At 71.1% G+C, this 176,284-nt stretch carries 153 protein-coding genes, 3 tRNA genes and 3 pseudogenes; 65 read left to right on the top strand and 94 right to left on the bottom strand.

Annotation, left to right across the window (positions count from 1 at the left end; all coding sequences use genetic code 11):
* Positions 1 to 106: 106 nt before the first annotated feature.
* Together AB0D59_RS17925 and AB0D59_RS17920 are read right to left on the bottom strand one after the other, a co-directional pair.
* Positions 107 to 817 carry a rhomboid family intramembrane serine protease gene (locus tag AB0D59_RS17925; protein WP_362565809.1) on the bottom strand — a complete coding sequence of 237 codons (711 nt, stop codon included), beginning with the start codon at positions 815 to 817 and terminating at the stop codon, positions 107 to 109.
* Between the two features lie 93 nt (positions 818 to 910).
* The gene (locus tag AB0D59_RS17920) at positions 911 to 1,927 is read right to left on the bottom strand and encodes an Lrp/AsnC family transcriptional regulator (protein ID WP_362565808.1); all 1,017 of its coding nucleotides are present in this window, start codon (positions 1,925 to 1,927) and stop codon (positions 911 to 913) included.
* A gap of 134 nt (positions 1,928 to 2,061) precedes the next feature.
* Here AB0D59_RS17920 and AB0D59_RS17915 point away from each other — a divergent pair, with 134 nt between their 5' ends.
* On the top strand, positions 2,062 to 3,225 hold the full coding sequence (locus tag AB0D59_RS17915; RefSeq protein ID WP_362565807.1) for an alpha-hydroxy-acid oxidizing protein: 1,164 nt from the start codon (positions 2,062 to 2,064) through the stop codon (positions 3,223 to 3,225).
* Between the two features lie 24 nt (positions 3,226 to 3,249).
* Here the strand turns inward: AB0D59_RS17915 and AB0D59_RS17910 are convergent, their stop codons facing one another.
* The gene (locus tag AB0D59_RS17910; RefSeq protein WP_362565806.1) at positions 3,250 to 4,059 is read right to left on the bottom strand and encodes an SDR family NAD(P)-dependent oxidoreductase; all 810 of its coding nucleotides are present in this window, start codon (positions 4,057 to 4,059) and stop codon (positions 3,250 to 3,252) included.
* A 78-nt stretch (positions 4,060 to 4,137) separates the two neighbouring features.
* Between AB0D59_RS17910 and AB0D59_RS17905 the strand changes: the two genes are divergently transcribed.
* The 3 genes from AB0D59_RS17905 to AB0D59_RS17895 all read left to right on the top strand — a co-directional run bounded on the left by AB0D59_RS17905 (position 4,138) and on the right by AB0D59_RS17895 (position 6,519).
* A complete protein-coding gene (locus tag AB0D59_RS17905) occupies positions 4,138 to 4,701 on the top strand; it encodes a helix-turn-helix domain-containing protein (protein WP_362565805.1) in 564 nt (187 codons plus the stop codon).
* An 89-nt stretch (positions 4,702 to 4,790) separates the two neighbouring features.
* Entirely contained in the window at positions 4,791 to 5,402 is a 612-nt protein-coding gene (locus AB0D59_RS17900) for a YciI family protein (protein WP_362565803.1), read from the top strand.
* Between the two features lie 178 nt (positions 5,403 to 5,580).
* Entirely contained in the window at positions 5,581 to 6,519 is a 939-nt protein-coding gene (locus AB0D59_RS17895) for an oxidoreductase (protein ID WP_362565802.1), read from the top strand.
* Positions 6,520 to 6,540: 21 nt separating this feature from the next.
* Here AB0D59_RS17895 and AB0D59_RS17890 read toward each other — a convergent pair whose 3' ends face one another.
* From AB0D59_RS17890 to AB0D59_RS17860, 7 genes are all read right to left on the bottom strand, one after another.
* Positions 6,541 to 7,311, bottom strand: coding sequence for a glucose 1-dehydrogenase (locus AB0D59_RS17890; RefSeq protein ID WP_362565801.1), 771 nt, complete (start codon positions 7,309 to 7,311; stop codon positions 6,541 to 6,543).
* A gap of 80 nt (positions 7,312 to 7,391) precedes the next feature.
* A complete protein-coding gene (locus AB0D59_RS17885) occupies positions 7,392 to 7,976 on the bottom strand; it encodes a helix-turn-helix domain-containing protein (protein WP_362565799.1) in 585 nt (194 codons plus the stop codon).
* A 29-nt stretch (positions 7,977 to 8,005) separates the two neighbouring features.
* A complete protein-coding gene (nirD, locus tag AB0D59_RS17880; protein WP_362565798.1) occupies positions 8,006 to 8,383 on the bottom strand; it encodes a nitrite reductase small subunit NirD in 378 nt (125 codons plus the stop codon).
* Complete coding sequence (gene nirB, locus AB0D59_RS17875; protein ID WP_362565796.1) at positions 8,380 to 10,989, bottom strand: nitrite reductase large subunit NirB; 2,610 nt, start codon at positions 10,987 to 10,989, stop codon at positions 8,380 to 8,382. Before nirB ends, nirD begins: the two co-directional genes overlap by 4 nt.
* Positions 10,989 to 11,192 (bottom strand): hypothetical protein, encoded by a 204-nt coding sequence (locus AB0D59_RS17870; RefSeq protein WP_362565795.1) that lies wholly within the window; start codon positions 11,190 to 11,192, stop codon positions 10,989 to 10,991. The genes nirB and AB0D59_RS17870 overlap by 1 nt, the downstream gene beginning before the upstream one ends.
* A 249-nt stretch (positions 11,193 to 11,441) precedes the next feature.
* Positions 11,442 to 12,065, bottom strand: a complete 624-nt coding sequence (locus AB0D59_RS17865) for a class F sortase (RefSeq protein ID WP_362565793.1) — start codon at positions 12,063 to 12,065, stop codon at positions 11,442 to 11,444.
* Between the two features lie 223 nt (positions 12,066 to 12,288).
* Positions 12,289 to 12,813 carry a hypothetical protein gene (locus tag AB0D59_RS17860; RefSeq protein WP_362565792.1) on the bottom strand — a complete coding sequence of 175 codons (525 nt, stop codon included), beginning with the start codon at positions 12,811 to 12,813 and terminating at the stop codon, positions 12,289 to 12,291.
* A gap of 623 nt (positions 12,814 to 13,436) precedes the next feature.
* On the opposite strand from AB0D59_RS17860, the gene AB0D59_RS17855 reads away from it, so the two are divergent.
* Positions 13,437 to 13,826, top strand: coding sequence for a hypothetical protein (locus AB0D59_RS17855; protein WP_362565791.1), 390 nt, complete (start codon positions 13,437 to 13,439; stop codon positions 13,824 to 13,826).
* On the opposite strand, the gene AB0D59_RS17850 is transcribed toward AB0D59_RS17855, so the two are convergent.
* Positions 13,771 to 14,169 carry a Scr1 family TA system antitoxin-like transcriptional regulator gene (locus tag AB0D59_RS17850; protein WP_362565790.1) on the bottom strand — a complete coding sequence of 133 codons (399 nt, stop codon included), beginning with the start codon at positions 14,167 to 14,169 and terminating at the stop codon, positions 13,771 to 13,773. The two genes, AB0D59_RS17855 and AB0D59_RS17850, sit on opposite strands and share 56 nt — an antisense overlap.
* Before the next feature lie 142 nt (positions 14,170 to 14,311).
* Between AB0D59_RS17850 and AB0D59_RS17845 the strand changes: the two genes are divergently transcribed.
* On the top strand, positions 14,312 to 14,560 hold the full coding sequence (locus tag AB0D59_RS17845) for a hypothetical protein (protein ID WP_362565973.1): 249 nt from the start codon (positions 14,312 to 14,314) through the stop codon (positions 14,558 to 14,560).
* Complete coding sequence (locus tag AB0D59_RS17840) at positions 14,557 to 14,799, top strand: hypothetical protein (RefSeq protein WP_362565789.1); 243 nt, start codon at positions 14,557 to 14,559, stop codon at positions 14,797 to 14,799. Before AB0D59_RS17845 ends, AB0D59_RS17840 begins: the two co-directional genes overlap by 4 nt.
* A 32-nt stretch (positions 14,800 to 14,831) precedes the next feature.
* Here AB0D59_RS17840 and AB0D59_RS17835 read toward each other — a convergent pair whose 3' ends face one another.
* A complete protein-coding gene (locus AB0D59_RS17835) occupies positions 14,832 to 15,506 on the bottom strand; it encodes a YceI family protein (RefSeq protein WP_362565787.1) in 675 nt (224 codons plus the stop codon).
* Positions 15,507 to 15,760: 254 nt separating this feature from the next.
* Positions 15,761 to 17,404: a M4 family metallopeptidase gene (locus AB0D59_RS17830; RefSeq protein ID WP_362565786.1), complete on the bottom strand. Its 1,644-nt coding sequence runs from the start codon at positions 17,402 to 17,404 to the stop codon at positions 15,761 to 15,763.
* A gap of 178 nt (positions 17,405 to 17,582) precedes the next feature.
* On the opposite strand from AB0D59_RS17830, the gene AB0D59_RS17825 reads away from it, so the two are divergent.
* Both AB0D59_RS17825 and AB0D59_RS17820 read left to right on the top strand, forming a co-directional pair.
* Entirely contained in the window at positions 17,583 to 18,035 is a 453-nt protein-coding gene (locus AB0D59_RS17825) for a gamma-glutamylcyclotransferase family protein (RefSeq protein ID WP_362565785.1), read from the top strand.
* 251 nt (positions 18,036 to 18,286) lie between these two features.
* Complete coding sequence (locus AB0D59_RS17820; protein ID WP_362565783.1) at positions 18,287 to 19,693, top strand: AMP-binding protein; 1,407 nt, start codon at positions 18,287 to 18,289, stop codon at positions 19,691 to 19,693.
* A gap of 173 nt (positions 19,694 to 19,866) precedes the next feature.
* On the opposite strand, the gene AB0D59_RS17815 is transcribed toward AB0D59_RS17820, so the two are convergent.
* Positions 19,867 to 20,565, bottom strand: a complete 699-nt coding sequence (locus AB0D59_RS17815; RefSeq protein ID WP_362565781.1) for an ElyC/SanA/YdcF family protein — start codon at positions 20,563 to 20,565, stop codon at positions 19,867 to 19,869.
* Between the two features lie 189 nt (positions 20,566 to 20,754).
* Here AB0D59_RS17815 and AB0D59_RS17810 point away from each other — a divergent pair, with 189 nt between their 5' ends.
* The 6 genes from AB0D59_RS17810 (at position 20,755) to AB0D59_RS17785 (ending at position 28,858) form a co-directional block, all read left to right on the top strand.
* Positions 20,755 to 21,489 carry a sirohydrochlorin chelatase gene (locus tag AB0D59_RS17810; RefSeq protein ID WP_362565779.1) on the top strand — a complete coding sequence of 245 codons (735 nt, stop codon included), beginning with the start codon at positions 20,755 to 20,757 and terminating at the stop codon, positions 21,487 to 21,489.
* A gap of 158 nt (positions 21,490 to 21,647) precedes the next feature.
* Positions 21,648 to 22,928, top strand: coding sequence for a deoxyguanosinetriphosphate triphosphohydrolase (locus tag AB0D59_RS17805; protein ID WP_362565777.1), 1,281 nt, complete (start codon positions 21,648 to 21,650; stop codon positions 22,926 to 22,928).
* Between the two features lie 158 nt (positions 22,929 to 23,086).
* Positions 23,087 to 24,352 carry an FAD-dependent oxidoreductase gene (locus AB0D59_RS17800; RefSeq protein ID WP_362565775.1) on the top strand — a complete coding sequence of 422 codons (1,266 nt, stop codon included), beginning with the start codon at positions 23,087 to 23,089 and terminating at the stop codon, positions 24,350 to 24,352.
* Between the two features lie 170 nt (positions 24,353 to 24,522).
* Positions 24,523 to 26,430, top strand: coding sequence for a DNA primase (gene dnaG, locus AB0D59_RS17795; protein WP_362565773.1), 1,908 nt, complete (start codon positions 24,523 to 24,525; stop codon positions 26,428 to 26,430).
* Positions 26,431 to 26,534: 104 nt separating this feature from the next.
* A complete protein-coding gene (locus tag AB0D59_RS17790; protein ID WP_362565771.1) occupies positions 26,535 to 27,845 on the top strand; it encodes an RNA polymerase sigma factor in 1,311 nt (436 codons plus the stop codon).
* A gap of 323 nt (positions 27,846 to 28,168) precedes the next feature.
* Positions 28,169 to 28,858: a Crp/Fnr family transcriptional regulator gene (locus AB0D59_RS17785; protein WP_362565769.1), complete on the top strand. Its 690-nt coding sequence runs from the start codon at positions 28,169 to 28,171 to the stop codon at positions 28,856 to 28,858.
* Here the strand turns inward: AB0D59_RS17785 and AB0D59_RS17780 are convergent.
* From AB0D59_RS17780 to AB0D59_RS17750, 7 genes are all read right to left on the bottom strand, one after another.
* Positions 28,791 to 29,285: a hypothetical protein gene (locus AB0D59_RS17780; RefSeq protein ID WP_362565767.1), complete on the bottom strand. Its 495-nt coding sequence runs from the start codon at positions 29,283 to 29,285 to the stop codon at positions 28,791 to 28,793. The genes AB0D59_RS17785 and AB0D59_RS17780 overlap by 68 nt on opposite strands.
* A gap of 3 nt (positions 29,286 to 29,288) precedes the next feature.
* Positions 29,289 to 30,455, bottom strand: a complete 1,167-nt coding sequence (locus tag AB0D59_RS17775; protein ID WP_362565765.1) for a hypothetical protein — start codon at positions 30,453 to 30,455, stop codon at positions 29,289 to 29,291.
* Positions 30,455 to 32,389 carry a dynamin family protein gene (locus AB0D59_RS17770; RefSeq protein ID WP_362565763.1) on the bottom strand — a complete coding sequence of 645 codons (1,935 nt, stop codon included), beginning with the start codon at positions 32,387 to 32,389 and terminating at the stop codon, positions 30,455 to 30,457. Before AB0D59_RS17770 ends, AB0D59_RS17775 begins: the two co-directional genes overlap by 1 nt.
* 155 nt (positions 32,390 to 32,544) lie before the next feature.
* Positions 32,545 to 34,473 carry an ABC transporter ATP-binding protein gene (locus AB0D59_RS17765; protein WP_362565761.1) on the bottom strand — a complete coding sequence of 643 codons (1,929 nt, stop codon included), beginning with the start codon at positions 34,471 to 34,473 and terminating at the stop codon, positions 32,545 to 32,547.
* Positions 34,473 to 36,206, bottom strand: coding sequence for an ABC transporter ATP-binding protein (locus tag AB0D59_RS17760; protein WP_362565760.1), 1,734 nt, complete (start codon positions 36,204 to 36,206; stop codon positions 34,473 to 34,475). Before AB0D59_RS17760 ends, AB0D59_RS17765 begins: the two co-directional genes overlap by 1 nt.
* A 131-nt stretch (positions 36,207 to 36,337) precedes the next feature.
* On the bottom strand, positions 36,338 to 37,792 hold the full coding sequence (locus tag AB0D59_RS17755; protein ID WP_362565758.1) for an FGGY family carbohydrate kinase: 1,455 nt from the start codon (positions 37,790 to 37,792) through the stop codon (positions 36,338 to 36,340).
* A gap of 240 nt (positions 37,793 to 38,032) precedes the next feature.
* Complete coding sequence (locus tag AB0D59_RS17750) at positions 38,033 to 38,335, bottom strand: YtxH domain-containing protein (protein ID WP_362565756.1); 303 nt, start codon at positions 38,333 to 38,335, stop codon at positions 38,033 to 38,035.
* Between the two features lie 144 nt (positions 38,336 to 38,479).
* On the opposite strand from AB0D59_RS17750, the gene AB0D59_RS17745 reads away from it, so the two are divergent.
* From AB0D59_RS17745 to AB0D59_RS17735, 3 genes are all read left to right on the top strand, one after another.
* Positions 38,480 to 38,552: transfer RNA gene (locus AB0D59_RS17745), tRNA-Asn, on the top strand.
* Positions 38,553 to 38,557: 5 nt separating this feature from the next.
* Positions 38,558 to 38,630, top strand: a tRNA-Asn gene (locus AB0D59_RS17740).
* A 189-nt stretch (positions 38,631 to 38,819) separates the two neighbouring features.
* Positions 38,820 to 38,896 (top strand) — tRNA-Ile (locus AB0D59_RS17735).
* 365 nt (positions 38,897 to 39,261) lie between these two features.
* Here AB0D59_RS17735 and AB0D59_RS17730 read toward each other — a convergent pair.
* From AB0D59_RS17730 to AB0D59_RS17710, 5 genes and pseudogenes are all read right to left on the bottom strand, one after another.
* Positions 39,262 to 39,477 (bottom strand): annotated as a pseudogene (locus AB0D59_RS17730) (sulfite exporter TauE/SafE family protein); the annotation flags it as partial.
* 33 nt (positions 39,478 to 39,510) lie between these two features.
* Positions 39,511 to 39,729, bottom strand: a complete 219-nt coding sequence (locus AB0D59_RS17725) for a hypothetical protein (RefSeq protein WP_362565754.1) — start codon at positions 39,727 to 39,729, stop codon at positions 39,511 to 39,513.
* A gap of 112 nt (positions 39,730 to 39,841) precedes the next feature.
* Positions 39,842 to 40,501, bottom strand: a complete 660-nt coding sequence (locus tag AB0D59_RS17720; protein ID WP_362565753.1) for an NAD(P)-binding domain-containing protein — start codon at positions 40,499 to 40,501, stop codon at positions 39,842 to 39,844.
* Positions 40,502 to 40,579: 78 nt separating this feature from the next.
* Positions 40,580 to 41,518, bottom strand: a complete 939-nt coding sequence (locus tag AB0D59_RS17715; protein WP_362565752.1) for an SDR family oxidoreductase — start codon at positions 41,516 to 41,518, stop codon at positions 40,580 to 40,582.
* Positions 41,519 to 41,610: 92 nt separating this feature from the next.
* Positions 41,611 to 42,243 carry an NAD(P)-binding domain-containing protein gene (locus tag AB0D59_RS17710; protein ID WP_362565750.1) on the bottom strand — a complete coding sequence of 211 codons (633 nt, stop codon included), beginning with the start codon at positions 42,241 to 42,243 and terminating at the stop codon, positions 41,611 to 41,613.
* Positions 42,244 to 42,430: 187 nt separating this feature from the next.
* Between AB0D59_RS17710 and AB0D59_RS17705 the strand changes: the two genes are divergently transcribed.
* Both AB0D59_RS17705 and AB0D59_RS17700 read left to right on the top strand, forming a co-directional pair.
* Positions 42,431 to 43,345, top strand: a complete 915-nt coding sequence (locus AB0D59_RS17705) for a LysR substrate-binding domain-containing protein (RefSeq protein ID WP_362565971.1) — start codon at positions 42,431 to 42,433, stop codon at positions 43,343 to 43,345.
* Between the two features lie 396 nt (positions 43,346 to 43,741).
* Entirely contained in the window at positions 43,742 to 44,806 is a 1,065-nt protein-coding gene (locus tag AB0D59_RS17700) for a LacI family DNA-binding transcriptional regulator (RefSeq protein ID WP_362565749.1), read from the top strand.
* On the opposite strand, the gene AB0D59_RS17695 is transcribed toward AB0D59_RS17700, so the two are convergent.
* The 4 genes from AB0D59_RS17695 to AB0D59_RS17680 are packed head-to-tail and all read right to left on the bottom strand — an operon-like array spanning position 44,769 to position 49,396.
* The gene (locus tag AB0D59_RS17695) at positions 44,769 to 46,160 is read right to left on the bottom strand and encodes a glycoside hydrolase family 32 protein (protein WP_362565747.1); all 1,392 of its coding nucleotides are present in this window, start codon (positions 46,158 to 46,160) and stop codon (positions 44,769 to 44,771) included. The genes AB0D59_RS17700 and AB0D59_RS17695 overlap by 38 nt on opposite strands.
* A complete protein-coding gene (locus tag AB0D59_RS17690; protein ID WP_362565745.1) occupies positions 46,157 to 47,011 on the bottom strand; it encodes a carbohydrate ABC transporter permease in 855 nt (284 codons plus the stop codon). Before AB0D59_RS17690 ends, AB0D59_RS17695 begins: the two co-directional genes overlap by 4 nt.
* Before the next feature lie 13 nt (positions 47,012 to 47,024).
* Complete coding sequence (locus AB0D59_RS17685; protein WP_362565743.1) at positions 47,025 to 47,990, bottom strand: sugar ABC transporter permease; 966 nt, start codon at positions 47,988 to 47,990, stop codon at positions 47,025 to 47,027.
* Positions 47,987 to 49,396, bottom strand: coding sequence for an extracellular solute-binding protein (locus tag AB0D59_RS17680; RefSeq protein ID WP_362565742.1), 1,410 nt, complete (start codon positions 49,394 to 49,396; stop codon positions 47,987 to 47,989). The genes AB0D59_RS17685 and AB0D59_RS17680 overlap by 4 nt, the downstream gene beginning before the upstream one ends.
* Before the next feature lie 242 nt (positions 49,397 to 49,638).
* Here AB0D59_RS17680 and AB0D59_RS17675 point away from each other — a divergent pair, with 242 nt between their 5' ends.
* The gene (locus AB0D59_RS17675) at positions 49,639 to 51,228 is read left to right on the top strand and encodes a GH32 C-terminal domain-containing protein (protein ID WP_362565740.1); all 1,590 of its coding nucleotides are present in this window, start codon (positions 49,639 to 49,641) and stop codon (positions 51,226 to 51,228) included.
* 355 nt (positions 51,229 to 51,583) lie between these two features.
* Here AB0D59_RS17675 and AB0D59_RS17670 read toward each other — a convergent pair whose 3' ends face one another.
* From AB0D59_RS17670 to AB0D59_RS17660, 3 genes are all read right to left on the bottom strand, one after another.
* A complete protein-coding gene (locus AB0D59_RS17670) occupies positions 51,584 to 52,009 on the bottom strand; it encodes an STAS domain-containing protein (protein ID WP_362565738.1) in 426 nt (141 codons plus the stop codon).
* Between the two features lie 948 nt (positions 52,010 to 52,957).
* On the bottom strand, positions 52,958 to 53,371 hold the full coding sequence (locus tag AB0D59_RS17665) for a PIN domain nuclease (protein WP_362565736.1): 414 nt from the start codon (positions 53,369 to 53,371) through the stop codon (positions 52,958 to 52,960).
* On the bottom strand, positions 53,368 to 53,625 hold the full coding sequence (locus AB0D59_RS17660; protein WP_362565734.1) for a type II toxin-antitoxin system VapB family antitoxin: 258 nt from the start codon (positions 53,623 to 53,625) through the stop codon (positions 53,368 to 53,370). The genes AB0D59_RS17665 and AB0D59_RS17660 overlap by 4 nt, the downstream gene beginning before the upstream one ends.
* Before the next feature lie 264 nt (positions 53,626 to 53,889).
* Here AB0D59_RS17660 and AB0D59_RS17655 point away from each other — a divergent pair, with 264 nt between their 5' ends.
* Positions 53,890 to 54,066 (top strand): hypothetical protein, encoded by a 177-nt coding sequence (locus tag AB0D59_RS17655; protein WP_362565732.1) that lies wholly within the window; start codon positions 53,890 to 53,892, stop codon positions 54,064 to 54,066.
* 307 nt (positions 54,067 to 54,373) lie between these two features.
* Positions 54,374 to 54,982, top strand: a complete 609-nt coding sequence (locus AB0D59_RS17650; RefSeq protein ID WP_362565730.1) for a YdeI/OmpD-associated family protein — start codon at positions 54,374 to 54,376, stop codon at positions 54,980 to 54,982.
* A gap of 232 nt (positions 54,983 to 55,214) precedes the next feature.
* Here AB0D59_RS17650 and AB0D59_RS17645 read toward each other — a convergent pair whose 3' ends face one another.
* Entirely contained in the window at positions 55,215 to 55,439 is a 225-nt protein-coding gene (locus AB0D59_RS17645; RefSeq protein ID WP_329277862.1) for a hypothetical protein, read from the bottom strand.
* Between the two features lie 769 nt (positions 55,440 to 56,208).
* On the opposite strand from AB0D59_RS17645, the gene AB0D59_RS17640 reads away from it, so the two are divergent.
* Positions 56,209 to 56,574 carry a DUF1877 family protein gene (locus AB0D59_RS17640; RefSeq protein WP_362565728.1) on the top strand — a complete coding sequence of 122 codons (366 nt, stop codon included), beginning with the start codon at positions 56,209 to 56,211 and terminating at the stop codon, positions 56,572 to 56,574.
* 130 nt (positions 56,575 to 56,704) lie between these two features.
* Here AB0D59_RS17640 and AB0D59_RS17635 read toward each other — a convergent pair whose 3' ends face one another.
* The 8 genes from AB0D59_RS17635 to AB0D59_RS17600 form a co-directional block, all read right to left on the bottom strand.
* Positions 56,705 to 57,364, bottom strand: coding sequence for a TetR/AcrR family transcriptional regulator (locus tag AB0D59_RS17635; protein WP_362565726.1), 660 nt, complete (start codon positions 57,362 to 57,364; stop codon positions 56,705 to 56,707).
* Positions 57,365 to 57,444: 80 nt separating this feature from the next.
* Positions 57,445 to 58,695, bottom strand: a complete 1,251-nt coding sequence (locus AB0D59_RS17630) for an oxygenase MpaB family protein (protein WP_362565725.1) — start codon at positions 58,693 to 58,695, stop codon at positions 57,445 to 57,447.
* A gap of 14 nt (positions 58,696 to 58,709) precedes the next feature.
* Positions 58,710 to 59,159: a hypothetical protein gene (locus tag AB0D59_RS17625; RefSeq protein WP_362565723.1), complete on the bottom strand. Its 450-nt coding sequence runs from the start codon at positions 59,157 to 59,159 to the stop codon at positions 58,710 to 58,712.
* Positions 59,156 to 60,016 carry a fumarylacetoacetate hydrolase family protein gene (locus tag AB0D59_RS17620; RefSeq protein ID WP_362565721.1) on the bottom strand — a complete coding sequence of 287 codons (861 nt, stop codon included), beginning with the start codon at positions 60,014 to 60,016 and terminating at the stop codon, positions 59,156 to 59,158. The genes AB0D59_RS17625 and AB0D59_RS17620 overlap by 4 nt, the downstream gene beginning before the upstream one ends.
* Before the next feature lie 15 nt (positions 60,017 to 60,031).
* A complete protein-coding gene (locus tag AB0D59_RS17615) occupies positions 60,032 to 61,705 on the bottom strand; it encodes an FAD-dependent monooxygenase (RefSeq protein WP_362565719.1) in 1,674 nt (557 codons plus the stop codon).
* On the bottom strand, positions 61,702 to 62,253 hold the full coding sequence (locus AB0D59_RS17610; protein ID WP_362565717.1) for a VOC family protein: 552 nt from the start codon (positions 62,251 to 62,253) through the stop codon (positions 61,702 to 61,704). Before AB0D59_RS17610 ends, AB0D59_RS17615 begins: the two co-directional genes overlap by 4 nt.
* A 62-nt stretch (positions 62,254 to 62,315) precedes the next feature.
* The gene (locus AB0D59_RS17605; RefSeq protein WP_362565715.1) at positions 62,316 to 63,422 is read right to left on the bottom strand and encodes an NAD(P)-dependent alcohol dehydrogenase; all 1,107 of its coding nucleotides are present in this window, start codon (positions 63,420 to 63,422) and stop codon (positions 62,316 to 62,318) included.
* 28 nt (positions 63,423 to 63,450) lie between these two features.
* Positions 63,451 to 64,230, bottom strand: coding sequence for an MBL fold metallo-hydrolase (locus AB0D59_RS17600; protein WP_362565713.1), 780 nt, complete (start codon positions 64,228 to 64,230; stop codon positions 63,451 to 63,453).
* 160 nt (positions 64,231 to 64,390) lie between these two features.
* Between AB0D59_RS17600 and AB0D59_RS17595 the strand changes: the two genes are divergently transcribed.
* Positions 64,391 to 65,353 (top strand): amidohydrolase family protein, encoded by a 963-nt coding sequence (locus AB0D59_RS17595; RefSeq protein WP_362565711.1) that lies wholly within the window; start codon positions 64,391 to 64,393, stop codon positions 65,351 to 65,353.
* A gap of 198 nt (positions 65,354 to 65,551) precedes the next feature.
* A complete protein-coding gene (locus tag AB0D59_RS17590) occupies positions 65,552 to 66,667 on the top strand; it encodes a helix-turn-helix domain-containing protein (protein WP_362565709.1) in 1,116 nt (371 codons plus the stop codon).
* A 69-nt stretch (positions 66,668 to 66,736) separates the two neighbouring features.
* On the opposite strand, the gene AB0D59_RS17585 is transcribed toward AB0D59_RS17590, so the two are convergent.
* The 3 genes from AB0D59_RS17585 to AB0D59_RS17575 are packed head-to-tail and all read right to left on the bottom strand — an operon-like array spanning position 66,737 to position 69,751.
* Positions 66,737 to 67,486, bottom strand: coding sequence for a D-Ala-D-Ala carboxypeptidase family metallohydrolase (locus tag AB0D59_RS17585; RefSeq protein WP_362565707.1), 750 nt, complete (start codon positions 67,484 to 67,486; stop codon positions 66,737 to 66,739).
* Between the two features lie 45 nt (positions 67,487 to 67,531).
* On the bottom strand, positions 67,532 to 67,975 hold the full coding sequence (locus AB0D59_RS17580; RefSeq protein ID WP_362565705.1) for a hypothetical protein: 444 nt from the start codon (positions 67,973 to 67,975) through the stop codon (positions 67,532 to 67,534).
* A 39-nt stretch (positions 67,976 to 68,014) separates the two neighbouring features.
* Positions 68,015 to 69,751 (bottom strand): GH25 family lysozyme, encoded by a 1,737-nt coding sequence (locus AB0D59_RS17575; RefSeq protein ID WP_362565703.1) that lies wholly within the window; start codon positions 69,749 to 69,751, stop codon positions 68,015 to 68,017.
* A gap of 333 nt (positions 69,752 to 70,084) precedes the next feature.
* On the opposite strand from AB0D59_RS17575, the gene AB0D59_RS17570 reads away from it, so the two are divergent.
* Entirely contained in the window at positions 70,085 to 70,876 is a 792-nt protein-coding gene (locus AB0D59_RS17570) for a hypothetical protein (protein WP_362565701.1), read from the top strand.
* A 159-nt stretch (positions 70,877 to 71,035) separates the two neighbouring features.
* Here AB0D59_RS17570 and AB0D59_RS17565 read toward each other — a convergent pair whose 3' ends face one another.
* Positions 71,036 to 72,661 carry a S53 family peptidase gene (locus AB0D59_RS17565; protein WP_362565699.1) on the bottom strand — a complete coding sequence of 542 codons (1,626 nt, stop codon included), beginning with the start codon at positions 72,659 to 72,661 and terminating at the stop codon, positions 71,036 to 71,038.
* 127 nt (positions 72,662 to 72,788) lie between these two features.
* Entirely contained in the window at positions 72,789 to 76,082 is a 3,294-nt protein-coding gene (locus AB0D59_RS17560) for an AAA family ATPase (protein WP_362565697.1), read from the bottom strand.
* A gap of 516 nt (positions 76,083 to 76,598) precedes the next feature.
* On the opposite strand from AB0D59_RS17560, the gene AB0D59_RS17555 reads away from it, so the two are divergent.
* Complete coding sequence (locus tag AB0D59_RS17555) at positions 76,599 to 77,537, top strand: sensor histidine kinase (protein ID WP_362565695.1); 939 nt, start codon at positions 76,599 to 76,601, stop codon at positions 77,535 to 77,537.
* 21 nt (positions 77,538 to 77,558) lie between these two features.
* Here AB0D59_RS17555 and AB0D59_RS17550 read toward each other — a convergent pair whose 3' ends face one another.
* From AB0D59_RS17550 to AB0D59_RS17530, 5 genes are all read right to left on the bottom strand, one after another.
* Positions 77,559 to 78,596, bottom strand: coding sequence for a rod shape-determining protein (locus tag AB0D59_RS17550; RefSeq protein ID WP_362565693.1), 1,038 nt, complete (start codon positions 78,594 to 78,596; stop codon positions 77,559 to 77,561).
* 138 nt (positions 78,597 to 78,734) lie between these two features.
* The gene (locus AB0D59_RS17545) at positions 78,735 to 83,576 is read right to left on the bottom strand and encodes an SAV_2336 N-terminal domain-related protein (protein ID WP_362565691.1); all 4,842 of its coding nucleotides are present in this window, start codon (positions 83,574 to 83,576) and stop codon (positions 78,735 to 78,737) included.
* Positions 83,566 to 84,591 (bottom strand): MoxR family ATPase, encoded by a 1,026-nt coding sequence (locus AB0D59_RS17540; protein ID WP_362565689.1) that lies wholly within the window; start codon positions 84,589 to 84,591, stop codon positions 83,566 to 83,568. The genes AB0D59_RS17545 and AB0D59_RS17540 overlap by 11 nt, the downstream gene beginning before the upstream one ends.
* A 30-nt stretch (positions 84,592 to 84,621) precedes the next feature.
* Positions 84,622 to 86,274: a trypsin-like peptidase domain-containing protein gene (locus AB0D59_RS17535; protein WP_362565687.1), complete on the bottom strand. Its 1,653-nt coding sequence runs from the start codon at positions 86,272 to 86,274 to the stop codon at positions 84,622 to 84,624.
* On the bottom strand, positions 86,271 to 86,609 hold the full coding sequence (locus AB0D59_RS17530) for a CU044_2847 family protein (protein ID WP_351691914.1): 339 nt from the start codon (positions 86,607 to 86,609) through the stop codon (positions 86,271 to 86,273). The genes AB0D59_RS17535 and AB0D59_RS17530 overlap by 4 nt, the downstream gene beginning before the upstream one ends.
* Before the next feature lie 201 nt (positions 86,610 to 86,810).
* On the opposite strand from AB0D59_RS17530, the gene AB0D59_RS17525 reads away from it, so the two are divergent.
* On the top strand, positions 86,811 to 90,464 hold the full coding sequence (locus tag AB0D59_RS17525; protein WP_362565686.1) for a S8 family serine peptidase: 3,654 nt from the start codon (positions 86,811 to 86,813) through the stop codon (positions 90,462 to 90,464).
* 1 nt (position 90,465) lies between these two features.
* Here the strand turns inward: AB0D59_RS17525 and AB0D59_RS17520 are convergent, their stop codons facing one another.
* The 3 genes from AB0D59_RS17520 to AB0D59_RS17510 form a co-directional block, all read right to left on the bottom strand.
* Positions 90,466 to 91,932: a carboxyl transferase domain-containing protein gene (locus tag AB0D59_RS17520; protein WP_362565684.1), complete on the bottom strand. Its 1,467-nt coding sequence runs from the start codon at positions 91,930 to 91,932 to the stop codon at positions 90,466 to 90,468.
* Positions 91,925 to 93,406 carry an acyl-CoA synthetase gene (locus AB0D59_RS17515; RefSeq protein WP_362565682.1) on the bottom strand — a complete coding sequence of 494 codons (1,482 nt, stop codon included), beginning with the start codon at positions 93,404 to 93,406 and terminating at the stop codon, positions 91,925 to 91,927. Before AB0D59_RS17515 ends, AB0D59_RS17520 begins: the two co-directional genes overlap by 8 nt.
* 237 nt (positions 93,407 to 93,643) lie before the next feature.
* Positions 93,644 to 94,729: a MerR family transcriptional regulator gene (locus AB0D59_RS17510; protein WP_362565681.1), complete on the bottom strand. Its 1,086-nt coding sequence runs from the start codon at positions 94,727 to 94,729 to the stop codon at positions 93,644 to 93,646.
* A 157-nt stretch (positions 94,730 to 94,886) separates the two neighbouring features.
* Between AB0D59_RS17510 and AB0D59_RS17505 the strand changes: the two genes are divergently transcribed.
* The gene (locus AB0D59_RS17505; protein WP_362565679.1) at positions 94,887 to 95,759 is read left to right on the top strand and encodes a hypothetical protein; all 873 of its coding nucleotides are present in this window, start codon (positions 94,887 to 94,889) and stop codon (positions 95,757 to 95,759) included.
* On the opposite strand, the gene AB0D59_RS17500 is transcribed toward AB0D59_RS17505, so the two are convergent.
* Positions 95,740 to 96,339 (bottom strand): hypothetical protein, encoded by a 600-nt coding sequence (locus AB0D59_RS17500; RefSeq protein WP_362565678.1) that lies wholly within the window; start codon positions 96,337 to 96,339, stop codon positions 95,740 to 95,742. The two genes, AB0D59_RS17505 and AB0D59_RS17500, sit on opposite strands and share 20 nt — an antisense overlap.
* A gap of 128 nt (positions 96,340 to 96,467) precedes the next feature.
* On the opposite strand from AB0D59_RS17500, the gene AB0D59_RS17495 reads away from it, so the two are divergent.
* Complete coding sequence (locus AB0D59_RS17495) at positions 96,468 to 97,241, top strand: IclR family transcriptional regulator (RefSeq protein WP_362565676.1); 774 nt, start codon at positions 96,468 to 96,470, stop codon at positions 97,239 to 97,241.
* Positions 97,238 to 98,104, top strand: coding sequence for an SMP-30/gluconolactonase/LRE family protein (locus AB0D59_RS17490; RefSeq protein ID WP_362565674.1), 867 nt, complete (start codon positions 97,238 to 97,240; stop codon positions 98,102 to 98,104). The genes AB0D59_RS17495 and AB0D59_RS17490 overlap by 4 nt, the downstream gene beginning before the upstream one ends.
* A 182-nt stretch (positions 98,105 to 98,286) precedes the next feature.
* On the opposite strand, the gene AB0D59_RS17485 is transcribed toward AB0D59_RS17490, so the two are convergent.
* From AB0D59_RS17485 to AB0D59_RS17475, 3 genes are read right to left on the bottom strand one after another with little or no spacing between them, the layout of a single operon-like run.
* On the bottom strand, positions 98,287 to 99,681 hold the full coding sequence (locus AB0D59_RS17485; RefSeq protein ID WP_362565672.1) for a pyridine nucleotide-disulfide oxidoreductase: 1,395 nt from the start codon (positions 99,679 to 99,681) through the stop codon (positions 98,287 to 98,289).
* Positions 99,674 to 100,909 carry an MAB_1171c family putative transporter gene (locus AB0D59_RS17480; RefSeq protein WP_362565670.1) on the bottom strand — a complete coding sequence of 412 codons (1,236 nt, stop codon included), beginning with the start codon at positions 100,907 to 100,909 and terminating at the stop codon, positions 99,674 to 99,676. Before AB0D59_RS17480 ends, AB0D59_RS17485 begins: the two co-directional genes overlap by 8 nt.
* Complete coding sequence (locus tag AB0D59_RS17475; protein ID WP_362565669.1) at positions 100,906 to 101,508, bottom strand: toxin-antitoxin system, toxin component family protein; 603 nt, start codon at positions 101,506 to 101,508, stop codon at positions 100,906 to 100,908. Before AB0D59_RS17475 ends, AB0D59_RS17480 begins: the two co-directional genes overlap by 4 nt.
* 267 nt (positions 101,509 to 101,775) lie before the next feature.
* Between AB0D59_RS17475 and AB0D59_RS17470 the strand changes: the two genes are divergently transcribed.
* The 5 genes from AB0D59_RS17470 (at position 101,776) to AB0D59_RS17450 (ending at position 107,515) form a co-directional block, all read left to right on the top strand.
* Positions 101,776 to 103,131: an extracellular solute-binding protein gene (locus AB0D59_RS17470; protein ID WP_362565668.1), complete on the top strand. Its 1,356-nt coding sequence runs from the start codon at positions 101,776 to 101,778 to the stop codon at positions 103,129 to 103,131.
* Positions 103,128 to 104,066 carry a sugar ABC transporter permease gene (locus AB0D59_RS17465; RefSeq protein ID WP_362565666.1) on the top strand — a complete coding sequence of 313 codons (939 nt, stop codon included), beginning with the start codon at positions 103,128 to 103,130 and terminating at the stop codon, positions 104,064 to 104,066. Before AB0D59_RS17470 ends, AB0D59_RS17465 begins: the two co-directional genes overlap by 4 nt.
* Positions 104,063 to 104,914 (top strand): carbohydrate ABC transporter permease, encoded by an 852-nt coding sequence (locus AB0D59_RS17460; RefSeq protein WP_362565664.1) that lies wholly within the window; start codon positions 104,063 to 104,065, stop codon positions 104,912 to 104,914. Before AB0D59_RS17465 ends, AB0D59_RS17460 begins: the two co-directional genes overlap by 4 nt.
* 10 nt (positions 104,915 to 104,924) lie before the next feature.
* A complete protein-coding gene (locus tag AB0D59_RS17455) occupies positions 104,925 to 105,896 on the top strand; it encodes an arabinan endo-1,5-alpha-L-arabinosidase (RefSeq protein ID WP_362565663.1) in 972 nt (323 codons plus the stop codon).
* A 107-nt stretch (positions 105,897 to 106,003) separates the two neighbouring features.
* Positions 106,004 to 107,515 carry an alpha-N-arabinofuranosidase gene (locus AB0D59_RS17450; protein ID WP_362565661.1) on the top strand — a complete coding sequence of 504 codons (1,512 nt, stop codon included), beginning with the start codon at positions 106,004 to 106,006 and terminating at the stop codon, positions 107,513 to 107,515.
* A gap of 79 nt (positions 107,516 to 107,594) precedes the next feature.
* Here the strand turns inward: AB0D59_RS17450 and AB0D59_RS17445 are convergent, their stop codons facing one another.
* Entirely contained in the window at positions 107,595 to 110,645 is a 3,051-nt protein-coding gene (locus tag AB0D59_RS17445; RefSeq protein ID WP_362565660.1) for a beta-galactosidase, read from the bottom strand.
* Between the two features lie 73 nt (positions 110,646 to 110,718).
* On the opposite strand from AB0D59_RS17445, the gene AB0D59_RS17440 reads away from it, so the two are divergent.
* A complete protein-coding gene (locus tag AB0D59_RS17440; protein ID WP_352218698.1) occupies positions 110,719 to 111,177 on the top strand; it encodes an Rrf2 family transcriptional regulator in 459 nt (152 codons plus the stop codon).
* 228 nt (positions 111,178 to 111,405) lie between these two features.
* Positions 111,406 to 112,065 (top strand): DUF4360 domain-containing protein, encoded by a 660-nt coding sequence (locus tag AB0D59_RS17435; RefSeq protein WP_362565658.1) that lies wholly within the window; start codon positions 111,406 to 111,408, stop codon positions 112,063 to 112,065.
* Between the two features lie 12 nt (positions 112,066 to 112,077).
* On the opposite strand, the pseudogene AB0D59_RS17430 reads toward AB0D59_RS17435, so the two are convergent.
* From AB0D59_RS17430 to AB0D59_RS17420, 3 genes and pseudogenes are all read right to left on the bottom strand, one after another.
* Positions 112,078 to 112,308 (bottom strand): annotated as a pseudogene (locus tag AB0D59_RS17430) (Lrp/AsnC ligand binding domain-containing protein); the annotation flags it as partial.
* A gap of 108 nt (positions 112,309 to 112,416) precedes the next feature.
* A pseudogene (locus AB0D59_RS17425) lies at positions 112,417 to 112,780 on the bottom strand (maleylpyruvate isomerase N-terminal domain-containing protein); the annotation flags it as partial.
* 225 nt (positions 112,781 to 113,005) lie between these two features.
* The gene (locus AB0D59_RS17420) at positions 113,006 to 113,446 is read right to left on the bottom strand and encodes a MarR family winged helix-turn-helix transcriptional regulator (RefSeq protein ID WP_362565656.1); all 441 of its coding nucleotides are present in this window, start codon (positions 113,444 to 113,446) and stop codon (positions 113,006 to 113,008) included.
* A 68-nt stretch (positions 113,447 to 113,514) separates the two neighbouring features.
* Between AB0D59_RS17420 and AB0D59_RS17415 the strand changes: the two genes are divergently transcribed.
* The gene (locus tag AB0D59_RS17415) at positions 113,515 to 113,889 is read left to right on the top strand and encodes a cupin domain-containing protein (protein ID WP_362565970.1); all 375 of its coding nucleotides are present in this window, start codon (positions 113,515 to 113,517) and stop codon (positions 113,887 to 113,889) included.
* Between the two features lie 306 nt (positions 113,890 to 114,195).
* Here the strand turns inward: AB0D59_RS17415 and AB0D59_RS17410 are convergent, their stop codons facing one another.
* Both AB0D59_RS17410 and AB0D59_RS17405 read right to left on the bottom strand, forming a co-directional pair.
* On the bottom strand, positions 114,196 to 115,182 hold the full coding sequence (locus tag AB0D59_RS17410) for a helix-turn-helix domain-containing protein (protein ID WP_362565655.1): 987 nt from the start codon (positions 115,180 to 115,182) through the stop codon (positions 114,196 to 114,198).
* 103 nt (positions 115,183 to 115,285) lie between these two features.
* Positions 115,286 to 115,498 (bottom strand): hypothetical protein, encoded by a 213-nt coding sequence (locus AB0D59_RS17405; protein WP_362565653.1) that lies wholly within the window; start codon positions 115,496 to 115,498, stop codon positions 115,286 to 115,288.
* A 90-nt stretch (positions 115,499 to 115,588) separates the two neighbouring features.
* On the opposite strand from AB0D59_RS17405, the gene AB0D59_RS17400 reads away from it, so the two are divergent.
* Together AB0D59_RS17400 and AB0D59_RS17395 are read left to right on the top strand one after the other, a co-directional pair.
* Positions 115,589 to 118,027 carry a hypothetical protein gene (locus tag AB0D59_RS17400; RefSeq protein WP_362565651.1) on the top strand — a complete coding sequence of 813 codons (2,439 nt, stop codon included), beginning with the start codon at positions 115,589 to 115,591 and terminating at the stop codon, positions 118,025 to 118,027.
* Positions 118,024 to 119,268: a peptidase S8 gene (locus tag AB0D59_RS17395; RefSeq protein WP_362565650.1), complete on the top strand. Its 1,245-nt coding sequence runs from the start codon at positions 118,024 to 118,026 to the stop codon at positions 119,266 to 119,268. Before AB0D59_RS17400 ends, AB0D59_RS17395 begins: the two co-directional genes overlap by 4 nt.
* 830 nt (positions 119,269 to 120,098) lie before the next feature.
* Here the strand turns inward: AB0D59_RS17395 and AB0D59_RS17390 are convergent.
* A complete protein-coding gene (locus AB0D59_RS17390; RefSeq protein WP_362565648.1) occupies positions 120,099 to 120,899 on the bottom strand; it encodes a Scr1 family TA system antitoxin-like transcriptional regulator in 801 nt (266 codons plus the stop codon).
* A 37-nt stretch (positions 120,900 to 120,936) separates the two neighbouring features.
* Between AB0D59_RS17390 and AB0D59_RS17385 the strand changes: the two genes are divergently transcribed.
* On the top strand, positions 120,937 to 121,401 hold the full coding sequence (locus AB0D59_RS17385; protein WP_362565646.1) for an ATP-binding protein: 465 nt from the start codon (positions 120,937 to 120,939) through the stop codon (positions 121,399 to 121,401).
* Positions 121,402 to 121,439: 38 nt separating this feature from the next.
* Here AB0D59_RS17385 and AB0D59_RS17380 read toward each other — a convergent pair whose 3' ends face one another.
* Complete coding sequence (locus AB0D59_RS17380; protein WP_362565645.1) at positions 121,440 to 122,198, bottom strand: intradiol ring-cleavage dioxygenase; 759 nt, start codon at positions 122,196 to 122,198, stop codon at positions 121,440 to 121,442.
* A gap of 257 nt (positions 122,199 to 122,455) precedes the next feature.
* On the opposite strand from AB0D59_RS17380, the gene AB0D59_RS17375 reads away from it, so the two are divergent.
* The 4 genes from AB0D59_RS17375 to AB0D59_RS17360 all read left to right on the top strand — a co-directional run bounded on the left by AB0D59_RS17375 (position 122,456) and on the right by AB0D59_RS17360 (position 126,928).
* Positions 122,456 to 123,682, top strand: coding sequence for an acyl-CoA dehydrogenase family protein (locus AB0D59_RS17375; RefSeq protein ID WP_362565643.1), 1,227 nt, complete (start codon positions 122,456 to 122,458; stop codon positions 123,680 to 123,682).
* Positions 123,683 to 123,687: 5 nt separating this feature from the next.
* Positions 123,688 to 124,920 carry a CoA transferase gene (locus AB0D59_RS17370; RefSeq protein ID WP_362565642.1) on the top strand — a complete coding sequence of 411 codons (1,233 nt, stop codon included), beginning with the start codon at positions 123,688 to 123,690 and terminating at the stop codon, positions 124,918 to 124,920.
* 167 nt (positions 124,921 to 125,087) lie between these two features.
* A complete protein-coding gene (locus tag AB0D59_RS17365; protein ID WP_362565641.1) occupies positions 125,088 to 126,008 on the top strand; it encodes a UTP--glucose-1-phosphate uridylyltransferase in 921 nt (306 codons plus the stop codon).
* Between the two features lie 119 nt (positions 126,009 to 126,127).
* The gene (locus tag AB0D59_RS17360; RefSeq protein ID WP_362565639.1) at positions 126,128 to 126,928 is read left to right on the top strand and encodes a methyltransferase dimerization domain-containing protein; all 801 of its coding nucleotides are present in this window, start codon (positions 126,128 to 126,130) and stop codon (positions 126,926 to 126,928) included.
* A 100-nt stretch (positions 126,929 to 127,028) separates the two neighbouring features.
* Here the strand turns inward: AB0D59_RS17360 and AB0D59_RS17355 are convergent, their stop codons facing one another.
* The 8 genes from AB0D59_RS17355 to AB0D59_RS17320 form a co-directional block, all read right to left on the bottom strand.
* Positions 127,029 to 128,744, bottom strand: coding sequence for an aminotransferase class I/II-fold pyridoxal phosphate-dependent enzyme (locus tag AB0D59_RS17355; protein WP_362565638.1), 1,716 nt, complete (start codon positions 128,742 to 128,744; stop codon positions 127,029 to 127,031).
* A gap of 229 nt (positions 128,745 to 128,973) precedes the next feature.
* The gene (locus AB0D59_RS17350; RefSeq protein ID WP_362565636.1) at positions 128,974 to 130,134 is read right to left on the bottom strand and encodes an aldose epimerase family protein; all 1,161 of its coding nucleotides are present in this window, start codon (positions 130,132 to 130,134) and stop codon (positions 128,974 to 128,976) included.
* A 53-nt stretch (positions 130,135 to 130,187) separates the two neighbouring features.
* A complete protein-coding gene (gene mmsB, locus AB0D59_RS17345) occupies positions 130,188 to 131,432 on the bottom strand; it encodes a multiple monosaccharide ABC transporter permease (RefSeq protein WP_362565635.1) in 1,245 nt (414 codons plus the stop codon).
* The gene (gene mmsA, locus AB0D59_RS17340) at positions 131,429 to 132,979 is read right to left on the bottom strand and encodes a multiple monosaccharide ABC transporter ATP-binding protein (RefSeq protein ID WP_362565633.1); all 1,551 of its coding nucleotides are present in this window, start codon (positions 132,977 to 132,979) and stop codon (positions 131,429 to 131,431) included. The genes mmsB and mmsA overlap by 4 nt, the downstream gene beginning before the upstream one ends.
* Positions 132,980 to 133,022: 43 nt before the next feature.
* The gene (gene chvE, locus AB0D59_RS17335) at positions 133,023 to 134,132 is read right to left on the bottom strand and encodes a multiple monosaccharide ABC transporter substrate-binding protein (protein ID WP_362565631.1); all 1,110 of its coding nucleotides are present in this window, start codon (positions 134,130 to 134,132) and stop codon (positions 133,023 to 133,025) included.
* 145 nt (positions 134,133 to 134,277) lie between these two features.
* On the bottom strand, positions 134,278 to 135,255 hold the full coding sequence (locus tag AB0D59_RS17330) for a hypothetical protein (RefSeq protein WP_362565630.1): 978 nt from the start codon (positions 135,253 to 135,255) through the stop codon (positions 134,278 to 134,280).
* A 115-nt stretch (positions 135,256 to 135,370) separates the two neighbouring features.
* Positions 135,371 to 136,375: an alcohol dehydrogenase catalytic domain-containing protein gene (locus AB0D59_RS17325; RefSeq protein ID WP_362565628.1), complete on the bottom strand. Its 1,005-nt coding sequence runs from the start codon at positions 136,373 to 136,375 to the stop codon at positions 135,371 to 135,373.
* The gene (locus AB0D59_RS17320; RefSeq protein ID WP_362565626.1) at positions 136,372 to 137,529 is read right to left on the bottom strand and encodes a mandelate racemase/muconate lactonizing enzyme family protein; all 1,158 of its coding nucleotides are present in this window, start codon (positions 137,527 to 137,529) and stop codon (positions 136,372 to 136,374) included. The genes AB0D59_RS17325 and AB0D59_RS17320 overlap by 4 nt, the downstream gene beginning before the upstream one ends.
* Positions 137,530 to 137,730: 201 nt before the next feature.
* Between AB0D59_RS17320 and AB0D59_RS17315 the strand changes: the two genes are divergently transcribed.
* Together AB0D59_RS17315 and AB0D59_RS17310 are read left to right on the top strand one after the other, a co-directional pair.
* The gene (locus tag AB0D59_RS17315; RefSeq protein ID WP_362565624.1) at positions 137,731 to 138,570 is read left to right on the top strand and encodes a hypothetical protein; all 840 of its coding nucleotides are present in this window, start codon (positions 137,731 to 137,733) and stop codon (positions 138,568 to 138,570) included.
* 109 nt (positions 138,571 to 138,679) lie between these two features.
* Positions 138,680 to 139,153, top strand: coding sequence for a carboxymuconolactone decarboxylase family protein (locus AB0D59_RS17310; RefSeq protein ID WP_362565623.1), 474 nt, complete (start codon positions 138,680 to 138,682; stop codon positions 139,151 to 139,153).
* Between the two features lie 53 nt (positions 139,154 to 139,206).
* Here AB0D59_RS17310 and AB0D59_RS17305 read toward each other — a convergent pair whose 3' ends face one another.
* Positions 139,207 to 139,656, bottom strand: coding sequence for a MarR family transcriptional regulator (locus AB0D59_RS17305; protein ID WP_362565621.1), 450 nt, complete (start codon positions 139,654 to 139,656; stop codon positions 139,207 to 139,209).
* A 90-nt stretch (positions 139,657 to 139,746) separates the two neighbouring features.
* Here AB0D59_RS17305 and AB0D59_RS17300 point away from each other — a divergent pair, with 90 nt between their 5' ends.
* Positions 139,747 to 140,745, top strand: coding sequence for an NADP-dependent oxidoreductase (locus AB0D59_RS17300; protein ID WP_362565619.1), 999 nt, complete (start codon positions 139,747 to 139,749; stop codon positions 140,743 to 140,745).
* A 93-nt stretch (positions 140,746 to 140,838) separates the two neighbouring features.
* On the opposite strand, the gene AB0D59_RS17295 is transcribed toward AB0D59_RS17300, so the two are convergent.
* Positions 140,839 to 141,996 carry a serine hydrolase domain-containing protein gene (locus AB0D59_RS17295; RefSeq protein ID WP_362565617.1) on the bottom strand — a complete coding sequence of 386 codons (1,158 nt, stop codon included), beginning with the start codon at positions 141,994 to 141,996 and terminating at the stop codon, positions 140,839 to 140,841.
* A 186-nt stretch (positions 141,997 to 142,182) separates the two neighbouring features.
* On the opposite strand from AB0D59_RS17295, the gene AB0D59_RS17290 reads away from it, so the two are divergent.
* Complete coding sequence (locus AB0D59_RS17290) at positions 142,183 to 142,983, top strand: EI24 domain-containing protein (RefSeq protein ID WP_362565616.1); 801 nt, start codon at positions 142,183 to 142,185, stop codon at positions 142,981 to 142,983.
* On the opposite strand, the gene AB0D59_RS17285 is transcribed toward AB0D59_RS17290, so the two are convergent.
* The 3 genes from AB0D59_RS17285 to AB0D59_RS17275 form a co-directional block, all read right to left on the bottom strand.
* The gene (locus AB0D59_RS17285; RefSeq protein WP_362565615.1) at positions 142,973 to 144,313 is read right to left on the bottom strand and encodes a pyroglutamyl peptidase; all 1,341 of its coding nucleotides are present in this window, start codon (positions 144,311 to 144,313) and stop codon (positions 142,973 to 142,975) included. The genes AB0D59_RS17290 and AB0D59_RS17285 overlap by 11 nt on opposite strands.
* A gap of 292 nt (positions 144,314 to 144,605) precedes the next feature.
* On the bottom strand, positions 144,606 to 145,616 hold the full coding sequence (locus AB0D59_RS17280) for an aldose epimerase family protein (protein ID WP_362565613.1): 1,011 nt from the start codon (positions 145,614 to 145,616) through the stop codon (positions 144,606 to 144,608).
* Positions 145,617 to 145,639: 23 nt separating this feature from the next.
* The gene (locus AB0D59_RS17275; protein WP_362565611.1) at positions 145,640 to 146,539 is read right to left on the bottom strand and encodes an SGNH/GDSL hydrolase family protein; all 900 of its coding nucleotides are present in this window, start codon (positions 146,537 to 146,539) and stop codon (positions 145,640 to 145,642) included.
* A gap of 253 nt (positions 146,540 to 146,792) precedes the next feature.
* On the opposite strand from AB0D59_RS17275, the gene AB0D59_RS17270 reads away from it, so the two are divergent.
* Positions 146,793 to 147,287 (top strand): DUF3145 domain-containing protein, encoded by a 495-nt coding sequence (locus AB0D59_RS17270; RefSeq protein ID WP_362565609.1) that lies wholly within the window; start codon positions 146,793 to 146,795, stop codon positions 147,285 to 147,287.
* A gap of 241 nt (positions 147,288 to 147,528) precedes the next feature.
* Here AB0D59_RS17270 and fabF read toward each other — a convergent pair whose 3' ends face one another.
* The 5 genes from fabF to fasR form a co-directional block, all read right to left on the bottom strand.
* Complete coding sequence (fabF, locus tag AB0D59_RS17265; RefSeq protein WP_362565607.1) at positions 147,529 to 148,791, bottom strand: beta-ketoacyl-ACP synthase II; 1,263 nt, start codon at positions 148,789 to 148,791, stop codon at positions 147,529 to 147,531.
* Positions 148,792 to 148,908: 117 nt separating this feature from the next.
* Positions 148,909 to 149,157 carry an acyl carrier protein gene (locus AB0D59_RS17260; protein ID WP_351731548.1) on the bottom strand — a complete coding sequence of 83 codons (249 nt, stop codon included), beginning with the start codon at positions 149,155 to 149,157 and terminating at the stop codon, positions 148,909 to 148,911.
* A 91-nt stretch (positions 149,158 to 149,248) separates the two neighbouring features.
* The gene (locus AB0D59_RS17255) at positions 149,249 to 150,280 is read right to left on the bottom strand and encodes a ketoacyl-ACP synthase III (RefSeq protein WP_362565605.1); all 1,032 of its coding nucleotides are present in this window, start codon (positions 150,278 to 150,280) and stop codon (positions 149,249 to 149,251) included.
* Between the two features lie 17 nt (positions 150,281 to 150,297).
* Positions 150,298 to 151,218 (bottom strand): ACP S-malonyltransferase, encoded by a 921-nt coding sequence (locus AB0D59_RS17250; protein WP_362565603.1) that lies wholly within the window; start codon positions 151,216 to 151,218, stop codon positions 150,298 to 150,300.
* 89 nt (positions 151,219 to 151,307) lie between these two features.
* Positions 151,308 to 152,513, bottom strand: coding sequence for a fatty acid biosynthesis transcriptional regulator FasR (fasR, locus tag AB0D59_RS17245; RefSeq protein WP_362565601.1), 1,206 nt, complete (start codon positions 152,511 to 152,513; stop codon positions 151,308 to 151,310).
* Between the two features lie 73 nt (positions 152,514 to 152,586).
* On the opposite strand from fasR, the gene AB0D59_RS17240 reads away from it, so the two are divergent.
* Positions 152,587 to 153,240: a pirin family protein gene (locus tag AB0D59_RS17240; protein WP_362565968.1), complete on the top strand. Its 654-nt coding sequence runs from the start codon at positions 152,587 to 152,589 to the stop codon at positions 153,238 to 153,240.
* Between the two features lie 235 nt (positions 153,241 to 153,475).
* Here the strand turns inward: AB0D59_RS17240 and AB0D59_RS17235 are convergent, their stop codons facing one another.
* Positions 153,476 to 154,300 carry a serine hydrolase domain-containing protein gene (locus tag AB0D59_RS17235; protein WP_362565600.1) on the bottom strand — a complete coding sequence of 275 codons (825 nt, stop codon included), beginning with the start codon at positions 154,298 to 154,300 and terminating at the stop codon, positions 153,476 to 153,478.
* Positions 154,301 to 154,319: 19 nt separating this feature from the next.
* The gene (locus tag AB0D59_RS17230; protein ID WP_362565598.1) at positions 154,320 to 154,790 is read right to left on the bottom strand and encodes an N-acetyltransferase; all 471 of its coding nucleotides are present in this window, start codon (positions 154,788 to 154,790) and stop codon (positions 154,320 to 154,322) included.
* A 106-nt stretch (positions 154,791 to 154,896) separates the two neighbouring features.
* Here AB0D59_RS17230 and AB0D59_RS17225 point away from each other — a divergent pair, with 106 nt between their 5' ends.
* The gene (locus AB0D59_RS17225) at positions 154,897 to 155,364 is read left to right on the top strand and encodes a MerR family transcriptional regulator (RefSeq protein WP_362565597.1); all 468 of its coding nucleotides are present in this window, start codon (positions 154,897 to 154,899) and stop codon (positions 155,362 to 155,364) included.
* 7 nt (positions 155,365 to 155,371) lie between these two features.
* On the opposite strand, the gene AB0D59_RS17220 is transcribed toward AB0D59_RS17225, so the two are convergent.
* The 3 genes from AB0D59_RS17220 to AB0D59_RS17210 form a co-directional block, all read right to left on the bottom strand.
* The gene (locus AB0D59_RS17220) at positions 155,372 to 156,232 is read right to left on the bottom strand and encodes a DUF4429 domain-containing protein (RefSeq protein ID WP_362565596.1); all 861 of its coding nucleotides are present in this window, start codon (positions 156,230 to 156,232) and stop codon (positions 155,372 to 155,374) included.
* Between the two features lie 67 nt (positions 156,233 to 156,299).
* Complete coding sequence (locus AB0D59_RS17215; protein ID WP_362565594.1) at positions 156,300 to 157,517, bottom strand: alpha/beta hydrolase; 1,218 nt, start codon at positions 157,515 to 157,517, stop codon at positions 156,300 to 156,302.
* Between the two features lie 234 nt (positions 157,518 to 157,751).
* Entirely contained in the window at positions 157,752 to 158,387 is a 636-nt protein-coding gene (locus tag AB0D59_RS17210) for a TetR family transcriptional regulator (protein ID WP_362565592.1), read from the bottom strand.
* A 66-nt stretch (positions 158,388 to 158,453) separates the two neighbouring features.
* On the opposite strand from AB0D59_RS17210, the gene AB0D59_RS17205 reads away from it, so the two are divergent.
* The gene (locus AB0D59_RS17205) at positions 158,454 to 160,100 is read left to right on the top strand and encodes an MFS transporter (RefSeq protein WP_362565590.1); all 1,647 of its coding nucleotides are present in this window, start codon (positions 158,454 to 158,456) and stop codon (positions 160,098 to 160,100) included.
* A 261-nt stretch (positions 160,101 to 160,361) separates the two neighbouring features.
* Positions 160,362 to 160,652 (top strand): small hydrophobic protein, encoded by a 291-nt coding sequence (locus AB0D59_RS17200; RefSeq protein ID WP_362565967.1) that lies wholly within the window; start codon positions 160,362 to 160,364, stop codon positions 160,650 to 160,652.
* Positions 160,653 to 161,033: 381 nt separating this feature from the next.
* On the opposite strand, the gene AB0D59_RS17195 is transcribed toward AB0D59_RS17200, so the two are convergent.
* Positions 161,034 to 161,885, bottom strand: a complete 852-nt coding sequence (locus AB0D59_RS17195; RefSeq protein ID WP_362565588.1) for a potassium channel family protein — start codon at positions 161,883 to 161,885, stop codon at positions 161,034 to 161,036.
* Between the two features lie 148 nt (positions 161,886 to 162,033).
* Positions 162,034 to 164,781: a pyruvate dehydrogenase (acetyl-transferring), homodimeric type gene (aceE, locus tag AB0D59_RS17190; RefSeq protein ID WP_362565586.1), complete on the bottom strand. Its 2,748-nt coding sequence runs from the start codon at positions 164,779 to 164,781 to the stop codon at positions 162,034 to 162,036.
* A 425-nt stretch (positions 164,782 to 165,206) separates the two neighbouring features.
* Here aceE and AB0D59_RS17185 point away from each other — a divergent pair, with 425 nt between their 5' ends.
* The 6 genes from AB0D59_RS17185 (at position 165,207) to AB0D59_RS17160 (ending at position 170,164) form a co-directional block, all read left to right on the top strand.
* The gene (locus AB0D59_RS17185) at positions 165,207 to 165,644 is read left to right on the top strand and encodes a DUF3052 domain-containing protein (RefSeq protein WP_352218654.1); all 438 of its coding nucleotides are present in this window, start codon (positions 165,207 to 165,209) and stop codon (positions 165,642 to 165,644) included.
* A gap of 118 nt (positions 165,645 to 165,762) precedes the next feature.
* Positions 165,763 to 166,221 carry a peroxiredoxin gene (locus AB0D59_RS17180; protein ID WP_362565584.1) on the top strand — a complete coding sequence of 153 codons (459 nt, stop codon included), beginning with the start codon at positions 165,763 to 165,765 and terminating at the stop codon, positions 166,219 to 166,221.
* Positions 166,222 to 166,395: 174 nt separating this feature from the next.
* Positions 166,396 to 166,971, top strand: a complete 576-nt coding sequence (locus AB0D59_RS17175; protein WP_362565582.1) for a TerD family protein — start codon at positions 166,396 to 166,398, stop codon at positions 166,969 to 166,971.
* Positions 166,972 to 167,092: 121 nt separating this feature from the next.
* Positions 167,093 to 167,668: a TerD family protein gene (locus AB0D59_RS17170; protein ID WP_362565580.1), complete on the top strand. Its 576-nt coding sequence runs from the start codon at positions 167,093 to 167,095 to the stop codon at positions 167,666 to 167,668.
* Between the two features lie 132 nt (positions 167,669 to 167,800).
* Positions 167,801 to 168,946, top strand: coding sequence for a DUF475 domain-containing protein (locus AB0D59_RS17165; protein WP_362565578.1), 1,146 nt, complete (start codon positions 167,801 to 167,803; stop codon positions 168,944 to 168,946).
* Between the two features lie 480 nt (positions 168,947 to 169,426).
* Positions 169,427 to 170,164, top strand: a complete 738-nt coding sequence (locus tag AB0D59_RS17160; protein ID WP_362565576.1) for a Tellurium resistance — start codon at positions 169,427 to 169,429, stop codon at positions 170,162 to 170,164.
* An 18-nt stretch (positions 170,165 to 170,182) separates the two neighbouring features.
* Here AB0D59_RS17160 and AB0D59_RS17155 read toward each other — a convergent pair whose 3' ends face one another.
* Positions 170,183 to 170,959 carry a TerD family protein gene (locus tag AB0D59_RS17155; protein WP_362565574.1) on the bottom strand — a complete coding sequence of 259 codons (777 nt, stop codon included), beginning with the start codon at positions 170,957 to 170,959 and terminating at the stop codon, positions 170,183 to 170,185.
* 176 nt (positions 170,960 to 171,135) lie between these two features.
* On the opposite strand from AB0D59_RS17155, the gene AB0D59_RS17150 reads away from it, so the two are divergent.
* Genes AB0D59_RS17150 through AB0D59_RS17140 form a run of 3 tightly spaced genes read left to right on the top strand, consistent with a single transcriptional unit; the run spans position 171,136 to position 175,780 of the window.
* Positions 171,136 to 172,308 carry an HpcH/HpaI aldolase/citrate lyase family protein gene (locus AB0D59_RS17150; RefSeq protein ID WP_362565572.1) on the top strand — a complete coding sequence of 391 codons (1,173 nt, stop codon included), beginning with the start codon at positions 171,136 to 171,138 and terminating at the stop codon, positions 172,306 to 172,308.
* A gap of 29 nt (positions 172,309 to 172,337) precedes the next feature.
* The gene (locus AB0D59_RS17145; RefSeq protein WP_362565570.1) at positions 172,338 to 174,968 is read left to right on the top strand and encodes a phosphoribosyltransferase; all 2,631 of its coding nucleotides are present in this window, start codon (positions 172,338 to 172,340) and stop codon (positions 174,966 to 174,968) included.
* Complete coding sequence (locus tag AB0D59_RS17140) at positions 174,968 to 175,780, top strand: HAD family hydrolase (protein ID WP_362565568.1); 813 nt, start codon at positions 174,968 to 174,970, stop codon at positions 175,778 to 175,780. The genes AB0D59_RS17145 and AB0D59_RS17140 overlap by 1 nt, the downstream gene beginning before the upstream one ends.
* Here AB0D59_RS17140 and AB0D59_RS17135 read toward each other — a convergent pair.
* Positions 175,777 to 175,986: a zinc ribbon domain-containing protein gene (locus AB0D59_RS17135; protein WP_362565566.1), complete on the bottom strand. Its 210-nt coding sequence runs from the start codon at positions 175,984 to 175,986 to the stop codon at positions 175,777 to 175,779. The two genes, AB0D59_RS17140 and AB0D59_RS17135, sit on opposite strands and share 4 nt — an antisense overlap.
* Positions 175,987 to 176,284 lie beyond the last annotated feature (298 nt).

Here is a 176,284-nt window from a genome sequence, read left to right as displayed (position 1 = left end):
CCCATCTCACCCCCCCCGCCCCCCCCCCCCCCCCCCCCGGCGGCCCGCCGCCCCCCGCCCCCCCCCCGGACCCGGGGTGTTTCCGGAGTACCGAGACGACGTGCCGTCAGAGCAGGCCGAGGTCGCCGAGTTCCTTGTGCAGGTCGGAGCGTGGGTGTGAGGCGTCGCCGGTCACCGCTCGGGGGGTCCCCTCGCCGGTGCCGGCCCGTGGGCGCCGGTCCCGGAAGAGCCAGGCGCCCACCAGGCCCCCGAGCAGCCCGCCGAGGTGTCCGAGCCAGCTCACCCCCGGCGTGCCGGGCACGGCCACGGTGAGGAGGTAGGCGAAGGAGGCGCCCATGACGATGCCGATCAGCGTGTCGATCAGGTGCCGGTCGAAGAGTCCGCGTACCACGACGTAGCCGAAGTACCCGAAGATCAGGCCGCTGGCGCCGACCGTCGCCACGTCGCCCTTCTCGAAGAACCAGACCACGACACCGCTGCTCAGCGCGATCAGCAGGGTCAGCCCCAGGAACCGCAGCACCCCGCGGTAGGCGGCGAGGAACCCGAAGACGAACAGGGGGCCGGAGTTGCTCTCGATGTGCGCCCAGCTCCAGTGCAGCAGGGGTGCGACCAGGATGTCGGGCAGCGTGCCGACGTCGCCGGAGACCACGGCGTAGTCCCGGGAGAGGGCGTAGTGGTCGGCGTAGTTGGCGAGCTGCACCAGCCAGACGACGGCGAGCAGCGCGAACATCACGAAGAACGCCTTCCGCGCCTCCGCGATCATCTCCTCGGGACTGCCCGGCACTCCGCCGCCCCGCTCCTTCTTCGGCACACCCACGGCAGGCTCCCCCTCGAACTGCTTCCGCGTCCCCACCACGCCGCACTCTACGACAGCCCGCCGCACGGCCGTCCCGGGCTGTGCGCCCCGCCGTCAGAGCGCGGGCTCCGCCCACAGGTCCACCGGTACGACGCCGGTGGAGCGGCCGTGGGGGTCCAGGAGGCGGCCGAGGAGTTTGTCCTGGCGCAGGGTGATGACCCGGTCGGCGATGTCCAGGGTCGGGTGGGCGGTGGCCAGTTGGGCCTCCAGGCGGGGGATGTCGGCGAGGGAGTGGAGGGTGGACTGGAGGATGAGGTTCTGGGGGCCGCTGATCGCCGCGCAGTTGCGGGTCTCGGGGAGGCGGATGAGGGACTGGCCGACGTGCGGGAGGTCGGCGGGCGGGACCTTCGCCCAGAAGGTCACGGTGACCGGCCAGCCGCCGAGGGGGCGGGCGAAGTCGCAGCGGAAGCGGAGGAGGCCGCGGCGGGTGAGGTCTTCGATGCGGCGCTTGGCCGTGGAGAGGCTGACGCCGAGGTGCCGCGCCAGGGTCTGGTAGGAGACGCGGCCGTCGTGGGCGAGGTGGGTGACCAGGACGCGGTCGATGGGATGGGCCTCGGCGGCGAGGGTGGCGGTGGTGCGGGGTGGGGGCGGGGGTGCCAGCTGGGCGCGTTGGGCGGGGGCCAGGGCCGCGATGCGCCAGTGGCCGCCCTCGGTGAACATGTGGGTGACGATCCGGGACCGTACGGCTGTGATGCCGGGCAGGTGGGGGAGCCGGTCGAGGGTGTAGCGGGACAGGGCCGGCAGGTCGCGGGTGGCGACCGTGGTGAGGAGGTCGTGGCCGGTGGCCGTGCGTTCGATGGTGACCATGTGCGGGTGGGCGCCGAGGGCCTCGGCCACCTGGGCCGTGGTTCCCGGGGCGCAGTCGATCACGACGTAGGCCACACAGATCTGTTCGAGGAGGCGTGGGCCGGGGGAGAAGCCGACCCAGGCGGCGCCCTGCTCGGAGAGGCGGTGGAAACGGCGGGCCACGGTGACCGGGTCGACGTCCAGGGCGCGCCCGAGTTCGGTCCAGGAGGCGCGCGGGCGCAGTTGCAGTGCGTTGATCAGTGCCAGCTCGCCCTCGCTCAGCAAGGAGGGGACAGCATCCTGCGTGACCGCACCGACGGTGCGAGAATCCTGTGTTTCGGGGCTGTGCCGCGTCACTCTCTCATTGTGGACCCGAGGGCCCGCATCCGGCGGGCGGGGGCGTGAAGGAGGTCTGGATCATGGCTTTCGCCGACTACCAGAACGAGATCTACCTCGACGGGCTGCGCGGGGTGACGCCGCGGTTCCCGATGACGTACGACGAGCTGGCGCCGTTGGCCCAGGCCGCGATGGCTCCCTCGGTGCGGTCGTATGTCGCGGGCGGCGCGGGCGACGAGCGGACCCAGCGGGTCAACGTCAGCGCCTTCGAGGGGTGGGGGCTGGTGCCCCGCATGCTGGTGGGGGCGAGCGAGCGGGACCTGTCCGTCGACCTGTTCGGGATGCGGCTGGCCGCGCCGCTTTTCATGGCGCCGGTGGGGGTGATCGGGCTGTGCGCGCAGGACGGCCACGGTGATCTCGCCGTCGCGCGCGCCGCGGCCCGTACCGGCGTACCGATGGTCGCCTCCACGCTGACCGTCGATCCGCTGGAGCAGGTCGCCGCCGAGTTCGGCGACACCCCGGGCTTCTTCCAGCTCTACACCCCCACCGACCGGGGGCTGGCCGAGAGCCTGGTGCACCGGGCCGAGCAGGCCGGGTTCAAGGGGATCGTGGTCACCCTGGACACCTGGATCACCGGCTGGCGGCCGCGGGACCTGAGCACCAGCAACTTCCCGCAGCTGCGCGGGAACTGCCTGGCCAACTACACCAGCGACCCCGTCTTCCGCGCCCTGCTCGGCGGCCGCAGTCCGCAGGAGGACCCGCAGGGCACGGTCGCCCTGTGGGCGGCCATCTTCGGCAACCCGCTCACCTGGGACGACCTGCCCTGGCTGCGGTCGATCACCGATCTGCCGTTGATCCTCAAGGGCATCTGCCACCCCGAGGACGTCCGCAGGGCGAAGGACGCCGGCGTGGACGGCATCTACTGCTCCAACCACGGCGGCCGCCAGGCCAACGGCGGCCTTCCCGCCCTCGACGCGCTGCCCGGCGTGGTCGAGGCGGCCGACGGCCTGCCCGTCCTGTTCGACTCCGGGGTGCGGACGGGAGCCGACATCATCAAGGCGGTGGCCCTGGGCGCGACCGCCGTGGGCGTCGGCCGTCCCTATGCGTACGGTCTCGCGTACGGCGGTGAAGCCGGCCTTGTCCATGTGCTGCGGACCCTGCTGGCCGAGGCCGACCTGATCATGGCCGTCGACGGCTATCCGACGCTCGCCGACCTCACGCCCGAGGCACTGCGGCGCGTCGCCTGACCCGTCGGCCCGGGGGAGCGGTCGTCAGTCGGTGGCGGCCGTGACCGACTCCCAGCGGGCGTACTCGTCCAGCAGCTCGGCGAAGTGGCCGCGCACCATCTCCAGGCCGGCGGTGGCCACCGCCAGGTGCACCGGGGGCTCCTCGACGCCGGTGATGTCGGCGACGGCCGCCATGGACCTGGTGAGGTCGCCCCGTACCGCCTGCTTGGCGAACTCGGCCATGGCGGCGTAGGAGTCCGCGTAGTCCGCAACGGACCTGGCCGGGAGCTTGGCGCTGGTCCCGAAGTTGGTGTCGAAGCCGGCCGGCTCGACCAGGGTGACGCGGATGCCCAGCGGGTCGAGTTCCTTGGCCAGTCCCTCGGTCAGGTTCTGCACGGCGCTCTTGGAGGCGCAGTACACGGCCATGGTGGGCAGGCTGACGTGGCCGCCCATGGAGCCGACGTTGAGGATGTGGCCGGATCCGCGTTCCCGCATGTGCGGGAGGACGGCCTGGACCACCTGGACGATGCCCACCACGTTGGTCTCGAACTGGTCCCGCGCCTGGGCGGGGCTGACCTCCTCGACGGCACCGAGCTGTCCGTAGCCGGCGGCGTTGACGACCGCGTCGACGGCGCCGAAGCGCTCGACGGTCTCCCGCACGGCCTGCTCGATGCTCGCGGCGTCGGTGACGTCGAGGCGCGTGACCAGGACGTTGTCGAGGCCGGCGAAGGCCTGGTTGGCCCTGGCGGGGTCGCGCATGGTGGCGGCGACGTTCCAGCCGCGCGCCACGTACTCGAAGGTGAGGGCCTCGCCCATGCCGGTCGAAGCGCCGGTGATCAGAACGGTCTTGCTCATGATGTGCTCTCTCGCTCTCACTCCACTAAACAGAATCTACAAAACATGTATAGCACGCCCAGTCGGTATGGTGTGCATATGACCGCGACCCGAGGGGACATCCAGCGCCGCGAGCAGGTGCTCGCGGCGGCGCTGACCGTTTTCGCGACGTTCGGCTACCGCAAGACGTCGATGGACGCGGTGGCCCGGGCCGCGGACATCTCCCGCCCCGGCCTGTACTTCCTCTTCTCCGGCAAGGAGGAGCTGTTCCGCGAGACCATGCGGCAGGAGCTGGACCGGGCTCTGGGCGACGTCCGTACGGCGCTGGCCGCGCCCGGCGCGGATCTCGACGCGCGTCTCGTGGCCGCCCTCGACGCGAACCTGGGCCGGTACGTCGGCACGCACCTCAACGAGGGTGTCGACGATCTACTGGAGCACAGCACCGCCCAGCTGCACGGCATGTACGACGACCACCGGGACGCCTTCCTCGACACGCTCGCCGCGGCGATCACCGACTCCGGCCGGGAGACAGGGAGCGTCACGCCCCGCCAGATCGCGGAGGTCCTGCAGGCGGCCGGCGAGGGGTGGAAGCACCGGGTCGCGGACCGGGCGGAGTTCGTGGCGAAACTCCGTGTGGCGGTGGCGGTGGTGTTGCGGCCGTAGCCGCCGTGGACGTCCCGCGCCCTTCGCGTGCCGGCACTCGCCGGAATCCTGTTGAGACGCCGTCCCGCGGTACGGAAGGGTTCTCGGCCATGGAGTTCTTCTGTTACCACCGTGACCGGGCCGATTCCCTGGCGTTGCGCCGGGAGCTGGTGGAGGAGCACTGGTCCTACATGGACCGGTACGAGACGGAGCTGATCGCCCGCGGGCCGGCCTTCGGTGCCGGCGGTGAGACGCTCACCGGCAGTGTGCACATCGTCGGTCTGCCGGATCCGGCCGCCGCCCGCGCGTTCGCCTTCGACGAACCGAACTACCAGGCCGGCGTCTACCGGGACGTGCTGCTGCGCCGGTGGCGCAACCTGCTGGGCCGCACCATGTGGGAGTTCCCCGGCGGCCGGGCCGGCGGCAGCCGGTACCTGGTACTCGGCCTGGGGCCGGTACATACCGAAGCCGAACCCGAGGCCGACGTCGACCTGTCGCCCGGCCCCGGCACAGGCCCCGGCACCGACCTCGGCCTGCCGCCCGGCATCGACCGTGACGAGCTGATCGCCTTCGGCCCGCTCCTGTCCGACGACGCCACCGCCTGGCTGGGCACGGCCGCACTGGTCCGGGCCCCGGACCCGGATCGGGCACGGGCCGTTCTGGCCCCGCACCGGTACGCGGAGACAGAGGTGTACGAGTGGGAGTTCGGCGGACGACGGTGACGAGCCGGGGCGATCACGCCCCCGTGCGCCGCCTCACCGTCGGGCACGCGGCCCCAGCGCTCCAGCAGGTCCTCGACGACCGCCGTGTCCGGGGCGTACGGCCGTGTCCGGTGTCCTGGCGTGCCCCGTCCTCGTAGGCTGGCCGCGACACAGATCCCCACCTGTGGAGGGCGCCCTCATGCGCAGCAGCGGCTGGAGAAGCGGCGACATCCCGGATCTCACCGGCCGCGTCGCCGTCGTCACCGGGGCCAACAGCGGGCTCGGGTACGTCACCGCGCGGGAGCTGGCCCGCAAGGGTGCCCGGGTCGTGCTCGCCTGCCGGAGCGAGGCGCGGGGACACGAGGCCGGGGACCGGATGGCCGCCGAAGTGCCCGACGCGCACATCGAGTTCGGGCGGCTCGACCTCGGTGACCTGGCCTCGGTACGGGACTTCGCCGGTTCGTTCCCGTACGGCCGGCTCGATCTCCTCGTCAACAACGCCGGGGTGATGGCGCCGCCGTACGGGACCACCGCGGACGGCTTCGAGACGCAGTTCGGGGTCAACCACCTCGGGCACTTCGCCCTCACCGGGCTGCTCCTGCCCGTCCTGCTGGGCACCCCCGCCGCCCGCGTCGTCACCGTCTCCAGCATGATGCACGTCCTCGCCAACGTCGACCTCGACGACCCCAACAGCAGCCGCCGCTACCGGCGTTGGATCGCCTACGGCCGGTCCAAGACCGCCAACCTGCTCTTCGTGCACGAGCTGGCCCGGCGCGTCGACGCGCACGGCGGCGACCTCGTCGCGGCCGCCGCCCATCCCGGGTACGCGTCCACCAACCTGCAGACCGCCGGTCCCCGTGCCGAAGGACGGCGCGGGGCCGAACGGGTGATGACGGCCGCGAACGCCGTCTTCGCACAGTCCGCCGAGGCCGGGGCGCTGCCCACGCTGTACGCGGCCACCGCCCCCGGCGTACGGCCCGACTCCTTCACCGGGCCCTCGATCGCGATGTGGCGCGGCACCCCGGCCCCCTCCCGGCGCGCGCCCTGGACCCGCGACGACACCATGGCGCAACGCCTCTGGGACGCCTCGGAGCAACTCACCGGGGTCTCCTACGCCGCCGCCCTGAAGGAGCTCTAGGAACCCGAGGAGCCCTGGGCGTTACAGCGAGCCGCCGCTGTCCACCACCAGGTCGGTGCCCACCACCGACGCCGCATCGTCCGAGGCCAGGTACAGCACGGCCGCCGCGATCTCCTGCGTCGAGGAGATACGGGCCAGGGGGAGAGTGGCCCGCGCCCGTTCCGCACGGTCCCGCTCCGTCTCGCCCGCGCGCAGCGACATCGGCGTGGCCGTCGCCCCCGGGCTCACGACGTTGATCCGGACCCCGTCCCGGATGTGGTCCAGCGCCGCACCCCGGCTCAGCGCCGTCACAGCCGCCTTCGTCGCCGAGTACGCGGCGGCCCCGGCGGAGGTGACGTGGGCACCGAACGTGGAGGAGACGTTCACGATCGCGCCGCCGGCCGGCTGGGTGCGCATCCGGCGGATCTCCGCCTGCAGCGCCAGGTGCACGCCGGTGACGTTGACCGACAGCTGCTCGTGCCAGTCGGCCTCCGGAAGGTCGGTCAGCGGTGCCCCGCCCCGGAAGATCCCCGCGTTGTTCACCGCCACGTCCAGTGAGCCGAAGCGCGCCACGGCGGCCGCCACCAGTTCCTCCGCGTCCCCCGCCCGCGAGACGTCGGCCGACACCGCCAGCCCCTCGCCGCCCCGCTCCTCGACCAGCGCGACCGTCTCCTTCAGGGGTTCCTCGCGGCGGCCGGCCACGACCACTCGCGCGCCCTCCGCGGCGAACGCCAGCGCGATGGCCCGGCCGATGCCGCTGCCGGCGCCGGTGACCAGGGCCGTACGACCCGCGAAACGCTTCCCGGTGGTCATGAGTGATCTCCCCTTTTTTTGGAACGTACGGTTCAGAATAAGGTCAGAAAGAAACACCCCTCGGTGCGGAGGGGTGTCCGTCAGTCCAGCAGTCGCAGCGCCTGCTCCGCCGCATCCCGCACCCGGGCCGGGTCCGTCGACGCCTTGCCCACCACCCGCAGGCCCTGGAGCAGTACCAGCAGGGTGCGGGCGAGGGCCAGCGGATCGCGGCCGGCGGACAGTTCGTCCTGGGCCTGGGCCCTGGCCAGGGCCGAGTGCAGCACGGTCTCCAGCCCGTCCCAGTTGCGCTCGACGCTGCGCGCCGCCGCCGGGTCGTGCGGGGCCAGCTCCGCCGCCGTGTTGGTGACCATGCAGCCGCGCAGCCGCAGGTCGTCGGTCGCGGACTCGTCGGCGTACTGCCGCACCAGCGCGCGTACGGCCGGCAGGACCGGGCCCGGCCGGGACAGGTTCCGCAGGAGGGGCGGGAGGCGGTCCTGCTGGTAGCGCTCCAGGGCCTTCAGGTACAGGTCGTGCTTGCTGCCGAAGGTCGCGTAGAGGCTGGCCCGCCCGATGCCCAGGTGCTCGACCAGGTCGGCCATGGACGTCGCCTCGTAGCCGCGCCGCCAGAACAGCTCCAGGGCTGACAGCAGCGCGGCGTCCGGGTCGAACTCCTTGGTCCTGGCCATGGGGCAGAACCTAGGGCCATCTAGAACGATCAGTCAAGATTGCCGTGCGGGGAGGCATGCGCGGCACGCACCTCGTACGCCGCCACCCGTACCGTCTCGTCGTCCAGGCACTGGCCCGTCTCCAGGTCGAAGCGCTGCTTCAGCAGCGGCGAGGCGACGAACGCGCGGCCCTGGTGGGTGCCGGTCAGGCCGCGGGAGAGGACCGCCGCGCCGCCGAAGGGGTCGCGGTTGTCGATGGCGTACAGGCGGTCCGCGCGGTCGCGGAACACGGCGACCTGGCGGCCGTCCGCAAGGAGCGCGGCCACGCCCCGGCCTGGGGTCAGCCGGCTCAGGTCGCAGACCGTGAACCAGCTGTCCTCCAGCAGGAGTTGGACCTTCAGCTCGGTGGTCTCGGGTGCCAGGGTCATCGCTGGGCGCTTCCTTCCAGAACATCTTCGGCGGGGCGCAGGCCGATCGAGAGCAGGGGCAGGTCGGGCTTCGTCTGGTCGCGCTCGGGCACGAACCCGACGACCGGGTCGGGGGTGTCGGGGGCGTTGACGAAGGACACGAACCGGGCGAGCTTGTCGGGGTCGGCGATGGTCGACGCCCACTCGTCGGCGTAGTGGGCCACGTGCGCCGCCATCAGGGACTCCAGCTCCTCGCAGATGCCGAGGGAGTCCTCGACCACCACGTCACGGACATGGTCCAGGCCGCCCGGGATCCGCTCCAGCCAGGTCGACGTGCGCTCCAGGCGGTCCGCCGTACGGATGTAGAACATCAGGAAGCGGTCGATCAGCCGGACCAGTTCAGCGTCGGTCAGGTCCTGGGCGAGCAGGTCCGCGTGGCGCGGAGTGGCGCCGCCGTTGCCGCCGACGTAGAGGTTCCAGCCGCCCGCCGTGGCGATGACACCGAAGTCCTTCGACTGGGCCTCCGCGCACTCGCGGGCGCACCCGGAGACCGCCGACTTGAGCTTGTGCGGCGACCGCAGGCCCCGGTAGCGCAGCTCCAGGTCGATCGCCATCCGGACCGAGTCCTGGACACCGTAGCGGCACCAGGTCTGTCCGACGCACGACTTCACCGTGCGCAGCGCCTTGCCGTACGCGTGCCCGGACTCGAAGCCGGCGTCCACCAACCGCGTCCAGATAAGCGGGAGTTGCTCCACCCGCGCGCCGAACATGTCGATCCGCTGACCGCCGGTGATCTTCGTGTAGAGGCCGAAGTCCCGGGCGATCTCACCGATCACGATCAGGCCCTCGGGGGTGATCTCGCCGCCGGGGATGCGCGGGACGACCGAATACGAGCCGTTCTTCTGGAGGTTGGCGAGGAAGTGGTCGTTGCTGTCCTGGAGCGCCGCCTGTTCGCCGTCCAGGACATAGCCGCTCGCGCCGATCACCGGGGCGAGGGAGGCGATGACCGACGCCACCGCCGGCTTGCAGACCTCGCAGCCGTCGCCGCCCCGGGCGTCCTCCCGGCCGTAACGGTCGAGCAGCTCCCGGTAGGTGTTGACGCGCAGCGCGAGGACGATCTCGTACAGCTCCTCGCGGGTCTGCGCGAAGCAGCCGCACAGCCCCTTGTCGACCTCGACGCCGGACGCCTCCAGCTCGGCCGTGACCAGCTGGCCGAGGACCTTGACGCAACTGCCGCAGCCGGTACCGGCCTTGGTGCACTTCTTGACCTCCGGCACGGTGGTGCAGGAGTGCTCGGTCACGGCGCCGCGGATGGTGCCCTTGCTGACGTTGTGGCAGGAACAGACGACCGCTTCGTCGGGGAGCGCGGACGGGCCGAGCCGGGCGCCGCCGCTCGCACCGGCCGGCAGCACCAGGGACTCCGGGGAGAGGGGCGGTACCGAGCCGGTGAGGGCGCGCAGCGTGCCGTACGCGTCCGCGTCGCCGACCAGGATGCCGCCGAGCAGTGTGCCGTCCCGGCCGATGACCAGCTTCTTGTACAGGCCCGAGCGGGCGTCGGAGTAGACGACGTCCAGGCAGTCCTCGGTCGTCCCGTGCGCGTCGCCGAAGGAGGCCACGTCGACGCCGAGCAGTTTGAGCTTGGTGGACAGGTCGGCGCCGGTGAAGGCGGATTCGTCCTGTGCGATGGTGGCCGCGGCCGTCGCCGCCTGCTCGTACCCGGGCGCCACCAGGCCGTACACCCGGCCGTCCGCCGCCAGCGCGCACTCGCCGATCGCGAACACCCGGGGGTCGTCCACCGTACGGCACTGCTCGTCGACGGCGATGCCACCACGCTCGCCGACGGAAAGGCCGCAGTCCCGGGCGAGTTGGTCCCGCGGCCGCACCCCGGCGCTGAACACCACCATGTCGGTGGCGAGTTCGGTGCCGTCGGACAGCTTCATGCCGACGACGGCGCCCGCGTCGTCCGTCACGATCTCCTGGGTGCCCACGCCCGTGTGCACGCTCAGGCCCGTCTCCTCGATGGTGCGCAGCAGGGCCGCGCCACCGCCCGCGTCCACCTGCACCGGCATCAGCCGGGGCGCGAACTCCACGATGTGCGCGGCGAGTCCGAGCCCCTTCAGCGCGCCGGCCGCCTCGAGTCCGAGCAGTCCGCCGCCGACCACGGCACCCACGGTCGCCCTTGACTTCGCGTACGCCTCGATCGCCAGCAGGTCCTCGATCGTGCGGTAGACGAAGCAGCCGTCGGCGTCCTTGTTGGGGACCGGCGGCACGAACGGGTACGAGCCGGTGGCCAGCACGAGCGTGTCGTAGCCGAAGACCCGGCCGGACCCGGCCGTCACCGTCCGCGCCGCGCGGTCGACCGTCTCCGCCGGGTCGCCGACGTACAGCTCGATGCCGTGGGCGTCGATGAACTCCATGTCCGTCATGGAGAGTTCGTCGGCGGACGTGCCCGTGAAGTACGAGGTGAGGGCGACCCGGTCGTACGCGGGACGCGGCTCCTCGCACAGCACGACCACGCGGTGCGTGGCGGTCAGGCCGCGCTCGGCCAGCGCTTCGAGGAAACGCTGCCCGACCATCCCGTGGCCGACGAGCACGATCGTGGGGGTGGCCCCCGGGGTGGCGGTCATCAGGAGCCTCCATCGTGGGTGAACGCGCCCGGGGCGGCGACGGCGAGCGGTACGGCGTCGTCGCCGGGGCGTGCCTCGGCCTCGCCGGTCGGGTGGCTGTGGTGCGGGCCGCGGGAGCGCGGTTCGCCCACGTCCCGCCACCGGCCGTCGGGGTGCGCCTCGAGGCCGGCGCCGATCACCACCACACGTGTATGCGAGGTCATGCCCAGGAGCGTGCGCGGCGGACGTTACCCGGCCGCATCCCCGCTGTTTCCCGCACGGAACGCTGCCCTCTTCGGAGGTGGGGGTGGGGTGTGAGGGGTCTGGGGCCGGGTCGGCGGGCACTGTGAGGTGGGGAAACGCGGGGGAGCGGGCGGCGCGCCCCGGCGGCCTGCGGGGTCCGCGCCGACGGCGGACGGCCGGTGTACGGCCTGGGGTGGACGGCCGGGGGTACGGCCTTGGGCGGCCGTTCGTCAGCGGCTTCCCGTCAGGTGGGCGAAGACGACGACGTTTCCCTGGTAGCCGGTGGTCCGGGAGTAGCCGCCGCCGCAGGTGATCACTCTGAGCTCGGGGCGTCGCGCGGCTCCGTAGACCTTCTCGTCGGGGAAGTCCCGGGCCTGGTACACCTCCACCGCGTCGACCGTGAAGACGGCGACGGTCTTGTCCTGCCGGTCCACCTCGATGGTCGCGCCGCGCTTGAGGGCGCCGAGGTCGTAGAAGACGGCGGGGCCCTCGGTGTTGTCCACGTGGCCGGCGACGACCGCGGTCCCGGTCTCGCCGGGTGCGGTGCCCGACTCGTACCAGCCGGCGAGGTTCTTGTTGCCGGCGGGCGGGACGTCGAGGCTGCCGGCGGCGGTGAGGGCGAGGCCCATGAGAGGGGCGTTCACCCGGATCTCGGGGATGCGGATACGGGTGGGCGGGGACGGGGGCAGCGCCGGGGCTTCGAGGTGTTCCTCGCCGGGGTCGGGGCGGCCCTCGGCGGCGGACGGCTGGGGTGGTGCGGTGTGCGGTCCGGAGCCGGGGCCGAGCAGCCAGACGCCTGAGCCGAGCGCTATGACGGTTACGGCGGCTATCGCGGTGTCCCCGATCTTGCGCATGCGAACCCCTTTTTCCGAGGTCAGAGCTTCTAACGCGGGGGTGAGGGGCTAGCGGGAGCGACCCGGTGCGGCAGGGGCGCCACCTCTGACGAAAGTGAGAGGCATCGCGAAAGTGACAGCCTCTAACAAACCTGACCCCCTACCCCCTCCGGGCCGCGAGGGGCGTCGGACCCGGAGGGGGTGGGATGTGCGGTACCGGCGGACGGACAGCGGAGGGTGTCCGTCAGATCCCGTCGCCTCTCGCCCGGCGATGCAGGAGCCAGGTACCGCCCGCGGCGGCGACGGCCAGAGCCGTCACACCTGCCGCGGTCTGCACGGGGTCGGTGCCCAGAGCACCACCGACCCCCGTCTTCACACTGCCGTGGGGCTGCACCGGCCCGCCGGCGCCCGGCATCAGTGCCACCACCAGGTCGCCGGTCACCTGCCGGGTCCCCTCGGCGCACTTCGCGACGATCTCGTACGTCCCCGGTTGCGCGCTGGGCGGCACCTGGAACTGGCCGATCGCCTCGTCCTCATGGGTGCTGGGCGCGAGCGTGAACGTCCCGGCGCCGACCGAACTGGCGTCGCCGACAGCTGACGACTTCTCCCCGCAGGCGGCCGTGTTCACCGAGACCTGGGCGCCCGGTGCCGCGGTCGACGGGTAGACGTCCAGGCTGCCGGTACTGCCGCCGTACGCCGGCGCGGCGGCGAGACCGGCCGCGGCCACGGCGAGCGCGGCCCCGGTCAGTGGACGGACAGTGCGTCGCATGGTGCTCCCTCGTCGAGCTCGTCCCACTCCCTTGCTCTTCCGAGGTAAAAGCCAACGGGCCGGGCCCGCTCCCTGAGATTCCGTCAGGTGTGGGATGAATGGGTGTCACGGAGAGGGGTCGAGGCAGCGGTTGCGGGGGAGTTCCGGCAGGTCAGGGGGCTTACGAAGGGTCCAGTATGAAAAACACACGAACGGCGGGTCCTGTCGGGGGTGAACGGGTGACCCCCGTCGTGGGGACCTTCCGGCGGGTCCACCGGTGGACCGCTGCGGTCCGCGGAAGCGGCAGGACCAGGCCGTCCAGAATCACTCCGGCACGTACCGGCCCCCGGCCTCCCGACAGGTGGCTGGGTCCTTTGCCCTCGTACGGGCCCGCGGGGCGGGTACGTGCCGGCGCCGTGTTCCTGCAGTGCCGCAGCGCACGAGAGGGCCCGCCAGGGCCAGAGGTCGACCGGCGGCAACTCGCCCATCCTCACGAGGCGGTCGAGTGCCCTCGGCCTGTCTCCCCTCACTGCCGGGGAAGTTCCGGAATGTGAGGTCGGCGTAGAGCGTGTTGGCGGATTTCTTGTTTTGTGTGGAGAACGACGTTGAGCTCGTCTTCGGCTGACATGGTGCGATTCCCGGAGATGAGGCACAACGTCATCTCTGCTGTTAAGGCGCTGTCCGACAGGGCCCATCAGGAGCGCGTATGGATCGGGCGGGTCTATCCCGGGGAGGGCTACTTCGACGACTTCACGATGAATCTCAACATCCTGTACGACGACACCCTGGTTCTGGACGACCCGGTCGCAACCTTGGGCACGGTTCTGGCCTCGCGGCAGGAGACTGCAGCGCTGGCGGGGTTGGGCTTGGCCCTTGATGAGCTGCTGGGGCGGGAGGGAACTGATAAGTCGGATGTGGAATATATCGCGTCGCCGTTGTGGGATGCGGTGGTGGAATCGGCCGCGGTGGCGTATCGGATCATGATGGAGGTTGACCGGCTCGTCGGCGCAGACAGAATCGTTCGTGTTCGGTGATCATTTCAAATAGCTCATCGTAGGCCGCAGCGCCGTTTCCGCCCTCGACCCATCGTTGAGCGAACGGAGCTTCCACGTAGACGACATCCATGGCGCCTGACTCGGCGAACGACATGATGTTGAATGAGCCGTTCAACCCTGGATGTGTACCTCTGCCAAAGGGGAAGATTCGCAGTGAAACGTTTGGCAGCTCGGCCACCTCCGCGAGCTGGCCGAGTTGACCGCGGGCTGTTGCTGCGCCGCCAGGGAAGTTGTGAGTGTCCGTGTCCGACCCGAAAGGGGGGTTGCTGCCGAGCCCGCGCGATACGTCGCAGGTGGAGATGTTCGGCCGCGGGCTGCTCATCGTGGGTGAGATCGCCGACCGATGGGGCGTCGACGGGCACACCGTCGGCAAGTCCGTGTGGTGCGAGCTCGATCTCGCGCGGCCGGCCGTGCTCGCCGATTACGGTGGCGGCAGCGCACGCCCGCTCTTGAGGAGGACGACCATGGCCGAACCGTTGAAGACCTTCGTCAACGGCGTCGAGGTCGAGGTTCCCAACAGCATCCCCGACATTCGCGCGGCCCTCCCCGAGAAGCGCCGCGAGGAGTTCGACCGGGCAATCGGCGAGGCCGGTGTGCAGGACATCCATGCGGTCATGCGGCACTGGATGCTCGAAGCGGTTCCCGACCCGGAGGCAGAGGCGCTGCTGCAGCGCCTGGCGGCGGACGAGGCCGAGAGGCGGGGCGTCGCTTGAACTACCGCATCACTTACGCCCCGCCCGCCGATGACACCCTGGCCAAGATGCGCGATGCCCATGCGTTCAGGGAAGCGATGGCGGCGACCGTCGGACGAGATCCGTACGGGCACGGGTCGGCCGGCGTAAGGGGCGAGCGCGACCGCCGCGAGGCCACGGTCCTCGGTGCCATCGTGCTCTACTACGTCTCCGGGTCCGTCCTGACCGTGACTGTGGTCAGGCTCATTCCATCCCTTTGAACGACTCCTCGCCCTGATGGCGCAGTTGCACCTCAGCCCCCTTCCGGCGTCATCCGGATCGCCGCGATGTCGAACTGCAGCCGTACCGTCTCGCTCACCATCGCGCCGCCCTCCGCCAGGCGGGAGTTGTACGACAGGCCCCAGTCCATGCGGTTGATGGTGGTCGTGCCGTCGAAGCCGACGCGCTGGTAGCCGAAGGGGTCCGTGACGTTGCCTATGTAGGTCAGCTCCAGGTCCACCGGGCGCGTCGTGTTCCTGATGGTCAGGTCGCCGGTCATGACGTAGACGTCGGGGGACTTGAGACGGACCGCCGTGCTGGCGAAGCGCATGCGCGGGTAGGTCGCCGCGTCCAGGAAGTCGCGGCCGACGAGATGGGCGTCGCGTTGTTCCACGCCCGTGTCGACGCTCCCCGTGGAGATGATCAGCTCCGCCTGGGAGCGGGACGGGTCGCGGCCGTCGAAGTAGAGACGGCTCTTGTACTCGGCGAAGGCCCCGCGGACCGTCGTCACCATCGCGTGCCGGACCGAGAAACCGATTCTGCTGTGGGCCGGGTCGACGATCCATTCGCCGGAGAGGGCGGCCAGGGCGGGGTCGAGGAGGACGGGGGCGGAGGTGGGGGAGGGGGCAGCCGGGGCGACCGTGGGGCGCGGCGGAGCCGTGGGGGCGGCTGCGCGGCGGGACGTGAGGGGGCGGCTGAACAAGTTCATGATTTATCTAGTTAGTGCACAACAAGAATTGCCGCAAGTGCCGGACCGGTCAACGGAGTTCGGTAAACCAGCGAGTCGTCACCGAAACTGCACAACCTCCCCATGGAATCCACCCAGGAAGGGCTCCGGAATTCCAGAATTCCGCGTGTTCGTTAATTCCGCATGTTCCTTGAATTGCGGTATTCCCTTTTATGTGGGGTGTATGTGATGGCCGCCCCGGTTCGTTCACCGGGGCGGCCGTCCCGAACCGGAGGTCAGTTCACGTTCACCGCGCTCCAGGCCGCGGCCACCGCGTTGTACTCGGTGCTCCCCGTCCCGTACAGGTCCTTCGCCGCGTTCAGCGTCGCCGTCCGCGCGCCCGCGTAGTTCGTCGAGGACGTCATGTAGACCGTCAGGGCGCGGTACCAGATGGCCCCCAGCTTGTCCCGCCCGATCCCCGTCACCGTCGAGCCGTTGTACGTCGGCGAGTTGTAGCTCACGCCGTTGATGGTTTTCGCGCCGCTGCCCTCCGCCAACAAATAGGCGAAGTGGTTGGCGACGCCCGACGAGTAGTGCACGTCCAGGTTCCCCACCGACGAACTCCAGTAGTCCGCCGAATTCCCGTCCTTCGACGGCTGGTCCATGAACCTCAGTGCCGCCTTGCCGAAGCCGGAGCGGACGATCTCCTCGCCGATCAGGTAGTCGCCCGGGTCGGAGGAGTTGTTCGCGTACCACTCCACCAGCGTGCCGAGGATGTCGGAGGTCGCCTCGTTCAGGCCGCCGGACTCGCCCGAGTAGGTCAGCGCCGCGGTCTTGGAGGTGACGCCGTGGGTCATCTCGTGGCCCGCCACGTCCAGCGCGACCAGCGGGCCGAAGGTGGTCCCGTCACCGTCGCCGTACGTCATGCAGAAGCAACTGTCGTCCCAGAAGGCGTTGTTGTAGCTGTTGCCGTAGTGGACGCGGTTGTACGAGCCCTTGCCGTCGCCGGCGATGCCGGTGCGGCCGTGGACGTTCTTGTAGTAGTCCCAGGTCTCGTTGGTGCCGTACTGGGCGTCGACGGCCGCCGAGGAACGGTCCGAAGTCGCCCCGGTGCCCCAGTGGTTGTCGGCGTCGGTGAACACCGTCGACGGCGCCCGGACGATGCAGATGCCGAAGACGCACAGGTCCGTCTTGTTGGCCGCGTCCCCCGTGTACGTGTTGCCGCGCGTCGGGTCGGTGAGGTTGTAGGTCGATCCGGAGAGCGTCGTCTCCAGCGGAACCGTGCCGCTGTACAGCGACTTGCCGTCGCCCGTGGCCGTCTCGATGCTGTCCCAGGCGTCGATCTGGGCGCCGGTGCGGGCGTTGGTCAGTACCGTGCGGGCGACCGGGTTGCCGAGCGAGTCCTTGCCGACCGCGTTGGTGCGCCAGGCCAGCTTCGGGGTGCCGTGCAGGGCGTCGACGACCAGCTCGGGCCTGGCCTTCACCTGCTTCAGCGCGTCGCCGAGGTTCGCCGCCCGCAGCGCGTTCACCGCGAGGTCGGCGGCCTTCGGGGCGGATATGTCCGGGACGATCGAGGCGAGGGATATCTTGCTCCGGGTCGCCCGGTCGGCGCTGCGGTAGGCGCCGTCCGCCTTGAGGTGGACGACGAAGTCGCCGCCCAGCACCGGGAGTTGGCGGTAGGTGCGGTCGTAACGGACGTGCTGGGTGCCGTTCTTGTCGACGACCACGTCGCGGACCTTGGTGCCCTCGGTGGAGGTGAGTCCGAGGGCGCCGGCGTACTGGACGAGCGCCTGCGCCGCGTTCTCGATCGCGGTGGCCCGGGTCGGTCTCGCGTCGGCGTGGGCGGCGGGGGAGAGCGCGGCGGCCAGCAGGGTCGCGGTGGTGGCGGCGACGCCGGCCGTGGCGAGACGGGAAACTCGGGTGTTCCGTGTCCGGCTCATCGATCTCCTTGGAGATGCGCCTCAGGGGCGTGGGGGTGGCGCATCTCCTTGGAGATACGCCTCAGGGGCGTGGGGGTGGCGCTGATGACGACTGCGATTTAAGAGGCCATGACAATCCATGTCCATAGCGCCTCCATGGAGATGTGTGTGGGGGTGGAGGGGGTGGAGAATCCTTTCTGTGACCGCCCGGAACCCTCGCCACCTCCCCTTCTTCGTCTACGGCACGCTCCGCCCCGGCGAGATCAACCACGACCTGTTCCTGCGGGGGCGGACCGTGTCCGAGGAACCCGGCCGGCTCCCGGGCGCGGTGCTGTACGACGGGCCCGGCTACCCCTACGCCGTCGAGGAACCCGGCGCAGACGTGTGCGGCGAACTGGTCACCGCCCACCCGGAGTCGTACGACCGACTCCTCCTGGAACTCGACGAGTTGGAGGAGTGCGTGCCGGGGGACCCGCGCGGTCTGTACGTGCGCGTGGAGCGGGACGTCGTACGACGGCGGGACGGGGCCGCCGTCCGGGCCTGGGTGTACCTCGCGGGGGCCGCCGTGGCCGCCGAACTGCGTGCGGCCGGCCGTCGTGTCGAGGGCGGTGACTGGCCGGCCCGCGGGCGGCCCGGCCCCACCGCGTCGTAGCCGTGGCCCCGGCGACCTCGCATGGCCCATGTGGCTTGTTCCGTGCCGGGGTTGGCCGATCGGTCACCGTTGAGACTTCAAGGGGCCGGACTACAGTCGTGCACCTGTTCGCGAAGCTCCGCGCACCACGCAGCACCCCGTACGACGTTCGGCATCTCGTTGTTCCGCTCCACGGCCCGGTCCGGGCCCCCGCCGCACCCGGACCCGGCCTCCCCCCACGTACACGCATGCAGCCAGGAGGTCTCCGAGCCATGCCTCTGCGTCACCTCACCCCCCGCGACCAGCACCTCTTCTGGCAGTACGGCCGCGGCGCCGGCGCACCCGTCCACGAACCGCTCGTCCACCGCGCGATCGAACGCCACGCGATCGTCCACCCCCACGCCGTAGCCGCCGAACACCACGGCGCGACCCTCACCTACGGCGAACTCGACCGCTACGCCGGCGCCCTCGCCGCCCACCTGGTCCGCGAGGGCGTCCGCCCCGGCGACCATGTCGGCCTCTTCGCCCGCCGCTCCATCCCGATGCTGGTCGGCCTGCTCGCCGTCCTCAAGGCGGGCGCCGCCTACGTCCCCCAGGACATCGGCCGCACACCCCCGGAGCGGCTCGCCCACGTCATCCGCACCGCCCGCACCCGAGTGGTCCTCACCCAGAAGGAACACGCCCCGCGCGTCCCGCTCCCCGACGGACACCGGCTCATCGCCCTCGACGACCCCGTGCCGTACCAGCGGGCCACCACGATCGTGCCCCCGCACCCCGACGACGGCTGCCACGTCCTCTTCGCCGCCGGCCGCCCCGAAGGCGTGAAGGTCACCCACCGCAACGTCACCAACCTGCTGCTCACCGAACCCGGCGGCCTCGGCATCCGCCCCGGCGACCGGGTGGCCCAACTCCTCGGCGTCGCCTCCGGCCTGGCCGCCTGGGAGATCCTCGGCTGCCTCACCCGCGGCGCCACCCTGGTCATCCGCGGCGCGGACCCCGCCGGCGCGGCCGGCACCGCGACCGTCCTGATCGCCACCCCGGCCGTGCTGTCCGGCATCGACCCGGCCGCCTGCCCGCGGCTGCGCACGGTCGCCGTCGCCGGGGAGCCCGGCCCGCCGCGTCCGCTCGCCGACCGCTGGTCGCGCCGGGCCGCCCTCTTCGACTGCCGCGGTCCGGCCGAGGCGACCGTCGTCAGCACCATGGGCCGCCACGACCCGGCCGCCGGGCGACCGGCCGTCGGCCGCCCCCTCGCCAACACCACGGTGTACGTCCTCGACGCCGACCGCCGGCCGCTGCCCATCGGCGAGACCGGCGAGGTGTGGGCGGGCGGCGACTGCGTCCCGGCGGGGCACCTCGGCGACGGCGGGCCGAGCGCCGGGCGGTACGCACCCGATCCGTTCCTCGGCGAGGGCCGCGCCATGCTCCGCACCGGCGCGCTCGGCCGCTGGACCTCCGACGGCGGCCTCGAACACCTCGGCCGCGCCGCCGAAGACCGGGCCGAGACCCACGCGTTCCGCCCGCGCACCACCGGCGGCCGCCCAGACCAACCGGCCACGGTCGCGGCTGCAACCACGGTCGCGGCTGCAACCTCGGCCTCGGCTGCAACCTCGGCCTCGGCCTCGGCTGCGGCCACGGCCAGGGCGGCGGCCGCGTACGCCGAGGCTGCCCAGCGCTCCTGACCGGCCGACGGGTCTGAACGGCCGACGGGCCCGGCCGGCCGGCGGATCTGACTTGCCGGTGGGCCTGACCGGCTGACGGGCCCACCGGCCGACGGGCCTCGCCGGTCTGACCGGCGTATCCGGGCCGGTCGACCGGCGTATCCGACCTGACGGGCGTAACCGACCTGACCGGCCTAACCAGGCCGGCGGGCCTGGCGGGTCGCTGCGGCCAAGGCCTTCGCGACCCCCGGTTCCTTCTTGCCGAGGAACTGGGGGTTCGGCTCGAAGAGCACGTCCAGGGCCGCCTTGCCCGCCGCGAGGACCTCCCGCGTCCCGCCGTAGTACCAGGTCGCGTCGTGCTTGTCGTCGACCCCGACGCCGTACGACTCGATCCCCGCCGCCTCGCACAGCGCCACCGCGCGCCGGATGTGGAAGCCCTGGCTGATCAGTACCGCCCGGTCCACGCCGAAGATCTTCTTCGCGCGGACGCAGGAGTCCCAGGTGTCGAAGCCGGCGTAGTCGGTGACGACCCGCTTGTCCGGTACCCCGTGCGTCCTGAGGTAGGTGCGCATGGCGTCCGGCTCGTCGTAGTCCTTCCGGCTGTTGTCGCCGGTGACGAGGACGACCTTGATACGGCCCTCCCGGTACAGCTTCGCCGCCGCGTCCAGGCGGTGGGCGAGGTACGGCGACGGCTCGCCGTCCCACAGGCCCGCGCCGAAGACGACGGCGACGTCGGTGCGGGGTACGTCCGCCACCGTGTGCAGCCGGTCGGCCGTCGACACGTACAGCCAGGTGGCCGGCAGCAGCGCCAGCACGCAGCCGGCCATCACGCCCTGCACCAGGCGCCGTCTGCCGGTAGGGGTGCGCGGCAGACGCGGTCGGCGGATCTTCATACGGTTGTTCCCCCTCGACTTCTTCTCCCCGGCTTCCCCGTGGCCTCCCCCGGCGGCTCCGACCTTGGAGGACGCAGGCCGAGGCGTTCCGGTTCGCTCACAGCGGCCGGATTCGTGCCGTGAAGGGTATGAAAACTCTCGTGACGGTCAGGCAACGGGGGTGCAATCCCGTCCGGCGAGGATCCCTGCATGACCGTGTCCGACCTTCCTCCGCGCCCCGGCCCGCCCGCCCTGGTCCTGGTGGCCCACGGCAGCCGTGACCCGCGTGCGCTCAGCACCGTGCGGGCCCTGATGGACCGGGTGCGCGAACTGCGCCCCGAGCTGTCCGTGCACCTCGGTCACATCGAGCTGAACGAGCCGCTGCTCCCGGACACCCTCGCGGCCCTCGGTGACACCCCGGCCGTCCTGGTCCCGCTCCTCCTCAGCCGCGGCCACCACGTCAAGCGGGACATCCCGGAGACGGCGGCGGCAGCGCAGGCGCCCACGCGCATCGCCGGCCCCCTCGGCCCGCACCCCCTGCTCGTCGACACCCTGCACGCCCGCCTGTTGGAGGCCGGCTGGCGCCCCCGTCCCGCGAGCGCCGTCGTCCTGGCGGCGGCCGGCTCCCGTGACCCGGAGTCCAGGCTCGACACGCAGCGGACGGCCGGCCTCCTGTCGGCCCGCCTGGGCGTCCCGGTCCTCCCCGGCTACGCCTCGGCGGCCACGCCGACGGTCACGGACGCGGTGCACGCCCTGCGCGCGAGGGGCCGCCGCCACATCGCCGTGGCGTCCTGTTTCACGGCCCCCGGCCGCTTCGCGACAGAGTGCGCGGCCCGGGCTCCGTGGCTGGCATCGGCCCCACTGGGAGCCCACGACGCGATGGCCGGCCTGATCCTGCACCGGTACGAGCGGGCCCGGCAAACGCCGGTGACGGCAGCGGCCTAGGGCACCCTGGAGGAGGGGCGGGGCCGTGTCGATGTGCGGCTGCGCCGCGTGGGCGCGACCGGCCCCCACACACCCGTACTCGCGCACCGGACCCGACCCACCCCATGGCCGGGCGCACCAAACACCCGTTTGTCACTAGCGCCCCGTACTGTCGAACCATGGCAGTCCCCGCACCCGCACGCTCCTCGGCCTACGACCCGGCGTCAGCCGACCGCTGGGCCCCCGAACCCGACAAGCGCCCCGGCCGCACCGCCTTCCAGCGGGACCGCGCCCGCGTCCTGCACAGCGGGGCGCTGCGCAGGCTCGCCGGCAAGACCCAGGTCGTCACTCCCGGCAACCCCAGCCAGATGTGGGACGCCAGCCCCCGCACCCGCCTCACCCACTCCCTCGAATGCGCCCAGGTCGGCCGGGAGCTGGGCGCCGCCCTCGGCTGTGACCCCGACCTCGTCGAGGCCGCCTGTCTCTCCCACGACCTCGGCCACCCGCCCTTCGGTCACAACGGCGAACAGGCGTTGAACGAGTTCGCGGACGACTGCGGCGGTTTCGAGGGCAACGCCCAGTCCCTGCGCCTCCTCACCCGCATCGAGCCCAAACGGTTCACGCCCGAGGGCTCCGTCGGCCTCAACCTCACCCGTGCCGCCCTGGACGCGGCCACCAAGTACCCGTGGCCGCGCGGCGCGCACCCCACCGACCCGGCGTCCCCGAAGTTCGGTGTGTACGAGGACGACCGCCCGGTCTTCGACTGGGTCCGCAAGGAGGCCCCCGGCACCCGCACCTGCTTCGAGGCGCAGGTCATGGACTGGTCCGACGACGTCGCCTACTCCGTGCACGACGTCGAGGACGGCCTGCACGCCGGCCACATCGACCCCAACTGCCTGCACGCCGAACCGGAACGGCAGGAGGTCTACGCGGTCGCCGTCGGCAGATACGTACCGGCCGGCACCGACCCCGCCGAACTCGCCGCCGCCCTCGACCGGCTCCAGGACGAGGAGTGGTGGCCGCACGGCTACGACGGCACCGCGGTGGCCCAGGCCCGCCTCAAGGACGCCACCAGCCAGCTCATCGGCCGCTTCTGCCTGGCCGCGGAGGCCGCCACCCGCGAGAGGTACGGCACCGGCCGACTCACCCGCTACGGCGCCGAACTCGTCGTACCGCGCGAGGCCCGGATGGAGTGCGCGGTGCTGAAGGCGATCGCGCACCGTTACGTCATGCAGCGTGCCGAACAGGAGCGGATCCGCGCCGAGCAGCGGGTCGTCGTCGCCGAGCTGGCCGAGGCGCTGACCCGCCGCGCCCCCGACGGCCTCGACCCGCAGTTCCGGGCGCTGTTCGACGCGGCGGCCGACGACCACGCCCGCAAACGCGTGATCGTCGATCAGATCGCCTCGCTCACCGACGCCTCCGCGCGGTCGTCGCATGCGAGGCTGACGGGGCGTATGTGAACACTTTGTGACCCTCTGTGACTCCTCGTGGCCTGATCGGGTCATGATCGCGTCAGCGGAGGTCACTCCCTCTTCCCGCATCACGCTGCGTGCGGGAGGCTCACAGTGCGGCGCATGTGGGTGGCATATGTGGCGGCACCCTTACGAGGAGGCATCAAGTGGTCGACGCGGACCAGACATTCGTCATCGTCGGTGGCGGACTCGCCGGCGCGAAGGCGGCCGAGACGCTCCGAGCCGAGGGCTTCAGCGGCCGGGTGATACTGATCTGCGACGAACGCGACCACCCTTACGAGCGGCCGCCGCTCTCCAAGGGCTATCTGCTCGGCAAGGAGGAGCGCGACAGCGTCTTCGTGCACGAGCCCGCCTGGTACGCGCGGAACGACATCGAGCTGCACCTCGGCCAGACCGTGGACCGGATCGACCGCGCCGCCAAGACCGTCCGGTTCGGCGACGACGGCACGATCGTCCGCTACGACAAGCTGCTGCTCGTCACCGGCGCCGAGCCCCGCCGCCTCGACATCCCCGGCACCGACCTGGCCGGCGTCCACCACCTGCGCCGCCTCGCGCACGCGGAGCGCCTCAAGGGCGTCCTCGCCGCCCTCGGCCGGGACAACGGGCACCTCGTCATCGCGGGCGCCGGCTGGATCGGCCTGGAGGTCGCGGCGGCGGCCCGGACGTACGGTGCCGAGGTCACCGTCATCGAGCACGGTCCGACCCCGCTGCACGGCGTGCTCGGGCCCGAGCTGGGCAATGTCTTCGCCCAGCTGCACCAGGAGCACGGGGTCCGGTTCCGCTTCGGCGTACAGCTCACCGAGATCGTCGGGCAGGACGGCATGGTGCTCGCCGCCCGCACCGACGACGGCGAGGAGCACCCGGCGCACGACGTCCTCGCGGCGATCGGCGCGGCGCCGCGGGTCGGGCTCGCCGAGGCGGCGGGGCTGGAGATCGCCGACCGGGCGCACGGCGGCGGCATCGTCGTCGACGAACGGCTGCGGACGTCCGACCCCGACATCTACGCGGCCGGCGACGTGGCCTCCTTCCCGCACGCCCTGTTCGGCACCCGGCTGCGGGTGGAGCACTGGGCCAACGCGCTGAACGGCGGTCCGGCGGCGGCGCGCTCGATGCTGGGCCGTGACGTGCCCTACGACCGGGTGCCCTACTTCTTCTCCGACCAGTACGACCTCGGGATGGAGTACAGCGGGTGGGCGCCGGCCGGGTCCTACGACGAGGTCGTCATCCGCGGGGACGCGGGGAAGCGGGAGTTCATCGCGTTCTGGCTGAAGGAGGGGCGGGTGCTGGCCGGGATGAACGTGAACGTGTGGGATGTCACAGAGCCGATCCAGAAGCTGATCGTTTCGGGGGAGGCCGTGGACACGGAGGCCCTGGCGGATCCGCATGTGCCGTTGGACAGCCTTGTCGCCTAGGGGGCCGGGAGCCGTCGTGGCGGGTTGCGGCGCTGTCGTGGCGGGTTGCGGTGCCGTCGTGGCCGCTCGCGCCCGCGCGGCGGAGCCGCATATCGGGCAAGAGCCCCGCGCTCCTGCCCAGGCGCTCCACGCGACCCGGGACTGTCGGTCCGCCCCCGTAGAATTCATCCGTGGCAGGACGGATCAATGACGAGGATGTGAAGGCGGTACGGGACGCGGTCCCGATCGACGCCGTTGTGTCCGAGTACCTCCAGCTGCGCAACGCGGGCGGCGGGAACCTCAAGGGACTCTGCCCGTTCCACGACGAGAAGTCGCCGTCCTTCCAGGTCAGCCCGAGCAAGGGGCTCTTCCACTGCTTCGGCTGCCAGGAGGGCGGCGACACCATCACGTTCGTGATGAAGGTCGACCACCTGTCCTTCTCGGAGTCGGTCGAGCGGCTGGCCGGGCTGGCCGGCATCACCCTGCGTTACGAGGAGGGCGGGTACAACCCCTCCCACCAGCGCGGTGAGCGGATCCGGCTGGTCGAGGCGCACAAGATCGCCGCCGTCTGGTACGCGGAACAGCTCGCCACCAGCCCCGAGGCCGAGACCGGCCGCCTCTTCCTCGCCGAGCGAGGCTTCGACCAGGCCGCCGCCGTCCACTTCGGTGTCGGCTACAGCCCCCAGGGCTGGGACCACCTCACCCGCTATCTGCGCGGCCAGGGCTTCACCGACAAGGAGCTGCTGCTGTCGGGGCTGTCGCAGGAGGGGCGGCGCGGGCCCATCGACCGGTTCCGGGGGCGGCTGATGTGGCCGATCCGGGACATCGGCGGCGAGGTCGTCGGCTTCGGCGCCCGCAAGCTGTACGAGGCGGACAACGGGCCCAAGTACCTCAACACGCCCGACACCGCGATCTACAAGAAGTCCCAGGTCCTGTACGGCATCGACCTCGCCAAGCAGAGCATCGCCAAGGCCAGCCGCGCGGTCGTGGTCGAGGGCTACACGGACGTCATGGCCTGTCACCTGGCCGGGGTGACCACCGCGATCGCCACCTGCGGTACGGCCTTCGGCGGCGATCACATCAAGATCCTCCGCCGGCTGCTGATGGACAACGGCAGCGCCCGTGTGATCTTCACCTTCGACGGTGACGCGGCCGGTCAGAAGGCCGCCCTGCGCGCCTTCGAGGACGACCAGAAGTTCGCCGCCGAGACGTACATCGCCATCGCGCCGGACGGCATGGACCCCTGCGAGCTGCGCCTCGCCAAGGGCGACGAGGCGGTCGCCGACCTGACCGAACCCCGCACCCCCCTCTTCGAGTTCGCGCTCCGCCAGATCGTGGCCCGCTACGACCTGGACACCCCGGCGGGCCGCGCGGCCGCCCTGGACGAGGCCGCACCGATCGTCGCCCGGATCAAGAACAGCGGCGCCCAGCACGAGGTCGCCGTCGAACTGGCCGGCATGCTCGGCATCCTCGACACCCAGTTCGTGGTCAAGCGGGTGGCCCAGCTGGCCCGTTGGGCACGGGACAAGGGCGGCAGGGGGCCCACCCCGGCGCGCGGACCGCAGCAGCCGTCGTACGACACCGGCGGCCCGCGCCCGGCCGTCTCAGGACCCGCCCTCAATCTGCGCAACGCCGTCTACGCCACCGAGCGCGAGCTGCTGAAACTCGCCCTCCAACGGCCCGAGTTGGTCGCCCCGGCGTTCGACGCGTACGGCATCGACGAGTTCACCGCCGCACCGTACGCGGCCGTACGCCAGACCATCATGGAGGCGGGCGGCTCCGAGTGGGGCGTGCAGGATCCGCAGGAGTACCTGGTCCGGGTGCGTGAGTCGGCCCCCGACGACACCGTCCGCGCGATGGTCACGGAGCTCGCCGTCGAGGCGATCATGCGCCGCACGGTCGACGAGAACTACGCGGGCGAGCAGCTCGTGACCGTCCGCCGCCGGGCCGTGGACCGTCGTATCCACGAGATCCAGATCACCCTCACCCGCCTCGGCAGTGGTGGCGACCCGGCCCAACTCGCCGCCGTGCAGAACGAGTTGTGGGTGCTCCAGCAGTACGGTCAGGCGCTCCGCGAGCGCGGCGTCGCCGCTCTGTGAGCTTCCAGCGGCCGACAGGATAACCACGCGGTCACGGACCGGACGCAAAAAGTCACCGCACGCCCCTCGTGGCGGCGATGTGTCTTACCCCACACTGGGTGGCGGTGCCTGAGTCCTCGGAGCGCGGCCGGCCTGTCCCGGACGGGTCCCACACCCCCGCCGTTCCACTCATCGCGTACGGGGCGGACAGCGGCGAGGCCGTCGTCTCCGTCCCCGAAGTACCGCTGCCGTACCCCCTGGCAGCGATCATCCTGGAGGTCGCCCCCGTGCAGACCCAGACCCTGACCCAGACCGACAGCACGCTCACGGACGAGCCGGAGGCCGACGCCGACGCCTATACCGGCGTACCACCGCAGAGCCGGGTCGCGCTCCACCCCGAGAGGGGGCCGGAACGGCCGGAGGAGGCCGAGGGCCCGGCCGTGGAGGAACTCGCGGCCGACGCCCCTGAGTCCGAGCCCGAGCCGGAGCCCGAGCCGGCCGCCGTCGCCCGCGTCGACAACGGCAGCCCCTCCTCCGACCTGTTCCGTCAGTACCTGCGCGAGATCGGCCGTATCGCGCTGCTCACCGCCGCCGAGGAGGTCGAACTCGCCCGCCGCGTCGAGGCCGGTCTGTTCGCCGAGGAGAAGCTGGGCAGCGCCCCGGACCTCGACAGTGAGCTGGCCCTCGACCTCGACCGGCTGGTCGTCATGGGCCGCATGGCCAAGCGCCGCCTCATCGAGGCCAACCTGCGGCTCGTCGTGTCGGTGGCCAAGCGGTACGTCGGCCGCGGCCTGACCATGCTCGACCTGGTCCAGGAGGGAAACCTGGGCCTGATCCGCGCCGTCGAGAAGTTCGACTACGCCCGCGGCTACAAGTTCTCGACCTACGCGACCTGGTGGATCCGCCAGGCCATGTCCCGCGCCCTGGCCGACCAGGCCCGCACCATCCGCGTCCCGGTGCATGTCGTGGAACTCATCAACCGGGTCGTGCGCGTCCAGCGCCGGATGCTCCAGGAACGGGGCTACGAGCCGACGCCCGAGGAGGTCGCCGCCCACCTCGACCTGGCGCCGGAGCGGGTCGGGGAGGTGCTCCGCCTCGCCCAGGAACCGGTCTCCCTGCACGCCCCCGTCGGCGAGGAGGACGACGTGGCCCTCGGCGACCTCATCGAGGACGGCGACGCCGCGAGCCCGGTGGAGTCGGCCGCCTTCCTGCTGCTGCGGGAGCACCTGGAGGCGGTGCTGTCGACGCTGGGGGAGCGGGAGCGGAAGGTCGTACAACTGCGGTACGGCCTGGCCGACGGCCGCCCGCGCACGCTGGAGGAGATAGGACGCATCTTCGGCGTGACACGGGAACGGATCCGCCAGATCGAGTCGAAGACCCTCAACAAGCTCCGGGACCACGCCTTCGCGGACCAGCTGAGGGGCTACCTGGACTGAGAACCGCCGCCCCGCCGCTCCGCCGCCCCCCCGGCAGTCGGCCCAGACCCCACCCGTCCCGTCCGGGTGGGGTCTTCCCGTCCGGTGGCGCCACACGCCATCACACTTGCGCAAAAAAGCAAATTCCTGAACAGGGCGGTTATAAGCGTCACATAATGAAATCCGGCGCTGTGTCCGAAAACGAACGGCAATTCGAGGGGGGCTCGTTTATGGCGTCTGGCGCTGCGCGCAGTGCATCCGCCCTGAGGGTGGAGAGGAATCCCTGGCCGGCCAGCAGCCTGCTGGGCGAACTCTCGGCACCGACGCGCGACCATCTGATCTCCTTGGGACGACCGACGCGCTTCACCGGCGGCGAACGGCTGATGCGAGAGGGGGAATCGGGCTCGCATGTGTTCCTGCTGCTCAGCGGCTGGTTCAAGGTGCTGGCCATGACGGAGGACAACCGGGAGGCGCTGCTGGCGGTCCGGGCCGGCGGCGACATCGTGGGCGAACTCGCCTGCTTCGACGACCAGCCCCGCGTCGCCACCGTCGTGGCGTCCGGCACGGGCGTCGCCAACCGGATCAGCAGCCAGGAGTTCCTCGCCTTCCTGGCGCTCTACGACGACGCCGCCCAGGCCGTGATGCGGGCCGTGGCGGGAAAGCTCCGCTGGGCGACCCGGCGCCGGCAGGAGTTCGGCAGCTGCGCGGTCGCGACGCGGGTGGCCCGGGTACTGGGGGAGCTCGCCCGGATCTACGGCCGGGCCGGGGACACCGGCATCTCGATAGGGGTGGCACTGACCCAGCCCGAACTGGCGGAGCTGGTCGGCGCCTCCGAGCCGAGCGTGCACCGGGTGTTACGGTCCCTGCGCCAGCAGTTGGTCATAGAGACGGGCTACCGGCGGATCCTGGTACGGGACGTGTCCGAGCTCAGCCGGATCGCCGGCACCGTCTGGGGCACCCCGCCGCTCACCGTGTCGCCCCTGCCAGGACCAGCCACGAAGCCGCCGCCAGCACCATCGCGGAGACCCAGATGACGGCGCGGGCCGCATAACGGTTCTTCAGTTCGGCGATCCGGGCGATGGCGTTGGCCGTCTCCCACAGCTCGGTCACCGGCTGCCGATCCGGGTCGGCCCCGCCGCCCTCGGCCGCGTCCAGCGAGAACCGGTTGGACGCGGCCAGCCCGGCCTTGCGCGGCCGGATCACCTGCACCAGCAGATAGCCGGACATGGTAAAGGCGAGCCCGTAGCCGAGGGTGGCCAGCCAGAAGAGCACGGCCAGCGGTGCGGTCGGGGCCGGGGCGCCGAGGTCCCCGACCCGGGTGGCGATGACGGCGGCGAGCCCGACATGCACCGTGACCATCGTGCCCGCCTTCGCGTCCGCCTGCTGCGTGACCAGCTGGAAGGAGGTCAGCGCGGCGACCGCCGCGGTCAGGTCCTGCGCCGTTCGCTCGTGTTCGGTCATCGCTCAGTGCCCACCGTGAGGGAAGTCGGGCAGGTGGAAGTGGTGCTGGCCCCCCGCGGCATTCGTGGCATCCGTGGCATCCGCGGCATGGGGGTGGAACGGGTCGCCCGGGGGATGTCCGGGGTCGGCGTGGCCCGGGTCGTGGTGGTGGGGGTCCGGGTGGTGCGGATCGGGGTGACGGGGATCCGGGTGATACGGATCCCGGTGGTGCCCGGCGTACGGGTCGTAGGGGTCGGCGTGGTGCCCGTCGTACGGGTCGTGCGGGTCGTAGGGGTCGGCGTGGTGCCCGTCCTGTGGGTCGTGCGGGTCGTAGGGGTCGGCGTGGTGCCCGTCCTGTGGGTCCGCGTGGTGCGGCTCCCCGTGCCGTTCCTCGTCCGGGCCGTCGAAGTCGGGGTCGGCGGCCGCCGCCGTGGTCGCCGGGGCTTCGGTGTGGTCGCCCGGCAGGACCCACTCGCGCAGCGTCCTGCTCTGCGAGACCACCGTCGCCGCGAGATGGGCCGCGCCCAGCGCCGGGACCACGAACTCCCGCAGGGCGGTACGGCCCGGCGAGTGGCCCCAGATCACCTGCTCCGCCCCCAGGTCCCGGGCCGGAGCCGACCTCGGCACGTGCAGCCAGGCACTCGACGCGAAGTCCTTGTCCTGGAGGACCACGTCGACACGGCGGAACTCGTCCGCCGACAGCCCGTGGGCCTGGGGCAGGATCACGTCCCGGTAGATGCCGTCCGAGACGGCGAGCGCCAGGTCGCTTGCGGGGTCCGCTTCCAGCGCGTGCCGCACCGGACCGGAGTCGACCAGCCGGTTCACCAGCACCACGCAGTCGCCCAGGTAACCCCGGTCGGCCCGGGAGATCGCCCCCTGGCCGATACTGGCCCGCATCCGCAGCCGGCCGAACAGCCCGGGCGCCCGGTTCGCCTGGAAGAGGCCGTCGCGCAGCCCGAGGACCAGCGCCGGCACCGCGCGTACGACGTCGACCCCCGCCGGGAAGACGACCAGCTGGCCGTCGCCCTGGAGCTGCTGCTGCGCCCGTACCCGCAGGACCCGGGCCCGGCGCAGCGCGTGCTCGACCACGAGCCGGAGCCGGTACTGGGCGTCCTGCTGCTCGGGGTAGGTGTGGCGGCTGTAGTGGCGGAGGTCCACCGCCAGGCACAGCCGCCTGCGGTAACGGGCCATCACATCCTCACCAGCAGCCCGCCGAGCAGGCTGAAACCGGCGCCGTAGATCATCGGCAGCGGCGCCGAGCGGGCGGCGGCGATCAGATAGCCGACGATGGCCCCGCCCTGGGCGCCGAGCCGGGTGGCCAGCCGGACCCCGGACAGGTTGGAGACGTCGCCGGAGATCTCCGGCTCGACCGACAGCTTCAGCCCGCCCGCGGCCGGGACCCAGCTCGGCCGGGCGCCGGGCAGCCGGGCGGCCACCTCCTCGTCCAGCCAGCCGCTGTCGGCGGTGAGGGCCGGCAGCAGTACGGTCCGCTCGGACTCCTTGGCCAGCACGGACAGTTCGTGACGGAGCCGGAACGGCAGATCACGCTCCCACCAGCCGCGCGGGTCGGCGGTCCGGTCCAGTTCCCAGCGCAGCCGTTCGATCATTCCGTCGCGCTTGCTCTGCACGTACTCCCGCAGCCGGGTGGTGAGGGTGAGCCGACGCGCGGTCAGATCGATGCGCAGCTGCAGGTCCAGGCCCGTCACGGGGACCACCGGCGCGGCGGGTGTCTCGCCGGCCAGACCGGCGAGCGCGCCGTACTGCGCCGCGAAGTCCCGGGCGAGTTCGCCGGCTCCGGCGGCCAGCAGCTCACCGGCCCGCCCGGCCGCGGCCCGGGCCGTCTTCCTGGCCTCCTTCTTCAGGTGGCGGCCGACGATCCCGGAGACCTCGCAGGCCGCCTCCCGAATGTTGTCGATCTTCTCGTCGGCGACCGCGGCCACCACCTTGGCGTCCAGCCCGGAGCGTCCCGAACCGGCCGCGGCGTTCGTTGCGGCGTACTGCGTCCCGGTGTTCACCCGGTCGACGACGCGCCGGCTCCAGGCGTCCAGGAAGCCCGGGAAGTCCGGCAGCGACAGGGCGGCCAGTCCGCGCTGCGCGCGGCGGTTCTCGGCGCGCTGGGCGTCGGCGGTCAACTCCACGGCCGCCAGCAGCTGGGAGAGCAGGGTCAGTACGGTGGCCGCGATGGCGGACTCCCGCCGCTCCGCGGCCAGCCGCACCAGTCGCTGCTCCACGGCACGGAAACGGGCCAGGTGACCGGCGTGGTCCACGGCCGGCCGCGTACCGCCGCCCGCCGCATCGGCCTCCGGCAGGGCCTTGCCCGGCGCGCAGGGCAGCAGCAGCGGATCGGTGATGCCCATCGACCTGAGCCGGTCCGCGACGAACTCGGCGGTGTCGTCCCGTTCGCCCTCGTCCACGAGATCGATCTTGGTGACCACGAAGACGCACCGGTCGTGGTGGTTGAGCAGCGGCCCGGTCAGGAAGTCCGCCAGGGGCATCGACATGGCCGCGACGGCCGGCCCGACCACCACCGCCAGATCCGCCTGGCGCACCGCGGCCTCGGCCATCTCCCGGTGTCCGGGGTCGGTCACGCTGAACCCCGGGGTGTCCTGGCCCGCCACGCCATCGCCCAGCGGCCGGACCGGAGACCGTACCTCCAGGTCCCGTACGCGCAGCGCCAGGTCGGTGGTGAGCACCCGGTCCAGCGCGGCTTCCAGACCGTCCGCGGACGGCGTGCGCGGCCCGCCGGCCCATGCGTCGAAGGCCGCCGACGGCCAGTCCAGTTCGGTTCCGTCGGCCGTTCTCAGCCGCAGGCCCTCGGCGCCGTCGTGATGCCGCAGCACCGTGGTGACGGTGGTGGTCACCCGCGCCGACGACGGCAGCAGCCGGCGTCGCAGAAAGGCGTTGAGCAGGGTGCTCTTGCCGCTCGACGCCTCGCCGAAGACGGCGATGCGCAGTTCAGGGTCGTCGGCACGGGTCTGTACGGCCCGCAGTGCCGACCACAGTTTGTCGCGACGCGCGGCCGGGAGGTCGAGCTTTCCCAGGACGTCGCGGATCCATGTCAGGTGTTCGCCGACGGCGGGTGCCCATGTTCCGGCCGCCCCGCCGGCTACGGTTTTCCTCTCCACGTCGGCAGCGTAGGGAGCCCGGGGGTGGCCGGTTCCCGTCAGACGACGGGATCGCGGCAAGTAGGTATTCGGCCACTTGAGCGAGGAGTCGAAGGCAGCGGCCCCGCCCTCGGGGAGGGCGGGGCCGCCGTGCCGTCCGCTCGGGCCGCGGCCGGTCAGTCCACCTCGGCCACCGCCTGCGCGAACTGCGCCTTGTACAGCCGCGCGTAGGCCCCGTCCGCCGCCAGCAGCTCGGTGTGCGCGCCCTGTTCGACGATCGAGCCGTTCTCCATCACCAGGATGGTGTCGGCGTCGCGGATCGTCGACAGCCGGTGGGCGATGACGAACGACGTGCGCCCGTGGGCCAGCTTGGCCATCGCCTTCTGGATCAGCACCTCGGTGCGGGTGTCGACCGAGGAGGTCGCCTCGTCGAGGACCAGGATCGTCGGGTCGGACAGGAACGCCCGCGCGATGGTGATGAGCTGCTTCTCACCGGCGCTGACGCCCGTGCCCTCGTCGTCGATCACGGTGTCGTAGCCCTCGGGCAGAGTGCGGACGAACCGGTCGGCGTGTGCCGCCCGTGCCGCCTCCTCGATCTCGCCCCGGGTGACCTCGCGGGAGGCGCCGTACGCGATGTTCTCCGCGATGGAGCCGCCGAACAGCCAGGTGTCCTGGAGCACCATGCCGATCCCGGCCCGGAGTTCGTCGCGGGTCATCCGCGTGATGTCGACGCCGTCGAGGGTGATCCGCCCGCCGGAGACGTCGTAGAACCGCATCAGCAGGTTCACCAGGGTGGTCTTGCCGGCGCCGGTCGGGCCGACGATCGCCACCGTGTGGCCCGGTTCCACCTTCAGCGAGAGGTCCTCGATGAGCGGCTTCTCCGGGTCGTACCGGAACGACACGTGCTCCAGCGCCACCCGCCCGCGCAGCTCCGCCGGACGCTCGCCCGGTACCGGGTCGGCCTGCTGCTCCTCCGCGTCGAGGAGTTCGAAGATCCGCTCGGCCGAGGCGACACCGGACTGCACCAGGTTGGCCATGGAGGCGACCTGGGTCAGCGGCATCGAGAACTGCCGGGAGTACTGGATGAACGCCTGCACGTCGCCGATCGACAGCGCGCCGGAGGCCACCCGCAGACCGCCGACGACCGCCACCAGCACGTAGTTCAGGTTCGACACGAACATCATCAGCGGCTGCATCACACCGCTGTTGAACTGCGCCTTGAACCCGGCCTCGTACAGCGCGTCGTTCTGCTCGGCGAACTGCTGCGCCGACTCCTGCTGCCGGCCGAAGACCTTCACCAGGGTGTGCCCGGTGTACATCTCCTCCACATGGGCGTTGAGCTTGCCGGTGGTGCGCCACTGCTGCACGAAGTGCGGCTGCGAGCGCTTGCCGATGCGGGTGGCGATCAGGAACGACAGCGGCACGGTGGCCAGGGCGACCAGGGCGAGGATCCAGGACACCCAGAACATCACCGCGAGCACGCCGATGATGGTGAGCAGCGAGTTGATGAGCTGGCCCATCGACTGCTGGAGCGTCTGGCCGATGTTGTCGATGTCGTTGGTCGCCCGGGAGAGCACCTCGCCGCGCTGCCGCTTGTCGAAGTACGACAGTGGGAGCCGGGACAGCTTCCCCTGGACGTCCTCGCGCATCCGGTACATCGTGCGGTTGACGGCCCGGTTGACCATCCGGGTCGCCACCGCCATCAGCAGGCCGGCGACGACGTAGGTGCAGAGCGCGAACACCAGGACGTCGCCGACCTGGCCGAAGTCGATCCCCTTGCCCGGGGTGAAGTCGGTGCTCCTGAGCATGTCGGCGACGGTGTCCTGGCCCCGGTCGTGCATGCCCTGCAGGACCTGGTCCTTGGTGGCCCCGGCCGGCATCTGCTTGCCGATGACACCGGCGAAGACCAGGTCGGTGGCGCGGCCGAGGATCTTGGGGCCGATCACGTTGAGGGTGACGCTCGCGACGACACAGAACAGCAGCACATAGATGGTGAACTGTTCCGGTTTGAACCGGGCGAGAAGCCGTTTGCCCGAGTTCTTGAAGTCCATCGAGCGCTGGTCGGGGCCGCCCCCGGCCATCATGCGTCCCATGGGCCCGGCCATCAGGCGGCCTCCGCTTCCGTCAGCTGGGAGAGCACGATCTCCCGGTAGGTCTCGTTGCCGGCCATGAGTTCGTGATGCCGGCCGGTGCCGACGACACGGCCCTCGTCGAGTACGACGATCCGGTCGGCGTCTCTGATGGTCGCCACCCGCTGGGCGACGATGACGACGGTCGCCTCGGCCGTCTCCTGGGCGAGCGCGGCACGCAGGGCGGCGTCGGTCGCGTAGTCGAGGGCGGAGAAGGAGTCGTCGAAGAGGTAGATCTCCGGGCGCTGCACGAGCGTGCGGGCGATGGCGAGACGCTGGCGCTGACCGCCCGAGACGTTCGTACCGCCCTGGGCGATGGGCGCGTTCAGCCCGCCCTCCAGCTTCTGCACGAACCCCTTGGCCTGCGCCACCTCCAGCGCGTGCCACAGCTCCTCGTCGGTGGCGTCCGGGTTGCCGTAGCGCAGGTTGGTCGCGACCGTCCCGGCGAACAGGTACGGCTTCTGCGGCACCAGGCCCACCGTCTTGGCGAGCAGCTCCGGGTCGAGCCCGGAGACCTCCTCGCCGTCCACGAGGACAGAGCCGTCCGTGGCGTCGAAGAGGCGCGGCACCAGGCCGAGCAGGGTGGACTTGCCGCTGCCGGTGGAGCCGATCACGGCGGTCACCTCGCCGGGGCGGGCCACCAGGTCGACGGCCTTGAGCACCGGCTCCTCGGCACCCGGATAGCGGAAACCCGCGCCCCGGATCTCCAGATGGCCGTGCCGGCGCAGCTCGACGACCGGCGCGATCGGCGGCACGACGCTGGACTCGGTGTCCAGGACCTCCTCGATGCGCTCGGCACAGACCTCGGCACGCGGCACCATCATGAACATGAAGGTGGCCATCATCACGGACATCACGATCTGCATCAGGTAGGCGAGGAACGCCGTCAGATCGCCGATCGCCATGTCACCGCTGTCGATGCGGTGGGCGCCGAACCACACCACCGCGATCGACGAGACGTTCACCGTCGTCATGACGATGGGGAACATCAGCGCGAGCATGTTGCCGGTGGCCAGCTGCATGTCGGTCAGGTCCTTGTTGGCCTTCCCGAACCGGCCCTGCTCGTACTCGTCGCGGACGAACGCGCGGATCACCCGGTTGCCGGTGATCTGCTCGCGCAGCACCCGGTTCACCGTGTCCAGCCGCACCTGCATGGCCCGGAACAGCGGACGCAGCCGGCGCACGATCAGGGCCACCGAGACGGCCAGCACCGGGACGACGGCGACCAGTACCCCGGACAGCGGCACGTCCAGGCCGAGGGCGAGCACGATGCCGCCGACACACATGATGGGCGCCGACACCATCAGCGTGAACGTCATCAGGACCAGCATCTGGACCTGCTGTACGTCGTTGGTCGTACGGGTGATGAGGGAGGGTGCTCCGAAGTGACCCACCTCACGTGAGGAGAAGGACTGCACCCGGTCGAAGACGGCGGCCCGCACATCCCGGCCGAGCGCCGACGCGGTCCTGGCGCCGTAGTAGACGGCACCGATGTTGCACACCACCTGGGCCAGGGAGATGCCGATCATCAGGGCACCGAAGGACAGGATGTAGTCCGTGTCACCCTTCACGACGCCGTTGTCGATGATGTGTGCGTTGAGCGTGGGCAGGTAGAGGGTGGCGCAGGTCTGCAGGAACTGCAGCAGCACCAGGATGGAGATGGGTTTCCTGTAGGGCCTGAGATAGGTCCGCAGAAGTCGTATGAGCACGCTACGTCTCTCGGAGTCGGCGGTGGGGGCGGGGTCGCTTGCCCTAGGCCCCTATCGTCCGACACTCCACCCGCGTTACCTCAACCGATTAACCCGACAGCGGATGTCCTGCGGCACCGGGGGGTGCGCGATTACGCCCGAAACGCCCCCGGATGGGTCTGTTCGCGCACCGACACGAACTGCTGCCGCACCGCCTGCCCGACGGCCATCTCGTCCCCGGGCTCCAGCACCTGCGCCGCCGCACCCTGCCAGACGGGCGGGGTGCGCGGATCCAGGGCCCCCTGCGAGACCCCGAGCGCCCAGGCCGCCTGCCGGGCCGCCCCGATCGCCGCGTAGTCCGCCGGCTGCGGTACGACGACCTGCGCGCCGAACAGCATCGGCGCCGCCGCCTGTACGGCGGGCAACTCGGCGGCCTTCCCCAGCAGGAAGATCCGCCGCACCTCCACACCCCGGCCGCGCAGCATGTCCAGCGCGTCGGCGAGCCCGCACAGCATGCCCTCGAAGGAGGCCCGCGCGAGATGCTCGGCCTTCATGGACTCCCGGCGCAGCCCGGCCAGCGTCCCGGCGGTGTGCGGCAGGTTCGGCGTCCGCTCACCCTCCAGGTACGGAAGCATGACCAGCCCGTGCGAGCCGGGCGTCGACTTCATCGCCAGGTCGGAGAGGCTCTCCAGATCCGCCAGCCCGAGCAGTTCGGCGGTCCCGCGCAGGGTCCGTACGGCGTTCAGGGTGGTCACGACCGGCAGATGCATCCCGGTGGCGTCGGCCAGCGAGGTGATCATCCCGGAGGTGTCGGCGAGCGCCTCCGGATGCACGGCCATCACCGACCCGGACGCGCCCAGGGACACCACGGCGTCCCCGAAGCCCAGCCCCAGCCCGAAGGCGGCGGCCATGGTCTCGCCGGTCCCGGCGGAGATCAGCAGCCCCTCCGGAGTCGTACCGGCCGCGTCCGAGGGCCCGATCACCTCGGGCAGCATGGCCTGATGGCCCAGGGCGAGTTCGACGAGATCCAACCGGTAGCCGCCGGTGGCGGCCGACCAGTACCCGGTGCCGGAGGCGCCACCGCGATCGGTGGTCCTGCGGACCGGCCGCCCGAGCAACTGCCACACCAGCCAGTCATGGGCCTGCAGCAGCGCGGCGGTCCGCCGGGCGTTCTCCGGCTCGGCCTTCGCCAGCCAGCGCAGCTTCGTCACCGGCTGCGCGGCCTGCGGCACGCACCCCACCGCCTGCGCCCAGGCCTCCCGGCCGCCGAGCGCGTCGATGAGATCGGCCGCCGCGACCTGGGCGCGCCGGTCGCCGCCGACGATCGCCGGACGGACGGTGTTGCCCTGGGCGTCCAGCGGGATCAGCGCGTTCTGCTGCGCGGAGACGCCGATGGCCTGCACGCCCTCCAGGAGACCGCCGCCGGCGGCCTCACCCAGGGAGAGCAGCCAGGCCTGCGGGTCGACGTCGCTGGGGCGCGCCGCGCCGTCCGGCGTGTCGACCGGGTGCGGTGCGTATCCCTGGCGGAGCACCGCACCCGTGTCCGTGTCGCAGACCACGATGCGAGTGAAATCCGGTGAGCTGTCCAACCCGGCGACTATCCCCATGCCCGAATTCTGCCGCACGCGCCGCTGTGGTTTGGCCGACGGGCGCCGTTGGGGTGAAGGCCGAGTCACAGTGCGGGTGCGTCGGGGCTGGTCGCGCGCACGCGGCGGAGCCGCATATGTCACAGTCCCGCGCCCCGGGGGTGGCGGCCGACCGCGTCGAAAAGCGGACCTAGGGCCTGTCGTTCGGATCAGGCCGGCCTGGCTCACGGTGCCGGGTCGGCATGATCCGAACGACAGGCCCTAGGTGTTGCTGGTGCCCCAGTCGTCCGCTCCGTCGGCGTGGCTGCGCTCGCGCAGGGAGCGGACCCGGGCGGCCACCGAGTCGGGCATCCGGTCGCCCACCTTCTCGCTGACCGTGTGGAAGGCCTTGCCTGCGTAGACCCGGCCCTGCTGGGCGGCGGTCTCCGCGGTGTTGCGGACCGCCGGGTTCTGGGCGACCTGGCGGGCGGACTTCTTCAGCTGCTCGTATCGCTCGCGTCCGGCCCTGGTACCCAGCACGTAACCCAGAGCGAGCCCGGCGACGAACGTGAGCTTGTAGCGCATGGCGGCCACCCTTCCCTCGGGGGGAGATTCGTCGGGGAGTACCGATTGGCGGAGCACCCCCCTGCTTGCGCTAATGTATGTGTCGCAGCGAGCGGGCGCTTCCTGGCGAATACCCAGGTAGGTACGTTCGATGCAACGAGGCATTCCTCCGTAGCTCAATTGGCAGAGCAGCCGGCTGTTAACCGGCAGGTTACTGGTTCGAGTCCAGTCGGGGGAGCTCGGTCCTCCGTAGCTCAATTGGCAGAGCAGCCGGCTGTTAACCGGCAGGTTACTGGTTCGAGTCCAGTCGGGGGAGCATGCTGAACGAGGACCCCTGCGGGGGTCCTTTTTCATGTCCGTTCCGTGTCCGCGGGAACCGCTGGGCCTGCGCCGATGTCCTCAACGTCGTGAACGTCCGCAGAAGCCGACCATCCGAAGCAGGAGATCGTATGAGCGGCTATGCTGCGGCAGACGGCGCGCACACTTGTACGCGACACGCCGCTATGGGGCGGTAGCTCAGCCGGTTAGAGCAGCGGACTCATAATCCGTCGGCCGTGGGTTCGAGTCCCACCCGCCCCACCAGTGCAGGGCTGTGACCTGTGGAGACGTTCATTTTTGGGTGCCGGAGCGTCAACTTTGCCTGAACGGACTGAATCCGCTGCTCGTGGGTTTGGGGTCCGGCAGCGCTCCGGGGAGATCCAACCCCTCTGACCTGCGGCGGAGTAGGTGTCCAAGGTTGCCGCTCTCGGTCCGGGCGACTGCGCTGAGGGTCGTCCCCGAGACCCAGGGGCCGTACAGGGGCCGGGGGCGCGGCCGGCGTCAGGCCGAAGGTGTTTCCGGGCCGATTTCGTTGTCCCGTTTGCTGGTTCCGCGGCATGGGCTGCCGTCCACCGGGCCAGGGAAACGGACCGAAGAGGAAACGGTCCATGGACGGCGCACCGCGTTCATCAGGGCTGAGCCAGGTGCGGAAAGCGCACGATCTGGATCGCGTACAGCGTGCCGACGCCGGTGGCGAGGGTGCCGAGCAGGAGCCGGAGTGGGGTGTCGGGCAGGTGGGGTTGGAGGCGGGCGTCGGGGTAGCCGCCGACCAGGCCTCGGGCACCGCAGCAGAAGCCCAGGAGCCAGTCGGGGGCGACGTCGCCTGTTGCGGCCAGGGAGAGCAGCGGCACCAAGCCGTGGAAGAGATCGAAGCCCGCTCAGCCCGCACCCAAGGTGCCGGCTGAGCGGCTCATTTCTTCGTCTCGGTACCTGACACAGGAGGAACGGATCCACATCGCCGACCGGGTGCGGGAGAAGGCGCCGGTGAGGAAGATCGCGGCCGAGCCGGAGCGCAGCCCCTCGACGCCGTCGCCGCCGAACTCAACGGCCGACCACGCAAAACACTCGGCTGGGAAACCCCGGCCGAGCGCCTGCATACACTCCTCACGACCGCCTCACACCGACCACGTTGCAACGACCGCTGGAATCCGCCCCCCGGGCGGGGGCGTGGCACGGCCGGACCACATCACGGCCCGCGATAATGGACGGTCACCGCGTTGCGGTGGCCAGTGCCGCGCGGATGGCGTCCTCGCCGACCGGCTGGCCCTTCTCGTTCGAGTACGGCCCGTACGGTGTTCCCCACACCGGTGTGCCCGTCGCCTGCCGCCAGCTGTCGGCCAGCGTTCCCGCGTCTACCACGCTGTAGCCGATGGAGTCGATGAATTCGGTGACCGCCGCCTTCGCCGATGCGGAGTCACCGGCGATCGGCAGGTAGGAGCGGTCGGCCGCCCCTGCCGGGCGTGCGAGTGACAGCAGGTGCTTGAAGAAGATGTTGTTGAACGCCTTTACGAGCAGGGCGCCCGGGACGTACCGCAGAAGCAGCTCGCTTGAGGTGAGGGACTTGTTGTCGAGCTCGGGGATGTGCCCGTCACGCTCGGGGCCGTAGTTGCAGGTGTCGATGACCGTCTTCCCGGCCAGTGGCGCGGCGGGCACGTGGGGGAAGGCGCTGACCGGCACCGTGACCACGACAATGTCACCGGCCCCTGCGGCCTCTTCGCTCGTCGCCGTGGACGCCCGCGGCCCCAGTTCCTCGGCCGTGTCCACGAGCGTTTCGGGACCGCGCGAGTTGCTGAGCACCACCTGGTGCCCGGCCCCGACAGCGAGTCGCGCGAGGGTCCTGCCGATGCTTCCGCTTCCGATGAAACCCACAGTCGTCATAATCTCAACGCCCTTCAGAAGAGCCGAACTTGCCGGTTGCCGGGCTCGTTACGATCCGGGTTCCTGCCGTCAGCCGGCGGGGAAGTAATGGCCGTTGTCCAGATCGGCGAGCAGGCCGGGCTGGGCGGGTTCCCAGCCGAGGGTCCGGCGGGTGATGAGGTTGGATGCCGGGTAGCTCTGCGTGACGATATTCGTGAGGAACCCGAAGTACCCCGGCGTCATCAGGGCATCGTCGGGAACGCTCACGGCGGGCAGGCCCAGGCGGCTGGCGATGGCCTCGGCGATGTCGCGGAACGGGATGCCCCCGTCCTCGACCGCGTGCCAGTACCTGCCGGCCGGACCCCTCTCCAGCGCCAGGCGGAACAAGGTGGCGGCATCGCGGATGTGCACGGCGTTCCACAGGTTCGCGCCGTCGCCGTGGTAGCCGACGAACCCCTTCTCCTTCGCGAGCGCGATCAGCGTGGGGAGGAAGCCGGCACGATCGGTCGTGCTGTGCGCGATGTTGGCGATCCGCACGACCGAAGACCGCACCCCCTGCTCGGCGAGGTCGACAACGGCCCTTTCCACGACGTTGCGGACCCGCAGGGTGCCTTTGTGCTCCTCGCCGGCGGGGAGGGCCGGGTCCTCCTCGGTGGCCGGCCGGCCCAGGTGCTGCCCGGGTGAGCCAATGCTCCCCGCCGTGACCAGCGGCTTTCCGGTTCCCGCCAGTGCCTCGCCGTACGCGAGCATGATCGGGAGCTCCGCAGCGGCCACGGCGTCCATCCCGCCTGAGGGCAGCAGATCCTGCCTGTGGGCAACGTGGATGACGCCGTCAGAGTCCGCGGCTGCCTCCTTGAGCCCGTCGAGATCCCGAAGGTCGCCGCGACGCACCTTCGCGCCGAGCGCGGACAGGGCCGCCGCGGAAGCGTCCGACCGGGCCAGGCCGGTGACCTCGTGCCCGGCGGCGATGAGTTCGGGGATGATGTACGAACCGGAATGGCCGGTCCCGCCAGCGACGAATACGCGCATCTGACTGTCCTTGTGAATGTAGGTGCAGGGTCTTCCCGCGCCGTAGGAGAACTGGCGTAATGCGGCACGAGTGATAGTGGTAGGGGGTTTGCTCAGCCGAGAAGGGTGATACCGAGGGAGAAATTGGCGTGCTTGACGGAGTGGTTCATGAGGCCCAGCTCCAGCAGGCCGACGTTCTCCAGTGCCCGCGCCATGAACAGTGCCCCGGTGTCCCAGGGGCGCAGCCCCAGGCTTTCGACGAACGCCGACACGCGTGCCTTCGCCTGCGCGTCGTCGCCGGCGATGAACACGTCCAGAGGGCGGTCCTCGGCTGGGCCGGCCGCCAGAACGTGGGAGAACACAGTGTTGAACGCCTTGACGACATGCGCGTCGTCGGGAGCCGCCTTGGCGATCTCCTGTGCGCCGGAACTGTCGCCGGGGACGACGAAACCCTCCAGGTCGGGGGCTACGGGATTGGTGACGTCAACGATGATCTTGCCGCGCAGTGCGTCCCCGTACTCCCTCACCACCGCCGCCGCGCCGGCGTACGGCGCGGCGAGGACAACGATGTCCCCGGTCGGCGCGGCCCCGGCCGTCCCGACCGTGGCGCCGCCGAGCGTGGCGGCCCATTCCTTGGCCTTGGCCTGGTCGCGGCCGATGATCTCGACGGCATTACCGCCGGCGAGCGCCCGGCCGGCCAAAGCACGGGCCATGTTTCCCAGTCCGATAATGCTGATGCTGCTCATCGGTGTTCCTGCTTTCCGGGCTTTGGCCCTGCTGTCGAATTCCGGTGTCGAATTCTTGTGCCGAATTTACTTCGACGCCCTTGAGCGCCTGTTTTTCATGCTGTCATCGGGTCTGAATGGGTGTCCAAGACCTATTGAAGGCGTAGTGATACCCTGGAGGTATCACCGGGTTGGGGGTTCTATGGATCTGGATCTGGACCTGCGCAAACTGCGTTACTTCGTCGCCGTGGCCGACCGGCTGCATTTCGGCCGCGCCGCCGATGAGCTTCACATCGCACAGCCGGTGCTCAGCCGGCAGATCCGCGCGCTCGAGCAGGATCTCGGCGCCTCGCTGTTCACCAGGGATCGCCACGGCGTGGAGCTGACAGATGCGGGCCGGCAACTGCTGGCCGACGCCGGTCCGCTGCTCGCCTCAACCCACGCGGTCCGCCGCCGGGTGTCCGCGGCCGCCAGCGGCAAGCGGCGGCTGATGGTCGGTTTCCGGGCGGGCATTGCAGTCATCCCGGCGGCCCGTGCGTTCGAGGACCGGCACCCGGACGTGGTCGTGGACGTGCAGCGGATCGAAGGGGACGACCAGGCTGCGATGCTGCTCGACGGCCGCATCGACGTTGGCTATGTGCGGCTGCCCATCGACGAGGCAGGTCTGCGCGTCACCCCGCTGTACACCGAGCCGCGGGTGGCGGTGCTGCCCGCCGGACACCGGTTGGCCGGCAAGGAGGAGGTCACCGAGGCCGACCTGGCCGGCGAAACGCTGGTCTGGCGCGGTGACCCGAGCACGCAGCCCACCAAGCGCCCGCTCCCCAATGCCGGGTACCCGGTGCGCGGTGTGGACGAGACGCTCGAGCACGTCGCGGCCGGCCGGGGCATCTCCTTCCTGGCCCGTTCGGCGTCCGTGTTCTACTCGCATCCGGACGTCGTCTATGTGCCCATCCGGGATCTGGCGCCCGACCAGGTGTGCCTCGCGGTGGCGGCATCGCACACCTCGCCGGTGGTCGATGACTTCGTCACCGTGGCTCGGTCGACGGCCGAGATCACGGCAGAATGTGGGAACTATGAGATGTGGCAGCTTGGAGGCGTGTCGTCTCAAGGCACGCTTGAGTAGTTCGGCTGCCCCCCCGTTCATCATCCGCTGGAGAGTGAAATGGCCTGACGGAGTGGTGCTGTTGCGGCTGACCTCTGAGCCGGTTCCGTTCTTCGGCCGGCAGTTGTCTGAGGGGCCCCGAGGCACCTGAGACCGCCTGCAAGTACGTGCTGCGGATGCGGCTCAAGTCGGCTGAAAATGAGCGTTGATCGGCAAGGACCGCCAAGATCCTCAAAGGACTCATATAAGACGTGCTGACGCCCAGTCCGAAGCGGTCCCCGCCCTCCGGAGAATCCGGTGATCAAATCGGACGCCCACGCCGCGGCGCCCCGAGGATCGCCCGTGTGCCGTGGCGCTCCCCGCGGATAGGGTGGACGGTGATCGACAGGGACGGGCTGGGCGAGGGCGGCGGACGGCGTGGGCGGTGCCGAGGAGAGCAGGAGCACGGGCACCGGGCGCCCGACGTCACGGGACGTCGCCCGGCTCGCCGGCGTGTCGCACACCGCGGTGTCCTTCGTGTTCAACGGCCGAGCCGCGGGCAACCTCTCGCCCGCCACCCAGGAACGCATCCGGCAGGCCGCGGCCCGGCTGGGCTACCGCCCCGACCCGGTGGCCCGCGGTCTACGCCGTCGCCGTACGGCCGTGATCGGGCTGGTAACCGACGAGATCGCGTCCTCGCCGTTCGCCGGCCGGCTGCTGCGCGGCGCCATGGAGACCGCCTGGGACAGCGACCATCTCGTCCTCACCGTCGACTCCGGCGGTGATCCGGCCAAGGAGGACGCGGCCGTCGCGGAACTGCTCGACCGGCGCGTGGACGGCATCATCTACGCGGCCATGTCACTGCGCCGGGTCCGCGTCCCCGAGGGCCTGCACCGCACCCACTCCGTGCTGGCCAACTGCCTGCCCGAGGACGACTCCCTGCCCGCCGTGGTCCCTGCCGAGCGCGCCGGTGGCCGCAGCGCGGCCCGGCTGCTGCTCGGTGCGGGCCACCGCCGGCTCGCCGTGATCGGCGGTCTGGACGACATCGCCTCGGTGGAACGTACCCGCGGCTTCCGGGACGCGCTGCGCGCCGAGGGCGTCACCGTGCCCGCGGAGTGGATCGTGCGCGGCGGCGGGGAGATCTCCGCGGGATACGCGGGAGCGCTGCGCCTGCTCGACGGGGTCGAGCCGGGCCGTCGCCCCACTGGCGTCCTGTGCTACAACGACCGGGTCGCGGCGGGCGTCCTGCACGCCGCGACCCGGCTCGGGATCGACGTGCCCGCCGATCTGTCCGTGGTCGGTTACGACGACCAGGAGCACATGGCCGCGTTCCTCACACCGCCGCTCACCTCGGTCGCGCTGCCGCACCGGGCGATGGGCGAGGCGGCGGCCCGGCTGCTCCTGGACGCCATCGAAGCCGGCCGTACGCCGCCCGCGACCGTCCGGCGCCTGGCCTGCCCTGTGGTCAGTCGCGCCTCCGTGGGTCCGGCGCCCACCCGGTGACCCGGGCACCCGGCCCGTCGACGACCAGCTCGGCGATGTCGTCGGGGCGCCGGTAGACGCGCTCGGTGACCATGGCCCGGTCCGCGACGAAGAGTTCGAGGAGCGAGCCGTCGACGAGCAGCCGGAGCGCGAGTTCCGGCCCCTTCGGCACGTGCACGGTGATCGGGGCGGAGCCTTCCCTGCCGGTCCGGGGCCAGGCGCTGCGGTCGAGGACGACGGTCCCCGAGGCAGGGTCCGCCCGGACGGTCAGCTCCCGGCCCGCCGCGCCCCGGAGCAGGCTCACCGTGGTCGGTTCACATGCGGTGACCGTCAGGTCGTACGTGTGTGGAAGCGGAACGCGGCCCGGCGCGGTGACGAACGGCTCGGCCGGGCGCAGCAGGTCGAGTTCCGGTGCCGGACTCACGCGCAGTGCACCGTCGGGGTGGACGTCGACGACCCGTGGCGCGGTGAGTACGCCTGCCCATCCGGCCCGCTGTATCTCCTCCTGCGGGCGGGCCTCCCACGACCAGCCCCACAGCAGTGCGCGGTCCGGCTCCTGGAGCACGGCGGGAGCGTAGAAGTCCCGCCCCTGGTCCAGGCGGCCGCCAGCACGCGGCACGAACCTCAACTCGCCTTGGCCATCAGCCTGCAGACGTCCAGTCAGATACCCGGTGGAGCAGGGGTCTCCGTCCCACAGGGACACCACAAGCACGTGGTCGCCGCCTGCTGTCCGGTACAGGTGAGGGCACTCCCAGCCCACCGACTTGTCGCCGAACGCGCCTGCGGCCACCGGGTCGTTGCCGTCCAGCAGCACTCCGGCGAACCGCCAGTCGGTCAGGTCGTCGCAGTCGTAGAGCAGGATCGACGGCGTGCCGTCGGCGTGCCCGGCCCCGACGAGGGCCCAGCGCCTGTCCGCGCAGCGGAAGACGAACGGGTCGCGGAACATCACCACGTCCAGTCCCGGCGGCGGCCCTGCCACCACCGGCGTCGGCAGCGGCTTCCACTCGGTCAGCAGCTCGTCGTCCGGGTCCGCCGCCCGCGCCAGGCAGATGGTGCCGAGTCCGGCGTGGGCACGGTCGACTCCCGTGTACACGGCGGTCGGTGTGCCGGCGTCGTCGGTCACGCAGCCCGACCAGCAGCCGGCCTCGTCGGGGCCGCCGGGCGTGGGGGTGAGCGCGATCGGGTGGTGCTCCCAGTGCGCGAGGTCGGTGCTGGAGGCATGACCCCAATGGACGTTCGCGTGCACCGGTGCGTCGGGGTTGTATTGGTAGAAGAGGTGGTAGCGGTCCCGCCAACGGAACGGCCCATTGGGGTCGTTGATCCAGCCGAAGGGCGGACGGACCCTGAAACGTGGCACGTTGGGGTCATTGCTCAACGGTTGACTCCTGCGGACGTGATGCCCTCGCGGAGAGGGCGCTGGCCGACGGCGAACACGGCGACGGCGGGGAGCATCGAGAGCACGACCCCGGCCAGGACCACCGAGATCGACCCGGTGCCGAGGTTGCCCTGCAGGGAGACCAGACCCAGCGGAAGCGTGTAGTTCTGGCTGGAGGTCTCCAGGATCAGCGGGCGGAAGAACTCGTTCCAGTGGTAGTTGAAGGCCAGCACGCCGACGATCGCCAGGCCGGGTGCGGCCAGCGGCGCGTACACCGAGCGGAAGATCCGCCAGGGCCCCGCACCGTCCAGCATGGCCGCCTCGCCCAGGTCCTTCGGCATACCGAGGAAGTACTGGCGCATCAGGAAGGTGCCGAAGGCCGTCGGGAAGGCCGGGATGATCAGGCCGAGGAGCGTGTCGGTGAGGCCCATAGTCTTCAGTACCAGGAACACCGGCACGATGGTGACCTGCAACGGCACCATCATGGTCGCCAGGACCAGGCCGAAGAGCGGCTTCTTGAAACGGAACTCCAGGCGCGCGAAGGCGTATCCGGCCAGGCCCGCCGTGATCATCTGGCCGACGGCGATCAGTGCCGTCACCAGTGTGGAGTTCAGGGCGAGCAGCCACACGTCGATCTGCTGGAAGACCCCGTGATAGGCCGCGGTCGTCGGGTGCGTCGGGATGATCTGCGGGGGCAGGTCGAAGGACTGGGCGGGAGTGCGCAGAGAGGTGGCGACGGTCCAGATGACCGGGCCCAGCGTCAGCAGGGCGCACACGGTCAGCGCGGCGATCCGGGCCCAGGGGGCGAGTGAGCAACGGACGCGGCTCAGGGTCGGGGTTGCTTGGCTCATGCGGCTCACCGGCTCACTGGTAGTGGACGAAACGCCGGCTGAGCCGGAACTGGGCGGCGGTGACCGCCATGATCAGCGCGAAGAGCAGCACGCCCACCGCGGATGCCTCGCCGAAGTCGAGCTGCTCGAAGGCCCTCTCGTAGATCACCATCACCACGGTGCGGGTGGCGTCGCCGGGTCCGCCGTCGGTGAGGACGTAGGGCTGTTCGAAGACCTGTAGGGCGTTGATGATGCCGACCACCGTGGCGACGAGCAGCGTCGGCGACAGCAGCGGCAGCGTGATGCCGAGGTGCTTGCGCAGGCCGGTCGCGCCGTCTAGGGCGGCGGCCTCGTGGATCTCCTTGGGGATGTTGTTCAGACCGCCGACGAACAGCAGGAACGAGAAACCGAACTGCTGCCAGACGTAGACCAGGACCACCGTGGCCATCGCCGCGTGCTCCGAGGTCAGCCAGGGCACGGGCGCGATACCGACCAGGCCGATCAGCCAGTTCACCACCCCGAAGTCCTGGTTGAACAGGTACTTCATCACCACCGAGATGGACGCGGCGGACAGCACTAGGGGGAAGAAGAACGCCGAACGGAACACCGACCGCAGCCACACCGGCATCCGCCCGTTCAGCGCGAGCGCCAGCGACAGCGCGATCAGCAGTTGCAGCGCGACCGCGAGGACCATGAAGAGGAGCGTGTTGCGGAAGGAGACCAGGACGGTCGAATCCGTGAAGGTCGTGCGGTAGTTGGCGCCGCCGACGAAGTGGGGCGGATCGATCACGTTCCACTGGAACAGGCTCAGCACGACGGACCCGATGATCGGCACGACCGTGAAGACGACGATGCCGACGACCGTGGGCGCCAGGAACAGCGCGGCCACCAGCCGGGCGCCGTGGTCGCGGACGGACGGCCGCACGGCGGCGGCGGGTGGCGTGGCGGGCCGCGGACGTACGGCCGGGACCTGAGAGTTCGGGACCTGGGTGTTCGTCATACCTCACGCTCCATGGCCTGCTCCAGGTCGCCCTGCATCCGGCGCAGCGCGGGACCCACCGCACGCGGCGAGGCCAGCGCGGTGCCGGTGTACTTGAGCAGGACGTCGGTCACCTCGGCGACCTGCGGCGGCGCGGGGATCGGGCCGGTGTCGGGGAACCGGTCGAGGGTGTCGTAGAAGACCTGCCAGTGCGTCGGGCCGCTCTCGGCGTAGCGTGCCGCGTTGAGCATCGAACGCCGGGCCGGGGTGGTCTGGTTACTCCGGAACAGCCGGGTCATGGTGTCCTTGCGGGCCGCGTACTTGATGAACTCCCAGGCGGCTTCCTGCTTCTTCGAGGTACGCAGCAGCGCGTAGCCCGCCGCGCCGAACTGGTGGCGCTGGGTGCGCCGGCGCGGGAAGTACTGCACGTCGTAGTCGGCGGCCCGCATGCCGGCCAGCTGCAGGCCGCCCGCCCAGAAGCCGCCCGCCGGGGTGACGCCGACGTGGCCGGTGGAGAACACGCCGACCAGGTTGTTGCCGTTGCCGCCCTCGGGCCGGGTGCACAGGTCCTCCTGGACGAGGGAGGCGAGATAGTCGTACGCCTCCTCGACCCGGTCGGCGGTGGCCTGCGGGGTCGTCCAGCGGAAGCCCCCGCCGCGCCCCTTCCGGTCGGCGGCCGGGTAGAAGGTGTCCCACAGCCAGGAGCCGCCGGGCGCCTTCGACTCCTTCAGCAGGTTCGTGCCGTTCGCGAAGAGCCAGGGCACCACGCCGCCCCACAGCCGGTTGGTCCAGAAGTACGGCGTGAAGTGCGCATCGCCGGCCTGTTTCATCTCCCGCAGCAGCGCGGTGAAGTCGTCGCGGCTCCAGTCGGCCGCCGGGAACCCCGCGCCCGCCCGCTTCAGCACCTGCTTGTTGAGGTACATGTCGGCGGCGTTGAACTCCATGGGCAGCTGGTAGAGGTTGCCCTCGTACATCATCGACTCCACCAACGAGGGGTGGACGTCGGCGAAGTACTCACGCAGCTCCGCCGCGTCCCGCCGCACCCAGCGGTCCAGTGACACGCCGAGCCGCTGGGCGAACAACTGCACGCCCTCGGTGGCCACATACACCAGGTCGGGCGCGGTGCCAGCGGCGATCTGGGTGAGGATCTTCGCGAAGAAGTCGGACCAGTCGACGGCCTGCACCGCGTTCACCCGCAGCGGGATGTCGGGGTGGATCCGGTGGAAGCCCTTGGTGAGGGCGGCGACCGTGGCCGGGTCGAAGGCGGAGCCGAGGGTGGCGACGACGAGGGAGCCGTCGTCACGGCCGGGGATGTCGGCTCCCGTGAGCCTGTCCCAGCTCGCGGCGGTACCGGCCAGGGCGGCTGCTCCGGCCCCGTACGCGCCGTACCGCAGCAGCGTGCGGCGGGGGAGGTGCGAGTCAGTCATCAACGGGCCTAACTCGTGTTAGATCAGGGGTGATGCCCCAGATGATGGGAACCGGGCCGCAGGCCTGTCAAGGGTCGGGAACGCTTGACCTTTAACGAGTTAGGTCTACAGTCCTCGTTCACATGAGCCGATTTTTCACGCCCTCCGCGTTGTGAGCCGCACTCGCGTGCGTGACGGGCCGACACGGGCCCTCATGGGCCGCCAAGGACCCTCATGGGCCGCCACGAGAGGAACGATGCGTCATGCCCGGAACATCGGGGATTTCCAGGAGATCACTGTTCGCGGGATCGGCGGCGGGCACCGCCGCCGCACTGCTGCCCACCGCGGCGGCCACGGCCGCCCCGAAGCCCAAGCCCGGGGCCACGGCCAAGAGCGCGACCAAGTCCGTGGCGAGCGGGGCGAGTTACCGCGCCGCGTACCACTTCACGGTCCCCGACCAGTGGAAGAACGACCCGCAGCGGCCCGTCTGGATCGACGGCGAGTACCACTACTACTACCTCTACAACGCCGACTACTTCACGGGTGTCGTCGGCACCGCGTGGCGCCTGGCCACCACCAAGGACCTGGTCTCCTTCACCGACCGCGGGGTCGCCGTGCCCAAGGACACCACGCCGAACGGCGATCTCTGGTCGGGTTCGGCGGTGGTCGACACCGGCAACACGGCCGGATTCGGCGTGGGCGCGGTCGTGGTCATCGTCACCATGTCCCCCGGCGGCGGCACCGACCACCAGGAGCAGTTCCTGTACTACTCGACCGACGGCGGTCTCACCTTCACCAACTACGGGACCGACCCCGTCCTGCCCAACCCCGGCGTCGCCGACTTCCGCGACCCCAAGGTGATCCGCGACGAGGACCGGGGCCGCTGGGTGATGGCCCTCGCCGAGAACGACAAGATCGGCTTCTACCACTCCGACGACCTCAAGTCCTGGACGTACGTGAGCGGTTTCGTCCACGACGGCATCGGCGTCCTGGAGTGCCCCGACCTGTTCCGCATCACCGCCGGCGACGGCACCGTGAAATGGGTGCTCGGCGCGAGCGCCAACGGGAAGGGCTCGGGGCTGCCCAACACGTACGCCTACTGGACGGGTTCCTTCGACGGCAGCGCGTTCACCGCCGATGCGAGTGACCCGCAGTGGCTCGACCACGGCTGGGACTGGTACGCCGCCGTCACCTTCGAGAAGCGGGACGCGAGCGGCGCGGTGGACGCGGCTGCCCGGTACGCGATCGGATGGGTGAACGACTGGGACTACGCCGACACCACCCCCACCATCGACTGCGACGGCTTCAACGGCACCGACTCCATCGTCCGCGAGATCACCTTGAAGAAGGCGTCCGACAACACCTACTACCTCGCCTCCCAGCCCGTCGCCGGCCTCGACGCGCATGTCTCCCGCACCGTGAACCTGGGCGACGTGACCGTGGACGGCACGAAGGTGCTCGACTACACCGGTGTCTCCTACGAGGTGACGACCGAGATCACCTGGTCCCAACTCACCGGCGCGGGCCTCCAGTTGAGGCGCTCACCCAGCGGCGGTCGGCACATCGACACCGGGATCTACGCCGACTACGCCTTCCTCAACCGACGCAACACGGTGAACGCCGACACGTCCGGCAAGTGGCAGGAGAGCCACACCCCGTTCGACCCGTCCGCCGGCACGGTGAAGCTGCGCATCCTGGTGGACCGCACGTCGGTGGAGATGTTCGTCGACGACGGCCGCTACGTGCACACCAGCCAGGTGTTCCCGTACCTGCTGGACACCCGGCTCGCGCTGTTCACGATCGGCGGCAGCGCGGTGTTCCGCAACACGGTGATACGCGAGTTCTCGGTGTGAGGCCGGCCCAGGGGCGCGGGTGCACACCGTAAGCGTGAACCCGATCGGCAACACCGGAACCGGCCGCCCGGTCCCGGAAGGATCCGCGCTCCGCCCCGCTGAGGCGGCGAAGCCGAACGTCTTCCGCGTCCGGGTCGCAGGGCTCATGCCGGCGAGGCTGTCCTGATCTCCCACCGCATTCCGAGATCAAACCGGGCGAACGTGGCTCTCCTCGGACAATCCAGATACAGGTCCGTCAGCTTCCCGCTCAGCTCCTGCGCCTGTCGGCGGTTGACCCGACGCAACCGGACCGCGTCCATGGCGGACGACTCGCTGTCACGGCGCTTTCGGGGTTGTCCCTGCCCTGCCCGGGCTGTCACCGCGCATCGCCTGGGAGCGCAGAGGCAAGCGGATGAGTCCGGTGCGGCGGGATGTGGGCGGCCGGGGCCGGGACACCCCCGGGAGGAGGCGACAGATGCCCGGACGGAACGCCGAGGAGCAGGAACCCGGAGCCGGTCAGGTCGAGTATCAGGCCCAGTGTCGGTGGCGGGTGGTGCAGTCGCAGGGTTCCGCCGGCCTCGGCGGATTGCTGCGCGGCGCGAAGGAAGGTGTTGAGGCCGCTGCAGTCGCAGGAGGTGACGGGAGTGAGGTCGATGTCGATGGTGCGGATACCGTCGCTCAGGCACTGTGCCAGTGCCCTGCGCGCCAGTGGGGCGGATTCCAGGTCGATCTCGCCGGCCAGGGTGATGAGTGCCCGTTTCCTGCGGTCATGACGGCAGACGGTGTGCTGGGGGAGGGGCATGACGCCTCGGTTCGGAGGACCGTACGGCAGCGGACGCGGTGACGCCGGGAAATCCCGGCCTCCTTGGCGCGCTGCCGGCCAGGGCGTAGGTTCGGCGGAGGTGAGGCAACGGCTGGGTCCGCGGCCTGTGTTACAGAAGAGCGGATCCACCCGGTTCCTTCCAGTGATGCGCCGGGTGGCGGACGAAGACTCCGTTCCCCGCAGCCATCTGTGTCGATCAACGACAAGGCGTCGGGGTCTGGGACTTCCGTACAGCAGGATATTCCTCAACCCGGTCCGACCGACGGGGTTTGAAGCGGTCCGCTCCTCGCGCCGGGGCGATGCCAGGGGATGCCACCGCGCGGGTATCTCCCGTGCCCTGCACGGTACTTGGGCAGGCAGCGCGAGACACGGTGACCGACGGGGCCGCCTGGATACGACGGTCCGTGCACTGTCCGAGGAGATGGCTTTGCATGGCGGAGCCGAACAGTTCGACTCTTCAGGCCGCACAGCCCGGACCTGGGGAACCGCCGGAGACCCGCGGCCGGGACGGCCATCGTGGACGGGGTGGTGGAGAAGATCGCCGGGCGTCGCGAGCCGGTGAACCTCTCCGGTCACAGCACCAGGTCGCCGCGGAGGTCCGCGAGAACGTGATCGCCGCGGTGGAACGGGTGACGGGCCTGGCAGCCGTCGAGGTGAACATCGCGGTCAGGTGTGAGTGTTGAGGGGTGGAGCCTCTGCGGGTGGGCAGGGGAGGATTCCGCTGCGGGTTGGTTCGGGACGCAAGGACAGGAACAGACCGACAAAGGCGAGGGCACGTGTCGTGGGTTCGAGTCCCACCCGTCCCACCAGTGCAGGGTTGTGACCTGCGTAAACGAGGCACTCGGCGCCGCAGATCGGCGCCATGGCGCCGGGCGACACCGTCATCCCGGTGAGAGGCTCGGACTCCCGCTGTGCTTTCGCGGAGTTCTACTGCCTGAGGTCGATCATGCGCACCGGCTGCCCCGTCGTGCGGGCGATGGTTTCGAAGTCGCGGTCGCAGTGGAGCAGCGTGAGCCCCGCCTCCTCGGCGGCGGCGGCCACAAGAAGATCGACGGGACCCGCGCTACGGTGCTCCCCTTTTGCGGTCAGTTGTTCTTGGACGATGCGGGAGCGGCGGTAGACGCCGTCCGGCATGGGGCACCAGACGTAGTGGGCGTCGAGCGCCGCCTTCAAACGCGTACGGTCTGCGGCCGAACGGGCCGAGTACAGGACCTCGAGTTCGGTGATGTCGCAGATCGCGACCAGGCCGGCGCCGATTCTGTCGCCCCATTCGGCTGTGTTCTGGCGGAGCAGAACGCGGGCCAGGGCGGACGTGTCAATGAGGTAGTCGGCGACGGTCACTCGGCCGGGCCACCGTCGCGGATGTCGTCTGGCGTGCTCGTGGGCCGATACTTGCTCTTGTCCAGGAGGAGGTCTACGTCCAGCGCGCCGTCGGCCGCCAAGGTGCGGGCTTCTTCGAGCGCGCGCAGACGCCGGTAGCGGGCCGTGACTTCCCGCAGAGCGGTGTTGATGGTGTCGCGCTTGGTGGTCGTGCCGAGTTCCTTGGCCGCTTCTTCCAGCGCCTCGTCGTCGAGGTCGATGACGGTACGACTCATGAATCCCTCCTCCGTGTATAACGTATAGGGTATCAATATACAAGATCGTTTATATATTGTCGCTGGCGCGATCCCACCCGCGAGCGCCCCAGTGCCTTGCACCCATCGTCCTCCACACGCGCCGCCGTCCCCTTTGCTGGGAAGTCCCGCGGCGGCAGGTGCCGGGCGCCTGCCGCGTGCTGAAGGGCCAGGCGGGAAGTGGGGCATCGTCGGGGGGCGGTGGCGTCGGCTGCAATCTGCAACTCGGTCAGGACCCGCTGCCGGGTGCCGTCCGCCGACAGCGACGGTGCCGCGAACGGCTCGATCCTCTCCCCATTGCGCGAGTTCATGGGCGGTCTCGGCGTCGTCGGTGATCTGTACCTGGTCTGGGACGCGACGCGCTCGTGGCGGCGGGGCTGTGCCGGATGGCTCGTTTCCTGTGACCCGCCGCCGATGGCATGAGGTAATCCGTCGGCCGTGGGTTCGAGTCCCACCCGCCCCACCTGTCGGTGAAGCACCGGCGAGAGCAGTCGGCCTCTCGGCACCACACGCGGCGCTTGTGCCGACGCAACTCCAATCCGCTCTCGCCGTAAGGGAGATCACGCGGCCGGGTCACCGCCCCGCGCGACGGACACCCCGTCGAGGTCGAGCAGCAACGTCGCATCGTTGAGCAAGCCCGTGGCTCCTGCGTGATCGTTCTGCGTCGAGAGCAGAGATGATCACGCAGGTCCAGGGACATCCTGCGTCCGGGGCCGTGCCCGAATGCGTCATGGCAATCGGCCGGGTGTGGTTCGCTGCTGGGGTGACTCAGGACTTGGAGACCGTCGCATTCGAATCCGCCGAGGCGTTCCAGACATGGCTCGGCGAGAACCACGCCGCCTCGCCCGGCATCTGGCTCAGGCTTCGTAAGAAGGGCCCCGGGATCGTCGCGCTGGACTACGCCCAGGCGCTCGACGTGGCACTCTGCTACGGCTGGATCGACGGCCAGAAGGCCAAGTTCGACGACCAGTGGTGGCTCCAGCGGTTCACCCCGCGCAAGCCGCGCAGCAAGTGGTCCAAGGTCAACCGGGAGAAGGTGGCCGCCCTGATCGAGCAGGGCCGGATGCGTCCTCCGGGGCTGGCCGAGGTCGACCGCGCCAAGGCAGACGGCCGCTGGGAGGCGGCCTACGACGGCGCGAAGACCGCCACGGTGCCGGACGACCTCATGGCGGCCCTGACCGCCGACCCGGCCGCGGCGGAGTTCTTCGAGACACTGGACCGGCAGAACCGCTACGCGATCCTGTACCGGGTCCAGGACGCCAAGAAGCCCGAGACCCGGGCGCGCCGGATAGAGAAGTACGTAGCGATGCTGGCGAAGGGCGAGAAGCTGTACCCGTAGCCACGGAGAGGGACCGCAGCCGTGTGCCGCCCTGGGGCCCCGGCGTGCCTGCGGCCCCGGCAGCAGTCACCAGGTGCTCTCGCTGAGCGTAACGAAACGTCAGAGGCCCTGAACGCGGCTGGCGCCCCCTCTGGGGGAGTACGTGTCACACCCCGCGTCTGCGCCATGATCCGCCGGACACGGGGAGTACGTGTCACACCCCGCGTCTGCACCATGATCCCCCGGACAGGCCTCAGTCCCGCTGGGCGGCGAACAGTTCCAGGTGGGCGCAGGTGGGGCAACGATAGGCGTCGATCTGCCAGTGCGGTCGGCCCATCCGCTTGGCACCGCCGAGCGGGCCTCGCTGAAGGGGGCCCGCGATCCACCGCGCGAACCCGCGAGCGCCTTGTCCGGAGTCCTCGACGAAGCCCGGCTCCAGCCCCACCGCACCGCATTGGGTGCACCGTATGTTGTTCATCGTGGGAGTGTAGTGAGCAGTTGCGGGCGTTGGTCATGGGGACCAGTTCCCGTCACCCTCATCCCGCGTGACGCGCAACGAACGGGTGCCGTGGCCTTTCGCGCCCGGCCCCGTTGGAGAGGCGGGGTGGCCTGCTGGCTGCTGAGGTTTTCGTAGTGGTCGCACGGCGCCATCACGGGCCGGGCGAGTTTCGTCGCCACCGTCATCCGGCCGGGGCTGTTCTAGCCGGGACGCAGTCGGAGCCGCGTGCGGGGCTCCGTGACCCCGGCCGGGGCGCAGTCCGAGCCGCGTGCGGGGCTCCGTGACCCCGGGCCGGCGCGCACGTGCTCGGGATGTCGTCCGCCGGGAACTGGAAGGTCATCGCCTCGATCGTGGGGATGAGTTCTGCGATGTGCCCGCGCAGCGCCGTCCCAGTGTCGCCAGGTCGTCGTTGGGGATCGGCCGGGGCCTGACCGGCGGGCTGGTGCGCGGATCGTGGTCCGGTCGGCCGTGGTGGCCTCCCCGGCGCGGTCGCACCCGCAACCGGCTCGACGGCAATCCCTGGATGCCCAGGAGTCCGGTCGGAGGCGGCATCCTGATGCCGCTCCCCGTCATCCGGTGAGCCGACGGTAAAATGAGGACCTCTGAGACCTGTGGGTCGGAGTGGCCGGAGTAGTCGGAGTGGTCGGAGTGGCCGGCGATGGATATGACACTTCGAAGGATTTCCGCTGCGGATGCGGACAAGGGATTCCGGCATGTCGTATCCGGGTTCTCGGGTGAACGCGGCGGTGTGGAGGACGAGTGCTTTCTCGGCCGTGAGTGGGAAGTCCTGGAGCAGATCCTGCTGGCTCAGGGGCCCGAGGAGATCAGCTCACTGGCCATCACCATGGGCGACCTCCTCGGTGACGACGACCTCGGCACCGCCTGCTTCCATCTCCCGCCGGACGAGGTGGCGGTCGCTGCCCGCTTCCTGGCCGCCATCGACGCCGAACGGTCCGTCGCCGACCACGCCGACGAGATCGCGAGGACGTTCCGCCACGGCGGCATCCCGGCCGGCTACCTGGAAAACCTCGCCCGTTACCTGGAGCAGGTCCGTGATCTCTACACCGCGGCCGATCAGGCAGGCGAAGGCGTCGCGAAACTCGTCCAGGGCTGAGCCCCGCCGCTCCGGGCGACGGCCAGTAGGGCTGCCTCGTCGGTTACCTGCCACAGACGACGGCTGGGGTGGCGAGCGTCGCACCCAGGTGGAGGGAACGCGGTGGCCGTGACGGTGTCGGATCGTGCGTTCAGCTGGGCAGTGACAGTCCGTTGAGGAGCACTTCGGCCACGTTCTCCGCGTAGAGCCGCACGCGCGTCTCCTCCGTCGAGGTCAGCTCCGGATTCATCATCGAGGCGAGCGCGATCTGGCCATAGAGCGCCGATCCGCCCGAAGTGAGCAGGAAATAGAAGGTCTCGTAGGGGATTTTCTTGATTCTGCCCTGTTCGTGCAGAAGGTCGAACACGGGGAGGTAGCGTGATCTTATCGGCTCGATGTAGTTACGGTAGAGGTAATCGAGCCGATCCGTGGCGGCCGCGCCTTCCACCGTGACAAGGCGGGCCAGGTAAGGGCGAGTTGCCGAGTACTCGATGAAATTCCGGATCAGCATTCTCAACCGCACCATGGGATCGGCCGATTCGTCGTCCGAGGCCACCAGGTATTCCACGAGAGGGCGAAAAGCCCAGTCGACGGCCGCCTGCCACAGTTTTGCCTTCGACCCGAAGCGCTGGTAGAGCAGATTGCGGCTGACGCCCAGCTCGTCATTTACCGTCCGCAGCGACACCCCGTTGTATCCATGTACCGAGAAAGCCTCGATCGCGGCGGCCATGACCTGGTCGGTCGGGGCGAGTTGCGCATCTTTGGGCGGACGTCCTCGTGGGCGGGTGACGCGGGGCGGATCATCAGGCATGGGGCCAGCTTAGCGGCCCGTCCTCTCCTCCGTGGGGGCGGAGGAGAGGACGGGGGTGGGTGGACAGGGCGGCTATTCCTTCACCGGGTGAGTTTGTCGACGGGCTTGAACTTCGCTTCGCCGCCCTCGAGGTTCGTATGGAGGAATACGTGACGATCGCGACGGTTGACCTGGTCGATCCATCCGGCCACGCCGGGGACGTTCCGGCGCAGGGTCTCGCGCGTCAGGTTCCCGGGCACTCGGGCAAGAGGAGCGAAGCGCCACAGGCCGGCGTCGGGCAGGCCCGTATTCCGATAGCTTTCCTCGCCCAGATAGAAGCGCGCATGACCGAGCTGTGCTTTATAGCGCAGCTTTCCGTAGACCTGGCGCAGCCCCTTCGCGTCCTCCGGCGGAAGATAGGTGTCCATGAACGACCGGCACAGTTCGCGGGAATCGTCGTCGATCTTCGGCTGCTCCGAAAGCCCGAGCAGCAGGTTGGCCAGGAAACCCTCGGCCACCGTCTCCGGGTACCACGGTGCGTCGACGCCCATGAGGTAGCCGACATAGCGCCAGTGATGCATCATCGCCTCGACGTCGGCGTCGGTGGGGCGGTAGCCGAGCAGCTTCAACTGCATACCGGGGGCGAACGAGCTGAGCAGCAGGGTTCCGGTCTGCGCGAACTGGCTGATGGGCATGCCCAGCCGGTCCCGGTCCCATTCGGGGTGCGGTAGCAGGGTGTGCCGGATCATCGAGTGCAGGACACGGACGAACACCGCGGAGCGGCGTCCCACGGCACCGGGCCGCATGGCTCCGGGCTCGGTGGTGTCCGTCCACGGGCGGGAGGTCTCCACGAACCGGCCGAACGCCGACCCGCCGGTGTAGGCGCCGGTCAGCGCGAGCGGCTTGGCGACGGTCTCCAGGCCGTACGCGTTGAACGTGGACATTCCGAAGAACGGGTACAGCTCCTTGTACCGCCGGAAGACCTCCGCACCGTGTTCGACCTTGTCCCAGTCCACCCACTCGGGATCGGTGTTGATCTGGTCGAACAGTGCCACCAGTTCCAAAGACGGATCGCTGACGCTCTTGAGGCCGCCGTGCAGCGCGAGCTCGACGTCCTTTCGAGCGCGGGACCTGCCCTTGGGTGAGGCGAAGCAGGCGTCGATGTAGGCGTCACCGAGCCGGTCCCCGGTGTTCATGGCCCGCCCGAAGGCCTTCGCCAGGTCCTCGGGGACGTCGAGCCGGCACTTGGCGTAGCGTTCGAGTCGCGCCTTGAGCGCCTGGCCCTGCGGGCCCGCTGCCGTCTCGAAGTACGTGAAGATCGTGGGGATCGCCACTTCGGTCGACTGCGTCATTGATCTCACCGCTTTCAGGTGGTCGGGGTGTTTCCGGCGGCCAGTTCGTCCGCCAGGTCGCGGGCGACGCGGAGGGCGGCCGCTTCGTCCGCGAGGGATACGTCGCGGCGCAGCAGTCCGGTGATGAACGCCGCGCCGCGCAGGTCTCGCCGGGGCGGTCCCAGCAGCACATGGGTGTGCGGACTGCCCTCGCCGAGCGAGTAGGTGTAGACCCGTTCCGAGCCGGTCACCCGCGTCACCGCCGCACTCAGCCGGGCCAGGACCGGGCCGAGTTCGATGGCCTCGGCACCGTCCAGAGCGGCGAGTCCCTCGGTGTGCCGCAGCGTCTGGACCGCGACCCAGCCGGGCGCCGGCAGCGCCGGATACGTGGACACTCCCCAGTGCCCGGTCCGCAGCAGCCAGCCGGGATCCGCGTTAGCGAGCGCGAGGGCCCGTGCGCAGAGCAGGCATCCTTCGCTCGTCATGCCTGCGCCCGCCGTCTTCCGGAGTGCGCAGGCGCGATCGCGTTGGTCAGCGTGCCGATCCCGTCGAGCGTGACCGACACCATGTCGCCCGCCGCCAGGAACCGCCCGTCCGCGATGCCGGTCCCTCCGGGAGTCCCGGTGAGGATCACGTCACCGGCTTCCAGGGTCAGGAACGAGCTGACGTACGCGAGGAGTTGAGGGACCTTGAAGACGAGCTCCGCTGTCGAGGAGCGCTGGCGTACGACACCGTTGACCTCGGTGGTGAGGCCCAGCGCGTCGCGCAGGCGCAGTTCGTCGGCGGTGAGCAGGGCGGGCCCGAGCGGCTTGAAGCCGTCGAACCCCTTGGCGAGGGCCGGGCTGGCCATCGCGAGGGCGGGATTCTCACCCGCCTGGACGTCGCGCGCCGAGATGTCGTTGGCGACCGTCCCGCCGGCGACGAAGTCCCAGGCGGTCGCCTCGGGAATGTCACGGCCGGTTCGCCCGAGCACGACGGCCAACTCGCCCTCGTAGTCGACCCGCTGCGGCGCGGATTCCGGCAGGTGGACGACGGCGCCCGGGGAGGTGACGGCGGAATTGGGGACCAGGTGGAAGCGGGGAAGGGCGGGCAGCGGGCTGCCTGTCTCGGCCGCGTGGTCCCGGTAGTTGAGGCCGATGACGACGATCTTGCCGGGACGCCGCACCGGGGGTGCGAAGGCGACTCGCTCCCGGTCGATCTCCTTGACGGGCCGCAGGTCCGTCACCTCGGCCAGCCGGCCTTCGACGATGAAGTCCTCCAGCGATCTGCCCGGGGCGTCGAGGAGTCGCAGTCCGTCCGGACCGACTCGTGCGATGCCGTCGCCGGTCTGCGCGAGCAGCATGTTGTTCTCCGTTCCTCAGTTCGTGGGTTCCCGCGCGTCCCGGGCCGACCGGCCGACCACCTGGTCCACCAGCGCGTCGGGGTCCGCGGGGCAGGTGTCACCGCGCCAGGCGACGATGCCGTCGGGGCGTACGAGCGCGATGGCGCACCCGTACGCCTGGCGGGCGCCGTCGGCGCCGACCCACTCCTCGTCGAGGGGGATGCCTCGGGTTCGGAATGCCCGGGCCAGGGCCCCGCTGTCCACGGCGGGGGCGAGGTTCAGCAGGGTGAAGTGCCCGCGGAAGAGGTCGAGGACGGAGCTCCCGTCGGCCAGCGGGACATGCGGGGCGCGATGCCCGGGGCGGGCCTCGGGGACGTAATCCTCCGGGTCCTCGGTGGGCTCGGGGGTCCCGTCGCAGACGACGAGCGGCGACTGCGGGTAGCGCAGGCCGAGCTGGACGCCGAGGGAGCGCCACTCGGTTTGGCGGGTGGCCGTGATCCGCTCGCCGACGAGGTCGCGTGCTTCCTTCTGCGCCGGGTCGTCCAGTGCCGGGTCGGGCGGGATCGCGTTGTCCGCACGGTAGTTGTGCCAGGCGCGGCGGACCATGCGTTCCGCGTGCGGTCGGCGCTCGGCGGTGTACGTGTCGAGCAGGGCATCCGGAGCCCAGCCCCGCAGTACGCCCTCCAGCTTCCAGCCGAGGTTGGCCACATCGCCGAGACCGGTGTTCATGCCGTGCCCGCCCGAGGGCCACATGCGGTGCGCGGAGTCGCCCGCCAGCAGCACGTGACCCGACCGGAAGGACTCGGCCACCACCGCGTCACCGCTCCACTCCCGGGCGTCGAGCACCTCGACCTCCGCGACCGGGCGGTCGAGCGCGTCGGCGACCGTGGCACGCACCTCGGTCGCGGCGGGCGACTCGCCGTCCGCGAGCGGATAGGTGACCCGCCACAGGTCGCCGCCGTCGAGCGAACCGAGAATCATGCGACGGGGGTTGAGCAGGTAGTACTGGACGGCCGGGGCGTGCGGAACGCGGGCCCGCAGCCCCGGAAGACTGACGAAGGCCCCCTGCCAGCGAGCCCGGACATCGGCCGAGTCCCGCAGTGACTCGATGCCCAGGGCCTTGCGGACCGGAGAGGCCGCGCCGTCGCACGCCACCAGACGGCGCGCCCGCACGGTTCTGCGGCCGTACGTCTGCGAGGAGAGCCGTACGGTGACGCCGTGCGTGCCGTCGTCGAAGGCGTCGCAGGTCCACCGGTAGCGCAGGTCCACGGTGGGCTCGGCGGCGGCGCGTTCCCGCAGGGCGAGGTCGAACCAGAACTTCGGCCACCACACGCCCCCTTCGGGGCTCAGCCCGTGCGTGGTGTCGCGTCGCTCGGCGTTGCAGGGGCGGGGGAAGCGGGCCAGTTCGTACGTGGTCATGCGGGAGACGAAGGAGATGTCCCGCCGCGCGTCGGCGGGGAAGCCGCTGCGGAGCACGGAGTCGGCGATGCCCCAACGGCGCAGAAGTTCCATGGACGCGGCGTCGACGGACTCCGCCGTCGGGTAGCGGACCACGCCGTCCTCGCGCTCGACGAGGAGCACGGACAGCCTGCGGGAGCCCAGTTCGACGGCGGCGGCAAGGCCCACTGGACCGCCGCCGACGATCACCACGTCGTACGTCGCGTCGTCCGAGAGATCGCCGGTGGGGCCCGGCTCCGAGGTCAGCCTCATCGTTCCCAGACCAGTGCGCTCAGGTCCCGGCCGGCCTCGCGGCCCGCCAGCAGACGCTCCGGGTCGAGCGGGAAGCCGTTGGGGTTGCTCCTGAACTCCTCCGTCGTCATGAAGTCTCGCGTCTCCTGCTGCGAGGAGAAGTTGAGGGACGACAGCTCGACGCGGTTCCCGTCCGGGTCGAGGTAGTAGAAGCTCGTCCCCGGGCCGTGGTTGGACGCCTCGACCGGAAGGAAGCCGGCCTTCTTCAGGGTGCTGTAGAGATCCAGCAGGGCGTCGGCGGTCGGTGTCCGCAGCTGGAAGTGGTGCAGTCCGCGCGAGGACCTGCCCGGCCCGAGGTCCGTGCACTCGAAGACGGCGATGCGCTCGGTGTAGGGATGGTCGAAGTAGACGTCGAAGAAGCAGATGCGCGACGGCTCGTCCGGGTCGTCGGACGGGGGCGGCGTCATCTCCACGCTGCGCGGCCGACCGAGCAGCAGTGAGTAGAAGTCACAGAGGCGGTCGTAGTCGGTCGTCCGCAGCACGACCTCGGACAGACGAATCCCTGACATTGTCTTTCGTCCTTGCCTGATAGGGGAGTTGTCGGCTCAGTGGGGGGGGTGGGGGTGACGGCTCAGTGGACGAGGACGGCCTTGACCGCCGCCCCCGAACGCACGTCGTCGACGGCCTTGTTGATGTCGTCCAGCGCATAGGTCCGGATCATGGCCTCCAGCGGGAAGCGGCCCCTGCCGTGGAGGCCGAGGACGCGGGGAACGAGGACCGCGGGGGCCTGGTGGCCGACGATCGAACCGGTCACGGTCCGCCCTTCGAGGAGCGCGAACGCGCTGGTCCGCAGGTCCGCGTCCGGAGCGACTCCGAGGATCGCGGCACTTCCCAACGGGGCGAGCGCGGCCACGGCCTGCGACATCACCTCGGGCTTGCCGCTGGACTCCACGCTGAAGTCGACGCCCGGTCCGCCGGTCAGCTCCCGGATCCGCTCTACGGCGAGACCGTCGGTGACGTCGACCACGTCGGTCGCGCCCAGGTGGGCGGCGAGGTCGAGCCGTGCGGAGTGCGGATCGGTCACGATGATCCGTGCGGCGCCCGCCGCCGCGGCCGCCATGACCGCGCTCAGCCCGACGGCTCCGGCGCCGAAGACGGCCACCGTGCTGCCCGGCTGGACCTTCAGCAGGTTCCAGACCGCGCCCGCGCCGGTGATGACGCCGCAGCCGAGGGGAGCGAGCACGTGATCGGGCAGGTCCGTCTCGTCGGCCTTGATCAGACTGCTGGGCCGGCACAGTCCGTATCCGGCGAAGGACGACTGTCCGAAGAAGTGGTCGTGCACGGGCTCGCCCGAGGCGTCGCGCAGTCCGACGGAACCGTCGGTGCGCCGGGCGCCGAAGTTCAGCGGGAAGTGGAAGGGGCAGTACGCGGGCCGTCCGCTCAGGCAGTTCCGGCAGGTGCCGCAGTAGCTGAAGCTGGCCACCACCCGGTCGCCGGGTCCGAACCCGGTGACGGCGGCGCCGACCGCCTCCACCACACCGGCCCCTTCGTGCCCGGCGACGACCGGGAGAGGCGTGGGCATACGTCCGGCCGCCACCTCCAGGTCCGTATGGCACAGTCCGGCCGCGGTGAAGCGAACCAGCACTTCGTCCGGGCGGGGATCGCCGATGGTCAGCTCCTCCAGCGCGAAGGGATCCTCGCTGTCCGGCCGGCACACCGCCGCTTTCATACTGTTCATGGCAAGCCCTTCGGAGGGGGCGGCCGGTTCATCGGAGCGAGACCGGCCGCAGTTCGGGGAAGTGCGGTCCGACGAGCGGCGTGTCCGTGGCCCGCAGCGTCTCCAGCCAGACCGCCCGGGTGGCCGCCGCGGCCGGTGCGTCCCAGTCGAAGCCGCAGCGCCAGTGCGGGTGGTCCAGCGCCGCCGGGTGGTGGAAGAGGTCACCGACCAGGGCGAGGCTCCGGCCCCGCGACTCGATGAGGGCGACGGAGGCGCCGGGTGTGTGACCCGGCGCGTGCACGAGGCGCAGCCAGTCGTACGGCGAGACGGAACCCCCCTCCCACAGCACGGCTGCGTCCCGCAGCGGGGCGACCTTGCCGCGCACGGCGTCGTCGGTCTCCCCGTCCACGAAGTGCTTCCAGTCCTCGGCATGGATGTGATGCCTGGCCTGGGGGAACGTGGGCACGCCCGCGGTGGAGGCCCAGCCCACGTGATCGATGTGCAGATGGCTGAGGACCACGTCGGTCACGGAGCCGAGCGGGCAGTCCAGCTTCTCCAGCCGCTCCGGCAGGAGTTCGCGGACCGGGGGCAGTTCGCCGTCGGGCAGCAACCGCGGGGCGAGCCCGCCGCCCAGGTCGAAGAGGACGCGATGTCCTGTCCGGTCTGTGGCCAGGAATCCGCCGAACGGGATCTGAAGCATCCCGTGCCGGTCGAGGACGCCGGGCAGCGCCTGCCAGACGGACACCGGAACGTCCGGGTAGAGCAGCTTCGGCGGCATCGGTATGACGCCGTCGGTGAGGGGTTCGACTGTCACATCACCTATCTGCATGCCTCGACCGTAAATCATTAAAGTGTCGATCGTCAATTTATGTGGGCCCAGCAAGGAGAGCCTGTGACTCTCATCGCGCCCCTCAGACTGCATATAAATTGACGATTGACATTTTTCTGCTTAGGGTCGGCGGCACACCACAGAGCAGAGGAGCACCGTCGTGCCTGGTCAACGGATTGATGTGCACACCCACGGCGTCTCGGACGAGGCGATGACGGCGATCGCGGGCCGGGGCTTCCGGCCGACCGGCGGATACCGCATCTCGGTGCGATGGACCCCGGAGGCCGCGCTCGCCTACATGGACCGGCAGGAGATCGCCGCCCAGCTCGTGTCCCTGCCGTTGTCGTTCGCGGGGGCGGACGACGACCCGGACTTCGGGACGCGCCTGGCCCGGCTGATCAACGAAGGGCACGCCGAACTGATCGCGAAGCATCCCGGCCGCTTCGGAGCCTTCGCGACGCTTCCGGCGGACGGTCCCGACGAGGCGCTGGCAGAAGTCGCGTACGCCCTGGACGAGTTGAGGCTCGACGGAGTGGTGCTGACCTCGAACGTGCTGGGGCGCTACTTCGGCGACCCGTCCCTCGAACCCGTACTCGCCGAGCTGGCGCGGCGCGAGGTACCGGTCTTCGTCCACCCCGAGGACTGCCCGCAGATCGACGTCCTCGGCTTCGGCCGGCCGAGCTCGATCGTCGAGTTCCCCTTCGACACGGCGCGCACGATCACCAACGCGCTGTACACCGGTGTCTTCCAGCGGCATCCCGGGCTGCGGCTGATCCTGGCGCACTGCGGAGGGGCGCTGCCCACCCTCGGGTGGCGGATCGGCGAGCACACCGTCATGGGGCGAGGGCCTGCGGACGCGGACATCGATCCGACGCATGTGGCGGAGGTGCTGCGAGGGCTCTACTACGAGACGGCGCTGGCCGGAAGCCGCAACTCCCTGCTGCCGACGCTCGAAGTGACCTCGGCGGACCACATCCTGTTCGGCACCGACTGGCCTGCGGCCCCGGAACCCACGGTCGTGCACAACATCGAGAACCTCACCGGCTTCGACGGCTTCACCAAGGACGAGCTCCGGGGCGTGGAACGCGACAACGCGCTCAGGCTGTTCCCGAGGTTCGCCTGAGCCTGGGCGCGTGTCTCCGTGGCCGGTCGCGACGGCGACGGTTGGCAGGACGAGCTGGCGGTCATTACTGACGTGCTGTCAAATATGGTCACCAGAAGGGTCGTTGACGGTCGTATGGCGATATCGAAAGGGCACACGCGCGCCATTCCCGCGGTGTAGCTTCTACCCGTCAGTAGAGGCTTGAGCAAGGGGGGACGTGTGGTTGCCTCTCCGCAGACCGAAAAGTTCGCCGCCCACCTGCGGATGCTGAAGGACCGCAGCGGCCGGGGGTACGACCGCCTCGGCAAGGAGGCGGGCGTCAGCGGTTCCAGCCTGCACCGGTACTGCTCCGGCCTCAGCGTCCCGACGGACTACCGGGTGGTGCACGCCTTTGCCAGGGTGTGCGGCGCCAGTGCGGAGGAGCTCCGCGAACTGCACCGGCTGTGGGCGCTGGCGGACACCGACCGGGACGCACCGGCCGCGACCGTCAAGGAGAACCCGGAGCGGGAACCGCCGGCGGCGCCGGACGAGCTTGCCGTGCCCGCGCGGACGAGCGCCGGACCCGGCGACGTCACCCCGTCCCGGATCACCCCCGAAGAGATCGCGCACACCCCCGAAGCGACCGTGCGGCCGCACCGGTCCCGGTGGTCCGAGAGGCTGTCCTCCCGTCCCGCGATACTGGCCGCCGTGGTCGCGGTGGTGCTGGTGGCCGGCTTCGTGTGGCTGCCCGTCGGGAGCTCCGCCGGTGACGCGCCGGCGACCGGCGGCGGGCTGCTGTACTCACCCGCGTGCGAGTCGGTGAGCATGGGGCAGCACGACGAGTGCGTGCGCGAGGTCCAGAGCCTGCTGACCCGGGCGAGGGGCACGCTCGCCGTCGACGGGGACTTCGGGCCGGAGACCCTGCGCAGGCTGACCGCGTTCCAGGTACTGGCGGGGCTGCCGGCCACGAACGTGGTCGACGGCGCCACCAAGAAGGCGCTGTACGCGCAGCGGGTGAGCATGACGACCTGGTCGCCGGCGAAGGTGGCGCAGCGGATCCGTGAGGTGTTCGTCGAGGATCCCGACACCGCCGTGTCCGTCGCCCGCTGCGCATCGTTCCTCGACCCGCTGTACGTACTGCCCAACACCAACGGCAGCCGCAACTGGGGCGTGTTCCAGATCTCCGACGCCCGCCTGCGGGACCTCGACGGCACCCCGCTGCGGGCGTTCGACCCGGACTGGAACATCAAGGCGGCGCACCGGCTGTGGAGCGTCCGGCACGACTTCCACGACTGGCCCTCGTGCGAGGCGGCGCTGAAGAGCACGCCGACGAGCAAGCCGCAGGGCAAGCGCTGAAGCGCTGAAGCCCGGAGCTCCGGGTACCGAAGCGGCGGTACCCGGAGCTCCGCTCCCCCGAAGGCGGCGTCAGACCGTGCCGTCCTCCCACCACCAGGCACGGCCGAGGTCGGCCCTGCTGTCGACGTGCTGGTGGTCGACGGTGTACGTCTCCAGACCGGAGAACCCGCAGGTCTCCGCCTTCTGGTAAACGGTCTTGGTGGCCACGCCCGGCACGTCGAGGTCGGCCGCCGTGCCGTACAGGTGCATGCTGTCGCTGGCCCCGCCGATCTCGGCGTTGTGCGCGATGCTGCGGAAGCCGGAGTTGACCGTGATCGGCTTGTCGCCGAGCTTCTTGCGCAGCGCCTCCAGCTTGTACATGCAGCGCCGGACGTTCTCCTTCACCTGCGAGGCGCTGAGCTTGCCGCCGTTGAAGGTGCCGTCCGTCTGGTTGTAGAACTCGCTCCAGTTGAAGTGCAGCGTGGATCCGTCCGACTGCTCCAGCGCGTTGAGCTTCGCCTGGGTGTTGGGCCCGACGCTGGCGTCGGCGGTGAGACCGTACGCCGCCTGGAACCGCTTCACGGCCGCCGCCGTACCGGGGCCGAAGTCCCCGTCTATGCCGACCCGGCTGTGGCTCGCGCTGTCCGCCGCCCAGCCCGCGATCCGGATCTGCAGTTCGGTCACGTCGGCGCCGGTGGCGCCCTGTTCCAGGGTGCGCGACCACGCATAGGCCTGTGCGGTGCCCGAGAACAGCAGCTGGCCGAAGGCGATGCCGGCACCGGCGGCCAGCGTGCCGCGCAGCATGGCGCGGCGGTCGATGGGACGGAAGGAGGAAGCCATGGTCGTCCTTTCAGGAACGTTCGGGAACGGTGGTGCGGGAAGAGGTCAGTAGGCGATCTGGAACGTCACGTTCTGCGCGTCGATGTCGTAGGCGTGCACGCGCAGGACGAAGTGGGTGCCGTCCAGGACGTCGGTGGCGACGGTCCCCCACTCGGTACCGTGGGTGGTGTACGCGTCGCCGTTGTTGCACTTGGTGGTGTGGTCGGTGAACACCACACAGGCGTCCAGGTACACGCCCGGCTCGTCCGTGATGAGCCGCAGGTTGATGTCGTTGCACCGCGAGGACGTGGTGTAGGTGCCGTATTCCTTGGCGGCCGCCTGGTAGTGGTACGTCAGGGTCTTCGCACCGCCGTAGCAGCTGACCGCGGCGGTCGAGGCGGTCGAGCCGGTCGACGTGACCGCGGAGTGTGCGGAGGCGGGCGCGACGCCCGCTCCCAGCAGGGCGGCCGCGGTGATCAGAGCCGCGGGGAGTGTCCTGATCCGGATCATGGTGGTCTCCGTTCGGCGAGAGGCGAGAGGCGAGAGACGTCAGAAGGCGATCTGCATGACGGCGTCGTCGCCCTCCAGGGGCACGCCGTTGGGCACCGTGAACTTGGTGCCGTCCAGGACGTCGGTGGCGATGGTCGTCCAGCTGCGGCCGACCTTGGTCCAGCGGTTGCAGACGCCGGTCTTCGCGAACTTCACGCAGGCGTTCACGAAGTCCGCGGTGCCGCCGGTTACCCGCATGTTGATGTCGATGCAGCGGCCGGTGGTCCAGTAGGGGCCGAAGTCGAGCACGTCCCCGTAGTGCACGGTGACGGCCCCGCCGTAGCAGCTCGTGGCGGCGGTGGCGGCGGTGGCGGCAGTGGCGGCAGTGGCGGCGATGGCGGCCGAGGCGCCTGACACCGGGGCGGGCGCCGGAGCGGCGAGACCGGAGGTGCGGTTGGCCAGCCGGTCCAGGTCGGCCTGGGTGCCGTTGAACACGTCCGCGGTCGCCGGTGCCTTGATGCCCGGGAACAGCGCGGCGTCGGTGTACTGCCACATCGCCCAGGTCGTCGAGCCGTTCGGCACGGGTGGCTGGGTGATCGACTGGCGGTAGTCCGCGAGTTGCAGCGGATACCGGGCGAAGGCGGTGGTCGACCCCAGGCAGTCGTCCAGGAAGGACTTCTGGGTGTAGATGACCGGGGTGCGGCCGAAGGCCGCCTCCACCTTGTCGAGCCAGGCCTTGGCGTCGGCCACCGTGCCGTAGGTGGGGCAGCGTCCGGTGCCGTCGTCCATGCGCTCCAGGTCGAACACCGGTGGCAGGTCGCCCGCGCGCTGCCCGGTGTAGCCGGTGGCCCGCACGGCGGCGATGAACCGGTCGGCCTGTGCGGCACCGGTGTCGGCCGCGGTGCCCGTGTAGAAGTGGTAGGGGGCGACGGCCAGTCCCGCCGCCCTGGCCGCCGACAGGTCGGTGGCGAGGTACTCGTCGGTGACGTTCAGGCCCCGGGTGGCCTTGACCGTCGCGAACTCGACACCCGAGGCCCTCACGGCCTTCCAGTCGATCGGCGCGCCGCCGGGGTGCTGGTACTTGGCGGTGTCCAGACCGTCGATCGGGTAGCCGGCGGGGCGCGGCGGCGTGCAGTACGTGTTACGGCCGGACCAGTCCACCAGCTTCGCCCAGGTGTTGGGGCCCACGACACCGTCGGCACCGAGATTGGCGCAGTGCTGGAACTCGATGACCCGGCCCTCGGTGCCGCCCCCGAAGTCGCCGTCGATCGTCAACGGCGGGTAGTGGAAGGGCTCCATGGCCAGGTTCAGCCGGCACTGCACCTCCTCGACCTCGGTGCCCTTCGCACCCTTCTGCAGGGTCGGGCGGGTGTCGGTGTGGCCGCACATGGTCGTCTGCGCCGTGCTCGACGTGCCCTGGGTCGCGCAGGTGTGCGGCTGGGCGGCCCAGGTGTTCAACGCCGCCCAGGTCTGCGGGCCGAGCACACCGTCCGCGTCCAGCCCGGCGCACCGCTGGAACTCCTTGACCCGCGTCTCCGTCGCCGGCCCGAACGAGCCGTCCGCCGCGATCGGCGTGTACCGGCTCGGCTTCGTCGCCAGATCGAGCTCGCACTGAGCCTCGACGGTCGGGTCCCCCGTCGAGCCCCGCTGCAGTGTGGGCTGTGCGCTCGTGTGCCCGCAGACCGCCACCGCGGCGGCCGCGGCGGACTGCGCCGCCTGCACCGCCGTGGGCCCGTACAGAGGCAGGACCGCTGCCACGGCGAGGGTCAGACCCCGCAGAAGCGTCCTTCGTCCCATCTGGTGTTCCCCCTCGGATTGGTGACCGGGAGACCCCGGCCGGATCAGGCTGGCAGGGCTGGTCCCGCAGCGGATCCGCTGCTCCCCGGCAGGGACGCCGGGACAGTCGCACGCCTGTGACCTGCGGGGACCGATCACCGCTGGGACGCGGTTGGGACAGCAGACGCCGAGGTCCGTCGTGGCCGGGTCGGCCGCCCGCCCGGCGGATGCGGACATCGGTCCGGAGAACGGGGCAACCCGGACCGACCCTCGCGGGTCTAGCCACCGGTGACACACCATCAGGCTCCGCCGTACGACGAGACGGCGAGGCCGGCCATCCCGAAGGGGGACTCCATGCGCATCCGCCCGGCCGTCGCCGTCACGACCCTGACGACCGCCCTTGCCGTGTCCGTGATTCCGGCGACCGCCCAGGCGGCGGACCGGGCCGCCTCCGGCGGTACGGCGTTCTCGGACGTCGTCGTCAACGGCGGCAAGGACGTCGTACTCGGCCTGACCACCAGAAAGACCGTCACGATCACCTGGACGGCCAAGGACCCGGACGGCGTCGCCGCGTCCTGGGCCTACCTGTGGCACGGTCCGAACACCGATGACGCCGACGGCATCCTGCCGCTGTACCCGCCGGCGGGCACGTGCACCGCGGCCTCCGCCGACCGCACCACCGTCACCTGCAAGGTGAGCTTCGGCGTGGACGCCGCACGGGACTTCCGCCGCAACGGCCTCGCCGGCACCTGGAAGGTGCTCGCCGCGGCGCAGGACACCGGCGACGACTGGACGGAGACCGACGTCGCCGGCACGGCCCGGTTCCAGCGGTACGGCAAGGTGACGGTGAACGCCTCGCCCGAGCCGGTGAAGAAGGGCAGGACCGTCACGGTCACCGGCAGGCTCACCCGCGCCAACTGGGAGAGCGGCGGCTACACCGGCTACCAGGGGCAGGCGGTACGGCTGCAGTTCCGCAAGAAGGGCAGCTCCACGTACACCACCCTGAAGACCGTCACCAGCGGCAGCGGCGGAACGCTGAGGACCACGACCGAGGCGAAGGCGGACGGCTACTTCCGCTTCCTCTTCCCCGGCACCGCCACCACCGGCCCGGCCACCGCCGCGGGCGACTTCGTCGACGTCAGGTGACGGCCCGCCGCCGGCCCACGGGGTCCGAGAGGCCCGCCGGACGCGAGAGGCCCGGTGGGTCGGGAAGGCCCGGCAGCGCCGAAAGGCCCTGCCCCGGGTCCGAAAGCGGGACTCGGGGCAGGGCCGGGCCGGGCGCGCCCGGTGGTTCACGGAGCGGGGTCAGCCGAGGAGCTTCGTGGCCAGGGTCGCGGCGTTGTACGAGCCCCAGCCGGTGGTGAAGTCCCAGCCGGAGGCCGCGGAGTAGGCGCCGTTGCTGCCACTGGTGATGTCGTGGAAGCCGGTGCCGCTCGCCGTGTAGAGGGCGGGGTTGGCGAAGCCGAGGTTGGCCTTGCCCTTCGCCGCGGCCTGCTGGTTGTAGAGCGCTGCGAACGCCGCCCACTCGGGGGCCGCCGCGCTGGTGCCGCCGACCGAGGACCAGGAACCCTGCGAGTAGATCGAGACACCGGGGCTCGGGTTGGCGTGCGCCGAGACGTCCGGGACCTGGCGGTAGCCGCCGCCCGCGCTCTTCTGGACGGCCGTCTGCCAGCTCGGGATCTTGAAGACGGAGGACTTGCCGCCACCGCCGCCGGACCAGGCCACCTCCTTGCTGAAGGCGTTGGCGGAGGTGACGGTCAGCTTGGTGCCGCCGACGCCCGTGACGTACGGGTCGCTGGCCGGGTAGTCGACGGCGGTGGTGCCGTCGCCCGCGTCGTCGGAGCCGTCGTCACCGGAGGCCGCGTAGAAGCCGAGGCCCTCGGCGGCGCCCGCCTTGAAGACGGCGTCCACCGCGTTGATGTTGGAGGTGGTGCGGGCGGACTCCGCGGCGCCCCAGCTGATCGAGGTGGTCGGGATGCCGCTGTCGACGATGGCCTGGTAGGTGTCGACCTCGCCGGCGTCGGAGTTGGGGCCCTCGAACACGGTCACGTTCGCCTTCGGGGCGATCGCGTGCAGGACCTCGATGTCCAGCTCGACCTCGACCTGGCCGTCACCGAGCGAGCCCGAGCCGCCGTCCACCTTGGACACGGTCGGGGTGGGCGAGCCGAGGCTGTAGTTGGTGTCGTACTTGGTGATGTTGGACTGCTGGAAGCCGTCGAACTCAAGGAGCGCGATCTTCTGGCCGCTGCCGGTGTACGTGCTGGAGACGTTGTAGCCGCCCTTGAGCTGGGCCGGGGTGTAGCCGCCGCCGGGGCCGTCGTGCGGGGAGACGGTGTGCGGGGTCGCCTGGTGGTGCAGCTGGACGCGGTTGTTGAGGCCCGCCACGTCGCTGACGATGGAGGCGAGGGAGGACGGGAGGGTGGGCGCGCTGTCGTTGGCGTAGAAGGCGCGGCCCGAGGATGCGTCCTTCCAGGTCGACAGCTGGGTGCCGAAGGCCTTCTGCAGCTGGGCGGCGGTGCCGCTGGCGTCGACCAGCAGGTTGCCCGAGTGCACCTTGCCGACGGTGACCCCCTGCGAGCGGAGGTAGTCCCGGAGCTTCTTCACCTCGGCGTCGGTCCGGCCGAACCGGGCCGCGAACTGCCGCTTCGTCAGGTAGTGGCCGTACGAGGCCGAGTGCGGGTCGCTGACCTTGGCCACGAAGGTGTCAAGTGCCGTACCGCCGCGGGGAGTCAGGCTGATCGCCACCGATATCCGCTTGCCGGCGGCGACCTTGCCGGTGCGGGACGCGTCGTGCTTGAGGCCGGGCAGGACGTCCCCGGCGACGGCGGCGCGGGCCGTGTGCGGGGCGTCGGACGCGTAGGCGGCGGGGACGACCGCCGTGACCAGGGCCGGCGCGGCGACCAGACCGAGCAGTTTCAGGCGTGACTTCACCGAAGTCCTCCGGAGGGGGGTGGGGGGTGGGGAGTGTGTGCCGCAGGCGGAATCCCACGAGCGGAACGGGATCACCGTAGGAACCGCGGCCCTGCCCCCATAAGCGGGGTAACCCTTGCGTTGCGTGTTAACTGCGGGTGTCGAAGGTGCGGGGGACGCGAACACGCGCGGGCTGACTGATCGTCATCGGCTGTGCGGTGGAGGCGGATTGGTCGTCGTCGAGCGCGTCCACCGCCGCTCCGGACGCGATGACGGCGACCGCCATCGCGTGCGCCAGCGCGGTGCGCGAGCGGACGCCGAACTTGCGGTAGACCCGGGACAGCGCCCCCTCCACCGTCTTGACACTGATGAACAGCTCGGCGGCGACCTCCCTGTTGGTCGCCCCGCCGCCGACCAGTTCGGCGATCCGGGCCTCCGCGGGCGTGAGTTCGGGCCCGCCGGCGCCCGCCTCGCCGCCGCGCTCCCCGGCCGCCAGCCGGGCGAGCTCGTCCCGGGCCCGGGACGCGAGCGGGGCCGCGCCGATCCGGGTCGCCGTCTCCAGGGCCTCGGCGAGCGCCTCGCGGGCCGCGTTCCGGCGGCGGGCCCGGCGCTCGACCGCGCCGAGTGCGATCAGGGTGCGGGCCAGCTCGACGGGGAGCGGGAGGTGACGCAGGCGTTCGACGGCGGTGCGCAGCCGTACCGCCCCCTCCTTCGCCCGGCCGAGGCCCGCCTCGCGCAGGCCCTCCGCCCGTTCCAGCGCCGCCAGTACGCTGCCGGGCGCGCCGTCCGGCAGCCGCGCGTGGGCGTCGCGGAGCACGGCGCCGGCCGCGTCCGTCTGGCCGAGGACGACCAGGGCCTCGGCCAGGTCGGCGTACCAGTGCAGCAGGGGCGGGTCGGCGGCGCACATGGCCTCGCCCAGCTCCTTGACGCGCTCCAGCGCCTCGACCGCGGCCGCCGCCCCGCGCGGATCGCCGCCGAGCAGTTCGGCCTGCCCGAGCACCGCCAGTGCGCGCAGCAGGAACAGCCGGTCGCCGTCGGCCTCCGAGGCCTGTACCGCCCGCGCGGCCAGCCGCCGGGCCTCGTCGGCGGCTCCGCCGGTGGTCGCGGCGAGTGCCGCCGCGTACAGCGCCGGAGCCGCCTCGGGCAGGGCGCGCGAGCAGCGGGCCGCGGTGCGCAGCGCCTCACGGCAGTGCCCGGCGCGGACCTGGATACGGGTCAGCGCCACCAGGGTCGCCGTCACCTCCTCGGCCCCGGCCGACTCGCCGATCTCCTGGAGGAGCCGGACGACCTGGTCGCGGGCCTCGGTCACCTGGTCGGAGTCCAGGGCGAGGATCGCCCGCATCCGGATCAGCCGCCGGCTCTCCGGGCCGCCGCCGGCGCCACCGACCAGGGCGAGTGCCTCTTCCAGCGCGGCGTCGGCGGCGACCGGCTCCCCGGCCAGGGACCGCACCCGGGCGAGGGTGGCGAGCGCCCCGATCCTGGTGTCCGTGTCGCCCGCCGCGGCCGCCTGCCGTGCCGCCCGCCGGGCCTGCCGGGCCGCCTCCGCCAACTCCCCGCACAGCAGTCCCCGTACGGCGGCCCAGTGGTGCAGCCGGGCCTCGGAGCGCGGATCGCCGGCCGCGTCCCGGAGGCCTTCCGCGATCAGGTCCTCGGCGCTCTCCAGGGCCTGCCCGGCGCCGAGCAGCAGGACCAGGCGGGCCCGCACCCGCTGTGCCGCGGAGCCCGACCGGGCGAGGACGGTCCCGGCGGCCTCGCCCGCTTCCTCCGGGCGTCCGGCGTCGCACGCGTACTCGGCCGCGGCCAGCAGCCGTTCGGCACGTTCCGTCGGGCGGCCGGCGGGGGTGCGGCGGGCGGCGAGAGCGGCCAGTTCGAAGGCTGCGCCGGGGGAGCCGTCGCCGCGGGCGGACTCGGCCGCGGACATCAGGGTGCGGGCGGTGGCCTCGTCCTCGTACGGGCGGGCGAGCGCGAGGTGACGGGCCCGCTCCACGGGCTCGGCCGCCGCGCGGGCCAGCAGCGCGTGCGCCTGCCGCCGGCCGTGCTCGGGGGCGTCGGCGTGCACGGCCGCCCGCAGGACGGGGTGCCGGAACCGTACGATCCCGTCGGCGTCGGCCGTCGCGATGCCGAGCCGTTCGGCTTCCGCGAGGGCCGCGGCGGGGTCGGGGAGCCCCGCGGCACGCAGCAGGGTGAGGGTGGGGCGGGCGGCGGCGCTCGCGACGAGGAGGGTGTGCCGTACCGCCTCCGGCAGCGAACGGGCCTGTGCCAGAAGGAGGTTGCGCAGTCTCGGGGGTACGGGCGGGGGCGCGCCGAAGCCGGGGGGTGCCGGGGCGTGCCGGGCGGCCCGCCCCAACTCCCGTGCGTACAAAGGGTTTCCCGCGGCGGTCTGCTGGACCGCCCGCAGCAGTGCCGGGGGCAGGTCGGCGCCGAGGTCGGCGTGGACGAGGTGGGCGGTCTCGCCGTCGGTGAGCGGCGGCACGGGGAGTTCGACGGTGCCGGGCGGGCAGCAGCGCAGCCGTTCGGGCTGTCCGCCGTCCGCCACCCGCTCGGTGGCGAGCATCCGGATACCGGGACCTTCGAGACGGCGTACGGCGAAGGCGAGGACCTCGGCGGTCGGCTCGTCGAGCCACTGCAGACCGTCGACGACCAGCAGGACGGGGCCGGTGGCGGCCAGCGCGCGCAATGCGTCGAGGACGGCGACGCGGACCGCGAGACGGCCCCGGTCGTCCGCCGGCTCCGGGCCGCGCAGCAGGGCCGCCCGCAGCGCTGTCCGGGGCTCGGGCGGCAGGGTATCCAGGCAGCTCTCCGGGACCCGTGCGAACAGGCCGACGAGCCCCGCGAAGGGGAGCCGGGTCTCCTCCTCGGCGGGTGAGCAGTGCAGTACGGTGCCGGCCGGCGGGGCGTCGGCGGCCAGGGCCTCGGCGAGAGCCGTCACGAGCGTGGACTTGCCGATGCCGGCCGGACCGTGGAGGAGCACTCCGGGGCGTGCCGCCGCCTGGACTCGGGCGGCGTCGAGCAGCGCACGGCGCCCGGTCAGAAGCATGTGTTCATGACAACCGTCGATGATCGGCTTGTCAATGGTCGCCGCGCCGGCGCCGCCGAGGCTCAGCGCCGCCTTGTCGTCGCGGATGCCCTGGGTGGTCAGCGCCGCCTTGTCGTCGCGGATGCCCTGGGTGGTCAGCGCCGTCTTGTCGTTGCGGATGCCCTGGGTGGTCAGCGCCGTCTTGTCGTTGCGGATGCCCTGGGTGGTCAGCGCCGTCTTGTCGTCGCCGATGCCCTGGCCGGCGACGGGTGGGGCGAGTCGCCCGACCTCGGCGTCGGCGGGCGCCCGGTCGTATACCGCCGCTGCCGCTGGAGTTGCCGAAGGTCGGCCCGGCGAGCCGCGCCGCCCGGCGTGTCGCGCGGCCGGGCGGGCCTGCGGTGGGCGTCGTGTGCGGCTCCCCGCCAAGTCCCCTGTCGTTACCTGGAGATGACGTCGCGTTGCGAGAGCGTCAAGCGATGGGCGTGGCGGCGTCGAAAGTTCCCGAACCGCGTCCGGCAGGTCGAACATGGTGAGGGGGAGGGGAGCGGCGGTTTGCCAACTCGCGGCGCTCATGAGGCTTGGAGGCGCCGGTCGCGGGGCATGGCCCTCCTACCGGACGGCAGGCCCGGTCAGGGCTCGGCAAGAGGAGGGCGTCATGGACGGTCGGATTCGCGTGCGCGTTGTTCGTCGGCCCGCTCCCCGGGGACAGGAGATCGACCGCAGGACGCCTTCCGGGCGGATCCTGCCGTACTAGGAACCCGCACCGGCTGCTCCCGCACTGGCTGGTCCCGCACTGGCTGCTCCCGCACTGGCCGCTCCCGCACCGGCCGGTCCCGTGGCGGGCGGGACGGTTTGCGGCCGGCGTTCACGGGGCAGCCGTACGAACCGGCAGCAGGGAGGCGCCGTGACCAACCCGCCGGCACCGCACGAGGTGCCGTTCTCATGAACGACGCGCCGTCCGGCCCCTTCGTCCACTCCGCCCTCTTCTACGGCGACGAGGACGAGTACCTGGCCGGGACGGTGCCCTTCGTCCAGGACGCGCTGGCCGCCGGGGAACCGGTCGCCGTCGCCGTACCCGGCGAGAACCTCCGGCTCCTCCGTGACGTGCTGGGCGCCGACGCCGGAGCCGTGCGCCTCCTCGACATGCGGCAGGCCGGCCGCAACCCCGGCCGGATCCTCCCCGGCGTGCTGCACGCCTTCGCCGACGCCCAGCCGCCCGGCCGCCGGGTCCGTGTCGTCGGCGAGCCGGTCTGGCCCGGCCGCACGGCCGCCGAGTACCCGGCCTGCGTCCAGCACGAGGCCCTGATCAACACGGCGTTCCGAGGCCGCGGGATCACCGTCCTGTGCCCGTACGACATCGCCCGCCTGGACCCTCGTACCGTGGCCGACGCCCACGCCACCCACCCGCTGTACCGCACCCCCGGCTCGCCCGAGCCGCGCCCCAGCGTCGGCTACGCCCCCGAGGCCGTCCTCGCCCGCTACAACCTGCCGCTGCCGCCGGCCCCCTCCGTGGCCTTCGCCTTCGACGCCGGTTCCCTCCCCACCGCCCGGCACTTCGCCACCGCTGAGGCGGCCCGCCTCGGCCTGACCGGCGTCCGCCTGCACGACCTCGCCCTGATCACCGCCGAGCTGACCACCAACAGCGTGGTGCACGGCGGCGGTTCGGGCACGCTGTGGGTGTGGGGGGAGGGGGAGTACGTGGTCTGCGAGGTGGCGGACAAAGGGCATCTGACCGACCCGCTGGCAGGGCGCCGCCCCGCGGCCGGGGACCAGCGGGGCGGGCGGGGGCTGCTGCTGGTGAACCTGGTGGCGGACCTGGTGCGCGTGCACACGGGGACGGCCGGGACGACGATCAGATGCCTGGTGGGGCTGGGAAGTTGACGACCGGCCCCGGCCTGGTCGTCAGGCCGCCAGCGGATCCAGCACCAGCGGTTCGATGCGGCCCTCCAGCATCGCGCCGATGCCCTGGACGACGCACACGTCCGGCCGTTCCGCGATGTGCACCGGCATACCGGTGGCCTGCCGCAGCAACTGGTCGAAACCGGGGAGCAGGGCCGAGCCGCCGACCATCATGATCCCGCGGTCGGCGAGATCGGCGACCAGGTCGGGCGGGCAGTCCCGCAGCACCTTGCCGATCCCGTCCAGCACCCCGGTGAGCGGCGTCTGGATGGCATCGCGGACGGCGGCGGTGTCGACCCGCACGCTGCGGGCGAGGCCGGTGGCCACGTCCCGCCCGTGGATCTCGGTGGAGGCCGGGCCGTGCGGGGTGAGGCCGTTCCCGGACAGGGCGAGCTGCAGGGGCCGTACCGACTGGCTCGGCAGCATCAGCTCGTGCTCGTGCCGCAGGTGCTGCACGATCGCGCGGTCCACGGCCTCGCCGCCGACGGGCAGCCGCTCGGCGCACACGATCGACCCGAGGGAGAGCACCGCGACCTGGGTCGCGGCGGCCCCGCAGACCAGGATCATGGTCGCCTCGGGCCGCTCCACCGGCATCCCGCACCCCACGGCGGCGGCGATCAGCGTGTCGACCAGCTCCACCCGCCGTGCCCCCAGTCCCGCCAGCGTCTCGATGGTCGCGCGCTGGGCCAGCGGGTCGGCGTCGTGCGGGGTGCAGGCCGCCGCCCGCAGCCGGGGCTTGCGGCGCAGCGAACGGCGGATCTTGTCGCCGAGCAGATGACGCAGCATCCGCTGGGCGATCTCGATGTCGACGACGGTACCGCCCGAGATGGGGCGTACGACGCGGATGTAGTCGGGCGTCCGGCCCGTCATCTTCTCCGCGAACTCGCCGACGGCGATCAGGGCGCCGGTCCGGGTGTTCACGGCGGCCACGGAAGGCTGGTCGACGACCAGGCCCATGCCCTTCACGTACACGCGGGTGCGGGCGGCCCCCAGATCGACGGCGAAATGGCAGCGGCGCAACTGCTCCAGACTGACGGTCACGGCAGATCCTCCCGAGTGCGCGGGCCGTACGGGGTGGCACCGCCGGTCGGCGGCCTGCTTCGCATCCTCCGGGGGATCCGGACGGCGCGCCTTCGGGGGAGGGCCGGGCGGGGCGCGGCTGAATGGGGGGTTTCCCGGCTACAGGGTGCGGGCGGCTTCGAGGAGGGGACGCAGGCCCGGTTCGCCGCCGACGTGGAAGAAGGGGACGTCGGCCTGCCGGGCCGCCTGCCGTTCGGCTTCGGTGGCGCCCACCATCAGACACTTCGAGGGGCGGACGCCGAGGTGCCGCAGGGCCCGCGACACCACGTGCGGGTCGGGCATCAGCGGTGAGTCCAGCCCGTCGCGTCCGTGGACGCCTCCGTGCAGACAGTCCAGCAGCCCGCGCCGGAGCAGGTACGCGGCCGCTGTGTAGGGATCGCAGTCGGTGACGACCGTCAGCTCCAGGCCCATGTCGGCGAGGGTACGGATCACCAGGTCGGCGTCGGGGACGGGGACGAACCGCTCGGCCGACCGCGTCACCAGCGCCGTGAGGCGCGCGCGCGTCTCGGGGGAGAGGTTCCGCGGGTCCAGTGCCGGGGGACGGCCGAGCGGATCCGGACCGAGCAGACGGGCCAGGAGCGGCATGTCCGGGGCCGGGTCGTCCGGGCGGAGCCGGGCCAGCGTGCCGTCGAAGCCGAACATGACCGCGTCCGCCCGGCGCAGCCGGGCGTTGAGATCGACCCGCTCCGGACGGGCCGGCGGCACGGGGTAGGGGTCGTGGGTCGGCGTGAGCGTGAGGTCCCAGCGGACGTCGACGCCCTGCGGGGCCCGCCGGTCGCCCGGTCCGTCGGCGAGTTCGGCGCTCGCCTGGCGGAGATAGGTGCGCGGGTAGTGGTCCGACAGGTAGCGCAGCTGCGCTCGCAGGAGGTCGGCGATGGCCCTGTGTGCGGATGCGGCGGTGCCGTGGGTCACCGCCTGGAGGGGATCGACGATGCGCCAGCGGGCTGCGCCGGTGGCGCGGAAGGTCGCCTCGGACTCGTCCAGCTTCAGCCGCCGTTCGGTGAGGTCGACCTCGCGGTAGTGCGTGGCCGCGGGGAACACGACGAGGCTGACTTCGTCGCCGTCGCGGCTCTGGTACACCACGGTCCTGGTCTCCCGGACCGGCTCCGGGAACGGGCTCCCGCCGGGCAGCGGGTAGGGCCCGTGCACGGGTGTCGGCTTGCGCGTGCCGTCGTACAGCGGACGCCTCAGCACGCACAGCTGGTACCAGCCCTCCTCGGTCCCGCGGCGCAGCGGCAGCAGCAACGGGTCGGAGTCGGTGTCTTCGTCCAGTTCGTCCCGGAGCAGCTGCGGTACGGCGATGATGCCCCGTCGGTCGTCGGCCGTGTCCAGCGTGCGGCGGACCCTCGACAGGGCCGGGGTCACGGTACGGCCGTCGGCCAGGACACAGGAGAAGATCACCAGACACCTGAGACCGCCCAGCTTCAGCACCTCGTCCTCGAACCGCGCGATGGCGACGAGCACCAGCGGCAGCCCGGAGACGTCCGGCTCCGTCAGCACCGAGTAGCCGTTGCCGTGGGCGGTCATCACGTACTCGCCGGTGCGCAGTGCGGCGTCCGCCACCAGCCGGGTGACCGCCCGGCCGAGCGCCGCCACGTCGTCCGGGTGCTGGGCGGCGTCGGCGAAGTCGAAGGTGACCAGGGTGCGGTAGGTGGGCGGGGGCGGCCCCGCGGCGGGGGCCCCGAATCCGGCGTCGGGGTCGGCGTCGGGGTCGGCGTCGGGGTCGGCGTCGGGGTCGGGGTCGTGCCCGTCCTCGGTCTCGTGGGGCGGCACCTCCTCGCCCAGCGGATCCTCCACCGCGAACAGGCTCTCGGGTACGACGTTCTGCGGCAGCGGTGCCTCCTGGCCGGAGGCCGCCTCCTCCTCGATCGCGAAGATCGACGGCAGTGACTCCTCGGTGGGGAACGAGCCCTCCGGTTCGTCGGGGGCCCGGGTTTGCGGGGCCGGGGTCTGGTACTCGTCCCCGTCGCCCGGCTCGTAGAACTCCGCGCGCAACTCATGGCCTATGGCCCGGAGTTCGGGGTCGGTGCCGCCGGCCAGCTCGTACTCCTCGTAGACCTCGAGCGCTTCGTCGGTACGGCCGAGGCGTTGCAGCGCGATGAGGAGCAGCCGGCGGAGGTCTTCCCGGGAGGGATACGTCCGCAGGAGGTCGGCGAGCTGGAGGGCCGCGCGCTCGTACTCGCCCAGGTCCAGGTCGAGTTCGGCGACCTTGCGGTGCAGGGCCAGGCGGAGTTGCTGGAGTCGGGTGCGGGCGCCGCGGGCGGCGGGGCCGGGGACGTCCGCGAGGGGGCCCGCGCTGCGCCACAGGCCGAGTGCCGTGTCCAGGCGGGCCCGTGCCCCCCGGAGGTTGCCCTGGGCGGCGAGCCTGGTGGCCGTTCGCTCCAGGCCCTCGCAGTGGACCAGGTCCAGATAGTCGGCGCTGGCGTGGAGCGCGTAGCCGTCGGGAAGGGTGGCCAGGACGCCGGGGCCCAGGGCCTCGCGCAGCCGGGAGGCGATCCGGTCCACCTCCCGCGCCGCGTGCGCCGGTTCCTCGCCCGCGTTCCACAGCCCTTTGCGCAGGGCGTCGCGGGTCACCTCGCGGCCGTGCCGCAGCAGCAGCATGGCCAGCGCGGCGCCCTCGGTCGGCCCGAAGTCCGGTGAGCTGGAGCCGAGTTCGGTCGTCAGCGGTCCCAGGACGTGGTAGAAACGCCGCGATTCGTACTCTTCCTGGGCCCACAGCAGCAGCTCACCGTCCGCAAGCCGTTCCCTGCCGGACGCCTGCTGCGGCGGCGAGGACATGAGCAGGGTGAGGGCCTGCGCGTACTGCTCGCGCAGTGGCTCCGGCAGGTGACGGAGCTGTTCCGGGGCGAAGGGAGGCACCAGCCGTGAGGTCCCCGCGGCCAGCAGCAGCATCACCTCGCACAGCGCCGACAGGTCGTGCGCCCGCCCCGGCGCCCCCGACGTCCGGCCCGGAACGAAGCCGCCCAGCTTGACGGTGCCGTCGGGCAGCAGCATGACCCGGGACATGCCGACATCACCGTGGCTGAGACCCGCGTCGTGGAGGGCGCCGACGGCCTGGGCGAGCTGGGCCCCGACCGACACCAGCAGGGGACCGGGCAGCCGGTAACCATGGGGTGCGGCAAGCGTGTTGAGGGGGATCCCGGTCACCTGTTCCATCGCGATGTACGGCGTTCCGTCCTCGATGCCGAGGTCACTCACGCCGACGAGATTGCGGTGCCCGGCCCCCCGCAGACGCTCGGCGTCCCGCAGGAACGCCGCTCGCCGTGCCGGATCGGAGAACGGCCGGTACAGCCGCAGCACCACCGTCCGCCCGGTCTCCGGGTCCTGCGCCAGCCACACGGAACCGTTCGGCAGGAACCGCCGTACCAACCGGTACCGCCCGCCGAGTCCGTCCGGTACCGCCCCCGACCCGCCGTCCTCCGCCAGCCGCCGCACACTCTCCGTGCGCACCGTCGCGAACGCCTCGCCGTCCCCGCCCTGGGACGTGCCGCCCGCCGCCGGGGCCACCGCCCGGAACTCCCCGGGCGCCGCCCCCGCCCGCTCCTCGATCAACTTGCCCACCCGGGACAGCAGTTCGCTCGTACCGTTCCGGGCCGCCCGCGGCAGGGTGCGCAGCAGCAGCTCACGCACGCCCGGCCGGAACGCGTACGACCCCGGCGGCCCCGGCACCGCCACCAGCACCCCGCTCACGATCACCTCCGCCAGATGCTGCGGCCGCGGATCCGGCTCCACCGCCCGCTGCACCAGCCGCATGACCGGCAGATCGGGCCGGCCGACCGCGAGATGCCCCGCCAGCCGGAACGCCTCGGGGGACGCGGTCGCCCGGAACCGCAGGACCAGTTCCTCGGCGGAGAGACGGGACACGTCCGTACGGGAGTCGCCCCGCACGCCGCCGTCCAGCGGAGCGGCCGCGCCCGGGAACCGCGCCCCGCCCGCCGACGCCACCAGCCCGGCCCAGTTCGCCAGCCACCGCGGCCCGGCGGCCTCCAGCACCGGCAGGACCAGCGACCCCTCCGGCACCTCCGGCACCTCCTCCTCGTACGGCGTGAAGGTGAGCGCCGACGTCGGGGCCGCCGGGAACGGCGCCGACAGCAGTCCCGGCGTGGCCGGCAACGCCGTGTCCCGCCACAGGTGTTCGGGGAGCGGCTGGAGCAGGGCCAGCGGCATCTGCCGCGCCCACCGCCGCAGCGTGCCGTACCAGCGTGCGCCCGCCTCGCCCGGTCGCCACTGCGGGCCCATGCAGTCGCTGATCAGGAGCGTGACCGTGCGGCCGTCCCCGGGCAGCCCCTCGCCGCTCACCGCGCCGTCCGCGGCCGACCGGTGCACCGCCACCGTCCGGAACACCCCCGACTGGGCCAGGGCCGTGTGCAGTTCGCGGAGCAGCGGGTGCCAGACCGGCATCGTCGGACCGTCGTCGAACACCAGGTTCAGCCGCAGCCAGCGCTCCCGTGCGGGGCGCAGGACCGGGAGCCACCACTCGGGGGCCGCGCCGAGGCGGGCGATGCGGTCGGCGGTGGCGGGTTCGTCGAGACGGTGGCCGGACGGGGCGTCCGTACGGAGTTTGAGGGGGCGCAGCGAGCGTTGCAGGGCCAGCGGGTGGCGCAGCATGGGCGGCGCGGGCGCCAGGAGGGAGGCGTACGTGCCGGGGGACGGGGTCGAGGAGGGGAGGTGGAGCGGGGTGCGGGCGGGCTCCTCCTGGCTCCCCGCGGCCGGGGACCGCGCGGGTTCGGGCGACGGCGGGTCGGCGGGTTCCCCGGGCGGCGGGTCCTGCGGTGCGGCCGGCTCTCCCGGCGGACCCGCCGGTTCCCCCTCCGCCCGCTCCATCCGCCCCGCCAGCCACAGCAGCTCGGCCAGTTCCCGGGGGGTGGGACGCACGCCACCGCCCGCCTGTGTCAGCAGGCCGGCGAGGCGGGCGAGCGGGGCCGGGTGGTCAGAAGGCATCTGTCCGGGCGGCCTCGCCGAGGTACGGCATCAGCTGTTCGGCCAGTTCGTCCAGGGACCTGTCGTTCAGGTCGGAGGACCGGGCCAGGTAGATGGCGTTGAGGAGCTGGTCGGTGGCGAGGTCGCCGCCGCCGACCCGGGACAGGAACCGGGTGATCAGCGACTCGGCGTAGGTGTCCGGTTCGCCGAGGTGGGCGCGGACGATCCCGGCGAGCTGCTGGTCGTCGGGCTGGCGGAGCCGGAGTGTGACGCAGCGGCGCAGGAAGGCCGGCGGGAACTCGCGTTCGCCGTTGCTGGTGAGGACGACGAACGGGAAGGCACGGCAGCGCACCCGGCCGCGCTCCACGCCGACGCGGTCGTCGGTGCCGTCGACCATCACCTCGGCGGCGGGGGAGTGCCGGGCGGCGCGGACCAGCTCGGGGATCTCGTACTGGCCCTCCTCCAGGACGTTGAGGAGGTCGTTGGGCAGGTCGAGGTCGCTCTTGTCGATCTCGTCGATGAGCAGGGCGCGGGGCCGGCCGTAGGGCAGGAGCGCGGTGCCGAGCGGGCCGAGGCGCAGATGGTCCTCGACGCCGGACTCGGGGACGGGGGCGCCTGGTTCGAGGGCCGCGGCCGACTGGCGGGCCGCGTAGAGGCGGGAGAGCGGGTCGTACTGGTAGAGGCCGTCGTGCAGGGTGCTGCGGCTGGTGATGTTCCAGCGCAGCACCGGGCCCAGCCGCAGCTCGCGGGCGACCGCGTAGGCGAGGGAGGACTTGCCGGTGCCGGGCGGGCCGGTGACCAGCAGCGGGCGGCGCAGATACAGGGCGGCGTTGACGAGCTGGACGGTGTTCGAGGTGGCCTGGTAGGTCGCGGCGCGGTGGGTGCGGTCCGGCGAGGTGGCCGAGGTGTCGTCGGCGTCGGCGGGGGTCGCCAGTTCCGGGCCGCCGTCGAAGGCCCGCCAGGGCGGCGGCGCGGGCAGCTCGGTGATGCCGTCGTGCGGCTCCTTCGTACCGGTGTAGACGGGCCACAGGGGCATGGGGGTCCTTCTCCGTTGACGGCGGCGGGGTCAGGCGACGGGGGTGTGCAGGCTGGCGGGCGGCTCGGGATAGCAGCGGGGGTCGTCCCAGAGGAGCTGGACGTCCCGCGCCCAGTGGCCCTCGGGGTCGACGGCCGCCGCCTCCTCCCGCAAGTGCCATATGCGGCGCGGGAGTTCGGTCGGCGGCACACCGGCGACATACGGACTCAGGGCGTCGAGGAAGGCGCTGCCCTGGCACGGTCCCGCGTGGTCGGTGCTCGCGCAGCCGGTGCGCGGCCACAGCAGCACCGGGACCGGCATGTTCACGCTGGCCTCGAAGTGCTCCGGGGCCGCGGTCGGCGGGGCGCCGAAACCGGCCAGGGCGGCGTCCTCGTCCCGCAGGCGCTTGCGCAGGCCGAGGGGGTGCTCGGTGCTGCCGCAGTCGACCCGGAGCAGTACCGTCCGGCCCGGACTCCGTTCCAGGGTCCGCCACTTGCCGGCCAGCTGGTGGCGCAGCCGCGCGCTGCGGTGCCGGGAGCGGTCGGTCACCACCAGCGGGTGCGCGCAGCCGAGCGGGGTGGAGTCCTCGGGGCCGCACTCCCAGTGCGCGACCGGCTCGTTCAGCCACTCGCGGGGCAGTACGAAGGTGAGCAACGCCTCGGCGTCCTGGGCGAGATGACCGAAGGCGTCGTCGACGCGCTGCTGGACGTAGGCCCGCACGTCACCGCGCGGCAGCCGCTCCTGGCGCTGCCCCTCCCGGTACGCCGACACCCGCACCGTGACCTGCTCCTGGCCCTCGCCGCTGCGCTCCAGCTCGACGACGATGGGCGCCCAGCCGGCGGTCCGCGCGACCGCCGGCGGCCGCGGCTCCAGCAGCGCCCGCAGCCGGTCGGCGAACCTCTCCACCGCCTCCGGGTCGTCCACCTGCCACTGCACGTACGCGGCCGCCGCCCGCAGCGAGGCGAACCCGCCCGCGGGCGGATCCGGGGCGAAGGGGCCCGCCGAGTCCCGGTAGAGCTGGTCGGGACGGCAGTCGACGCCGGCCTCCTCGGCCCGCCGCACCAGGCTGTGCAGCCGCCCGGTCGCGGCCGGGGTGTCGGCCTCGGGCGCCGGGACCAGCGCGCCCAGGTCGTACCAGTAGCGGGCCATGACCTCGGTGGGCAGCATCCGCCCGATCCGGACGCCCGCCTCGTCGGAGGCCTGCACGACCATCCCGACCACCCGGTCGTCCGGCAGTGCCAGGGCCGCCCCGCTGAACCCGCCCGCCAGCGGGTGCCCGTGCGTCGAGGTGGCTTCCAACTGCAGCCACTCGTCGGCGATCAGCGTCCGGGACACGGCGCGGTAGAAGGCCTGTGCCCCTTCGCCGTAGCCTTCCGGGAACCCGTACGCCTGCAGTGGGGCCCCGCTCTGCTCCGCCCCCGGCGGCGCGAACCGGGCCGGCCGTAACGGCACCTCACGGTCCAGTTCGAGTACGGCGAGGTCGCCCGGGTCGGTCCAGCCGCCCGCCCAGCCGCCGTGCACGGCCACGGTCGCGGTCACCTCGCCCAGGTCCCGGCGGTTCGGGAAACTCACCGTCAGCGGCGCCCACTCCCGCTCCTGGACGACATGCGCGCAGGTCAGCACCGTGCGGGGGGCGACGAGGAAGCCCGCCCCGGACACCGCGCCCCCGCACTCGATCCGGGCGTGCCAGGCAGCGCGGCTCATGTCGCGTCGGCAGCCCCGGAGGCCCAGCTCAGCCGTACCACCAACTGCCCCTCGGCCGCGCCCTTGGCGATCACGGCACCCGCCTCCGCGGTCAGCTTCACCCCGAACTCCAGCTCCACCGAGTCGGGCCGCAGCGCGCCGTCGCGGAAGACCCGCAGCGCGGACTGGGCCGCCGCCCGCACCCCGTCCAGGGCGCCCTCGAAGGAGCGGGCCGCCTGCGCCGCCGGTCCCGTACCGCCGTCGCGGGACACCGGACGGCTGCCGGGGACGCCCTCGGCCGACTCGACGAGCACGACAGCACCGTCCTCGGTCTTGAACTCCATCATCCTCGCCATGGCGCCCCTGGTTCCCCCGTGTCCTCGACCCCGTAACCGGTCCATTGTGGCGGAACCCGACCTCCCTTGTCCTGGCGTCGTGGCGGAAACCCGCCCGGGCGCCTTCCCGCCAGCACCGTTCAACACCCGTGCAACACCGGTGCCGTGACACTCTTCCCAGCACTCGACGCACCTGATCGCACCCTTCGAGAAGAGGCGTGGATGAGAAGACGACCAACCATCGGGCGTGGGGCGACCCTCCTGTCCGCGGGCCTCGTGATCGGCCTGCTCCCGACGACAGCGGCGACAGCGACGGCGGTGACGGCGACGACAGCGACGGTGGTGACGGCGACGACAGCGACGGCGGCGCCCTCGGCCGCCGTCGGCTCGCCCACGGGCACCACCACGGTCACCCTGGTCACCGGCGACAAGGTCACCGTCACCGACGTGGGGCAGGGCAAGAAGACCGTCACCGTCCAGCGCCCGCCCGGCGCCACCGGTGCCGTCCGCACCCAGGTGGACGACGGTGACATCACCGTCGTACCCGACGAAGCCCTGGCCTATCTGCGCCAAGGCACCCTGGACCGGCGGCTGTTCGACGTCAGCGGGCTGATCCGGCAGGGGCTCACCGACGCCAGGAGCGATGCCCTGCCGCTGATCGTGACCTATGCGGGCAAGGCCGTCCCGCTGAGCGGCGCCGAGCGGACCCGGGCGCTGCCCAGTCTGCGCGGGGCCGCCGTCGACGCCGGCAAGGGGCGCACCTTCTGGCGTACCTTCACGGCACGCAAGAGCCTCGGCAAGGTCTGGCTCGACGGCCGGGTCAAGGCCACCATGGCCGACAGCAACGCGCAGATCGGCACGGCCGCCGCCTGGGACGCCGGCTACACCGGCAAGGGTGTCACCGTCGCCGTCCTCGACACCGGCGCCGACCTCACCCACCCCGACCTGGCCGGCCGGGTCGACGTCACCCGGAGCTTCATCGACGGCGAGGAGATCGCCGACCGCAACGGCCACGGAACCCACACCACCTCCACGGTCGGCGGCAGCGGAGCCGCCTCCGACGGCAAGGAGAAGGGCGTCGCGCCCGGGGCCACCCTCGCCGTCGGCAAGGTGCTCAGCGACCAGGGATCGGGCAGCGAGTCCCAGATCATCGCCGGCATGGAGTGGGCCGCCCGGGACGTGCACGCCAAGGTGATCTCCATGAGCCTCGGCTCGACCGAGCCCAGCGACGGCACCGATCCGATGGCCCAGGCGGTGAACACCCTGTCCGCCGAGACCGGCGCCCTGTTCGTCGTCGCCGCCGGCAACACCGGTGCCGCCTCCTCCATCGGCTCGCCCGGCGCCGCCGACGCGGCCCTCACCGTCGGCGCGGTGGACGCGGACGACCAGGCGGCCTACTTCACCAGCGCGGGCCCCCGCTACGGCGACAACGCCCTGAAGCCCGACCTCTCCGCCCCCGGCGTCGGCATCCTCGCCGCCCGCTCCCAACTGACCTCCGGCAGCGGCTACTACACCTCCATGAGCGGTACGTCGATGGCGACCCCGCACATCGCGGGGGTGGCCGCGCTGCTCGCCGAGGAGCACCCCGACTGGACGGGCGCCCAGCTCAAGGACGCCCTGATGTCCACGTCGAAGCAGCTCGACGCCTTTGCCTATGTGCTGGGCGCGGGGCGGGTCGACGTCGCCGGTGCGGTGAACGCGCAGGTCACCGCGACCGGCAGCGCCGACCTCGGCTTCTACGGCTGGCCGTACGACGCGGACAAGCCGGTGACCAGGACGCTCACCTACACCAACACCTCCGACGACGACGTGCGGCTGAACCTGACGGCGCAGGGCGCCCCGGACGGTGTCGTCACCCTCGCCGACGCCACCCTCACGGTCCCGGCGCACGGCACCGCCGCCACCACCGTGACCGGGGACGGCACCGACGCGGCGGTCGGGAACACCAGCGGGCAGATCGTGGCTGCCCTCGCCGGAACCGGGACCCCCGTCGCGCACACCGTCTTCGGGCTGGTCAAGGAGGAGGAGCGGTACACCCTCACCGTCCACGTCCTGGACCGGGACGGCGCCGCCACCGCCGCCGGCCTCGTCGTACAGCGGCTGGCCGAGGGGTCCGACGCCGAGCCCGCCCAGGTCGGCGACTCCGGCACCCTCAGGCTCCGCCTCCAGCCCGGCACCTACAGCCTCACCTCCTTCCTCGACGTACACGGCAGCCACGGCGCCGACTCCCTCGGCCTCGGCTTCCTCGCCGCCCCGGAGATCACCCTCGACCGGGACCGCGAAGTCACCCTGGACGGACGGAAACTGCGGGAGATCAAGGCCGTCACCGATCGGCGCACCGAGACCGGCCAGCTCGTCATGGAGTACGACCGGAACGCGAACGGCACCGACCTCTTCGGCGCGGTCCAGGTGCCGCTCACCTACGACAGCGTCTTCGCCGCGCCGACCGCGAAGGTCACCCGGGGCACCTTCGAGTACCGGACCGTGTGGCGGCTCGCCAAGCCGCTGCTGGCGGTGGAGGGGATCGGCGAGGCGACCGTGCAGTCCGGCGGGACGCTCCTCGAGGGGCGCACCCGGCTGCCGCTCGTCGACGTCGGAGACGGTCCGTTCACCGGTGTGGCGGGCAAGGCGGTCCTCGCCCGTCTCGCCGACGGCACCGATCCGTCCGCCCTCGCCCGGGCCGCGCAGGACGCGGGCGCCAAGGCGCTGTTCGTGACCGACGACGCGCCCGGCCGGCTGATGGCCTGGTGGGGCACCGACGACGACGCCGACCGGCCGCTCCAGATAGCCACGGTCAACGCCGCCGACGCGGCCCGGCTGCGGGCGGCCGGCCGGGTGGACATGACCGGCACCCGCAACTCGCCCTACGTGTACGACCTTTCGGAGGGCCACCGAGGCGCGATACCGGACCGGAACCTGACCTACGCCCCCACCCGCCGCCAACTCGCCGCCGTGAACGTGAAGTTCCACGCGGCGCGGCCGGTTGGCGGCGGCGAGTTCCGTTACTCGATCACCGACGCCTTCCCGGTCGGCCTCGGCTTCCAGCAGCGGGTCGACTTCCCGGCCGAGCGCACCGACTACGTCTCCACCGGCCCCGGCCAGCGCTGGCACGAGTCGGTGACCGTCGGCGACGGCACGCTGGAGGAGCGCAGCGGACTGGTGACGTACACCGGCGGATCACGGCCGACGCTGAACTGGTTCCGCCCGGTGTGGCACCCCTGGCTCGGCACCGGACTCGGCTGGGGCCAGCAACGCGCCGGGAACGAGCTGCAGTTCAACACCCCGGGCTGGGGCGACTCCGGACCCGACCACACCGGCTTCGGCGACGCGTGGAGCGAGGACAGCGGGATGACCCAGCAGACCTCGGTCTACCAGGACGGCACCCTGGTCGACCGCCGCACCGGCTCCGGGGCGTACGCGTGGGACGCGCCGGCCGACGAGCACACGTACAAGGTGGTCACCGACACCGCCCTGGACGCCGGCAGCTGGCGGCTCGCCACCCGGGGCCACGCCGAGTGGACCTTCCGGTCGGCGGCCACCCCGGAGGACCACTGGACCTACCTCCCGCTGATCAACCTCGCCTTCGACGTCGACACCGACCTCGCGGGGGACGTCAGGGGCGGCCACCGGGTCCCGGTCGGGATCAGCGCCTCGTACGTGGCCGGGGCGAGCGGGACCGGCACGCTGGGCGGCTGCCGCCTCGAGGTGTCGTACGACGACGGCGTCTCCTGGCGGAACGTCCCCCTCACCGGGGCCGGGCACGGTGTGCTCGCGGTGCCGCGCGACGCCGCGTACGTCTCGCTGCGCGCCTCGGCGAGCGACGACCGGGGCGGCGCGGTCACCCAGGAGATCGTCCGGGCGGTGGGAGTGAGGTGACTCAGCCCTGGGGGTGACCGGTGATGCCCCGGACCACCCCCAGCTCCACCAGGTCCTGCGGCCGGATCCGCAGCTGGCCGGCGGTGGCCTCGGCCTCCTCCGGGGGTCGCTTGAGGATCGCCGCCGCCAGCTCCGGGGCGATGACCGAGAAGTAACTGTCGGGCGTGGCCCAGGTGTTGCCGGGCGCGGCCAGCGCCAGCGCCCCGCCCGAGCCGCCCTCGCCGATGACCAGGGTGGTGATCGGCGTCCGGGCCGCCGCCACCGCGCCGAACAACTCCGCGATCGCCGCGCCCACGCCCTGCCGTTCCGCCTCGGCGTCGTTGGCGGCGCCCGGGGTGTCGACGAGGGTGAGCACGGGGATCCCGAGCCGGTCGGCGAGCCGTATCAGACGGGTCGCGGTCCGGTAGCCGGCGGGCCGGGTCGCCGTGCCGGTCTGCGCGGCGAAGGCGACGGTACCGCCGTCCCGCTCGCCGAACCCGCACAGCATCCCGCCCGGATCCGCGCCGCCGCACCGGTCGCCGACGAGGGCGCCCCGGCGGTCACCGAACCAGGCGTCCAGGTAGGCGAGGGCGCGCGGCCGGTGCGGGGCGCGGGCGCGCTGGACGGCCTGCCATCCGGTGGCGGGCAGACCGGCGTCACCCAGGGCGGTCGGCGGGTCGGCGGGGGCGGTCGGCGGGTCGGCGGGGGTGTCCGGCGGGTCTGCGCGGGCGATCGGCGGGGCGTCGAGTGCGTCCGGCGGGGAGTCGAGTGCGTCCGGCGGGGCGGCGGGGGCCGTGGCCGGGTTCGTGAGGAGTCGTAGCCACAAGCCGAGCGTCGCCTTCAGCTCTGCCGGCGGCACCACGGCGTCCGCCGACCCCGCCGCGAGCTGCGCCTGGGCCGTGTACGCCGCCGGGTCCGCGTCCGGCGGGCGGACCCGGGAGCCCGCGAAGCCCACCTGCGCCCCGGGCAGCGCCAGGATCACATCGGCACCGGCGCCCAGGGTCGCCCAGCCGCCGCCGGTCGTCGGATCGCGCAGGACGGCGATCTGCGCCAGCCCCGCCTCCCGGGTGAGCGCCGACTGCCGGGCCACCCGCTGGAGTTGGGACAGGGCGAGCATGCCCTCCTGCATCCGGCTGCCGCCGGTGGCGACCAGCGGGACGACCGGGAGCCGGTGCGCGCGGGCATGCGCGTACGCCGCCTCCAGCCGGTCCCCGGTCCGCTCGCCCAGCGAGCCGCCGAGGAACCCGAACTCGAACACGATCAGCACGGCCGCCGTGCCCTCGACACACGCGGTGCCGACGACCACGGACTCCTCCTCGCCGGTGCGCTCGGCGGCACGGGCCCGCGAGGCGTCGTACCCGTGCCAGCCGAGGGGACCGTCGGGCCCGGACTCCCGTACCGGGGAGGGGAGTTCGACGAAGGTGCCGGGGTCGGCGACGAGGTCGAGGAACTGCCGGGCGGAGAGCCGGACCGGCCGGTTCTCAGACACCCAGGGACCGCTTCATGATCTTCCCCATGTCGTTGCGGGGGAGCGCGTCCAGGTAGCGGACGACACGCGGGCGTTTGTGCGGGGCGAGCCGGCCGGCGACGTGGTCCGCCAACTCCCGCTCCCCGGGCGGGGACTGCGGATCCGCCGGGACGATCCAGGCGACGATCCGCTCACCCAGGTCCGCGTCCGGCTCCCCGGTGACGGCGGCCTCCCGCACCCCCGGATACTCCAGCAGCGCGTTCTCGATCTCACCGGCCCCGATCTTGTAACCGCCGCTCTTGATCAGGTCGGTGGCCTTGCGGCCGACGATCCGCACATAGCCGTCCGGCTCGCGCACGGCCATGTCGCCGGTGCGGAACCAGCCGTCGGCGGTGAAGGCGGCGGCGGTGGCGTCGGGCCGGTTGAGGTACTCGGTGAACAGGTTCGGACCGCGCACCTGGATCTCCCCGACGGTCTCCCCGTCGAACGTGGCGAGCGCCGTCCCGTCCTCCTCCACCAGCCGCAGCTCCACACCCGGCAGCGGCACCCCGACGGTCCCCGCCCGGGCCTCCCCGTCCGCGCGCACACTGGTGTTCATCAGCGTCTCCGTCATGCCGTACCGCTCGACGACCCGCCGCCCGGTCGCGGCCGCGATCCGCTCGTGGTCGTGGACGGGCAGCGCGGCCGAGCCGGAGACCAGCAGCCGGGCCCGGCCGAGGGCCTTCGCCAGCGCGGGGTCGGCGGGCAGGGCCTCGGCGATGCGGTGGTACATGGTGGGCACGCCGAACAGCATGGTCGCGCCCTCGGTCAGCTCGCGGGTCACGCCGTCGGTGTCGAACCGCCCGAGGTGCCGCACGGAACCACCGCGCCGCAACGGCCCGAGAATCCCCAGCACCAGCCCGTGCACATGGAACAACGGCAGCCCGTGCACCAGGACGTCGTCCCCGGTCCACTGCCAGGCGTCGGCGAGCGCGTCCAGGGTGGTGGCCAGCGCCCGGCGCGGGATGACGGCGCCCTTGGGCGGGCCGGTGGTGCCGGAGGTGTAGACGACGAGGGCGGGGTCGGTCTCGGTGGTGCGGTCCGCGGGGACCGGGCCGACGGCCCGCACGTCGACGTCGATACGCGGCAGGCCGGCGACGGCCGCGGGGAGTTCGGCCCCCGGTGCGGCCAGCACCGCGGCCGGCGTGCTGTCGGAGAGGATGTGCGCGAGTTCCTTCTCGCCCGACTTCGGGTTGAGCGGCACGGCGGCTTGGCCGGCGAGCAGGATGCCGACGACGGCGACGGCCGTCTCCAGTTCCGGGGTCGCCCACACGGCGACCCGGCCCGCGTCCCGGACCTGGCCGGCGACGGCGCCCGCGGCGGCGGCGAGCTGCCCGTACGTCAGCGACCGTGTGCCGAACCGCAGGGCGACCCTCCCCCGGACATCGGCCGGGGGGACCCCCGTCTCGCTGCGCTCGCCCGGACCGTCCACCAGGGCCGGAAACAGAAAGGACACGCGACGACTCCTCACCGGTCGGAACCTCGACAACCCCTTCCTACACCAGCCACCCCCTCCGGGACCGCCCCACCCGCGCTCCGGCCACCGGCCTTGATCACAGCCGACGTGCACCGAGTGCTGCGACGACCCTGCTCGGGTCCGGGGCGAGCCGGATCTCCGTCGCCCGTAGGGCGGGGTGAGTCGTAGACATGACACTCGTCTTCTCCCGGCCCGGGTCAGCTCTTGCCTCGCCTGCTATCCGACCTGGGCGGGTGGACGGGTGGCAGACGCCACGTCGGCGACGACCGCGCTCACGTTGTCAGGGCCGCCCACCGAGTTCGCCTCGTCGACCAGCCCCCGTACCGCGTCGCCCGGCTCCAGGCCGCTCCCGCCCAGCAACTCCCGGATCCGTTCGTCGGAGACCACCCTGGTCAGTCCGTCCGAGCACAGCAGGTACCGGTCGCCGCCCCGGGCCTCGTGCAGCTTCAGATCCGGCGTGACCGGCGCACCCCCCGACAGCGCCCTGGCCAGCAGCATCCGCTGCGGATGGCTGTCGGCCTCCGCCGGGGTCAGCCGCCCCTCGTCGATCAGCGACTGCACCACACTGTGGTCGTGCGTGATCCGGAACAGCTCACCGTCCCGCAGCAGATACGCCCGCGAGTCCCCGATGTGCACCAGGGCCAGCCGGGACCCGGTCCACAGCAGCGCGGTGAGGGTCGTACCGACGTCCGTGCTGCCCTCCGCCACGGCCCGCACGGCCTCGTCCGCCGAACGCACCGCGTCCTCCAGGAGGTTCAGCACGTTCCCCGCCGGAAGCTCCGCGTCCTCCAGGAACCTCAGCGCCTCCACGGCGGCGGCACTGGCCCGGGCCCCGGCCGCCCCGCATCCGTCGGCGACGGCCAGCAGCCGGCGCCCCGCGTACACGGTGTCCTGGTTGGCCGGCCGGACATGCCCCCGGTCCGAGTGGGCGGCGTAACGCAACTCCAGCATCTTCGTCGTTTCCCTTCTCGACTCTCCGGACAGGTGGTCGACGAGGAACGCGGCCAGGTCCCGTCGTACGGCGGTCTCCGCCTCGACCCGGGCCCAGTAGGCCCGGATCTCCTGAGCGGCCCGGTCGGCAGGCAACCCGCACACCTCGCGGATCGGCGCCAACGGCATCCCCAGCCGCCGCAGCCAGGCCACCAGCCGGGCACGTTCGAGCTGCTCGGCGGCGTAGTACCGGTAGCCGGTGTCCGGGTCGACCCGGGCGGGTCGCAGCAGATCCAGCTCGTCGTACAGCCGCAGCGCCTTCGGCGACAGCCGGCAGGCCTTCGCGAAGGCGCCGATGGTCAGCCACTTCATGCCGTACCTCGTGTTCCTCGACGTCTGCCACCGATGCTGGGGCTTCACCGAAGGTGAAGGTCAACGGGGCGGCCGCGGTTGCGGTACGGCAGGCAGGAGTGGTTAGCCTGCGGCGGACCGGAAAACCGGCCGACACCAGGACAAGGGAGCTCCCGCCGTGCCCCGAATAGCCCTCGCCACCTACGATCCCGGCGCGCAGCCGAGCAAGGACCAGGATCTGCCGGTGCTGCTGCGCGCGCTGGCCGCCGCGGGGGCGGACGCCGTCGCCCGTCCCTGGGACGACCCCGACGTGGAGTGGGGCGCCTTCGACCTGGTCGTCATCCGCTCCACCTGGGACTACAGCTGGCGCACGGAGGAGTTCCTGCCGTGGGTGGAGCGGGTGGGGAAGGCGACCCGGATCGCGAATCCGGCCGCCGTGGTCCGCTGGAACAGCGACAAGCGGTATCTCGGTGATCTCACGGCGGCCGGTGTGCCCGTCGTGCCGACCCGGTATCTCGCCCCGGGCGACCCGGTCGAGCTGCCGTCCGACCGCGACTTCGTCGTCAAGCCCACCTTCGGCGCCGGCGCCCGGTTCGCCGCCCGCTACACGCCCGGCGAGCACGGGACGGCCGTACGGCACCTGGCCCGGATGCACGACGAGGGGCTGACCGCGATGGTCCAGCCGTACGTCGCCGGGATCGACGTCAGCGGCGAGCGGGCGCTGCAGTTCTTCGGCGGGCGGCTGCTGCACGCCAGCCGCAAGCGGGCCGTCCTCACCCCGGGCACGGCCTACGACGCGGACAAGGTCGCCCACCCCGACCTGGAGAGGTGGACCCCCACCCCGGCCGAACTGGCGGTCGCGGAGCGCGCGTTGGCCGCCGTGCCGGAGGCGCCAGAGCTGCTGTGCGCCCGGGTGGACCTGGTCGACGGGGCGGACGGACAGCCGCAGGTGATGGAGCTGGAACTGGTCGAGCCGAACCTGTTCCTGTTCCTGCACCCGGGGTCGGTGGACGCGGTGGCGGAGGCGGTCCTCACCGCGGCCCGTCGATGACCGCGGTGCGCTGGAGCAGGCCCCAGGTGAACTCCGCGACCACCTGACGGCCGTCCGGCACGGTGAAGGTGAGGCCCCAGCGGGTGGGGGCCGTGCCCTCCAGGGGGCGGGCGGGGGCGAAGGCGCGGGCGGCCTCGTCGACCGTGCAGGACCAGGGGGTGAGGTCCTCGAGGGTCTCCAGCTTCGGGGCGGGGGCGCCGGGGGCACGGACCAGCCATTCGTTCCAGACCGCGCCGCCGGGGCCGAGCAGGATCTCGAAGCGCAGGGTGGGCCAGAGGGGGAGCGGCCACTGCCAGGCCATGCACTCCAGGTCGCCGACGGTGCGTTTGCTCTCGGAGTCGGGCGGGCCGAGGACCGAGCGGTAGCGGGCGGCAGCGGCGCGGGAGCGGGGCGAGCGGACCATCGCCTGCCACCGCTTGTTGGCCTCGCGCATGTCCGCGATCGACGCGCCCAGTTCACGCCGGGCGTCCTCGACGAGGTCCGGGTTGTGGTCGGCCATACGGCGCAGCAGCACCAGCTGGAAGTCCAGTCGCATGGCACCCATGGTGCACATACCGGTCCCCGGCTGGTTCCCGGCCATTGCCCGGGCAATCCTCGGTGGCTAGCCTGTGTTCGTCATGCCGATCGCCTGTTGATATCTCGAACGTTCCCGCAGCTTTGACGATTTTGACGATATCTGGCGCTTAGACCCAAGGGAGGGGGCCGGACGTGGGACGCCTTGTGCCTGCCGTGACCCGGGCTCTCGACATTCTTGAGCTCTTCCTCGACGGGGACGGGACTCTCTCCGCCCCTGACATAGTGCGCAGACTCCAGCTGCCGCGCACCACCGTGCACGAGTTGGTGACCACGCTCTCCGCCCGGTCGTACATCGTGCCCGTACCCGGACAGCCCGGACGATACCGGCTCGGCGTCCGCCCGTACCAGCTCGGCAGCCGGTACGCCGAGCAGCTCGACCTCGCCGCCGAAGGCCAGCAGGTCGCCCGGTCCGTCGCCGAGACCTGTGACGAGACCGTCCATGTGGCGATCCTCGAAGGCACCGACGTCATCTACATCGCCAAGGTCGACTCCACGCACGCGGTCCGCATGGTCTCCGCCGCCGGCCGCCGCCTCCCCGCCCACTGCACCTCGGTCGGCAAGATGCTGCTGGCCTCGCTGTCGGAGCAGGAGCTGTCCGCGCGCATCCCGGACGACGCCGACCTCGTCGCGATGACCCCGAACAGCATCACCGAGCCGGACGCGCTGCGCGAGGCCCTCACCGGGATCCGGGCGCGTGGCATCGCGGTGGAGAGCCGGGAGTCCAATCCTGACGTCTCCTGTGTCGCCGCGCCGGTCCGCGACCGCACCGGCCAGGTCGTCGCGGCGATGTCCATCTCCGTCCCGATGATCCGCTGGAGCGACGAGCGCCGCGACGAGCTGGAGCAGCTCGCGGCCAAGGGCGCCGCCGAACTCTCCGAGCGCCTCGGCCACCGGAGCGTGGCATGACGACGGCACACACGCCCCGCACGGCGTACGAGGTCGCGGTGGCGGCGGAGGCGACGCTCGGTGAGGGCCCGACGTGGGACGCGGCGACCGGCCGCCTCGTCTGGATCGACGTCCTGGGCGCGCGGATCCACACGTACGACCCGGCCACGGGCGGTCGTACGATCCGCAGCGCCGAGCAGCACATCGGCGCGGTCAAGCCCCGCGCGAACGGCGGCCTGGTCCTCAACCTCCGCGACGGCGTCGGGCTCCTCGACCCCGACGACACGTTCCGCTGGCTCCACCGCGAGCCGGTTCCCGGACGCCGCGCCAACGACGCGGCGGTGGCGCCGGACGGCTCCCTGTGGGCGGGCACGATGCGCTACGACGAGACGGTGGGCGGTGGCACGCTGTCCCGGGTGACCGGCGACGGCTCGGTCACCACCCTGCTGCCCGATGTCACGGTCAGCAACGGGACGGGCTGGAGCCCGGACGGCAGCCGCGTGTACTACGTCGACACGCCGACGTGCCGGGTGGACGTCTTCGACTACGACGGCGAACTCCCCGTCAACCGGCGCCCGTTGGTGACCATCGAGGAGGGTGCCGGGTTCCCCGACGGGCTGACGGTCGACGCGGAGGGCTGTGTGTGGGTGGCGCTGTGGGGCGGGGGAGCGGTGCGCCGCTACACGCCTGACGGCGAGCTGGACCGGGTGATCAGCCTGCCGGCGTCGCTGACGACGGCCTGTGCGTTCGGCGGCGCCGATCTGACCGACCTGTACGTCACGACGGCACGGGTGGGGCTGGACCGGCCGCATCCGACGGCGGGTTCCCTGCTGGTGATTCCGGGGGCCGGGAAGGGAGTCGCCCAACCGGCGTTCCAGGGGTAGCGGTTGCCTCGACCGTCCATGCGGCTGCGGGTGCGTGGGGGCTGATCGCGCAGTTGCCCGCGCCCTTTGCGGGGCGCCGCGCGGCCGCGCCTACAGAATCACGACCGTCCATGCGGCTGCGGGTGCGTGGGGGCTGATCGCGCAGTTCCCCGCGCCCCTTGCGGGGCGCCGCGCGGCCGCGCCTACAGAACCCCCGCCGCCTTCAGCTCCTCCGCGGTCAGCGGGGGGCGGGTCAGCTGCGGTCTCAGCGGGCCCACCAGCGCGCCCAGCACCACACCCGGCGCCAGCAGCACCTCCGCGCCCCGCTCCAGTGCCGTCACGTCCGTCACCCGGCGGGCGATCCGGCCGTTCCCGGTCGCCGTGTACAGGAGCCGGTCCACGTACGCCTGCGCCAGCCGGTCCCGCAGTGTCGGCCCGTTCTTCGTCGCGCCGGGGTAGAACACGTCCGCCCCCGTCGACAGTTCCCAGGCCGCCCGCGCCGGCCGGCTCACCGCCTTCTGGAGGGACCGGGCGAGCCCGGGTGCGCCCCAGCCCTGACGCCGTATCACGTTCCCCACAGCGAGGGCCTCTTGCGCGGCCACCGACATCCCGTGCCCGTACACGGGGTTGAGCGCGCACACCGCGTCGCCGAGGACGATGAGGTTCTCCGGCCAGGCCTGGGCCCGTTCGTAGAAGTGGCGCCGGTTGGCCGTCGTACGGGTCACCGACACGTCGGTCAACGGTTCGGCGTTCGTGAGGAGTTCGGCGATGACGGGGTGGGCCAGTTCCTCCCGGGCGTAGCGCAGGAAGTCGCCGGCGTCGGCGCCCGGTTCGCCGCCCCGGCTGCCGTGGAGGGTGACCAGCCACCGGCCGTTCTCGATCGGCATCAGGACGCCGCCGCGTCCAGGACGGCCGCCCTGCGGGCTCGCCTGGAGGTTGACGATCGGGAAGCCGGTACGGACCGTCTCCGCCGGGGCCCGGAACATCCGGCTGGCGTAGGCGATACCGGAGTCGACCTCACGGAACTCGGGGGCGGGCAGGCCGAGTTCGGCCAGCCAGGCGGGTGTGCGGGAGCCGCGGCCGGTGGCGTCGACGACCAGTCCGGCGGTGCGCACGTGCTCCGCGCCGGAGTCGAGCGACCGCAGCCGTACGCCCGTGACGGCGAGGTCCGTGCCGAGCAGGCCCACCGCCTCGGTCCGCGGCAGCAGTTCGATGCGGTCGTCGGCGAGCACCCGCTCCCGCACCACCCAGTCCAGCAGGTCCCGGCTGCCCGGCAGCATGAACGCCGACTCCGCCCAGCGCCGGTACCAGCCCTGCGGGGAGAGGGCCACCATGTCCGTGGTCACCGGCAGCCGCCGTATCCCCGCCGAACGCAGCCGCCCGATGGTGCCGGGCAGCAGTTCCTCCAGGGCGCGTGCGCCGCCGGACCACAGCTGGTGGACGTGCCGGGCCTGCGGGAGTCCCTTGCGCGGTTCCGGTCCGGCGGGCAGCGCGTCGCGCTCCACGACCACGACCCGGTCCGTGCAGGGGGCGAGCGCCCGGGCCGCGAGCAGCCCGGCGAGGGAGCCGCCGAGGACGACGGCGGTGCGGTCAGTCATGAAGGGCAACGCTCTCTGCTGGGGCGGTCGCACGTTCCCGTACCGCCTCGATCCGGTCGGGGTGGCGCAGCGCCCGGGAAACCGCCCCGATCTCCTGGAGGAGGTGGGTGGCGTCCGGGCCGTCGGCCGCGTCGGCGGGCTCGGGGGTACGGTCCCGGGTGCCGACGGCGTTCAGGATGCTGACCGCGGAGGCCAGCGCCCGGGCCTGCTCGGGCGGGTGGCCGAGGCCGAGCGCGGCGTCGTAGGAGCGCCGGTCGAGGTCGGCGTCGATGCGCCGGGTCAGGGGCAGCAGCACGTCCCGGATGAACGTCTCGCGCCGGGTCAGCCGCAACTCGGGCGTGGCGCGCAGCACGAAGGGGACGCCGTCGCCGTGCACGGTCCGGGTCAGCTGGTACAGCGGCCGCAGCTCGTGGTGGGCGAGCCGGATCCGCCAGCGGTCGTGGAGGTACTGGCCGGCGTGCGGGAGGATGAAGCCGACGGCGATGTTGATCGCGGACAGGGCGGCGACGGGCGGGGCCAGGCTGGTGCTGAGCCAGTCCAGGTCCCTGCCGCACCAGCGGGCGGTGACCGCGACCAGCTTGCAGGCGTCGAAGATCAGGTTCAGGACGTAGCCGACGCCGAGCAGCTTCAGCCCCCAGCGCAGCCAGGCGTCCAGGCCCTCGGTGCGCACCCAGTTCCAGATCAGCCGTGAGGTGATGAGACAGGCCACGCAGTGGGCGACGAGGTAGAGCAGGATCTCCTCGCGCATGAAGGGGGTGGTGGCGTAGTACGTGTCCAGGTCCCGGAGCCGTTCCAGCGGTGCGTCGGCGAGCGCGAACAGCAGCCACAGTGCGGCGATCACCGAGGAGTAGCCGACGATCACCCAGCGCATCGCGCGCCGGGTGGCGGCCGAGCGGTCGGCGAGCCCGTTGCGCCAGGCGATGATCAGCAGCAGACAGGAGCCGCCGAACGCGGTGATGAGCGAGTACGCCCAGGGCGCGGAGATGTTGGGGACGCCGGTCCACCGGTTCACGGTGGCGATCGTCGACGGCGTGCAGAACACGAACACCGCGCAGGCGAGCAGCAGCAGTCCGCCGACCGCGCGCAGCAGCGGGTCGCGCCACAGCCGGATGATGGTGGGCAGTTTGAGCACCAGGGCGGTGGTCAGCACCGCGGTGGGGATCCAGAAGGAGATGTAGAGCTCGCTGAGCAGCCCCGAGGGGTTCGCTGCCGCCAGGGGGGTGGTCACCGTGCCGCTCCGCCGCGTCCGCGGTAGCCGAGGGTGCGCTGGACGGGGCCGGACGGGGAGCGGCGCGGCTGCTCGACATAGGGCCGGAAGGCGGTCGCCAGCCGGTACCCGAACTCGTCGGCCTCGGCCTCGTCGGACTCCCGGGAGCCGTTGCGCGCGGCCGCCGTCAACGCGGTGTCCCGCCAGCCGGGCTGCCCGGCCAGCGCGCGTGCCGCCTCCGGGCCGATCCCGTGGTGATGGCGGTGGCCGGTGTGCAGATGCCACAACTCATGGCCAAGGATGACCAGTTGCTGCACGGCCTCGGCCCGCTCCTCGACGATGACCAGGTCGAAGTCCTGGAACTCCACCCACAGTCCGGTGACCTCGATCTCGTCCGGGAACCGCTCGAACCGCAGCTCCACCGGCCGCCCGCCGCGCCGCGCGGTCATCTCCTCGCACAGCGCCCGGCACAACTCGCCCACCCCGGCCGGCTGTCGGGGCCGGGCGCGGACGGCGGCGGTGAGGCCGGTGGCGAGGGCGCGCATCTGTGCGCCCGGCCGGGCGTACCGCAGTCTCGCGGCGATCCCGGCCCACCGGTGCCCCGCGCCGGCCAAGTCCATCGCTCCCCCTTCGCACCGCCCCACGACGGTCCCGCGCCGCGTCGGCCCGTCCGAGATTACGCGTCCGGATGTGTCCGCGTCATGCGATCCGACGGCGGTGGTTCACCTCGGAACGACCCACCGGTGCGGGAAAGTCCCGCCGGACCCATTGACGCGCAAACGCTTCGATTTTACGGTCCCGTTCGAAGTTACGAGCGCAAGTCGAAATACCGAACAAATGATACGAGCAAGTGATACGAGCAAGTTCCTCGAAGGTAAGGGCAGGCAATGGGACGACCTGGCCTCAGTCGCAGGCAACTACTGGGCGCGGCGGGCGGATTGGCGGTGGCGGCGAGCTTCGGCTTCGCGGCCCTCGGCTCCGGAGCCGACGCGCTCGCCTCCACCGCGCGCACCCGCGTCCGCTACTGGAACCTCTTCAGCGGCGGCGACGGCTACAACATGATCGCGATGCTGGACGCCTTCCGTAAGGCGCACCCGGACATCGCGGTCAAGGATTCCACCCTCCAGTGGGGCAATCCCTTCTACACCAAGCTCGCCATGGCGGCCGCCGGCAACCGCGCACCGGACCTCGGCGTCATGCACATCGGCCGGGTCGCCGGCTTCGCGCCGGGCCGCCTCCTGGACGCCTGGGACGTCGACCTGCTCGCCGAGTACGGCCTGCGGCAACAGGACTACAACCCCGGGCTGTGGCAGCGCGGCCTCATCGACGGCAAGCTCTACGCCCTGCCGCTCGATGTCCACGTCCAGCTCTGCTTCTACCGCAAGGACGTGCTGAAGAAGGCGGGCCTGCTCGGCTCCGACGACCGGATCGTGCCCATCACGTCCACCGACGACTGGTTCGGTGTGCTCAAGGAGGCCAAGAAGGCGACCAGGAAGGGCCTGCAGACCATCGGCCTGTGGATCAACGACCAGAACTTCCAGTGGTGGTTCTTCGTCGCCTTCTACACCCAGCTCGGCGGCACCTGGTTCAACGACGCCGACACCGAGGTCACCTTCGACACCGACAAGGCCACCCAGGTCCTGGAGTTCCTGCGTCGGCACGTCACCGACGGATACGCCGACCCGACCATGGGGTCCGTCGGCGCCGAACAGTTCATCAACGGCGCCCCGTTCGCCTGGGAGGGCAACTGGTCGGTGCCCGTCTACAACGCGGCGAAGCTCGACTACGGCGCGATCCCGCTGCCGCCCGTCTTCGGCAGGCAGGCCACCCACGCCGAGTCGCACTCCTTCGTCCTGCCGCACCAGTCCGACCGCGGCGGCGCCACCGACGAGGCGGCCCACCGGCTCGCCGCCTACGTCGTCACCCACGCCCGGCAGTGGGCGGCCGGCGGCCACATCCCGGCGTACACGCCGACCCTGTCGACGGCCGCGTACAAGAAGCTGTACCCGCAGAACGAGTACGTGTCGGCCATGGACCACCAGGCCAACGAGCCCAAGGTGTGGTTCGCGGGCTCCACCGGCATCCTCGCCCAGCGCGTCGGCCCGATCGTCGTCTCCTCGACGCTCGGCTCCGCCAAGCCCGACGCGGCGGCCGGCCGGATGAAGAGCGAGCTCGCCAAGCTGCTCGCGATGAAGAACCCCATGGACGGCAGGACCGCCGCGCAGGGAGGTACGGCCGCATGACGACCGCCGAGACCGTTCTCGCCCCGGCACGCGCCAGGACCGCCGCCGACAGCGCCACCGTCCGCCGCAGGCCGGGTTTCCAGCACGGCGGCTGGTTCGTGGCGCCCTTCCTCCTCCTCTTCGCCCTCTTCGTGATCTGGCCGCTGCTGCGCGGCATCTACCTCAGCCTCACGGACGCCAACATCACCGGCGCGGGCGAGAGCTTCATCGGCCTCGACAACTACCGCGAGGCCCTCAAGGACCCGCTGATGTGGGACGCCCTCGGCCACAGCGCGTACTTCACGCTGCTGGTCGTCCCCTGCATCACGGTCCTCGCCTTCCTCCTCGCGATGCTCGCCCACCACATCGAGCGCGGGAAATGGCTGTGGCGGCTGTGCTTCTTCGTGCCCTTCCTCCTCCCCTCCACCGTCGCCGGCAACCTCTGGCAGTGGCTGTTCAACCCCGGCACGGGAATGATCAACCACGTGTTCGGCATCGACACACCGTGGCTCACCGACAAGTCGTACGCGATGCTCGCCATCGTCATCGAGACCCTGTGGTGGACGGCCGGCTTCAGCTTCCTGCTCTACCTGGCCGCGCTCCAGTCCATCCCCGCCCACCTCTACGAGGCCGCGAAGCTGGACGGCGCGAACGCCTGGCACCGCGCGGTCCACATCACGCTCCCCATGCTGCGCAACATCACCGGCCTGGTCGTCGCCCTGCAGATCCTCGCCTCGCTCCAGGTCTTCGACCAGGCCGTGGTCATGATGGACTTCGGCCCCGGACCGGAGAACTCGACCCGCACCTTCGTGCAGTACACCCTCGAAGAGGGCTTCACCAGCTACCGCGTGGGCTACGCCTCCGCGATCTCCGTCATCTTCTTCGTGATCATCGCCGCCGTCGCCCTCGCGAGGATGTGGCTGCTGCGCAACCGCACCGAGGAGGCCACCCGATGACCACGGCCGTACCGCACCGCAAGTCCACCTGGACGCCCAGCCAGATCGTCCTCACCCTCCTCGGCGCGGCCGTCTCCGTCGTCTTCCTCGCCCCGCTCGCCTGGGGGCTGTTCACCTCCCTCAAGTCGGAGACCGAGGCCGTCGAGGTGCCGCCGCACTGGCTGCCCGAGCACTGGACGGGCCAGGCGTGGCGGGCGCTCTTCGACACCGGCAACATCACCGACTGGTTCGTGAACTCCCTGGTCGTCTCGGTCTGCGTGACGTCGATCGTCCTCTTCGTCAGCGCCCTCGCCGGATACGGCTTCGCCCGCACCGAGTTCCGCGGCAAGGGCCCGCTGCTGGCCCTGGTCATGTCCGGCCTCATGGTCTCCCCGGCCGTCCTCGGTGTCCCCCTCTTCACCACCGTCCAGCAGATGGGCATGGTCGACACCTACTGGGGCATGATCCTGCCCCAGTGCGCCCCCGCCGCCATGGTCTACATCCTCTACAAGTTCTTCCAGGGCGTTCCGCGCGAGCTGGAGGAGGCGGCCTTCATCGACGGCGCGGGCCGCTGGCGGGTCTTCTTCACGATCGTCCTCCCGCTCTCCCGGCCCTCCCTCGCCGCGGTCGGCATCTTCACCTTCATCGCCTCGTGGAACAACTTCCTGTGGCCCTACATGGTGACCAACAACCCCGACCTGATGACCATGCCGAACGGCATCGCGACCGTCATGAACTCCTACGGCATCCAGTGGGCCCAGCTCATGGCCGGCGGCCTCATGGCGGGCCTGCCGCTGATCGTCGTCTTCGTCTTCTTCCAGCGCCAGATCGTGGCGGGCGTCGCCCACACGGGCCTGGCCGGCCAGTGAGGAGCCCGAGTTGAAGCGCTTCCCCAGAGTCGCCGCCCTGCTCGCGGCGGCGACGATCGCCCTCCTCCCCGCCACCGCCTCCGCCGACGTCACCTACCCCGACCCCCTTCCCCTGACCGGCCAGCAGATCATCCACGACCCCACGGTCCACCGGCTCGGCGACGGCCGGTACGTCGCCTACTCCACCGGTGGCATCATCGGCGCCCGCCTCTCCACGAACCTCCACGACTGGACCGACGCGGGCAACGCCTTCACCACACCGCCGAGCTGGTGGTACGACTACAACTCCACCGCCGACCCCTGGGCCCCCGACCTCTCCTACCGCGACGGCCGCTACTGGCTCTACTACGCGGTCTCCTCCTGGGGCACCAACCACTCCGCGATCGGCGTGGCCACCTCCCCGTCCGGCCTCCCCGGCACCTGGACCGACCACGGCAAGGCGTTCTCGTCGGAGACGACGGACTCCTGGAACGCCATCGACCCGGCGGTCGTCCGGGCCGACGGCAAGCTGTGGATGGCGTTCGGCTCGTACTGGACGGGCATCCGCATGGTGGAGCTGAACCCGCGCACGGGGAAGGCGATCCCCGGCGCCGCCGTCGCCCACCTCGCCACCCGCCCCGACGCCCCCTACGCCGTCGAGGGCGCCTCGATCCTCCACCACGGCCGCTACTACTACCTTTTCGCGTCCTACGACGCCTGCTGTGCCGGAGTGAACTCCACCTACAAGATCAGGGTGGGCCGCTCGACGTCAGTGACGGGCCCGTACACCGACAGCACGGGCACACCGATGCTGAACGGCGGGGGCGACCTGCTGCTGGCGAGCCACGGCAGGTACATAGGCCCGGGCGGCGAATCAACGTTCAGCGCCCACGACGGAACATGGCTGGCGTACCACTACTACGACGCGGCCGACAACGGCACCCCGAAGCTGGGGCTCAACCCCTTGGGCTGGACAAAGGACGGCTGGCCCAGAGTCTTTTAGGGGCGCGGGGCTGTGTCCGTTTGCGGCTCCGCCGCGTGGGCGCGACCAGCCACGAACCACCCGCACTCGCCCACGATTCAGAAACAACCCACCCCGAAAGGCGAACATTGCGCACCGCCCGCTTCACCCTCGACCCGGCCTTCACCATCGGCGAAGTCAACCCCCGCCTCTTCGGCTCCTTCGTCGAGCACCTGGGCCGCTGCGTCTACACCGGCATCTTCGAGCCGACCCACCCCACGGCCGACGCCGAAGGCCTCCGCACCGACGTCCTCGACCTGGTCCGCGAACTCGGCGTCACCGCCCTCCGCTATCCCGGCGGCAACTTCGTCTCCGGCTACAAGTGGGAGGACTCGGTCGGTCCGGTCGAGGAGCGCCCGCGCCGCCTCGACCTCGCCTGGCGGTCGACGGAGACCAACCGCTTCGGGCTCGGCGAGTACATCGCCTTCCTGAAGAAGGTCGGCCCGCAGGCCGAGCCCATGATGGCGATCAACCTCGGCACGCGGGGCGTGGCGGAGGCCCTGGAACTCCAGGAGTACGCCAACCAGCCCTCCGGAACCGCCCTGTCGGACCTCCGCGCCGCCCACGGCGACAAGGACCCCTTCGGCATCAGGCTCTGGTGTCTGGGCAACGAGATGGACGGCCCCTGGCAGACCGGCCACAAGACCGCCGGGGAGTACGGCCGCATCGCCGCCGAGACCGCCCGCGCCATGCGCCAGATGGACCCCTCCGTGGAACTGGTCGCCTGCGGTTCCTCCAGCCAGTCCATGCCGACCTTCGCCGAGTGGGAGGCGACGGTCCTCGCGGAGACGTACGACCTGGTCGACTACATCTCCCTGCACGCCTACTACGAGCCCCAGGACGGCGACGTCGACTCCTTCCTGGCCTCCGCCGTCGACATGGAGTCCTTCATCGAGAACGTGGTCGCCACCTGTGACCACGTGGGCGCCAGGCTGAAGTCCCAGAAGAAGATCAACCTCTCCTTCGACGAGTGGAACGTCTGGTACACCTCGAAGTGGCATGCGATCGAGAACTCCGACGCGCGGGACTGGCCCGAGGCCCCCCGCCTCCTGGAGGACAACTACAGCGTCCTGGACGCGGTGGTGTTCGGCTCCCTCCTCATCGCGCTGCTCCGGCACGCCGACCGCGTCACCGTGGCCTGCCTGGCCCAGCTGGTCAACGTCATCGCCCCGATCATGACGGAGCCCGGCGGCCCGGCCTGGCGCCAGACGACGTTCTTCCCCTTCGCCCAGGCGTCGCGGCACGGCCGGGGCCAGGTGCTGGACGTGCGCGTGGACTCACCGACGTACGACACGAAGAAGTACGGCGAGACGAGCCTGCTGCACGCGACGGCGGTCAGGGCCGACGACGGCACGGTGACCGTCTTCGCCGTCAACCGCAGCCAGACCGAAGCCCTGCCCCTGGAAATCGCCCTGAGCGGCCTGGGCCTGACCCAGGTGGCCGAACACAGCGTCCTGGCGGACCAGGACCCCGATGCCCGCAACACGCTGGAGGACCCGGAGCGGGTGGCGCCGCACCAGGCTGACGGCACAGCTCTGCAGGACGGCGTCCTCACCGCAGCTCTGGAACCCCTGTCCTGGAATGTGATCCGCCTGGCGTAAAGGGCCCCGTAAGGGGCGCGGGGCTGTACCCGTGTGCGGCTCCGCCGCGTGGGCGCGCTCAGCCCCCACCGGCCCGCAGTCAACGACCGGGGGAGGGAACCGTCTCCACGGAAACTCCTCCGGCCGCACTCCCCAGCAACTCCAGCCGGACCGCACCAGGCCCGAACTCGCTCGTACCGTCCGAAAGCACGGCCAGGGCCAGCGTATTGGCCCCCCGGGTCCGCAGAATCCCGTTCGGCAGCACGAACGTGTGCTGCGGGCCCACATCGTTGATGTACTGCCCGAGGTTCCAGCCGTTCAGGAAGATCTGCACCCGGTAGGCCCGCGCCGGATCGTCCTCCAGGACCAGCCCCACCGACGCGTCGACCCCGTCCGGCACGGCCAGCTTGAAGCCGGTGCGGTACCAGGTGACGCCCATCCCCTGGTCCGCGCGCGGGAGTTCGGCCGGTTCCCACCCGCCGTCGGCGAACCCGGGCAGATGCCAGCCCTCCCGCTCCCCGTAGAGCCCGCCGTTGTTCAGCGGCCCCCGCACCGGATCGGGCGCGGTCTCGCCCTGGATCCGCCAACTCACCTTCGGCGAGGCGCCCTTGAAGGTCACGGCGGTCAGGCCGCGGGCCACCTTGTGGGTGTCCAGGGAACGGCCGTCCATGTCGTGCTGCATCCGCCGCACCAGCACGGACAGCACATGCCGCCGCTGCTCGCGCTGTGCCTTCTCCGCGTCCTTCTGAGACACCATCTGAGACGCCTGCTCCGCCTCCTTCTTCCACTTCTTCTGCAGCCCGGCGACGGAGAACTCGGCCGTGGCCGCCCAGCTGCCCTGCCGGACCGTCTTCGTGTCCGGCACCGGCATCCGGTGCGAACCGAGCGGCTTCCCGTCCAGCCAGGCCATCAGCATGCCCTGGGTGCCCGTGCTGTAGGCGAGGGAGAGGGACTCCAGGTCCTCGAAGTCGCCGTCCACCCGCGCCCGGTACCAGACGTCCCCGTAGTGGAAGCCGTAGTCGTCGGCGAACAGCACCGGCTGACCGTCCGGGACGGGCGTCGTACTGAACGACGTCCTCTTGTCCGCGACCACCCACGACGAGTCGTCGAAGGCCGCCGCCGACTCGGGGTTCTCGGCCTTGCGGCGCCAGCCGGCCAGGACCGGCAGCGCCGGCTTCGGCGCCCCCGCCAGATCCGACATGGCGACCAGGCTCTCCGAGAGGCCCACCCGGGTCTGTACCGGCCGCCCGTTCCAGGTGACCGAGGTGATCCCGCGCGGCCCCCACACCTCCACACCGCTCGGCCCGACCGTGTCCCCGGTGAGCTGCACGGTCCCCCCGCTGAGCTTCGCGTGCCGCAGCACCGCCGGGCCGTAGACCAGCAGGGTGCCGGACGGGGTGTCGTACGGGAACAGCCGTAGCGAGGTCGCGTCGTCGGCGAAGAGCAGCAGCAGCGGGGTGTCGCTCTCGCCGCGCTGCACCAGGACCCGGGTGAGCCCGCCCTGGCCGAGCGGCGCGGTGACATGCAGGACGCCCTGGTCGTACACCCAGGCCGCCTCGGCGTCCAGGCGCTGGACGAAGGGCTCGGACGGGCACTCGAGGACCAGGTGTGCCATCTCGCCGTACCGGCCGGTGAACAGGGCGATGTCCTGCCGGCCGGCGGTGAACACGGCCATCGGCTGGGCGGTGGCGTACCGCAGCTTCCGCTTGCCGAGGGAGAGCCCGGTGGTGATGAGCCGGGCGTCCTTGGCCGGGACGGTGACCTCGATCTCGTCACCCCCGTCCCGCTTGTGGGTCTTCAGGGTGGACGTCACCTCGCTCGCACCGTCGTTGCGCAGCACGTACACATGTGCCTGGGTGTCCGGGTTGGTGAGGTGGTACGTCTTCAGCCCGTCCGCGTGGACGTCCGCGGCGCGCTCCAGCTTGGCGAAGTCCGGGACGCGTTGCAGGAGGTGGCCGAGCTGGTGCATCGGCGCGATCTTCGGGGTGACGTTGCGGGCCTCGTCGATGGCCGCCCCGTAGTCGTACGACGTGTAGACGACCGGCGCCGGCAGCCAGCCCCAGTTCGTGCCGCCGTAGGTCATGTAGACGTTGTGCAGGGTGATGCCGTTGGCGAGGTTGGTGAGGTAGAAGCGGCGTTCGTAGGCCGCGTCCCGGGTGAGCCGGGACTCGGCGTACCCCTTGCCCCCGAACTCGACCCCGCCCCACGGATCGAACCAGCCGCCCCCGAACTCCGGTACGAACCCGGGCGTACGAGGGCTGGCGGTCGCGCCGCCCTTGAGGCCGCCGATCCCGAAGTCGCCCCAGTCCGGCGGGGTCTGGGTGGGAGCGGGGTAGCCGTCGAAGCCGTACAGCCACTTCCCCCTCTCGCCGCCGGTGTCGAAGGAGCCGGGGATCCAGTAGCCGTTGCGGCCCTTGTCGTTGTGGAAGAGGGGGACGTGGATGCCGTCCGCCCGCACCTTCTTGTACAGGTGGGACATGTAGGCGGGGCCGGCCGGGTCGGCGACGTGGCCGTCGTACTCGTTCTCGATCTGGTAGAGGAGGACGCTTCCGCCGCCGTCCGTGAGCTGGTGGCGGCGCACGATGCGGTTGACGGCCGTCAGCCACGCGTCGACGTGCCCGAGGTAGGTCGGGTCGGTGGTGCGGGCCGCGCCCTGCGTGGCGGTGAGCCAGCCGGGGAAGCCTCCGGCGTCGACCTCGGCGTTGATGTAGGGGCCGGGGCGGAGGATGACGTACAGCCCGGTCTCGGCGGCCGTGCGCAGGAACAGGTCCAGGTCGCGGACGCCGGTGAAGTCGTACCTGCCGGGCGCGGGGGAGTGGTAGTTCCACGCCACGTAGATGCTGACGGTGTTGTAGCCGTGCGCCCGCATCTTCTCCAGCACGTCCCGCCACAGGGACGGGCTCGGGAGCCGGAAGGGATGCAGTTCGCCGGACCACACCACCAGCCGCCGGCCGTCGACGACCAGGGAGTAGTGGTCGTAGCCGATCGTGTGCCGTCGTCCGTCGGCGCGCGGCGGGGCGGGGGGCGGCCCGGTCGGCACGGTGCGGGCCGCGTACGCCGAAGCCGCCCCCGGCCCGCCGCTGCCGCCCAGGGCGAAACCGAGCGCGGCCGAGCCGGCGAGGGCACTGAAGGTACGTCTGCTGAGCGCCAAGGGATCCTCCCGGGCGATCTTACGGGGCGCGAGTGCGCCCATTGTCCATGGGAGTACGCCCCACAATGGACGCATGAGGATCTCGGCACGAGCGGATTACGCGGTACGGGCGGTACTGGAGCTCGCCGTACGGCAGGACGACGGCCCGGTGAAGGCCGAGGAGATCGCCGGGGCGCAGGACATCCCGCACAAATTCCTGGAGGGCATTCTGGGTGACCTCCGGCGCGCCGGGATCGTCGACAGCCGGCGTGGCGGGGGCGGCGGCTACCGGCTGGCGCGGGACGCGTCCGCGATCACCGTGGCGGACCTCATCCGGGCGGTGGACGGCCCGATCGTCTCGGTACGCGGCGAACGCCCCACGGGGCTGGCCTACACCGGCACCGCCCAGCCCCTCCTGCCCCTGTGGATCGCGCTGCGCGCGAACGTCCGCCGGATCCTCGAAGGGGTCACCGTGGCGGACATCGCGGCGGACGCCCTCCCGGAGCCGGTCCGGGCACTGGCCGCGGAACCGGCGGCCTGGGAGAACCCGTAGGGGTGAGGCGAGGGTTGACGGGCCTGTGAAATCCGCCGTTGTGAATGGCCGGAGTTCGCCCTGACCGCTCGGTGTGGGGGTTCCTACGATGCGAGCGCCTCGTTCTTCACAGGAAACTCACAGGTTCTTCAAAGGTGAACCACATCGAACCTTGAGGGGCGTGAGGGTCCTGCGGGCCGAGGGTGCCACCCCCCACTCGATCACCGAACCGGAGAAGCCATGAAACCCATGAGGCATGGACTCCTGCTCGGCGGAGCGCTCGCCGCGCTGCTCACCGCCGGGTTGCCCGCTCAGGCCAAGGCCTCGTCGTCGCCCGTCTTCGACGACCCGCCGCCGGACAAGATCGTGATCAACGTCGCCACGGTGAACGGCTCCGGCTGCCCGCAGGGCACCACCGCCGTAGCCGTCTCCGAGGACAACGAGGCCTTCACCGTCACCTACAGCGACTACCTCGCCCAGGCCGGCGGCAACTCCGACCCCACCGCCTTCCGGCGCAACTGCCAGCTCAACCTGGTCGTTCACGTGCCGGGTGGCTTCACCTACGCCATCGCCAGCGCCGACTACCGCGGCTTCGCCTCCCTCCAGCAGGGCGCCACCGGTACCCAGCGTGCCTCGTACTACTTCCAGGGCTCGTCCAACACGGCCTCGGCGAACCACCCCTTCCGGGGCCCCTACGACGACAACTGGCAGGCCACCGACACCACCGACTGGGCCCAGCTGGTCTGGGCACCCTGCGGGGTGCAGCGCAACTTCAACATCAACACCGAGCTGCGGGTCGCCGCCGGCAGCGCGAACCCCGGCAAGGTCAGCTTCATGACCATGGACTCCACCGACGGCGAGATCAGCACCGTCTACCACCTGGCCTGGAAGGAGTGCCCCGCCAAGTAGTCCGCGCGTCGCTCACAGGCTCCCGGGGCGGACCAGCCCGGTCCGCTTGACCCCCGTCAGGATGGGCGTGACCTCGAGCGTCGTGACGTGTTCGAGGGCGCCGACGGTCTCGCTCAGGAAGCGGTAGAGCGCGTCGAGGTCCGCCGCGGCGACCGCCACCAGCAGGTTGGCCGAGCCGGTGGTCGCCGAGGCGAACCGCACCTGTGGACGGCGGCTGAGCCGCCGGCCGGTCTCCTCGAGGCCGCCGGGGGCCACCGTCGTCCACAACAGTGCCTCGGTACGGATGCCCAGCCGGGCGAGGTCGACCTCGGTCGCGAGCCGTACGACCATGCCGTGCGCCAGCGCCTCCAGGCGCCGGCGCACGGTCAGCGCGGAGATGTCGGCGCGGCGGGCGAGCTCCGTGTAGGAGGCTCGCCCGTCCTCGACCAGTCCGGCGATCAGCTGGTGGTCGACGGGGTGCAGCGGGGTCCCAGCGACCTCCCAGTACGTCACCGCGGTCCGCGTCGGCTCCGCCTGCGCCGGCGTGGCCAGGGTGATCAGCACGTCCTGGGCGTCGATGACGAGGTGGCAGACCAGGTCCCGTACCAGCCAGCCCGTACAGCCGGAAGGCCGGGCGAAGTCCGCCGGAAGGCCGGGCGAAGTCCGCGTCCGGCAACTCGGCCACCGCCGCGAGCAACGCCGTCCATGCGCGTGCGAAGAGATCCGCGCTCCGCAGGCTGAGCGGGTCCGGCGAAATCCGCTGCGGTTCGGCAGGGCCCCGTAAGGGGCGCGGGGAACTGCGCGACCAGCCCCGACGGCGCCGCAGTCGATAGACGGCATGTCGCGGCACCTTCCAGCGGAGCGCTCAGTGCCCTGACCGGGAAGGCGGTTCCGCTTGGCCGGTTGCTGTGGCGGACGGTTCGTTCACGGCCGGCGGTCTCCGGGGCGGTGGGCCGTCGGCTCACCAGGAAGGGCGGATCGGTCCCGGCGGTGCAAGTCGTGTCAGGTCGGCGACGAGTTCGCTGAAGCGTGCCTCGCCCAGCGCCTGTCGCCACGGTGCGACGGCAGCCCGGGCAGCCTGGTCGGCGGCGCGCGTGGCGGCCCAGCCGGTCTCGGTCAGACCCAGGAGGCGGGCGCGAGCATCGTGCGGGTGTGGATGCCGCTCCACGTATCCCTTTCGGACCAGCTCCTCGACCAGTTGGGCGGCGGCCTGCTTGGTCACCCCCAGGTGCTCGGCCAGGTCGGCCGTGGTGGCGCCGCCTGCCGAGATGCGGACGAAGGCGAAGCCGTGTGCGGGCCGCAGATCCTCGAATCCCTGCCGGGACACGCTGGTGTGGATTTCCTGCACCAGCTGCCCGGAGAGTGCCAGCACGCTTGCGGAAAAGGCCACGGCGTCGTCCATGGGCTTGACTATAACTCGTCAACCCGCTTGTCTATCTAGACAAGTAACTTGTCTAGATGGGGGCTGGCATGTCGTTCATCCGCAGTGACGAGGTCGTCGTGCACGAGATCCACGGTGGCCGTTTCGTTTCCTACGTCCGTCCGGACACCGGCAGCCGGGACCTTGCCGCCTGGCGCGTTGAGATCCCGGCCGCAATGGGGGGGCCGACCCACACGATCAGCGAAGAGGAGACGTTCTACGTCCTCTCCGGCCGCCTCCGGCTCACCATCGACGGTGAGAGCGCCGAGCTTCGCGCAGGTGACGCGGCAGTGGCACCCGCGGGATCCGAACTGGCGGTCGCCAACACCGACGACCAGCCCGCCCATATGTGGGTCACCACACGGGTCGGGCTCACCGCCGAACTGGCCGACGGCACCACCATCACACCGCCCTGGGCGCACTAGGGCCTGTCTGGCGATTCCGGTCGTCGCCCGGACGGCGGTGGCGATTCCGGTCGTCGCCCGGAGGGTGGTGGCGATTCCGGTCGTCGCCCGGAGGGCGGCCTCGCGGCGTCAGGTGCGTGCTCTCGCGGTGCCGGGCGTAGGCCCTCGTACGGGACGTACTGGGGTCTGCGCCCGGTGCGGCGAGTGGGGGCACCTCCCACGCCCTCAAGGCAGTGGGGGAGCGTGCATGGCGTCGTGGGGCAGACGGGAATTGCCAGACAGGCCCCCCTAGGGGCTGGAGGCCGCGCAGGTTCGCCGGATCGGCGCTCAGGTCCTGCTCGTCGCCGATGTCCGGAACGTGTTCCGGTACGTCTGCGGGGAGACGCCGATCGCCGTGTGCAGGTGCTGCCGCAGTGAGGTGCCCGTGGCGAAGCCGACCTCGGCCGCGATCCGGTCGACCGGCAGTTCGCTGGTCTCCAGGAGATGACGGGCCCGGTGCACCCGCTGCTGAATCAGCCAGCGCCCCGGGCTCGTCCCCGTCTCCTCCTGGAACCGGCGGGCGAAGGTGCGCTGACTCATCCGGGCATGCGCGGCCAACTCCCTGAGCGCGAGCGGCCGGTCCAGGTTCTCCAGGGCCCATGCCCGGGTGGCCGCCGTACCGGTGGCGCCCTCGTCCGGCACCGGCAGCTCGATGTACTGGGCCTGGCCGCCGTCCCGCCACGGCGGTACGACACACTGCCGGGCCACACTGTTGGCGACCGCGCTGCCGTGGTCGGAGCGCACGACGTGCAGGCACACGTCGACGCCGGAGGCCGCGCCGGCCGAGGTCAGGACATCCCCGTCGTCGATGAACAGCACGTCCGGATCCAGCGCCACGTGCGGGAACATCCGCCGGAACCGCGGCGCCAGCGCCCAGTGCGTCGTCGCCGGCCGCCCGTCGAGCATCCCGGCCGCCGCGAGTGTGAACGCCCCCGTGCAGATGGAGACGATCCGGGTACCGGGCCGGATCCGCGCCAGCGCGGCGGCAACGGGCTCGGGCAGCTCATCGGCGATCCGCGCCATGTCGTACGGCGGCACGACCACGGTGTCCGCACTCTCCAGCGCCTCGGGTCCGTGCTCGACGGTGACCGTGAAGTCGGCGTTGGTCGCCACCGTACGGTCGTCCGTCGCCGCACAGGTCACCACGTTGTAGGCACCGGGAACACAGGTAAAGACCCGGTTCGGGATCCCCAGCTCGAACGGGTAGACCCCGTCGAGGGCGAGCACGACGACCCGGTGGGGGCGGGCGGGCAGGAAGTCGATGGCGACGGACATGGCACGATTCTATCGCTTGTCACCCATCCAGCCACCGCGCGTGGCGGCGGAGCCGTATCGGCGTCCGCCGGGAAAGTCGTCCCGATGGTGACCCCGTCCGGCGTCACGCGCCGCGACGAACACCGGACGCGGTGGTGGTGCGGAGCGGCGCGAGGTTGCCGTGCTCGGGCAACAACCGCCCGCGGAAAGCTATCTGACGACCCATCGGAATCCGGCGTCCGGTCGACGCGGCGTTCTTGTGCGATCCCTCCCGCGTCCCGATACTGATCGCGAACCACGCGCCAAAGGCGGCGTGCTTGCCCCAGTTGAAGGTCACGACTTCGGGTGCAAAGTCACTGTCGCGCGCGAAGTGGGGCCTCTCTGCGGCGGGTTCTCGTGCCCGAACCCGAGGAGGCTGGACCCCCCTATGCCGTTCCCCCTGCTCAGACCCCCGAAGAGGCACGCCGACCGGCGCCGTCTCGCCGCCGTCGCCGTCGGCATCACCTGCGCTCTCCTGATCGCCTCTCCCGCCGCCGCGGACACGGCTGCCCCCACAGGCGCCGCCGCCACCTCGTTGACGGCGACCGGTGTCAGCACCGACACGACGACCGTCACGCTGGTGACGGGCGACCGGATCGTCGTGACCACCCGGCCCGGTCAGCGGCCCACTTACATCGCGCGCCCCGCCGCGGGCGAGGACGGCGCCATCGAGTCGTACGACGACGCGTCCGGCGACCACTACGCCATCCCCGCGGTGGCGATGCCCTACCTGGCCAACGGACTCGACCTCTCGCTCTTCGACATCACCCGGCTCGCACAGGACCAGGAGGGTTCCGGCACCGCCGACGCAGCCTCTGACAACGTTGCCAGCGGTGGCGGTGGCGGTGGCGGTGGCGGCGACGGCGACGGCGACGGCGACGGTGGCGATGGCGCCGCCGATGGCGACGGCGGCCGAATATCAGCCGACCTGTCCTTCGCCCCGGGCGCGACTCCGACCGGGCCCGCGGGGGTCACCCTGACCTCCGTGTCCGGTGCCACCGCGCAGGGATATCTGACCGCCTCCTCGGGCACCGCGTTCACCGCGGCGCTGCGCAGGGCGATCGGCGCCGACGTGGCCGCGGGCCGCCGGCCGGGCAGCACACCGCTGTTCGACGGGCTGACCTCGATGAGCCTGGCCGGCGCGCCCGCCGAAGGCACGCCCGACGCAACCGTCAGCCCCAAGTACCCCCTGAAGATCCTGCAGATCAACGCGACGGGGCTGACCGGTCTGCCGGCCAACACCTACCTACAGCTGTACAACACGGACTCGTTCACGCGCGAGAACGTCTCCGTCACCGCGGTGAACGGCGTCGCGCGCGTCGCGGTCCCGGCCGGGAACTACGGCCTGTACGGCCTCTTCTACGACTACGACGCGCAGGGCCGGCTGTCCGCCGTGCGCCAGTTCACCCTCAGCGACTTCACCGTCTCCGCCACCGGGACCACCACGGTGTCGCTCGACGAGACCACAGCGAGCTCGCTGTTCTCGGTCCGGACACCGCATCCGGCGGTCCAGGACATCCTCATGGCGCACTACTTCCGGCGGGACGCGACCGGAGCCCTGGCCGGCATGCTGCTGACGATGTGGGGCAGCACCCCGCTGTACACCAACGCACAGCCCGCCGCCGAGGTCGGCGAGATCCACGACGTCATCCAGTGGGGCGCCACGGCGACCACGGCGAGCGACGCCTACCGCTACGACCTGGCGTACGGGTCGGACGGGGTGCCCGCGGACCAGACGCACGTGGAGACGGCCCGCACGCTCGCCACGGTGCACCAGCACTTCGCCATCGACCCGGCGGCGAACAACAGTTACCACGGCTCCCTGCTGAGCGGCTTCGTCGACCCCTACAACGAGGCCGGCGGGGCCACGCAGGTCAGCCCGTGGGACGGACAGGCGTGGCCCGCCGACCTGACGGAGTACCTCGGCACGGGAGACGGCGGCACCTGGGCGCAGATGGCCAGTTCTCCGGGGTCCGTGTGGCAGTACGCCGATCCCCTCACCTTCGTCGGCGGCCGCTCCTACTCCGTCGACTGGAACCACGGCCCGCTGAAGCCCGCGCTCGGCCGGCACGTCGGCTACCAGTTCTGCTACGCCTGCGCGGCGGGGTCGAACCTCACGATGATCCTGGACCCGGCGGTCGACAGCGTTGCGACGCACGTCGGCTTCTACGCGTTCGCGACCGTGCCGCAGCACTTCACCCTGTACGCGGACGGGCAGCAGGTCTTCGACTCGACGAACCAGTACGGCGTCGAGATCAAGGGGGCGCCGACGACCCCGACGACCTACCGCACGGTGTACGACACCGATCTGAGCGCCGATCCGGCGTTCAGCCAGTCGACCAGGACGCACACCGACCTGACGTTCCGGTACGTCCCGCAGGCGAGCGGCGGCAGCGCGCTGCCCGACACGGACACCTGCTTCGGCAAGTCGGCGGCCACCCCCTGCCAGATCCTCCCCGCCCTCACCCTCGGCTACCGGCTGACCTCCGACAACGACAACACGAGTGACCGGCCGATCCAGACCATGCGGCTCGACGTAGGCCATGTCACCTACGACGGCGCCGGCTCGCACTCGCGGATCACCTCGGCGAAGGTGTCCGTCTCCTACGACGGAGGCACCACCTGGAAGCCCGCGCTCGTCGTGGGCGGGCACGGGACGTACCAGGTCGCGTGGCTCAACCCGGCTTCGGCGCACGGCACTTCACCCGCGCTGAAGGTGACCGCGACCGACGCGGCCGGCGGCTCGATCACCCAGACCGTCACCAACGCGTACACCATCGCCAAGCCCGCCACCACGTCGTCCACCACCGCTGGAGGTGCCCGATGACCCCGGCGACCCCGTCCCGTATCCGCGTGCTTCTGGTGGCCCTGACCGCCGTGATGGTGGCCACGACCGCGTCCACGGCGAACGCCACGTCGGCGAACGCCACCTCGGCGAGTGTGACCCCGGTGTGCGGCGCCGCGAGCCCCGGCTTCGCGCGGTGCCTCTCCCTGGTCCGCACCGACATCGACGGCGGCAGGGGGGTCCGGGGCCCGAACGCCGCGGGCAGCACGACCGCCGCCGCCACCGCCCTGCCCGGCGGGTACGGCCCCGCCGACCTGGACGCGGCCTACAACCTGCCGAGTTCGGGCGGCGCGGACCAGACGGTGGCGGTCGTCGACGCCGGCGACGACCCGAAGGCCGAGGCCGATCTGGCGGTGTACCGGCAGACGTACGGCCTGCCACCGTGCACGACGGCCAACGGCTGCTTCAGCAAGGTCAACCAGCAGGGGCAGAGCGCACCGCTGCCGGCCGACCGCGGCTGGGGTGCCGAGATCTCCCTCGACCTGGACATGGTGTCCGCGGCCTGCCCGGACTGCCACATCCTGCTCGTCGAGGGCGACGACGCGAGCGTCGCCAACCTGTCCCAGGCCGTGGACACCGCCGTCGCGCTGGGCGCCACCGAGGTGTCCAACAGCTACGGCACGGCCGAGTCGAACGGACTGCAGAGCTACTCGGCCTCCTACGCCCACCCGGGCGTGGCGATCACCGTCTCCTCCGGCGACTACGGGTACGGCGTGCCGAACTGGCCGGCCGACCTCACCAGTGTCACCGCGGTCGGCGGCACCTCGCTCAGCCGGGCGGACAACGCCCGTGGCTGGACCGAGCAGGCGTGGGGCAACTCCTACGGCGGCGCCGGCAGCGGCTGCTCGGCGTGGGTCGACAAACCGGCCTGGCAGACCGACGAGAACTGCCCCGGCCGGACGGTCGCCGACGTCGCGGCGGTCGCCGACCCGCTGACCGGTCCGGCGGTGTACGACAGCTACGGCGGCTATCCCGGATGGGTCGTCATCGGCGGCACCAGCGCGTCCGCGCCGTACATCGCCGGGGTCATCGCCCTGGCGGGCAACCCGGAGCGGTACGCGGACGCGTCGTACTTCTACGGCGGCACGGCGGGGCTCAACGACGTCGTGGGCGGCACCAACGCGGAACGCGTGGACTGCGGCGGCGACTACCAGTGCAACGGCGTCACCGGCTACGACGGCCCCACGGGCAACGGCTCACCGAACGGTCTCGCGGCGTTCTGACCGCGCGGTGGGGGCCGGCATCGACGGCCCCCACCGACGCCCCACCCGGTCCGGTGGAGCAGCGCGCCTCGGCGGCCGGGAGTTCGTCGTACACCGACCCCGCGGACGGCCTCGCCGTCGTTGTCCTGCGGTTGCGGTTGCGGCAGTAGCAGCACTAGCAGCAGCAGCGATCGAGTGGTGTCTCCCCGTCGGCGGTCGAGTCGTCGCGGAGCTCCGGGCGGCCAAGTCCCGTAAGCCATCCAGCGGCTCAGGCTTTACAGCCGTACCCGGAGCTCCCGGGCCCACCGATCCTGCGAACGACCGGATCAGACCCACGCGTGAAAGGTAGGAAAGGTAGGACAGTCTTCAGCCACTTGATGCGGGCGCGTGTTGGAGGCGTGGCCGTCGGGGCCGCCCGCTTCTCGGTCAGTGTCGTGCTTCCACGAGCCGCGTCAAGGGCGCTCCACTACGTTCCGCGTCGCCTGCGGCGATCGGCCTCCGGCCGACCCTGGACACGGCTCGCTCCAGCACGGGGAAGAAGCGAGCGAGCGGCCCGGAAAGGCGATGGCCCAACCGGGGTTCGCGGCAGTCGTGCGCTGCGTCCTCCCCGTTGGCCGACGGTCGCGGTAGCGCCTCGCCTGCACGCCGGGAGTGCTCGGCGACTGCGGCCCGGCACGGGCGACCCACCAGACATTCACCCGAGCCCTAATCGGGCGGCGGGGGGCGGTGATTGGATGATTTGTGTCAGAGGCACTGGTGGATTTCGGGACGAGAGCGGGGAGGCGATGCCCCTCCCGTGGCACGGATCCTCCAGACGCTGCCCCCAGGGCGGGAAAACCCGGGCCCCACGGTCACTTCCCCGCGTACGCGAGGAATCCGGCCCAGGCGGCGGGGGAGAGGGCGAGCGCGGGGCCTTGGCGGTTCTTGGAGTCGCGGATGTGGATGGTGGTGGGACTGGTGGCCACTTCGAGGCAGTCGTCGCCGGACGCGCCGCTGTAGCTCGACTTATGCCAGGAGAGGGCGACTTCGATGCAGTCACCGTCGCCGCCGCTGCTGTAGCTGCTCTTGAACCAGGTCAGTTCGGTGGTGCTCATAAGTCCCCTCGCATCCGCTGCAACAGGCTCCTGGAGTCTTCCAGCGTGCGCCTCGATCTGGTCGTCGTCGAGCGGCGGCAGTTGCTGCGTGAAGAGCGTTCGCGCGTATGCCTCCGTCTGCAACAGTCCCGGAATCAGGCGGCTCTCGTACGTGTACAGGGTGATCGCCGCCGCTTCGATCCGCGCCCACTGCCGAAACCAAGCCGCCAGCCCCGGTTGCCGCATCAGATGTACGGCCGCCCGCCGCAACGCCCCCGTATTCCCCAGCACCCCCTCCGACGCCTCCACCAGCGACTCGTCCGGCATCCGCCTCCCCAGCTCCACCGATGCCACCGTGTGTTTCGAGAACCGCACCTGTTCCGCGAACTCCTCCCTGCTCAACCCCGCGTGCTCGCGCAACGCCTGGAGCACCGCTCCGAAGGTCCGCAGACTGTCCGACGACTCCGGCTCCACTCCATCGCCCACGTAGGCCACCTCCCGCCCCCCATGGTCACGGCCAGTGACCAGTACGGTCCAGTCCGTCACCATGTACGCGCCCACAGCGTACGCGGCTCTCACCTGGTGAAGTACCGCTGCCGGGCGGCAGATTGGGCGCATGGACGCTCCCCCCACCACCGTCACCGTGAGTCGAACACTCGCCCAGCGGCTCAGTGCCACTCCGCGTGGCGCCCAGCTCGCCCGTCATCTCGCCGTCGCCCAACTCCACGCGTGGGGCGGGCCGTTCGCGGCGGCGGAGGTGATCGACAAGGTCTCGGTGATCGTCGCGGAGCTGGCGGCCAACGCCGTGACGCACGGGCGGGTGCCGGGGCGGGACTTCGAGCTGCGGGTGTCGCTGGTGACGGGGAGCGTGCGGGTCGAGGTCACGGACACCCTGGCCGAACGGCGGCCGCCCGCACCCGGCGGCGTACGGCCGGGCGGGCCGCTGGACGACGGCGGACGCGGGCTCGTGCTGGTGGACGCGCTGGCCGATCGGTGGGAGGTGCTGAGCAGGGACTGCGCCGACGCACCGGGCAAGACCGTACGAGCCGAGGTGGACCTGCCGTTCCGGCGCAGCCCCTGAGCGGGGCCCCGGGGGGCGTGCCCCCCGGGGTCCGGGCGTCAGCTGGAGACGCCGAGGGTGAGTGTGCCGGTGTAGCCGGCGGTGGTGGAGCCGGTGACGGTCAGCAGGCCGGAGGTGGCGCCGCCGTCGTCGTAGATGGAGTCCTGGGCGAGGGTGGTGCGGGTGGTCGTGTTGGTCGAGTAGGGCGAGACCTTGGCGACGGCCGTGGTGATGGTCTCGTTGATGAAGAGCTGGCCCGTGTGCACGGTCCTGCCGCCGGTGAAGGAGCCGTCGGAGGTCAGGGTGACGCCCGTGTGGACCTTCACGTGGATGTGGATGCAGCGGCCCCGGTACCAGCCCGGGTAGATGGTGGTGATGTTGGCGACGCCGCTGGAGTTGGTGAGCACGCCGCCGCGCAGGAAGGTGCCGTCGTCGGCCTCGTTGTGGCCGTTGTTGCCGACGTACCCGGAGTACTCGCCGAGCGCGTCGGTGTGCCAGACCTCCACGAGGGCGTTGGGGATGACGGTGCAGGCGGAGTTGACGACGGTGAGCGCGAGCTTGAACGTGATGCCGGGCTTGCCCTCGGTGATGTCGGTGCGGACCAGTGCGCCGTCGAGGTAGTAGGGGCCTTCGGTCATCTCCTCCGTGAGCGTGCAGACCGCCGCGGCGGCGGCCGGCTTGAGGTCGGGGGCGGCGTCTGCCGCGGGGGCCTCGGTCGAGACCGCTGCACCTACGGCCAGGGCAGCGGCGGTCGTCCCGGTGGCGACGAGTACGGTACGGCGCCCGACGGAGCGGGCGCCTTCTGAGGTGTCTGTCATGGACACGGCACCTTAGGAACGGTTGCTGTCGGAAAGCTGTCAGTTCGGCAAAGTGAACACCCGTCAAGTCCTGAGTTGAGACAGCCGAACGGACGATCACCGTTCGACACCGGGGAACTCGCCGTTACCGGGGAGGAAGGGGGCCATTGGGGTAGTTCGCCGCGACGAGGGCACCCCCTGAACGGCGAGGGCTCGCGGGAATCGGCGCGGGACCCGGGTCTAATCGCGCCAGAGAACCGTGCTGGAGGAGGATTTCCATGGGCGTCGCCCCGCTGTTGCCGACACCGTCCGGCCCCTACCTGGGCACAGGGCGGCTGCCCGCCGATTTCTACTCCTTCGAGGAACTGCTGACGGACGGCGAGCGGGAGAAGATCGAGCGCGTCCGGGAATTCCTCAACACGCAGGCCGCTCCCCTCGTCGACGACTACTGGGCCCGGGCCGAGTTCCCGTTCCAACTGGTGGAGGGATTCGGCAGGCTCGGGCTCGTGGACTGGGCGGACCCGGACTCCGCGGAATCCAAGCCGAGCAATCTCCTTTCGGGATTCCTCGCGCTGGAGTTCGCGCACGCCGACGCGTCCTTGGCGACCTTCTCCGGCGTGCACACGGGGCTCGCCATGGGCTCGATCCTCGCCTGTGGCTCCGAGGAGCAGAAGCAGCGGTGGCTGCCGGCGATGAGCCGCTTCGAGAAGATCGGCGCCTTCGGGCTGACCGAGCCGCACGGGGGTTCCGACGTGGCCGGCGGCCTGCGGACGACCGCGCGCCGCGACGGCGACGGCTGGATCCTCGACGGGGCCAAACGGTGGATCGGCAACGCGACCTTCGCCGACCTGGTCGTCATCTGGGCGCGGGACACCGAGACGAACCACGTGCTGGGCTTCGTCGTGGAGAAGGACACCCCCGGGTTCACCGCCACGAAGATCGAGAACAAGATGGCGCTGCGGATCGTGCAGAACGCCGACATCGTGCTCGAAGGCTGTCGCGTTCCGGAGGCGAACCGGCTGCAGAACGCCAACTCGTTCAAGGACACCGCCGGCATCCTGCGTCAGACCCGCAGCGGGGTGGCCTGGCAGGCCGTGGGCGTGATGTTCGGCGCCTACGAGATCGCGTTGCAGTACGCGAAGGAACGCCAGCAGTTCGGGCGCCCGATCGGCGGCTTCCAACTCGTCCAGGACCTGCTGGTGAAGATGCTCGGCAATGCCACGGCCTCGTGCGGGATGGTGGTGCGCCTGGCCCAGTTGCAGGACGCCGGGATCTACCGCGACGAGCACTCCGCCCTGGCGAAGGCGTACTGCACCGTGCGGATGCGGGAGAGCGTCGGGTGGGCCCGGGAGCTGCTGGCCGGCAACGGCATCATCCTCGACTACAAGGTCGGCCGCTTCGTCGCCGACGCCGAGGCCCTCTACTCGTACGAGGGCACGCGGGAGATCCAGACCCTGATCGTGGGACGCGCCGTCACCGACGGCCTGAGCGCCTTCGTGAAGTGACGACGATGACCACCGAATCCGTCTTCACCGGCCTGAAGGTCCTCGACGCGTCCTCGTTCATCGCGGCACCGGCCGCGGCCACCGTGCTCGCCGACTTCGGAGCGGACGTCATCAAGATCGAGCCGCCGGGGGCGGGCGACCCCCAGCGGCGGCTCAGTTCCGTGCCGCCCAGTCCGCAGGCGAAGGCGAACTACAGCTGGCACCTCGCCAACCGCAACAAGCGGGGCATGGCGCTGGACCTGAAGTCGCCGCCGGCCGTCGAGGTCCTCAAGCGGCTCGTCGAGTGGGCCGACGTGGTGATCACCAACTTCCCGCACGGCACGCGCGAGAGGCTGCACCTCGGCTACGAGGAGGTCTCGGGCTGGAACCCGAGGGTCGTCTACGCCGACCTCACCGGCTTCGGGGACACGGGTCCCGACGCCCGGCAGCCGGGCTTCGACCTGACCGCCTTCTGGTCGCGCAGCGGCCTGCTGGCCTCCACCCGGGACGCGGGCGCCCCGCCGACCGTGCCGGTCTGGGGCAGCGGCGACTACTCGACGGCGATCGCCATCTACGCGGCGATCACGACCGCCCTCTACCACCGCGAGCGAACGGGACAGGGGGCCGACGTCGGGACGTCACTGCTCGCCACGGGCGTCTGGGCCACCGGAACCCTGGTGGCCGGCGCCCTCGCCGACGGCACACCCTTCGAGCTGCACGACCGGAAGGCGCCGGTGAACCCGCTGAACAACCCCTACCGGACCGCGGACGGCGAGTGGCTCATGCTGGTCGCCTCACCCGCGCGCTGGCAGGGCCTGGCACGCGCCGTCGGACACCCCGAACTGATCGAGGATCCCCGCTTCGCCGACCTGGCGGGTCTGGTCCAGCACGCCGCCGCACTGGCCGAGTTGCTCGACACCGAGTTCCGCTCGCGGCCCTTCGCCCACTGGAAGGACGCGCTGGACACCGAACGCATCACCTACAGCCTCATCCAGACACCGGAGGAGGCCGCGCGGGACCCGCAGCTGCGCGAGAACGGCATCGTCGTCCCACTGGCGGGGGTCAGCGGGCTGGCGGAGACCGTCAACAGCCCGGTCACCCTCCGAGGGGTGCCGAAGATGCCGGCGAGACGCGCGCCGGACCTGGGCGAGCACAACGACGAGATCCTCGCCGAGCTGGGATTCGGCCCCGCCGAGATCGCCGATCTGCGCGACCGGGGAGCGGTCCCCGGCGCAACGGAGACGGAGCCGCCGCGATGACCACGGCGGCGGAGGAGTCCGCGGACCGGCACATCCCGTCCCCTTCATCTCGGTTTCGCCCGGAAATCGCCTGGACGAAGGACTCCGGCCGGTCAGCGTTCACCGGGTGGCACCGGGCCCGTTGATAGCGTCGGCGTACCCCGTGCCGTCCGACCGAGAGAGACCTGATGCCACCGACGATCCGCAGGGCCGTGATCCCCGCCGCCGGACTCGGCTCCCGTCTGCTGCCGCTGACGAAGGCCACGCCGAAGGAGATGCTCCCGGTCGGCGACAAACCGGTGATCGAGCACACCGTGCGAGAGCTGGTGGACTCCGGCATCACCGACATCACCATCGTCGTCTCGGGCGGCAAGAGCCTGATCCAGGACCACTTCCGGCCCAACCCCGGGCTCGTGGAGCAGCTGCGCGCCGACGGGAAGACCGCCTACGCGGACGCCGTCGAGGAGGTCGCCGAGCTGGCCCGCCGCGGCCACATCACCTACCTCGACCAGCGCGGCCCGTACGGCAACGGCACCCCCGTGCTGAACGCCGCCCGCTCCTTCGGCGACGAGCCCGTCCTGGTGCTCTGGCCGGACGACGTGTTCGTCGCCGACGTCCCCCGCTCCCAGCAGCTGATCCGCGCCTACGAGCAGACCGGCTGCCCGGTGCTGGCCCTGCTGCCGATGGACCCCGCCGACTCCCAGCGCTACGGCGTGCCCATAGTCAAGGAGGACCTCGGCGACGGCCAGCTGCGCATCACCGGCCTGGTGGAGAAGCCTGCGCCGGCCGACGCACCGTCCCCGTACGCGGCCATCGGCGGTTACGTCATCACCCCCGGCATCGTCGACGAACTGCGCGAACAGACCCGCCGCTGGTACGAGCACCGCACCGGCGAGGTGTACCTGACCGACGCCATCAACGCCTACGCCGCCAGCCGGGCCGTGTACGGGCAGGTCATCCAGGGCCGCTGGTACGACACCGGCAACCCGGCCGACTACCTCGTCGCCCAGATGGCCTTCGCCCTCTCCCACCCCGAGTACGGGCCCGTCCTGCGCGGCCTGGTCCGCGGGCTCGACGAGGAGCTGGAGGACGCGCCGGATACGGTATGATCGTCTCAGAGCTGGTCGCCACACATCCCGGTGGCTGGTGCTGCGTTGGTGGTCCAAGGAAAGACGCCCCGCTTCCTGCGGGGAAATGCAGGTGCAAGGCCTGCCCGGCGCTCCATCCGGTGCCCGTCCGCATGATGCGGACGGGCACCGCGGCGTTTGCCCCCACCTGCGGCTACAACCAACACGAGAACGTCACCGTCCTCTGCTTCCGCACCGCCCACCACCGCCGCTTCGAACTGCGTCTGCCCGGCCGCCACGACCCGGTGCCGGACGCGACCCGCTCCCTTCTCGGCGTCATGACCGGCGCCTGGGCCACCCAGGCCGTCCGCACCATGGCCGAACTCCGCATCGCCGACCACCTCGCCGCCCGCCCGGGCCTCGACGCCGACACCCTCGCGGACCACACCGGCACCGACCTCGACGCCCTGCGCCGGCTCCTCCGCTACCTGGCCACTCTGGGCCTGCTGACCGCCTCGGCCGACGGCACCTGCCACCTCACCGCCCTCGGCGAGCCCCTGCACACCGGCACCGAGTTCTCCCTGCACCCCCTCGCGCTGCTGTACGGCGGCCCGTTCCACGACTCCTTCGCCGGTCTGACGTACGCCGTACGCACCGGGCAGGAAGCTTTCGCCCACCGCCACGGACAGCACCACTTCACCTACTTCGCCGAACACCCCGAACTCGGCGACCTCTTCCACCGGGCGATGGCCGCGAGCGCGGAGATGTTCACGCCCGTCCCCGACCTGGTCGACTTCTCCGGCGTACGGCGCGTGGCGGACGTGGGCGGCGGCGTCTCCAGGTACCGCCCAGCTCAGGCGCCCCGTAAGGGGCGCGGGGCTGCGTTGAATGTGCGGCTACCGCCGCGTGGGCGCCATCAGCGACGGCGTCCCCGGGTACCGCCCAGCTCAGGCGCCCCGTAAGGGGCGCGGGGCTGCGTTGAATGTGCGGCTACCGCCGCGTGGGCGCGACCAGCCACAACGGCGCCGCACCCGACCACGCACCGCACCCCTACGGCGGCGCCTACCCGGCCTGCCCCATCCCCGCCGCGTTGGGCCAGCTCTGCGCGTTCGGCCACCCCGTGGCCGGCGCCGGGGACAACCCGGGCGCCGGAGGCGCCGGCGCAGGTGCCGTCATCCCCCGCACCTGCGCGGCGGTCAGCCCACCCCGCGCCGGAACCCCGGCCGGGGTGGGCCCGGCCGGAGCGGGCGGCGGCACGGGAACCGGGGCCTGCATGGGCATCTGCATCGGTGCCTGCATCGGCGGTGCCTGCATCGGCGGCGCCTGCATGGGCGCCTGCATTTGGGCCACCATCGGCTGAGGCTGCTGCATGGCGGGCGCTGCCGCCGGCATCGGCATCCCGACACCACCCTGCTGGGCGGCGACGGGGAGCGGCATGCCGACACCGGCAGCGGGAGCGGCGGTGAGGCCCGGCCCCATGGCCGGCGCCGCGGTGAGGCCCGGCCCCATGGCCGGCGCCGCGGTGAGACCGGGGACGGGCCCCATACCGACGGCCTGCGCGAGCTGCATGCCCGCCCCGTTGGTCTCGCTCACCAGCCGGTCCACCGCCGCCGTGCCCGAGCTGTAGCTGGTCCCATTGCCCAGCTCGGGCACGGCGGCTCCCCTCCTGGACCCGTAGAGCACCTGCTCCATGGCGGACACCAGGCGACGCACGTCCACCTCGGGGCGCACCACGAGCCTCAGGAAGCGGCTGGACGAACCGATCTTGTTTCCGCACTCGCGGACCAGGATGCGGTGCTCGGTGAGCATCCGGTCCCGGACCACCGTGCCCTCGGCGCCGACGGGAAGGCGCACGAAGAGGAAGTTGCCCTGCGAGGGATAGACGGTCAGACCGGGCAGGACGGAGAGCTGGCTGGCCATCTCCAGCCGGTCCTTGCGGACCTGGAGCAGGCTCTGCGCGTACTCCGCGCCGTGCTCCTTGAGCATGAAGACGACGTACTCGGCGAACGCGTTGAGGTTCCACTTCGGCAGCATCGAGCGGACCTTGCCGGCCAGCGAGGGGTTGGCGACCATGTAGCCGAACCGGATGCCGTGCAGACCGAAGTTCTTGCCGAGGCTGCGCAGCACGATCACGTTCGGCCGGAGCATCGCCTCCTGGACGACGCTGGGCTCGGCCTCGGCGTCGGCGAACTCCAGGAACGACTCGTCGATGACGATCAGGTCCAGGTCGGCCATGGCGTCCATGAACTGGACCAGCGCCTGCTTGTGGAGGAAGCCGCCGTCGGGGTTGTTGGGGTTGCAGATGACGGCGACCCGGGTGCCCCGCTTGCGTATGAACTCGGCGTACTGCGCGAGGTCGAGGGCGAAGCCGTTGGACTCCTGGAGCGGGAACATGTCGACGCGCTTGCCGGTCTCCATCGGCTGGTCGGTCCAGCGGCCGAAGGTGGGGACGGGGATGGCGAGGGACTCGCGGACCAGCAGGTGGTCGATCCAGGTGATCAGCTCGGTGGAGCCGTTGCCCATGGCGACGGCCTGCGGCGGGAGCTGGAGGAGCTGGCACAGCTCGGCGGTGATGGTGTCGGCGCTGCTCGGGTAGAACGTGATGATGTCCTTCAGCCGGGACGCCATCGTTTCCATCATCGCCGGAGTGGGGAAGTACGGATTGCAGGGAATGCAGAAGTCAACGGGACCGGCCCCCTCGCCCCCTTCACGGGTCAGCGCCGCCATCGACGGGCTGTGCGCACCGCTGCGGAACAACGAGGTGACGTTGCCGGCCATTGAACCTCCGTATGAGGCGGGCCCGGTGGGGACGACCGGGCCCGTCGTCTTGGGTGGCCCGCGCGGGGGAGCACGGGCCACCCTTGAGTACGGAGTCTCGTGTGACGCTGTTCAACGGATGTGAAAGAAACGTGAGTTTCAGAGCCCCGTCAGGGACGCGGGGCTCTACCGACATGCGGCTCCGCCGCGTGGGCGCGACCAGCCCCTTACCGGTCGCGCCCACGCTGCCTCAGGCCCCGAACGAATGAACCGTCCGTGTCCTGTAGACCTGCCCCGGCCGAAGCACCGTCGACGGGAAGGTCGCGTGGTTCGGCGAGTCAGGGAAGTGCTGGGTCTCCAGGCACAGCGCGTCCCCCTGCCGGTACGTCCGCCCGCCCGTCCCCGTCAGCGTCCCGTCCAGGAAGTTCCCGGAGTAGAACTGCAGCCCCGGCTGGTCGGTCGCGATCTTCAGCGTGCGGCCCGACCGCGGGTCCCGCAACGTCGCGATGTGCTCCGGCTTCGCGGTGATCCCCTTGTCGAGGACCCAGTTGTGGTCGTACCCCTTGGCCTGCACCTGCTGCGCGTGGCCGGCCCGGATGTCCCGCCCGATCGTCTTCGTCTCGCGGAAGTCGAAGGGCGTGCCGTGGACGGTCGCCAGTTCACCGGTCGGGATCAGCCCCGAGTCGGTCGGCGTGTACCGGCCCGCCGCGATGGTCAGCTCGTGGTCCTCGATCGTGCCGCTGCCCTCGCCGGCGAGGTTCCAGTAGACGTGGCTGGTGAGGTTGACGACCGTGGCCTTGTCGGTGGTGGCCCGGTAGTCGATGATCCACTCACCGTGCTTGGTGAGGGTGTACGTCACCGTCGCCTTGAGCGTGCCCGGGTAGCCCATCTCCCCGTCGACGCTGGTGTAGTGCAGGACGAGGCCGACGTCCGAGCCCTTGGTGAACGGCTCGACGTCCCAGACGTGCTTGTCGAAGCCCTGGGTGCCGCCGTGCAGGCTGTTCACGCCGTCGTTGACGGAGAGCTGGTAGCTCTTGCCGTCCAGGGTGAACTGACCCTTGCCGATCCGGTTGCCGTAGCGGCCGATCAGCGCGCCGAAGTACGGCGAGCCGGCCACGTAGTCGGCGATGTCGTCGAAGCCGTTGACCACGTTGGCGTAGTGGCCGCGCCGGTCCGGGACCTCCAGGGTCTGGACGACACCGCCCCAGTTGAGGACCTTCAGCCGGGTGCCGCCGTTCTCCAGCGACCAGCGGTAGATCCTGGTGCCGTCGGCGAGCTTCCCGAAGGACTCCTTCACCGGCTTCCTGCCTCCCGAGGCGGTGGCGGCCTCGGCGGTACCGGCGCCGAGGGTGGTGGCGGCGATGCCCGCGGCCGCGGCTCCTGCGATGACCGTGCGTCTGTTCAGTTCCATGTGCGGCTCCTGCAAATAGGAGGGGCCCCGCCTTCCGGCGGGGCCCGAGCTGACTACGAACCGGACTTGCGCTTGTTCCACACGTCGAATCCGACCGCCGCGAGGAGGGCGAGGCCCTTGATGACCTGCTGCCAGTCGGTGCCGACGCTGAGGAGGTTCATGCCGTTGTTCAGCACGCCGAGGACGAGACCGCCGATGATGGCACCGAGGATGGTGCCGACACCGCCGCTCATGGAGGCGCCGCCGATGAACGAGGAGGCGATCGCCTCCAGTTCGAAGCCGTCACCCGCCTTCGGCGAGGCCGCGTTCAGCCGGGCGGCGACCACCAGACCGGCCAGGGCCGCGAGCACGCCCATGTTCAGGAAGACGTAGAAGGAGACCTTCTTGTCCTTGACGCCGGACAGCTTGGCCGCCGGCAGGTTGCCGCCGATCGCGTAGATGTGCCGGCCGAAGACCGCGTTGCGCATCACGTAGCCGTAGCCGACGACCAGCGCGCCCAGGACGATCAGGATGATCGGGGCGCCCTTGTAGCTGGCGAGCAGCAGGGTGAGGACGAGGATCGCGGCGACCAGCGCGGTCAGCTTGAGCAGGAACAGCCGGGTGGGCGGCACGTCCAGGGCGAACTCCTGCTGGCGGCGCCGGTCCCGGAACTCCTGCCAGACCACGGCGGCGATCAGCACGACACCCAGCAGCAGCGTGATGTTGTGGTAGTTGGTGTGCGGGCCCACCTCGGGGAGGAAGCCGTTGCCCAGTTTCTGCAGGCCGTTCGGGAACGGGCCGATGGTCTGGCCCTGGAGCAGGATCTCGGTGAGACCGCGGAAGAGCAGCATCCCGGCGAGGGTGACGATGAACGACGGTATGCCCAAGTAGGCGATCAGCACACCTTGCAGCGCGCCGGCCACGGCACCCATCGCCAGGCACAGGATCAACGCGACCGGCCAGGGCACCCCGTGATTGACCGTCAGTACGGCCGCGAAGGCGCCCACGAACGCCGTCAGCGAGCCGACCGACAGGTCGATGTGCCCGGCGATGATCACCATCATCATGCCGATGGCCAGGATCAGGATGTAGCTGTTCTGCAGGACCAGGTTGGAGACGTTGCGCGGCAGCAGCAGGTCCCCGTCGGTCCACACGGCGAACAGGGCGACGATCAGGCCGAGCGCGATCAGCATGCCGTACTGGCGCATGTTGCGGCGCAGCCCGTCGAGGACCATCCGGAGCAGGTTCTGGTCGGCGGCCGATCCGCTTTTGCCCGGCGGCGCGGGCGCCGGGCTCTTGGCGGTGACATCCGTGCTCATCGCGTTACCTCTTTGTCCTTCGTCATATGGCGCATCAGCACTTCCTGCGTGGCCTCGGCCCGGGGCACCTCACCGGTCAGCCGGCCCGCGGCCATGGTGTAGATGCGGTCGCACATGCCGAGCAGTTCGGGCAGCTCGGAGGAGATGAAGACGACCGCCTTGCCCTGGGCGGCGAGCCGGTCGATGACCGTGTAGATCTCGTACTTGGCGCCGACGTCGATCCCGCGGGTCGGCTCGTCCAGGATCAGCACGTCCGGGCCTGCGAAGATCCACTTGCTGAGGACGACCTTCTGCTGGTTGCCGCCGGACAGCTTGCCCACCGGCTCGAAGACGGTCGGCGCCTTGATGTTCATGGACGTGCGGTAGCCCTCGGAGACCTGCCGTTCCTCGTGCTCGTCCACGATCCCGCGCTTGGCGACCTTGTTCAGCGCGGTCAGTGAGATGTTGCGGTTGATGGTGTCGATGAGGTTGAGGCCGTAGTGCTTGCGGTCCTCGGTGACATAGGCGATGCCGTGCCCGACCGCCTCGGCGACCGACTTGGTACGGATCTCCGTGCCGTCCTTGAGGACCGAGCCGCCCGCGTAACGGCCGTAGGTCCGCCCGAAGACGCTCATCGCGAGTTCGGTACGGCCCGCGCCCATCAGGCCGGCGATACCGACGATCTCGCCGCGCCGGACGTGGATCGACACGTCGTCGACGACCTTGCGCTCCTGGTCGATCGGGTGCAGCACGGTCCAGTCGCGGATCTCCAGGGCCGGTGCCGCGTCCTCCTCGCCCTCGTAGCGGGTGCGCTCGGGGAAGCGGTGGTCGAGGTCGCGGCCGACCATGCCGGAGATGATCCGCTCCTCCGTCGTCTCCGCCGACTTCACGTCGAGGGTCTCGATGGAGTGACCGTCCCGGATGATCGTCACCGAGTCGGCGACCCGGCGGATCTCGTTGAGCTTGTGCGAGATGATGATCGAGGTGATGCCCTGGTTCTTCAACTCCAGGATGAGATCGAGGAGTTTGCCGCTGTCCTCGTCGTTCAGAGCCGCGGTCGGCTCGTCGAGGATGAGCAGCTTCACCTTCTTCGAGAGCGCCTTCGCGATCTCCACCAACTGCTGCTTGCCCACGCCGATGTCGGCGACACGGGTCTCCGGGTGGTCGCCCAGACCCACCCGGCGCAGCAGTTCGGTGGCGTGCCGCAGGGTCTCCCGCCAGTCGATGAAGCCGCCCTTGGCGTGTTCGTTGCCGAGGAAGATGTTCTCCGCCAGCGAGAGGTACGGCGACAGCGCCAGCTCCTGGTGGATGATCACGATGCCGCGCTGCTCGCTCGCCCGGATGTCACCGAACTCGCACGGCTCGCCCTCGAAGAGGATGTCGCCCGTGTAACTGCCGTGCGGGTGGACGCCGGAGAGGACCTTCATCAGGGTCGACTTGCCGGCGCCGTTCTCCCCGCAGATGGCGTGGACCTCGCCCTGACGGACGGTCAGGGTGACGTCCGACAGCGCCTTGACACCGGGAAAGGTCTTGACGATCGAGCGCATTTCCAGGACGGGTCCCGCCATGGTCTGCCTTCCAATCAGTGCTTGTCGATCAGGGGTCGGCGGATTACTTGAGCTCGGCGTCGGTGTAGTAGCCACCCTTGACCAGGACGTCCTCGTAGTTGGCCTTGTCGACGCTGACCGGCTGCAGCAGGTAGGCGGGGACGACCTTGGACCCGTTGTTGTACGTCTTGGTGTCGTTGACCTGCGGGGTCTTCTTGTTCAGCACGTCGTCGACCATGGTCGCGGCGACCTTGGCGAGCTGCCGGGTGTCCTTGTAGACGGTCTGCGTCTGCTCACCCGCGATGATCGACTTCACCGAGGCCAGCTCGGCGTCCTGCCCGGTGATGACGGGCAGCGGCTGGCTGCTGGACCCGTAGCCGTCCGACTTCAGCGCCGCGATGATGCCGATCGAGATGCCGTCGTACGGCGAGAGCACCGCGTCGACCTTGGCGGACTTGTAGGAGGAGGTGAGGATGTCCTCCATGCGGGACTGCGCGGTCGCGCCGTCCCAGCGGAGCGTGGTGACCTTGTTCAGTGCGGTCTGGCCGGACTTGACCACCAGCTCCTTCTTGTCGATGTACGGCTGGAGCACGCTCATCGCGCCGTTGAAGAAGTACTTGGTGTTGTTGTCGTCGTTCGAGCCGGCGAACAGCTCGATGTTGAACGGGCCCTTCTTTCCGCTGTCCAGGCCCAGCTTGTGCACGATGTACGTGCCCTGCTCGACACCGACCTTCTCGTTGTCGAAGGACGCGTAGTAGTCGACGTTCTTCGTGCCGAGGATGAGGCGGTCGTAGGCGATGACCGGGATGTTGGCGTCCGCGGCCTCCTGGAGCACGTTGTTCAGGGACTTGTTGTCGATGGCCGCGATGATCAGCCCCTTGACGCCCTGGGTGATCAGGTTCTCGATCTGCGAGACCTGGGTCTCCGGGTCGTCCTCGCCGTAGACCAGCTGGGTCTTGTAGCCCTTGGACTTCAGGTTCTTGACGACGTTGTTGCCGTCGGCGATCCAGCGCTCCGAGGACTTGGTCGGCATCGCGATGCCGATCGTGCCGCCCTTGGCGCTGCCGCTGTCGTCCTTGCTGCCGCCCTCACCGCTCTGGCCGCACGCGGACAGGGTCAGGGCGAGGGAGGCGGCCCCGGCTATGAGGGTGAGGGCGCTTCTACGAGTGCGCATGTGATCGGTCCCTGTTCTTCTCGTCGTTGAGATGTTTCATGCAAGGTCGGTTGAAGCGCCCCGAAGGGGCGCGGGGCTGTATCGATGTGCGGCTCCGCCGCGTGGGCGTGACCGGCCGCCGACGGCCCGCGGTCCCGGCCGGACGTCAGGCAGAACCCTCGGTGGGGAACCGGTTGAGGACCCCCGGCAGTCGCGACCCCAGCGGTGCCATGTCCCCGTCCGCGCCGTGCCGGGCGAGCAGGTCCAGGGCGAGCCGCCCCCGACGCACCCGCTCCCGCGCGGTGTCCAGGGTCACGTCCCGCAGATGGGTGCCCCACGGGTAGATACCGGGTGCCTTGGACAGGCCGAACTTCAGATAGATCGGTGCGCCGCGCCGGATCAGCTCGGCGACCTCGTACATCCGGACGTAGCCGCCGAGGTCGTCGGGGGCCTCGATGTACATGTCCATGGGCGCGCCGGACACCCGGCGGATCTCGGTGAGGTGATCGAGTGTCAGATCGCTCGGCACGTTGACGGAGTCGGCGCCGAGGTGCTCGAAGACGGAGTACGAGGCCGGGTTGACCGGCCCGACGAGCGCGGACACCTTCAGCGTGGTGTCGGCCGGGATGATCCCCGCCCGCCGGGCCCGGTGCAGCGTCCAGAGCACGCCCTCGTCGGCGACGAGCAGGCACTTGACGCCCAACTCCGTTGCCCGTACAGCGTCTTCGACGCATCCGGCGACGGCGTCGTGGCCGCGTGCGCGCAGTCCGGCTCCCCGCGAGTCGGAGCGCACCGAGCCGCCGATGTCCCAGGTGCCGCGCGGGCCGGTGAACAGGCACAGCTCGATGTCCCGCTCGGCGGTCGCCTCGACCATCTCGGTGATCTCGGCGTCGGTGAGCATCCACACGCCGCTGCCCTGGCTGATCCGGTGGATCGGCACGTCCAGGCGCGAGGACTCCTTGAGGACGACGGCAAGCGCCTCGGGACCCTCGCAGGAGGGGATCTCGGTGCGCCACTTGCCGCCGCCCGGGAAGCTGTGGGCGGAGGCGTCGGCGGGGTCGAGGGCGGGCGCACCCAGGCCGAGAGCGGTGAGCGCCTGCTCACCGGGTCGGCGGGCCGCCGTAACGGAAGCGTCGGTCGTCACAAGCTGTCCTTCACGTTCGGTATTTCGGACAAGGTTCGCGGCTCGGGCTATGGAAAACGGCTTGGTGGTACGCCGGTCACGGCGAGGTCAGGGCACGCCGCGACCGGCGTACGACTCAGGGGCGGAGCAGCACCTTGCCCACCTTCGGATCACCGGCCCCCACCAGCTCGATGGCCTGCGGGAACCCGGTCAGCGGCAGCTCGTGCGTGACCAGCGGCAGCGGGTCGAGGAGTCCGGCCCCGAAGACCCGTACCGTGTGCGCCCAGGCATCCGGCGGCGCCCCGAAGACGGTGTGCACCTCCAGCTGCCGTACGACGAGGTCGGTCGGGTCCAGACCCTCGGCACCGGCGGCCGGGATGCCGGTCAGGACCAGGCGCCCGCCCCGCCGGAGCAGCGCGGCCGCGGTGCGCGCGGCGGACGCGGACCCGGCGGTCTCGATGACCACGTCGAAGTCGTCGGGGAGCTTCTGGTCCCTGGTACGGAAGTCGGTCGCCCCGAACTGCCGGGAGAGGGCCTCCCGGTCGTTCCGGGTCCCGACCACCAGCAGTTCACCCGGCGAGATCGCCTTCAGGAACTGCACGGCGAACATCCCGAGCGTCCCGGTGCCGACCACCGCGACCCGCTCACCCGGCCGCGCGCTGCCCTTCAGCGCGGCCGCCGCGATACAGGCGGCGGGTTCAAGGAGGGCGGCGGCGGTCAGATCCGCGTCGTCCGGCAGGGCGTGCAGCAGCCGGGCCGGCAGGGTGAGGGTGGCGGCCATGGCGCCCGGCTGGGTGAACCCGGTCTCCTCGTACCCGTCCGTGCACAGCGTGGTCTCACCGGCGTGGCACCGGTCGCACACCTGGCAGTTCCGGAACCCCTCGCCGACGACCTTGCGCCCGACGAGCGAGGCAGGCACCCCGGCCCCCACCCGGGAGACGGTCCCCGACCACTCGTGGCCGGGCGTCAGCGGGTAACGGACGTACCCCTCGGGCCGGTTCCCCTGGTACACCTCGCGGTCGCTTCCGCAAATCCCGACCGCGTGCACGGCGACCAGCGCCTCGCCGGGACCGGGGTCGCGGGGCGTGTGCTCCTCGACCCGGTGGACGCCCGGCGCCTCGACGACGACCTGGGAGCTCACTTGGTCCCCTTGGGCTTGCGCTGTTCCCAGCCGTCCGCCCAGAGGTCGAAGCGGGCCTGCTGCTGCGGGAACTCGGCGGCGGCGTCGGCGTCGAACTCGACCCCGAGACCGGGCGCGTCGGACAGCTGGAAGTACCCGTCGACGACCTCCGGCGCGCCCTTGACCACCTTCTTGATCTCGGCGTCGGCGAAGTCGTTGAAGTGCTCCAGGATCTTGAAGTTCGGGGAGGTGAACCCGACCTGGAGGGAGGCGGCGGTGAGCACCGAGCCGCCGACGTTGTGCGGGGCGACCAGCACGTAGTGGGTCTCGGCGGTGGCGGCGAGCTTCCGGGTCTCCCAGATACCGCCGATATGGCCGACGTCCGGCTGGATGACGTCCACGGCCTGGCTCTCGAAGAGCTCGCGGAACTCGATCCGGTCGTGGATGCGCTCACCGGTGGCGACCGGGATGTCCACCTTGGCGGCGACCTTCTCCAGCGCCTTCAGGTTCTCCGGCGGGCAGGGCTCCTCCAGCCAGGCCGGCTTGAAGGGCGCCAGCTCGCGCGCGAGCCGGACGGCCGTCGCGGGGGAGAAGCGGCCGTGCATCTCCAGCATCAGCTCGGCCTCCGGCCCGATGGCGTCCCGCACGGCCTCGATCAGCGACACGGAGTACAGCGTCTGCTCGTGGTCCAGCTCGAAGTGCCCGGTCCCGAACGGGTCGATCTTCAGCGCCTTGTACCCGCGCTCGATCACCCCCTGGGCGGCCTTGTGGTACGCCTCCGGCGTTCGCTCGGTCGTGTACCAGCCGTTGGCGTACGCCTTGACCCTGTCGGTCACCTTCCCGCCGAGCAGCTGCCACACCGGCACGCCCAGCGCCTTGCCCTTGATGTCCCAGCAGGCCATCTCCACCACGGCGATGCCGGACATGACGATCTCGCCCGCCCGGCCGTAGTCGCCGTACTTCATCCGGCGTACGAGGTCTTCCACTGCGAACGGGTCGGAACCGAGAATGTGGTTGGCCTCGGCCTCTCGCAGATAGCCGATCAGCGCGTCGGTGTGACCGAGCATCCGGGTCTCGCCGACTCCGGTGATCCCCTCGTCGGTGTGCACCTGGACGTACGTCAGGTTGCGCCACGGCGTCCCGACCACGTGTGTGCTGATTCCGGTGATGCGCACGGCAGTTGCCCCTCAGCTGTTCGAGATTTCGTCACACGTTCGAAATGCTGGCGCGACAGTAAGGACGGGACGGTCGGGGTGTCAATGGGTCGAACAGGTAACGGTTTCGGCAAGGCTTTCGACAGGTTTTCCGGTCTCCCACAGAACCTTCACAGGGCCGGGTGGTTAAGTGACCGGTGGGGAACTTAGTCTTCCCGCGTCATGGACTACTGCTACCCGTGCCGACGGCACCTCAATGGCGCCCTCGCCTGCCCGGGGTGCGGCGCTCCGGCCGAAACGCTACGCGCGTCCGCGCGGGAAGCGGCCGCCCCCGACCCGGCCGTGACCGACCCGGCCGTGACCGGTGAAGCCCCCTACCCGGAGACGGAGTTCCGCGAGGACGCACACGCGGCCGACGACGGTGACGACGGCGAGGGCGACGAGCCCGTGACGGGTGGCCGGGCGGACCGGCGGCGGGCGGCACGCGGGCGCGGCGGCCGGAGCCGGGGACGAGCCGCCGAGAGCCTTGCCGAGGGCGTCGAGGAGCCTTCCGCGGCCGACGGGAGCCGTCGTGACCGCAAGGCCGCGGCCCATCGCCGGCGGCGCCGCAGAATCCTGCTCGTGAGCGTGGCGTGCGTCCTGGCGGCGGGCAGCCTGAGCCTCGCCGAACTCGGCACGGACGCCATACCGTTCACGAGCCCGGGCCCGGCCTCGGCGGGCGGCGACAGCGCCGACGGCGGTACGTCGACGTCGTCCCCGGGTACGACGGCCCAGCCCCTGGACGACGCGTCCGGCGCGTCCGGCGCGGCGAGCTCCGCCTCGGCCGACCCGTCCGCCTCCGCGTCCCCCTCCGCGTCGAAGGACAAGGAGTCGAAGTCGCCGTCGGCGTCCCCGAAGGACACGTCGGCACAGTCGGCGACGACGGGCACGGCGACGAGGACACCGACGGCGGCACCGACCTCCACGGCGGGTTCGACGCCGACGGCCGACCCGACGACGTCGAACCCGGCCCCCACCCCGTCGCAGAGTGAGTGCACGCGGTTCCTGTGGTGGTGCTCGTAAGAACCGCTCGCGGCTTGCTGCCAAAGCAAATCGAGCAAACCGTGTCACATCCGCGGAACCCCCTCCGTCATAGGTGTGTATCCCGCTGAACCCAACGGAGGAACACACCATGGAAGCCCGTCTGAACCTCTTCGCCAGCCCCACCGCCAACAAGCTGATCAAGGCCTTCAACGGCGCGGGCAAGGCCGCCGGGGAGACGTCGATCCCCGCCGCCACCCTGGAGCTGGTCAAGATCCGCGCCAGCCAGATCAACGGCTGCGGCTTCTGCCTCGACATGCACACCAAGGACGCGACCGCCGCCGGCGAGACCCAGCAGCGCCTCCACATGGTCGGCGCCTGGCGCGAGGCGACCGTGTTCACCGACGCCGAGCGCGCCGCGCTGGAGCTGGCCGAGCAGGGCACCCGGATCGCCGACGCGGCGGGCGGGGTCCCCGACGAGGTGTGGGAGAACGCGGCCAAGCACTACACCGAAGAGGAACTCATCGCGCTGGTGGCGACGATCGCCCTGATCAACGCCTACAACCGGCTGAACGTCATCTTCCAGCAGCCGGCGGGCGACTACCGTCCCGGCCAGTTCGCGTAACGAGCACGCTCCAGAGGGGCTGCCACCGGCCGGTCTCGGCGGTGGCGCCCCTCTTACGCGTCCAGCATCCTCTGCAGCAGATCCCGCAGCGACAGCCGCTCCGCGTCCGACAGTCCCGCCAGCGGCTCCCGCGCGAAGCGCAACCCGTCGCGCAGCTCGCGGGCGACCCGCCGGCCCTCGTCCGTCGCCGCGGCCAGCTTCACCCGGCGGTCGGCCGGGTCGGGCCGTCGCTCCGCGAGCCCCCGCGCCTCCAGCCGGTCCACGATCCCCGTCACGTTCGACGGCTCGCACTTCAGCTTCTGCGCCAGCTTCCGCATCGGCAGCGGCTCCAGCGAGAGCAGGCTGAGCAGGCGCGCCTGCGCCCCGGTGAGCGCGTGCTCGCCCGCCGCCTCCTCGTAGTCCGCGTAGAAACGGGCCACGACATCCCCGATCAGCTCGACGACCTCGAGGGTCAGGGCGTCGGGTCGCTGGAGCTTCGCTGGGCTGGACTGTGAGGACGGCATGTGCCCAAGGGTACCCCGTTACTTGACATCATGAAATATTCAGGAGCATGGTTGTTTCAGGTACTGAAGTAATTAGGAAAGGCGCTTGTCATGATCAACCGCGAGTGGCACCTGGTCAGCCGTCCCGTCGGCTGGCCGAAGCCGGAGGATTTCGCCCTGGTCGAGGCGGAGGTTCCGACGCCGGGTGAGGGACAGGTGCTGGTACGGAACGCGTACCTCTCCGTCGACCCGTACATGCGCGGCCGGATGAGTGCCGCCAAGTCCTACGCCGCCCCCTTCGAGCTGGGCAAGGTCATGCAGGGCGGCGCGGTCGGCGAGGTCGTCGAGTCCAACGCCGAGGGCATCGCGGTCGGCGACCACGTCCTGCACTTCCTCGGCTGGCGCGAGTACGCGGTCGTGGACGCGAAGACCGCGGTCAAGGTCGACCCCGAGGCCGCGCCCCTGTCGACGTACCTCGGCGTCCTCGGCATGACCGGCCTCACCGCCTACGCGGGCCTGCTGCGCACCGCCTCCTTCAAGGAGGGCGACTCCGTCTTCGTCTCCGGCGCGGCCGGCGCGGTCGGCAGCCAGGTCGGCCAGATCGCCAGGCTCAAGGGCGCCTCGCGGGTGATCGGCTCGGCCGGCTCCGACGAGAAGGTCAAGCTGCTGGTCGAGGAGTACGGCTTCGACGCGGCCTTCAACTACAAGAACGGCCCGGTCGGCGAGCAGCTGCGCGCGGCCGCCCCGGACGGCGTCGACGTCTACTTCGACAACGTCGGCGGCGACCACCTGGAGGCCGCCATCGGCCAGCTGAACCGGGACGGCCGGATCGCGGTCTGCGGCATGATCTCCGTCTACAACAGCACCGAGCCCGTCCCCGGTCCGAAGAACCTCGCCCGTCTCATCCAGACCCGCGGCCGGATCGAGGGCTTCCTGGTCGGCGACCACTACGACCTGCAGCCGCAGTTCGTCGCCGAGGTCGGCCCGTGGGTGGCCTCCGGGCAGCTGAAGTACCGCGAGACGGTCGTCGAGGGCATCGAGAACAACCTGGAGGCGTTCCTCGGGGTCCTGCGCGGCGACAACACCGGGAAGATGATCGTAAAGCTCTGACCGCCGTGACGATCGGCTGAGATCCGTCGTTGCGCTGTACGGAGGCCGCACCCTTGGACGTGGGGTGCGGCCTCTCGGGTGCCGGGGCGCGTTTCAGCCGGCCAGAGCTGCCCGGTGCACCGCTCTCGCCAACCGGTCGTTCTCGGGCGCGGCTCCCCCCGGGAACGCGCACCTCCGGCGCGTGTAGCCGTAGGCGACCCCGCTCCGCGGATCCGCGAACGCCTGCGACCCCGCCGCACCGCTGTGCCCGATCGTGCCCGCGCCCAGGAACGGGTGCCAGGTGTCCGCCGTCGCCTGGAAACCCAGGCCGTACGACTTGTGGGCGCGCGCCACCAGGTCGTAGCCCACCGAGTGGAACTGGCCGAACTCCGCCACCGTGTCCTCCTTCAGCAGCGGGGCCTTGCCGTCGATCTCGCTGAGCAGCGCCGCGTACATCCCGGCCAGGCCGCGCGCCGAGGCCACCCCGCCGAACGACGCCGGGCCCTTGGCGCGGACCAGCGGGTCGTTGGGCAGGGCCGCCAGGTCCACGGGCTCGGCCGCGTGCTCGTTGAAGGCGATCCCGGCGAGCGTGTGCGGGCCGGACGGGAGGGCGTCGAGCAGCGCCTGCTGCTCGGGCGTCGGCCGCATCGGCCGGGTCGTGCGAAAGCGCGGCTCGTGCGCGGCCGGCAGGCCCAGGAAGAAGCTCAGACCGTACGGCGCCCGGACCCGCTCCTCGTACACGTCCTGGAGGGTACGGCCGGTCGCCCGCCGTACCACCTCGCCGGTGAGTGCGCCGATGACGAGGGCGTGGTAGCCGAAGGCGATGCCCGGGCGCCAGAACGGCCGCTGGTCGGCGAGGCGTTCGGCCATCGCCCGGTCGTCCGTCAGCTCCTGCGGGCTGAACCCGGTGTCGGTGCCGATCAGACCCGCCCGGTGCGCGACCAGCTCCCGCAGGGTCAGCGTGCCCTTGCCCTCCGCGGCGAACTCCGGCCAGTAGTAGGTGACTTTACGGTCCAGTTCCAGCGTGCCGTCCTGTACCAGCATCGCCACGACCAGGTGCGCGGCGCCCTTGGTGGACGAGAACACGCCGTAGAGGGAGTCCCCGTCGGACCCCTCGCCCGCCCACAGGTCGACAACCCGCCGGCCGTGGACGTACGCACACAACTGTCCCTCGTAGTCGGCCGGTTCGCCGGCGACGAAGGCGGCGAATTCCTCGCGCACCGCCTCGAAGCCCTCCGCGACCGTGCCCTGGACGGTGATCTCCTGCGTCATCCGCTCTCCTCAACCGAGCCGCCGCGGGCAGCTCCCATGGTGAACAACGCCCTGCTGGTTCCTGAGATCGGTACGGCGGGACGCACCCGTTCGACTCAACAGCGACCAGGAGGTCTTGGTGTCAGCGCCGTCCGATGGGTTCATGCCCCCACTGTGCCCCGGGACCGCGCCGGTAAAGTCTTCGCCATGCGTGATCTCGGGGTGGGCTTCGGATATCTGCTCAAGGGCCAGCGGTGGGTCGGCCGGCACGGCAAGCAGTACGGCTTCGGTCTGCTGCCCGGCCTGATCACCCTCGTCCTCTACGCGGCGGCGCTGGTCGCCCTCGCGATATGGGGAGAGGACTTCGTCGCCTGGGCCACCCCGTTCGCCGACGACTGGTCCAGCCCCTGGCTCGGGCTGTTCCGCGGCTTCCTCACCGCCGTGCTGTTCGCCCTCGGCCTCCTGCTCGCCGTCCTCACCTTCACCGCCGTCACGCTGCTGATCGGCCAGCCCTTCTACGAGAACCTCTCCGAGAAGGTCGACGCGGACGTCTCGCCCGACGGCACCGCGCCCGAGTCCGGGCTGCCGTTCTGGCGCGAGCTGTGGATCTCGGCCCGCGACAGCCTGCGCGTTCTGCTCCGGGCCGGCCTGTGGGGCCTGCTGCTCTTCGCCCTCGGCTTCCTGCCCCTCGTCGGGCAGACCGTCGTACCGGTCGTCGGGTTCTTCGTGACCGGCTTCTTCCTCACCGAGGAACTCGCCGCCGTCGCCCTCCAGCGCCGGGGCGTGGACCTGCGCGCCCGGCTCGCCCTGCTGCGCTCCCGCAAGACCCTGGTGTGGGGCTTCGGCACCCCGCTGGGCCTCGCCTTCCTGGTGCCCTTCGTCGCGGTGTTCCTGATGCCGGGCGCGGTCGCGGGCGCCACCCTCCTCGCCCGCGACCTGCTGGGCGAGGAGACGGCGCAGGAGGACCCGGATCAGGACCGGGACGAGGACCGGCGGGTCACTTCCTGAAGCTCGCGTCCGCCGCCACGGTCACGATCGCCCGCACCTGGTCGATGATGTCCACCCGGTTGCGCACGAACTCCGGGTCGGTCACCTCGGTGGTGTTCCCGGCCCCGAACTGCAGCACCGGCGTGTGCACATGCCCGCCGGGCAGGCTGTCGTGCAGCCCCAGCCGGTCGCGCAGCAGCGTGGCCCGATAGGCGATCTCGTTGGACAGATAGTCCCCGCCGCCCCCGGCCCGTGCCGTGGACCCGGGAGTCGGCCCGTCCGCCCGTACGACGGCCTCCGTGCCTCCCCCAGAGGGGGCACCCCCAGCCGGGATCTCGGTCACCTCGGTGTGGTCGTACACCGGGAACCGCCCGGTCGGCGCCGCCACGATCGCCGCGTACGGCAGGGTCGTGGTCGTCCACTGCGGCTGCGAGGCCGGGTCGGCGACCGGGACGGTCTCCGTCCGGCTCACGTTGTCGTTGTCGGGGAACCCGCCCCGCCACGCCCCGTTGGTCCGCTCCACGTCGAACCGCCCGACCCGCCCCTGGCTCACGGTCGTGAACAGGTCCACCTTCGGCAGATACGGCCGCAGCGTCCGCTCCACGGTCCCCTGCGCGAAGTCGCCCCACCGCACCGGGAAGACGGCCGTCTCCACCCGCGCGGGCCCCTGCGCGGTCTGTACGACCGTGCCGTCGAGGGCCAGCGCGCTCGCCCCGGACGGGTTGGAGATCCGGATGTCCCGGTCGAGTGTGAACGGGTCGAACCCGGTGACCAGGATCCGCCGCACGCCCTTGCCGGGATACCGGATGTCGGTCTGCCCGCGCGAGGTCCGCTCCAGCACGTCGAGCAGCGCCGCCCGCTGCCGCTCGCTCAGCCCGAACCCCGGCCCCCAGGTGCGCACGTCCCGGGTCATCCCGAGCCGCGCCCAGTACAGCGGCCGGTCGTCGTCCCGGCTGAGATCACCGGAGACCGGCCCCCGCCCCTGCGCCCGGTCCACGGCCCGCCGCCACAACGCGGACCCGTCCCGTACGACGATCCGCCGGGCCTGCGCGTACGAGTGCGCGCCGCCGAGCGCCCGCGCGAACCCCGGCGCCACGGCGTCGAACCCGGACCGCCGGAGTATCTCCTGCGGCACGGCCCCGTCGAGCCGCTGCTCCTCGACGGTGAGGGAGGACGGGGAGGACGGGGAGGACGGGGTGGACGGGGTGGACGAGGACGACGAGGACGACGAGGACGACGAGGACGACGAGGACGACGAGGACACGGTGGCCGCGTGTGCGGCGCCCGGGGCGAGCGCACCGGCCATCAGGGCGATTCCAAGAACACCGATCCGAACGCGCAGCGAAGTCACGGGAGTTGGCCTTCCGTCGCAGTGGGGTGCGTGGTGCCGTTCGGGCCGCAGTATCGCCTGCGGAGCGCGGTGCGGTCCACGCCGCGGGGCAGCGACCGTGCCGTCTCCCGGAGTGTTCGCGATGTGCGGCGGCTCCCGGGTGTTTGTGAAGGGTTCGTACGGGATAACTGTCAGGAGGGCGATCACCGGCCGTCGTCTCACAGGCGCGGCTAAGGTCTGGTGCGGGACCAGTCCCCCTTGAGCAGCCCCGGTCCGGGACCTGACCCCTGGACCGGGGCTTGCGGCTGCTCCGTCAGTCCCGCACCCCGAAGCCGTACACCGTCTCCGAGCGGTACACCGTGCCCGGGTCGAGGCGGGTGCTCGGGAACCCCGGGCGGTTGGGGGAGTCCGGGAAGTGCTGGGTCTCCAGGGCGACGCCGTCGCCCGGGGCGAAGGGGCCGGTCAGGTGCTCGGCCGTGTAGAGCTGGACGCCGGGCTCGGTGGTGGCCACGGTGAGGGTGCGGCCGGACGTCGGGTCGTGCAGCTCGGCGATCTCGGCGGGGGAGTCCGTGACCCCCTTGTCGAGGACCAGGTTGTGGTCGTAGCCGGAGCCCACCTTGCGGGCCGTACGGAAGTCGAACCGGGAGCCGGAGACGTCCGCCAGCTCCCCGGTCGGGATCAGGTCGCCGTCGACGGGGGTGTACCGGGAGGCGGCGATCCGGAGTTCATGGCCGCCCGCGTTCCCGGAGCCCGCGAGGTTGAAGTAGCTGTGGTTGGTGAGGTTCACCACGGTCGGCGCGTCGGTGACCGCCTCGTAGGAGACGCGCAGCGCGCCGGACGCGTCCAGCGTGTACGTCACGGTGAGCTCCAGCCGCCCCGGGAAGCCCTCCTCGCCGTGCGGGCTCACCCGCGTCAGCCGCACCCCGTGCTCGACGCCCTCGACCTCCCACACCCGCTTGTCGAAGCCGCGGGCGCCGCCGTGCAGGGAGTTGGGCCCGTTGTTCGGCTCCAGGGCGTAGGTCACGCCGTCCAGCGGGAAGCGGGCGTGAGCGATCCGGTTGGCGTACCGCCCGACCAGGGCGCCGAAGTACGGGCCCGGATGCTCCAGATAGCCGTCCAGGTCGGCGAACCCCAGCACCACGTTCGCCGTCCGCCCTCCCCCACTCTCGGCTTCGCTCGAGCGGGGGGACCCCCATCGGTCCGGGACCTCGACCGACTGCACGATGCCGCCGTACGACAGGACCCGCACCCGGGTCCCCGCGCGCTCCAGCGTCCAGCGGTGCACCTCGGTGCCGTCGGAAAGTGTGCCGAAAAGTTCGCTCATGAGGGAAACCCTAAGCCAAGGGTCTAGTCCACCGGATCCTTCGCGGTGATGGTCCGGTAGGCGATCGCGGCGAGCTTCGACTGACCGTCGGTGCTCGGATGGAACCAGTCCCAGTGACTCAACTGATCCGTGCCGAAGCGGTACTCGTACACCGCCCCGCCGTCGAAACGGCACCGGCGGTCCTTGGCGCAGACCTCCGCCAGCACCTTGTTGTAGTCCTCGACCCGCTGCTGCACCCGGTCCCGGCGCACGGTCGCCGCACTGGTCAGGTTGTCCGCGTCGGCCAGCATCGACGGGCAGATGCCCAGCCTCCAGATCTGCTTGCCCAGCGGACTGGTCCGTCCCTGCGACCACAGCCGCTTCAGATTGGGCACGCTCGACACGTACACCTGCGTCTTCGGCAGCGACTTCCGCAGGGTGCCCAGGGCGTCCTCGAACTGGGTGCGGAAGGCCGCCACGGACGTCATCGCGGACACCGACGTACGGCAGGCGTCGTTCGCCCCCGCCATCACCGTCACCAACTGCGGCCTGCGCACCACCGCGTCGGCCATCTGCCCGGACAGGTCGGCCATCCGGGCGCCGGTCACCGCGTAGTTCCAGCTGTGGTCGGCCGCCTTCGCCCGCCCCAGCAGCCGTACCGCCAGGCTGTCCACCTGGTCGCTGGTACCGGTCGCCCAGGACACCTCCGGGCAGTCCGAGAGCACCGTGCACGCGTCGAAGCCGCGGGTGATGGAGTCGCCGACGGCCGCGATCGAGGCCGGGCTGCGGTCCCACACCGGCACGGTCCGCGAGGCATGCGTCCGGCCGCTGTCGCCCCCCGAGGAGGAACCGCCGAACACGTCGCATCCGGCCAGCGCCAGAGCGGCGGTCGCGGCGACGACACCGATCAGGGCACGCGCACGCCGACGTCGCTGCTTCCGCATACCCCGCTGGTCCTCTCCGTCGGCTGGTTCGTCCCCCTTCATAACAACGCACGGGAGTTCCCACCCCCCGCCCTGCAACGGTCCACCCCCGTACAAGCGTCCCCCTGGGTGAATGGCAGGGGTTTCCTGGCTGTGGGACCGACGGTACGTCACACTCCTTGCGCCGCCGCACGGTAGCCTCGCCATCAACGCGGCCGTCGTGCCACTGCCGCCAGCCCGCCAGCAAGATGTCCCGCTCTGCCCGGAGGTTCCGGTGACGACACGTGGAGTTCTGTACGTGCACTCCGCGCCGCGCGCGCTGTGCCCGCACGTCGAGTGGGCCGTCGCCGGGGTGCTCGGCACGCGCGTCAACCTCGACTGGATCCGGCAGCCGGCGGCGCCCGGCACCTGGCGCTCCGAGTTCTCCTGGCAGGGCGAGGTCGGCACGGCCTCCAAACTGGCCTCCGCGCTGCGCGGCTGGCAGCTGCTGCGCTTCGAGGTCACGGCCGAGCCCTGCGCGAAGGCCGAGGGCGAGCGCTACAGCTGCACCCCCGACCTCGGCATCTTCCACGCGGTCACCGGAATGCACGGCGACATCCTGATCCCGGAGGACCGCCTGAGGGCCGCGATGACCCGCTCACGGAGCGGCGAGACCGACCTGGAGGCCGAGATCTCCAAACTCCTCGGCAAGCCCTGGGACGACGAACTGGAGCCGTTCCGCTACGCGGGCGAGGGCGCCCCGGTGCGCTGGCTCCACCAGGTGGTCTGAGCGCGTCGGCTTCCGCCGGAAGTGCCGCGGTCTGCCTCCCGTCTGCCGTCTGCCGTCTGCGGCGCGGTCGTGGCTGATCGCGCAGTTCCCCGCGCCCCTGAGGGGGCTCTGCTGAACGCCCCTTCAGGGGCGCGGGGAACTGCGCGACAAGCCCCCACTCACCGTCAGCCGACCACGAGACGCACTGTGGCCCGAACTCCAGCCGACGGAGTCCGGGCCACAAGCCTTGGTGCAACGCTTCTCACAGGGTCCGGAACGCAAGGACCACGTTGTGCCCACCGAACCCGAACGAGTCGTTCAGCACGGCGATCCGCCCCTCGGGCAGCGCACGCGCCTCACCCCGCACCACATCCGCGTTGACCTCGGGGTCGAGGCTGTCCAGGTTGATGGTCGGCGGTGCCGTACGGTTCACCAGCGCCAGGATCGACGCGACGGTCTCGATACCACCCGCACCGCCCAGCAGGTGACCCGTCATCGACTTGGTCGCCGAGATGGCCATGTGGTCGACATCGTCGCCGAACACCTTCCGCAGCGCCTTGATCTCGGCCACGTCACCCTGCGGCGTCGACGTCGCGTGCGCGTTGACGTGCACGATCTCGGCCGGCTTCAGATCCGTGTTGTCGAGCAGGTTCTGCAGCGCGTGCGCGATGCCGTTGCCCGACGGCTCCGGCTGCGTGATGTGGTGCGCGTCGGCCGAGATGCCCTGCCCGACCGCCTCGACGTAGATCCGCGCCCCGCGCGCCTTCGCGTGCTCCTCGGACTCCAGGATGATCACGCCCGCGCCCTCACCGAGGACGAAGCCGTTCCGGCCGGAGTCGTAGGGACGCGACGCACCCTCGGGGTCGTCGTTGTTCTTGGACATCGCCATCATGTTGCCGAAGGCGACGATCGGCAGCGGGTGGATCGCCGCCTCCGTGCCGCCGGCCACGACGATGTCCGCACGCCCGGTGCGGATCATCTCGATGGCGTACCCGATGGCCTCGGCGCCGGAGGCGCAGGCCGACACGGGGGTGTGCACACCGGCCCGCGCACCCAGCTCGATACCGACGTTGGCGGCCGGCGAGTTGGGCATCAGCATCGGCACGGTGTGCGGGGAGACTCGGCGTACGCCCTTCTCCTTGAGCACGTCGTACTGGTCGAGCAGGGTCGTCACACCACCGATGCCGGAGGCGATGACGGCGCCGACCCGGTCGGGGTTGGCGGACGAGTCCTCACCGGCCTTGGCGGTGAAACCGGCGTCCTTCCAGGCCTCCTGGGCGGCGATCAGCGCGAACTGCGCGGACCGGTCCAGCTTGCGGGCCTGCGGGCGCGGGATGATCTCGCCCGGTTCGACGGCGATCTGTGCCGCGATACGGACGGGCAGCTCTGCCGCCCAGTCCTGCTCCAGGAGGCGGACACCGGACTTGCCGGCAGTCAGGGCCTCCCAGAACGAAGCTGCGTCGCCACCCAGCGGTGTGGTTGCGCCGATACCGGTGACGACCACGGTGCGATTGGTCGGGCTCACGGGAATTCTTTCTCCAACGGATACGGGATTCGACGGCGCCACCGCCGGGTGGCGGGGCCTCGCAGTCCGGGAACCGGCCGGGGACCCGGGCGTGCTGCCCGAGGCCCGGCGCGGAACTCAGTCCTGGTGCTTGAGGATGTAGTTGGTGGCGTCCCCGACGGTCTTCAGGTTCTTGACGTCCTCGTCCGGGATCTTGACGTCGAAGCGCTCTTCGGCGGCGACGACGACCTCGACCATGGACAGCGAGTCGACGTCCAGGTCGTCGGTGAAGGACTTGTCCAGCTGGACGTCCTCCACGGGGATCCCGGCGATCTCGTTCACGATCTCGGCGAGACCGTCGACGATCTCCTTCTCAGTGGCGGCCATGTCAGGCGCTCCTTCTTAGATGTTCCAGACGGTTGCTGCGGTGTTGCTGGCGGCGTTTCCGGTACCGGATGCATGATCCGGCACGGAGTGCCTAGGGGAGGGTAACGACAGTGGCGGCGTAGACGAGACCCGCCCCGAACCCGATGACGAGCGCGGTGTCGCCGCTCTTCGCCTCGCCGGTCGCCAGGAGCCGCTCCATCGCGAGCGGGATCGAGGCGGCCGAGGTGTTGCCGGTGGTGCGGATGTCACGGGCGACCGTGACGTGCTCCGGCAGCTTGAGAGTCTTCACCATCGAGTCGATGATCCGCACATTGGCCTGGTGCGGGATGAAGACGTCCAGGTCGTCCGCGCTGATTCCGGCCGCGTCCAGCGCCTGCTGGGCGACCTTCGCCATCTCGAACACGGCCCAGCGGAACACCGCCTGGCCCTCCTGCGTGATCGCCGGGAACTTGACGTTGCCCTGGCTGTCCAGCGGAAGTTCCGACACGTCGCCGATCCGGAACCGGTTCCACGGGACGGTCTGCTTGATGGTCTCCGACTTGTCGCCCTCCGAGCCCCAGACCGTCGGGCCGATCGCCGGGTCCTGCGAGGGGCCGACCACGACCGCGCCCGCGCCGTCACCGAACAGGAAGGCCGTGGCCCGGTCCTCCAGGTCGGTCAGGTCGCTGAGCCGCTCCACGCCGATGACGAGCACGTACTCGGCGGAACCCTCCACCACCATGCCCTTGGCGAGCGTGAGGCCGTAGCCGAAGCCCGCGCAGCCGGCGGAGATGTCGAAGGCGGCGGCCTTGTTCGTCCCCAGCTTGTCGGCGATCTCGGTCGCCACGGCCGGGGTCTGGCTGAAGTGCGAGACCGTCGAGACGACCACGGCGCCGATCTGCTCGGCGGAGATGCCCGCGTCCGCGATCGCCTTGCCGGAGGCCTCGATCGACATCGCGGCAACGGTCTCGTCCGGGCCCGCCCAGTGCCGGGTCTCGATGCCGGAGCGCGACCGGATCCACTCGTCGGACGAGTCGATCGTCTCCAGGATCACCTCGTTGGGCACCACGCGGGTCGGGCGGTAGCCGCCGACGCCGAGGATGCGCGCGTACGGCGCACCCTTGCTGGGCTTGATCTTCGACATCGCAGTGGGCTCCTAATTCAGCTGTGCTCGGCGATGAGCTCGCGGGCCGCGTCGAGGTCGTCGGGGGTCTTCAGGGCCAGCGTCTTCACGCCGGGCAGCGCGCGCTTGGCCAGGCCGGTCAGGGTGCCGCCGGGGCACACCTCCAGGAGGGCGGTCACGCCGAGCTCCTTGAAGGTCTCCATGCACAGGTCCCAGCGGACCGGGTTGGCGACCTGCCCGACCAGCCGGTCCACGATCTTGTCGCCGGAGGCGACGGCCCGCCCGTCCCTGTTGGAGACGTAGGTGAGCTTCGGATCGGCGGGGATGAGCTCCTTGGCGGCCTCGGCCAGCTTGTCGACCGCGGGCGCCATGTGGTGCGTGTGGAAGGCGCCGGCGACCTTGAGCGCGACGACCTTGCGGACGCCCTCGGGCTTGTCCTCGCTCAGCGCGGCGAGCTGCTCCAGGGTGCCCGCGGCCACGATCTGACCGGCGCCGTTGATGTTCGCCGGGGTCAGGCCCAGCTTCTCCAGGTGCGCCACCGACACGTCCGGGTCGCCGCCGAGCAGCGCCGACATACCGGTCTCGGTGATCGCGGCGGCCTCGGCCATCGCCACACCCCGCTTGCGGACCAGGCGCAGCGCGTCGGTGTCGTCCAGGACGCCCGCGAAGACGGCGGCGGTGATCTCACCGACGCTGTGCCCCGCGACCGCGCCCGGCGCGATGTCCGTCATGGCACCGAGTGCCGCGCCGGACAGGATCCCGGCGGCGACGAGCAGCGGCTGCGCGATCGCGGTGTCCCGGATCTCGTCCGCGTCGGCGTTCGTGCCGTAGTGCACCAGATCGAGCCCGATGGCCTCGGACCATTCACGCAAACGGTCCTGGGCACCGGGGAGTTCGAGCCAGGGGGTCAGGAAGCCGGGCGCCTGGGCGCCCTGGCCGGGAGCGACGAGTACGAGCACTCTCACACTCTCTCTTGGGGAGCCCCACGGCCGCCCGTGGGGACAGGGACGAAGAACACGAGGGGGTTTTGTGGACCCCCGACAAAATCCTATGGCTGGGGATCTCCATCGACCAGACGCCCCAGGATCAGTGCGATCCGCAGCGTGAAGGCGGATCGTACATCGGACGGCGACCAGCCGGTGACGTCAGTCACACGTCGAAGCCGGTAGCGCACGGTGTTCGGGTGGACGAAGAGCATGCGGGCCGCGCCCTCCAGGCTGCTCGCCTGTTCCAGATAGACGCTCAGCGTTTCCAGGAGCGCCGAGCCCGCTTCTTCCAGCGGTCTGTAGATCTCCTCCACCAACTGCTCGCGTGCGCTCGGATCGCCCGCCATGGCGCGCTCCGGAAGCAGATCGTCCGCCAGTACCGGCCGTGGTGCGTCCTGCCAGGCGGAACAGGCCTTCAGCCCCGCGGCGGCGGCCTGCGCGGACCGGGTGGCGGCCAGCAGATCGGACACCACGGGCCCCGCGACGACCGGCCCGGCGGCATAGGGCCCGATCAGCGACTTGGCGACGGCAAGCGGGTTGTCGTTGCCGCCCGCGATGACCACGAGCCGGTCCCCGAGCACCCCGGTGAGCACCTGCAACTTGGCATGCCGGGCGGCCCGCCGGATGGCCTCGACGGTCAGCTCACTGTCCCCGTCGGGCGCGGTACCGAGCACGACACACACATGCTCGGGCGAGTTCCAGCCCAGTGCGGCGGCCCGGCTCACCGCCCCTTCGTCGGCCTCCCCGCTCAGCACCGCGTTGACGACCAGCGACTCCAGCCGGGCGTCCCAGGCACCCCGTGCCTCGGCGGCCTGCGCGTACACCTGGGCGGTGGCGAAGGCGATCTCCCGGGCGTAGACCAGCAGCGCCTCCCGCAGCACGCTCTCGTCGCCGGGGGCCGCCACCTCGTCGATGGCGCTCTCCATGACCTCGATGGTCGTCCGCACCATCTCCACGGTCTGCCGCAGCGTGATCGCCCGGGTCAGCTCGCGAGGGGCGGTCCCGAAGACGTCCGTCGAGATCGCCTGCGGGGCATCAGGATGCCGGAACCACTCGGTGAAGGCCGCGATACCCGCCTGGGCGACGAGCCCGATCCAGGAGCGGTTCTCCGGGGGCATGGCCCGGTACCACGGCAGGGTCTCGTCCATCCGCGCGATGGCCTGGGCGGCGAGGCTGCCGGACGACTTCTCCAGCCGCTTCAGGGTCGCGGAGTGCTGGTGGACTGCATGAGCCGAGGGGTCGGACTTGCGCGTTACGGGTTCGGGCACGGGGACAAGACTGCCTTATCCGGACGGGAGCATGCGCCGCCGGGTGCCGACTGCGGTCTACGGTGGTTCCGTGATGGACGTACGGCGCGCGGCCGAGAGGTACCCCGGGGGAGACCAGGCGCACGGGATCGAGTCCCGCCACGCCTTCTCCTTCGGCCCGCACTACGACCCCGACAACCTTCGCTTCGGCGCGATCATCGCGTGCAACGAGGAGCGCCTGGCGCCGGGCGCCGGCTTCGACGAGCATCCGCACAGCCACACCGAGATCGTGACCTGGGTGGTCGAGGGCGAGCTGACCCACCGCGACTCGGCGGGCAACGAGACGGTGGTGCGCCGGGGGGACGTGCAGCGGCTCAGCTCGGCGGGGGGTGTCCGGCACGTGGAGCGCAACGACGGGGCGGAGCCGCTGACGTTCGTCCAGATGTGGCTGGCCCCGGTACGGCCCGGCGGCGAGCCGTCGTACGAGATCGTCCGCGGCATCGCCGACTCGACGCCGTACGCCGTCCCGGAGGCCGCGGCGATGCTGCACGTCCGCCGGCTGGGGGCGGGGGAGCGGACGGCGGTCCCGGACGGGGCGTATGTGTACGTGCACGTGGTGCGGGGGGAAGTGCGGGTAGGCGGGGAGCCGTTGGGGGCGGGGGATTCGGTTCGGGTGGCGGGGGCGAAGGACCTGGCGGCGGAGGGGCTGACGCCGGCGGAGGTGCTGGTGTGGGAGATGGCCGGGTAGCTGCGGCCGTCCCTTGCCTGCGGGCCGGTGGGGGTTGCTCGCGCAGTTCCTCCCCCAGCCTTCGGCCGGGGGTACCCCCAGCGCCCCTTACGGGGCGCTTCCCAGCCGTGTCCTGCATAGCTGCGGGCAGCCGTGCCTCCCCCAGAGCCCGAAAGGCCTGGGGCCCCCAGGCGGCACGGGTGGGCGCGGCGGCACCCTGCCAGCGCCGGTAAGCCTCCCCACCCCCCGGCCGACCTCAGCCGCGCAGCTCCCTCAGCACCGAGTCCGTGAACGCCGGCCACGCCTCCACCGCCCAGGGGCCGAACGCACGGTCCGTCAGGGCCACCGACGCCACGCCCGCTTCGGGGTCCACCCACAGGAACGTGCCCGACTGGCCGAAGTGACCGAAGGTCCGTGGCGAGGACGAAGACCCCGTCCAGTGCGGGGACTTGGAGTCCCGGATCTCGAAGCCCAGCCCCCAGTCGTTCGGGTTCTGGTGGCCGTACCCCGGCAACACGCCCTTCGTCCCGGGGTATTGGACGGTCAGCGTCGCCTCCGCCACCGTCCGCGGATCCAGCAGCCGCGGCGCCTGCAACTCCGCCGCGAAGCGCAGCAGGTCGGAGACCGAGGAGACGCCGTCCTTCGCCGGAGACCCGTCGAGAGACGTCGACGTCATGCCCAGCGGCTCGAGGACCGCCTGCCGCAGGTACTCGCCGAACGGAATCTCCGTCGCCTTGGCGACATGGTCCCCGAGCACCTCGAACCCGGCGTTGGAGTACAGCCGCCGCTCCCCGGGCGGCGCCGTCACCCGGTGTTCGTCGAAGGCCAGCCCCGAGGTGTGCGCGAGCAGATGCCGTACCGTCGACCCCTCGGGACCGGCCGGCTCGTCGAACTCGACCGCCCCCTCCTCGTACGCGACGAGCACCGCGTACGCGGCGAGCGGCTTGGTCACGGAGGCCAGCGGGAAGCGCTGCCCGGCCGGACCGTGGGTGCCCAGGACCGTCCCGTCGGCCCGTACGGCACCCGCCGCGGCGGTGGGAACCGGCCAGTTCTCGATCAACGCAAGGCTCTGCAAGGACATGCCGACGAGCCTAAGCGGATCAGAGCGTCAGGGTCATCGTGGGGTCCGGCTTGTGGACGAAGCCGAGCGCGGCGTAGAGGGGCTCGGCCTCGGGCGACGCGGTCAGCATGACCTGCCCGGCGCCCCGCTCGCGGAACCAGGCCAGCAGTTCCGCCATGCACGCGCGCGCGTAGCCGCGACGGCGCGCGTCCGGGTCGGTGGCCACGCTGAAGACGTACCCGGAGCGCCCGTGCGGACTGGACGCCTTGCCGATCCGGTAGTCGAGGGTCCCGACGACCAGCGCGGCCAGCGCCCCCGGCCGGTCCGGGTGGTCGACGACGAACGCGGCGAAGTCCCCGTCCGGCTCGTCCAGCCGTTCCCGGAGCCCCGGCAGCGCCAGGGCGTGCCAGTGGGTGGAGGCGTCCCCACCGGGCAGTGCGTCGATCATGATCTGGCGCAGACGCAGCACTTCGGGTGCGTCCTCGGGCCTGGCACGGCGTACGAGACTCATACCCGCGCACGGTAGTCAGCGGCCGTCCCCCGCGTCGCGCGGATTTCTTACCGTCTTCCCGGGTTCCGCTTGCTTCGAGCGCACTCCAAGGTCATAGCGTTGGGTCATGACGGTGACGCAGACCTCGACCGCGGTCCCCACTCGGCAGTCCGACCGCGCACCCGCCGACATCTGTTCCGCCCCGCCCCGCCGGCATCCGCGCCCCGAGGGCCAGGACCGCTACACGATCAGCGAGGTCGTCGCCTTCACCGGACTGACCGCCCACACCCTGCGCTGGTACGAGCGGATCGGCCTGATGTCCGACATCGACCGTTCCCACACCGGCCAGCGCCGCTACAGCAACAGCGACCTGGACTGGCTGGACTTCGTGACCAAGCTCCGGCTGACCGGCATGCCGGTGGCGGACATGGTCCGGTACGCGGAGCTGGTGCGGGAGGGGGACGGCACCTACCAGGAACGCCGGGAGCTGCTGGAACAGACGCGCAGGGACGTCCTGGGCCGCATCGCCGAGCTGCACGACACGCTGTCGGTGCTGGACCGGAAGATCAGTTTCTACGGGGCGGGCCGGAGCTGAGGCGTCCTCACAGCTCCGCCAGCAGCTCCGCCTTCTTCGCGGCGAACTCCTCGTCGGTGACCAGTCCCGCCTGGTGCAGTTCTCCCAGATGGCGAATCCGCTCCGCGATGTCGGCGGGGTCCCGGCGCCCCGCCGACGAGGGCAGCGCGGCCCCGCCCTTGGCCCGCACCGCCTCCAGGACGGCCGCGGCGAACGGCAGCGACTCGTGCACCGGCCCGTATCCGAGCCCGAACACCACGGTCGCCGGATCCTGGTCGGCCGGGACCGCCGGCGCCGCCCCGGCGAGGTCCCCGCGGCGCAGCAGTCGTAGATGTCCCTCGAAGACCTCCGGGGACCGCCACTCCACACCCCCGAGGTCGGCCACCGCGAAGCGCTGGTCGCCGGCCTTCCACTTGGCCGTCGACGCGCCCGTCCAGGACCAGCGGAAGTGCACGGCCTTGCCGTCGAAGCTCGCCTTGCCGTCGTACGCCTTGAACTGACGGGGCGTCTCGGGCGCGGCCACCAGAAACCTTTCGGCCGGTCCGGACCCGGACTCGGTGAGCAGCGGCCGTAGTTCGTCGGCGTAGTACTCCGCGAGGGTCTCCCGCTCGGCGGGGAGGACGAGCCGGTAGGGGTCGCTGCCGTCCTTCAACTGCCCGGCGGCCGCCTCCATCAGGGGATCGGCGCCCGGGCGCGGCTCGGCCCGCAGGACCACCGTGCCCCGTTTGCCGGGAGTGAGCGTCACCCCCGCGAGCGCGGCGAACGGCACCCGGCGTTCCCCCAGCGTCTGGAAGAGCTTGGGTGTTCGAATGCCCCGTTCGTAGCGGATGAGCACGGAGTCGGACTCGAACTCCCAGGCGGCATGAAATCCGGCCAGTACGTCACCCATGCGGCTCATCGTATGCGGCACGTGCTTCTCAGTCCCATCCCCGCGCATACCGCACTTCCTGCTGTCTCTACGCGCGTCCGGCCATCAACGTGTCGGACAAACCTGTCCGGCACCCGTCATCGTCGTGGGCGCACGTCACCGCACCGTACGCGCCAACCCCGACGTCGGCGAGGTTGCGCAGGCTGTCCGTGCCCGGCTCGAAGTAGCCGGCGTGTCCCTGTGCGTCGTGCGCCGACAGCACCCGCGCCCCGAAGGAGGAGGAGACGGGGTCGGCGCCGTGGCCGAGTCCGCCGAACTCCATGTAGGGGACGTCCTGGATCCAGTCGGTGGCGTCCCTCATCGCCCACACCCGGGCGGAGGTCCCCAGGTGGGAGGCGCTTTCGACACGCATCCCGGGGCTGGCGGCCACCGCTATGTCGGACACCCGGTCCGGCATGGCGTGCGCGCCCACCCCGCAGACCACCGAGCCGTAGCTGTGGCAGAACATCGACACCGGTGCCGTGCCGGGCAGCGCGCGCAGCAGCGCGTTGAGGCGTACGGCGCCCTGCTCGGCGGCCGTGCCGGTCGCCGCGCCCACCCCGAGCCCGTCGGGCGCGGTGTAGTCGGCCCAGGCGATCACCGCGGTACGGGTCGCGGGGCTCGCCGTGCGCTCCGCCTTGTACAGCGCCCTGGCCATGCCGACCGGGGCGGTGTACTGACGGTTCGTCCGCTGGAAGGTGAGCAGGTCGGTGTCGACGCCGGGGACGACGACGGAGATCCGCTCCGCCCTGGTGAGGTTGCCGAACACCTCGGCGACCCGGCCGCTGCCGTCCGGGTCGAAGGCGAGGATCTGCCGGCCCTTGGCCATCAGCGCCTCGTAGCGGTGCATCCGGCGGCCGGCGTCCTGTTGTCCGGCCGCGGTGAGCCGTGGGTCGTGCATACGTTTCTTCTCGACGGCGCGCTGCTGGTCGAGGGCGATGTGGTTGGCCCGGTAGCGCAGGCCGGCCGGGGCGCCGTTCATGTTGCCGACCGCGAGCGGGTAGCGGTGCACGAGCCGGTCGCGCTCGTGCACGGTGAGCGTGGCGAAGAAACGGGTGAGCAGCGCGGGGGACGCCTCCGGGTCCGGCAGGTGGAGACCGCGCAGACTGCTGTGCTCCCACTTGTCGAGGGAGGTCTGCAGGGCGGTGGTTTCGCGGTGTGCGCGCATGGCCGTCCAGCCGGTGGTCGCGAGCATCACGAACACCACGGCCAGGGCCAGCAGCGCGCGCCAGACGTTCAGTGGCGGGGAGGTGTCGAAGGAAGTCACTGGGAGGACACACTAGGAGAACGAAGGGGTCTCGCGGTAACTGAGTGACAGTTATCACGTTTCGGCAAACGGGTGGCCGATCTTGGCTCGTGCGGTCCGTCTTGGCTCGTGCGGTCCGTCTCGGTTCGTGTGGTCCGTCTCGGTTCGTGTGGTCCGTCTCGGTTCGTGTGGTCCGTCTCGGTTCGTGTGGTCCGTCTCGGTTCGTGTGGTCCGTCTCGGCTCGTGCCGTCCCTCTCAGCTCTCGCGACTCTCGCGCCAGTTGCCGGTGAGCGCCGGCCCCACCTGGTCGAGGTACGACGCGGTGAGTTCGCGGATCGCCGTGACGCTGAAGTCGTCGCCGACCGACCAGTGCCGCTCGGTCACCCGGATGACCGCGCCGAACACGGCGACCACGAGCCGGGGTCGGGGGTCGGTGTCCGGGTCGACGCCCTCCCGCTCGGCGACGATCCGCGCGATCTCCTCCTCGGTCTCCGACTGGCGCCGCAGATGGGCGGCGTGCAGGACCGGGGTCGCCTCGATCATCTTGTACGTGCGCATCAGCAGTTCGACCGGGACGTACCGCTCGATGGCCTCCCCGATGCTGTCCCAGCTGTCCATGACGGACCGGCGCAGCGCCTCCAGCGGCGGCTCCTCCGCCGGGCGCCGACGCAACGCCTCGACATAGTGCGCCTCGGTGAGCCGGGGCAGGAAGAAGGCCACGTCCTCCTTGCTGGCGAAGTAGCGGAAGAAGGTGCGCTGCGAGACGTCGACGGACTCGACGATCTCGTCGACGGTGGTGTGCTCGTAGCCCTGGGTCGCGAACAGCTCCAGCGCGGAGCGCAGCAGCGCGTCCCGGGTGCGCTGTTTCTTGCGTTCGCGCAACGTTTCCATGCCTGACAGTTACTGACTAGTGATTTCGTTTGTCAACTGTCAGTCGCTGTCACTAGCCTCGATCGTATGACTAGTCAGACCACGATCGACACGGCGGGGTCGGGGGACGTAACACCTACAGCCCTGCCGGAACAGCCGCCGGCCGCCGGCCTGCGCGGCCATCCCTGGTTCACCCTGATCACCGTCGCCGTCGGGGTCATGATGGTCGCCCTCGACGGCACCATCGTGGCCATCGCCAACCCGGCGATCCAGAAGGACCTCGGCGCCACCTTCGCCCAGGTGCAGTGGATCACCAACGGCTACTTCCTCGCCCTCGCGGTCTCCCTGATCACCGCGGGCAAGCTCGGTGACCGCTTCGGCCACCGGCAGACCTTCCTGATCGGTGTCGTCGGCTTCGCCGCCGCCTCGGGCGCCATCGGCCTGTCCGACAGCATCGGCCTGGTCGTCACCTTCCGCGTCTTCCAGGGCCTGTTCGGCGCGCTGCTGATGCCCGCCGCGCTCGGCCTGCTGCGGGCCACCTTCCCGGCCGAGAAGCTCAACATGGCCATCGGCATCTGGGGCATGGTCATCGGCGCCTCCACCGCGGGCGGCCCGATCCTCGGCGGTGTGCTGGTGCAGCACGTCAGCTGGCAGTCGGTGTTCTTCATCAACGTGCCGGTCGGCCTGATCGCCCTGGTCCTGGGCGTGCTGATCCTGCGCGATCACCGCGCCGCCCTCGGGCGGAGCCCGGAAAATGGATACAGCGCTCCGCGCTCCTTCGACCTGCTCGGCATCGCCCTGCTCTCCGGCGCGATGTTCTGCCTGGTCTGGGCGCTCATCAAGGCGCCGAGCTGGGGCTGGGGCGCCGGCCTGACGTGGACGTTCATCGCCGCGTCCGTGCTGGGCTTCGTCCTCTTCTCCTTCTGGGAGACCAGGGTCAAGGAGCCGCTGATCCCGCTCACCCTGTTCCGCTCGGTCCCGCTCTCCGCGGGCGTGGTCCTGATGGTCCTGATGGCCATCGCCTTCATGGGCGGCCTGTTCTTCGTGACGTTCTACCTCCAGAACGTCCACGGCATGGGCCCGGTGGACGCCGGTCTCCATCTCCTGCCCCTCACCGGCATGATGATCGTCGGCTCCCCGCTGGCCGGCGCGGCGATCACCAAGCTCGGCCCGCGGATCCCGCTGGCCGGCGGCATGGCGGCCACCGCGATCGCCATGTACGGCATGTCCACCCTGAAGGCGGACACCAGCAGCGTCGTGATGTCCATCTGGTTCGCCCTGCTCGGCCTCGGCCTCGCGCCGGTCATGGTCGGCGCCACCGAGGTCATCGTCGGCAACGCGGCGATGGAGCTGTCCGGTGTGGCCGGCGGGCTCCAGCAGGCCGCGATGCAGATCGGCGGCAGCCTCGGCACGGCCGTGCTGGGCGCCGTGATGGCCTCCAAGGTCGACAACGACCTGCCGGGCAACTGGGCCGACGCGGGGCTGCCGAAGCTGACCGACGCGCAGCTGGCGCAGGCCTCCGAGGCGGTCCAGGTCGGTGTCGCGCCGGTCGCCAAGGGCACGCCCGCGGAGATCGCCGCGAAGATCTCCGGCGTCGCCCACGACACGTTCATCTCCGGCATGAGCCTCGCCTCGTTGGTCGCGGCGGGTGTGGCGGCGGTCGCGATCCTGGTCGCGCTGTTCACCAAGCGCGGCGAGAACGCGGACGCCGGTTCCGGGGTCGGACACATCTAGCGCGGCTTCAGCGCGCAGCGCCGGTCGATATGTCCGGTTTCCTCTGGTGGAGTTCCCCTATCAGGGTGACTCCGCTAAAGATTCCTCGCCCTCGGCATGCGCCGCAGGTCACAGTGGGTCAAGTCCTCCGCAGGGCATGGGAGGGCAGCCGGGCCGCGGCGCGCTGCTGGAGGGGGGCAGCGCGCGGGCAGGTCTGCGGACGCGGAACAGGGGTACCCGGTCATCGCACCCGAACAGTCCATGGAGACCAGGGAGTTGATGATGGCGAGCTTCGGGCAACGAACACGCGGGTACCCCCGTTCACGCGGCCGGGCAGGTGCGCGGACCGGGCTGGACCGTGACACGCTCGGAATCATCGGCACGATATTCGCCGTGGTCGGCTTCTTCGCCCTCGGGATCGTGCTCGGGCCGGCGGCACTGGTGTGCGGCTGGCTCTCCATGGGCCGCAGGTGGTCGCCGAACAGCTCGATTCCGGCGCTGGTGGCGGTGGTGCTGGGGGCGATCGACACGGTGCTGGCGTTGCTGTGGCTGGGGGGCGTGTCGCCGCTGTAGCCCGCGGGGCCGGTGGGGGCTGCTCGCGTCCACGCGGCGGAGCCGCACATCGAGACGGCCCCGCGCCCCTTACGGGGCGCTGTCGCCGCCGCTTCTTCTCAGCGGCGGGCAGTGGTGCCGCTGTGGCGCGCCCACCCACGAAGCGGCACCCGTGCGAGCGTCTCAGCGGCGGGCAGCCGCATCGGCTTCCTAGTGCCGTGACAGGCAACGTTCGCCCCGTCGCGACGCCCGGCACGCTCCCCCAGCCTTCGGCCGGGGGGACCCCCACTCGCCGCACCAGCCGAAGACCCAAGTACGTCCAGTACGAGGGCCTCCGTCCGGCACGCCGAGAGCACGCACCGGGCGCCGCTCCTTCACGGGCAAACGTTGCCTGCCACGGCACTAGCTGCGGGCAGTCGTGCCTCCCCCGGAGCCCGAAAGGCCCGGGGGGACCCCCACGCGGCACGGGTGGGCGCAGCGGCACCCGGCCAGGGCCGGTGAGCGCATCCCGCTCCCCAGCCCCGGGCCCGGGCACCCCTGCAACGCCGCCACCTCGGCCCGCAGCGCCCGCACCTCCTCGGTCAGCAGCGCGATCGCCTCCGTCTGCCGCCGTTCCTCCACGTCGTCCTTCTCGAACCGTGCGATGAACCACGTCGCGATGTTCGCCGTCACCACACCCAGCAGGGCGATCCCGGACAGCATCAGACCGACCGCGATCATCCGGCCCAGCCCGGTCGTCGGCGCGTGGTCGCCGTATCCCACCGTCGTCATCGTCGTGAACGACCACCACAGCGCGTCACCCAGCGTCCGGATGTTCCCGTTCGGGGAGTCCCGCTCCACCGAGAGCACGGCCAGCGATCCGAACATCAGCAGTCCGACGACCGCGCCCACCACATAGGTCGTCAGCCGGATCTGCGAGGCCATCCGGGCCCGCCGCCCCACCAACGTCAGCGTCGCGACGAGCCGGAGCAGCCGCAGCGGCTGGAGTATCGGCAGCACCACCGCGCACAGGTCTATCCAGTGCGTCCGCACGAACTCCTTGCGCCGGGGCGCCAGAGCCAGCCGTACGAGGTAGTCGAGAGCGAACGAACCCCACACCACCCACTCCGCCACCGTGCACGCGGCGGTGAGGACGTGCCCTGCGGAACTGTCCACGATGGGCAGCGCGTACGCGACGGCGAAGGCCACCGCGAGCGCCAGCAACGGCCGTTGGGTGAGCTGTTCCCAACGCGCCTGCGCGGACTGTGGCTCCATGTGGGCATCGTAGGCACTGTCCGCGCCCCGAAGGGGCGCGGACCTGTGTCGAGCTGCGGCCTCCGCCGCGTGGGCGCGACCGGCCCCCCCAACCCGCAGCTCCCCACCGCCTGCACCGCCCTGCACCGGCCGAAGCCGAGCGCAGCGGCTACGCGTCGCCGCCCGCCACGCCCGGGTGGGCCGCCGTCACGTCCAGCAGTTGGTACCGGTCGATGGCCTGCTTGAGCACCGAGCGGTCGAGCCTGCCCTCACGGGCCAGCTCGGTCAGCACCGCGACCACGATCGACTGCGCGTCGATGTGGAAGAACCGGCGTGCCGCGCCGCGCGTGTCGGCGAAGCCGAAGCCGTCGGCGCCCAGCGACTGGTACGTGCCCGGCACCCAGCGCGCGATCTGGTCCGGAACCGATCGCATCCAGTCGGACACGGCCACGAACGGACCCTCGGCGACGCTCAGCTTGCGCGTCACGTACGGGGTGCGCTGCTCCTCCTCCGGGTGCAGGAGGTTGTGCTGCTCGCAGGCCACGGCCTCGCGCCGCAGCTCGTTCCAGGACGTGGCGGACCAGACGTCGGCCTTCACGTTCCAGTCCGCGGCGAGGATTCGCTGCGCCTCGATCGCCCACGGGACCGCGACACCGGACGCCATGATCTGCGCCGGGACGGTGCCGCCCGTGCCCGCGCTGATCCGGTGGATGCCCTTGAGGATGCCCTCGACGTCCACGTCGGCCGGCTCGGCCGGGTGCTGGATCGGCTCGTTGTAGACGGTCAGGTAGTAGAAGACGTCCTCGCCGTGCGGGTGCTCGGCGTCACCGCCGTACATCCGGCGCAGGCCGTCCTGGACGATGTGTGCGATCTCGTACGCGTACGCCGGGTCGTAGGCCACGCAGCCCGGGTTCGTCGAGGCGAGCAGCTGGGAGTGGCCGTCGGCGTGCTGGAGGCCCTCACCGGTCAGGGTCGTGCGGCCGGCGGTCGCGCCCAGGACGAAACCGCGCGCCAGCTGGTCGGCCATCTGCCAGAACTGGTCGCCGGTGCGCTGGAAACCGAACATCGAGTAGAAGACGTAGACCGGGATGAGCGGCTCGCCGTGGGTGGCGTAGGCCGAGCCCGCCGCGATCAGGGAGGCCGTGCAGCCGGCCTCGGAGATGCCGTCGTGCAGCATCTGGCCGGTCGGCGACTCCTTGTAGGCGAGCAGCAGGTCGCGGTCGACCGCCTCGTACTGCTGGCCCAGCGGGTTGTAGATCTTCGCGCTCGGGAAGAAGGAGTCCATGCCGAAGGTGCGGTACTCGTCCGGCGCGATCAGAACGAAGCGACGGCCGAGCTCCTTGTCCCGCATGAGGTCCTTGAGGAGGCGGACAAAGGCCATGGTGGTCGCGATGGACTGCTGGCCGGTGCCCTTCTTCACGGTCGCGTACGTCTTGTCGTCCGGCAGGGCGAGCGGCTGGGAGCGCACGACGCGGGTCGGGACGTAGCCGCCGAGCCCCTTGCGCCGGTCGTGCATGTACTGGATCTCCTCCGAGTTCCGGCCCGGGTGGTAGTACGGCGGCAGGCCGGACTCCAGCTCCTGGTCGGAGATCGGCAGGTGCAGCCGGTCCCGGAAGCCCTTGAGGTCGGCGACCGTCAGCTTCTTCATCTGGTGCGTGGCGTTGCGGCCCTCGAAGTTCGGGCCCAGCGTCCAGCCCTTGATCGTCTTGGCCAGGATGACCGTCGGCTGGCCCCGGTGCTCGGTGGCCGCCTTGAACGCCGCGTAGATCTTGCGGTGGTCGTGGCCGCCGCGGCCCAGGTGCAGGATCTGGTCGTCGCTCATGTGCTCGACCATCGCGCGCAGCCGCTGGTCGTCGCCGAAGAAGTGGTCGCGGATGTACCCGCCGGACTCGGTGGCGTAGGTCTGGAACTGCCCGTCGGGGGTCGTGTTCATCTTGTTGACCAGGACGCCGTCGCGGTCCTGGGCGAGCAGCGGGTCCCAGGTGCGGTCCCAGACCAGCTTGATCACGTTCCAGCCGGCGCCCCGGAAGACCGACTCCAGCTCCTGGATGATCTTGCCGTTGCCGCGCACCGGGCCGTCGAGCCGCTGGAGGTTGCAGTTGACGACGAAGGTCAGGTTGTCCAGGCCCTCGCGCGCGGCGATGGACAGCTGGCCGAGCGACTCCGGCTCGTCCATCTCGCCGTCGCCGAGGAAGGCCCAGACGTGCGAGTTCGAGGTGTCCGCGATCCCGCGCGCGTGCATGTAGCGGTTCATCCGCGCCTGGTAGATCGCGCCGATCGGGCCGAGGCCCATCGACACCGTGGGGAACTCCCAGAAGTCCGGCATCGAGCGCGGGTGCGGGTAACTGGAGAGGCCGTTCGGGTATTTCGACTTCTCCTGGCGGAAGCCGTCCAGCTGCTCCTCGTCGAGCCGGTCGAGCAGGAACGCGCGCGCGTAGATACCGGGGGAGGCGTGGCCCTGGAAGAAGACCTGGTCGCCGCCGCGGCCGTCGTCCTTGCCGCGGAAGAAGTGGTTGAAGCCGACGTCGTAGAGGGACGCTGAGGAGGCGAAGGTGGCGATGTGGCCGCCGACGCCGATGCCCGGACGCTGCGCACGGGAGACCATCACGGCCGCGTTCCAGCGGGTCGCGTTGAGGACCTTGCGCTCGATCTCCTCGTTGCCCGGGAAGAACGGCTCCGCGCGGGTGGGGATCGTGTTGACGTAGTCCGTGCTGCGCATCTCGGGTACGGCCACCCGCCGCTCGCGGGCGCGCTCGATCAGGCGGAGCATCAGATAACGGGCCCGTTCCCGGCCGCGCTCGTCCACGGCGGCGTCGAGCGAGTCGAGCCACTCCTGGGTTTCCTCGGGATCGAAGTCAGGAACCTGACTCGGAAGGCCGCCAATGATGATCGGGTTGCGATCGGATCCGGAAGCCACGCTGTTCCTTACCTGTCAGAGGGGCACTGATTCCCTGCGTTTTCCTGCATATCCCTGCGTTTCCCTGCACCGCTGTCCATCGTCCACCTCGGGGCAGCGCACGTCATCTCTACCGTGAGGTAACTCGGGCCCGGCCAAAACGCAACGATACGCCCGGGGTGTGACGTGCTTGGCAAACTCGTTCGACCGTCGTATGTGAGGATGATTCCGAAAGGAACATAGCGGGCAAAAGGGGAGTGGTGTGTGCCACACCTGTCTGCGATACGGTGCCGGGAGTTGCGGCGACACGGCCGGGATCGTCACCGTTTCGGCGGTCTGAACGGCCGGGTACTTGCGCGATCCGTCCCGCCCGTGTGGACTACGGCCAATGCTTCGCGCACGCGCGTGGCTGAGTTAATCAACAAGACATGATCAGGAGGCAACCCGTGAGCGCGACCGCGGACCACGCGGAGGAGCGGACCACCCCTGCCGTCAGGCTGGGGTTCCAGCCAGACCAGGTGGTCCAGGAGATCGGCTACGACGACGACGTCGACCAGGAACTCCGCGAGTCCATCGAAGACACCATCGGCACCGAGTTGGTGGACGAGGACTACGACGACGTGGCCGACGCCGTGGTGCTGTGGTTCCGTGAGGATGACGGCGACCTGACGGACGCGCTGGTGGATGCCGTCACGTACATGGAGGAAGGCGGCTGGATCCTGCTGCTGACTCCGAAGACGGGCCGTGACGGCTACGTCGAGCCGAGCGACATCGGCGAGGCGGCCACGACCGCCGGCCTCTCGCAGACCAAGGGCGTCAGCGTGGGCAAGGACTGGAACGGCAGCCGGCTGCTGACCCCGAAGGGCGCCGCCAAGAAGCGCTGAGCCCCACCCGGCGGACGGACCGTGCTCCGGTCCGTCCGTCGGCCTGCCGTGATCGCCGGCTACAGGTCGCCGCATAGGGTGTCCTCACCCGAACAGCCCCTTACGAAGGGATGCAGCGATGGCGATCCAGGTCGGCGACAAGGCGCCCGACTTCGAGCTCAAGGACAACCACGGCCGGTCCGTGCGGCTGTCCGACTTCCGCGGCGAGAAGAACGTCGTGGTGCTCTTCTACCCGTTCGCCTTCACCGGCGTGTGCACCGGTGAGCTGTGCGAGCTGCGCGACCACCTGCCGCAGTTCGAGGACCGCGGCACCCAGTTGCTCGCCGTCTCCAACGACTCCATCCACACCCTGCGGGTCTTCGCCGAGCAGGAGGGCCTGGAGTACCCGCTGCTCAGCGACTTCTGGCCGCACGGCGAGACCTCACGCGCCTACGGCGTCTTCGACGAGGCCAAGGGCTGTGCGGTCCGCGGCACCTTCGTCATCGACAAGGAGGGCGTCGTGCGGTGGACCGTGGTCAACGGACTGCCGGACGCGCGCGACCTGAACGACTACGTGAAGGCGCTCGACGCCCTGTAGACCGCTTCAAGGACCGTTCGTCGATCCCCTAGGGGTCGACAGGGCCGACACCCGGTAATTCTCGGGGTCCAGGGCCTGCGGGGGGCGGGAACCCGTCACTAGGATCGAATCGTTGATCCGGTATCCGAAGCACGACGGGGGCTCCCCGCCCCTGGAGACCACAAGGGAGGACTCGTGGGAGTCAGCCTCAGCAAGGGCGGCAACGTATCGCTGACGAAGGAGGCCCCGGGCCTGACCGCGGTCCTCGTCGGTCTGGGCTGGGACGTCCGGACCACCACCGGCACCGACTTCGACCTCGACGCCAGCGCGCTGCTGCTGAACTCGGAGGGCAAGGTCGGCAGCGACCAGAACTTCGTCTTCTTCAACAACCTCAAGAGCCCCGACGGCTCGGTCGAGCACACCGGAGACAACCTCACGGGTGAGGGCGAGGGCGACGACGAGGTGGTCAAGGTCAACCTGGCCGCGGTCCCCGCCGACGTCGAAAAGATCGTCTTCCCGGTGTCGATCTACGACGCCGACAACCGCCAGCAGTCCTTCGGCCAGGTCCGCAACGCGTTCATCCGCGTCGTGAACCAGGCAGGCGGCGCCGAGATCGCCCGCTACGACCTGTCCGAGGACGCCTCGACCGAGACCGCCATGGTCTTCGGCGAGCTGTACCGCAACGGCGCGGAGTGGAAGTTCCGCGCCATCGGCCAGGGCTACGCCTCCGGCCTGCGCGGCATCGCCCAGGACTTCGGCGTCAACGTCTGAGCCCGTCCGGGCGCCCGTCGAGGGCGTTCGAAAGTCCGCACTGTCCGGCGTCGCACCGTTTACGGTCGGCGCCGGACGTGCAGGACAACCGGAGAAACACCGCTAGGGGAGGACCAGCACCATGGGCGTCACGCTCGCCAAGGGAGGCAATGTCTCCCTCTCCAAGGCCGCACCGAACCTCACCAACGTCATGATCGGACTCGGTTGGGACGCCCGCTCCACCACCGGCGCCCCCTTCGACCTGGACGCCAGCGCACTGCTGTGCAAGGACGGCCGGGTGCTCGGCGACGAGTGGTTCGTCTTCTACAACCAGCTCAAGAGCCCCGACGGCTCCGTCGAGCACACCGGAGACAACCTCACCGGTGAGGGCGAGGGCGACGACGAATCGATTCTGGTCGACCTGCCCAAGGTGCCGGCCGAGTGCGACAAGGTCATCTTCCCGGTCTCCATCCACATGGCCGACGAGCGCGGCCAGACCTTCGGCCAGGTCTCCAACGCGTTCATCCGGGTCGTCAACCAGGCCGACGGCCAGGAGCTCGCCCGCTACGACCTCAGCGAGGACGCCTCCACCGAGACCGCCATGATCTTCGGCGAGCTCTACCGGTACCAGGGCGAATGGAAGTTCCGGGCCGTCGGCCAGGGCTACGCCTCAGGGCTGCGGGGTATCGCGCTCGACTTCGGTGTGAACGTCTCGTAGCACCCGTCACAGCCGGATGTAGGGCCCGCGCGAGCCGTAGGACACCGATGCCCTCTAGACTCCGTGGTCAACAGTGAGTAAAGCCGCGTACGGCGCGGGAGAGACCCGTACCACACCATGATTGGGTAGCCAGTGCTTCTGAAAACCTTCGGCTGGTCGTTCGCGATCACCGCGCTCGGCCTGGTCGCCGCGGTCTTCTACGGGGGCTGGGAGGCCTTCGGCATCGTGGCGATCCTCGCCGTCCTCGAGATCTCCCTGTCGTTCGACAACGCGGTCGTCAACGCCGGAATCCTGAAGAAGATGAGTGCCTTCTGGCAGAAGATCTTCCTCACGGTCGGCGTGCTCATCGCGGTCTTCGGCATGCGGCTGGTCTTCCCCGTCGTGATCGTCGCGGTCACCGCCAAGATGGGCCCCATCGAGGCCGTCGACCTCGCGCTCAACAACAAGGACCGCTACCAGGAACTGGTCACCGACGCCCACCCGGCGATCGCCGCCTTCGGCGGCATGTTCCTGCTGATGATCTTCCTCGACTTCATCTTCGAGGACCGGGACATCCAGTGGCTGCGCTGGATCGAGCGCCCGCTGGCCAAGCTCGGCAAGGTCGACATGCTGGCGGTCTGCATCGCCCTGATCGTCCTGCTGATCACCTCCTTCACCTTCGCCACCCACGCCCACCAGCACGGCGGTGGCCATGTCGACAAGGCGCAGACGGTCCTGATCGCCGGTATCGCGGGCCTGATCACCTACATGATCGTCGGCGGCCTCTCCGGCTTCTTCGAGGACCGGCTCGAAGCCGAGGAGGAGCGCGAGCACGAGGAGGAGGAAGAGGCCGAGCGCACCGGCAAGAAGAAGTCGGCGGTGGTACTGGCCGGCCAGGCGGCGTTCTTCATGTTCCTCTACCTGGAGGTCCTGGACGCGTCCTTCTCCTTCGACGGTGTGATCGGCGCCTTCGCCATCACCAACGACATCGTGCTGATGGCCCTCGGCCTCGGTATCGGCGCGATGTACGTCCGGTCGCTCACGGTCTACCTGGTCCGGCAGGGCACCCTCGACGACTACGTCTACCTGGAGCACGGCGCCCACTACGCGATCGGCGCGCTGGCCGTCATCCTGATGGTCACCATCCAGTACGAGATCAACGAGGTCATCACCGGTCTCGTCGGCGTCGTCCTGATCGGCTGGTCGTTCTGGTCCTCCGTGCGACGCAACCGGCGATTGGCGGCGGCCGAGGGAAAAGCGGGGACGGACGAGAAGGCTGAGGTCTCGTCCGGCGTCTGAACCGGTTCGCCGGTCCGAAAACGAACGGTTGCAAGCTGCTCGCCGGAGAGCGCACGCAAGGGCGGTTTGACTCGATCGTGTGATGGTCGGCTTCCGGGCTTGCGGTGGTCTGGGCTGTTCGGGCTACGGTGATCGTGCGATCTGGGACGCCGGTTACGGCGCCGGCGTGCGGGGCCCCCGCTCCACCGGTGTGATGGTTCGGGGCCTCCCCGTCGCCTCTGGCCGTATCCATATGGCCAGATCGTGAGGGAACCGGCCTCCCGAGATCGGACCACGGACAGGATCCGTGTCGCTGCCTCGGGGTCGAGTACGCGGGGGACCAGTGCGCCCAAGACCGTTCGGTGCGTGCGGCTGAGCGGACTCACTTCCGCTCAGTCCACAGGAACGGTGTGACACCCTTCTGGACGAGGAACGCTCTGTACGGGGCGGCCGACACGGTCGGTCGCCCCGAGGCGTTGGCAGAAGTCTCTGGGGGCGGGAATGGGTTTCTTCGACGGGCTGCTGGGCGGAAGGGCTGCCGAGTTCGACTCGGGCAGCGCCGCGTCCAACTCCATCGAGCTCACCAAGCGGCACCAGCAGGTGTCCCTCACCAAGCAGGGCGCGGCCACCGGCAACCTGCGCATCAACCTGAGCTGGCGGATGCGGACGTCCGACTTCGACGGCGAACAGCGCACGAGCCTGTTCCGGCACCCCTTCAAGGCGCTCAGGCCGCCGGAGGTGATCGGGCACGGGCAGAGCATGGTCAACGTCGACCTCGACCTTGGGGCGCTGTACGAGCTGACCGACGGGAGCAAGGGTGTCGTACAGCCGCTCGGCGGTCTGCTCGGGGACGTGAACGCACCGCCGTACGTCAAGCTCAGCGGCGACGACCGGTTCGGGTCCGCGTCCGGCGAGACGATGTACGTCAACCTTGATCATCGGGACGACATCAAGCGGCTGCTGGTCTTCGTGTACATCTACGACCAGACGCCCGCGTTCGACCGCACCCACGCGATCGTGACGCTCTACCCCAGCAACGGGCCGCGGATCGAGATAGGCCTGGACGAACGGCATCCGCAGGCCCGGTCGTGCGCGGTGGTGATGATCGAGAACGTCAAGGGCGAACTGGTCGTCCGGCGCGAGGTGAAGTTCGTGTACGGGTTCCAGGGGGAGCTGGACCGGTTGTACGGGTGGGGGCTGCAGTGGGGGCGGGGTTACAAGACGAAGGTGGAGAAGTAGGCGGCTGCGGCGGCGCGGTCATCGCCCGATGAACTGCGGTCCCTGCGGAGGCAGCCGGAAGTCCGTGTTCGGGACCGTCGCCACCGGGACCGGGGCCGGTGGGGGGTAGCCGTAGCCCGACTGGGGCTGTTGCTGGGGGTAGCCGTAGGCCGGTGAGGTCGGCTGGGGGTAGCCGTACGCCGGCTGGGCCGGGACCGAGGTCGGCTGCTCGGGCGGCAGCGGCTGGGAGGCCGGCAGCTCCTCCAGCGACTCCGACTCGTCCACCGAGATGCCGAAGTCGGTCGCCAGGCCCTTGAGGCCGTTGCTGTAGCCCTCGCCCAGCGCGCGGAACTTCCAGCCCTCGCCCCTGCGGTACAGCTCGCCGCAGATCAGGGCCGTCTCGGCGCCGGTCTCCGGCTTGATGTCGAAGTGGGCCAGCGGCTCGGCGTCGGGAGCCGAGGCGTCGTACAGCAGGATGCGCAGCGCGGGTACGTGTTCGAACGGGACGCCGTCCGCCGATGCGACCAGGAGGATTCGGCCGACATTGGGCTCGACACCGGGGAGATCTGTCTGGATCGTGTCGGTGAGGCCTTCGGCCACCCGTTTCTTGCCGAGCCGCCAGACCTTCCCGGAGGGATGCCGGGGCTGGTTGTAGAAGACGAAGTCCTCGTCGGAGCGCACACGTCCGTCGGGGCCGAGGAGCAGCGCCGAGGCATCGACGTCCGGGACTCCCTGCCCGGGGGTCCAGCGCAGTACCGCCCGGACCGTGGTGGCCTCCACGGGGACGTTCGACCCCTTCAGCATCGCGTGCGTCATGCGGTCATCCTGCCCTCTCGGTCCTGGTCACGACAACGCGGGGGGCTCCGCGACCGACACAGGCGGGTTACCTGGAATTCATGCCCGGCGGGAACCCTCGACATGGCTTTGTACGTACTATTACCGGCCACCCTTTACCAATTCCACAGGCTAGGCCCACGCCACGGGGGAGTTCTATGCGTCATTTCGGGCACATCGCACCTGAGGTGCGGCAGCGCCTCTTCCACCAGGAGCCGTGCGAGTTCACCGCCGGTTCCCCGGCCCGGCTGCTCTCCGCGGCCCTGGGCGCCACGCTGTACAGCCCGGCCACCCGGGAGCGGCTCGCCGACGACATCGTCAAGCAGGCGGGTCTCGGCGTGGTCTCGATGGTGCTGTGCCTGGAGGACTCCATCGGCGACGAGGACGTGGTGGCGGGCGAGGCGAACCTCGTCCGCCAGTTCGCCGACCTGGCCGCCCGGGTCCGGGCGGGCCTGGAGCTGCCGCTGCTCTTCATCCGGGTCCGCGAGCCCGAGCAGATCCCCGATCTGGTGCGGCGGCTCGGCGGCAGCGTGTCGCTGCTGTCCGGGTTCGTGTTCCCGAAGTTCACCGAGGAGCGCGGCATCCCCTTCCTGGAGGCGCTGACCGGAGCCGAGGCGCGCAGCGGCCGCCGGCTCTTCGGGATGCCCGTCCTGGAGACGCCCGAGCTGATGTACCGGGAGACGCGCGTGGACGCTCTGGAGGGCATCGCCCGCGCCGTCGACAAGTACCGGAGCAGGGTGCTGGCGCTGAGGCTCGGGGTGACCGATTTCTGCTCCTCGTACGGGCTGCGGCGGGCACCCGACATGACCGCCTACGACGTGCAGATCATCGCCTCCGTGATCGCGGACGTGGTGAACATGCTGGGGCGGGCCGACGGCACCGGGTTCACGGTGACCGGGCCGGTCTGGGAGTACTTCCGGGTCCCCGAGCGCATGTTCAAGCCCTTGCTGCGCTCCAGCCCCTTCCTGGAGGAGCAGGCCGTGGAGCTGCGCGACCGCCTCATCGAGCACGCCATGGACGGGCTGCTCAGAGAGATCTCCCTGGACCACGCCAACGGCCTGCTCGGCAAGACCTGCATCCACCCCTCGCACGTCATCCCCGTGCACGCGCTGTCGGTCGTCAGTCACGAGGAGTTCTCGGACGCCCAGGACATCCTGCGGCCGGAACGAGGGGGTGGGGGTGTACTTCGCTCGGCGTACACGAACAAGATGAACGAGGTGAAGCCGCACCGCGCCTGGGCCGAGCGGACCATGCTGCGGGCCGAGGTGTTCGGCGTGGCCAACGAGGACGTCGGCTTCGTGGAGCTGCTCGCCGCCGGAATCCCCGGTTGACGGGCCCTAGGGGACGACACGGGAAGCACATGAACATCGCAGTGAACAACGGGGACTGGTCCGGCAGCTGGGTCGCCGAGCGGCTCGGCGTCGAACTCGTGGGCGACGACGGCCTGCGGGCCTTTCTCGGACTGGCCCTGCGCCGTAACCCCAAGCGGGCCCACCTGCTGGTCTCCAACGTGCTCGGCAAGCACGTGCCGCAGTCGCCCGCGGTGGTGTACGGCCACGGGTTCACCCTCGGCCGCCGGGTGCGTGAGCTCCTCGGCGAGGCCGAAGCCGGGCAGGCGGTCGTCCTGGGCTACGCCGAGACGGCCACGGGCCTCGGGCATTCGGTGGCCGACGGTATCGGCCTCGCCCCGTACCTGCACTCCACACGCCGGCCGGTCGCCGGGGTCGAGCCCGCGGGGGGCTTCGAGGAGTCCCACTCGCACGCGACCTCGCATCTGCTGCTCCCGGAGGACCCCGGGCTGCTCTCCGGTGACGGCCCCCTGGTCCTCGTCGACGACGAGTTCTCCACGGGCAACACGGTCCTGAACACGATCAGGGACCTGCACGCCCGTTATCCGCGGAAACGTTACGTCGTGGTGGCTCTGGTGGATATGCGATCACCGGCGGACGCGGGGCGACTGACGTCGTTCGCCGAGGAGATCGACGCGCGGGTGGACCTGGTGGCGGCGGCGTCGGGGACGGTGAAGCTGCCCGAGGGCGTCCTGGAAAAGGGTCAGGAGCTGGTGGCTCGGTACGAAGAGAGTGCCGCGACAGGTGGTCAGGCGGGTGCGGCGCCGTCGGGGCCGGCCGCGCCCGGCGGCGGAGCCGCATACGGACACGGCCCCGCGCACCTTGAGGGCGTTGCCCTCACCCCCCTGGGGGCGCGGGGCCGTGTTGAATCTGCGGCTACCGCCGCGTGGGCGCGGCCGGCCCCCACCGGCCCGCAGGCGACCGACAACCGCACCACCCCCCACGGCACCCACCTCACCCGCATCGACCTGCACTGGCCGCAAGGCCTCCCCGACGGCGGACGGCACGGCTTCACCCCGGCCCACCGAATACGCCTCGAAACGGCGCTTCCCGCCATGGCCGCGCGCCTCGCCGAGGCCCTGCCCGCCGACGCCCGCCGCGTGCTGACCCTCGGTTTCGAGGAGCTGATGTACGCCCCCCTCCGGGTCGCCCGTGAGCTGGAGGCCCTCGTCACCGCCGAGGTGCGGTACTCCACCACCACCCGCTCACCCGTCCTGGCCGTCGACGACCCCGGCTACGCCATCCGCAGCCGTCTCGTCTTCCCGGCCCACGACGACCCCGCCGACGGCCCCGGCGAGCGCTACGCGTACAACGTGGCCGGCGCCGGCTTCGACGCGGTGGTCGTCTTCGTCGACTCCACCGGCGACACCCCCGAACTGCACGCCCCGGACGGCCTGCTGGCCCGGCTCGGCGCGCATGCCCCGCATGTCCTGCTCGCGGTCGTACCGTCGTACGTCCCCGCGCCGACCGAAGAGAGCCCCGCCATGCTGCCCGAGCCCCTCCGCGGCCCCGCCTTCTCCTCGTATCCGCCGGAGGACGTCGGCTGGCTGCTCCAGGACCTCTCGGACGTCACGCTGGAGGCACCGACGGAGGAGCGCGAGGAGGCCATCCAGGGCGGCGGCGCGCACTACGCCGAGTCGCTGCCGGTGGAGTACCAGCCGAGCGAGCAGTACCAGGCGTTGTTCCACGCGGCCCTGGAGACGTCGGCTGCCCGGATCGCGCAGGCGGTCGGGGTCGTGACGGAGACCGTGCTGGCCGAACGGTCGGCCCGGCCGGTGCTGGTCTCGCTGGCGCGCGCCGGGACCCCGGTGGGCGTGCTGATGCGCCGCTGGGCGCGGTTCCGGTACGGCGCCGAGCTGCCGCACTACGCCGTGTCGATCGTGCGCGGCCGCGGTATCGACGCGAACGCGCTGCGCTGGCTGGCGGCCCATCACGATCCACGGGACGTCGTGTTCGTGGACGGCTGGACCGGGAAGGGCGCGATCACCCGGGAACTCGCGGACGCGATCACGGAGTTCGAGGAGCGGGAGGGTGTCTCCGGGTTCGACCCGGAGATCGCGGTGCTCGCGGACCCCGGGTCGTGCGTGCGGACGTACGGCACCCGGGAGGACTTCCTGATCCCCTCCGCCTGCCTCAACTCGACGGTCTCCGGGCTGATCTCACGGACCGTGCTGCGGGCCGACCTGGTGGGTCCCGACGACTTCCACGGCGCGAAGTTCTACCGCGAGCTGGCCGGGGCCGATGTGTCGGTGGCCTTCCTGGACGCGGTCGCGGCGCGGTTCGAGGAGGTCGTGGACGCGGTGGACGAGGCCGTGAAGGAGCTGGCTGTCGCGGACCGCACGCCGACCTGGGAGGGCTGGGCGGCCGTCGAGCGGATCAGCGAGGAGTACGGCATCCACGACGTGAACCTCGTCAAGCCGGGCGTGGGGGAGACCACCCGGGTGCTGCTGCGCCGGGTGCCCTGGAAGATCCTGGCGCGGGCCGGGGCGGGCGCCGACCTGGACCATGTGCGGCTGCTGGCCGAGCAGAGAGGTGTGCCGGTCGAGGAGGTCGGCGAACTGCCGTACACCTGTGTCGGGTTGATCCATCCCAAGTACACGCGCGGGGCGACCGGCGCCGACGGCAAGGCGGTGAACGTCTGATGGCGCTGCTGGTGGCGAGCGACCTGGACCGTACGCTCATCTACTCGGCGGGTGCCCTGGCGCTGACCATGCCGGACGCGCGGGCGCCCCGGCTGCTCTGCGTGGAGGTGCACGAGAGCAGGCCGCTGTCGTACCTGACCGAGACGTCCGCGCGGTTGCTGACCGAGCTCGGCGACGCGGCGGTCTTCGTGCCGACGACCACCCGGACCCGTAAGCAGTACGAGCGGATCAACCTGCCGGGGCCGGCGCCGCAGTACGCCATCTGTGCCAACGGCGGGCATCTGCTGGTGGACGGGGTGTCCGACGGGGACTGGCACGGGCAGGTGCTGGCGCGGCTGGCCGACGAGTGCGCGCCGCTGGACGAGGTGGAGGCGTATCTGACCGAGCACGCCGACCCGGTGTGGCTGCGCAAGCTCCGGGTCGCCGAGGATCTGTTCGCCTACCTGGTGGTGGAGCGGGAGCTGCTGCCCGAGGAGTGGGTGAAAAGCCTCGCGGTGTGGGCGGAGAACCGCGGCTGGACGGTGTCGTTGCAGGGGCGGAAGATCTACGCGGTGCCGAAGCCGCTGACGAAGAGCGCGGCGATGCGGGAGGTCGCGCGGCGCAGTGGCGCCGAGCTGACGCTGGCCGCGGGGGACTCGCTGCTCGACGCCGACCTGTTGCTGGCCGCGGACCGTGGCTGGCGCCCGGGGCACGGGGAGTTGGCCGACGCCGGCTGGGCCGGGCCGGCCGTCGTCGCGTTGCCGGAGCGCGGGGTGCTCGCCGGAGAACGAATCCTGCGGGAATTCCTGAAGTCGGTCCGTACGGAGGGCTAGCCGCAGCAGCCGCCGCCGCAACATCCGCCGGAGCTGGGCGCGGCGGCGGGTGTGGAAGCCGTACCGCCCACCGCCACCGTGGACAAGAGCTTTACAGTGTCTTCATGCCCTTCAGGGCATGCTGCCGGAGCGGACGACTCGGCCATGGGGCGGGACAGTTCGAAGGTGTCGCCGCAGGTGCGGCAGCGGTACTCGTAGCGGGGCATGGGGACAGGCTAACGGGAGTACTGAGGAAGTGATGGGCATCACTGCACCTCAGAATTTCATGAGTGTTCCTTTCTGTCCGATACTTGTGCGGAGATTTTGAAAAGATCGCTGATAATTTAAGCTGGCCGCGAGGAGCCGAAAGACCGGGGGATGAGGGGGGCTCGCAGCGCCGCGCCCACCGCGGCCCTGCCACCCGTCGTGTCTAACGGGCTGCCCCGCGATTGATGTTGGGGCGTGCTGGCCTGGGGGTTCGGCTGGTGGATGATTCAGCAGGCCGTGGTGCGGACGAGCACGAGC

The organism is Streptomyces sp. NPDC048417 (genome assembly GCF_040651615.1).
Classification (GTDB): domain Bacteria; phylum Actinomycetota; class Actinomycetes; order Streptomycetales; family Streptomycetaceae; genus Streptomyces.
The sequence above is the reverse complement of the archived record's forward strand: the minus strand, read 5'-3'. Positions and strand labels throughout refer to the sequence as shown.

Excerpts from the sequence above, each read along its gene's own strand:
- AB0D59_RS17685 (WP_362565743.1), bottom strand. The coding sequence starts at position 47,990 with ATGACGAACACCCAGGTCCCGAACTCTCAGGTCCCGGCCGTACGTCCG.
- AB0D59_RS17765 (WP_362565761.1), bottom strand. The coding sequence starts at position 34,473 with ATGGCCGGGCCCATGGGACGCATGATGGCCGGGGGCGGCCCCGACCAG.
- mmsB (WP_362565635.1), bottom strand. The coding sequence starts at position 131,432 with ATGAGCACGGATGTCACCGCCAAGAGCCCGGCGCCCGCGCCGCCGGGC.
- AB0D59_RS17670 (WP_362565738.1), bottom strand. The coding sequence starts at position 52,009 with ATGCCCCTCCCCCAGCACACCGTCTGCCGTCATGACCGCAGGAAACGG.
- AB0D59_RS17650 (WP_362565730.1), top strand. The coding sequence starts at position 54,374 with ATGGCAATCGGCCGGGTGTGGTTCGCTGCTGGGGTGACTCAGGACTTG.
- AB0D59_RS17420 (WP_362565656.1), bottom strand. The coding sequence starts at position 113,446 with ATGGACGACGCCGTGGCCTTTTCCGCAAGCGTGCTGGCACTCTCCGGG.
- AB0D59_RS17710 (WP_362565750.1), bottom strand. The coding sequence starts at position 42,243 with ATGAGCAGCATCAGCATTATCGGACTGGGAAACATGGCCCGTGCTTTG.
- AB0D59_RS17855 (WP_362565791.1), top strand. The coding sequence starts at position 13,437 with ATGAGGCACAACGTCATCTCTGCTGTTAAGGCGCTGTCCGACAGGGCC.
- AB0D59_RS17225 (WP_362565597.1), top strand. The coding sequence starts at position 154,897 with ATGACGGTGACGCAGACCTCGACCGCGGTCCCCACTCGGCAGTCCGAC.
- AB0D59_RS17280 (WP_362565613.1), bottom strand. The coding sequence starts at position 145,616 with ATGAGCGAACTTTTCGGCACACTTTCCGACGGCACCGAGGTGCACCGC.
- AB0D59_RS17195 (WP_362565588.1), bottom strand. The coding sequence starts at position 161,885 with ATGGAGCCACAGTCCGCGCAGGCGCGTTGGGAACAGCTCACCCAACGG.
- AB0D59_RS17145 (WP_362565570.1), top strand. The coding sequence starts at position 172,338 with ATGAACATCGCAGTGAACAACGGGGACTGGTCCGGCAGCTGGGTCGCC.
- AB0D59_RS17850 (WP_362565790.1), bottom strand. The coding sequence starts at position 14,169 with ATGAGCAGCCCGCGGCCGAACATCTCCACCTGCGACGTATCGCGCGGG.
- AB0D59_RS17605 (WP_362565715.1), bottom strand. The coding sequence starts at position 63,422 with ATGAACAGTATGAAAGCGGCGGTGTGCCGGCCGGACAGCGAGGATCCC.
- AB0D59_RS17725 (WP_362565754.1), bottom strand. The coding sequence starts at position 39,729 with ATGCAGGCGCTCGGCCGGGGTTTCCCAGCCGAGTGTTTTGCGTGGTCG.
- AB0D59_RS17890 (WP_362565801.1), bottom strand. The coding sequence starts at position 7,311 with ATGACCACCGGGAAGCGTTTCGCGGGTCGTACGGCCCTGGTCACCGGC.
- AB0D59_RS17715 (WP_362565752.1), bottom strand. The coding sequence starts at position 41,518 with ATGCGCGTATTCGTCGCTGGCGGGACCGGCCATTCCGGTTCGTACATC.
- nirD (WP_362565798.1), bottom strand. The coding sequence starts at position 8,383 with ATGACCCTGGCACCCGAGACCACCGAGCTGAAGGTCCAACTCCTGCTG.
- AB0D59_RS17140 (WP_362565568.1), top strand. The coding sequence starts at position 174,968 with ATGGCGCTGCTGGTGGCGAGCGACCTGGACCGTACGCTCATCTACTCG.
- AB0D59_RS17410 (WP_362565655.1), bottom strand. The coding sequence starts at position 115,182 with ATGTCCGTCGCCATCGACTTCCTGCCCGCCCGCCCCCACCGGGTCGTC.
- AB0D59_RS17170 (WP_362565580.1), top strand. The coding sequence starts at position 167,093 with ATGGGCGTCACGCTCGCCAAGGGAGGCAATGTCTCCCTCTCCAAGGCC.
- AB0D59_RS17845 (WP_362565973.1), top strand. The coding sequence starts at position 14,312 with ATGGCCGAACCGTTGAAGACCTTCGTCAACGGCGTCGAGGTCGAGGTT.
- AB0D59_RS17805 (WP_362565777.1), top strand. The coding sequence starts at position 21,648 with ATGGCAGTCCCCGCACCCGCACGCTCCTCGGCCTACGACCCGGCGTCA.
- AB0D59_RS17510 (WP_362565681.1), bottom strand. The coding sequence starts at position 94,729 with ATGAAGTGGCTGACCATCGGCGCCTTCGCGAAGGCCTGCCGGCTGTCG.
- AB0D59_RS17395 (WP_362565650.1), top strand. The coding sequence starts at position 118,024 with ATGACCCCGGCGACCCCGTCCCGTATCCGCGTGCTTCTGGTGGCCCTG.
- AB0D59_RS17535 (WP_362565687.1), bottom strand. The coding sequence starts at position 86,274 with ATGAGCCGCGCTGCCTGGCACGCCCGGATCGAGTGCGGGGGCGCGGTG.
- AB0D59_RS17470 (WP_362565668.1), top strand. The coding sequence starts at position 101,776 with ATGGGACGACCTGGCCTCAGTCGCAGGCAACTACTGGGCGCGGCGGGC.
- AB0D59_RS17475 (WP_362565669.1), bottom strand. The coding sequence starts at position 101,508 with ATGGACTTGGCCGGCGCGGGGCACCGGTGGGCCGGGATCGCCGCGAGA.
- AB0D59_RS17235 (WP_362565600.1), bottom strand. The coding sequence starts at position 154,300 with ATGTCCTTGCAGAGCCTTGCGTTGATCGAGAACTGGCCGGTTCCCACC.
- AB0D59_RS17415 (WP_362565970.1), top strand. The coding sequence starts at position 113,515 with ATGTCGTTCATCCGCAGTGACGAGGTCGTCGTGCACGAGATCCACGGT.
- AB0D59_RS17570 (WP_362565701.1), top strand. The coding sequence starts at position 70,085 with ATGCGCATCCGCCCGGCCGTCGCCGTCACGACCCTGACGACCGCCCTT.
- AB0D59_RS17160 (WP_362565576.1), top strand. The coding sequence starts at position 169,427 with ATGGGTTTCTTCGACGGGCTGCTGGGCGGAAGGGCTGCCGAGTTCGAC.
- AB0D59_RS17355 (WP_362565638.1), bottom strand. The coding sequence starts at position 128,744 with ATGGCCGGCAACGTCACCTCGTTGTTCCGCAGCGGTGCGCACAGCCCG.
- AB0D59_RS17865 (WP_362565793.1), bottom strand. The coding sequence starts at position 12,065 with ATGCGCAAGATCGGGGACACCGCGATAGCCGCCGTAACCGTCATAGCG.
- AB0D59_RS17835 (WP_362565787.1), bottom strand. The coding sequence starts at position 15,506 with ATGAACTTGTTCAGCCGCCCCCTCACGTCCCGCCGCGCAGCCGCCCCC.
- AB0D59_RS17300 (WP_362565619.1), top strand. The coding sequence starts at position 139,747 with ATGATCAACCGCGAGTGGCACCTGGTCAGCCGTCCCGTCGGCTGGCCG.
- AB0D59_RS17485 (WP_362565672.1), bottom strand. The coding sequence starts at position 99,681 with ATGACTGACCGCACCGCCGTCGTCCTCGGCGGCTCCCTCGCCGGGCTG.
- AB0D59_RS17810 (WP_362565779.1), top strand. The coding sequence starts at position 20,755 with ATGACCGTGTCCGACCTTCCTCCGCGCCCCGGCCCGCCCGCCCTGGTC.
- AB0D59_RS17680 (WP_362565742.1), bottom strand. The coding sequence starts at position 49,396 with ATGACTGACTCGCACCTCCCCCGCCGCACGCTGCTGCGGTACGGCGCG.
- AB0D59_RS17630 (WP_362565725.1), bottom strand. The coding sequence starts at position 58,695 with ATGACGCAGTCGACCGAAGTGGCGATCCCCACGATCTTCACGTACTTC.
- AB0D59_RS17240 (WP_362565968.1), top strand. The coding sequence starts at position 152,587 with ATGGACGTACGGCGCGCGGCCGAGAGGTACCCCGGGGGAGACCAGGCG.
- AB0D59_RS17675 (WP_362565740.1), top strand. The coding sequence starts at position 49,639 with ATGCCCGGAACATCGGGGATTTCCAGGAGATCACTGTTCGCGGGATCG.
- AB0D59_RS17180 (WP_362565584.1), top strand. The coding sequence starts at position 165,763 with ATGGCGATCCAGGTCGGCGACAAGGCGCCCGACTTCGAGCTCAAGGAC.
- AB0D59_RS17440 (WP_352218698.1), top strand. The coding sequence starts at position 110,719 with ATGAGGATCTCGGCACGAGCGGATTACGCGGTACGGGCGGTACTGGAG.
- AB0D59_RS17870 (WP_362565795.1), bottom strand. The coding sequence starts at position 11,192 with ATGACCTCGCATACACGTGTGGTGGTGATCGGCGCCGGCCTCGAGGCG.
- AB0D59_RS17385 (WP_362565646.1), top strand. The coding sequence starts at position 120,937 with ATGGACGCTCCCCCCACCACCGTCACCGTGAGTCGAACACTCGCCCAG.
- AB0D59_RS17275 (WP_362565611.1), bottom strand. The coding sequence starts at position 146,539 with ATGCGGAAGCAGCGACGTCGGCGTGCGCGTGCCCTGATCGGTGTCGTC.
- AB0D59_RS17690 (WP_362565745.1), bottom strand. The coding sequence starts at position 47,011 with ATGAGCCAAGCAACCCCGACCCTGAGCCGCGTCCGTTGCTCACTCGCC.
- AB0D59_RS17815 (WP_362565781.1), bottom strand. The coding sequence starts at position 20,565 with ATGAAGATCCGCCGACCGCGTCTGCCGCGCACCCCTACCGGCAGACGG.
- AB0D59_RS17625 (WP_362565723.1), bottom strand. The coding sequence starts at position 59,159 with ATGACGAGCGAAGGATGCCTGCTCTGCGCACGGGCCCTCGCGCTCGCT.
- AB0D59_RS17545 (WP_362565691.1), bottom strand. The coding sequence starts at position 83,576 with ATGCCTTCTGACCACCCGGCCCCGCTCGCCCGCCTCGCCGGCCTGCTG.
- AB0D59_RS17585 (WP_362565707.1), bottom strand. The coding sequence starts at position 67,486 with ATGGCTTCCTCCTTCCGTCCCATCGACCGCCGCGCCATGCTGCGCGGC.
- AB0D59_RS17370 (WP_362565642.1), top strand. The coding sequence starts at position 123,688 with ATGACCACCGAATCCGTCTTCACCGGCCTGAAGGTCCTCGACGCGTCC.
- AB0D59_RS17750 (WP_362565756.1), bottom strand. The coding sequence starts at position 38,335 with ATGCGCTACAAGCTCACGTTCGTCGCCGGGCTCGCTCTGGGTTACGTG.
- AB0D59_RS17150 (WP_362565572.1), top strand. The coding sequence starts at position 171,136 with ATGCGTCATTTCGGGCACATCGCACCTGAGGTGCGGCAGCGCCTCTTC.
- AB0D59_RS17525 (WP_362565686.1), top strand. The coding sequence starts at position 86,811 with ATGAGAAGACGACCAACCATCGGGCGTGGGGCGACCCTCCTGTCCGCG.
- AB0D59_RS17205 (WP_362565590.1), top strand. The coding sequence starts at position 158,454 with ATGACTAGTCAGACCACGATCGACACGGCGGGGTCGGGGGACGTAACA.
- AB0D59_RS17905 (WP_362565805.1), top strand. The coding sequence starts at position 4,138 with ATGACCGCGACCCGAGGGGACATCCAGCGCCGCGAGCAGGTGCTCGCG.
- AB0D59_RS17555 (WP_362565695.1), top strand. The coding sequence starts at position 76,599 with ATGAACGACGCGCCGTCCGGCCCCTTCGTCCACTCCGCCCTCTTCTAC.
- AB0D59_RS17645 (WP_329277862.1), bottom strand. The coding sequence starts at position 55,439 with ATGAACAACATACGGTGCACCCAATGCGGTGCGGTGGGGCTGGAGCCG.
- AB0D59_RS17310 (WP_362565623.1), top strand. The coding sequence starts at position 138,680 with ATGGAAGCCCGTCTGAACCTCTTCGCCAGCCCCACCGCCAACAAGCTG.
- chvE (WP_362565631.1), bottom strand. The coding sequence starts at position 134,132 with ATGCGCACTCGTAGAAGCGCCCTCACCCTCATAGCCGGGGCCGCCTCC.
- AB0D59_RS17255 (WP_362565605.1), bottom strand. The coding sequence starts at position 150,280 with ATGTCGAAGATCAAGCCCAGCAAGGGTGCGCCGTACGCGCGCATCCTC.
- AB0D59_RS17460 (WP_362565664.1), top strand. The coding sequence starts at position 104,063 with ATGACCACGGCCGTACCGCACCGCAAGTCCACCTGGACGCCCAGCCAG.
- AB0D59_RS17635 (WP_362565726.1), bottom strand. The coding sequence starts at position 57,364 with ATGCCTGATGATCCGCCCCGCGTCACCCGCCCACGAGGACGTCCGCCC.
- AB0D59_RS17900 (WP_362565803.1), top strand. The coding sequence starts at position 4,791 with ATGGAGTTCTTCTGTTACCACCGTGACCGGGCCGATTCCCTGGCGTTG.
- AB0D59_RS17155 (WP_362565574.1), bottom strand. The coding sequence starts at position 170,959 with ATGACGCACGCGATGCTGAAGGGGTCGAACGTCCCCGTGGAGGCCACC.
- AB0D59_RS17830 (WP_362565786.1), bottom strand. The coding sequence starts at position 17,404 with ATGAGCCGGACACGGAACACCCGAGTTTCCCGTCTCGCCACGGCCGGC.
- AB0D59_RS17500 (WP_362565678.1), bottom strand. The coding sequence starts at position 96,339 with ATGGCCGGGAACCAGCCGGGGACCGGTATGTGCACCATGGGTGCCATG.
- mmsA (WP_362565633.1), bottom strand. The coding sequence starts at position 132,979 with ATGGCGGGACCCGTCCTGGAAATGCGCTCGATCGTCAAGACCTTTCCC.
- AB0D59_RS17530 (WP_351691914.1), bottom strand. The coding sequence starts at position 86,609 with ATGGCGAGGATGATGGAGTTCAAGACCGAGGACGGTGCTGTCGTGCTC.
- AB0D59_RS17295 (WP_362565617.1), bottom strand. The coding sequence starts at position 141,996 with ATGACGCAGGAGATCACCGTCCAGGGCACGGTCGCGGAGGGCTTCGAG.
- AB0D59_RS17915 (WP_362565807.1), top strand. The coding sequence starts at position 2,062 with ATGGCTTTCGCCGACTACCAGAACGAGATCTACCTCGACGGGCTGCGC.
- AB0D59_RS17350 (WP_362565636.1), bottom strand. The coding sequence starts at position 130,134 with ATGGAACTGAACAGACGCACGGTCATCGCAGGAGCCGCGGCCGCGGGC.
- AB0D59_RS17600 (WP_362565713.1), bottom strand. The coding sequence starts at position 64,230 with ATGCAGATAGGTGATGTGACAGTCGAACCCCTCACCGACGGCGTCATA.
- AB0D59_RS17895 (WP_362565802.1), top strand. The coding sequence starts at position 5,581 with ATGCGCAGCAGCGGCTGGAGAAGCGGCGACATCCCGGATCTCACCGGC.
- AB0D59_RS17885 (WP_362565799.1), bottom strand. The coding sequence starts at position 7,976 with ATGGCCAGGACCAAGGAGTTCGACCCGGACGCCGCGCTGCTGTCAGCC.
- AB0D59_RS17780 (WP_362565767.1), bottom strand. The coding sequence starts at position 29,285 with ATGACCGAACACGAGCGAACGGCGCAGGACCTGACCGCGGCGGTCGCC.
- AB0D59_RS17465 (WP_362565666.1), top strand. The coding sequence starts at position 103,128 with ATGACGACCGCCGAGACCGTTCTCGCCCCGGCACGCGCCAGGACCGCC.
- AB0D59_RS17315 (WP_362565624.1), top strand. The coding sequence starts at position 137,731 with ATGGACTACTGCTACCCGTGCCGACGGCACCTCAATGGCGCCCTCGCC.
- AB0D59_RS17220 (WP_362565596.1), bottom strand. The coding sequence starts at position 156,232 with ATGGGTGACGTACTGGCCGGATTTCATGCCGCCTGGGAGTTCGAGTCC.
- AB0D59_RS17775 (WP_362565765.1), bottom strand. The coding sequence starts at position 30,455 with ATGGCCCGTTACCGCAGGCGGCTGTGCCTGGCGGTGGACCTCCGCCAC.
- nirB (WP_362565796.1), bottom strand. The coding sequence starts at position 10,989 with ATGACCGCCACCCCGGGGGCCACCCCCACGATCGTGCTCGTCGGCCAC.
- AB0D59_RS17365 (WP_362565641.1), top strand. The coding sequence starts at position 125,088 with ATGCCACCGACGATCCGCAGGGCCGTGATCCCCGCCGCCGGACTCGGC.
- AB0D59_RS17135 (WP_362565566.1), bottom strand. The coding sequence starts at position 175,986 with ATGCCCCGCTACGAGTACCGCTGCCGCACCTGCGGCGACACCTTCGAA.
- AB0D59_RS17260 (WP_351731548.1), bottom strand. The coding sequence starts at position 149,157 with ATGGCCGCCACTGAGAAGGAGATCGTCGACGGTCTCGCCGAGATCGTG.
- AB0D59_RS17230 (WP_362565598.1), bottom strand. The coding sequence starts at position 154,790 with ATGAGTCTCGTACGCCGTGCCAGGCCCGAGGACGCACCCGAAGTGCTG.
- AB0D59_RS17400 (WP_362565651.1), top strand. The coding sequence starts at position 115,589 with ATGCCGTTCCCCCTGCTCAGACCCCCGAAGAGGCACGCCGACCGGCGC.
- AB0D59_RS17820 (WP_362565783.1), top strand. The coding sequence starts at position 18,287 with ATGCCTCTGCGTCACCTCACCCCCCGCGACCAGCACCTCTTCTGGCAG.
- AB0D59_RS17435 (WP_362565658.1), top strand. The coding sequence starts at position 111,406 with ATGAGGCATGGACTCCTGCTCGGCGGAGCGCTCGCCGCGCTGCTCACC.
- AB0D59_RS17490 (WP_362565674.1), top strand. The coding sequence starts at position 97,238 with ATGACGACGGCACACACGCCCCGCACGGCGTACGAGGTCGCGGTGGCG.
- AB0D59_RS17660 (WP_362565734.1), bottom strand. The coding sequence starts at position 53,625 with ATGAGTCGTACCGTCATCGACCTCGACGACGAGGCGCTGGAAGAAGCG.
- AB0D59_RS17755 (WP_362565758.1), bottom strand. The coding sequence starts at position 37,792 with ATGGGGATAGTCGCCGGGTTGGACAGCTCACCGGATTTCACTCGCATC.
- AB0D59_RS17290 (WP_362565616.1), top strand. The coding sequence starts at position 142,183 with ATGCGTGATCTCGGGGTGGGCTTCGGATATCTGCTCAAGGGCCAGCGG.
- AB0D59_RS17210 (WP_362565592.1), bottom strand. The coding sequence starts at position 158,387 with ATGGAAACGTTGCGCGAACGCAAGAAACAGCGCACCCGGGACGCGCTG.
- AB0D59_RS17540 (WP_362565689.1), bottom strand. The coding sequence starts at position 84,591 with ATGCCCCTGTGGCCCGTCTACACCGGTACGAAGGAGCCGCACGACGGC.
- AB0D59_RS17615 (WP_362565719.1), bottom strand. The coding sequence starts at position 61,705 with ATGAGGCTGACCTCGGAGCCGGGCCCCACCGGCGATCTCTCGGACGAC.
- AB0D59_RS17575 (WP_362565703.1), bottom strand. The coding sequence starts at position 69,751 with ATGGGACGAAGGACGCTTCTGCGGGGTCTGACCCTCGCCGTGGCAGCG.
- AB0D59_RS17620 (WP_362565721.1), bottom strand. The coding sequence starts at position 60,016 with ATGCTGCTCGCGCAGACCGGCGACGGCATCGCACGAGTCGGTCCGGAC.
- AB0D59_RS17610 (WP_362565717.1), bottom strand. The coding sequence starts at position 62,253 with ATGTCAGGGATTCGTCTGTCCGAGGTCGTGCTGCGGACGACCGACTAC.
- AB0D59_RS17910 (WP_362565806.1), bottom strand. The coding sequence starts at position 4,059 with ATGAGCAAGACCGTTCTGATCACCGGCGCTTCGACCGGCATGGGCGAG.
- AB0D59_RS17860 (WP_362565792.1), bottom strand. The coding sequence starts at position 12,813 with ATGCGACGCACTGTCCGTCCACTGACCGGGGCCGCGCTCGCCGTGGCC.
- AB0D59_RS17200 (WP_362565967.1), top strand. The coding sequence starts at position 160,362 with ATGGCGAGCTTCGGGCAACGAACACGCGGGTACCCCCGTTCACGCGGC.
- AB0D59_RS17580 (WP_362565705.1), bottom strand. The coding sequence starts at position 67,975 with ATGATCCGGATCAGGACACTCCCCGCGGCTCTGATCACCGCGGCCGCC.
- AB0D59_RS17305 (WP_362565621.1), bottom strand. The coding sequence starts at position 139,656 with ATGCCGTCCTCACAGTCCAGCCCAGCGAAGCTCCAGCGACCCGACGCC.
- AB0D59_RS17380 (WP_362565645.1), bottom strand. The coding sequence starts at position 122,198 with ATGACAGACACCTCAGAAGGCGCCCGCTCCGTCGGGCGCCGTACCGTA.
- AB0D59_RS17375 (WP_362565643.1), top strand. The coding sequence starts at position 122,456 with ATGGGCGTCGCCCCGCTGTTGCCGACACCGTCCGGCCCCTACCTGGGC.